General features: G+C 67.6%; 211 protein-coding genes, 2 tRNA genes, 2 riboswitches and 1 other annotated feature (2 of these 216 running past the window's edge). Of the genes, 85 read left to right on the forward strand and 128 right to left on the reverse strand.

Annotated elements, in window-relative coordinates; translation table 11 throughout:
* From JD292_RS10900 to JD292_RS10915, 4 genes are all read right to left on the reverse strand, one after another.
* A protein-coding gene (locus JD292_RS10900) for an MFS transporter (RefSeq protein WP_233614160.1) crosses the window boundary here: on the reverse strand, positions 1-1,097 show its 5' portion. The gene continues 517 nt to the left of window position 1, outside the view; 1,097 of the gene's 1,614 nt are visible here — the first part of the coding sequence; it begins with the start codon at positions 1,095-1,097; its stop codon lies off the left edge, out of view.
* Complete coding sequence (gene glsA, locus JD292_RS10905; RefSeq protein WP_200132779.1) at positions 1,094-2,146, reverse strand: glutaminase A; 1,053 nt, start codon at positions 2,144-2,146, stop codon at positions 1,094-1,096. The genes JD292_RS10900 and glsA overlap by 4 nt, the downstream gene beginning before the upstream one ends.
* Positions 2,147-2,324: 178 nt before the next feature.
* Positions 2,325-2,522 (reverse strand): hypothetical protein, encoded by a 198-nt coding sequence (locus tag JD292_RS10910; RefSeq protein WP_200132780.1) that lies wholly within the window; start codon positions 2,520-2,522, stop codon positions 2,325-2,327.
* A 200-nt stretch (positions 2,523-2,722) separates the two neighbouring features.
* Entirely contained in the window at positions 2,723-3,037 is a 315-nt protein-coding gene (locus JD292_RS10915) for a metal-sensitive transcriptional regulator (RefSeq protein WP_200132781.1), read from the reverse strand.
* 117 nt (positions 3,038-3,154) lie between these two features.
* Here JD292_RS10915 and JD292_RS12265 point away from each other — a divergent pair, with 117 nt between their 5' ends.
* The 3 genes from JD292_RS12265 to JD292_RS12560 all read left to right on the forward strand — a co-directional run bounded on the left by JD292_RS12265 (position 3,155) and on the right by JD292_RS12560 (position 3,967).
* Positions 3,155-3,340, forward strand: a complete 186-nt coding sequence (locus tag JD292_RS12265; protein WP_233614162.1) for a DUF8730 family Cys-rich protein — start codon at positions 3,155-3,157, stop codon at positions 3,338-3,340.
* Positions 3,341-3,419: 79 nt separating this feature from the next.
* Entirely contained in the window at positions 3,420-3,794 is a 375-nt protein-coding gene (trxA, locus tag JD292_RS10920; protein WP_200132782.1) for a thioredoxin, read from the forward strand.
* A 56-nt stretch (positions 3,795-3,850) separates the two neighbouring features.
* Positions 3,851-3,967, forward strand: coding sequence for a DUF8730 family Cys-rich protein (locus JD292_RS12560; RefSeq protein WP_500778655.1), 117 nt, complete (start codon positions 3,851-3,853; stop codon positions 3,965-3,967).
* Between the two features lie 153 nt (positions 3,968-4,120).
* Here JD292_RS12560 and JD292_RS10925 read toward each other — a convergent pair whose 3' ends face one another.
* From JD292_RS10925 to trmB, 5 genes are all read right to left on the reverse strand, one after another.
* Complete coding sequence (locus tag JD292_RS10925; RefSeq protein ID WP_200132783.1) at positions 4,121-5,554, reverse strand: MFS transporter; 1,434 nt, start codon at positions 5,552-5,554, stop codon at positions 4,121-4,123.
* 38 nt (positions 5,555-5,592) lie between these two features.
* Complete coding sequence (gcvH, locus tag JD292_RS10930; RefSeq protein ID WP_200132784.1) at positions 5,593-5,970, reverse strand: glycine cleavage system protein GcvH; 378 nt, start codon at positions 5,968-5,970, stop codon at positions 5,593-5,595.
* A gap of 77 nt (positions 5,971-6,047) precedes the next feature.
* Positions 6,048-7,184, reverse strand: coding sequence for a glycine cleavage system aminomethyltransferase GcvT (gcvT, locus tag JD292_RS10935; protein WP_200132785.1), 1,137 nt, complete (start codon positions 7,182-7,184; stop codon positions 6,048-6,050).
* Between the two features lie 8 nt (positions 7,185-7,192).
* Positions 7,193-10,072: an aminomethyl-transferring glycine dehydrogenase gene (gcvP, locus tag JD292_RS10940; RefSeq protein WP_200132786.1), complete on the reverse strand. Its 2,880-nt coding sequence runs from the start codon at positions 10,070-10,072 to the stop codon at positions 7,193-7,195.
* A 32-nt stretch (positions 10,073-10,104) separates the two neighbouring features.
* Positions 10,105-10,209, reverse strand: a riboswitch (glycine riboswitch).
* A riboswitch (glycine riboswitch) is annotated at positions 10,210-10,310 on the reverse strand.
* A gap of 110 nt (positions 10,311-10,420) precedes the next feature.
* Positions 10,421-11,167, reverse strand: a complete 747-nt coding sequence (gene trmB / locus JD292_RS10945) for a tRNA (guanosine(46)-N7)-methyltransferase TrmB (protein WP_200132787.1) — start codon at positions 11,165-11,167, stop codon at positions 10,421-10,423.
* 92 nt (positions 11,168-11,259) lie between these two features.
* Between trmB and aroQ the strand changes: the two genes are divergently transcribed.
* Positions 11,260-11,700 (forward strand): type II 3-dehydroquinate dehydratase, encoded by a 441-nt coding sequence (gene aroQ / locus JD292_RS10950; RefSeq protein WP_200132788.1) that lies wholly within the window; start codon positions 11,260-11,262, stop codon positions 11,698-11,700.
* Positions 11,701-11,754: 54 nt separating this feature from the next.
* On the opposite strand, the gene JD292_RS10955 is transcribed toward aroQ, so the two are convergent.
* Together JD292_RS10955 and JD292_RS10960 are read right to left on the reverse strand one after the other, a co-directional pair.
* Positions 11,755-12,675 carry a CPBP family intramembrane glutamic endopeptidase gene (locus JD292_RS10955; RefSeq protein WP_200132789.1) on the reverse strand — a complete coding sequence of 307 codons (921 nt, stop codon included), beginning with the start codon at positions 12,673-12,675 and terminating at the stop codon, positions 11,755-11,757.
* 67 nt (positions 12,676-12,742) lie between these two features.
* Positions 12,743-13,129 carry a hypothetical protein gene (locus JD292_RS10960; RefSeq protein WP_200132790.1) on the reverse strand — a complete coding sequence of 129 codons (387 nt, stop codon included), beginning with the start codon at positions 13,127-13,129 and terminating at the stop codon, positions 12,743-12,745.
* A 53-nt stretch (positions 13,130-13,182) separates the two neighbouring features.
* Between JD292_RS10960 and JD292_RS10965 the strand changes: the two genes are divergently transcribed.
* A complete protein-coding gene (locus JD292_RS10965; protein WP_200132791.1) occupies positions 13,183-15,534 on the forward strand; it encodes an ATP-binding cassette domain-containing protein in 2,352 nt (783 codons plus the stop codon).
* A 57-nt stretch (positions 15,535-15,591) separates the two neighbouring features.
* On the opposite strand, the gene JD292_RS10970 is transcribed toward JD292_RS10965, so the two are convergent.
* On the reverse strand, positions 15,592-16,629 hold the full coding sequence (locus JD292_RS10970; protein ID WP_200132792.1) for an LOG family protein: 1,038 nt from the start codon (positions 16,627-16,629) through the stop codon (positions 15,592-15,594).
* 317 nt (positions 16,630-16,946) lie between these two features.
* Here JD292_RS10970 and JD292_RS10975 point away from each other — a divergent pair, with 317 nt between their 5' ends.
* A complete protein-coding gene (locus JD292_RS10975) occupies positions 16,947-18,440 on the forward strand; it encodes an RNB domain-containing ribonuclease (protein WP_200132793.1) in 1,494 nt (497 codons plus the stop codon).
* A gap of 72 nt (positions 18,441-18,512) precedes the next feature.
* Here the strand turns inward: JD292_RS10975 and JD292_RS10980 are convergent, their stop codons facing one another.
* From JD292_RS10980 to rsmI, 7 genes are all read right to left on the reverse strand, one after another.
* Positions 18,513-19,358: an endonuclease domain-containing protein gene (locus JD292_RS10980; protein ID WP_200132794.1), complete on the reverse strand. Its 846-nt coding sequence runs from the start codon at positions 19,356-19,358 to the stop codon at positions 18,513-18,515.
* Between the two features lie 458 nt (positions 19,359-19,816).
* Complete coding sequence (ispG, locus tag JD292_RS10985) at positions 19,817-20,944, reverse strand: flavodoxin-dependent (E)-4-hydroxy-3-methylbut-2-enyl-diphosphate synthase (protein ID WP_200133002.1); 1,128 nt, start codon at positions 20,942-20,944, stop codon at positions 19,817-19,819.
* A gap of 154 nt (positions 20,945-21,098) precedes the next feature.
* Positions 21,099-22,607: a M50 family metallopeptidase gene (locus JD292_RS10990; protein WP_200132795.1), complete on the reverse strand. Its 1,509-nt coding sequence runs from the start codon at positions 22,605-22,607 to the stop codon at positions 21,099-21,101.
* A gap of 141 nt (positions 22,608-22,748) precedes the next feature.
* The gene (dxr, locus tag JD292_RS10995) at positions 22,749-23,837 is read right to left on the reverse strand and encodes a 1-deoxy-D-xylulose-5-phosphate reductoisomerase (RefSeq protein WP_200132796.1); all 1,089 of its coding nucleotides are present in this window, start codon (positions 23,835-23,837) and stop codon (positions 22,749-22,751) included.
* Positions 23,838-23,964: 127 nt separating this feature from the next.
* On the reverse strand, positions 23,965-24,990 hold the full coding sequence (locus tag JD292_RS12520; RefSeq protein WP_200132797.1) for an FKBP-type peptidyl-prolyl cis-trans isomerase: 1,026 nt from the start codon (positions 24,988-24,990) through the stop codon (positions 23,965-23,967).
* A 147-nt stretch (positions 24,991-25,137) separates the two neighbouring features.
* On the reverse strand, positions 25,138-25,659 hold the full coding sequence (locus tag JD292_RS11005; protein WP_200132798.1) for a hypothetical protein: 522 nt from the start codon (positions 25,657-25,659) through the stop codon (positions 25,138-25,140).
* Between the two features lie 114 nt (positions 25,660-25,773).
* Complete coding sequence (gene rsmI / locus JD292_RS11010; protein ID WP_200132799.1) at positions 25,774-26,601, reverse strand: 16S rRNA (cytidine(1402)-2'-O)-methyltransferase; 828 nt, start codon at positions 26,599-26,601, stop codon at positions 25,774-25,776.
* 103 nt (positions 26,602-26,704) lie between these two features.
* Between rsmI and JD292_RS11015 the strand changes: the two genes are divergently transcribed.
* Positions 26,705-27,943 (forward strand): MFS transporter, encoded by a 1,239-nt coding sequence (locus JD292_RS11015; RefSeq protein WP_200132800.1) that lies wholly within the window; start codon positions 26,705-26,707, stop codon positions 27,941-27,943.
* Here JD292_RS11015 and JD292_RS11020 read toward each other — a convergent pair.
* On the reverse strand, positions 27,900-28,550 hold the full coding sequence (locus JD292_RS11020; RefSeq protein WP_233614164.1) for a trimeric intracellular cation channel family protein: 651 nt from the start codon (positions 28,548-28,550) through the stop codon (positions 27,900-27,902). The genes JD292_RS11015 and JD292_RS11020 overlap by 44 nt on opposite strands.
* A gap of 144 nt (positions 28,551-28,694) precedes the next feature.
* Here JD292_RS11020 and JD292_RS11025 point away from each other — a divergent pair, with 144 nt between their 5' ends.
* Positions 28,695-29,999, forward strand: a complete 1,305-nt coding sequence (locus tag JD292_RS11025; protein WP_200132802.1) for an aminotransferase class V-fold PLP-dependent enzyme — start codon at positions 28,695-28,697, stop codon at positions 29,997-29,999.
* A complete protein-coding gene (gene sufU, locus JD292_RS11030) occupies positions 29,996-30,466 on the forward strand; it encodes a Fe-S cluster assembly sulfur transfer protein SufU (protein ID WP_200132803.1) in 471 nt (156 codons plus the stop codon). Before JD292_RS11025 ends, sufU begins: the two co-directional genes overlap by 4 nt.
* Positions 30,467-30,569: 103 nt before the next feature.
* On the opposite strand, the gene JD292_RS11035 is transcribed toward sufU, so the two are convergent.
* Positions 30,570-31,559, reverse strand: a complete 990-nt coding sequence (locus tag JD292_RS11035) for a LysR family transcriptional regulator (protein WP_200132804.1) — start codon at positions 31,557-31,559, stop codon at positions 30,570-30,572.
* A 77-nt stretch (positions 31,560-31,636) separates the two neighbouring features.
* Here JD292_RS11035 and JD292_RS11040 point away from each other — a divergent pair, with 77 nt between their 5' ends.
* Entirely contained in the window at positions 31,637-33,409 is a 1,773-nt protein-coding gene (locus tag JD292_RS11040; RefSeq protein ID WP_200132805.1) for an L-aspartate oxidase, read from the forward strand.
* Between the two features lie 165 nt (positions 33,410-33,574).
* Positions 33,575-34,891, forward strand: a complete 1,317-nt coding sequence (locus tag JD292_RS11045) for a DUF4192 family protein (protein ID WP_200132806.1) — start codon at positions 33,575-33,577, stop codon at positions 34,889-34,891.
* 23 nt (positions 34,892-34,914) lie between these two features.
* Here the strand turns inward: JD292_RS11045 and JD292_RS11050 are convergent, their stop codons facing one another.
* The 5 genes from JD292_RS11050 to JD292_RS11070 are packed head-to-tail and all read right to left on the reverse strand — an operon-like array spanning position 34,915 to position 40,952.
* Positions 34,915-36,150, reverse strand: coding sequence for a cysteine desulfurase family protein (locus JD292_RS11050; RefSeq protein WP_200132807.1), 1,236 nt, complete (start codon positions 36,148-36,150; stop codon positions 34,915-34,917).
* Complete coding sequence (gene nadC, locus JD292_RS11055) at positions 36,147-37,001, reverse strand: carboxylating nicotinate-nucleotide diphosphorylase (RefSeq protein ID WP_200132808.1); 855 nt, start codon at positions 36,999-37,001, stop codon at positions 36,147-36,149. The genes JD292_RS11050 and nadC overlap by 4 nt, the downstream gene beginning before the upstream one ends.
* Positions 36,995-38,668 carry an L-aspartate oxidase gene (locus JD292_RS11060; RefSeq protein WP_200132809.1) on the reverse strand — a complete coding sequence of 558 codons (1,674 nt, stop codon included), beginning with the start codon at positions 38,666-38,668 and terminating at the stop codon, positions 36,995-36,997. Before JD292_RS11060 ends, nadC begins: the two co-directional genes overlap by 7 nt.
* Positions 38,665-40,008 carry a quinolinate synthase NadA gene (gene nadA / locus JD292_RS11065; protein ID WP_200132810.1) on the reverse strand — a complete coding sequence of 448 codons (1,344 nt, stop codon included), beginning with the start codon at positions 40,006-40,008 and terminating at the stop codon, positions 38,665-38,667. Before nadA ends, JD292_RS11060 begins: the two co-directional genes overlap by 4 nt.
* Positions 40,005-40,952: an NUDIX hydrolase gene (locus tag JD292_RS11070; RefSeq protein WP_200132811.1), complete on the reverse strand. Its 948-nt coding sequence runs from the start codon at positions 40,950-40,952 to the stop codon at positions 40,005-40,007. Before JD292_RS11070 ends, nadA begins: the two co-directional genes overlap by 4 nt.
* A 370-nt stretch (positions 40,953-41,322) precedes the next feature.
* Between JD292_RS11070 and JD292_RS11075 the strand changes: the two genes are divergently transcribed.
* The 3 genes from JD292_RS11075 (at position 41,323) to JD292_RS11085 (ending at position 44,213) form a co-directional block, all read left to right on the forward strand.
* On the forward strand, positions 41,323-41,526 hold the full coding sequence (locus tag JD292_RS11075; protein WP_200132812.1) for a cold-shock protein: 204 nt from the start codon (positions 41,323-41,325) through the stop codon (positions 41,524-41,526).
* Between the two features lie 292 nt (positions 41,527-41,818).
* Positions 41,819-43,849, forward strand: a complete 2,031-nt coding sequence (locus JD292_RS11080; RefSeq protein ID WP_200132813.1) for an oxidoreductase — start codon at positions 41,819-41,821, stop codon at positions 43,847-43,849.
* A 157-nt stretch (positions 43,850-44,006) separates the two neighbouring features.
* Positions 44,007-44,213: a helix-turn-helix domain-containing protein gene (locus JD292_RS11085; RefSeq protein WP_200132814.1), complete on the forward strand. Its 207-nt coding sequence runs from the start codon at positions 44,007-44,009 to the stop codon at positions 44,211-44,213.
* 44 nt (positions 44,214-44,257) lie between these two features.
* Here JD292_RS11085 and JD292_RS11090 read toward each other — a convergent pair whose 3' ends face one another.
* Positions 44,258-44,821: a TetR/AcrR family transcriptional regulator gene (locus JD292_RS11090; protein WP_200132815.1), complete on the reverse strand. Its 564-nt coding sequence runs from the start codon at positions 44,819-44,821 to the stop codon at positions 44,258-44,260.
* 81 nt (positions 44,822-44,902) lie between these two features.
* On the opposite strand from JD292_RS11090, the gene JD292_RS11095 reads away from it, so the two are divergent.
* Genes JD292_RS11095 through JD292_RS11115 form a run of 5 tightly spaced genes read left to right on the forward strand, consistent with a single transcriptional unit; the run spans position 44,903 to position 50,573 of the window.
* The gene (locus JD292_RS11095) at positions 44,903-46,549 is read left to right on the forward strand and encodes an ABC transporter substrate-binding protein (RefSeq protein WP_200132816.1); all 1,647 of its coding nucleotides are present in this window, start codon (positions 44,903-44,905) and stop codon (positions 46,547-46,549) included.
* Complete coding sequence (locus tag JD292_RS11100; protein ID WP_200132817.1) at positions 46,546-47,520, forward strand: ABC transporter permease; 975 nt, start codon at positions 46,546-46,548, stop codon at positions 47,518-47,520. The genes JD292_RS11095 and JD292_RS11100 overlap by 4 nt, the downstream gene beginning before the upstream one ends.
* Positions 47,517-48,416 (forward strand): ABC transporter permease, encoded by a 900-nt coding sequence (locus tag JD292_RS11105; protein WP_200132818.1) that lies wholly within the window; start codon positions 47,517-47,519, stop codon positions 48,414-48,416. The genes JD292_RS11100 and JD292_RS11105 overlap by 4 nt, the downstream gene beginning before the upstream one ends.
* The gene (locus JD292_RS11110; RefSeq protein WP_200132819.1) at positions 48,413-50,068 is read left to right on the forward strand and encodes an ABC transporter ATP-binding protein; all 1,656 of its coding nucleotides are present in this window, start codon (positions 48,413-48,415) and stop codon (positions 50,066-50,068) included. The genes JD292_RS11105 and JD292_RS11110 overlap by 4 nt, the downstream gene beginning before the upstream one ends.
* 4 nt (positions 50,069-50,072) lie before the next feature.
* Entirely contained in the window at positions 50,073-50,573 is a 501-nt protein-coding gene (locus JD292_RS11115; protein WP_200132820.1) for a hypothetical protein, read from the forward strand.
* 9 nt (positions 50,574-50,582) lie between these two features.
* Here the strand turns inward: JD292_RS11115 and JD292_RS11120 are convergent, their stop codons facing one another.
* Together JD292_RS11120 and JD292_RS11125 are read right to left on the reverse strand one after the other, a co-directional pair.
* Positions 50,583-53,327, reverse strand: a complete 2,745-nt coding sequence (locus JD292_RS11120) for a DUF6357 family protein (protein ID WP_200132821.1) — start codon at positions 53,325-53,327, stop codon at positions 50,583-50,585.
* Positions 53,328-53,392: 65 nt separating this feature from the next.
* On the reverse strand, positions 53,393-53,629 hold the full coding sequence (locus JD292_RS11125; protein WP_200132822.1) for a hypothetical protein: 237 nt from the start codon (positions 53,627-53,629) through the stop codon (positions 53,393-53,395).
* A 159-nt stretch (positions 53,630-53,788) separates the two neighbouring features.
* Here JD292_RS11125 and JD292_RS11130 point away from each other — a divergent pair, with 159 nt between their 5' ends.
* Positions 53,789-54,685: a TIGR01777 family oxidoreductase gene (locus JD292_RS11130; protein WP_200132823.1), complete on the forward strand. Its 897-nt coding sequence runs from the start codon at positions 53,789-53,791 to the stop codon at positions 54,683-54,685.
* A gap of 22 nt (positions 54,686-54,707) precedes the next feature.
* On the opposite strand, the gene JD292_RS11135 is transcribed toward JD292_RS11130, so the two are convergent.
* Positions 54,708-56,033 carry a cryptochrome/photolyase family protein gene (locus JD292_RS11135; RefSeq protein WP_200132824.1) on the reverse strand — a complete coding sequence of 442 codons (1,326 nt, stop codon included), beginning with the start codon at positions 56,031-56,033 and terminating at the stop codon, positions 54,708-54,710.
* A 73-nt stretch (positions 56,034-56,106) separates the two neighbouring features.
* Between JD292_RS11135 and JD292_RS11140 the strand changes: the two genes are divergently transcribed.
* On the forward strand, positions 56,107-56,604 hold the full coding sequence (locus JD292_RS11140) for a hypothetical protein (protein ID WP_200132825.1): 498 nt from the start codon (positions 56,107-56,109) through the stop codon (positions 56,602-56,604).
* A 182-nt stretch (positions 56,605-56,786) separates the two neighbouring features.
* Here JD292_RS11140 and JD292_RS11145 read toward each other — a convergent pair whose 3' ends face one another.
* The 3 genes from JD292_RS11145 to typA all read right to left on the reverse strand — a co-directional run bounded on the left by JD292_RS11145 (position 56,787) and on the right by typA (position 62,212).
* Positions 56,787-59,543 carry an AAA family ATPase gene (locus JD292_RS11145; RefSeq protein ID WP_200132826.1) on the reverse strand — a complete coding sequence of 919 codons (2,757 nt, stop codon included), beginning with the start codon at positions 59,541-59,543 and terminating at the stop codon, positions 56,787-56,789.
* A 404-nt stretch (positions 59,544-59,947) separates the two neighbouring features.
* Positions 59,948-60,021 (reverse strand) — tRNA-Pro (locus JD292_RS11150).
* 286 nt (positions 60,022-60,307) lie between these two features.
* Positions 60,308-62,212 carry a translational GTPase TypA gene (gene typA, locus JD292_RS11155; RefSeq protein ID WP_200132827.1) on the reverse strand — a complete coding sequence of 635 codons (1,905 nt, stop codon included), beginning with the start codon at positions 62,210-62,212 and terminating at the stop codon, positions 60,308-60,310.
* Positions 62,213-62,371: 159 nt separating this feature from the next.
* Between typA and JD292_RS11160 the strand changes: the two genes are divergently transcribed.
* Positions 62,372-63,562, forward strand: coding sequence for a multidrug effflux MFS transporter (locus tag JD292_RS11160; RefSeq protein WP_200132828.1), 1,191 nt, complete (start codon positions 62,372-62,374; stop codon positions 63,560-63,562).
* A gap of 592 nt (positions 63,563-64,154) precedes the next feature.
* On the opposite strand, the gene JD292_RS11165 is transcribed toward JD292_RS11160, so the two are convergent.
* The 4 genes from JD292_RS11165 to JD292_RS11180 all read right to left on the reverse strand — a co-directional run bounded on the left by JD292_RS11165 (position 64,155) and on the right by JD292_RS11180 (position 69,530).
* Positions 64,155-65,849 (reverse strand): dipeptide ABC transporter ATP-binding protein, encoded by a 1,695-nt coding sequence (locus JD292_RS11165; protein ID WP_200132829.1) that lies wholly within the window; start codon positions 65,847-65,849, stop codon positions 64,155-64,157.
* Positions 65,846-66,799, reverse strand: coding sequence for an ABC transporter permease (locus JD292_RS11170; RefSeq protein ID WP_200132830.1), 954 nt, complete (start codon positions 66,797-66,799; stop codon positions 65,846-65,848). The genes JD292_RS11165 and JD292_RS11170 overlap by 4 nt, the downstream gene beginning before the upstream one ends.
* Complete coding sequence (locus JD292_RS11175) at positions 66,792-67,718, reverse strand: ABC transporter permease (protein ID WP_200132831.1); 927 nt, start codon at positions 67,716-67,718, stop codon at positions 66,792-66,794. Before JD292_RS11175 ends, JD292_RS11170 begins: the two co-directional genes overlap by 8 nt.
* 189 nt (positions 67,719-67,907) lie before the next feature.
* A complete protein-coding gene (locus JD292_RS11180) occupies positions 67,908-69,530 on the reverse strand; it encodes a peptide ABC transporter substrate-binding protein (protein WP_200132832.1) in 1,623 nt (540 codons plus the stop codon).
* 256 nt (positions 69,531-69,786) lie between these two features.
* Between JD292_RS11180 and JD292_RS11185 the strand changes: the two genes are divergently transcribed.
* Positions 69,787-70,584, forward strand: a complete 798-nt coding sequence (locus tag JD292_RS11185) for a CPBP family intramembrane glutamic endopeptidase (protein WP_200132833.1) — start codon at positions 69,787-69,789, stop codon at positions 70,582-70,584.
* Positions 70,585-70,632: 48 nt separating this feature from the next.
* On the opposite strand, the gene JD292_RS11190 is transcribed toward JD292_RS11185, so the two are convergent.
* The 6 genes from JD292_RS11190 to JD292_RS11215 all read right to left on the reverse strand — a co-directional run bounded on the left by JD292_RS11190 (position 70,633) and on the right by JD292_RS11215 (position 75,094).
* Positions 70,633-71,337 (reverse strand): hypothetical protein, encoded by a 705-nt coding sequence (locus tag JD292_RS11190; RefSeq protein ID WP_200132834.1) that lies wholly within the window; start codon positions 71,335-71,337, stop codon positions 70,633-70,635.
* Positions 71,338-71,372: 35 nt separating this feature from the next.
* On the reverse strand, positions 71,373-72,284 hold the full coding sequence (locus JD292_RS11195; protein WP_200133003.1) for a homocysteine S-methyltransferase family protein: 912 nt from the start codon (positions 72,282-72,284) through the stop codon (positions 71,373-71,375).
* 213 nt (positions 72,285-72,497) lie between these two features.
* Positions 72,498-73,259 (reverse strand): phosphotransferase, encoded by a 762-nt coding sequence (locus JD292_RS11200; RefSeq protein ID WP_200132835.1) that lies wholly within the window; start codon positions 73,257-73,259, stop codon positions 72,498-72,500.
* Positions 73,260-73,276: 17 nt separating this feature from the next.
* Entirely contained in the window at positions 73,277-73,999 is a 723-nt protein-coding gene (locus JD292_RS11205; RefSeq protein WP_200132836.1) for a GTP pyrophosphokinase, read from the reverse strand.
* Positions 74,000-74,073: 74 nt separating this feature from the next.
* Positions 74,074-74,730, reverse strand: coding sequence for a DUF1345 domain-containing protein (locus tag JD292_RS11210; RefSeq protein ID WP_200132837.1), 657 nt, complete (start codon positions 74,728-74,730; stop codon positions 74,074-74,076).
* 115 nt (positions 74,731-74,845) lie between these two features.
* Positions 74,846-75,094, reverse strand: coding sequence for a DUF4287 domain-containing protein (locus JD292_RS11215; protein ID WP_369411234.1), 249 nt, complete (start codon positions 75,092-75,094; stop codon positions 74,846-74,848).
* A 260-nt stretch (positions 75,095-75,354) separates the two neighbouring features.
* On the opposite strand from JD292_RS11215, the gene JD292_RS11220 reads away from it, so the two are divergent.
* Both JD292_RS11220 and JD292_RS11225 read left to right on the forward strand, forming a co-directional pair.
* On the forward strand, positions 75,355-76,071 hold the full coding sequence (locus tag JD292_RS11220) for a DUF3060 domain-containing protein (RefSeq protein WP_200132839.1): 717 nt from the start codon (positions 75,355-75,357) through the stop codon (positions 76,069-76,071).
* A 113-nt stretch (positions 76,072-76,184) separates the two neighbouring features.
* On the forward strand, positions 76,185-77,039 hold the full coding sequence (locus tag JD292_RS11225) for an EamA family transporter (RefSeq protein ID WP_200132840.1): 855 nt from the start codon (positions 76,185-76,187) through the stop codon (positions 77,037-77,039).
* Here JD292_RS11225 and JD292_RS11230 read toward each other — a convergent pair.
* The 6 genes from JD292_RS11230 to JD292_RS11255 all read right to left on the reverse strand — a co-directional run bounded on the left by JD292_RS11230 (position 77,036) and on the right by JD292_RS11255 (position 81,060).
* Complete coding sequence (locus tag JD292_RS11230) at positions 77,036-77,761, reverse strand: SDR family oxidoreductase (RefSeq protein WP_200132841.1); 726 nt, start codon at positions 77,759-77,761, stop codon at positions 77,036-77,038. The genes JD292_RS11225 and JD292_RS11230 overlap by 4 nt on opposite strands.
* Positions 77,762-77,897: 136 nt before the next feature.
* Positions 77,898-78,275, reverse strand: a complete 378-nt coding sequence (locus JD292_RS11235) for a zinc ribbon domain-containing protein YjdM (RefSeq protein ID WP_200132842.1) — start codon at positions 78,273-78,275, stop codon at positions 77,898-77,900.
* Positions 78,276-78,410: 135 nt separating this feature from the next.
* Complete coding sequence (locus tag JD292_RS11240; protein WP_200132843.1) at positions 78,411-78,815, reverse strand: VOC family protein; 405 nt, start codon at positions 78,813-78,815, stop codon at positions 78,411-78,413.
* 110 nt (positions 78,816-78,925) lie between these two features.
* Positions 78,926-79,393, reverse strand: coding sequence for a hypothetical protein (locus tag JD292_RS11245; protein WP_200132844.1), 468 nt, complete (start codon positions 79,391-79,393; stop codon positions 78,926-78,928).
* Positions 79,394-79,520: 127 nt separating this feature from the next.
* Positions 79,521-80,594 carry a redox-regulated ATPase YchF gene (gene ychF, locus JD292_RS11250; RefSeq protein ID WP_200132845.1) on the reverse strand — a complete coding sequence of 358 codons (1,074 nt, stop codon included), beginning with the start codon at positions 80,592-80,594 and terminating at the stop codon, positions 79,521-79,523.
* A 28-nt stretch (positions 80,595-80,622) separates the two neighbouring features.
* Positions 80,623-81,060, reverse strand: coding sequence for a DUF1761 domain-containing protein (locus tag JD292_RS11255; RefSeq protein WP_200132846.1), 438 nt, complete (start codon positions 81,058-81,060; stop codon positions 80,623-80,625).
* A 147-nt stretch (positions 81,061-81,207) separates the two neighbouring features.
* Between JD292_RS11255 and JD292_RS11260 the strand changes: the two genes are divergently transcribed.
* Positions 81,208-81,792, forward strand: a complete 585-nt coding sequence (locus tag JD292_RS11260; protein ID WP_200132847.1) for an exonuclease domain-containing protein — start codon at positions 81,208-81,210, stop codon at positions 81,790-81,792.
* A 104-nt stretch (positions 81,793-81,896) separates the two neighbouring features.
* Positions 81,897-83,558: a DNA recombination protein RmuC gene (locus tag JD292_RS11265; protein ID WP_200132848.1), complete on the forward strand. Its 1,662-nt coding sequence runs from the start codon at positions 81,897-81,899 to the stop codon at positions 83,556-83,558.
* Positions 83,559-83,728: 170 nt separating this feature from the next.
* Here JD292_RS11265 and glpX read toward each other — a convergent pair whose 3' ends face one another.
* Positions 83,729-84,712 (reverse strand): class II fructose-bisphosphatase, encoded by a 984-nt coding sequence (gene glpX, locus JD292_RS11270; RefSeq protein WP_200132849.1) that lies wholly within the window; start codon positions 84,710-84,712, stop codon positions 83,729-83,731.
* Positions 84,713-84,844: 132 nt separating this feature from the next.
* On the opposite strand from glpX, the gene fbaA reads away from it, so the two are divergent.
* From fbaA to JD292_RS11285, 3 genes are all read left to right on the forward strand, one after another.
* A complete protein-coding gene (fbaA, locus tag JD292_RS11275) occupies positions 84,845-85,873 on the forward strand; it encodes a class II fructose-bisphosphate aldolase (protein ID WP_200132850.1) in 1,029 nt (342 codons plus the stop codon).
* Positions 85,873-86,739 carry a DUF6264 family protein gene (locus tag JD292_RS11280; protein ID WP_200132851.1) on the forward strand — a complete coding sequence of 289 codons (867 nt, stop codon included), beginning with the start codon at positions 85,873-85,875 and terminating at the stop codon, positions 86,737-86,739. The genes fbaA and JD292_RS11280 overlap by 1 nt, the downstream gene beginning before the upstream one ends.
* A gap of 186 nt (positions 86,740-86,925) precedes the next feature.
* Positions 86,926-88,419, forward strand: a complete 1,494-nt coding sequence (locus tag JD292_RS11285; protein WP_200132852.1) for an MFS transporter — start codon at positions 86,926-86,928, stop codon at positions 88,417-88,419.
* Between the two features lie 54 nt (positions 88,420-88,473).
* On the opposite strand, the gene JD292_RS11290 is transcribed toward JD292_RS11285, so the two are convergent.
* The gene (locus JD292_RS11290) at positions 88,474-89,505 is read right to left on the reverse strand and encodes a 4-hydroxy-3-methylbut-2-enyl diphosphate reductase (RefSeq protein ID WP_200133004.1); all 1,032 of its coding nucleotides are present in this window, start codon (positions 89,503-89,505) and stop codon (positions 88,474-88,476) included.
* Positions 89,506-89,691: 186 nt separating this feature from the next.
* On the opposite strand from JD292_RS11290, the gene xseA reads away from it, so the two are divergent.
* From xseA to JD292_RS11315, 5 genes are all read left to right on the forward strand, one after another.
* Positions 89,692-90,912, forward strand: coding sequence for an exodeoxyribonuclease VII large subunit (gene xseA / locus JD292_RS11295; protein WP_200132853.1), 1,221 nt, complete (start codon positions 89,692-89,694; stop codon positions 90,910-90,912).
* Between the two features lie 59 nt (positions 90,913-90,971).
* Complete coding sequence (locus JD292_RS11300) at positions 90,972-91,217, forward strand: exodeoxyribonuclease VII small subunit (RefSeq protein WP_200132854.1); 246 nt, start codon at positions 90,972-90,974, stop codon at positions 91,215-91,217.
* Between the two features lie 3 nt (positions 91,218-91,220).
* Positions 91,221-91,898: a DUF4245 family protein gene (locus JD292_RS11305; RefSeq protein ID WP_200132855.1), complete on the forward strand. Its 678-nt coding sequence runs from the start codon at positions 91,221-91,223 to the stop codon at positions 91,896-91,898.
* 7 nt (positions 91,899-91,905) lie between these two features.
* Positions 91,906-92,577, forward strand: coding sequence for a carbonic anhydrase (locus tag JD292_RS11310; RefSeq protein ID WP_200132856.1), 672 nt, complete (start codon positions 91,906-91,908; stop codon positions 92,575-92,577).
* A 76-nt stretch (positions 92,578-92,653) separates the two neighbouring features.
* The gene (locus JD292_RS11315) at positions 92,654-94,060 is read left to right on the forward strand and encodes a class II fumarate hydratase (RefSeq protein WP_369411235.1); all 1,407 of its coding nucleotides are present in this window, start codon (positions 92,654-92,656) and stop codon (positions 94,058-94,060) included.
* Between the two features lie 72 nt (positions 94,061-94,132).
* Here the strand turns inward: JD292_RS11315 and JD292_RS11320 are convergent, their stop codons facing one another.
* The 4 genes from JD292_RS11320 to JD292_RS11335 form a co-directional block, all read right to left on the reverse strand.
* Complete coding sequence (locus JD292_RS11320) at positions 94,133-96,781, reverse strand: purple acid phosphatase family protein (protein WP_200132858.1); 2,649 nt, start codon at positions 96,779-96,781, stop codon at positions 94,133-94,135.
* 436 nt (positions 96,782-97,217) lie between these two features.
* Entirely contained in the window at positions 97,218-98,366 is a 1,149-nt protein-coding gene (locus JD292_RS11325; protein WP_200132859.1) for a metallophosphoesterase family protein, read from the reverse strand.
* Positions 98,367-98,369: 3 nt separating this feature from the next.
* Complete coding sequence (locus JD292_RS11330) at positions 98,370-99,563, reverse strand: fibronectin type III domain-containing protein (RefSeq protein ID WP_200132860.1); 1,194 nt, start codon at positions 99,561-99,563, stop codon at positions 98,370-98,372.
* A gap of 17 nt (positions 99,564-99,580) precedes the next feature.
* Complete coding sequence (locus JD292_RS11335) at positions 99,581-100,048, reverse strand: hypothetical protein (RefSeq protein ID WP_200132861.1); 468 nt, start codon at positions 100,046-100,048, stop codon at positions 99,581-99,583.
* 293 nt (positions 100,049-100,341) lie between these two features.
* Here JD292_RS11335 and JD292_RS11340 point away from each other — a divergent pair, with 293 nt between their 5' ends.
* Positions 100,342-101,109, forward strand: coding sequence for an SGNH/GDSL hydrolase family protein (locus JD292_RS11340; protein ID WP_200132862.1), 768 nt, complete (start codon positions 100,342-100,344; stop codon positions 101,107-101,109).
* Here JD292_RS11340 and phoH2 read toward each other — a convergent pair.
* Positions 101,106-102,494, reverse strand: coding sequence for an RNA 5'-3' helicase PhoH2 (gene phoH2, locus JD292_RS11345; RefSeq protein ID WP_200132863.1), 1,389 nt, complete (start codon positions 102,492-102,494; stop codon positions 101,106-101,108). The two genes, JD292_RS11340 and phoH2, sit on opposite strands and share 4 nt — an antisense overlap.
* Before the next feature lie 354 nt (positions 102,495-102,848).
* Here phoH2 and mtnA point away from each other — a divergent pair, with 354 nt between their 5' ends.
* From mtnA to JD292_RS11380, 7 genes are all read left to right on the forward strand, one after another.
* Positions 102,849-103,892 carry an S-methyl-5-thioribose-1-phosphate isomerase gene (gene mtnA / locus JD292_RS11350; RefSeq protein ID WP_200132864.1) on the forward strand — a complete coding sequence of 348 codons (1,044 nt, stop codon included), beginning with the start codon at positions 102,849-102,851 and terminating at the stop codon, positions 103,890-103,892.
* Positions 103,893-103,969: 77 nt separating this feature from the next.
* Positions 103,970-105,028: a BMP family ABC transporter substrate-binding protein gene (locus JD292_RS11355; RefSeq protein WP_200132865.1), complete on the forward strand. Its 1,059-nt coding sequence runs from the start codon at positions 103,970-103,972 to the stop codon at positions 105,026-105,028.
* A gap of 143 nt (positions 105,029-105,171) precedes the next feature.
* A complete protein-coding gene (locus tag JD292_RS11360; protein ID WP_200132866.1) occupies positions 105,172-106,731 on the forward strand; it encodes an ABC transporter ATP-binding protein in 1,560 nt (519 codons plus the stop codon).
* Positions 106,728-108,038 carry an ABC transporter permease gene (locus tag JD292_RS11365; RefSeq protein ID WP_200132867.1) on the forward strand — a complete coding sequence of 437 codons (1,311 nt, stop codon included), beginning with the start codon at positions 106,728-106,730 and terminating at the stop codon, positions 108,036-108,038. The genes JD292_RS11360 and JD292_RS11365 overlap by 4 nt, the downstream gene beginning before the upstream one ends.
* Positions 108,035-108,949 (forward strand): ABC transporter permease, encoded by a 915-nt coding sequence (locus tag JD292_RS11370; RefSeq protein WP_200132868.1) that lies wholly within the window; start codon positions 108,035-108,037, stop codon positions 108,947-108,949. Before JD292_RS11365 ends, JD292_RS11370 begins: the two co-directional genes overlap by 4 nt.
* Positions 108,946-109,428 carry a cupin domain-containing protein gene (locus tag JD292_RS11375; protein ID WP_200132869.1) on the forward strand — a complete coding sequence of 161 codons (483 nt, stop codon included), beginning with the start codon at positions 108,946-108,948 and terminating at the stop codon, positions 109,426-109,428. Before JD292_RS11370 ends, JD292_RS11375 begins: the two co-directional genes overlap by 4 nt.
* 64 nt (positions 109,429-109,492) lie before the next feature.
* On the forward strand, positions 109,493-110,161 hold the full coding sequence (locus JD292_RS11380) for a TetR/AcrR family transcriptional regulator (RefSeq protein WP_200132870.1): 669 nt from the start codon (positions 109,493-109,495) through the stop codon (positions 110,159-110,161).
* Here the strand turns inward: JD292_RS11380 and JD292_RS11385 are convergent.
* The 3 genes from JD292_RS11385 to JD292_RS11395 form a co-directional block, all read right to left on the reverse strand.
* Positions 110,158-111,333, reverse strand: coding sequence for a CPBP family intramembrane glutamic endopeptidase (locus tag JD292_RS11385; RefSeq protein ID WP_369411236.1), 1,176 nt, complete (start codon positions 111,331-111,333; stop codon positions 110,158-110,160). The two genes, JD292_RS11380 and JD292_RS11385, sit on opposite strands and share 4 nt — an antisense overlap.
* A gap of 165 nt (positions 111,334-111,498) precedes the next feature.
* Positions 111,499-112,662 carry an acyl-CoA dehydrogenase family protein gene (locus JD292_RS11390; RefSeq protein ID WP_200132871.1) on the reverse strand — a complete coding sequence of 388 codons (1,164 nt, stop codon included), beginning with the start codon at positions 112,660-112,662 and terminating at the stop codon, positions 111,499-111,501.
* An 83-nt stretch (positions 112,663-112,745) separates the two neighbouring features.
* Entirely contained in the window at positions 112,746-113,942 is a 1,197-nt protein-coding gene (locus JD292_RS11395; protein WP_200132872.1) for a CaiB/BaiF CoA transferase family protein, read from the reverse strand.
* A 147-nt stretch (positions 113,943-114,089) separates the two neighbouring features.
* Here JD292_RS11395 and JD292_RS11400 point away from each other — a divergent pair, with 147 nt between their 5' ends.
* On the forward strand, positions 114,090-115,574 hold the full coding sequence (locus tag JD292_RS11400) for a PucR family transcriptional regulator (RefSeq protein WP_200132873.1): 1,485 nt from the start codon (positions 114,090-114,092) through the stop codon (positions 115,572-115,574).
* A 27-nt stretch (positions 115,575-115,601) separates the two neighbouring features.
* On the opposite strand, the gene JD292_RS11405 is transcribed toward JD292_RS11400, so the two are convergent.
* Entirely contained in the window at positions 115,602-115,982 is a 381-nt protein-coding gene (locus JD292_RS11405; RefSeq protein WP_200132874.1) for an LPXTG cell wall anchor domain-containing protein, read from the reverse strand.
* A gap of 205 nt (positions 115,983-116,187) precedes the next feature.
* Between JD292_RS11405 and JD292_RS11410 the strand changes: the two genes are divergently transcribed.
* The 3 genes from JD292_RS11410 to JD292_RS11420 all read left to right on the forward strand — a co-directional run bounded on the left by JD292_RS11410 (position 116,188) and on the right by JD292_RS11420 (position 117,369).
* Complete coding sequence (locus JD292_RS11410) at positions 116,188-116,514, forward strand: hypothetical protein (RefSeq protein ID WP_200132875.1); 327 nt, start codon at positions 116,188-116,190, stop codon at positions 116,512-116,514.
* Between the two features lie 204 nt (positions 116,515-116,718).
* Entirely contained in the window at positions 116,719-116,916 is a 198-nt protein-coding gene (locus JD292_RS11415) for a hypothetical protein (protein ID WP_200132876.1), read from the forward strand.
* Between the two features lie 201 nt (positions 116,917-117,117).
* The gene (locus tag JD292_RS11420) at positions 117,118-117,369 is read left to right on the forward strand and encodes a hypothetical protein (protein WP_200132877.1); all 252 of its coding nucleotides are present in this window, start codon (positions 117,118-117,120) and stop codon (positions 117,367-117,369) included.
* Between the two features lie 54 nt (positions 117,370-117,423).
* Here the strand turns inward: JD292_RS11420 and JD292_RS11425 are convergent, their stop codons facing one another.
* From JD292_RS11425 to JD292_RS11440, 4 genes are all read right to left on the reverse strand, one after another.
* The gene (locus JD292_RS11425; RefSeq protein ID WP_200132878.1) at positions 117,424-118,182 is read right to left on the reverse strand and encodes an Ltp family lipoprotein; all 759 of its coding nucleotides are present in this window, start codon (positions 118,180-118,182) and stop codon (positions 117,424-117,426) included.
* A gap of 134 nt (positions 118,183-118,316) precedes the next feature.
* On the reverse strand, positions 118,317-118,946 hold the full coding sequence (locus JD292_RS11430; RefSeq protein WP_200132879.1) for a hypothetical protein: 630 nt from the start codon (positions 118,944-118,946) through the stop codon (positions 118,317-118,319).
* Positions 118,947-118,973: 27 nt separating this feature from the next.
* Entirely contained in the window at positions 118,974-119,492 is a 519-nt protein-coding gene (locus JD292_RS11435; protein WP_200132880.1) for an amino-acid N-acetyltransferase, read from the reverse strand.
* A 79-nt stretch (positions 119,493-119,571) separates the two neighbouring features.
* A complete protein-coding gene (locus JD292_RS11440) occupies positions 119,572-122,097 on the reverse strand; it encodes an ATP-dependent Clp protease ATP-binding subunit (RefSeq protein ID WP_200132881.1) in 2,526 nt (841 codons plus the stop codon).
* 178 nt (positions 122,098-122,275) lie between these two features.
* Here JD292_RS11440 and JD292_RS11445 point away from each other — a divergent pair, with 178 nt between their 5' ends.
* From JD292_RS11445 to JD292_RS11455, 3 genes are read left to right on the forward strand one after another with little or no spacing between them, the layout of a single operon-like run.
* Positions 122,276-122,899 (forward strand): hypothetical protein, encoded by a 624-nt coding sequence (locus JD292_RS11445; protein ID WP_200132882.1) that lies wholly within the window; start codon positions 122,276-122,278, stop codon positions 122,897-122,899.
* 52 nt (positions 122,900-122,951) lie between these two features.
* Entirely contained in the window at positions 122,952-123,569 is a 618-nt protein-coding gene (locus tag JD292_RS11450; protein ID WP_200132883.1) for a hypothetical protein, read from the forward strand.
* Positions 123,566-123,796, forward strand: a complete 231-nt coding sequence (locus JD292_RS11455) for a helix-turn-helix domain-containing protein (protein WP_200132884.1) — start codon at positions 123,566-123,568, stop codon at positions 123,794-123,796. Before JD292_RS11450 ends, JD292_RS11455 begins: the two co-directional genes overlap by 4 nt.
* A 33-nt stretch (positions 123,797-123,829) precedes the next feature.
* On the opposite strand, the gene JD292_RS11460 is transcribed toward JD292_RS11455, so the two are convergent.
* The 3 genes from JD292_RS11460 to JD292_RS11470 are packed head-to-tail and all read right to left on the reverse strand — an operon-like array spanning position 123,830 to position 126,929.
* The gene (locus JD292_RS11460; protein ID WP_200132885.1) at positions 123,830-124,192 is read right to left on the reverse strand and encodes a YbjQ family protein; all 363 of its coding nucleotides are present in this window, start codon (positions 124,190-124,192) and stop codon (positions 123,830-123,832) included.
* Positions 124,193-124,230: 38 nt separating this feature from the next.
* Positions 124,231-125,448 carry a serine hydrolase domain-containing protein gene (locus tag JD292_RS11465; RefSeq protein WP_200132886.1) on the reverse strand — a complete coding sequence of 406 codons (1,218 nt, stop codon included), beginning with the start codon at positions 125,446-125,448 and terminating at the stop codon, positions 124,231-124,233.
* Between the two features lie 23 nt (positions 125,449-125,471).
* Positions 125,472-126,929, reverse strand: a complete 1,458-nt coding sequence (locus JD292_RS11470) for a biotin carboxylase (protein WP_200132887.1) — start codon at positions 126,927-126,929, stop codon at positions 125,472-125,474.
* Between JD292_RS11470 and JD292_RS11475 the strand changes: the two genes are divergently transcribed.
* Complete coding sequence (locus tag JD292_RS11475) at positions 126,928-127,680, forward strand: hypothetical protein (RefSeq protein ID WP_200132888.1); 753 nt, start codon at positions 126,928-126,930, stop codon at positions 127,678-127,680. The two genes, JD292_RS11470 and JD292_RS11475, sit on opposite strands and share 2 nt — an antisense overlap.
* A gap of 255 nt (positions 127,681-127,935) precedes the next feature.
* Here JD292_RS11475 and cls read toward each other — a convergent pair whose 3' ends face one another.
* The 13 genes from cls to tilS form a co-directional block, all read right to left on the reverse strand.
* On the reverse strand, positions 127,936-129,417 hold the full coding sequence (gene cls / locus JD292_RS11480) for a cardiolipin synthase (protein ID WP_200132889.1): 1,482 nt from the start codon (positions 129,415-129,417) through the stop codon (positions 127,936-127,938).
* A 73-nt stretch (positions 129,418-129,490) separates the two neighbouring features.
* Positions 129,491-129,670, reverse strand: coding sequence for a hypothetical protein (locus tag JD292_RS11485; RefSeq protein ID WP_200132890.1), 180 nt, complete (start codon positions 129,668-129,670; stop codon positions 129,491-129,493).
* Between the two features lie 99 nt (positions 129,671-129,769).
* Positions 129,770-131,308, reverse strand: a complete 1,539-nt coding sequence (gene lysS, locus JD292_RS11490) for a lysine--tRNA ligase (RefSeq protein WP_200132891.1) — start codon at positions 131,306-131,308, stop codon at positions 129,770-129,772.
* 72 nt (positions 131,309-131,380) lie between these two features.
* Entirely contained in the window at positions 131,381-132,130 is a 750-nt protein-coding gene (locus tag JD292_RS11495; protein WP_200132892.1) for a Rossmann-like and DUF2520 domain-containing protein, read from the reverse strand.
* Positions 132,127-134,112 carry a PH domain-containing protein gene (locus JD292_RS11500; RefSeq protein ID WP_200132893.1) on the reverse strand — a complete coding sequence of 662 codons (1,986 nt, stop codon included), beginning with the start codon at positions 134,110-134,112 and terminating at the stop codon, positions 132,127-132,129. Before JD292_RS11500 ends, JD292_RS11495 begins: the two co-directional genes overlap by 4 nt.
* Positions 134,109-134,627, reverse strand: a complete 519-nt coding sequence (locus JD292_RS11505; protein WP_200132894.1) for a PH domain-containing protein — start codon at positions 134,625-134,627, stop codon at positions 134,109-134,111. The genes JD292_RS11500 and JD292_RS11505 overlap by 4 nt, the downstream gene beginning before the upstream one ends.
* Positions 134,628-134,674: 47 nt before the next feature.
* Positions 134,675-135,196, reverse strand: coding sequence for a DUF3180 family protein (locus tag JD292_RS11510; RefSeq protein ID WP_200132895.1), 522 nt, complete (start codon positions 135,194-135,196; stop codon positions 134,675-134,677).
* Positions 135,189-135,737: a 2-amino-4-hydroxy-6-hydroxymethyldihydropteridine diphosphokinase gene (folK, locus tag JD292_RS11515; RefSeq protein WP_200132896.1), complete on the reverse strand. Its 549-nt coding sequence runs from the start codon at positions 135,735-135,737 to the stop codon at positions 135,189-135,191. The genes JD292_RS11510 and folK overlap by 8 nt, the downstream gene beginning before the upstream one ends.
* Entirely contained in the window at positions 135,734-137,113 is a 1,380-nt protein-coding gene (gene folP / locus JD292_RS11520) for a dihydropteroate synthase (RefSeq protein ID WP_369411237.1), read from the reverse strand. The genes folK and folP overlap by 4 nt, the downstream gene beginning before the upstream one ends.
* Positions 137,110-137,694 carry a GTP cyclohydrolase I gene (folE, locus tag JD292_RS11525; protein ID WP_200132897.1) on the reverse strand — a complete coding sequence of 195 codons (585 nt, stop codon included), beginning with the start codon at positions 137,692-137,694 and terminating at the stop codon, positions 137,110-137,112. Before folE ends, folP begins: the two co-directional genes overlap by 4 nt.
* A 10-nt stretch (positions 137,695-137,704) precedes the next feature.
* Positions 137,705-139,867: an ATP-dependent zinc metalloprotease FtsH gene (gene ftsH / locus JD292_RS11530; protein ID WP_200132898.1), complete on the reverse strand. Its 2,163-nt coding sequence runs from the start codon at positions 139,865-139,867 to the stop codon at positions 137,705-137,707.
* Between the two features lie 155 nt (positions 139,868-140,022).
* Entirely contained in the window at positions 140,023-140,586 is a 564-nt protein-coding gene (gene hpt, locus JD292_RS11535; protein WP_200132899.1) for a hypoxanthine phosphoribosyltransferase, read from the reverse strand.
* Between the two features lie 87 nt (positions 140,587-140,673).
* Entirely contained in the window at positions 140,674-141,864 is a 1,191-nt protein-coding gene (gene tilS, locus JD292_RS11540; RefSeq protein ID WP_369411238.1) for a tRNA lysidine(34) synthetase TilS, read from the reverse strand.
* 206 nt (positions 141,865-142,070) lie between these two features.
* Here tilS and ppa point away from each other — a divergent pair, with 206 nt between their 5' ends.
* A complete protein-coding gene (ppa, locus tag JD292_RS11545) occupies positions 142,071-142,565 on the forward strand; it encodes an inorganic diphosphatase (RefSeq protein WP_200132900.1) in 495 nt (164 codons plus the stop codon).
* Positions 142,566-142,799: 234 nt separating this feature from the next.
* Here ppa and JD292_RS11550 read toward each other — a convergent pair whose 3' ends face one another.
* The 11 genes from JD292_RS11550 to phnD all read right to left on the reverse strand — a co-directional run bounded on the left by JD292_RS11550 (position 142,800) and on the right by phnD (position 153,975).
* Positions 142,800-143,972 (reverse strand): acyl-CoA dehydrogenase family protein, encoded by a 1,173-nt coding sequence (locus tag JD292_RS11550; protein ID WP_200132901.1) that lies wholly within the window; start codon positions 143,970-143,972, stop codon positions 142,800-142,802.
* Entirely contained in the window at positions 143,969-145,240 is a 1,272-nt protein-coding gene (locus JD292_RS11555; protein ID WP_369411239.1) for a beta-ketoacyl-[acyl-carrier-protein] synthase family protein, read from the reverse strand. Before JD292_RS11555 ends, JD292_RS11550 begins: the two co-directional genes overlap by 4 nt.
* Positions 145,237-146,736, reverse strand: a complete 1,500-nt coding sequence (locus tag JD292_RS11560) for a class I adenylate-forming enzyme family protein (RefSeq protein ID WP_233614167.1) — start codon at positions 146,734-146,736, stop codon at positions 145,237-145,239. The genes JD292_RS11555 and JD292_RS11560 overlap by 4 nt, the downstream gene beginning before the upstream one ends.
* Before the next feature lie 90 nt (positions 146,737-146,826).
* Complete coding sequence (locus JD292_RS11565) at positions 146,827-148,320, reverse strand: DHA2 family efflux MFS transporter permease subunit (protein WP_200132903.1); 1,494 nt, start codon at positions 148,318-148,320, stop codon at positions 146,827-146,829.
* Positions 148,317-148,949, reverse strand: coding sequence for a PadR family transcriptional regulator (locus tag JD292_RS11570; RefSeq protein ID WP_369411240.1), 633 nt, complete (start codon positions 148,947-148,949; stop codon positions 148,317-148,319). The genes JD292_RS11565 and JD292_RS11570 overlap by 4 nt, the downstream gene beginning before the upstream one ends.
* Before the next feature lie 77 nt (positions 148,950-149,026).
* Positions 149,027-149,704, reverse strand: coding sequence for a cyclase family protein (locus JD292_RS11575; protein WP_200132904.1), 678 nt, complete (start codon positions 149,702-149,704; stop codon positions 149,027-149,029).
* Positions 149,705-149,774: 70 nt separating this feature from the next.
* The gene (locus tag JD292_RS12275; RefSeq protein ID WP_200132905.1) at positions 149,775-150,452 is read right to left on the reverse strand and encodes a TetR/AcrR family transcriptional regulator; all 678 of its coding nucleotides are present in this window, start codon (positions 150,450-150,452) and stop codon (positions 149,775-149,777) included.
* On the reverse strand, positions 150,449-151,270 hold the full coding sequence (locus tag JD292_RS11585) for a tyrosine-protein phosphatase (RefSeq protein WP_369411241.1): 822 nt from the start codon (positions 151,268-151,270) through the stop codon (positions 150,449-150,451). The genes JD292_RS12275 and JD292_RS11585 overlap by 4 nt, the downstream gene beginning before the upstream one ends.
* Complete coding sequence (gene phnE / locus JD292_RS11590) at positions 151,267-152,205, reverse strand: phosphonate ABC transporter, permease protein PhnE (RefSeq protein ID WP_233614169.1); 939 nt, start codon at positions 152,203-152,205, stop codon at positions 151,267-151,269. The genes JD292_RS11585 and phnE overlap by 4 nt, the downstream gene beginning before the upstream one ends.
* Entirely contained in the window at positions 152,189-153,064 is an 876-nt protein-coding gene (locus JD292_RS11595) for a phosphonate ABC transporter ATP-binding protein (protein WP_369411242.1), read from the reverse strand. Before JD292_RS11595 ends, phnE begins: the two co-directional genes overlap by 17 nt.
* Positions 153,061-153,975 (reverse strand): phosphate/phosphite/phosphonate ABC transporter substrate-binding protein, encoded by a 915-nt coding sequence (gene phnD / locus JD292_RS11600; RefSeq protein WP_200132906.1) that lies wholly within the window; start codon positions 153,973-153,975, stop codon positions 153,061-153,063. The genes JD292_RS11595 and phnD overlap by 4 nt, the downstream gene beginning before the upstream one ends.
* A gap of 293 nt (positions 153,976-154,268) precedes the next feature.
* On the opposite strand from phnD, the gene JD292_RS11605 reads away from it, so the two are divergent.
* The 4 genes from JD292_RS11605 (at position 154,269) to JD292_RS11620 (ending at position 157,182) form a co-directional block, all read left to right on the forward strand.
* A complete protein-coding gene (locus JD292_RS11605; protein WP_200132907.1) occupies positions 154,269-154,742 on the forward strand; it encodes a carboxymuconolactone decarboxylase family protein in 474 nt (157 codons plus the stop codon).
* Between the two features lie 104 nt (positions 154,743-154,846).
* Positions 154,847-155,956 (forward strand): FAD-dependent oxidoreductase, encoded by a 1,110-nt coding sequence (locus JD292_RS11610; protein WP_233614172.1) that lies wholly within the window; start codon positions 154,847-154,849, stop codon positions 155,954-155,956.
* 24 nt (positions 155,957-155,980) lie between these two features.
* Complete coding sequence (locus JD292_RS11615; protein WP_200132908.1) at positions 155,981-156,412, forward strand: hypothetical protein; 432 nt, start codon at positions 155,981-155,983, stop codon at positions 156,410-156,412.
* Between the two features lie 44 nt (positions 156,413-156,456).
* Positions 156,457-157,182: a DUF6882 domain-containing protein gene (locus tag JD292_RS11620; RefSeq protein ID WP_200132909.1), complete on the forward strand. Its 726-nt coding sequence runs from the start codon at positions 156,457-156,459 to the stop codon at positions 157,180-157,182.
* On the opposite strand, the gene JD292_RS11625 is transcribed toward JD292_RS11620, so the two are convergent.
* Positions 157,179-157,616: a DUF3995 domain-containing protein gene (locus tag JD292_RS11625; RefSeq protein ID WP_200132910.1), complete on the reverse strand. Its 438-nt coding sequence runs from the start codon at positions 157,614-157,616 to the stop codon at positions 157,179-157,181. The two genes, JD292_RS11620 and JD292_RS11625, sit on opposite strands and share 4 nt — an antisense overlap.
* 54 nt (positions 157,617-157,670) lie before the next feature.
* Complete coding sequence (locus JD292_RS11630) at positions 157,671-157,832, reverse strand: hypothetical protein (RefSeq protein WP_200132911.1); 162 nt, start codon at positions 157,830-157,832, stop codon at positions 157,671-157,673.
* 122 nt (positions 157,833-157,954) lie between these two features.
* On the opposite strand from JD292_RS11630, the gene JD292_RS11635 reads away from it, so the two are divergent.
* The 4 genes from JD292_RS11635 (at position 157,955) to JD292_RS11650 (ending at position 159,686) form a co-directional block, all read left to right on the forward strand.
* Complete coding sequence (locus JD292_RS11635; RefSeq protein ID WP_200132912.1) at positions 157,955-158,656, forward strand: hypothetical protein; 702 nt, start codon at positions 157,955-157,957, stop codon at positions 158,654-158,656.
* An 85-nt stretch (positions 158,657-158,741) separates the two neighbouring features.
* Entirely contained in the window at positions 158,742-158,948 is a 207-nt protein-coding gene (locus JD292_RS11640; protein WP_200132913.1) for an SPOR domain-containing protein, read from the forward strand.
* Positions 158,949-158,994: 46 nt separating this feature from the next.
* Positions 158,995-159,162: a hypothetical protein gene (locus tag JD292_RS11645; protein ID WP_200132914.1), complete on the forward strand. Its 168-nt coding sequence runs from the start codon at positions 158,995-158,997 to the stop codon at positions 159,160-159,162.
* A gap of 197 nt (positions 159,163-159,359) precedes the next feature.
* Positions 159,360-159,686: an ArsR/SmtB family transcription factor gene (locus JD292_RS11650; protein ID WP_369411243.1), complete on the forward strand. Its 327-nt coding sequence runs from the start codon at positions 159,360-159,362 to the stop codon at positions 159,684-159,686.
* Here the strand turns inward: JD292_RS11650 and JD292_RS11655 are convergent.
* From JD292_RS11655 to JD292_RS11695, 9 genes are all read right to left on the reverse strand, one after another.
* Positions 159,683-160,396 carry an MgtC/SapB family protein gene (locus JD292_RS11655; protein WP_200132915.1) on the reverse strand — a complete coding sequence of 238 codons (714 nt, stop codon included), beginning with the start codon at positions 160,394-160,396 and terminating at the stop codon, positions 159,683-159,685. The genes JD292_RS11650 and JD292_RS11655 overlap by 4 nt on opposite strands.
* 76 nt (positions 160,397-160,472) lie before the next feature.
* On the reverse strand, positions 160,473-163,211 hold the full coding sequence (gene mgtA, locus JD292_RS11660; RefSeq protein WP_200132916.1) for a magnesium-translocating P-type ATPase: 2,739 nt from the start codon (positions 163,209-163,211) through the stop codon (positions 160,473-160,475).
* Between the two features lie 432 nt (positions 163,212-163,643).
* Positions 163,644-164,831, reverse strand: a complete 1,188-nt coding sequence (locus JD292_RS11665) for a fumarylacetoacetate hydrolase family protein (RefSeq protein WP_200132917.1) — start codon at positions 164,829-164,831, stop codon at positions 163,644-163,646.
* Positions 164,828-165,307: a VOC family protein gene (locus tag JD292_RS11670; protein ID WP_200132918.1), complete on the reverse strand. Its 480-nt coding sequence runs from the start codon at positions 165,305-165,307 to the stop codon at positions 164,828-164,830. Before JD292_RS11670 ends, JD292_RS11665 begins: the two co-directional genes overlap by 4 nt.
* On the reverse strand, positions 165,288-165,728 hold the full coding sequence (locus JD292_RS11675) for a cytidine deaminase family protein (protein WP_200132919.1): 441 nt from the start codon (positions 165,726-165,728) through the stop codon (positions 165,288-165,290). Before JD292_RS11675 ends, JD292_RS11670 begins: the two co-directional genes overlap by 20 nt.
* 1 nt (position 165,729) lies before the next feature.
* On the reverse strand, positions 165,730-166,653 hold the full coding sequence (locus tag JD292_RS11680; protein WP_200132920.1) for an ABC transporter permease: 924 nt from the start codon (positions 166,651-166,653) through the stop codon (positions 165,730-165,732).
* 3 nt (positions 166,654-166,656) lie between these two features.
* Complete coding sequence (locus tag JD292_RS11685) at positions 166,657-167,751, reverse strand: ABC transporter permease (RefSeq protein WP_200132921.1); 1,095 nt, start codon at positions 167,749-167,751, stop codon at positions 166,657-166,659.
* Positions 167,748-169,298, reverse strand: coding sequence for an ABC transporter ATP-binding protein (locus JD292_RS11690; RefSeq protein WP_200132922.1), 1,551 nt, complete (start codon positions 169,296-169,298; stop codon positions 167,748-167,750). The genes JD292_RS11685 and JD292_RS11690 overlap by 4 nt, the downstream gene beginning before the upstream one ends.
* Positions 169,291-170,319, reverse strand: coding sequence for a BMP family lipoprotein (locus JD292_RS11695; protein WP_200132923.1), 1,029 nt, complete (start codon positions 170,317-170,319; stop codon positions 169,291-169,293). Before JD292_RS11695 ends, JD292_RS11690 begins: the two co-directional genes overlap by 8 nt.
* A gap of 185 nt (positions 170,320-170,504) precedes the next feature.
* Between JD292_RS11695 and JD292_RS11700 the strand changes: the two genes are divergently transcribed.
* The 3 genes from JD292_RS11700 to JD292_RS11710 are packed head-to-tail and all read left to right on the forward strand — an operon-like array spanning position 170,505 to position 173,005.
* The gene (locus JD292_RS11700) at positions 170,505-171,461 is read left to right on the forward strand and encodes a C-terminal binding protein (RefSeq protein ID WP_200132924.1); all 957 of its coding nucleotides are present in this window, start codon (positions 170,505-170,507) and stop codon (positions 171,459-171,461) included.
* A 21-nt stretch (positions 171,462-171,482) separates the two neighbouring features.
* Complete coding sequence (locus JD292_RS11705; protein WP_200132925.1) at positions 171,483-172,232, forward strand: FadR/GntR family transcriptional regulator; 750 nt, start codon at positions 171,483-171,485, stop codon at positions 172,230-172,232.
* Complete coding sequence (locus tag JD292_RS11710) at positions 172,229-173,005, forward strand: SDR family oxidoreductase (protein WP_200132926.1); 777 nt, start codon at positions 172,229-172,231, stop codon at positions 173,003-173,005. Before JD292_RS11705 ends, JD292_RS11710 begins: the two co-directional genes overlap by 4 nt.
* Here JD292_RS11710 and JD292_RS11715 read toward each other — a convergent pair whose 3' ends face one another.
* Positions 173,006-173,677: a hypothetical protein gene (locus tag JD292_RS11715; protein ID WP_200132927.1), complete on the reverse strand. Its 672-nt coding sequence runs from the start codon at positions 173,675-173,677 to the stop codon at positions 173,006-173,008. It lies immediately after the preceding gene.
* 312 nt (positions 173,678-173,989) lie between these two features.
* Positions 173,990-179,185 carry a CLIPPER-2 domain-containing protein gene (locus tag JD292_RS11720; protein WP_200132928.1) on the reverse strand — a complete coding sequence of 1,732 codons (5,196 nt, stop codon included), beginning with the start codon at positions 179,183-179,185 and terminating at the stop codon, positions 173,990-173,992.
* Positions 179,186-179,587: 402 nt separating this feature from the next.
* Between JD292_RS11720 and JD292_RS11725 the strand changes: the two genes are divergently transcribed.
* Entirely contained in the window at positions 179,588-180,574 is a 987-nt protein-coding gene (locus JD292_RS11725; RefSeq protein ID WP_200132929.1) for a LysR family transcriptional regulator, read from the forward strand.
* Between the two features lie 9 nt (positions 180,575-180,583).
* Here JD292_RS11725 and JD292_RS11730 read toward each other — a convergent pair whose 3' ends face one another.
* The 10 genes from JD292_RS11730 to JD292_RS11775 all read right to left on the reverse strand — a co-directional run bounded on the left by JD292_RS11730 (position 180,584) and on the right by JD292_RS11775 (position 190,098).
* Entirely contained in the window at positions 180,584-181,507 is a 924-nt protein-coding gene (locus tag JD292_RS11730) for a serine hydrolase (protein WP_200132930.1), read from the reverse strand.
* A gap of 342 nt (positions 181,508-181,849) precedes the next feature.
* The gene (locus JD292_RS11735) at positions 181,850-183,463 is read right to left on the reverse strand and encodes an N-acyl-D-amino-acid deacylase family protein (RefSeq protein ID WP_200132931.1); all 1,614 of its coding nucleotides are present in this window, start codon (positions 183,461-183,463) and stop codon (positions 181,850-181,852) included.
* Positions 183,463-184,269, reverse strand: a complete 807-nt coding sequence (locus JD292_RS11740) for an amino acid ABC transporter ATP-binding protein (protein WP_439649276.1) — start codon at positions 184,267-184,269, stop codon at positions 183,463-183,465. Before JD292_RS11740 ends, JD292_RS11735 begins: the two co-directional genes overlap by 1 nt.
* Positions 184,266-185,225, reverse strand: a complete 960-nt coding sequence (locus JD292_RS11745; protein WP_200132932.1) for an amino acid ABC transporter permease — start codon at positions 185,223-185,225, stop codon at positions 184,266-184,268. Before JD292_RS11745 ends, JD292_RS11740 begins: the two co-directional genes overlap by 4 nt.
* Positions 185,212-186,105, reverse strand: a complete 894-nt coding sequence (locus JD292_RS11750; RefSeq protein WP_200132933.1) for an ABC transporter substrate-binding protein — start codon at positions 186,103-186,105, stop codon at positions 185,212-185,214. The genes JD292_RS11745 and JD292_RS11750 overlap by 14 nt, the downstream gene beginning before the upstream one ends.
* Positions 186,106-186,315: 210 nt before the next feature.
* Positions 186,316-187,308: an SRPBCC family protein gene (locus tag JD292_RS11755; protein WP_200132934.1), complete on the reverse strand. Its 993-nt coding sequence runs from the start codon at positions 187,306-187,308 to the stop codon at positions 186,316-186,318.
* Entirely contained in the window at positions 187,305-187,550 is a 246-nt protein-coding gene (locus JD292_RS11760) for a hypothetical protein (protein ID WP_200132935.1), read from the reverse strand. The genes JD292_RS11755 and JD292_RS11760 overlap by 4 nt, the downstream gene beginning before the upstream one ends.
* 18 nt (positions 187,551-187,568) lie before the next feature.
* Entirely contained in the window at positions 187,569-188,057 is a 489-nt protein-coding gene (locus JD292_RS11765; RefSeq protein ID WP_200132936.1) for a hypothetical protein, read from the reverse strand.
* Between the two features lie 84 nt (positions 188,058-188,141).
* Positions 188,142-189,608: a catalase gene (locus JD292_RS11770; protein WP_200132937.1), complete on the reverse strand. Its 1,467-nt coding sequence runs from the start codon at positions 189,606-189,608 to the stop codon at positions 188,142-188,144.
* Positions 189,609-189,678: 70 nt separating this feature from the next.
* Positions 189,679-190,098 (reverse strand): Fur family transcriptional regulator, encoded by a 420-nt coding sequence (locus JD292_RS11775; protein WP_200132938.1) that lies wholly within the window; start codon positions 190,096-190,098, stop codon positions 189,679-189,681.
* 262 nt (positions 190,099-190,360) lie between these two features.
* Between JD292_RS11775 and JD292_RS11780 the strand changes: the two genes are divergently transcribed.
* The 6 genes from JD292_RS11780 (at position 190,361) to JD292_RS11805 (ending at position 196,086) form a co-directional block, all read left to right on the forward strand.
* Entirely contained in the window at positions 190,361-191,701 is a 1,341-nt protein-coding gene (locus JD292_RS11780) for a PAS domain-containing protein (protein ID WP_200132939.1), read from the forward strand.
* A 140-nt stretch (positions 191,702-191,841) separates the two neighbouring features.
* A complete protein-coding gene (locus tag JD292_RS11785; RefSeq protein ID WP_200132940.1) occupies positions 191,842-193,065 on the forward strand; it encodes a sensor histidine kinase in 1,224 nt (407 codons plus the stop codon).
* Positions 193,062-193,721: a response regulator transcription factor gene (locus JD292_RS11790; RefSeq protein ID WP_200132941.1), complete on the forward strand. Its 660-nt coding sequence runs from the start codon at positions 193,062-193,064 to the stop codon at positions 193,719-193,721. The genes JD292_RS11785 and JD292_RS11790 overlap by 4 nt, the downstream gene beginning before the upstream one ends.
* An 85-nt stretch (positions 193,722-193,806) precedes the next feature.
* The gene (locus tag JD292_RS11795) at positions 193,807-194,565 is read left to right on the forward strand and encodes an ABC transporter ATP-binding protein (protein WP_200132942.1); all 759 of its coding nucleotides are present in this window, start codon (positions 193,807-193,809) and stop codon (positions 194,563-194,565) included.
* Positions 194,565-195,320 carry a hypothetical protein gene (locus JD292_RS11800; protein ID WP_200132943.1) on the forward strand — a complete coding sequence of 252 codons (756 nt, stop codon included), beginning with the start codon at positions 194,565-194,567 and terminating at the stop codon, positions 195,318-195,320. Before JD292_RS11795 ends, JD292_RS11800 begins: the two co-directional genes overlap by 1 nt.
* 13 nt (positions 195,321-195,333) lie before the next feature.
* The gene (locus JD292_RS11805; RefSeq protein ID WP_200132944.1) at positions 195,334-196,086 is read left to right on the forward strand and encodes an ABC transporter permease; all 753 of its coding nucleotides are present in this window, start codon (positions 195,334-195,336) and stop codon (positions 196,084-196,086) included.
* A 98-nt stretch (positions 196,087-196,184) separates the two neighbouring features.
* On the opposite strand, the gene JD292_RS11810 is transcribed toward JD292_RS11805, so the two are convergent.
* A complete protein-coding gene (locus JD292_RS11810; RefSeq protein WP_200132945.1) occupies positions 196,185-196,595 on the reverse strand; it encodes a hypothetical protein in 411 nt (136 codons plus the stop codon).
* Positions 196,596-196,605: 10 nt separating this feature from the next.
* Positions 196,606-197,868, reverse strand: coding sequence for a YhgE/Pip domain-containing protein (locus JD292_RS11815; protein ID WP_255529523.1), 1,263 nt, complete (start codon positions 197,866-197,868; stop codon positions 196,606-196,608).
* A 71-nt stretch (positions 197,869-197,939) separates the two neighbouring features.
* On the opposite strand from JD292_RS11815, the gene JD292_RS11820 reads away from it, so the two are divergent.
* Positions 197,940-198,557, forward strand: coding sequence for a MerR family transcriptional regulator (locus JD292_RS11820; protein ID WP_200132947.1), 618 nt, complete (start codon positions 197,940-197,942; stop codon positions 198,555-198,557).
* 782 nt (positions 198,558-199,339) lie between these two features.
* Here the strand turns inward: JD292_RS11820 and JD292_RS11825 are convergent.
* The 3 genes from JD292_RS11825 to JD292_RS11835 form a co-directional block, all read right to left on the reverse strand.
* The gene (locus JD292_RS11825) at positions 199,340-199,714 is read right to left on the reverse strand and encodes a rhodanese-like domain-containing protein (RefSeq protein ID WP_200132948.1); all 375 of its coding nucleotides are present in this window, start codon (positions 199,712-199,714) and stop codon (positions 199,340-199,342) included.
* A 108-nt stretch (positions 199,715-199,822) separates the two neighbouring features.
* A complete protein-coding gene (locus JD292_RS11830; protein ID WP_200132949.1) occupies positions 199,823-200,419 on the reverse strand; it encodes a DUF4395 domain-containing protein in 597 nt (198 codons plus the stop codon).
* 32 nt (positions 200,420-200,451) lie between these two features.
* Positions 200,452-201,906: an MBL fold metallo-hydrolase gene (locus JD292_RS11835; protein ID WP_200132950.1), complete on the reverse strand. Its 1,455-nt coding sequence runs from the start codon at positions 201,904-201,906 to the stop codon at positions 200,452-200,454.
* 752 nt (positions 201,907-202,658) lie between these two features.
* Here JD292_RS11835 and JD292_RS11840 point away from each other — a divergent pair.
* From JD292_RS11840 to JD292_RS11855, 5 genes are all read left to right on the forward strand, one after another.
* The gene (locus tag JD292_RS11840; protein WP_200132951.1) at positions 202,659-205,010 is read left to right on the forward strand and encodes an Ig-like domain-containing protein; all 2,352 of its coding nucleotides are present in this window, start codon (positions 202,659-202,661) and stop codon (positions 205,008-205,010) included.
* A 192-nt stretch (positions 205,011-205,202) separates the two neighbouring features.
* Entirely contained in the window at positions 205,203-205,814 is a 612-nt protein-coding gene (locus tag JD292_RS12525; protein WP_369411244.1) for an ArsR/SmtB family transcription factor, read from the forward strand.
* 416 nt (positions 205,815-206,230) lie between these two features.
* Positions 206,231-206,545: a hypothetical protein gene (locus tag JD292_RS11850; RefSeq protein ID WP_200132953.1), complete on the forward strand. Its 315-nt coding sequence runs from the start codon at positions 206,231-206,233 to the stop codon at positions 206,543-206,545.
* Positions 206,503-206,594 (forward strand) — a sequence feature (AL1L pseudoknot). It overlaps the preceding gene by 43 nt.
* Complete coding sequence (locus tag JD292_RS12530) at positions 206,542-206,901, forward strand: IS3 family transposase (RefSeq protein ID WP_369411245.1); 360 nt, start codon at positions 206,542-206,544, stop codon at positions 206,899-206,901. Its footprint overlaps the feature before it by 53 nt. Before JD292_RS11850 ends, JD292_RS12530 begins: the two co-directional genes overlap by 4 nt.
* Before the next feature lie 187 nt (positions 206,902-207,088).
* Positions 207,089-207,352, forward strand: coding sequence for a hypothetical protein (locus tag JD292_RS11855; RefSeq protein ID WP_200132954.1), 264 nt, complete (start codon positions 207,089-207,091; stop codon positions 207,350-207,352).
* A gap of 236 nt (positions 207,353-207,588) precedes the next feature.
* Here the strand turns inward: JD292_RS11855 and JD292_RS11860 are convergent, their stop codons facing one another.
* Complete coding sequence (locus JD292_RS11860) at positions 207,589-208,917, reverse strand: site-specific DNA-methyltransferase (RefSeq protein ID WP_200132955.1); 1,329 nt, start codon at positions 208,915-208,917, stop codon at positions 207,589-207,591.
* Positions 208,918-209,011: 94 nt separating this feature from the next.
* On the opposite strand from JD292_RS11860, the gene JD292_RS11865 reads away from it, so the two are divergent.
* The 4 genes from JD292_RS11865 to JD292_RS11880 all read left to right on the forward strand — a co-directional run bounded on the left by JD292_RS11865 (position 209,012) and on the right by JD292_RS11880 (position 214,152).
* Positions 209,012-209,902 carry a DNA adenine methylase gene (locus JD292_RS11865; protein WP_200132956.1) on the forward strand — a complete coding sequence of 297 codons (891 nt, stop codon included), beginning with the start codon at positions 209,012-209,014 and terminating at the stop codon, positions 209,900-209,902.
* Positions 209,903-210,417: 515 nt separating this feature from the next.
* A complete protein-coding gene (locus JD292_RS11870) occupies positions 210,418-211,644 on the forward strand; it encodes an AAA family ATPase (protein ID WP_200132957.1) in 1,227 nt (408 codons plus the stop codon).
* Positions 211,645-212,904 (forward strand): 5-methylcytosine restriction system specificity protein McrC, encoded by a 1,260-nt coding sequence (locus JD292_RS12535; RefSeq protein WP_200132958.1) that lies wholly within the window; start codon positions 211,645-211,647, stop codon positions 212,902-212,904.
* Between the two features lie 79 nt (positions 212,905-212,983).
* Positions 212,984-214,152 (forward strand): IS3 family transposase gene (locus JD292_RS11880; protein WP_200132959.1). Its coding sequence is split into 2 segments (ribosomal slippage): positions 212,984-213,268 and positions 213,271-214,152, totalling 1,167 coding nucleotides; the frame shifts between segments, so codons are not numbered across the junction.
* A 453-nt stretch (positions 214,153-214,605) separates the two neighbouring features.
* On the opposite strand, the gene JD292_RS11885 is transcribed toward JD292_RS11880, so the two are convergent.
* The 5 genes from JD292_RS11885 to lysA form a co-directional block, all read right to left on the reverse strand.
* Positions 214,606-214,682, reverse strand: a tRNA-Pro gene (locus JD292_RS11885).
* A 148-nt stretch (positions 214,683-214,830) separates the two neighbouring features.
* A complete protein-coding gene (locus tag JD292_RS11890) occupies positions 214,831-215,607 on the reverse strand; it encodes an amino acid ABC transporter ATP-binding protein (RefSeq protein WP_200132960.1) in 777 nt (258 codons plus the stop codon).
* Entirely contained in the window at positions 215,600-216,568 is a 969-nt protein-coding gene (locus tag JD292_RS11895) for an amino acid ABC transporter permease (RefSeq protein WP_200132961.1), read from the reverse strand. The genes JD292_RS11890 and JD292_RS11895 overlap by 8 nt, the downstream gene beginning before the upstream one ends.
* Before the next feature lie 2 nt (positions 216,569-216,570).
* Positions 216,571-217,509: an ABC transporter substrate-binding protein gene (locus tag JD292_RS11900; RefSeq protein ID WP_200132962.1), complete on the reverse strand. Its 939-nt coding sequence runs from the start codon at positions 217,507-217,509 to the stop codon at positions 216,571-216,573.
* 148 nt (positions 217,510-217,657) lie between these two features.
* Entirely contained in the window at positions 217,658-218,956 is a 1,299-nt protein-coding gene (gene lysA / locus JD292_RS11905; protein ID WP_200133015.1) for a diaminopimelate decarboxylase, read from the reverse strand.
* Positions 218,957-219,045: 89 nt separating this feature from the next.
* Between lysA and JD292_RS11910 the strand changes: the two genes are divergently transcribed.
* Positions 219,046-220,650, forward strand: coding sequence for a helix-turn-helix domain-containing protein (locus JD292_RS11910; protein WP_200132963.1), 1,605 nt, complete (start codon positions 219,046-219,048; stop codon positions 220,648-220,650).
* 110 nt (positions 220,651-220,760) lie between these two features.
* On the opposite strand, the gene JD292_RS11915 is transcribed toward JD292_RS11910, so the two are convergent.
* Together JD292_RS11915 and JD292_RS11920 are read right to left on the reverse strand one after the other, a co-directional pair.
* Positions 220,761-221,198, reverse strand: a complete 438-nt coding sequence (locus JD292_RS11915) for a pyridoxamine 5'-phosphate oxidase family protein (RefSeq protein ID WP_200132964.1) — start codon at positions 221,196-221,198, stop codon at positions 220,761-220,763.
* A 31-nt stretch (positions 221,199-221,229) separates the two neighbouring features.
* The gene (locus tag JD292_RS11920) at positions 221,230-221,829 is read right to left on the reverse strand and encodes a TetR/AcrR family transcriptional regulator (protein ID WP_200132965.1); all 600 of its coding nucleotides are present in this window, start codon (positions 221,827-221,829) and stop codon (positions 221,230-221,232) included.
* A gap of 75 nt (positions 221,830-221,904) precedes the next feature.
* Between JD292_RS11920 and JD292_RS11925 the strand changes: the two genes are divergently transcribed.
* Together JD292_RS11925 and JD292_RS11930 are read left to right on the forward strand one after the other, a co-directional pair.
* Positions 221,905-222,936: an alpha/beta fold hydrolase gene (locus JD292_RS11925; protein WP_200132966.1), complete on the forward strand. Its 1,032-nt coding sequence runs from the start codon at positions 221,905-221,907 to the stop codon at positions 222,934-222,936.
* Between the two features lie 123 nt (positions 222,937-223,059).
* The gene (locus tag JD292_RS11930) at positions 223,060-224,001 is read left to right on the forward strand and encodes an NUDIX domain-containing protein (protein ID WP_200132967.1); all 942 of its coding nucleotides are present in this window, start codon (positions 223,060-223,062) and stop codon (positions 223,999-224,001) included.
* 92 nt (positions 224,002-224,093) lie between these two features.
* Here the strand turns inward: JD292_RS11930 and rraA are convergent, their stop codons facing one another.
* Complete coding sequence (gene rraA / locus JD292_RS11935; RefSeq protein ID WP_200132968.1) at positions 224,094-224,564, reverse strand: ribonuclease E activity regulator RraA; 471 nt, start codon at positions 224,562-224,564, stop codon at positions 224,094-224,096.
* Positions 224,565-224,783: 219 nt separating this feature from the next.
* Between rraA and JD292_RS11940 the strand changes: the two genes are divergently transcribed.
* Together JD292_RS11940 and JD292_RS11945 are read left to right on the forward strand one after the other, a co-directional pair.
* The gene (locus JD292_RS11940) at positions 224,784-225,380 is read left to right on the forward strand and encodes a TetR/AcrR family transcriptional regulator (RefSeq protein ID WP_200132969.1); all 597 of its coding nucleotides are present in this window, start codon (positions 224,784-224,786) and stop codon (positions 225,378-225,380) included.
* A 295-nt stretch (positions 225,381-225,675) separates the two neighbouring features.
* A protein-coding gene (locus JD292_RS11945) for an MFS transporter (protein ID WP_200132970.1) crosses the window boundary here: on the forward strand, positions 225,676-227,060 show its 5' portion. 175 nt of this gene lie beyond the right edge of the window; 1,385 of the gene's 1,560 nt are visible here — the first part of the coding sequence; it begins with the start codon at positions 225,676-225,678; the stop codon falls past the right edge of the window.

Genomic DNA, 227,060 nt, shown 5'->3' on the forward strand with positions numbered 1-227,060 from the left:
AGCGCCCCGGTCGTGAGCCCGAACGCCGCGAGTGCGATCGCCCGCGGGCTGAATCGCCGGTAGAAGCGCACGATCAGGGTCGCGGTGACGAACACGGTGAGGTTGAACGGCATCATCGCGAGCGAGGTGTCGAACGGCGTCCGCCCCTGGACGACCTGGATGTAGGTGGGCACGGTGAAGTTCACCGCGGCCTCCATGGCGACGATGATGAACATCGCGTACACGGCGGCTCGCTCACTCGGGCGCCCGAGAACGCTGAGGTCGACAAGCGGGACCTTCTCGGCGCGCATCCGCCCCCTGGTCCAGAGGAAGAACAGCTGCCCGAGAATAATGCCAAGGACGACGAGTATCGGTGCCGGTGATACGCCGAGCACGGAGAACGGCGCGGTGTCCCGCGCGAGCAGAATGCCCCATCCGTTCAGGTTGTTGAACCCGAGCGAGAGCGCGACGATCGACGCGCCGATCAGGGCGGACGCCACGAGGTCGATCCGGATGCTGCGGTTCCCTCGATCGGGGCGCAGCGTGAAGCTCAGCGCGAACACGGCGACCGCGAGCGCGAGCGTCACGACGAAGATCGGCCGCCAGCCGACGAGCGTCCCCAGGGTCCCGCCCAGCAGGAACGCGGAGAGCCCGGAGAACGCCCGCGCGGATCCGAGCGAGCCGACCGCCGTCGCCTGCTGCTCGCCCTCGTAGTTCTCCGTGATCAGGGCGACGAGGGCGGGGACGATGATCGCCGCGCAACTGCCCGCGATGAACTGGCCCGCGATCGCCCAGCCCGCGTTCGGGGAGAAGATCATGATGAGCGAGGATCCCGCGAACGCGACGACCACGATCCGGAAGATCAGGACCCAGCCGACACGCTGGCCGAGCTTCGCGCCCGTCATCACGAACGCGGCGACGGCGAGACCGTAGACGACGATCGTGCTGCTCGCCACGGTGGGCGGCACGTCGAAGTCCTGCACCATCCCGCCGAGCGAGATCGGCAGGGCGGCGACGTTGAACGACATCAGCACCTGCGCGAGGAACAGGCCGATCATCGGCCCCCAGGATCGCCGTTCGGCGTCCGTGGCTGGGATCGTGGACGGGGATGCGGTCATGCGGGATTTCCGTTCTCGTGGGGCGCCTGCTCGTGCGGCGCGTGCTCGGATCTTGCGGGAGGGGCCGGAGAGGCAAAGAGATTCAGGCCGAGCGAGCGGGAGAGGTAGCCGCAGGCGCGCTGGCCGCGGACGCTGTTCCCCGCGGGGTCGAGGAGCGGCGAGTAGACGCCGATCGCCCCCTTGCCCGGCGAGACGGCGACGATGCCGCCGGAGACTCCCGACTTCGCCGGCAGCCCGATCTCGAACAGCCACTCCCCGGAGCGCTCGTACATGCCGGCGGCCGCGAGTGCGGCGAGGGTGTCGCGTGCGACCTCGGCGGAGACCACCCGTTCCCCGGTGATCGGATTGACGCCGCCGCCGGCGAGCGTCGCCCCCATCGTCGCGAGATCGTTCGCGGTGACCGAGAGTGCGCACTGTCTCGTGTACACGTCAACGGTTTCGAGCGGGTCGGTCGTGAGCCGCCCGTAGGACTCGAGGAGCCGCGCAATGGCCTTGTTCCGCTGGTTGGCGGCCATTTCGGAGCGGTAGACGTCGCCGTCGAGTTCGAGCGGTCGGCCGGCGAAGCGCGAGAGGCCGAGCCGGATCGCCTCCCACTGCTCGACGTCGGTCGCTCCCGGCATGAGCGCGGTTGTGGCGATCGCTCCGGCGTTGACCATCGGGTTCATGGGGTGGCCGTCGTTGAGTTCGACGGCCATCACCGAGTTGAAGGGCAGCCCGGTGTTGTTCACGCCGACCCGATCGTGCACGGCCGAGTGCCCGATCTCCTCGCACACGAGCGCGAACACGAACGCCTTCGAGATCGATTGGATCGAGAAGCTCGCCCCGGTGTCCCCCGCGCGATACTGCGTTCCGGCGATGTCGGTGAGCGCGAGGCCGAAGAGCGCCGGATCCGCCTGGGCAAGGATCGGAATGTAGTCGGCGAGCTGACCGTCGTTCAGGTCGAGGTAGCGGTGATACGCCTTGAGGATCAGCGCGTCCACCTCGGAGTCGAAGGGCAGGTTCCCGGTCGATGCGCGCTGCTCGACCCCGTCGCTATCCAACTCGAACATCCGACCCGCCGCATCTGTTCTCTTCACCTCAATTGAGCTGTACTCGAACAGTTTTCTGCGTTAAGCAACACATGTCAATTTCTTTTTCGCGCGTCGCCCGGTCGCAAAAATGGGGTCTGACCAGCACGAAATCCGGGCAGACTGCCACATGGCGAGGCGCGCCGGGCGCGCCCGGCGCTTACGCCCGCGCGGGTGGCAGCGCGTCGGGAACCGGCGCCGGCGGGGCCGACATCACGACGCAGAGGGTCGCGATCGGTCCCAGCAGGAGGCTCACGAAAAACCAGGCCAGGCGCGAACGCCGCTTCTGCTCGGCGAGCCCCGCAGTGATCACGGCGAGTGAGAACCAGAACATACCCGTCGAAACATAGTCACTCATGGGCGCAGAGTAATTCGCCGGACGGTAGGGCGCGAGGCATTTGGGGCGTTTGGCACAGATCGCCTCGCCGATCGCGCGCGGCGAAGACGCTCCACGCCGCCGCAGGCGGGTCCGTGGCGCGAGGGGCCGCGGTACGCGGTGCGCGCAGGCGCCCCCCCCCTGGCCGACGTCACAGCCACCAGCGTGACCACCCGCGAGGATCAGGCGAGGGTGAGGAACAGCTTCTCGAGCTCCTCCCGCTGCTCCTCCGCGCCGCCGTCCGGGTCGGTCAGGCACTCCCGGAGCGCGGTCGAGATGATGAGGAATCCCGCGCGGTCGATCGCCTTGGAGACCGCGGAAAGCTGCTGCACGACCTCTCGGCACCCCGCCTCGGACTCCACCGCGTCGATCACCGCGGCGAGCTGGCCCTGCGCACGCTTGAGACGATTCGCAACCTTGCGCTTCGCCTCGGCGTCGTGAAACGGCGTCCCGCCGGACATCGCCTTGCCCTCGGTCGCAACACTCGCGTCTGCCATGGTGCCCATCCTTCACACGTTCTCGATCCGCACTTGACGACCATGATACCCCAGGGGGTATAGTGTTGCCTGTCACCCGGAATACTCCCCGGGGTATCGATCATCCAGGAGGATCCCATGTGCCGTGCCACCACCTGCAAGACCTGCGCCAAAACCACGTGGGCCGGGTGCGGCCAACACGTCGCGATGGTGCGCGCCGGCGTCCCCGCCGGTCAGTGGTGCAACGGCAAGCACTCCCCCGCGGAAATCGCCGCGGCGCGCTCCCAGCGAACAGGCTTCTTCGCCCGACTCTTCGGGCGTTAGGCTGCGATCAGCCCTTTTCATCACTTATGGCGCCCAGCGCCAGCCCGAATTCCCGCCCAGCACAGAACCGGAGCAGAACATGGCAACCGTAGACCTCACCGCAGACACCCTCGCCCCCACGATCCAGGGGGACGGCATTGTCCTGCTCGATTTCTGGGCCGACTGGTGCGGACCCTGCAAGGCGTTCGCGCCCAACTACGAGGCGGTCTCCGAGGCGAACCCCGACATCGTCTTCGGCAAGATCGACACCGAGGCTGAGCAGGCCCTCGCCGCCGAGTTCCAGATCACCTCGATCCCGACGCTCATGATCTTCCGCGACGGTATCCTCGTGTTCGCGCAGCCTGGCGCGCTCCCGAAGCCGCAGCTCGAGCAGCTCGTGCAGGGCGCGCGCGACCTCGACATGGAGGACGTGAAGCGCCAGATCGCCGAGCAGGAAGCCGCCCCGCAGGCGTAGACCGGCGGAACGCGAACCCCACACGCCACCCCGAACACCCGAACGAAGGAAAAGCTATGTGCGCACGAATCACCTGCGAAACCTGCGGAAAGCCCACCTGGGCCGGCTGCGGAGAGCACATCGAGGAGGCCCTCGCCGGCGTCCCTGCGGCGGATCGCTGCCAGGGGCACTAAGCGCACGATCCTCACAGAGCAGCGGGGGGGGGGGGGGGGGGGGGGGCCCCCCCCCCCCCCCCCCCCCCCCCCCCCCCCCCGGGCGGCCCCCCCCCCCCCCCCCCCCCCCCCCCCCCCCCCGCTGCGTCCTCCCCCGCTGAATGTGCGGCGGACCTAACGATCGTCGAGCGCCTTTCCGCCGCGATCGACGAGCCCCCAGGTCGCGCCCGCTGCGGCCAGGAAGAACACCGCGAACACCGTGAACGTGAGCCCTGACCCGCCGGCGAGCAGCAGCACGGGCACGAGCAGCGGCGCCACGATTGACGCGATGCGGCCCACGCCCGCGGCCCATCCGGCCCCCGTGGCACGCAGCGAGGTCGGATAGATCTCGGGGGTCACGGCGTACAGCGCGCCCCAGGCGCCGAGGTTGAAGAACGAGAGCGCCATTCCGGAGGCGATGATCGCGCCCTCGGCGTGCACGGTGCCGAACAGGATCGCGGAAACCGCGGATCCGAGCAGGAACACGGACAGGGTGAGGCGCCTGCCCCAGACCTCGATGAGCCACGCGGCCACCGCGTAGCCGGGCAGCTGCGCGAGCGTGATGATGAGCGTGAACGCGAAGGATCGCACGAGGCTGAATCCCGCGTCGACGAGGATGCTCGGGATCCAGATGAAGGCGCCGTAGTAGGCGAAGTTGACGCAGAACCAGACCACCCAGATCGAGAGGGTGCGGCCGCGGAACTCGGCGGACCAGAGCGCGGCGAGGCGTCCGCCCCGCACGGGTTCGAGCCGTTCCGGGGCGGGGGTCTCGGGAGTCGCGGACGCTGCGGCGCCGGTCGCGGGCGCGACCGCTGGCGCCGATTGCGCGGGCGCGGGCGCTGGCGCTGGCGCGGGAGCCGAGCCCCGACGCCACAGCGCGGGCGAACGTTCGAAATCGGCGACGACCCGCTCGGCCTCGGCGACCCGGCCGCGCCCGGCGAGCCAGCGCGGCGATTCCGGCAACCCCCAGCGCACGATCAGCGCGTACACCGCGGGGATCGCGCCGAGCGCGAAGGCCCAGCGCCAACCGTTCTCGGATCCGGGCACCACGAAGTACCCGATGAGCGCGGCAGCGGTCCAGCCGACGGCCCAGAACGCCTCGAGGATCACGATGATCCGGCCGCGGATCCTTGCCGGCGCGAGCTCACTGACGTAGGTCGATGCGACCGGAAGTTCTGCCCCGAGCCCCAGTCCGACGAAGAAGCGGAGCACGAGCAGCAGCCCGATCCCGCCGACGAGGGCGCTCGCGCCCGTCGCAACGCCGTACACGAGCAGGGTCAGCGCAAACACCTGGCGGCGGCCGATCCGGTCTGCGAGCAGACCGCCGAGGCTCGCGCCGATCGCCATTCCGGCGAAGCCGATCGAGGCGATGAGACCGCCCTCGCCCTTCGTGAGTCCCCACTGCGCGGAGAGCGCGGCGATGATGAAGGAGATGAGGCCGACGTCCATCGCGTCGAGCGCCCAGCCGATACCCGAACCCGTGAGCACGCGGCCGTGGGATCGTGTAAACGGCAGGGCGTCGAGGCGCTGCGAAATGGTGCGTTGCGCGCCGGCGGGAGTTTCGTTCATGGACTCATCGTAGGGCCACGGGGCGGCCCGGTCAGCCCCTAGATCGAGACGTCGTTCTCGGCGGCGTACTCCTCGGGCGAGAGCAGCGGGCCCTCCTCCGAGACGCGCACCTTGAACAGCCAGGCGGCGCCGTACGGATCGTTGTTCAGCAGCGCCGGATCCTCGAGAACCGCGTCGTTCACCTCGGTGACCTCGCCCGCGACCGGGGAGAAGATCTCGGAGACGGACTTGGTCGACTCCACCTCACCCACGACGGCGCCAACGGCGATCGACGCGCCGACGGACGGCAGGTCAACGAAGACGATGTCGCCGAGCGCGTCCGCGGCGACCTGGGTGATGCCGATGGTTGCCGGGTCGTCGGCGTTGATCCACTCGTGCTCGGATGAATAGCGGAGTCCGGTCTGGACCTTGCTCATGATGCTCCTTCGAAGGGGGTGTTGGGGTGGCTGTGATGTCGGAAAAGAGGCGGGATCGGGAAGAACGCCGGGCGCCGCTACTGCGCGCGGCGGTAGAAGGGCGTCGCGACGACCTCGAACGGCTCGGACTTGCCGCGCAGGTCGACGGCGACGGACGTGCCGGGCTCCGCGAACTCCGGCGCGATCGACGCGAGCGCGATCGGGTACCCCAGCGTGGGGCTCGGCTGCCCGCTCGTGACGACCCCAATGGGCTGATCACCCGCGAGAACCGGGTATCCGGATCGGCCGGCGCGGCGGCCCGTGCCGACGAGCCCGACGAGCACGCGCTTCGGCCCGGCCTCTTTCAGCCGCTCGAGCGCCTCGCGGCCGACAAAGTCCTGCGGCTTCGCGAACGAGACGATCGGGCCGAGGCCCACCTCGAACGGGTTCGTCTCGCGGGACAGTTCGTTGCCGTAGAGCGGCATTCCCGCCTCGAGCCGCAGCGAGTCGCGCGCGGCAAGACCCGCCGGGATCAGGCCAAACGGTTCACCCGCGGCGAGCAGCGCCGCCCACAGCTCTGCGGCGTGCGCGTTCGGGACGTAGAGCTCGAAGCCGTCCTCGCCGGTATAGCCGGTGCGGGCGAGCAGCACCTGGAGCCCGGCGACCTGCGCCGGCGCCGCCGCGTAGTACTTCATGTCGGCGACGAGCCCGCGCTGCTCCTCGGGCACGAGGCCGGAGAGAATCTCCGCTGAACGCGGCCCCTGCACGGCGATCAGGCTCGTGGCGGCGGTTTCGTCGGTGATCTCCACGTCGAGGCCGCCGGCCCGCGCGGCAAACTCCTCGGCGACGACCCCGGCGTTCCCGGCGTTCGGCACGACGAGGTACTCGTCCTCCGCGAGCCGGTAACTGATCAGGTCGTCGATGATTCCGCCGTCTTCGGCGCAGATCAGCGAGTATTTCGCGCGGCCGACCGCGATCCGGCCGAGATCGCCGACGAGCGCCGTGTTCAGGAACTCGGCGGCCTGCGGGCCGCGCACGCGCAGCTCCCCCATGTGGGACAGGTCGAACAGCCCGGCCGCCTCGCGGACCGCGCGGTGCTCGGCCAGTTCGGAGCCGTACTTGAGCGGCATGTCCCAGCCGCCGAAGTCGGTGAAGCTCGCGCCGAGCCGCTCGTGCTCGTCGTGAAGCGCGGTGCGCCGCGGCTCGGTCGCGGATCCTGCGGTGGTGTCGGTCATCGCGTTCCTCAGTTCTCGAAGGCCTCGGGGGCGGGGCAGGAGCAGACCAGGTTGCGGTCGCCGAAGGCGCCGTCGATCCGGTCAACGGGCGGGAAGTACTTGTCGACGCGTAGTGAGGCCACCGGATAGACGGCCTGCTCGCGCGAGTAGGCGCGGTCCCACTCCCCGGCGATCACGGTCTCGGCGGCGTGGGGCGCGGCGCGCAGCGGGGAGTCGGCGATCGCGAAGCGGCCGTCGATAATCTCCTGGATCTCGCCTCGGATCACGATCATCGCCTCGATGAAGCGGTCGAGCTCGGCGAGGTCTTCGGACTCGGTCGGCTCGACCATGAGGGTGCCCGTGACGGGGAAGGCGAGCGTTGGCGCGTGGAAGCCGAAGTCGATGAGGCGTTTGGCCACGTCCTCGGCCGTTACCCCGGAGGCGGCCGTGAGCTCGCGCAGATCGAGGATGCACTCGTGCGCCACGAGGCCTGTCTCGCCCGTGAACAGCACGGGGAAGTGCTCGGTGAGTCGCGCGGCGATGTAGTTCGCGCCGAGGATCGCGCTCTTGGTCGCGAGCGTGAGCCCCTCGCCGCCCATGAGCGCGATGTAGGCGTAGGAGATCGGGAGCACGCCGGCCGAGCCGAACAGGGTCGCGACGACGGGGACGCCGTCGCTCACGGCGTAGGTGCCCGTCGGGTCGCCCGGCACGAACGGGAGCAGGTGCTCAGCGACGCCGATGGGGCCGACGCCGGGGCCGCCCCCGCCGTGCGGGATCGCGAAGGTCTTGTGCAGGTTGAGGTGCGACACGTCGCCGCCGAACCGGCCGGGCTGCGCGAGCCCGACCATCGCGTTCATGTTCGCGCCGTCGATGTAGACCTGGCCGCCGGCCTCGTGCACGAGGTCGCACACCTCGCGCACGTCCTCGTCGTAGACGCCGTACGTCGACGGATAGGTGATCATGATCGCCGCCAGCTCGTCGCGATTCGCGTCGATCTTCGCGCGGAGGTCTTCGAGATCGATCCGGCCCGTCTCGGTGTTCTTCACGACGACGACGCGCATGCCCGCGAGCACCGCGGACGCGGCGTTCGTGCCGTGCGCCGAGGCCGGGATGAGACAGACGGTCCGCTGCTCCTCGCCGCGGGACCGGTGGTAGCCGCGGATCGCGAGGAGGCCGGCGTACTCGCCCTGCGCGCCGGAGTTGGGCTGCAGGGAGACGCCGGCGTAGCCTGTGATCTCGACGAGACGACGCTCGAGCTCGGCGATGAGCTTCCGCCACCCGCGCGTCTGCGACTCGGGCGCGTACGGGTGGATCGAGGCGAACTCGGGCCACGAGATGGACTCCATCTCCGCGGTCGAGTTGAGCTTCATGGTGCAGGAGCCGAGCGGGATCATCGTGCGATCGAGCGCGAGATCGCGGTCCGCGAGCCGTCGCAGATAGCGGAGCATCTGCGTTTCGGACCTGATGGTGCGGAAGATCGGGTGGGTGAGGTAGTCGCTTGTGCGCACGAGATCGCCCGCGAAGCCGAGATCACCGGGGGCGGCCGCCTCGGCCGCCTCTGCGCCGAACGCCGCGACCACTGCCGCGACGTGCTCCGCCGTGGTGGTCTCGTCGGTCGAGACGCCGACCGTGTCGGCGTCGATCCCGCGCAGATTGATCCCGGCCGCAGCAGCCGCTGCGATGATCTCCTCTGCGCGCCCGGGGACGCGCGCGACGACCGTGTCGAAGAACGCGTCGGAGGCGAGCTCGATCCCCGCGCCCGCGAGTGAGTTCGCGATGGTGCGCGCGTGCGCGTGCGCCCGCTCGGCGATGGCCCGCAGGCCGGCCGGTCCGTGATACACCGCGTACATCGACGCCGTGATCGCGAGCAGGGCCTGCGCCGTGCAGATGTTGCTCGTGGCCTTCTCCCGGCGGATGTGCTGTTCGCGGGTCTGGAGGGCGAGCCGGTAGGCGGGGCGGCCCGACGAGTCCTTCGATACTCCGACCAGGCGGCCCGGCAGCGAGCGCTCGAGTCCGGATCGGATCGCGAGGTACGCCGCGTGCGGCCCGCCGAAGAACAGCGGAACGCCGAAGCGCTGGGTGTTCCCGACCGCGACGTCGGCCCCCTGCTCGCCGGGAGGGGTGATGAGCGTGAGCGACAGGAGATCGGCGATCACGGTCACCATCGCACCTCGCTCCTTCGCCTCCGCGATGATTCCCCGCTGGTCGCGGACCGATCCGTCGTTCCCCGGCTGCTGGAGCACGACGCCGAAGATCTCGCCGTCGGGGAGCCCCTCGGTGAGGTCGGCGATCTCGACCTCGAAGCCGAGCGCTTCCGCGCGGCCGCGGATCACGGAGATCGTCTGCGGGAACAGATTCGCGTCGAGCACCGCCCGCGCCGATTCCGGAGCCCGCCCCGCGCGTCGCATGAGCAGGACGGCCTCGGCCGCCGCGGACGACTCATCGAGCATCGACGCGTTCGCGAGCTGCAGGCCGGTGAGATCGGCCACCATCGTCTGGAAATTGAGCAGCGCCTCCAGGCGCCCCTGCGAGATCTCCGGCTGGTACGGCGTGTACGCGGTGTACCAGGCCGGACTTTCGAGCACGTTTCGCCTGATCACGGGCGGGGTGAAGGTGTCGGAGAAGCCCTGGCCGATCATCTGCGTCATGACCACGTTCTCGGCGGCGAGCGCGCGCAGCTCCGCGAGGATCTCCTCCTCGCTCACGTCCCCTGGCAGCGCGAGCGGGTCGCGGCTCCGGATCGAATCCGGCACTGCAGCGTCGACGAGCGCGTCGAGGTCGGCGTAGCCGAGCCGCTCGAGCATGCTGCCGAGCTGCTCCGGATCGGTGACGCCGATGTGCCGGCTGGGGAAGGCGCCTTCGCGGTCGGGACGGGCGCTGGGGGCGGCAACGGTCACGAGGATCTCCATTGGTCGTCGTGCAAGCACGAGTGAGTTGGGACCCTCCCCGCTCTGTACATGGACCTGAGAGATTCGAGCGCGCGCCTGCGCGTGCGCCCTTGCACCGACGGTGGACCGGCACACAGCCGATCGCTTTCCAGAGTTGCCGCGTCGCAGCGGTACGGGGGCCTGAGAGATTCCCGGGGAGGAAATTGCTCCTACGGCGCCGGCTTCCCCAGGGGGTTCCGGACTCTCCCGCCACGACTTAGTGGCCGATATTCACGAATACGCGCAACTCTACACGGGGTCGCGGCGGCTCGGAACTCCGGGCTCGTGCGCGCGCGGAAAATCACCCGTGCGGGATGAGGGGAGTGCCTGCTATCGGCGACGGTACGTCAGGTCCCTGATCGCGCGGCCCTTATCGGAACCCTTCTTCTCAAATGCGGTGAGCACGCGGCCGTCGTAGCGCTCGGCCCAGTCGCCCGCGAAGGCTCGCTCGAAGTCGGGCGCGGCGTCGAGCACCTCGCGCATCTGCTCGGCGTAGTCCTCCCAATCGGTTGCGAGCCGGATCAGGCCGCCGGGGCGCAGGGCGCGGGCGGCGATCCCCGCGAACTCCTCGTTCACGAGGCGGCGCTTCTGGTGGCGCGCCTTCGCCCACGGGTCGGGGAAGTACACCCAGAGCTCGTCGACCGATCCCTCGGGGAGAAAGCGCTCAAGCACCTCCGGGGCGTTCGCCTCGGCGAGGCGCAGGTTATCGACCGCGGCCGACTCCGCGCGGATCATGGTGCGCGCCAGGCCTGCGCGGAACACCTCGATGGCCAGGAAGTTCGTGTCGGGGCGCTCCTGCGCGGCGTGCAGAATCGCGTGCCCCTGCCCGGATCCGACCTCGACCACGAGCGGCGCCTCGCGGCCGAAAATCTCGGCAGGATCCCCCGTCGCGCCCTCGGCCACGCTCGTCGCGGCGCGGCCGTGCGGGACGTCCACGAGGTACAGGTGCCGCAGCCCCTCCCAGGCGCGTTCCTGGGACGGGGTCATGCGCCCGCCGCGTCGCACGAAGGACACCGGCTTGTCCCGGAAGGTGCTCGGGTCGTAGTTCTTTGCGGTGGGGGGCTGCTGCTCAGTCACCCCACAACGCTAATCGGCGGGCGCTCCGGGAGCAAAGCGATGGCGGCCCGCTACCATGGGTGCACCGGCACCGATCCGCTAGGGAGCGCACCATGACCGCACGCATTCTGCTCGTGAACGGCCCGAATCTCAATCTTCTCGGCACTCGCGAGCCGGAGATCTACGGCAGCGAGACGCTCGCAGACGTCGAGGCGCTCGCGGAGCGCACGGCCGCCGGTTTCGGTCTCGAGGTCCGCGCGGTGCAGAGCAACCACGAGGGCGCGCTCATCGACGCGATCCAGGCCGCCCGCGAGGACTGCGCTGGCATTGTCATCAACCCGGGTGCCTTCACGCACACCTCGATCGCGCTCCGCGACGCGATCGCCGGAGTGGAGCTCCCCACCGTTGAGGTGCACATCTCGAACGTGCACGCCCGCGAGGAGTTCCGGCACCGCTCATTCATCTCCGGCGTCGCAGCGGGAGTGATCGTTGGCTGCGGCGTGCAGGGCTACGAGTTCGCGGTGCGACGCCTCGCGGCCCTGATCGCAGGGTAGTTCTCGGGGGCAGCGCGCCGGCCAGCTGATCCGGGTTTCGCCCCCTCCGCTCCCCTACGGCGCCGTCGGAAAGACATCGAACAGCGCCGGATTATGCGCGTGCACCAGCACGGCGAACACCACGGCGTCGAAGATGAGATGCACCGTCACCACGTAGCCGAGCGAGCGCGTGCGCAGGAAGATCATGCCCTGCACGAGCGCGAAGGGAATCGTGAGCAGCGGACCCCACGCCCGATACCCGAGCTCCCAGAGAAACGACACGAACACGACCGCCTGGAGCGCATTCGCGAGCCAGGCGGGAAAATGCCTGAGCAGCAGGACAAAAACGGTGCAGACGAAGAACAGCTCGTCCCAGATGCCCACCGCGCCCACACCCACGAACAGCCGCGCGATCAGATCGGGGGAATCGACGACGGGCCAGTTCCGATAGACCCCCGAGCTGATGAAGTACCAGGGCAGGATCAGCCAGCCGAGCACGATCACGGAGGCGAGCCACACCCAGTGGAAGCGCCCCCACCGGTCGCCTCCGCGCCACGGGAACGCAATGGCCCGATCCCGGAACACGAAACGCGAGAGCACGTAGGGCACGGCGACCGCGCCGCCGAGCGCGAACGTGAACTTCACCATCGACAGGGTGTCGAGGTGCGCGGCGAGCGGGATCGTCCGCACGATCCCCAGGCCGAGCGCGATCAGGAAGAGATCCCGCAGGAGCGAGGGCGTGCGCGGCGCGCCGATCGTCGCAGCAGCCCGGCCGCCGCGCAGCGAGCGGTCATCGGCGTCCAGCGGGATCGAACAGGCCTCGTCGCAGCCGCCGCGGTCCGCGTACCACGCCGCCGCGAGCCCGAGCACGAGCAGAACGACCCCGGCCAGCAGGTCCTCGAACACGAAGAACGCCGGAGCAGAAAGCACCGTGAGCGACGCCGCGATCACGTGCCACGGCTTCACCGTCGGTCCTGATCGCAGCGGCTGTTTCACCCCTTCAGGGTATCGATAGGAGGCGCGGAACCGCCGTCGGGTCCGCGGCGCACCGCTCGCCGGGGGATCAGTCGAAGGGCCCGCGCACCGGACCGGGAGCCTCGTCCAGCGGGACGAGCCGGTCGTCGACGGGGAACGGCACGACGTACTGCGGCTTCGTCACGCCGACGGCCCCGAGATCGTCCTCCTTGACCGTGATCCCGTCCGTGGACAGCTCCGTGATCCGCACCTGCACCCACGAGCCGTCCTCGGCTCGGTAGGCGTGCAGCGCCGCGAGGAACCCGATCCCGATCTCCTCGAGCGCGTCCTCCGCGCTCACCCAGTCAATCGCCTCGGCAGAGCGGGCGCGACCGAACAGATCGAACGGGACGAACCCCTCGCCGGACGGCTCGATCCACCCGACGAGCTCACCGTCTTCTCGGTGGTGCGGGATCCAGGTGTCGGGGGCGCTCATGATTCGAGCCTAACTGACGGATCCGCCGTCCGATCTGCGAGTACGCTGTCCCCATGTCACCGACCCACCCCGCCGACTCGCACGACACGATCCGCGTCCAGGGCGCCCGAGAACACAATCTCAAGAACGTCAGCGTCGACCTGCCGAAGCGCCGCCTCACCGCGTTCACCGGGGTCTCCGGTTCGGGGAAGAGCTCGCTCGTGTTCAGCACGATCGCCGCCGAGTCGCAGCGGCTCATCAACGAGACGTACAGCGCCTTCGTGCAGGGATTCATGCCCTCGCAGTCGCGCCCAGACGTCGACGTGCTCGAGGGACTCACCACCGCGATCATCGTCGATCAGGAGCGCATGGGAGCCAACCCCCGGTCCACGGTTGGCACCGCGACCGACGTGAACGCGATGCTGCGGATCGTGTTCTCCCGGCTCGGCGAGCCCCGGATCGGATCGACCAATGCGTTCTCCTTCAACGTGGCCTCGATCAGCGGTGCGGGGGCGGTGACGCTCGAAAAGGGCGGCCGCACGGTGAAGGAGCGCCGCAGTTTCGAGGTCCTCGGCGGCATGTGCCCGCGCTGCGAGGGCCGCGGGACCGTCAGCGACTTCGAGCTCGCCGAGATCTACGACGCCTCGAAGTCGCTCTCGGAGGGCGCGCTGCGCGTGCCCGGATACAGCATGGACGGGTGGTGGGGAAGACTCTTCGCCGACCTGTTCGACATGGACAAGAAGATCGGGGACTACTCGAAGCGCGAACTCGACGATCTCCTCTACAAGGAGCCGACGAAGATCAAGGTCGAGGGCGTCAACCTCACCTACGAGGGCCTAATCCCCCGGATCCAGAAGTCGATGCTGTCGAAGGATCGCGAGGCGATGCAGCCCCACATCAGGGCGTTCGTCGACCGAGCGATCGTCTTCCACACCTGCCCCGAGTGCGACGGCACGCGGCTCAACGAGACGGCCCGCTCCTCCAAGATCGACGGCCGCTCCATCGCTGACGCCTGCGCTATGCAGATCAGCGACCTCGTCGACTGGGTGCGCGGCATCTCCGATCCCGGTCTCGCCCCGCTCATCGCGAAGCTCGTCGACACCCTCGAGTCGTTCGTCCAGATCGGCCTCGGCTACCTGAGCCTCGACCGTCCGACCGGAACCCTCTCCGGAGGCGAATCCCAGCGCACGAAGATGATCCGCCACCTCGGCTCCCCCATCACCGACGCCACCTACGTGTTCGACGAGCCGTCGATCGGCCTCCACCCGCACGACATCCAGCGCATGAACCAGCTCCTCCTGAAGCTGCGCGACAAGGGCAACACGGTGCTCGTCGTCGAGCACAAGCCCGAGATGATCGCGATCGCTGATCACGTCGTCGACCTCGGCCCCGGCGCGGGATCCGACGGCGGCGAAATCTGCTTCGAGGGAACCGTCGAGGAGCTCCGCCGCTCCGGCACCCGCACCGGGACGCACCTGGACGACCGGGCCAGGTTGAAGAAGACCGTGCGCGAGCCGAAGGGCGCGCTCGAGGTGCGGGGCGCGGATCGCCACAACCTGCGCGACATCGACGTCGACGTGCCCCTCGGGGTCCTGTGCGCGGTGACCGGCGTCGCGGGATCCGGGAAGAGCACCCTCATCAACACCTACGTCTCGCCCCGCGACGGGGTCGTCACCGTCGACCAGGGCGCGATCAAGGGCTCGCGCCGCTCCAACCCGGCAACCTACACGGGTCTCCTCGACCCGGTCCGCGCGGCGTTCGCCAAGGCGAACGGGGTGAAACCCGCGCTGTTCAGCGCAAACTCCGAGGGCGCCTGCCCCGAGTGCAAGGGCGCCGGGATCATCTACACCGACCTCGGCATGATGGCCACGATGGAGAGCGTGTGCCAGGTCTGCGACGGCAAGCGCTTCGACGCCGCCGTGCTCGACTACCACTACGGCGGGAAGAACATCGCCGAGGTGCTCGACCTCTCCATGTCCGACGCCCTCGAGTTCTTCTCCGCCGCCGAAACGAAGATCCCGAAGGCGGCCAAGATCCTGACCAGGCTCGTCGACGTCGGACTCGGCTACCTCACCCTCGGCCAGCCGCTGTCGACGCTGTCCGGCGGCGAGCGCCAGCGCCTCAAGCTCGCGATCCACATGCTCGAGGACGCCGACACCTACGTGCTCGACGAGCCGACGACCGGCCTCCACCTCGCCGACGTCGAGTTGCTGCTCGGTCTCCTCGACCGACTCGTCGATGCGGGCAAGAGCGTGATCGTGATCGAGCACCACCAGGCCGTCATGGCCCACGCGGACTGGATCATCGACATCGGGCCCGGAGCGGGATCGGAGGGCGGCACGATCGTGTTCGAGGGCTCCCCTCGCGACCTCATCGCCGAGGGAAAAACGCTCACGGCGAAACACCTCGCGGAGTACGTGAGCTGAGCCGGGGCGGCGCAGGACCGCTCTGGGACGCGTGGTGGCCGCGCAGCGCCCGCGCGGTCACACGATCTCGTTCAACCCTTTGATCAGGCGGTAGAGATCGCCGGCAGCGCGCTGTCGAGGGATCAGGGTGACGCGTTCGAGCTCGAGCTCGTCGCGATCCGCGCGCTCCTCCGGCAGCGGCTCCGTCCGCTCGATCGCCCCGGTCTGGCACAGCGACCCGAACCGCTCGTTCAGCCGCGCCAGCTGGGCATCGCTCGGGGCGTGGGCAACGCGCAGCACGAGCCGGTCCCGCACCCACCGCAGCGATCGATAGTTTCGCCAGAACCCCGTGATCTCAGCGACCGCCTCCTCGACGGAATCCGTGATGAGCACACGATCGAGATCGTCTGCCGAGATCATTCCGGACCCGGCGAGCTCCTCGATGACGAACCGCTCGAACCCCCGCCAGAACGTGCCCCCTGGCCGATCGAGCAGCACGATCGGCACCGGCTCCGCCTTGCCCGTCTGCTGCAGCGTGAGCAGCTCGAAGGTCTCGTCGAGCGTCCCGAAGCCGCCGGGCAGACAGATGAACCCGCTCGACTCCTTCACGAGCATCAACTTCCTGGTGAAGAAGTACTTCATGGTGACGCGCCTGGACTCGTCCTCGTGCATCGCGTTCGGCGCCTCTTCGAAGGGCAACCGGATGGAGATCCCGAGCGATCGATCCGGACCCGCTCCCGTCGCGGCCGCCTCCATGATTCCCGGGCCGGCCCCGGTGACCACCAGCCAGCCGCGCTCCGACAGCGCCGCGGCCGCCGCCCGGGCGCTCTCCCACAGCGGATCCGTTTCGCTCGTCCGCGCCGATCCGAACACCGTGATCTTCGGCAGATCCTCATACGGCGCGAACAGCCTGAACGCCATCCGCATCTCCTCGATCGCGGCCGCGGTGATCTTCAGATCGAGCCGGGTCGCGCGATCCTCGCCGAGCCCCAGTCCGGTCGCGATAATCCGGCGGATCAGCGACTTCTGGCCGGTGATTCCGGACTCGGCGATGAGTTCATCGATGGCGGAGTCGAGCTCGGCCTGAACGGCCTCGGGTTCATTCGCGATCGTCATGCCCACAGTCTATTGACGGAAGCTTCGGGCCTGGGGGCGGCCCACTCGCCGTCGGCGCCGCGCCGACTCACTGATCCGCCGCGGCTGCTCCCCTGATCCGCTGGGGCCGTTCCCCTGATCCGCCGGGACCGTTCCCCTGATCCGCCGGGACCGTTCCCCTGATCCGCCGGGACCGTTCCCCAGATCCGCCGGGACCGTTCCCCTGATCCGCCGGGCTTCCTCGCCTGGCCGCCCGCGAGTATTCCCGTGTTTCGCCACGCCTCCTCCCCTGATCAGGCGCCCACCTCGGCCGCGACACCTGCCGGTAGTCTGTCCTCATGCCAGCACGGCGCACACGTCTGACCCCGGAATCCGCACACGGACAGCTCGCCGCGGCGCTCGCCGCGCTCCGAGCCGAGGCCGAAGTGCCCAGCGGCTTCACCGAGGCCGCACTCGCAGAGGCGGCGCACGCCGCGGAGAACCCACCGCGCCCGTCGCTCGACTTGCGCGAGATCCCATTCGTCACGCTCGACCCACCCGGCGCGCAGGACCTCGACCAGGCGCTGCACCTCGAATCGGATCCCGAGAGCGCCGACGGCAGCGGGTGGATCGCCCGCTACGCGATCGCCGATTTGCCGGGCTTCGTCCGCCCCGGCGGGGCGATCGACGCGGAGGCCCGGGAACGCGGACAGACGCTGTATCTCCCGGACGGCAAGGTCCCCCTCCACCCGGAGATCCTAAGCGAGAACCACGCCTCCCTCCTTCCCGAGCAGGATCGCAGTGCTTTTGTCTGGACCATCCGGCTCAACGCGGCGGGCGCGACCACGGCAGCGCACGTCGAACGCGCCATGGTCCGTTCGCGAGCCAAGCTCGACTACCCGGCGGCGCAGGCCGCGATCGACCGCGGTGAGGAGCAGGGCCCGCTGGCGCTGCTCCCGGTCATCGGCGAGCTCCGGATCGCCCAAGAGCGGCTGCGCGGCGGCGCGAGCCTGAACCTCCCCGACGAGGAGATCGTGCGCGATGAATCCGGATACCGGATCGAGCGCCGCTTCCCGCTCCCGGTCGAGGAGTGGAACGCTCAGCTCTCGCTCCTCGTCGGCATCGCCGCGGGCGAGATGATGCTCGAGGCCGGTATCGGAATCCTGCGCACCATGCCCGCGCCGACACCCGAGGCGCTCGCCGAGTTCCGCGAGCGCGTGGCCGCGCTCGGACACCCGTGGCCAGAAGACCAGGCGTACGGAGAGTTCCTCCGCAGCTTCGACCGAGAAGACCCGATCACGGCGTCGATCCTGATCGCCGCCTCCGGCCTCTTCCGCGGTGCCGACTACGCTCCCTTCACGGACAGCCCGCCGGAGGAGCCGATCCAGGCGGCGATCGCCGCCCCCTACGCCCACGTCACCGCACCCCTCCGCCGCCTCGTCGACCGCTGGGGACTCGTCATCTGCGAGGCGATCTGCGCGGGCACGCCCGTCCCCGAGTGGGCCTCCTCCTCCCTCGCCGAACTCCCCGCGCTCATGCGCGCCTCCTCCCAACTCGCCTCCCGCGTCGGATCGGCGGCCCTCGACCGTGTTGAGGCCGCGCTGCTCCGCGATCGCGTCGGCGATGTGCTCGACGCGACCGTACTCGAGGTCCGCGGCGACCGCGCCAGGATCCAGATCTCGGATCCGCCCGTGACCACGAACTGCCCCGCCGGGCCGCTCGTGGCGGGCGGCGCGGCGCGGGTCCGCGTGGTGGCAGCCGATGTGCCCAGCGGGAAGGTCGAGGTCGTCGGGGCCGTCGGGGTCGTCGGGGTCGCTGAGGTCGCTGAGGCTGCGCCCGAGTCCGCCGGCTGAGCGGGCGCTCGCCTCTTTTCCTGACGTGCTCCCGCAGGTGCACGCTCCCTCCGCGCTCGGCTACCGTCTGCCTCACCCGCGCAGGTGCAAACCCTCTGCAATCGCTCGCATAATCACCTCCTGCACCTCGTGCCACTCGTGCATCACCTGCCGGTACCCGACTCGGATCACGAAATACCCGCGCAGCAGCATCTGCGCGTCATGTTCGTTATCTCTCGTCCGCTGTGGCCCCGTGTGCGTCGCGCCGTCAATCTGCACGACGAGCCGCTCACCCAGGAGAAAGTCCACGCGGTGCCCGAGGATCCACGACTGCGCATAGATCGGGATCCTGAGCCAGCTCAGCCGAGTCCGGAAGATCGTTTCCAAACCGGAATCCGAGAACGGCAGGGCCGCCGCTCGAACATCGCGGGCCGCGCCGCGCATCGGGAGCGCCTCGAGAACCGACCAATCAGCCTTTCGCTGACGCAGAGCCGATTCCCACACAGCGAGCGCTTCGTCGAACGGTCGACAGTGGGCCACCATGTGGAGCGCGTCCTCGATCGAGTCAACCAGCGCGGATGGAGGCACCCGCACCAGGGCCCGGTGCCAGTGCAGCCGTGCTCGGCCGGGATACTTTGCAGCACCCGCGGCGCGAACCCTGAAGTGCGGCGCCGCGTCAGCTCCACCCACGTTCCACAGGCCGAGTCTTCGTGCCTGCGTTACGCACGAGACCACGAGACCATTCGCGGCCGCCTGCAGGAGGAGCGGCTCGCACTCCGAGATCGCAATCCATCCTTTCCGTGGCCTGACCATGGTTTTTTGGCGAATCTCATTCAGGATTCGCCGGCGGGAAAACCCCGCGTGCTGCAGGTCACGGGACCGGGCGATGCCGCCAAGGCCCCTGAGAAATTGAACGGGCATACGGTGATCCTGATGCATGTGGCGCCGCGTCGCCCGGATTCCTCGCGCACTGAGGATAAGTGGCGGTGATTCTGGGTCCCTCCCGGCGGTGCACGAAGGCGGGGCCTCCGCGGTGCCCGGGGTGCCCCGGCACCCGGGGTGCCCTCGCGCCCGCGGACCCCTCAGCACCCGCGGATCCCTCGCGCCCGCGGTGCCCTCGGTTCACAAACAGAGCAATGTGCGTTAAATAAGTCCAGATTCGCGAATTTCGACTTATTTAACGCACATTGCTTATTGAACGCACGCGGCCGGCGCCGGGCGCCTCCGGATCACGGAGAACACGGGTTCGCTGCCTGGATCGCGCCTCCCGCCGTGCGGCAACCGGGTGGATGGCGCCAGCACAGCAACACGACGGCAGCCCGCAGGACGGCACCCCGGCAAACCCGCCCGCAAACACCCCGGCCGCCGCGCGCCCAAGCGCCCGCCGGCCAGACCGGCTACGCGGTGATGACCTCGGGCGTCCCGCTCTCCGAATCAGGCATTTCGGCGGCGAGGCGATTCGCCTCCTGGATCAGGGTCGCCACGATCTCGCTCTCGGGCACGGTCTTGATGACCTCGCCCTTGACGAAGATCTGGCCCTTGCCGTTGCCGGAGGCCACGCCGAGGTCGGCTTCGCGCGCCTCGCCGGGTCCGTTCACGACGCAGCCCATGACGGCGACACGCAACGGCACGCTCATGCCTTCGAGGCCCTTCGTGACCTCGTCGGCGAGGGTGTAGACGTCGACCTGCGCGCGCCCGCAGGAGGGGCACGACACGATCTCGAGCTTGCGCTCGCGCAGGTTGAGGGACTGCAGGATCTGCAGCCCGACCTTGACTTCTTCGACGGGCGGGGCCGACAGGGAGACGCGGATCGTGTCGCCGATTCCCTCGGAGAGGAGGATGCCGAACGCGGTCGCGCTCTTGATCGTGCCCTGGAACGCGGGGCCCGCCTCGGTGACGCCGAGGTGCAGGGGCCAGTCGCCGCGCTCGGCGAGCATGCGGTAGGCCTTCACCATCACGATCGGGTCGTTGTGCTTGACGGAGATCTTGAAGTCGTGGAAGTCGTGCTCCTCGAAGAGGGACGCCTCCCAGACGGCGCTCTCGACGAGCGCCTCGGGCGTCGCCTTGCCATACTTCTGCAGCAGACGGGGATCGAGGGATCCGGCGTTGACGCCGATGCGGAGCGACACGCCGGCTGCCTTGGCGCGCTTCGCGATCTCGCCGACCTGGTCGTCGAACTTGCGGATATTGCCCGGGTTGACGCGGACGGCGGCGCAGCCGGCGTCGATCGCGGCGTACACGTAGTTGGGCTGGAAGTGGATGTCGGCGATGACCGGGATCTGGCTCTTCATCGCGATGATCGGGAGCGCTTCGGCGTCGTCGCGGCTCGGGCAGGCGACGCGCACGATGTCGCAGCCGGCTGCGGTGAGCTCCGCGATCTGCTGGAGGGTCGCGTTGATGTCCGTGGTCGGTGTCGTAGTCATCGATTGCACCGATACGGGAGCGTTTCCGCCGACCATGACGGATCCGACCTTGATCTCGCGGGACTTGCGTCGCGGAGAGAGGACCTCGGGGATCTTGGGCATTCCCAAATTAACTGCTGCCACGGGTGAGAGTCTAGCGCCGCTCGCTGGGGACCGCCTCGGTTCGGGGCCTCTGACCTCGGGGAACGGCCCCGGCGCCCGCGCGCGGCGCGGCGCGCGCGACCCCACCTGGGCCGTTCCCGCGGCACCGCCTCCGCTACCCGAACAGCGAGACGGGCTTCACGATGTCGGCGTACATGAGCAGCAGGCTCATCGCGCCGAGCACGATCACGACGGCGAAGGTCACGGGCACCATGCGCGCGGTGTCGACCGGCCCAGGATCGGGTTTGCCGCGGAGCCGGGCGATCCCGCGCTTCAGCCCCTCGTAGAGCGCGCCGGCGACGTGCCCGCCGTCGAGCGGCATGAGCGGGATCAGGTTGAACACGAAGAGCGCCACGTTGAGGGAGCCGAGGAGCCCGACCATGGTCTGCGCTTTCGCGGCGACGGGCGCGTCGAGGCTCGCGACTTCGCCGGCGAGGCGGCCGACGCCGACGACGCTCATGGGGCCGTTCTGATCGCGTTCCTCGGCACCGAACGCGGCCTGCCAGACGTCGACCATGCGCTGCGGGAGCCGGACGATCACGCCCGCGACCTGGGAAACGTTGGTGCCGACGAACTCGGGCACCGCGGTGATGGGTTGGGGAACGGTTTCGGAGGCGGGAAGTGCCCCGATCATGCCGACCTTCTCGGTCTGCGTCCTGCCGTCCGGCCCGGTGACCGTGTTCCCCTTCGCGTCGATGACCGCGCGCTCGTTGGCGACCGGGGTGAGCTCGACGGTCTGCGCCGCGCCATCGCGCGAGATCTCGACGCTCAGCTTCTGTCCGGGAGAGTTCCCGATCAGGCCCCGGAATTCATCCCAGGTGCCGATCTTTTTGCCGTCGACGGCGAGGATCTTGTCGCCGGGCTTGAGGCCCGCTGCCGCGGCCGGCGCGGCCGGGTCGCCCGACTGGCAGGACGTCGCGGTGCTGCCAGCGGGCTGCAGGCACTGGCTGAGCTGACCGAGCGTGGTGCTGTTCTGGGGAAGCCCGAATCCGACGAGGTAGATGCCGAAGAACACGAAGGCGAGCACGAGGTTCATCGCGGGCCCGCCGAGCATGATGATGATCTTCTTCCACACGGGAAGGCGGTAGAAGGTGCGGTCGTCTTCGCCGTCGGCGATGGTTTCCGCGCTCGCGAGCCGCGCGTCGTCGACAAGGCCTCCGATTCCACGGCGCACCTGCGGTTCGTCGACTTCTTGGACCCGGGTGTCGTCGTCGCCGATGCGCTCGAGCTCGGCGACGATCTCGCCGCCGCGACCGCCCTCGGCGTGAGCCAGTTTCTCGCTCATTTCGGCCCTGTCGGGTTTCTGCCCGATCGGGCTCCCCTCCTGAACGACGGAGTTGAGGAATCCCGTCGTCGACGGACGGGCTGTCTCCCCCGGCTTCTGGGGCGGATACATTCCGGTCATCGCGATGTAGCCGCCGAACGGAAGGATCTTCACCCCGTACTCGGTCTCGCCTTTTTTGCGGGACCAGACCGTCTTGCCGAAGCCGATCATGTACTGGGTGACCTTCACGCGGAAGAGCTTCGCCGGGATCAGGTGGCCGATCTCGTGAAGCCCGATCGACACGGCAAGGCCGAGGAGTACGATCAGGATCCCCAGCACGTAGAGCAGCACTTCTGTCACCCGTCCAGAGTAGTCGCGCGCGCCTGTCGGCCCGCTGTGCGATCGTGGGCGCTCAGGCGCCATCGCGAGGGCGCGGAGGCGAGCCGGCGAGGGATCGAGGGGCGGCCAGGCGTTCTCCCGCGCCCCGCGCCTCGTCGCGCGCTACCGCTCCCGCGCGGCGATCACCTTCTGCGCCCGCGCCCGCGCGCTCCGCTCCGCCTCGCCGAGCGACTCGAGGGTGAGCTTCTCGGGCGGGTTGTGCGCGTCGAGCACGGCCTGGATCGTGTCGATGATGTCGAGGAACCCGATCCGGCCGTCGTGGAACGCGTCGACAGCCTCCTCGTTCGCTGCGTTGTAGACGGCGGGATAGGTTCCGCGCGCGCGGCCCACCTCCTTCGCGAGCTTCACCGCGGGGAAGGCCTGGTCATCGAGCGGTTCGAAGTTCCAAGTCTGGGCGGTGGTCCAGTCGAGGGGCGCCCCGACGTTGGCAACGCGCGCCGGCCAGTTGAGTCCGAGCGCGATCGGGAGACGCATGTCGGGCGGTGAAGCCTGCGCGATCGTCGACCCGTCGACGAACTCGACCATGGAGTGCACGATCGACTGCGGGTGGACAACGACGTCGATGTCGCCGTAGGAGATCCCGAACAGGAGGTGCGCCTCGATCACCTCGAGGCCCTTGTTCACGAGGGTTGCCGAGTTCGTAGTGACGACGCGGCCCATGTTCCAGGTGGGATGCGCGAGCGCTTGCGCCGGGGTGACGCCGGCGAGAGCGGCGCGACTGCGTCCGCGGAACGGTCCTCCCGAGGCCGTCAGGACGAGGCGGCGCACCTCGTCGTGGCTGCCGGAGCGGAGGGCCTGGGCGATGGCGGAGTGCTCCGAATCGACGGGCACGATCTGGTCAGGTGCCGCGAGATCCTTGACCAGGTCGCCGCCCACGATCAGCGATTCCTTGTTCGCGAGCGCGAGGGTGCGGCCCGCTTTGAGGGCGGCGATCGACGGCCCGAGGCCGATCGATCCGGTGATGCCGTTGAGTACGACGTCGGCTGGGAGGTCGCGGACGAGCTGTTCGGCGGCTGCAGCACCGAGGCCCGTGTGCTCGACCCCGAACTCGGCCGCCTGTTCCGCGACCCGTTCCGCGCTACTGCCCGCGATCAGGCCGACGACCTGGAACTTCTGCGGGTTTTTGCGGACGACGTCAAGCGCCTGCTCGCCGATCGAACCAGTGGAACCGAGGATCACGACGCGCTTCATGGCTTCCATTCTGCCCGACGATCGGCCGGCCCGCGCCGCCGAGTTCGAGGTCGGCTGCGCGCTCGCGGACACGCGAAGCGGCCCCGCTCCCACCGATGTGGGAAGCGGGGCCGCTCACGCCGAGACGCTACTTCGCGTGCACCGTGCCGACGACGTCGAGCACGAACACCATGACGTCGTCCTTCTTGTGACCCATCCTTTCGAGGCCGGCCGCACCGTAGCCGCCGTCTTCCGCGGGAACGACGGAGATGACCTGCGACCCGACCGTCTGCCCGACGAGGGCCTTCTCGAAGCCGGGAATCACGCCCGTGGTGATGAACGGGACCGGCTCCCCGCGCGACCAGCTGGAGTCGAATTCCTCGCCGGTGCGCCAGATCACGCCGCGGTAGTTGACGTAGACGCGGTCTCCGGACTTCACCTTCTCGCCGTCGCCCTTGATCAGGGTCGCGTATTCCAGCTTTGACGGCGGCTTCACATCCTTGGGGATCGTGATCGTGGGCTCGCCGCTCTTCGCGAGCGTCACGCTCGGGAATCCCTTGGGCGGCTGCTGGGCCTTGCCCTCGGCCTTCTTGAGGAGCTTGTCCGGCGCGAGGGTGCCGGGCTCTCCCGAGCTGCTGCCGTTCACGGTCTCATCGATCTTGCCGACGTTGAGCACGACGACGATCGAGTCCTTCTGGCTGAGGCCTTCAATGCCGAGCGCCGCCGGATCCGTCGACCCGAACACCTCCTTGTACGGGGCCACGACGGCGGTCTGCTCACCGGGCAGCGCGCAGCGCATGCCGTCGTAGGCCCAGATCGCGAGGCTGTCCTTCGTGAAGGGAACCGAGCTCTCGGGGACCTGCTGCATTGCCTTGCCGTCGGAGCCGTTGAAGATCGTCATCGACACGGCGATCGACTCGCCGGCCTTGGCGACCTTCCCCTTGCCCTCCTTGAGGACCGTGCGCTCTGCCTTCGTGGCCTTCACCGGGGTCTTCGAGGTGATCTTCAGATCCTTGCCCGTGGTGCCCGAGACCTTGATCCCCTGGCTCGCCGCTCCTCCAGGAAGGCAGTCGGCGCCCGTGGCGTCCTTCGCGGGCGCGTTGCCCGAGGTGCAGCCAGCGAGGAGGAGAGCGGCTGCGAGGCCGACGGGGAGAAGCGCGCGAGTGACTTTCACGTGTGATGTGTCCTTAACGATCAACAGGTACTTCCCGATTCGGGATCGACTATCGAGTATCGCCTACCCCGACTGCCTGCTGCCTGGGAACGACCGGTTTCTGCGGGCGTTCCCTCGCGGGCGGGGTCACCATTTTTTGCGGCGCGATCAGGCCCGCGGCTTCGGCGGGATGAGCGCTCGAGCCGCGGCGGTTGCCGCGACGACGAGGAGGATCATCGTGATCACGTCGCAGGCGATGTAGACGTAGTGCCACGGCGACTGCCCGGGATCGGCGCCCTGCAGGACCTGGTCGGTGCGCGCGTTCAGCGGCGGCCGCACGAACACGATCTTGGACGCGTACACGGCGACGAGGCCGAACCAGATGAGCACTCGCTTCCCCGCGACGCGGGCGATCGTCGGCCAGAACGACAGGATCGTGAACGCCAGCAGGATCGCGCCCTCCGCGATGTTGAGCGCTGCGAAGACGAGCCGGCCGATCCCGAGGCCGAGGGGAATCGTGATGCCGGGGGCCTGGAACTTGAGCGGAGCCTCGATGAACGAGATCGCCGCGATCATGCCGAACCAGAGCACGGGAAGGGCGACGCGGAAGAGCTCGATCTTGATCCGCGTGCGCTCCGCAGCGCGCTCCTCGAGCGACGGCTGCCGGATCGCTCCTGGTTTCTTGGCCATGGTGGTGTCCTTTCCTGCGGTCTTGCGCCTTCGTATGGTCTGGCGGACTCCTCGGTGAGGCCGGTGGATCGCGGTGTTGCGGAGCCGCGGGACGCGCGGCGCCCGGCGCGGCGGCTAGCTCGCCGTGCTCCGCGCCGCGAGCGCTGCAGCGTAGAGTTCCCGCGCGGAGAGCCCGGTCGCCGCGGCGACCTCGCGGGCCGCGTCCTTGAGCCGGTCCCCCTGCGCGACGCGCTGCTGCACCTCGGCGAGCGCGGACTCCGGTGAGGCCGCCAGTTCGGGAGCGCCCTCCACAACGACGACGATCTCGCCGCGCACGCCCTCGGACGCCCACGCCGCGAGTTCGGCGAGGGTGCCGCGCTTGACCTCCTCGTGCAGCTTGGTGAGTTCGCGGCACACCGCCGCGCGCCGCTCTGGACCGAACGCCTCGACGAACGCGGCGAGCGACTCAGCCAGCCTGCTCGGCGCCTCGAAGAAGACGAGCGTGCGCCGCTCGGTCGCGAGGGCGCCGAGCGCGCGCGACCGCTCCCCCTGCTTCCGGGGCGGAAACCCCTCGAACGCGAAGCGATCCGTCGGGAGCCCCGCGACGGCGAGCGCCGTCACCACCGCGCTCGGTCCGGGGATGGCGGTCACTTCGACGCCCCGCTCCGCCGCGAGCTGCACCACACGGAACCCCGGGTCGGACACCGTCGGCATGCCAGCGTCGCTCACGAGCACGACGTCCTCGGACGCCGCACGCTCGACGAGTGCCGCGGCGCGTTCGTGCTCGTTGTGATCGTGCAGTGCGATGAGCTCTGGCCGGTTCTCGATCTCGAGCATCCGCAGCAGCTGCGCGGTGCGGCGGGTGTCCTCCGCCGCGATCACGGTCGCCGCCTCGAACGTCTCACGCAGTCGCGGCGACGCGTCCCCCAGATTTCCGATGGGCGTCGCGGCGAGGATGATCATGCCTCTATCGTAGATCGCCCCGGATGTGCCGAACGGCCCAGCGCCCCGATCTCCTCGAACGCCTCGGCGTGTGGGGCCGCCGCGCTGGTAGACTTTCTCGGCTATGCACAAGCCCGCCGAACCCACGCTGATCCAGCGCACCGGGTTCCTCTACTTCCCCCTCGCGCTCGTCTCGCGACTGCCCTACGCGATGATGGTGATCGGCGTGCTCACCCTCGTCGTCTCAGCCAGGGGCTCGGTCGAACTCGGGGGGCTGAACTCCGCGGCCGTCGGCCTGGGCGTCGCTTGCTTCGGTCCGTTTATCGGCGCCGCCGCGGATCGCTACGGTCAGCGTCCCGTGCTGCTCATCGTCGGTGCTGCGAACAGTGTCATGCTCGGATTTCTCGCGTGGGTCGCGTTCAGCGATCTCCCGATCGCCTGGGTATTCCTGGCGTCCTTCCTGTCCGGAGCGACGGCCCCGCAGACCTCTCCGATGTCCCGTTCGCGACTCGTGACGATCGTCAAGACCGAGTTGCCACCGGTGAAGCGGCCGCGAACGCTGTCGAACATCCTCGCCTACGAATCGGCGGCCGACGAGGTGATTTTCGTCTTCGGGCCGGTGTTCGTCGGCCTGCTCGCGACGACGATGGGGGCGTGGGCCCCGATCGTCGGCGCCGCGGTCCTCACGCTCATCTTCGTCACGGCCTTCGCGCTGCACCGGACCGGATCGCCGGAGCGTACCGCGGGGGCGAGCATCGGCGAGGTCGCGCCGTCATCCGAGCTCTTTCGTCCCGGCCTGATCGTCACGGTGATCGGGATCTTCGCCGTCGGCGTCTTCTTCGGATCGGCGCTGACCTCGCTCACCTCGTTCATGCGGGATCGCGGCGATGCCGAGAGCGCCGGCCTGTTCTACGGGGTCATGGGCGTCGGGTCGGCGATCTGCGCGATCGGGGTCGCAGCGCTTCCCGAGCGTTTCTCGCTGCGCACCCGCTGGCCGATCTTCGCCGCGATCATCGTCGTCGGCGGCGTGCTTCTCCAGTTCGCGCACGATATTCCGAGCATGATGCTCGCGCTCGCAGTGCAGGGCATCGGAATCGGCCCGCTGCTCGTCACCCTCTATAGCTTCGGGGCGCTCCGGAGCCCGTCAGGCCGCTCTGCGACCGTCATGACGCTGCTCGGGACCTCGCTCATGGTGGGCCAGTCCGCCGCCGCGGCGATCACGGGAGTGCTCGCCGACGGTCGGGGAACGGCTGCCGCGCTCGTGATGCCGCTCGCGGCCGCGAGCCTCGCGCTCACCGTAGGAGTGGTGAATTTCCTGATCACCCCTCGCGATCGGCGCTTGGATCCTCCCCAGGACCGCTGAAACGCGGCTTCGGCAGATGCCAGCCCCTGGCAACCGAGGTGAGGCGCAGCACGATCGCGGCGGCGCCGCCGACGAGCGATCCGAGCCACGCGCTGCCGTCGAGCGCGGCGATGCCGACCGCGATCCCCGCGCCCAGCAGCGCGGACACCGCGTAGAGCTCACGGGTGAGGACGCCGGGCACGGTGTTCACGAGGACGTCGCGGATCACCCCGCCTCCGATTGCGGTGATCGTCCCGACCAGGATCGCGGTGAGGGGCGATTCCCCCGACAGAAACGCGACGACCGCCCCATTCGCGGAGAACAGGCCGAGCCCGAACGCGTCGAACACGACCTCGAAGTAGCGGATCCGGGTGATCCCCGGATGGATGAAGAAGACCGCGAACGCCCCGCCGACTGCGACCGCGAGATTCGGCCAGTGGGTGAAGGAGACCGGCGGATGCACCCCGAGCAGCATGTCTCGGATGATGCCGCCACCGACGCCCGTGAACGATCCGACCACGATCACGCCGAGCAGGTCCAGCCTCCGACGCACCCCGACGAGCGCGCCTGAGATCGCGAACGCAAGGATTCCCGCCAGTTGCAGGACCTCGTAGAGGGCATCGCTCATCACGGCCTGAATTGTAGCGGGGTCCTGGCCTCCTCCGCGCGGCGGGGGCGAAGCGGTCATCCGGATCCGGGCGGACCTCGGAATATCACTCCCCCCGCCGTCGTTGCACCGGGTGGCTGTCCCGCGTCGCGGGCTGATGGAAGAATGGAGATCATGTCCGCTCTCGCACTCACCCCCGCGGAGGTCGCCGATCTGCGCGCGGCTTTCCCGTATTTCACGCGCCAGGCCGAACTGCCGGCTCCCGCCGCCTACCTGGATAGCGCGGCGACGTCGCAGCGGCCGGCCGCGGTGCTCGACGCCGAGCGCGAGTTCCTGGAGACGGCGAACGCCGCCGTGCATCGCGGCACGAGCGGCGCAGTGGGAGCGGCGACCGAGGCGTTCGAGGGCGCGCGGGCGCGCGTTGCGGCGTTCGTGGGCGCGAAGCCCGAGGAGATCGTGTGGGCCGAGAACGCCACCGACGCGCTGAATCTCATCGCGCTCGGGATCGGCGAGGCCAACGCTGGGCTCGGCGTCGACGGCAGCGAACGCTTCGCCCTCGGCGCGGGTGACGAGATCCTGGTCACGGAGGCCGAGCACCACGCCAATCTGATCCCCTGGCAGCGCCTCGCGGCAAAGACGGGCGCGACGCTCACGTTCATTCCGGTGGGCGAGGACGGCACATGGTCGCTCGACGCCGCACGCGAGGCGATCACCCCGCGCACGCGCATATTCGCCTTCGCGCATATTTCGAACGTCACGGGCTTCATCGCCCCCGTCGCCGAGCTCGTCGAGCTCGCCAGAGGCGTCGGCGCGATCACCGTGCTCGATGCCTGCCAATCGGCGCCGCATATCCCCCTCGACCTCGGCGCGCTCGGCGTCGACTTCGCCGCGTTCTCCGGCCACAAGATGCTCGGCCCCAACGGCATCGGCGTGCTCTACGGCCGCTCGGAGATGCTCGCAGCTCTCCCGCCCGCCCGCACCGGCGGAAGCGCGATCACGCGCGTCACGATGGAGCGCGCAGAGTTCATGCCGCCGCCCATGCGCTTCGAACCGGGCACGCAGCCCGTCTCCCAGGTGGTCGGCCTCGGCGCCGCCGTCGATTTCCTCCAGGGAGTGGGGATGGACCGCGCAGCCGCGCGCGAGCACGAGCTCGTCGAACGCCTCGTCGCGGGCATCGAGGAGACGCCTGGGGTTCGCCTCATCGGGCCCCAAGATCTGTCGCAGCGCGCCGCGCTCGCAGCGGTCTCGATCGAGGGCCTGCACGCGCACGACGTCGGGCAGTTCCTCGACGAGCAGGGGGTCCTCGTGCGCGTCGGACACCACTGCGCGCAGCCCCTGCACCGAGCGCTCGGAATGGCATCGTCCACCCGCGCGAGCGTGCACCTGACCACCACCGAGGACGAGATCGATCGCTTCCTCGACGCGCTCCGCGGCGCACAGCGGTACTTCGGAGTGGAGGTGTCGGCGTGAGCGCGCTCGACGGACTGTATCAAGAGCTCATTCTCGACCACTCGAAGCGTCCGGTCGGGAAGGGCGAGCTCGCGGCGGCAGCGGACGCGGTGACCGCGTCCCATCACGAGTTCAACCCGAGCTGCGGCGACGAGATCGACCTGTCGATCGCCGTCGATCCCGAGTCCGGCATCGTCGAGGGCCTCGCCTGGGAGGGGCAGGGCTGTTCGATCTCGATGGCCTCCGCCTCGATCCTGTCGCAGCTGCTCCGCGAGGAGCGGCTCACGGTTGACGAGGCGCAGGTCCGGATCGACGCGTTCCGCGAGATGATCCAGTCGCGCGGCGCGATCGAGCCCGACGAGGATCTACTCGGCGACGCCGTCGCCCTGCAGGGCGTCTCCCAGTTCGTGATGCGCATCAAGTGCGCGATGCTCGGCTGGGTCGCGCTCGAGGCCGACCTCAAGCAGGTCGCCGCGCAGCGCGCCTGAGCCCGCTTGACGCGGCCGCGGGAAGCGGCCAACGGCCTGGACGCTCGCGGCCGCGGGAAGCGGCCAGCGGCCAGCGGCCGGGAGGCTCGCGGCGCCGCGATGATCACCCGCCGCTGGGCATCCTCGTCACATAGCGGCCGAGCGACCCGCTCTGCGCCGCGAGCCGATCGGCAATATCCCTGATGAGCGCCTGCATCGCGGCGCTTGCCGGGCTGGGCGCCATGTCGGCCCGCCTCGCCACGGAGATCGTGCGGGCGAGCGCCTCGCTCGCGAGCGGGGCCGCCCGGAGATCCGGGCGATCCGCGGCGACCATCGCTGGCACGACGGCGACGCCGACGCCGCGCTCCGCGAATCGCAGGGCGGCGTCCATCTCGGCGCCCTCCACCGCGATCAGCGGCTGCACACCCTCCGTCCGGAACGCGGAGTCGAGCGCGGAACGGAGATCGTAGCTTTCGGGGAACTGCACGATCGGCACGCCGGAGAGCTGCTCGAGCGTGACGGGGCCGCGGTGGCGGCTGCCGGGACCCCGGCCAGCCGATCCGGGTCCCGCGAACGGATCCGGGCGGTCAGCGGCCGACACCGCGACCAGCCGCTCCGAGAGCACCGACTCGAGTTCGAGCACCGCTCGAGCTGCGCCAGAGGACACGCTCGTCACGATCAGGGCGAGGTCGAGACTCCCCTCGACGAGGGCAGTGATCAGGCTCCGCGAACCGCGCTCGAGAATCTCGATCTCGATCTCGGGGTACCGCTCGCGGAACTCGGCGAGCACCTCGACCACGAGGCTCGTGCACAGTGTCGGGGTGGCTCCCAGCCTGATCCGGCCACGCTTCAGCCCGGCCAGGCTCGCCATCTCGTCGCGGGCGGCGTCGGCGTCGGCGAGCATCCTGCGCGCGTAGGGCAGCAGGCGCTCCCCCGCGGTGGTGAGGCGGACGCCGCCGCGGACGCGGTGAAAGAGTTCGAGCCCGAACTCCGATTCGAGGCTGGAGATCTGGCGACTGAGTGAGGGCTGCGCGAGGTGCAGGCGCTCCGCGGCTCGGGTGAAATGCCCGATCTCGGCGATCTCCGCGAAACCGCGCAGCTGTTCCAGATTCATATCGATAGCCTATCCGCATCATAATGATGAAATCTATTCATTGGAGTAATGGTGAGCGCGTGCCTAGCGTGGTCCGCATGAGCACACACACCGCTGAAAACGTCCCAGGGGCACCCGCCAACGAGCGCCTCGTCTCCACCTCCGTGCTGGTCATCGGCACGGGCGGCGCCGGCCTCAGGGCCTCCATCGAACTCGCCGAGCGCGGCATCCAGGTCCTCGCCGTGGGCAAGCGCCGGGCCCACGATGCCCACACGACCCTCGCGGCCGGCGGCATCAACGCAGCGCTCGGCACGATGGACCCCGAGGACTCCTGGCAGCAGCACGCGGCCGACACACTTCGCGAGTCGTATTTCCTCGCCGATCCCGCGATCGTCGAGGTCGTGGCACGCGGGGCCGCGCAGGGCATCGGCGACCTCGAGCGCTGGGGCATGCCCTTCGCCAGGGAGGCCGACGGCCGGATCAGCCAGCGCTTCTTCGGGGCTCACAAGTACCGCCGCACCGCCTACGCAGGCGACTACACGGGCCTCGAGATCCAGCGCACGCTGATGCGCCGCGCCGCCGAGCTCAAGGTCCCGATCATCGACACGATCTACATCACGAGGCTCCTCGAGAGCGACGGCAGGATCTTCGGCGCATACGGCTTCGACGTGGTCGACGGTTCCCCCGTCGTCATCCACGCCGACGCCGTGATCCTCGCGGCAGGCGGGCACAACCGGATCTGGCGTCAGACCTCCTCCCGTCGCGACGAGAACACGGGCGACTCGTTCCGGCTCGCAGCGCTCGCCGGCGGCAAGATCCGCGACGCCGAACTCGTGCAGTTCCACCCGTCGGGGCTCCTCGAGCCCAGCGACGCGGCCGGAACGCTCGTGTCCGAGGCGGCCCGCGGCGAGGGCGGCGTGCTGCGCAACGCCCTCGGCGAGCGTTTCATGGAGAAGTACGATCCCGAGCGGATGGAGCTGTCCACCCGCGACCGCGTCGCGCTCGCGAACTACACCGAGATCGCCGAGGGTCGCGGCACCGAGAAGGGCGGCGTGTACCTCGACGTGTCCCATCTCCCGCGCGAGACGATCATGTCGAAGCTGCCCCGCGTCTACCGAACCCTCATCGACCTGCAGATGCTCGACATCACCGAGCAGCCGATCGAGGTCGCCCCGACCGCGCACTACTCGATGGGCGGCGTGTGGGTGCGCCCCGAGGATCACGGCACCGGAGTCGAGGGTCTCTACGCGATCGGCGAGGCCTCGAGCGGCCTGCACGGCGCGAACCGCCTGGGCGGCAACTCGCTCATCGAGCTCCTGGTCTACGGCCGGATCACGGGATCCGACGCGGCCTCCTATGTGTCGGGCCTCACCACCGTGCATCGCGACCCCGCAGCCGTCGCCGAGGCGCGCGCGGAGATGCGCGGGCTCCTCGACGGCAACGGCACCGAGAGCCCGCGGCGCCTGCAGCGCGCGCTCCGCGACCTGATGACGGAGCACGCCGGCGTTGTGCGCAGCGAAGCCGGCCTCACCGAGGGCCTCGAGAAGCTCGATGCGCTCGAAGAGCGAGCCGCGGGGATGACCGCGCACCCGGACATCGCCGGGTTTGACGATCTGTCGCACGCGTTCGACCTGTTCGGTTCGCTGCTCGCGGCACGGGCCACGCTCGAGTGCGCGCGAGAGCGTCGCGAGACGCGCGGCTGCCACAACCGCTCCGACTACCCGGAGCAGAGCGACGAGCTGCGCGGAAACATGATCTGGACGCCGAAGGACGGCGTGTCCTTCGAGCGGGTCGCCGAGGCTCCGGATTCCTTCCGCTCGCTCGCCGAGGCGAGCATCAGCGACGACGTGGACGGCAAGCTCGTGGAGTAGCCGCTGCGACGCACCGCGCGGGCGCGGGCCGATCGCCTCAGGGCGGCGGTCCGCGCCCGCGGCCGTTGTCGTCCACAGGCGGCCAACTTGCGCGATTGCCGCGGCGGCAGCGCCAATGCTGTGGAGAACCGCGATGCCGGGCCCCGGCTGACCGAGCATGGGCGCATGACCCTTCCTGAGCACCCCTCCATCCAGCCGCCGCCAGCCATCGCTCTGCGCGGGGCCACGACCCCTCCCGAAGCGCGAACCGGCCCGCGCGTTCTCACGTGCCGCACCACAGCCGATCTCATCGCCGCGCTTCCGCGGCTCACCGGCTTCACCGCGAATGACAGCCTGTTCCTCTTGCTGTTCCAGGGGGTTCGCGCCCGCTGCGCGATGCGCGTCGATCTCCCCGGGAAGCACTCCCCGCGAGAGTGGGAACCGCTCATCGACCTCATCGGAGAGGTCGCGCTGCGCGCGCGTTTCGCGGCGCCGGGCGAGCGGGCAATCCCCGCCATCGTCATCACCACGAGCCGCACGTTCCGCGATTCCGGGCACGCGCCCTGGCGGGAACTCGCCACCGTGATCGTCCGTCGGCTGCGCAGGGATGGGGTGCCGGCCCGAGAGGCCTGCTGCCGCGCGGCCGACGGCTGGGCGAGCTACCTCGACGAGTCCGCCCCGGCCACCGGCCGTCCACTGAGCGAGATCCAGGCGAGCCCCGTCTCGAGCGTGGCCGAGGGGCTGGCGGAACCGCCGAGTCTCGCCGAGCTCAGCACCGTTCCCGAGGCCGCAGCGTCCGAGCGGGCGGCCGTTCGCCTCGCCCTCGCGGCCGCTCCCGCCTCGGAGCACGCGAAGAATCCGACTCGCGGCCGTCTCCCCGAGCGTCTCACGGATCGCGGGCTGCCTCCCCGCTCGCGCGTCCGAGACGACGAGCCCGTGCGCGCGCTGCGGTGGATCGTGGAGACGGCCGCTCTTGCTCGCGGCTTGTCCGCGAAAGACGGCGAGCCCGGGCCGTCCCCGCGCGCGGTGGCCAGGCTCGGACTCCGCGCGAACGACACGGACGGCTGGTTCGTGATCGCGCTCGCCCTCCTGACGCGGCCGCGTTTCCCCGCGGAACTCGCCGTGGAGCAGGGCCCGCGCGCGGTGCTCGGGCTCCCCCTCGAGCCGCGCGCGGGGACGAGCGACATTGGGCTGCCGTTCGCCTCACTCAGCGGCTTTCTCGAGATGACGGCAGGTGCGCTTCCTGACCACAGGGTGATCGCGGCCGCGCGGGCCCGCGTCCTGGAGGCGTGCGGAGCGCTGCCTGCCGAGCTTCGCCCCGGGCCGCTCGCGCTTGCCGCCTGGCTCTGGTGGCTCGGCGGGGTGCAGTCAGTCGCCGGCGCGCTCCTCGATCGCGCGCGGGACATCCGTCCGGACCACCCCGTCGTGGCCACCGTGGCACGGGTCGCCGCTGAACCGGTCATCCCGTTTGCGCTCCGCGACGTGGATCGGCGTTCAGCGTGATGGCCCGCCAGCTCTCGGCTCCCCTAGCGCGCGCCGAGGACTTCCCGCCGAAGGACCTCTGCGATCCGGTCGATCGCTGCTTCCGCGAGCGGACGGTCGAACGTGAAGCGGATCGCGGTGCGCGCGAGATCAGGGTCGTAGCCCAGCGCGAGCAGCACCGGGGAGGGTTCGTCCTGCCCGGCCGCGCAGGCGGAACCCGAGGAGACCGCGAATCCGGCCGCGTCAAGGGCCACGAGCAAGGATTCCCCGCTCACCCCCTCCACGACGAAGGAGGCGTGGCCGGGCAGCCGTTCCATCGGATCGCCCGTCAACCGAGCACCGGGAACCCGGTCGATCACCCGTGCGATCAGGGAGTCTCGCGCCGAGAGAAGGCCCAGCGCTCGCGTCCCGGCGTCGAGAGCGGCGGCCTGCACCGCAGCGGCGAAGCCCGCCAGGCCGAGCAGGTTCTCGGTGCCCGACCTCGCGCCGCCCTCCTGTCCTCCGCCGTGAATCAGCGGCTCGATCGGGATTCCTGTCCGGAGCAGCAGCGCACCGGCTCCCTGCGGTCCCCCGAACTTGTGCGACGCGACCGACATCGCGTCGACGGCGAAACCGGGCCACCCGTCCGAGGCGGGCCGATTCGCATCCTCACCGTGCCCTCGCGTTGCTGCCGGCCCGTTTTCCTGCGGGCTCACGCGCGCGGAGCCGAACGAAACCGGGAGTGCCGCCGCGGCCTGCACGGCGTCGGTGTGGAGCAGCGCACCGGCCTCCCGCACCACAGCGGAGATCTCGCCGATCGGCTGGACGGTCCCCACCTCGGCGTTCGCGAGCCCGACCGTCACGAGCGCGGTGTCGGGACGCAGCGCCTCCCGGACGGCTTCGGGGTTGAGGCGCCCAAGGGAATCCACGGGCAGCGCGGTGAGCTCGAATCCGAGCCTGCGCACCAGAAACTCGCACGCCTCGCGCACCGACGGATGCTCGATCTCGGTCGTAATCAGGTGCTTTCCGCGGGAAGATGCCAGGGCGAGCCCGATCACGGCAAGGTTGTTCGCCTCGGAGCCTCCCGACGTGAACACGACCTCGGAGGGACGCGCCCCGAGCGCACGAGCCACGGTGGCGCGCGCCTCATCGAGTGCGGTTCCCGCGCGATGCCCGGCCGAGTGCACGCTCGACGGGTTCGCCTGCCCCGCCCGCAGTGCCTCCAGGATCGCCGCCTCGGCCTCCGGCCGGAGCTCGGCCGTTGCCGCGGCGTCCAGATACCCCGGATGCTGCACGCTCACGCGGTCACCGCGTCGAGCCCGAGGTCGAGCGCGCGCGCTCCGTGGGTGAGCTGCCCCACCGAGATCACATCGACGCCGGATTCCGCGGTCGCGGAGACCGAATCGAGATTGACCCCGCCGCTGGCCTCGACGACGCACCGGCCCGCGATCATCCGCACTCCCTCGGCGAGCTCCGCCGGGGTGAAGTTGTCGAGCAGAATCCCCGTCGGACGCGCTGCGATCACGGCCTCGAGCTGCTCGAGCCGGTCGACCTCGACCACGATCGACGCTGTGTGCCCGGCGCGGTCGCGGAGACCGCGGAGCGCGGCCGTCGTGCTCGGCCCATCGACGGCGCCGAGCGCAGCAAGATGGTTGTCCTTCACCATGACCGCGTCCGAGAGGCTGAAACGATGATTGCTGCCTCCGCCCGCCCGAACCGCGTGCTTCTCCAGCGCGCGAAGCCCTGGAGTGGTCTTCCTGGTGTCGGCGATGCGCGCACGAGTGTGCGCCACAGCAGCCACGAAACGGCTGGTGAGCGTCGCGATTCCAGACATTCGCTGCAGCAGGTTCAGCGCCACGCGCTCCCCGGTGAGAATTCCTCGGGCCGGGCCGGCGATCCGGGCGAGCGCATCGCCCGCGACGAAGGGGGTTCCCTCTGCGAGCAGGCCCTCGATCTTGATCCGCTGGTCGGTCTGGCGAAACACCTCCAGGAGCAGCGGCCCGCCGGCGAAGACACCAGGCTCCCGGGCCGAGAGCACCGTCTCCAGAGTCGCCTCGACGGGTATGGTCAGCTCGACCGTGAGGTCACCCCACGGGGCGTCCTCCGCGAGCGCAGACTCGACAACGGTTTCGATGGTGTGACGGGTCAGCATTCCGGAACGCTCCTCGATGATCGGACTGTGGTGTGAGCCGGATACGCCTCCCGTGGCGGATCCACTGGGAAACGCGGGGCGAAGCCCCGGCGCTCGGCGTGCGCGGCGCGCTCCTCCGGGAAGTCCGCGCGCGCGTGCGAACCGCGCGACTCCGTGCGGTTCGCCGCGGCCTCGCACAGCATCGCGAGCAGCGCGGCCACGGGCCCCACGGCGCCAGCGGCGATCGCTGCCGCGCGCGCGATTCCCGCGGCGTCACGTTCGATCCCGAGTCCCGAATCGAAGGCGTCGAGCAGACCTGCTTCCTCGACGTCGCTTCCTGGTGCCCCAGCAGCACCACCGCTGATCACGCCCGTGGGAAGCAACCCGGTCGTTCCCGCGCGCGCCGCGACCGCGCGGAATCCCGCGCCCCGCGGCACCCACAGTCGGCAGCCCGCGGCGGTCGCCGCGAATTCAGCGGCGACACGACCGGCGATTTCTCCGAAGACCAGGCCCTCGAGCAGGGAGTTCGAGGCCAGTCGGTTGGCCCCGTGCACGCCGGTCGAGGCGACCTCACCCGCGACGAACAGGCCGGGAACGGTCGTCCTCCCGTCGAGATCCGAGAGCACACCGCCCATCGCGTAGTGCGCGGCCGGCGACACCGGAATCGGTTCTCTCGCCCAGTCGAATCCGGCAGCGGCGGCGGCCTCGGTGATCCGCGGGAAACGTCGCGCGAGCGTTCCCGTGCCGCCGTCGGCCTCGATCCCCGTCGCGTCGAGCCACACGGGGCGGCCGCTCTGCCGCCCGATGATGCGGTGCAGGGCGCGAGACACCACATCTCGCGAGGCGAGTTCCGCGCGCCGATCCACAGCGGGCATGAACCGGCGCCCCGACTCGTCGCGCAGCACGGCCCCCGCACCGCGAACCGCCTCGGACACGAGCAGGCCGGTTCCGTGCAGCACGGTCGGGTGAAACTGCACGAACTCGAGGTCCGCGACGACGGCGCCCGCCCGAGCGGCAAGGACGACCCCCTCGCCCCGCGCACCCGCGTGGTTCGAGCTGCCGCGGAAGAGTCCCGCGTATCCGCCCGTGGCGAGCACGACCGCGTCCGCCGCAAAGCGCCGACAGCGCCCATCTGCTCCTCGCAGCACCGCACCAGTGACGGCGCCGTACTCCGTGATCAGGGAGTCTGCACTGCACTCCGAAAGCACGCTGATCGCCCCGGAGCGCACGAGGGGCCGGAGCCGCGCCACGAGGTGCCGATGCAGCGCGGCCCCGGATCGGTCCTCCCCTGCGTGCACGATCCTCGGGCGTCGGTGCGCTCCCTCGAGGCCGAGCAGTGGCTCCCCGCTCACCCCGCGATCCGCGGGAAACCCGCCCAGCAGGAGACGCTTCACCGCGCTCCGGCCACGCTCCGTCAGCTGAGTCGCCGCCTCGGCATCGACGATCCCCGCACCCGCCGCGATCGTGTCTGCCGCGTGTTCGGTCGCGGAGTCGCCCGGACCGATGGCGGCCGCGATCCCGCCCTGCGCGAGTGCGGTATTCCCGCCGCCCACCGCGACGGCCTCGGCGTCGCAACCGTCCGAAATCTCGAGCCTGCCCGGTGTGACGAGTGTCACGGCCGTGCCATCCGCCGCCGCGGCGAGCGCCGCGGACAGCCCGGCGACGCCGGCCCCGATCACGAGGATCACGGCCGCGCCGCAAGCATCCGCTCGAGGGCCACCCTGGAATCCCCTGCGACATCGTCCGCAACGACGATTCGATTCGGAATCTCCCCCGCGAGCAGGGACTCGAGCGTCCAGGCGAGGTACGCGGGATGAATCCTGTACATGGTCGAGCACGGGCACACCACGGGGTCGAGACAGAAGACCGTCAGTTCGGGGTGCTGCTCCTGCAGCCGGTTCACCAGGTTGATCTCCGTGCCGACCGCGATCACGCTCCCGGGGGCTGCCGCCTCGATCTCCTTGCGAATGTATTCGGTCGATCCCGCACCGTCGGCGGCCTCGACGACCGCGGCGGGGCACTCCGGATGCACGATCACGCGGACCCCCGGGAACTCCGCTCTGGCCCGCTCGATCTGATCCACGGTGAAGCGCTTGTGCACCGAGCAGAAGCCGTTCCAGAGAATCACCTTCGACTCGCGAAGCGCCTGCGTCGTGTTGCCTCCCAGCGGCAGGTGCGGACGCCACAGCGGCATCTCATCCTCGGTGATGCCCATCGCCTTCGCCGTGTTCCGGCCGAGGTGCTGGTCCGGGAAGAAGACCACCCGCTGCCCGCGCGCGAATGCCCACTCGAGCACGGTGCGCGCGTTCGACGAGGTGCACACGATTCCCCCGTTCCTGCCGCAAAACGCCTTGATCGCGGCGGAGGAATTCATATAGGTGACCGGGATCACGGGCTGCCGGCCCTGGGCGTCCGGTTCGACGCCGAACTCGAATACCAGTTCGCGCCAGCAGTCCTCGACCTGTTCGATCGTTGCCATGTCCGCCATCGAGCATCCCGCCGCGAGGTTCGGCAGAATGACGGCCTGATCGGGGCCCGAGAGAATGTCGGCCGTTTCCGCCATGAAGTGCACGCCGCAGAACACGAATGCCTCGGCCTCGGGGTGACTCTTCGCCGCCTGCGCGAGCATGAAGGAGTCCCCGACGAAATCCGCGTGCTGCACGATCTCATCGCGCTGGTAGAAGTGCCCGAGGATCCTGACCCGGTCGCCGAGCGCCTCCTTGGCGGCGACGATGCGTGCGTGCAGTTCCTCCTCGCTCGCCTCCGTGTATTCGGCGGGGAGCGGCCCCTGCCGCGGGGCATCACCCGGGATCGGGTCCTCGACGGAGGCGCCGGGACCGTAGCCTTCTTCGCGGTCGATCGTCCACGGGTCCTCTGCGAGCCCGGTGCCGCAGCTCGTGAGGCCTGTGGCGCGCAGGGCGATCGGCCTTCGGTGAGCGGGCGCTCCCGGCTTCTGGGCTCCGCCCGGCGGCCTGGTCGAAGTCTCGCGCGCCGCTGCGGCGCGGATCAGTTCGTTGACGCTCGTCATGCTGTGCTCCTCGTGAGTGACGGATCCGGGGTATCGAGGCGGCCCTGCGCGGGCTCCTCGCGAAATCGATACAGCCTCGCCGGACGCCCGGCGCCGCCGGACTCGACGCCTCCGGTCTCCACGAGCACGCCTCTCGCCAGGGTCTGCCTGCGGAAATTCGCGGGATCGACAGCGTGCCCGCGCACCGCCTCGTGGACGGAGCGCAGCCGGGCGAGCGTGAATTCTGCGCCGAGAAAGTGGTGCGCGATCGCCGCGTACTCGGTCCGCGAGCGCAGGCGTTCGAGCGCGGTCGCGACGATCCGATCGTGGTCGAACGCGAGTTCGGGAAGCGCGTCGGCCGAGAACCAGCAGGCCTCCGAGAGCTCGGGTTCCGGATCCTGCGCTCGCAGCGGCTCGGGATCGTCCCAGCGGCTCGACCGCCGGGCGTCGTCCTGCGCCTCCCCGCGGTCTCGCGGTCCGTTCTCCTCGCCCCGCGCAGCGCGACGCCCGGCGCCGTCCGCAGCCCGCGCTCCCCCGGCACCGGGGACATCGCCAACTCCTTGCTGCCCGCCCACCGAGGCCAGGACGTCCTCGCTGAACAGGGCCCAGTACGCGATCGTGACGAGACGCTGCGCCTCCGCCGAGCGTTCCACTCCCCCAAAGGAGTAGAGCTGCTCGAGGTAGCTCGGTTCGCGCCGCACCGCCCAGCGGGACGCGCGCAGCGCGGTATCCGTGAGCGTTTCGTCCCATCTCGTGGGCCCGCCGGGGAGTGCCCAGCGCCCCCTGAACGGCTCGCGGGTTCGCCGCACGAGGGGCAGCCACAGCGTGGATTCCCCACCCTGGGCGCCGTCCCGCTCGTGCCCCACGGCCGCGCCGACCGGGGGACGCAGCGCGAACGCGACCACCGAGACCGCGACGGCCGGCGGCAGGAACTTGCGCTCGCTCGCACTCGCTTCGGCGTACATTGCCCATTCTCCCCGGTCGATGCGGCATCAGGGCCACTCGAACAATTAAAGTCAGATTGACTATAACTTGATGATACGTCACACCGGGGCCCGTTCCAAGTCGGGGAACGCCCTCCGAGCAGTCGCCGATCGCCGCACGTCGCACTCCCAAACACCCCATTTGCGGCGGAAAGTAACAATTCTCGGGATTCCCCTCGTCGGAGAAGATCCGTTCGGATAGGCTCAGTAGTGAACCAGTCATGTCGCGTGTCCGGGGGGAAACCCGACCCGCCTGGCTCGCCGCCTCACGGCGGCTCCCAAATACTCACGACGACCTCGTCGCCGTGGACCCAAGGCCGCTCTCGCGGCCAGCTACAACGAAGGAAAACATATGGCCACCGGCACCGTGAAATGGTTCAACTCCGAAAAGGGCTTCGGCTTCATTACCCCCGATGACGGGGCGTCCGACGTGTTCGCGCACTTCACCGCGATCCAGGGCAGCGGCCGTCGCGATCTCTTCGAGAACCAGCGCGTCGAGTTCGACGTCGAGCAGGGCCCGAAGGGACTGCAGGCAAGCAACATCCGCGCGATCTAATTTCACGCGGCGCTTTCGGAGGTCGGGCATTCGCCCGGCCTCCGTTTCTGTTTTCCGGGCCCAACGATCGTTCCCGAAGCGCGGTGCCGACAACGGCGCCGCTCGGCGTTCCCCTCACCCAGGCCCACAACCGCACCCGCACCCGCACCCGCACCCGCACCCGCGGCGTCACGCGATTCGAGGCGGGCACCCGCGCGTTTGTACGTTCCCTACACGCGGTTCGACACTCGCCACGCACCCCGCTACATTCGGGGGGCCGCGGCGCCGCGGCGACGCTGAACCAGGGGGCTGCATGACGAAGACCGACTTCCCGCATCTCTTCGCACCGCTCGAGCTCGGCGGGATCACCCTCCCGAACCGAGTCATCATGGGTTCGATGCATCTCGGATTCGAGGAGGACGCCGACGGCCCCGAGCGTCTCGCCGCCTTCTACCGCGAGCGCGCAGCGGCGGGCGCAGCGCTCATCGTTACCGGCGGCGTCTCACCGAACGCGGCCGGTCGCCTCACCCCCGGATCGGCGGTGCTCGACGATGCGGCCGACCTCTCCGGGCACCGCACGGTCACCTCCGCCGTGCACGCCGCTGGCGGGCGGATCGCGCTGCAGCTGCTCCACGCGGGACGCTATGCCGCCCACCCCGGGCTCGTCGCTCCGAGCCCGCTGCAGGCCCCGATCTCTCCGCTCCCGCCGCGCGAGCTCAGCTCCGAGGAGATCGAGCAGACCGTCGAGGACTACGCGCGCGCCGCCCGGCTCGCCCGCGAGGCTGGGTACGACGGCGTCGAGATCATGGGGTCGGAGGGATACCTGATCAACCAGTTCACTGCGCCCCGCACCAATCATCGGAGCGATCGCTGGGGCGGCGACTTCGCGGGTCGCACGCGCTTCCCGCTCGAGGTGCTGCGGAGTGTGCGGGCGGCCGTCGGACCGGAGTTCCTGATCATCTACCGCCTGTCGATGCTCGATCTCGTGCCGGACGGAGCTCCGTTCGCCGAGGTGGCGGAGCTCGCGCGGCTCGTCGAGGAGGCCGGCGCCTCCGCGATCAACACGGGCATCGGCTGGCACGAGGCCCGCGTGCCGACGATTGCCGGGTCCGTGCCGCGCGCCGCGTTCGCCTGGGTCACGAAGCGACTCTCGGGGCGCGCCGGGATTCCCCTGATCACAACGAACAGGATCAACACCCCCGAGACCGCTGAGCGGCTCATCGCCGAGGGGGTCGCCGACATGGTGTCGCTCGCGCGCCCGTTCCTCGCGGATCCCGAGTTCGTGTCGAAAGCCCAAGCAGGGCGTTCGGACCGCATCAACACGTGCATCGGCTGCAATCAGGCCTGCCTCGATCACACCTTCGCCGGGAAGCCCGCGAGCTGCCTCGTCAATCCGCGCGCGGGTCGCGAAACGGAGCTCCTGATCGCGCCCGCCATCGAACGGAAACGGATCGCGGTTGTCGGCTCGGGCCCCGCCGGACTCGCCTGCGCAACGACGGCCGCCTCTCGCGGTCACAGCGTCACCCTGTACGAGGCCGCGGAACGCATCGGCGGTCAGCTCAACCTCGCGCTGCAGGTCCCGGGCAAGAGCGAGTTCCGGGAGACACTGCGCTACTTCGCGGGCAGGATCGAGGAGACGGGCGTCGAGCTCCGTCTCGGCCAGCGCGCGACGGCGGGGTCTCTCGCTGAGGACGCGTTCGACGAGGTGGTGATCGCAACGGGCGTGCTGCCGCGCACGCCCGAGATCCCGGGGATCGACCGCCCCGAGGTGCTGGGATACATCGACGCGATCAACGGCGCCCATGTCGGCGACCGGGTCGCGATCCTCGGATCGGGGGCGATCGGATTCGACGTCGCCGAGGCGTTGACGCAGCTCGGCGAGGAAGACCCCGCCGATATCGCCGGGTTCCTCGCGCACTGGGGCGTCGACCCGGCTGAGTACGACACCGCAGGGCTCGCCACCGCGCCGCCAGCCCCGGAGCCGAGTGCCCGGTCGGTTGTCATGCTGCAGCGGCGCGCGGGGAAACCCGGCGCAGGCCTCGGGAAGACCACCGGGTGGATCCATCGCGCCGAGCTCTCCCGCCGCGGCGTGCAGATGCTCGCTGGCGTGAACTACCTCGGTATCGATGACGCGGGCCTGCGGATCGAGGTCGACGGCGAGGAACGCGTGCTCGAGGTGGACTCCGTCGTGGTGTGCGCCGGCCAGGAGCCCGACCGGGGTCTCGCGGACGCGCTCGCGGCGGACGGGATCACGGCGCACATCATCGGCGGCGCCGATGTCGCTGCCGAACTCGATGCGAAGCGGGCGATCGATCAGGGCACCCGCCTCGCCGCGATGCTCTAGCGGTCACGTGCCGCGATCGGGTCGCTCACCCCACCCGCCCCACCTCACCCGCCTCACCCTCACGCTGCTTCACCCGCGCGTTCCCCTGTTTGAGCACGTATGCTCGGAAGCGCACCCCATCGAGCCGACCGCATCACCCCTTCCCGATTGGAATGAGATGAGCATCGACCACGAACAGGAACTCACGCGCGCGGCGATCCGTCTTGAAACCGCACGCGCAAAGCGCGATCAGGCGATTCTTGACGCACACGCCGCGGGCACCAAGGTCACCGCGATCGCCGCGGCCGTGCATCTGTCACGGATGCACGTGCATCGCATCCTGAATGCGGCGAGCGCCGAGAAGTCCGCGGCGAAGACCGGCTAGGGCGCAGGGACCGTCGCTCAAGGCCGACGCTGGCCCGAATCGGGCTACCCGAGCAGTTCGCGCGCCTCGCCGATCGCGTCGCGGATCGCCGCTGCCAGATCGTGCCGCCCCGCACCGCGATCGGCCCATCCCCAGACGGCTGCGAGGAGCGCCGCGGCGTACCCGCCCCCGCGAGCTGCGGCACGAACGGGAGTTTCTCCGTCGCGCCGCAGTTGCGCCTCGAGCGCGGCCGCGATTCGGAGCTGTCGCTCCGCGCGCGACTGCGAGAGCTCTTCCTCGAGTCCCATGGTGCGCGCGTCGACGATCGCGAGGGCGAGCACCGCGGGCGACTCGCCGTTGGCGAACGCATCGAGTCCGCGTTCGAGCGAGCCGTCGGGGCCGGCCAGTCCGGCCTCGAGCGCCTCCACCCTGCAGTCGAAGACGTCCCACAGCAGGGCCGACTTCGATGCGAAGTAATTGAAGAAACTTGCCCTGCTCACACCGGCGCGTCGCGTGATATCGGCGATCGCCGTCGCGGCGTAGCCACGCTCGAGAAAGAGCTCGGTTGCGGCGTCCGCGAGCTCCTCACGAGACGATGCGCGCGGTCTGCCGCGCCCTGGAGATGACATGCGTCAACCCTACTGGGCATGCAAAATGAGCTATTGTTCATTTGTTGTTCTCGATCTAACAAATCAACGGAGACCATACTGATGCGCTGTTCCCCCCATTTCACGAAACTGCCCGTTCGCCTGGGAGCCGCGCTCGCGGCTCTCGGCGTGCTCTCGCTCGCCGCGTGCGCCCCCGCCGCGCCGAGCGCCCCGGAGACCCGGGATGGCGGCGTCCTCGTGTATGCCACCGGCGACGCCGAGCCCGCGTGCCTGGACCCCCACGTCGGCGGCAACTACCCGCAGGCCCTCGTGGCGACGCAGTTCCTCGAGCCCCTCTTCGGCCGCGACGACAAGGGCCAGATCGTCCCCTGGCTCGCCACCGAGTGGAAGGCCGCCGCTGACGGCCTGAGCTGGGACATCACCCTGCGCGATGACGTGAAGTTCACCGACGGAACCCCCTTCGACGCCGAGGCCGTCGCCGCGAATATCGCCCACATCCAGGATCCGAAGACCCAGTCGTCCACGGGCTTCGTCGCGCTCAAGAAGGTGACGAAGGTCACCGCCATCGATCCGACGCACGTGCGCTTCACCCTCTCCGCACCCGACTCCGCGCTGCCCGAGTCGCTGAGCCAGCACTGGATCGCCATGGAGTCTCCCGCTGGGCTCAAGCGGGGCATGGAGGAGAACTGCAAGGCCCCGATCGGCACGGGCCCCTTCAAGGTCGAATCGCGAGTTCAGCAGGAGAAGATCACGCTCGTCCGCAACGATGACTACGTGTCGACCTCCCCCGAGGCCGATCACTCCGGCCCCGCGCACCTCGACGGCATCGAGTGGCGATACATCCCCGACGCCGCCACCCGCCAGGCCGCGCTCGCCTCGGGCGAGGTGAACGTGATCGATAACCCGCTGCCCGCGGATATCGCCGCCGCCAAGGGCGCCGGATTCACCCACATCGACGCCCCCCGTCCCGGATCGGTGAACCGGATCGAGCTGAACTCCGGCCAGACGCCGTTCGACGACATCCGCGTGCGCGAGGCCTTCGTCCGCGCCGCCGATCCTGGCCCCGGAATCGAGACCCTGTTCCACGGCACCGCGAAGCGCAGCTTCTCGCCCCTCGCGAGCACGGAACCGTTCGGTATCTCTGACGAATCCCTGTTCAAGACCGATCCGAAGGCTGCCGAGCGGCTGCTCGACGAGGCGGGGTGGAAGACGAAGGGTGCGGACGGAGTACGCACCAAGGACGGCAAGCGCCTCACCGTGCGCATCCCGGTCAGCACGAACCAGTCGAACGCGGCGGAGCAGTCGCTGTTCGAGCAGATCCAGGCGAACACCGGCAAGGTGGGCTTCGAGTTGAAGCTGAACCCGGTCGACCTGCCGTCCTGGCACAAGGCCCTGAGCGCCAAGGAGTACGAGGCCGTCAGCGCGCCCTACACGAAGGTCGGGCCCGACGTGCTGCGCACCCTCTACCACTCCGCGAACATCACGCCGGCCCCGTCCGGCTACTTCGCAAACCACGCGCAGATCTCCGACCCCAAGATCGACGCCCTGCTCGTGGACGCAGCGACGAACGCTGACCCCGCGAAGCGGAAGGCGGCCGCCGCGAACGCGCAGAAGCTGGTGATGGAGAGCTTCGTGATCCTGCCGCTCTATGATCAGCAGAATCACTTCCTGGTGAACGGCGCGACGGGCGTCACCTCGCTCGGCACCATCGCGACGCCGACGATGATCAACGCCAAGCTCACGAAGTGACTCAGCGCACCACCACACCGCGTCGGCTCGGGCGAGCGATTCTCGCCCGGGTCGGCGCGGCCGCGCTCGTCGTGTGGGCGACGGCGACGATCGTGTTCTTCGCACTGCGCGCGTCGGGCGACCCGCTCGAGGCGGTCCTCGGCGGGCCCGGCTCCGAGGCCGGCCCCGAGACCGTGGCCCGCGCTCGCGCCGAATACGGGCTCGACCTGCCCGTTTTCGTGCAATACCTGATGATGCTGTGGCGCACCGCGACGCTGCAGTTCGGGGACTCCTACTCGCGCAAGCTCCCCGTCTCGGAGCTGCTCCTTGCGCAAATTCCCTCCACCTTCCTCATCGCCACGCTCGCGCTGCTGCTCGCGTGGGCATTCGTGGTCGCTGGAGCGCTGATCGGCGTCGCGAACCGCGGGCGGATCGGGCGCGCCGCCCGCGGCATTCTCGCGGGGATCGAGACCGTCGCCTCGGTGATCCCGCCGTTCTTCCTCGGCGCGCTCCTGATCCTGATCTTCGCGGCCGGACTCGGCTGGTTTCCCGCGACGAGCAGCGGTTTCGCCCCGAGCGCCCTGCTTCTCCCGATCGTGACGCTCGCCGTCCCCGTCGCGGGCTACCTGGCCCACGTGGTGCGCGGCTCGCTCGATACGCTCGACGACGCGCCCTTCGCGACGACGGCTCGCAGCCGCGGGGCATCGGAGCCGCGCGTGCTGCTCGTGCACACGCTCCGGCACGCTGCGCTTCCGGCCCTCGCGCTCTCGGGCTGGGCGTATGGCTCGCTCCTGAGCGGCGCGGTCGTGGTGGAGGCCCTGTTCGCGCGTCCGGGTCTCGGGCGCTTGCTGCTCGACGCGGCGACGGTGCGCGACATGCCCGTGGTCACCGGTGTGGTCGTGGTCGTCGCGCTCGCCTACGTTGTCGTGATGTTCGCCTCGGACGCGCTCGAGCGCGTGGTCGATCCGCGAGCCAGGCGGGTGACCCCGTGAGCGGGCAGCGCACGGCCGGCGCGAGCGCCGACGCCCGGCTCGCACCTTCCGGCGGCGGACCGGCGCGGCGCACGTCCGCGTGGGCGGCGCTCGGCCGCACCCTCGGGTGGCAGGGCTTCCTGTCGCTCGGATTCCTCGTGCTCGCGGCGGTCGCCATCGCGGCACCCCGGATCCTCGCCCCTGGCGATCCGCTCGGGATCAGTCCCGTCGACGCGTTCACCCCGCCGACGCTCTCCCACCCCTTCGGCACGGACGAGTCGGGCAGGGACGTGCTCACCCGCGTCATCCACGGGGCGAGCGCCTCGATCGGGATCGGGGCCGCCGCCACGGCGATCGGGATCGGGATCGGGGCCGTCCTGGGCGCCGCCGCCGCGCTCGGGCCGCGCGTGCTCGATGCCGCGCTCGGCCGGCTCTTCGAGGTGCTGTTCGCGCTGCCGACGCTCGTCGTCGCACTGCTCCTCATCGCCGTGATCGGCGGGGGAACGACCGCGGCGGTCATCGCGATCGGGCTCTCGACGATCCCGGGCTACGCCCGCATGCTGCGCGCCAGCATTCGCGGCGTCGCCTCGAGTGGATACGTCGAATACGCCCGCCTCGACGGCGTCGGGCGGGCCGCGATCCTCGTGCGGCACATTGCGCCGAACGCGCTGTGGCCGCTCGTGTCAGCGGCGACGCTCGGGATTGCACAGGCCGTCGTGTGGGTTTCCGCGCTCGGATTCCTCGGATTGGGAACCGCGCCGCCGTCACCCGAGTGGGGCGCCATGCTCAACTCCGGGCGCGTGTACCTCGCGTCCGCGTGGTGGATGACGCTCGGCCCCGGCCTCGCGCTCGTGGCCACCGCCGCCGCTCTGACGGTGCTCGGCCGTCGATTCGCGAACAGGAGGCAGGACCAATGAACACGACGCAGCAGCGGCTGAGTCCGGCCGGGCCCGTCGGAGGCACGACCGGATCACCGGCGGCCGGTGAGCGGCCCCAGCTCGTGGCCTACGGAGTGTCCGTCGAGGGGCGCCGGGGCGAACGGATCGTGAGCGACGTCGACGTGAGCGTCCGCGCGGGCGAGTGCCTCGCGATCGTCGGCCCCTCCGGCGCCGGAAAGTCCGTCCTCGCGCGCACGCTCCTCGGCCTCACACAGGCCGATCCCGCGTGGCGGGTCACCGGCGAGCGATTCGAAATCGCGGGCCAGGATCTCCGGCGGGCCCGCCAGTCCACGTGGCGTCGCCTGCGCGGCCGCACCGTGGCGCTCGTCCTCCAGGACGCGCTGCAGTCCCTCGACGGGCTCCGGACGATCGGCGCCGAGGTCGGCGAGGCACTCGCCGTTCGCGGAGTGAGACGAAAGGGACGGGACGCGGAGTCGATCCGCGCGCTGACCGCCGCGGGACTCGCCGGCGCTGCCGAACGCCTCGCCCAGCGGCCGGGCCAGCTCTCGGGGGGCATGCGCCAGCGAGCGCTCATCGCGTCCGCGATCGTCGGGGAACCGGCGGTGCTCATCGCGGACGAGCCGACAACCGCGCTCGACCCGGTGACCGCCGGCCGCGTGCTCGACCTGCTCGGCTCGCTACGGGATGCCGGCACCGGGATCGTGCTCGTCAGCCACGACCTCGCGGCCGTCTCCCGCATCGCGGATCGCGTCGCCGTGCTCGACGGCGGCCGCATCGTGGAGATCGGCAGCACCCGCCAGGTGCTCACCGCCCCGCGGAGCCGCACCGCCAGGGAGCTCGTCGCCGCGATCCCGGACGGTCACCCGGCCCCCGCGCCGCGACTCGGTCCCGAGCTCCTCGCGCTGCGCGAGGTGTCTCGAATTTTCGCCGCTCCGGACGGCGGCGAGACCGGCGTGCGCGGGATCTCGCTCGCGCTGCGCGCCGGGGAGTCACTCGGGATCGTCGGTTCCTCCGGTGCAGGCAAAACGACGCTCGCGCGGCTGCTCGTGGGCGCGGAACGACCGGACAGCGGCGAGATCGATCGATGCCCTGGCCCCGCGGGCCCGCCCACGATCAGGCTTATTCCGCAGGACCCGCTGTCGACCTTCGATCCGCGCTGGCGGGTCGAGCGCATCATCGGGGCCTCGCGCCGGTCCCCTGCTGCACCGTCACCCGCCGAGCTGCTCCGATCGGTCGGCCTGGACCCGTCGCTGCTCGGGCGGGCGCCGGCTTCGCTGTCGGGGGGTCAGCGTCAGCGGGTGGCGATTGCGCGCGCGCTCGCGGCCGAGCCGGACATTCTGGTGTGCGACGAGCCGGTCTCCGCGCTCGACGCGGCAACGCAGTCCGAGGTGATCGGCCTGCTCGGGCGACTGCGCGAGGAACGCGGGGTGGCCCTCGTGTTCGTCTCGCACGATCTCGCTGCCGTGCGCGCGCTGTGCTCGCGCACCGTGGTGCTCAGCGATGGCCGGATCGTCGAGGACGGCGCCACTGAGGAGCTCTTCTCCGCGCCCGTCCACGAGGTGACCGCAGCACTCGTCTCGGCTGCGACGGCGGGACCGCATGCAACGGCGCGTCGTGTTCCGGTTTCCGATCCTGATCGGACCCCCGAGGGTGTCGCCGTGAGAGACTGACGGCATGAGCGAGGAAACGATTCCGACGCACGTGAAGACAGTGGTCGGCGCGCGGGGAACCCACTCGCGCGCCGTCCCGAATCCGGACAATCCCGGCAATCCGTTCGCGGCCGGCACCGCGTTCAAGCACCTCGATGGCGATCGGGTGTTCGCGGAGTGGTGGTCTCGCCTTCCTGCTCCGTTCGACGGCGATTACCGGCTGACCGAGGTGATGCGGGACGGCGGTCCCGGTGAGTACCTCCAGGTCGGGGGCCGGCGCGGCCGGATGACGTTCGAGATGCGGCGGCTCGTGGACGGCCGGTTCCGGCAATACGTGATCGGGCGGAAGGCGGACTTCGACCGCGCCGTGTTCGAGTACGCGCCCGAGGAGGAAGTCCCGATCCAATCGAACGTTCAGGAGGTGTATCCGCACGAGGTGTGGACCTCGGCATCGGTGACGCCGGTGTTCCGCCTCTGGTTCGAGGAGGGCGAGATCCCCGGCGGGCTCACGATCCGGGAGCTGTAGTCTGCCGCTTCACGTGCGGGTCGGTGAGTCGCGCTCCGGCACGATGTAGGACATGGTCACGGTCGCGACGCTGCCGCCCGCGTAGTCGAAGCGGAGATAGCGGTCGTCTCCGATGCGATAGAGATCGAAGCCCCACGGCGCTTCGGGTTCGACGGCCTCACGGGGCGGGCCGAAGCGGTCGAGCACCTGCGCGCGGGTCGCGGGGAGCGGGAGTCCGTCGATGAGCTTGTCGGCGTCCTGGTAGACGCTCCGCTCCGGATCACGGATCCTGATCAAGGCCCCGATCAGGATCTCCTGCGCGAAATGCAGGAGCACGCCCGTGCGCTCGTAGTGCTCGTTTCGTCCGGGCTCTTCGCCCTCGAGCCCGGCTTCCGTGACCTCGAGCGCGGGGCCGGAGAGCACGATGAGGTGCTGGTGCTCCGGCGAGTGGAGTGGCGTGCCGAGCGCCTCGAGGAATTTCGCCAGTTGGCCCGTGATCGCATCGGCGGGCAGGAGACCGCGACTCGATACTGCTTCTCGGGGCGAAGTTTCGCGGGCGCCAGCATGCCCCGCGCTCTGCTCGCCATCCGCGCCCTGCTCGCCATCCGCGCCCTGCGCGGCCCGCGTCGGTCCGTCTTCGAGCCGTCGCATGACGACGATGAGTTCGAGCTGCCCGGACGGGAAGTCGAACTGCACGTAGCCATCCCCCGCGGCGTAGCTGAGAAAGTGGGCGGACTCCCGGACCGGCTCGCCGAGGGTGCGCCTAATGTCGTCCATCGTCGGCCACGGGCCGATCCCCCGCACGAGATCGGGGGTGCGCCGGTATTCGCGGTGCGCGCCCCGGGTGTCGGTGTGGAGGAACACCGTGTCGACCTCCTCGCCAATCAGCAGGAATTCGACGCCGCGATCGGACATGAGCAGGTATTTCTCTGCGGGCTGGACGTCGTTGAACTTCTCGACGCCGTGTTCGCCGCCCAGGAACGCGAGCGCCCGGTCGAGCGCTGGCTCGCCCTCCCGCGCCCCGAGGGCGTCGAGGAACACGCGCACGTCGCCACGGATTTCGCCGGCGCGGGAGGCCTGCGCGTCCCAGCGCCTCGCGACGGCGCCCAGCATCTCTACGATCTCCCTGGCCGAAACCTCGAGGTGACTGCGGCTCGAGATGATGGGGCGCGGGTAGGGGGCATCGCGGTGGGTGATGGCCTCCTTGCGGATTCCTATGAGCTCGGCGGCGAGCGCCGGCAGCGATTCCGGTGGCCGGTACTCGACCCCGTCGGTGAGGACGGAAAAGGCCATGTTCTCGGAGTTCATTCCGCGGCCGAGTTCAACCTCGAGCCTGGCGGTCACTCTGCCGAAGGCGACCTCGACGGTGAACGAGCGCTTGCGCGGGTCAGCGAAGTGCGTCGAGCCGCGTTGCACCGCCGCGCCAGCCCGCGCGTACGCTCCCATGAACTCTTCGACCGGGAGTGCCGCGAAGCCGCTCAGCGCGCTTCCGAGGGAGTCCTCTGCGATGTCGGTGCCGGTGCCGGTGTCGAGGGCCCAGTCGCGGTCCCGGTCGCACCAGCGATACCACCCCTCCGCGAGGCCCGCGCGAGAGAGCTCTTTGAGCAGGGCGCTCGCCCAGCTCAATTCGACGCGGAGGCGCGGTTCGATGGGGATCCAAACCTCCTGCGGCCCCGAGTGCGCGGGCGCGGCGATCGCGGGGAACCCGAGGTCGGCGCTGATGGCGAGGAGCTGATCCCGCACGGGGTTTTCGGTTCCACCGCCGCCTCCGAAGACGACATAATTCGTTTCCTGCGGATCGTAGTCGCCGAAGGCGCGCGCGATGCGTCCGAACTGCTCGAACTCTGCCGCATCGCGACGCACCACTCCTGCCGACCAGGCCGAACGCTGCCCGGCCTCGAGGAATCCGGCCGCCACCTGCTCCGGACTCCACCAGTCGGCGATCGCGGCGACGTTCTCAACCGAGAACTCGTCGAGCCGAAGTAAGGGTCCGAGGAGCCGATCGATGCCGAGCTCTTCGACCGGGGTCCGTTCCTCGCGAAGCCGGGCGAAGGTCCCGCTCGTGAGCGCTGGTGGCGCCGAGAACAGGACGACCCCCGTGACCGGCTCTGCGGCGACCTCCGCGGAGAGCGCGAGGAGGTCCGGCGGGACGCCGTCGAACATTTCGTGGCAGCGCGCGAGGGCCTCGGGTGCGGCGTAAGGGCTGGTGCGGTCGAAGATCGCGAGAAGCCCCCGACCGTCGGGCGCGAACACGGCGCGGACCCGATCGCCTGCCGGGGTGTCGAACCCCGTGCGCTCGGCCTCGCCGGAGTTCTCTTCCGCGCCGCCGGGGGTGAATCCGCTGATGAGCGACAGTATCCGCAGGCGGCGTCTGAGTTCGAACACCGTGGTAACGCGCAGCGTCGACTCGTCGAACTCGGAGCGGTGGAGTTCGGTGAGGAGTTCGTCTGGGTCGGAGAACCAGTAGCCGAGCGGGGTCAGCGCGTCGAAGCCGTTGATGATGAACTCGGAGGCCACGTCGAGTACGTCGCCGGCGTACGGGGCATGGAACTCCTGTACCTCATCGCCCTCGGTGCGCGCTCGTAGGACGAAGCCGCGATCGAAGAACAGCGCGAGAAGTTCCGAGGCCTCCTCGTCCTCAATGTAGAAGACCGAATTCTCCGCACTGATGTGGGCTTCCACGAAGCCGATCAGTTTCTCGAAGGCGACCTCGTCCGTCTCGTCGCAAACCGCGATCTCGTTTTCAGCCTCATCGCTGAATTTCAGGGCTCGCATTCGCTCTCCTCGATTGCTCCGGAACGTTTCTACCCTAACCATGGCGTGCACACAGCGCCTGCCTATTACCCCTGGTCTGCAGCCTCCTCCGGTTCCTCATCCTCGTATCGCCGTCGCCGGCGCGGGCTCGTGGTCTGACGCAGATACAGGCGAACCAGGCTCTGCTTGCGCTCGAAGTACGCCGGCGCTGCGATGCGTCCCGCCGCGTACTCGGCCTCGAGCTCCGAGATCGATTGCGCCGCGGATTCCGCCTCGAACCGGGAGTGCGAGGTGTCGAATGCGGCGGTCGCTCGAATCTTCATGGATCGAGTATGGATGGCACCACTGACACGGACGGCGCTCACCGAACACACGCGAGAGAGAAAATTGGAAACTGGCCCGTCGCCGGGCGAGAATGGCACCCACACGCGCTGCTGGACCGAACTACGGCAACGGGAAGCGCTGACCAGGGAGTAGCACTCATGAGCGTCATCATTTCGGGGGCCTCCGGCCTCATCGGCACCGCGCTCGCGAGTGCACTGCGGGATCGGGGAACGCGGGTGACGCGTCTCGTGCGGCGCGAGGCGCGATCCGCCGATGAGATCAGCTGGGATCCGGCCGCGGGTCGGCTGGACGCGGACGCGATTCGCGGCGCCGCGGCGATCGTCTCACTTGGCGGGGCGAGCGTGGGGCGGCTGCCCTGGACCAGGACGTACCGCGAGACCCTCGTCCGCTCGAGGGTCGAGGGAACGCGGACGATCGTCAACGCGCTGCACGCTCTGGCGAAGAACGGCGAGCCCGTCCCTGCACTGCTCTCGGCGTCCGCGTCCGGGTTCTACGGTTCCGCGCCGGGCGTGGAACTCACGGAGAAGTCGCCGGTGGGCGACACCTTTCTCGCGCGGCTGTGCGAAACGTGGGAGGCCGAGGCGCTCCGGGCGGAAGACGTGGCGAGCGTCGCGCTCCTGCGCACCTCCCCGATCTTGCACCCGCGTGGCGTGCTGCGGCCGATGATCCAGCTCACCCGCTTCGGGCTCGGCGGCCCGCTCGGCAGCGGACGCCAGGTCTGGCCGTGGATCTCCCTCGAGGACGAGGTACGGGCCATTCTGCACGTGATCGACAGCCGGATCGCGGGTCCCGTGAACCTCGCTGGCCCCGTCGCCGCGACCAACGCCGAGATCGGGCGGGCACTCGCCCGGAAGATGCGGCGCCCATTCTTCCTTCCGGCCCCGACCCCGGTCCTGAAGCTCGCGCTCGGAACCGATGCGACGGAGTCACTGCTCACCGCGGACGCGCGCGTCACACCGAGCGTTCTCGCGCAGACCGGATTCGCCTTCACACACGACACCGCCGAAGCGGCGATCCGGGACCTGGATCTCTAGCGCCCCAGCGGAAGCACCGGCCTCAGCTGGGCAGGGCGCGGTAGGCCTGGAGCGCGTCGCCGCGCGTGGATTTCAGGTCGATGATCTGGGGCAGGGCCACGCTGTACGGCGCCCAGCGCTCCACATAGGCGCCCTCGGGATCGAACTTCTTCTGCTGCAGTTCGGGGTTGAAGATCCGGAAGTAGGGGGCAGCGTCGACGCCCGATCCGGCCACCCACTGCCAGTTGAACGGGTTGCTGGCCTCGTCCGCGTCGACGAGGGTGTCCCAGAACCAGGACTCGCCGATCCGCCAGTGGAGGCCCAGATTCTTCGTGAGGAGCGACGCCGCGATCATGCGCACGCGATTGTGCATGAAGCCCGTCCGCCAGAGCTCCTGCATTCCGGCGTCGACGATCCCGAAGCCTGTCTTCCCGGCCTTCCAGGCGTCGAACCCCTCGTCGGCCTCGGTGAGCCACGGGAAGGCATCGAAGCGCGGGTTGAGATTGCTCGATTCAAGCGGGCCGAAGTGAAAGGCGGTGTGCTTGGCGAATTCTCGCCAGCCGAGTTCGGAGAGGAACATTCCGGTGTCCCCGCCCGCGCGGAGCGTGCGATGCCACACCTGGCGGGGGCTGATTTCGCCCCACCGCAGGTGCGGGGACAGCTCGGATCCTGTCTCCTCCGCAGGGAAATCCCTGCGGGCGTAGCGCTGCACCCTCGTTTCGAGGAACGCCTCGAGCGCGCGCACGGCCGAGGCCTCCCCCGGCTCCCACCGCGCCGCGATCCCGCCGGCCCAATCGGGATCCGTTGGGAGGAGACCCCAGGAGGACAGCTCCTCGCTCTCGACGGTTCGTTTCGAGGGAAGAAGCCCCTCGGGGATCGGCAGCGGCTCAGCCGGCGGCGGGCCTGCCGTGCACGCCCGCCAGAAGGCCGAGTACACCCGGTAGGGCCCGCCCGACTGGGTGGCGACGGTCCAGGGCTCGAACAGCAGGTCGCCCGGGGAGGACCGCACCGTGATCCCCGACTCGCGGAGCGCCGCCTTGAGCGCGGCATCGTGGGAGCGCGCCTGGCCGTAGCGACGATTCCACAGCACCCGATCGGCGCCGCTTTCCCTGACAACTCGCGGCACCTGTTCTTCCGCCGCACCCCGCCGGAGCACGAGCGGGATCCCGCGCCGACCGAGCGCCTCCCGCAGCGAGAGCAGCGAATGATGCAGCCACCACTTCGCGGCACCCCCGAGCGGGCGCACGTACTCCGACTCCTCGTCGAGCACGTAGAGCACGATCACGCCGTCAGCATCGTCGGCAGCCGCGGTGAGCGCCGGGTTGTCTCCCAGCCGCAGATCGTCGCGAAGCCACACGAGAGTCGTCATTTCAATATCGTAATGGTGGGAACGTATTCGGGCTCGACGCCCGCCCGCCGACCGGACGCGGAGGTCAGAAACGATGCTTGAACTGCGGATTCGCTCCGTCATCACGATCGATTGCGAGCCGGATCTTGCCTGGCGTTCGCTCCACGATCCCGCCGTGGCCGCGCGGCTGTACGCCCCCGCCCTGCAGATGCGGCCGGCGGCCGGAACCCGGCTCCCCGAGCGGTTCGAATCCGGTTCGCGCACCGATGTTGCGCTGCTCGCGTTCGGGATCCTGCCGCTCGGGACCCAGCGCATCGCGATCGAGGACCTCTCCCCCGCCGAGGCCGCGCCAGGAGCCCGGACAATGCGCGACGCCGGGAGGCCGCTCACCGGGCCGCTCGCCCTGCTGCGATCCTGGAACCACGAGATCTCGGTCTACGCGACGAGAACCGGAACCGCGATCTGGCACGAGGAACTCACGATCGGCGGCCTCTTCGCGCCGATCGGCTACCTCGTCCTCGCCCCGATGTGGCGCGTCCGCGCGATGAAACTTCGGGGGCTAGCCAAGGGGTGGCGGGGAACTCCAAGGTGATCGGGGCGCTCGATTTCTGAGGGAAGCTCCGCCGCCTACTCATTTCCCGTTCCGGAGTGACTATGTTGATCGCAATATGCGTGTCACACAATCGCTCAGAAGACGTCTCACCCAAATCGTTTTGGAAGAGCCTCCCCTCATCTTGGGAATAGCCGCCCGCGCCTTGCTCGTGAGTCAACTAGTCAACGGGTGAGTACCCCATCCGCACCGTCATTCTTCAATGCCCAGTCAAGGAACTCCTCCGCGGCGAGCACGGGTTTGCCCCACTCCGCTGCCTTCTTCGCTTTTCCTGACTGGCTTCCGCGCGCGGCAACGACCAACACGTCCGTCTTCGTTTTGGTCATATTTGCTGAGATCACGAGGCCTCGATTCTCTGCGAGGCGATTCATCTCATCGCGACTGAATACACCGTGTATTTCAGATACCACTTCTCCGGTAAAGCAAACCCGCGCGCCGGCTACGAGCACCGTCTCCGCCGTAGCGTCGGCAGCCAGTTCGAACCCCTCAGGCAAGATCTGCACGCCGAAGTGTCCCTCGACGCTACGTATTTGGCTGAGGGATTGGGTATTGGGATCGACAACACGATCCCACGCGTTTCTCAGGAGTTGGGCAAGTACCAGCGCAGCATCATCTTCCATAGTGAGGTAGCCGCCGACCGTGAAAAGCTCTGGGCTATTGTGGTCGGAAGATGAGGAAGCGCGTTGAAGCAAATAGCCGTGATGAGAAGCGTTCATAGCGAACGGAAATCCGTGCATTTGTTTCAGCGCCCGTGATCGCTTCTTTTCGAGCCTGGCTGCGATATCACGCAAGGCGCGTGCCCGTGCAATTGCTTGCGGAGCCTGTAGTGCTTGTCGCTCAGACACGGTAAACAGCTCTTGAGGCAGTTCGGCTCCCAGTGGCATTTCGGTCACTACTCCGTTGCGCTTCAGCTCATAATCAATGATTCCGAGGTCGTGATCAACGTTGACCCCCGTAGGCACTCTGCCGGTGAGAACCGGGGCCAGTGCTGCCCAAGCCTCCGTGAGAACTGGCGCAAGCGCGACATCTTGAGTGGTGATTCCAAAGTCTTTTTGCGCCGAGAATAGATCACTCGTCGGGTTCACGATTGTGTGCGCTTCATCACCGTCGTCAGTAACGACCGCGATCTCAACCGGACGCGGGCGATAGCGATCCCCCTCATTCCCGACGCTGAGGACTGAGATAAACGCTCTACCCCGTGTGCTTGGTGTCGTTGTACCATCCTCAAGAAAGCGTCGTACAAGGATGTCGGTCTTGAGGTCGCGAGGCAGCACGTCACGTTTAAGAACCAACCCATCCAAGCTGGTACAACGACTCAATGCAACATAGAGTTGCCCATTCGCAAAGGTCCCTCCCGTGAGGTCAACCACAACGCGGTCGAGTGTTTGCCCTTGGCTCTTGTGGATTGTAATTGCCCATGCGAGCTTCATTGGGAACTGTCTAAACGAGCCAATTACTTCATGGCGCAGAGACCCACCATCGACATAGGGGCGTGTGATTTCCCACTGATGCCGACTGACATCGACCTTTTGCCCATTCCGGAGCAGCACCGAAACAACGGTCTCGCTCCCGTTCTCACTGATGTCCTCGATCTTGCCGATCGTACCGTTTACCCAACGCCCGGCCTCATCGTTATTGAGAAGCATCACTTGCGCACCAACTGCGAGTTGTAGTTTCTCGTCAGCGGGGTATTCAAATCCATCGGTCTCACCAGACACACTGGCCGTAAACACACTCGGACGGTCAGTAAGCCGTTCAAGCATCTGCTTATTCCTGGCGCCCACGATTCGGTTCGTGGTAGCGAGAGTGAGCCAGAATTCATCAAGCGCAGGGTCAAAGTCAGGCTGAGTTTGCCGATTGAGTTCTGCTCTGGCCGCTTCAAGCAGCGCACCAGAGCGCACGGCATTCAGCAAATCCACCATTCGGCGATCGTTGATCTGGCGGAAGACCGTCGTGAGTTCAACGGTCGGGAACTGCTCACGACTAAATGACTTCGCAGAGAAGAAGTATGGTGTGCCGAATTTCTCCGCGATGTACTTTGACTCACGTTCAGTAACTACAGGCGGCAACTGATAGAGATCACCGACGAGTACCAGTTGCACACCACCGAAAGGGGCCCCAGGTTTAGGCCCGAATCGCTCAAGAGCTGCCGCGAGAGTGTCAAAGAGGTCAGCCCGCACCATCGAAACCTCATCAATGATGAGAGTGTCCAGCCTGCTCAGCGCATCTGCGAAGCGACCTGGATAGTAATTTCCGCTTCGAACGTCCTCTTCGTTTATTCCCGCGTGGAATGAAAATAGCCGATGGATCGTGTATCCATCGACATTCAGCGCAGCAATACCGGTCGGTGCAACCGTGACGGCGTTACGTGTCGTTTGAGAAAGGAAGCGGCGAATCAATGTGGACTTGCCAGTGCCAGCCTTTCCGGTGAGGAAGATACTGCTCCCGCGATTCAACAACTCCAAAGCGCGTGCAAACTCGGGAGTAATCTCGATGCCTGGGGCGGCTTCTAACGGACTGGATTGTTGCTCCAATCTGCTGCGTTTCAGGTCCCCTTGATCCGCGCCAGAGTTGCCTTCCTCCAAAAACTGCGGCGACAACTGGGTCTGATTTGAGCCACCTTGAGCTGCTGAATTCGGAGAAACCTGCGAGCGAAGGCTCTCATGCAGCTGTTGAAAGTGGTAACGATACGACTTCTCGAAGTACTCCCGCGAAGAGCTGAGAGCATCGTTCAACGTTCTCGAGTCAACGACGACCCCGTGCAACGGCAACTGCGAAAGGAACAAGTGGACGATCTGTTCACTTCGGCTCACCGTGTGGTCCAGACTTGGTGGGTCGTACTTCAGTGCTTCCTCTGCCAGCCGAAAGGCCTCGGCATTGAGCTGACCGTTCAGCACTTCATACAGTTCCTGGAAATTCATAAGCGATTAGTCCTCTTGGGATGAAGCACTCGAGTTACATGATGTTGAATCGCCGAGCCGCACTGAAACGAGTTGGTGGCCGTTCGCCGAACTCAAACACGGCTAGTCGTGACCTCAGTGCGGGTGCGAACGCAATCAGGTCGAGCTTGATTGTCGTTCCCGCGACAAGGCCTGTGATGATTGTAGTGACGAAGCAGGTCACCGGAGTAGGGGGGCTTGAGCCAACTCCGGAAAGCCTCTCGGCCCGGTCTTCTTGCTCGCGAGTTGTGATTGAAGAGCTCACTGCCAGACTCGCCGCCCCGCTTTCGCGGGGCACGTCCAACGGCTACGCCTGCAAAGCAGCACCCGCCAGTCAGAAAACGAAAACAGCCCCGGTCAAAATTGCTTCTGACCGGGGCTTCTCGTCGGGATGACAGGATTTGAACCTGCGACCCCGTCGTCCCGAACGACGTGCGCTACCAAGCTGCGCCACATCCCGATTGCGCTCACGCGCAGGGACTACTCTATCGCGTTTCGAGCCCGCGCAAAAATCGAGACGGCCCGGGCGCGGCCTTGCGTGCCAAAGCACCCGCACGCACGACGCTCGGCACCGCGAACCACCAGATCACGGCCGGAAAGGATGCCGCATCCCCGTGCTGATCCGGCCGCTGCCCCGCACTCCGGCCGGGGCTCCGCATCGAGCCACCCCAGAAACGCCAAGGGCCCCGGTCGTAACACCGGGGCCCTTGCGCTCGTCACTCACGGCCGCTTCCGCGGCGCAGCGACTACTTCTGGTTCTTCAGGCGCGACGCGGCGCGGGCGCGCGAGTTCGCGTCGAGCTCGACCTTGCGGATGCGCACGGCGTCGGGGGTGACCTCGACGCACTCGTCCTCGCGGGCGAACTCGAGGCACTCCTCGAGCGTGAGCTGGCGCGACGGGGTCATCGACTCGAACGAATCGGCCGTAGAGGAGCGCATGTTGGTGAGCTTCTTCTCCTTGGTGATGTTCACGTCCATGTCCTCGGAGCGGGAGTTCTCGCCGATGACCATGCCCTCGTAGACCTCTTCGGTGGGCTGCACGAAGAAGCTCATGCGCTCCTGGAGGTTGATGATCGCGAACGGCGTCACGACACCGGCGCGATCGGCAACGATGGAGCCGTTGTTCCGGGTCGTGATGACGCCGGCCCACTCGTCGTAGCCGTGCGAGATCGCGTTCGCGATGCCGGTACCGCGGGTGATCGTCATGAACTCCGAGCGGAAGCCGATGAGCCCGCGCGACGGCACGATGAACTCCATGCGCACCCAGCCGGTGCCGTGGTTCACCATGTTCTCCATGCGGCCCTTGCGCGCGGCAAGAAGCTGGGTGATGGCGCCGAGGTGCTCCTCGGGGGTGTCGATCGTGAGGTGCTCGAACGGCTCGTGCGTCTTGCCGTTGACCTCGCGCGTGACCACCTGCGGCTTCCCGACGGTCAGCTCGAAGCCCTCGCGGCGCATGTTCTCGACGAGGATCGCGAGCGCGAGCTCGCCGCGGCCCTGCACCTCCCAGGCGTCGGGACGCCCGGTGTCGACGACGCGGAGCGACACGTTGCCGATCAGCTCGCGGTCGAGGCGGTCCTTGATCATGCGGGCGGTGAGCTTGTGGCCCTTCACCTTGCCGACGAGCGGCGAGGTGTTCGCGCCGATCGTCATCGAGATCGCGGGCTCGTCGACCGTGATGGTCGGGAGGGGGCGCACGTCCTCCGAGTCGGCGATGGTCTCGCCGATCGTGATGTCCTCGATGCCCGCGATCGCGACGATATCGCCGGGACCGGCCTCTTCGGCCGGGAAGCGGGTGAGCGCCTTGGTGAGCATGAGCTCGGTGATGCGGACGTTCTGGGTCGTGCCATCGTGCTTCACCCAGGCCACGGTCTGGCCCTTCTTGATCCAGCCGTGGTGCAGGCGGAGCAGGGCGATTCGGCCGAGGAACGGCGACGAGTCGAGGTTGGTGACGTGCGCCTGCAGCGGGTGCTCGTCGTCGTAGGTCGGCGCCGGGACGCGATCCAGGATCGTCTCGAACAGCGGCTCGAGATCGAGGTTGTCGGGCAGCTCGCCGTCGGCGGGACGGTTGTGGCTCGCTGCGCCTGCGCGGCCCGAGAGGTAGACGGTGGGGACGTCGAGAACGGCGTCGACATCGATCTCGGGGTGATCCTCGGACAGGTCCGAGGCGAGGCCGAGGAGCAGATCCTGGGCTTCGCCCTCGACCTCCTCGATGCGGGCGTCCGGACGGTCGGTCTTGTTGACCGCGAGGATCACGGGGAGCTTCGCCTCGAGCGCCTTGCGGAGCACGAAGCGGGTCTGCGGGAGCGGGCCCTCGGAGGAGTCGACGAGCAGGACGACGCCGTCGACCATCGAGAGGGCGCGCTCGACCTCGCCGCCGAAGTCGGCGTGGCCGGGCGTATCGACGACGTTGATGACGATGGGGCCGTTCTTGGCGTGGGCGCCCTCGTAGGTGATCGCGGTGTTCTTCGCGAGGATCGTGATGCCCTTCTCGCGCTCGAGGTCGTTCGAGTCCATGACCCGATCGTCGACGTCGGCGTGAGCATCGAAGGAGTTGGTCTGACGCAGCATGGCGTCGACAAGGGTGGTCTTGCCGTGATCGACGTGTGCGACGATAGCGACGTTGCGGAGGTCTTCGCGGGTGGCGAGCGCCATAAAAGTGGAGTCCTAACGAGACGAGTGATGCGCCGGCAAGGATCGTGTGCCCGACGCGATGCGGGAACACTGCACCCGCGGATACGCCGAAAAGGCCGACGTATTATTCTAGCTGATCCTCCCCGGAGGATTGCGGCATGGATCATATATCATCTGGGAATGACTCGTCGGCCACGGCTCACCGCTCCCCTGCTCGGCGTCCTCTCGTTTCTCGCCGCGGTCGGGCCCTTCGCGACCGACATGTACCTCGCATCGTTCACGTCGATCGCGCGGGATCTCGGGGCGCAGCCCTCCTCCGTGCAACTGACGCTCACCGCGTTCCTGCTCGGCATGGGGCTCGGCCAGCTCCTCCTCGGCCCCCTCTCCGACCAGCTCGGGCGCCGCACAGTGCTCGTCCCCGCGATCGGCGTATTCGCCCTCGCGAGCATCGCGATGGTGTTCGCCCCCAACATCGAACTGTTCATCGCGCTGCGCCTGATCCAGGGCCTCTCCGGATCCGCCGGCGTCGTCATCTCCCGGGCCGTCGCCGTCGATCTCTCCGAGGGTCCCGCGGCGATCCGTGCGATCAGCCTCATCGCGATGTTCGTCGGACTCGGCCCGCTCCTCGCCCCTCCGATCGGCGGCGCGATCCTCATCCTCGGCGACTGGCACGCCGTGCTCGGGGTGCTCGCGGGCATCGCCGTACTGATGTTCGCGCTCGCGCTGCTCGCCGTCCCGGAAGCGCTGCCGCCCGAGGCCCGCCGCGATGCCGGCCTCCGCACGGCACTCGCCGCGTTCCGCTCCCTCCTCGCGGATCGCGAGTTTCTCCTGCTCATGATCGTGTTCGGGCTCGCGTTCGGCGCGATGATGTCGTACATTTCCTCGTCTCCTTTCGTGGGTCAGACGATCCTGGGGATGCCGCCGTTCGTTTACTCGCTCGCCTTCGGCCTCGGGGCGGCCGCGATGATCCTCGCGAACCTCGTGAATGCGAGGCTCGCCGGAAAGGTTCCCGCGACGCGGATGCTGCTCCTCGGGGCGTGCCTCACGGTGACCGCCGGGATCGCGCTCACCGCACAGTGGCTCACCGGCACGCTCACGGCGCCGGGCTTCATCGCTTGCGCCTTCGTGCTCACGGGCGGAACCGGCCTGATCATGTCGAACGCGAGCGCCCTCGCACTCGAGCGGGCCGCCGCGGCGCGCGGATCCGGATCGGCGCTGCTCGGCGCAACCCAGTTCGCGTTCGGCAGCATCGGCTCGCCGATTTCGGGCGCGTGGGGCGAACACACGGCGCTCCCCATGTCGCTGTTCGTGCTGTGCTGCGCCGCGCTCGCGCTCTCCGGCGCGGCGATCGCCGCGCGGCGCGCGGGCTAGACGCCTCGCGTTCGCGCCCGCTCGCCCGCGCCGACGTGATCGGGGGCTGCCCTTGATCCGGGACTGATTCGAGCGGTCCCCGATCCGGCCCGGCCCGGCGCCGAGGCGGGTCTGCCCACCCTCCGTCCGCCCGGCCCGGTGCCGATAGACCCGGGCCGGCGTGCACAAAATAAGCAATGTGCGTTTAATAAGTCCAAATTCGCGATCTTCGACTTATTAAACGCACATTGCTTAGTTATTGAACGGGCAGGGCCGGACCGGGGGTGGGATGCGGGGCGGGGCCAGACGGGCGGGGCCGAGGGCCATGGGCCGGCGGTGGCCGTTCGGACGGGCCGTGGGCCGTGGGCCCGGGGGGGCGGTTCGGACGGGCCGGGGGCCAGGCGCGCAGAGGAGCGGAGGGGCGGACGCTCGGGACCGGCACGGCCGGAAGCCGGGGCGGACGCTCGGGACCGGCCCCGGCCGAAACCCGGCCCCGGCCCATCAAGAACCCGGCGCAGACCGCACGCGCAGAACTGCTCCCCGGGAGCCGGAACCGAGCATTTCGGTCCGACTCCCGGGGAGCAGTTCGATGCGGGCTTCGCCCCGCTCGCGCTTATTCGACGCCGAGCTCGATGTTGCGTCCGGGGATCGCGGCGAGCAGGTTCTGCGTGTAGGCCTCGCGGGGGTTCTCGAAGATCTCCTCCGTGGTGGCCTGCTCCACGATCCGGCCCTGCTGCATCACGCACACGCGGTCGGCGATGAGCCGGACGACCGCGAGATCGTGGGTGATGAACAGGTAGGTGAGCCCCAGGTCACGCTGCAATTCGGCGAGCAGGTCCAGGATCTGCGCCTGCACGAGCACATCGAGCGCCGAGACGGCCTCGTCGAGGACGAGGATCTCGGGCTTCAGCGCCAGGCCGCGCGCAACGGCGACGCGCTGCCGCTGGCCGCCGGACAGCTCGTTCGGGTAGCGCGTCGCGAGCTCGCGCGGCAGCGCCACCTGATCGAGCAGCTCCAGCATGCGGGCCTTGCGGCTCGCAGCGTCGCCAACCTTGTGGATGTTGAGCGGCTCCATGATCGTGTTGCCGATGTTGTGCAGCGGGTCGAGCGAGCCGTAGGGGTCCTGGAAGACCGGCTGCAGCTTGCCGCGCAGATCGAAGAGCGCGCGACCGCGCATGTCGGCCGTCTCGACGCCGTCGATCTTGATCGAGCCGGTGGTCGGCTCCTCGAGCTTCAGCACCATCTTCGCGATCGTCGACTTGCCCGATCCCGACTCGCCCACGAGCGCCATGGTCTCGCCGCGCTTCACCGTGAAGGTCGCGTCCGAGACGGCGTGCAGGTCGGTCGTGCCGAAGTTGCCGGTGCGGATCTTGTACGTCTTCCCGAGGCCGGAAACCTCGATCATCGGGCGATTCGGATCGATCTGCTTGTCGGATTCCGCGACCGCCGTGAGGTCGAAGGAGCTCGTCGGCGCCGCGGGAACGGTCGCGTCCGCGCCGATCCGGCGCGAGGCGAGGCTCGGTGCGGCCGAGACGAGACGCTTCGTGTACGGGTGCTGCGGCCGCTCGAGGATCTCGCGGCTCGGGCCCGACTCGACGATGTTGCCCTGGTACATCACGATCAGCTTCTCCGCGCGCTCGGCCGCGAGACCGAGATCGTGGGTGATGAAGACGACCGCGGTGCCGAGCTCGCTCGTCAGGGTCTGCAGGTGGTCGAGGACCACGCGCTGCACCGTCACGTCGAGCGCCGAGGTGGGCTCGTCCGCGATGAGGAGCTCCGGGTTCGCGGAGAGTCCGATGCCGATGAGGGCGCGCTGCTTCATTCCGCCGGAGAACTGGTGCGGGTACTGCCGCATCCGGAGCTCAGCGTCCTGCAGGCCGGCCTGCTCGAGCACCTCGATCGCGCGGGCGTGCGCTTCCTTCTTCGAGGACGCGAGCCCGTTCGCGCGGATCGCCTCCTCGACCTGAAAGCCCACCGACCACACCGGGTTGAGGTTCGACATCGGGTCCTGCGGCACGAGACCGATCTCGCGGCCGCGGATGTGCTCCATGTCCCGTCGGCCGATGCCGACGAGCTCGCGTCCCCGCCAGTCCACGGAGCCGCCGGTGATCTTGCCGGTGCCGGGCAGCAGGTTGATCACGGCGTGCATCGTGGTGGACTTGCCGGAACCCGACTCGCCGACGATCGCGACGGTCTCGCCGCGGTGCACGTCGAAGCTGACGCCGTGAAGCACCTCGCGGCGCTCCTTCTTCTTACCGAACTCGACCTTGAGGTCGCGGACGCTGAGGATCGGCTGCTGATCGTTCATCGCTGGGCCCTCGCCTTCGGATCGAGCGCGTCTCGCACGACCTCGCCGAGCATGACGAAGCCCAGCACGGTGATCGCGAGCGCGAGGGACGGGTAGAGGAGAATCTGCGGGTCGTTGCGCAGCTCGCGCTGCGCGGAGCTGATGTCATTGCCCCAGCTCACGAACTCGGCAGGCGGAAGCCCGACGCCAAGGAACGAGAGCACGGCCTCCGCGACGATCGCGGCCGACAGCGACAGCGTCGTGACGACGATGAGCGGCGCGATCGAGTTCGGGATGACGTGCTTGAGCAGGGTCTTGAACCTCGACAGCCCGAGCGCCGTCGACGCCATGACGTAGTCGGAGTTCTTCACCCTCAGGATCTCCGAACGCAGGATTCGCGCCGAGACGGGCCACGAGAACCCGCCGATCGCGAACGCGATCGTGAGCGGGTTGCGGTACTCCTGGAACACCGACATCACGATCACCGCCGCGAGGATGTAGGGGATCGAGAAGAAGATGTCGCCGAGACGGGACAGGATCGTGTCCACCCATCCGCCGAAGTAGCCCGCGAGCGAACCGGCGATGCCGCCGAGCACGAAGGTGATCAGGATCACGAGCAGGCCGACACTCACCGAGGTGGAGGTGCCGTAGATGAGGCGGGCGTAGATGTCCTGCCCCTGCACGTTGAAGCCGAGCGGGTGCCCGGCGCTCGGGCCGGACTTCGAGTGGTCGAGATCGCCCACCTGCGGGTTGACGCTCGTGAACAGGCTCGGGAACAGCGAGATCAGGATCACGAGGAGGATGATCACCGCGGAGATCCAGAACATGGGACGGCCGCGCATGTCGCGCCAGGCGTCGAGCCAGAGGTTCGACTTCTTTTCCTTGACGACGACGGCGTCGACCGCGGCGACCGGGGTCTCCTCGAACGGAGCGACGAAGTGCTCGATTTTCGGTGTCTGCGGCTCAGGCATAGCGGATCCTCGGGTCGAGTACGGCGTAGAGCAGGTCGACGACCAGGTTCACGCCGAGGTAGATGAGCACCATGAACGTCACGAACGAGACGACGAGCGAGTTGTCGCCCTTCAGGATCGCGTTGAACAGCGCGTTACCGACGCCGGGGACGTTGAAGATGCCCTCCGTGACGGTCGCGCCGACCATGAGGACACCGAAGTCGGTGGCCGTGTTCGTGATGGTCGGGATGAGCGAGTTGCGGAGCACGTGCACCGGGATCACACGCCCTCGGCTCAGGCCCTTCGCGTACGCGGTGCGCACGAAGTCCTGGTTCAGGGTGTCGATGACCGAGGCGCGCGTGAGGCGCATGCTCGTCGCGTAGAGGCTGACGCCCAGCACGAGCGCCGGCAGGATCAGGTCCTGGACCGGCGCACCGGCGCCGACCGTCGGACGGAACCAGCCGAGCTTGAGCCCGAGGCCCCACTGGGCGATGAACGCGATCACGAAGATCGGGACGCTCATGAAGAGCAGGCCGATGATCAGGTTGATGTTGTCGAAGAACTTGCCCTTGCGGAGACCGGAGACGAGGCCGATCAGGATCGCGAAGATGAGCTCGAACACGATGGCCATCGCGGCGAGCTTGATCGTGACCGGGAAGGTGCGGGCGAGGATCTCGGACACCGGCTGGCCGGAGAAGCTCATGCCGAAGTCGCCGACCAGCACGCCCTTGAGGTAGAGCAGGTACTGGATGAAGAAGGGCTGGTCCAGGTGGTACTGCTCGCGGAGGCGCTCGACCACTGCGGGATCGGGCGTCTTGTCGCCGAACATCGCGAGGATCGGGTCGCCCGGCATGAAGAAGACCAGGAAGTAGATCAGGAAGGTGGTGCCCAGCAGCACGGGGATCACCTGGAGGAGGCGGAAAAGGATGTATCTCAGCATGCGCTGGTCCTCTCCGACTCGTGGGTGTGGGGATGAGACATGACGGTATTCTCTCGCAGTCGTGGTGCGAATGCCGTATTCGGACGACGATGTGCCGAATCCGACAGATTTGTTAGGGCGTTCGATCCGTTGTGCGGGCCGAACGCGGGGAGGCCCCGGGCACTGCCCGAGGCCTCCTCGTGAGGGGTGTTACTGCTTGGTGATCTGGTAGTACAGCGGCACCGAGTTCCAGCCGAACTCGACGTTGCTGACCTGCTCACCGTAGCCGCCGTTGACGTTCTGGTACCAGAGCGGAATGGCGGGGAGGTCCTGCAGCAGGATCTCCTGCGCCTCCTGGTACTTCTTGTTCGCCGCGGCGGGATCGGTCAGGACCGTGCCCTCGGCAATGAGCTTGTCGAAGTCCTTGTTCGAGTAGTCGCCGTCGTTGGACGAGGCGTTCGTTGCGAACAACGGGCCGAGGAAGTTGTACAGACCCGGGTAGTCGGCCTGCCAGCCGGTGCGGAAGGCGGTCTTGATCGTGCGATCCGTGACCTCCTTGCGGACGACGTCGAACTTCGGGTAGGCCTTGCCGGACGCCTTGATACCGAGCGTCTTGGACATCTGGTTGGTCACCGCGTCGACCCACGCCTGGTGGCCGCCGTCGGAGTTGTAGGCGATCTCGAAGGTGCCGCTCCAGGGGCTGATCTTGTCGGCCTCGGCCCACAGCTGCTTAGCCTTCTCGGGGTTGTACTCGAGGACGTCAGCGCCCTTGAGCTTGTCCGACCAGCCGTCGATGACGGGCGAGGTGAAGTCGCTCGCCGGGGTGCGGGTGCCGTCGAAGATCTTCTCGGTGATCTGCTTGCGATCGAAGGACATCGACAGCGCCTGGCGGCGGAGCTTGCCCTCCTCGCCCTTGAAGTGCTCGAGGCGCTCCGGGACCGTGAACGTCTGGTTGAGCGCGGCCGGCTGGTTGATGGCGCGGTCGCCGAGGTCATCCTTGAAGTTCGAGAGCTGCGTCTCGGGGATCTGGTCGATCACGTCGACGTTGCCGCCCATGAGGTCGGTGTAGGAGGCGTCCTGCTGCGCGTAGAACTTGATGGTCAGGCCACCGTTCTTCGGCTTGCGGGGGCCGTTGTAGTCGGGGTTCGTGACGAGCTCGATCTGCTCGTCGTGCGCCCACGCGTCCTTGCCCTTGAGCATGTAGGGGCCGTTGCCGATCGGCGTCTCGCCCTGGACCTTCATGTCCTTGAGCCCGGCGTCGGGCAGCGGGTAGAAGGCCGAGTAGCCGAGGCGCAGCGGGAAGTCCGATGCCGCCTTGTTCAGCTTGACCGTGAAGGTGGTGTCGTCGACGACCTTGAGGCCGGGAAGCTCCTTGACGCTCTTGTCGTAGCTGAAGCCGTCGATGTCCTCGAAGAAGTAGCTGCCGAGCTGGTTGTTCGCCGAGTCGGCGCCGTAGTTCCACGCCTTGACGAAGTTCTCGGCCTTGACCGGGGTGCCATCGGTGAACTTCGCGTCGTCGCGGATCTTGATGGTGTAGTTGATCGCGTCCTTGGTCTCGATCGACTTGGCGAGGTCGTTGTGCGGCGCACCCTTTGCGTCGTAGTAGACCAGGCCGGCGAAGATCTCGTCGAGGATCTTGCCGCCGCCAACCTCGTTGGTGTTGGTGGCGATCAGCGGGTTCTGGGGCTCAGAACCATTGGTGCTGATGATTGCGCTGGAGTCGCCCTTGGGCTCTTCCTTCTTGTCTCCTCCGGGCGACGAGCAGCCTGCAAGGGCCAGCGCGCCTGCGGCGGCGAGGGCAATGAACCCAACACCGATCCGTGATCGCTTCACGTTAACTCTCCTCCTGATAGTTCCCGCACGCGGCAACCCCGTCGCTGGAGCTGGCTTGAAAACGAATTCCGCGCGCGTGTGCAGAATGTGTACGCTCCCATCCTATCGACGTGCTGAAACCCGATTGAACGTTCAGCGACGACGTGACTTCTTCGTAATGGATTCCTGTAGCGATCCACCAGTATTGTGGCCGACACGCAGGACCGGCTGTATGGATTCACTAGTTCCTGATGGGGTCCAGCGTTAGCCTTGAGCGGTGCAGGCCACCCCCTCAGACGTCAGAACCCGTCTCCGCTGGGAGATCGGGATCGTGCTCGCGCTGTCCTTCGGCGCGGCGGGCGTGCGCGGGATCGTGATCATCATCGACCGGCTCACGCTGCCTGAGGCGCTCGCCGAACAGACCGCGACGCTCAATACCTCGCTCGCGGATCGTTCCGGTTTCGATCTGACCTACCAGCTGCTCGGGATCCTCTTCGGGCTCGCGCCCGTGGCACTCGTGGCGTTCCTGCTGTGGCGGGCGCGCGCACCGCACCTCGGTGCCCTCGGGCTCGGACGCCCGCTGCACGGCGGCCGGCTCCGTGTGGGTCGCGAGGTGCTTGCCGGGGTGGGGCTCGCCGCGCTCATCGGCATCCCCGGGATCGCGTTCTACCTGATCACCAAGGCCATCGGTATCAATGTGACCGTCGTGCCCACCGATCTCGGCGCGTTCTGGTGGACGGTGCCGATCCTGATCCTTCGCGCGCTGCAGGCCGCGCTCGGTGAGGAGCTCGTGGTCGTCGCCTATCTCTTCGACCGGCTGCGCCGCCTCGGCGTCGGCCCCGTCGCGACGATCGTTTCGAGCGCGCTGCTGCGCGGCAGCTACCACCTCTACCAGGGCTTCGGCGGCTTCCTGGGCAATGTGGTGATGGGGCTCGTCTTCGGCTGGGCCTACCAGCGCTGGGGCCGCTCGACCCCGCTGATCGTGGCCCACTGGATCCTCGACATCGTGAGCTTCGTCGGTTATGGCCTCGCCGTGGCGCTCTGGCCCGCGCTGTTTGCCGCGCCGAACCCGTAGGGCAGTTCACCCGAGCACGTGAGTGCTCCGCCGCGGCGGAGCCTCCGGCTAGTCCGCCTTGATCGTTCCGACCCAGGCGTCCAGCAGGCCCCACACCTCGTCGTAGAGCTCGGGCGCCGCCGCGCAGCGCTTCGCCGGCCGCAGCAGCTCGAACTTGCCGCTCTCGAGCTTCTTCACGCCCCACTCCTGACGCATCGCGGCGCAGGAATCGGGGAAGGAGTTCAGGAGGTTCGACGACAGGATCAGATTCTGATTGTCCGGGATCGTGAAGCTCGTTGGGCCGAGCTTCTGCGAGAACTGCGAGGTCGCATTCCACGGCCCGATCCGCATCTCCGCCGTCGGCCCGACCTCCACCTTCGGCGGTGCGTTCGGATCAGGGGTCTCCGTCGTCGGCTGTTCCGAGGGCGTCGGCTCCTGCGTGGCGGTGGGGGTCGGCTGCGTGGTCGCTGTGGGCTGCGGCGTCTCGGCTTCCGACTGGTTCGCGCGCGCCAGACTCACCGTAATGATCGAGGCGACGATCGCGAGCACCGCGACCGCGCTGACCACGATCCACGGAATCGTGCGCGATTTCCGGTCGCCGCGGGCGGCCTGCGCATCCCGCTGTCCGACGCCGTCCCCGTCGCGCGGAGTGCGCGGCAGCTGGGCCGTTCGCACGCGCTCGGCCTGCTCGTGGGCGAGCCTTTCGCGCGCTGGAACGGGGCTCGGAGTGTCGTCCTGCGGGCCGAAAAGTTCCTCGAATGGATCACGGGTCACGGGGTCAGCCTAGCGAAATGCCCTGGAATCGCCCGTCAAGCCGCCGGTTCGGCGGGGATCGCACGGTCCGCGACCGCCGCGATGTGGGCGATATCGGTGCCGCAGCAGCCGCCGAACGCGATCGCGGAGGGAGCCGTCGAGCGGAGCGCGAGGAGCCCCGCCGCGAACTCGGCCGGCGGATCCCCCGCACCCTCGTCGTCGGCCAGGGCGGCGTTCAGGCGGAACCCGACGATCCGGGCCAGTTCGGGCATTCCGGCGTGCTCGGCGAGCGCCTGGGCGGCCTCGCTCGGGTGCGCGCAGTTGAGGAGATAGCCCGACGCGTAGCCGTCCGTCTCGGCTTCCACGGCCCGGATGCCGTCCACGATCGTCGTGCCGTCGGCGAGCAGGCCATCCGGCCCGACGGTAAAGGAGACGAACGCCTCGATTCCGGCCGCCCGCGCCGCGCGCACCACACCGATTCCCTCGGCCGCGTCGAGCGTCGTCACCGAGGTGACGCGATCCGCACCGGCCTCCGCGAGCGCGGCGACCTGCGGGCCGTGGTAGTCGGCCGCCTCGGCCGCCGTCATGCGCTGCGAACGCTCGTACTCGTCGAACCGCGGGCCGACGCACCCGTTGACCGTCACCTCGCCGTCCTCCCACAGCGACTCCGCCGCGACGCGGACGAGCGCGACCGCGTCGGTGTTCACCTCCGCGAGGGCATCGGCGTCGTAGCCGAGCGCATCGCCCCACGCCGGGTTCGCGCGCCAGGTCGGCGTATCGAGCACAATGGGGATCTCCCGATCACGGGCAAGTTCGACAAAGGGGCGGTAGTACTCGCGCAGCGCCTCACGGCCCGCCGCGGTGCCGAGGAGCTCGAAGGCGGCGAACTCTCGCAGCTCCTGCCCGAGCCGATCCTCGAGCGCGGTCTCGATCCCGCCGTCCGTCAGCACCGTTCCCGTCACCTGCATCGTCACGTCCGCACTCCCTCGTTCAGGGCGTCTCCGCCGTCCACAGTCTTGCACACGGCCCGGCGGGGGCGCGTCGATAATCGGTCGAAGCCGGCCGTGAGCGGGCGCCCGAGCGGGCGGCCCGGCTCAGCGATCCAGCCCGGCTCAGCGATCCAGCGCGCTCAGCGATCCAGTCCGCTCAGCGATCCGGCCGGGCTCAGCGATCCAACGCGCTCAGCGATCCAGCGCCGCCCGGATCCCGGCGCGGCGCGCCTCGAAGTCGCGCACCCGCTCGTGATGCCGCTCCATCACCCCCGAGTCGCGGAGCGCGAGGGTGCCGGGATCGCCGCGGCGGATCCCCTCCGACCAGCGGTGCGAGATGAGCGCCATGCGCTCGGAGACCGCGTCGAGCAGCTCCGCGGGGGAAACGTGCCCGTAGGCCTCTGCGGCGAGCGCGAGCCGCGGCGCCACCTCGTTCGCGGGGAAGTCGCGGTTGAGCGGCACACCCGTCCAGCACAGGAACGCAAGATCCTCGATGGGAAACCCCGGCCCGGCCCGATCCCAGTCGATCATTCCGGCGAACTCGCCGTCCGCCACGACCCAGTTGTAGAGACCGGGATCGTTGTGGCAGATGATCTGATCGGGGCCGAGGGGCTGCACTCCCTGACGCCACTCCAGCGTTCCCGGCCGGAAGCCGCGGACGGCATCGTGATACCGGCGCAGCCACGCGGCCGCACCGGAAAGCGCCTCGTCCGAGGCGGTTTCGGCGTCGGGGTCGAGCGTCTCGCCAGGGAGGAAGTCGAGCACCTCATCGCCCTCGGCATCGAAACCGTGCAGGCGCGGGATCCCGTCGAGCTCCGCCTCCGCGAGAAACTCGAGCAGTTCGTGTACCGCCGGCGTCCAGGGGCCGGTCGGCCGATGCACCCGGGTCTCCCCCGCAGCGCTCTGCCGCCGCCAGACGCCGCCCGATCCGCCGGGCAGATATTCGCTTTCCACGGTTCGACCCTACGGGGTTAGATGCGCAGCGTGCGTCGGCGAACCTCGTTGAGCTGGATCGGCGCGGTCGTTGCCGGCGGTTCTCCGTGCAGCTGAACGTGCAGGCGCTCCATCCGCTGGTCGAGCTCCGCGGCCGTCTCGGCGGCGCTCTTCAGCTCGCCGAGGAGGGTGCTCGGCACCTGGCGCGCATACTTGTAGTAGATCTTGTGCTCGAGGCTCGCCCAGAAATCCATGGCGATCGTGCGGAACTGCACCTCGACCGGCACCTCGACGGGCCCGGTGGACAGGTACACCGGGATCGAGATGATGACGTGCAGGCTCTTGTAGCCGTTGGGCTTCGGCTCCTTGATGTAGTCCTCGACCTCGAGGACCGTGATGTCGTCCTGCTGCGTGAGCAGGTCGAAGAGGCGGTAGACGTCTCGAATGAAGGAGCAGGTGACGCGGACGCCCGCGATGTCCTGCACGTTCGCTCTGATGACATCGAAATCGTTATCGATGCCGCGGCGCTCGAGTTTGTCCACGAGGCTGTCGACCGACTTCACCCGGCTCGAGAAGTGCTCGATCGGGTTGTACTCGTGCATGTGCAGGAACTCCTCGCGCAGGATCGCGAGCTTCGTCTCGACCTCCTGCATCGCGAAGCGGTATTCCAGCAGGAAACGCTGCATCTGGTCACCGAGGGTGCGCAATGCGCTCGCTGAGATCGTGATCTCGTCATTCGGTTGGAGCGGTTCGGCGGTCATGGGGCAAGGCTAACCGCGGGTCATCAGAACCCGCTGTGATCACGTGGCGCGGCGTAATCCGGGCGTCGGCCGGTCTAGCCGAGACCCGCGACGAGGTTGATCACGGTCGCGATGATTCCGGCCCCGAACAGGTAGGCGAGCAGCGTTTGCGCGATCACGATCCGGCGGATTCCGACGTCGGAGATGTTCGTGTCCGACACCTGGTACGTGAGTCCGAGGCCCACCGCGAAGTAGGCGAAGTCGGAGTAGCAGGGGTCGGTCTGCTCGTTGAAGTCGATGCCGCGGCGGGTGCCTCCGGAGCCGTCGTCCTCGAAGTAGACGCGGGCGTAGTGCAGCATGTAGTTCGTCTGGATCGCGAACCAGGAGGAGGCGACGCTCACGATCGCGATGCCCGCGAGGACGACCGCTTGCAGCCCGTCCGCGTGGCGGGCCTCGATGATCACGATGAGTACCGCGGCGAGGCTCGCGACGCTGCCGACGACCGCGACGAAGCGGGCGATGCGGCGGCCCGGATCCTCGATCGTGGCGTGGGATCGCGTCGCGGCGCCGTCCATGCGCCAAACGGCCAGGAGGGTCAGCCCGGTGCTCACCGTGAGGAGAACGGCCCAGCCGATGAGGAGGCCAGCCGGCACGCCCAGCAGCGGAATGCCGATCGCGGCCCCGATGATCCCGGCGAGGGCAGCGGCGACCCTCCGCCAGCGCGCCCGCGTCCGTACCGTTGCCTTATCCATGGGCGAATGCTATCCGATGCGGTGCGGCTCCCAGCACCGGGCGGCCCGGGAACGCCGGGTGACGCCGGGATCAGGGGTTTGGCCAGGCGTCGACGGGCAGTGGTTCGGTCTCCCCTCACGCACCGCCGTGCTCGGCGCGGAACACGTGCACGAGCGCCTGCGCGTGCCCGTGCCCCATGCCCTGCTCCTTGAGCCAGGCGACCTGCTCCATGTGCTTCCGCCCCGCCTGCGGCTGAAGGGCGGCGATCCACTCCTCGATCGTTCGGCCGTACTTCGCTTCGATGAACGGGAAGTAGGACTTCGGCCCTCGCAGCGGGTCTCTGGGATTCGCGTCGGACGCCGACGCCACCTTCTGATCGGTCACGGTTCGCTCCCTCGCTTCGCCCGCCAGCCATTCCGACCCCGTCATTCTGATCCCCCGTGCCGCTTCCGGCAAGCGCAGATGCAGAATCGGGTATGGCCGGCCGTCGCCATTCCTGGCAGGCCTGTGGGTGGGGCTCGGGCCGGGTGTCCAGCAGGCAAGCCCCAGCGCGTGTCCGCGCATCAGCGACGTTGCGCGCGATTCCGAGTCCAAATTCCGAGGAGCGCCTGGAGGCTCCGTCGCCTCGCACGTAGGCTGAGGGCATGACCGGACACCTCTCGCATCGGCCCACCCCCTCGATTTCGACCCCGCTGACCCGAGCGGTGCGCGGCATCAGCGCCCTCGCCGTCGCGTCGGCGGCACTGCTTCTGATCTCCGGCTGCGCGGTCGGCGGGGGCCAGGCGGACGGCCAGGGAGCCGGGTCGGGCGCGGGATCGGGCTCCGGATCCGGGGCGGGTTCTGGAGCGGGCGCGAACACGCTCGGAACCGAGGGCGGATCCTGCACGTCCGGCGAGAACGTGACGATCGCCGGCGAGGGCGCAGCGGTCGCCCTGGTCGGGGAGTGCGGAACGGTCGAGATCTCGGGAAACAAGGTCAACGCGAATATCGAGTCGGCAAAATCCGTCGTGATCACCGGCAACGAGGTGACGGCGCTCGGGGACGAGTGGGGTTCGGCCGAGGTGAACGGATCGCAGAACACCGTGAATCTCTCGGATCTTGCCCTCCTGAAGATCTCCGGCAGCGGCGCGAAGGCGATCATCTCGGACGATCTCGGGCAGGCCGAGATCGACGGCGAGGGCGCGATCCTCAACGGCGAAGATGCGAAGAGTGTGCGCATCAGCGGCAACGGGGCGAACGTGACCCTCACCGGATCGCTCGCCGCACTCGAGGTCACGGGCTCGAACAACGCGGTCGCGTGGGCGACCGGGGTCGCGGCCCCGCAGCCGGCCCCGGGCTCCGGAAACACCTTCCGCCACTGATCAGGCCGCTGAGACGGGTGGAGCACCGCGCCCTGACGCCGTGAGCTGGTCGCGGCGACGGCTCCCGCCGAGCCGAGTGGACACCGATCCCCTCGAACTGCTGTACTGGCCTGATGCCCTCACCCGCCGCATCAGCCTCAGCTCCACGGGTCGGAGCGCTGTTCGCGATCGGTTCGATGAGCTGCGTGCAGCTCGGGCTCGCCGTCTCCGTGGGGCTGTCTGAGCAGCTCGGTCCAACCGGGGTCGCCTGGCTCCGGCTCGTCTGGGCGGGGCTGATCCTCCTCGTCGTGGCGCGGCCCTGGCGGGCAACGTTCACGCGGAAGGCGTTCTGGACGTGCGTGGCCCTCGGGGCCGCGACCGCCGGGATGACGGTGTTCTTCATGTGCGCCGTGATGCTCATCCCGCTCGGTACCGCGAGCGCCCTCGAGTTCCTCGGGCCGCTCGGCGTCGCGGTCGCACGCGGAACCGGCAGGAGTCGCCTGTGGGCGATCGTCGCGGCGGCCGGCGTCATCGCCTTGACCGAGCCATGGCACGGGCGGGCCGATCCGATCGGGATTCTCTTCGCCCTCGGCGCCGCGGCCTGCTGGGGCGTCTACATTCTGCTCACCCAGCGCGCCGGCGACAGCGTCGAGGGACTCAACGCGCTCGCCGTGTCGATCCCCACGGCCGCCGTCGTGGCGAGCTTCACGATCACGCCAGCGCTATTCGCGAAGCTCGATCTCACGGTGCTCCTCGCCGGGCTCGGACTCGCGCTGCTCCTCCCCCTCGTGCCGTTCATCCTCGAGCTGCTCTCGCTCAGACGACTGAACACCGCGACGTTCGGCACGCTCATGAGCCTCGAGCCCGCGTTCGCGCTCGTGATCGGGGCGGCGATCCTGCATCAGATTCCGACGCCCCTCGCGGTCGTGGGGATCGCGCTCGTCATCACCGCGGGGATCGGCGCGACGCGCACCGGGGCGCGCAGCTAGGCCCGCGCCCACTCCGCGCAGCTCGGGCCCGCGATCAGGGCTTTCGAACTAGGGATCAGCGTCCCGTCCCGGAGCGCCCTGCCGAACGCGCCGGGAAGCGCCAGCTCGACCACCCTCCGCGACTCGCCCTTCGCCGCGAGCCGCGTTCTGAGTACGTCGGCCATGCTCATCCGGTCCGGGCCCGCGGTCTCGAGCGCCTGCCGCTGCGAAAACTCGCTCGCGAGCTCCACGAGCCGCTCCGCAACCGTTTCCGCAGCCACGGGCTGACAACGCATCTCGGGGAGCGCGCGCCACGGCCCCGTCTTCACGGCGTACTGCTCTGCGAACTCGAAGAACTGGGTGGCACGCAGCACCGTCCACGGCACGGATCCGGCCGCGACCAGCTCTTCCTGTCGAGCCTTTCCGGCGTAGTAGCCGTGCGGCGCCTTCGTCGCGCCCACGATCGACAGCGGAACGTAGTGCTTCACCTCGGCCTCGCGCGCCGCGCGCAGCAGGTTCTGCGTGGCCCTCGTGAAGAAGGCGACCGATTTGCGGGCTGAGGTGGCCGTCACGCCCGAGACGTCGATCACGGCGTCGACGCCGTCGAGTCGCAGGCCCTCACCCGAGAGCAGGTCGATGCCGAGCGAGCGGGCGATCGGGAGTGTCTCGTGACCGGCGAGCTCGGCCTGTCGAATGACACGCACCCCCACCGCACCCGTTGCTCCGGCCACCGCGATCAGCATCATTCCTCCGCCCGGGACTCGCTCCGATCAAGCCTCCGGCCAGTATATGGGCGTGAATCGTCCGTGAACGGGAGGAAAACCGGGTGCGTCGCGGGGGTCCCGCGGACGCGAAACGGCGGTTCCCGATCCAGCGCGGTTAGAGCACCTTCTTCACGACGCTGGACTTCAGGTTCATCCGCCCGAATCCGGGCACCGTCGCGTCGATATCGTGGCCGTCAGGGCCGGACGGGTTGAGGCGGATTCCCTTCACCTTCGTGCCGACCTTGACGGTTCCCCCACCGCCGCCCTTGATCTTGAGATCCTTCACGACCGTGACCGTATCGCCGTCCGCGAGCACATTGCCGACCGCGTCGGTGATCGTCGCCGCATCCGCTGTGGCACTGTCGGCATCAGCGGCCGGCTCGGCCTGATCGGCGGACCACTCGTGTCCGCACATCGGGCACACGAGCAGGGCCCCGAGCTCGTAGGTGTACGACTCGGCGCACTCCGGGCAGGCGGGAAGCGTGTCAGACATTGATCCTCCTGTCGCCGCAGGCCTTATCCGGCTACAGCTGTTTGTCATGCATCACTGCCTGACACCCTGCCACAACGCGCACCGCCACGGGCGATGCCTGCCCGCCGGGCGTGGCACCCGGGCTTCACGCCCCGGTCAAGCCGCCGTTTCACCCGTCGGCTTCATCCAGAAGGGCGAATAGTGGTAGCCGTCGAGGTCGTCGAACTGGCGCTGATACATGAAGGGGTACTCGTCCGTGTCACCGATCCGTGCGCCCGCGGCAGCGGCTCGCTCGACGAGCTCATCGACCGCTTCACGGCTCTCCAGATCGAACGAGAGCGTCACCTTCGAGGGCGTGTCCGGCCCACCGATCAGCTCCTCCACGCCGCCAACACTCGCGTACATCTCGCGGCTCGACAGCATGAGGAACTGGTCCGGCGCGATCGCAATGCACGACACGCCATCGTTCGACATCTCGGCGTTGAGCGGCCAGCCGAGTGCGGCATAAAACGCGGTCGCCCGCTCAACGTTTTCCACTGGGCAAGAAATGTAGAGGCTCATGGGGGCAATGCTCCTCGCACGCGTGGGCGCTGTCAATGGACCTTCAGGATGCTATGCGGGGAATCGTGCAGTGTTACTGAGGGGCCCCTGAGCGCTGGGCTCCGTCAGGATCAGGACCGCTCAACTGGCGGATCGACCTGCCGCGTGAGTCCGGTCCCCTCTTCGAGCGTCCATCGCAGGCCCTGCGCATCACGGAAGTTGACCCTCACGATCATTTTCGTGCCTTTTCCCTTCACCAGAAGGTGTACCCGTTCCGGCGAGAGCGAAAGATCCGTGAGTGTGCCCCAGTGATAGGTGGGATCACTGGGAACAACGAATTGCCCCGGAGGCAAAGCCCCCAGATTGAGGGAATGATTCTGGACGCCACCGCTCAGTCGTTGGCTCTCCACGCAAACGTCAAAAACGGGCTTCGAAGAACCGTTGAACAGGAAAAGCGCCCATTCCTCGTCCCGGCTTCGATCCGGAAGCTTGGCACCGAGAACAAATACGAGCCCGGCCTGCTCACGGGCCTGCGCATCGGCTGCGGTCCGCCTCAGGGCCTCGGCGTCTCGATCTCGCTGCTCTTCTACGGTCAGCATTCGCCGGTTCACGCGCCACGCAACGACCGCGGCCCATGCAGCGAGGAACCCACCGAGGCCACCGACCCACTCGGCCAGAGATCCCCATTGAAAACTCACGTCACTCAGCCCTATCCGCGCATTGGGGTCAGACGTTGAACCGCCACTCGCAGACGTCGCCGTCCTGCATGACGTATTCCTTGCCCTCCATGCGCGCCTTGCCCTTGGCGCGGGCCTCGGCCACGGAGCCTGTCTCGACGAGGTCCTCGAACGAGATGATCTCGCCCTTGATGAAGCCCTTTTCGAAGTCCGTGTGGATCGCGCCAGCGGCCTGCGGGGCGGTCGCGCCCTTCTTGATCGTCCAGGCGCGCGCCTCCTTGGGGCCCGCCGTCAGGTACGTCTGCAGGCCGAGGGTATCGAAGCCGACGCGAGCGAGCTGGTCGAGACCGCTCTCCTCCTGGCCGATCGACTGGAGCAGTTCGGCGGCGTCGTCCTCGTCGAGCTCGATGAGCTCGCTCTCAAGCTTGGCGTCGAGGAAGATCGCCTTCGCGGGGGCGACGAGCTCGGCGAGTTCAGCAAGACGGCCTGCGTCCTGCAGCACGCCCTCATCGACGTTGAACACGTAGAGGAAGGGCTTCGCCGTGAGCAGCCCCAGTTCGCGGATCGGCTCCAGATCGAGTCCGGAAAGGGAGAGCAGGGTTCCCTCGTTGAGCACCTTGATCGCGTCCTGCGCTGTCGACACGACCGAGGGGTCGATCTTCTTGGACTTCAGCTCCTTCTCGTAGCGCGGAAGGGCTTTTTCGATCGTCTGCAGGTCGGCAAGGATGAGCTCGGTATTGATCGTCTCCATGTCGCTTGCGGGATTGATGTCGCCGTCGACGTGGATCACGTCGGGGTCGGAAAATCCGCGCACCACCTGGGCGATCGCGTCCGCCTCGCGAATGTTCGCGAGGAACTGGTTGCCGAGGCCCTCGCCCTCGCTCGCGCCGCGGACAATACCGGCGATGTCGACGAAGCTGACGGGCGCCGGGAGGATCCGCTCCGAGCCGAAGATCTCCGCGAGCTTGTCGAGCCGCGGATCCGGCAGGTTCACCACGCCAACGTTCGGTTCGATCGTTGCGAACGGGTAGTTCGCCGCGAGCGCGTCATTGTGCGTGAGCGCGTTGAAGAGCGTCGACTTGCCGACGTTCGGAAGACCTACGATGCCGATAGTAAGAGCCACGGGGGTTCAGTCTACCCGCTGCCCGGGCTCAGCTCCCCACCGAGCCGAGGGCCGGGGGCCAGACGCCGATGATCGCTGCCACGACCATGATCGTGACGAACTCGTGGGCGCAATTCATGAGGGTGAGTGCCGGCGGGCGACCCTCGAAGGCGTCGTGGGTGATGAACCGGGCCGCCGTGAGCCCGGCCCAGAGCACCGCGCCGGTGAGCAGCGCCGATACGAGGAACGATCCGCCGTAGAACTCGAAGGCGATCCAGATGGCGCCCGCGAGCACCCACGAGGTGATGAAGCTGACGACGAGGGTGATCAGGATCGGGGCCACCGCCGACTTGCCGCCACCCGGGGTGACTTTTGCCAGGCGCATCCAGGCGTTTCCGAACACCTTCGGGGTGTACCAGACGGAGCCGACCACCATGGTCGACAGGGTGGCGGCGACGACGGCCAGATAGTTGATCGCGGGGACCATGGGTGACTCCTGGGGTGAGGTGTGGGGTTGGGTGGGGTGAGGTGAATCAGCGCCCGCGCGATCGCCCGGGATGGATCAATAGTGCCATCCATCTGGTCTTCCAGCGGGCCGTTCATGAGTGTCAGCGGGGTGTGACAGGCTAGTCGCGTGCCCGTCGACTTCACCGCGATCGATTTCGAGACCGCGAATAGCCATCCCTCCTCCGCCTGTTCCGTTGGACTGGTGCGAGTTCGGGACGGCGCGGTCGTGGAGCGGATCAACTGGCTCATCAAGCCGCCGCCAGGGCACGCCGAGTTCCTGCGCTTCAATGTCAAGATTCACGGGATCACCGCCGAAATGGTGGAGGACGCCCGCGAATGGGCCGATCAGCTCCCCGATCTGACGGGGTTCATCGGCGCGGATGTCGTCGTGGCGCACAACGCGAGCTTCGACATGGGCGTGATCCGGGCAGCCTGCGCTGAGACGATCACGCCGACGCCGCGGCTCAAGTACCTGTGCAGCGTGCAGATGTCGCGCCGCACCTACGACATTCCGTCGCACCGGCTTCCGCTCGCCGCCGCTGCCGCCGGATTCGGCGACTTCGCGCACCACGACGCGCTCGCGGACGCCGAGGCCTGCGCCGCGATCATCATCGACGCCGCGCGCCGCCACGAGGTCGCCGACGTCGCGCAGCTGACGAAGAAGACCGGGCTTCGGCTTCAGCAGTTGAAGGCCATCCCCCTGAAGCTCTAGCGCTCCCGGACGCGCGACGGGAACGGGGATTCGAACGATGGATCCGTCCGTGTCAGTGGTCAGTCATAGCCTGACCCCAACACCCCATCGGAAGGACCGCCCGTATGAACACGCTCGCGATCGTGCTGCTCTCCGCGAACCTCGTCCTGCTCATCGCGCTGATCGCCATCGTCCTGCTTCGCACCCGGGGCGCCGTTCCGGGAGGCAGCGGCCAGCCCGGAGAGCTCCGCGCGGTCGGCGGTGAACTTCGCCAGGAGTTCGCGGCTCAGCGCGCTGAGCTCGCGCAGTCGCTGGCAATGGGTCAGCAGCAGCTCGACACCTTGATCAGGGCAACGTCCGGTGCTCAGGCGCAGGAGCTCGCCCGAGAGCGCGAGTCGCGCGATGCCGCCCAGCGGGCCCAGGGTGAGCTCCTGGAGCGCTCGCTCGTCGGCCTCTCCGATCGCATCCACGCCGGTGCGAAGACGAGCGCGGAGTCACACGCTGAGCTCAAATCATCCGTGGAGAGCCGCTTCGACGAGCTCCGCGCGGCGAACGATGCGAAGCTCGAACAGGTCAGGGTCACCGTGGGCGAGAAGCTGCAGTCCTCGCTCAAGACCTCGCTGGATGAGAATGCGCAGCGCATGCAGACACTCACCGAAACGCACGTGCAGAAGCAGGAGGAACTGCAGCGCACGCTCCGCGAGGAGCTCGAGAAGCTGCGCCAGGGCAACGAAGCGAAGCTCGAGAAAATGCGCGAGACCGTCGACGAGAAACTGCAGGGCACGCTCGAGCGCCGTCTCGGTGAATCGTTCAAACTCGTGAGCGATCGCCTCGAGCAGGTGCAGAAGGGCCTTGGCGAGATGCAGTCGCTCGCCTCGGACGTTGGCGGCCTCAAGCGCGTGCTCACGAACGTGAAGACGCGCGGCAGCTGGGGCGAGGTGCAGCTCTCGCGGCAACTCGAGGATCTCCTCACCCCGGAGCAGTACGAGGAGAACGTGGTCATCCGCCCGGGCTCGCGCGACAGCGTGGAGTTCGCCGTCAAGCTTCCCGGCCGCGGCGAGGACGAGAAACCGGTGTACCTCCCCATCGACTCGAAGTTCCCGCAGGAGGACTATGAGCGCCTCCTCGAGGCCCAAGAGGCCGGCGAGCGCGAGGCCGTAGAGGCCGCGACCAAGACGCTCGAGCGGGTCATCCTTGCGCAGGCGAAACTCATCTCGGAAAAGTACATTTCACCACCGCAGAGCACCGACTTCGCGATCATGTATCTCCCCACCGAGGGCCTCTTCGCAGAGGCTATTCGCCGGCCCGGCCTCGCGAGCCGTCTGCAGAGCGAACAGCGCGTGCTCATCACCGGCCCCACCACGCTTGCCTCGCTCCTGAACAGCCTCCAAATGGGGTTCCGCACGCTCGCCATCGAGCGACGCAGCTCCGAAGTCTGGCAGGTGCTCAGCGCCGCGAAGCTCGAGTTTCAAAAGTACGGCCGGGTCTGGGAAAAGCTCGAAAAACAGCTGCAGACCGCGCAGAACACCGTGCAGCAGGCGGGCGTGCGAACGCGCGCCGTCGAACGCCGGCTTCGCGCCGTCGAGACCCTTGACACCGGCGGCCAGCAGGGCGTCCTCGACGACGTCCTCGCGGACATGGCCGAGCTCGACGCCGAGGCCGAGGCCGAGACAAACAGGGCATCCTCTCCGAGCGCGGAGAGCAGCGCCGTCAGCGGCGCCGCCGAGGCAGCGCCGAACGGCGAGCTCGACGAACTGTGGGGCGACACCGAACGGCACGCGGAATAGCCCGCCCGAAGGAATGACCTTGGATCGGAGGCTCCCATGCGCGCCGCGACACCGGGGCGAAGCTCAGCGGCCCCGCACACGCGAAACGGGGCCCGGGCACTGCCCGGACCCCGTTCGATCCCTATCCCGATCGGGCCTCGCTCACCAGAGCGCGCCGATCCTCGCGGAGACTAGTCCCAGCGGTTCGGATCCATGTCGCTAATGACGTGGCGGATCGTGCCCGAGTGCGAACGCATCACGATGCTCTCGGCGCGCACGAACGGGCCGCGACGCTGCACGCCCTCAACGAAATCGGCCGAGGTGATACCCGTCGCCACGAAGTAGCAGTTGTCGCTCGCGACCAGGTCATTGGCCTCGAGCACGCGGTCCAGATCGTGACCCGCGTCGATCGCGCGCTGACGCTCGTCGTCATCCTTCGGCCACAGACGCCCCTGGATGACGCCGCCCAGCGCCTTCACCGCGCACGCGGTGATGATGCCCTCGGGGGTACCGCCGATACCCACGCACATGTCGATCCGGGAATCCCAGCGGGCCGCGTTCACGCCGCCAGCAACATCTCCGTCCATGAGCAGGCGCGTCCCGGCGCCGGCCTCGCGGATCTCACGGATCAGCCCCTCGTGACGCGGACGATCGAGCACCGCAACACGGATATCCGACACGTCGACGTTCTTCGCGCGAGCGAGCGCGCGAATGTTCTCCCCGATCGGGCGACGAATATCCACGACGCCGACACCGTCGGGCCCGCACACGAGCTTGTCCATGTAGAACACCGCGGAGGGATCGTACATGCTGCCGCGATCCGCGACCGCGATCACGGAGAGCGCGCCCGGGCGCCCCTCCGCGGTGAGGCGCGTGCCGTCGATCGGATCGACGGCAACGTCGCAGTCAGCGCCCTCGCCGTTGCCCACGACCTCGCCGTTATACAGCCACGGGGCGTCGTCCTTCTCACCCTCACCGATAACAACCGTTCCGGTCATATTCACCGTCGAGAGGAAGCGGCGCATCGCGTCAACCGCGGCGCCATCCGCAGCGTTCTTGTCACCGCGGCCGATCCACGGCGTCGCACGCATCGCGGCCGCCTCGGTCGCGCGGACAAGCTCCATCGCGAGGTTACGGTCGGGCTGCCAATCGCCAAGCGAGTCAGGTTCAGTCATGACTCCAAGCCTACCGCGTAGACTGGGAGGCCGAAGCGGCCAGAACACGACCGTGTCACCAGAGGCCCACGCACACACGCGCGGGGCCGGCACGGACGCCAGGCCGATCCGCCAAGACGCCAAGGAGCCCACATGCCCGTCGCCAGCCCCGAACAGTACGCCGCAATGCTCGACGCCGCGAAGAGTGGCGGCTTCGCCTTCCCCGCGGTGAACGTATCGAGCTCGCAGACGCTGAACGCCGCCCTGCAGGGCTTCGCCGAGTCGGGATCCGACGGCATCATCCAGGTCAGCTTCGGCGGCGCTGACTACTTCGCCGGCCACACCGTCAAGAACCGCGCGGGCGGGGCCATCGCCTTCGCCAAGTACGCGGAAGAGGTCGCGAAGGCCTACGACGTCACCGTCGCGCTCCACACCGACCACTGCCCCAAGCAGCACCTCGAGAGCTTCGTCCTGCCCCTCGTCGCCGCCAGCGAAGAGCGCGTCAAGGAGGGCGGCCTGCCCTACTTCCAGTCCCACATGTGGGACGGCTCCGCCGTGCCCCTCACCGAAAACCTCGACATCGCGAAGGAACTCCTCCCCCGCATGGCGGCCCTCGGGATCATCCTCGAGGTCGAGATCGGCGTCGTCGGCGGCGAAGAAGACGGGATCGCGCACGAGATCAACGACCAGCTCTACACGACCCTCGAGGACGCCGTCGCCACCGTCGAGGCCCTCGGCCTGGGCGAGCAGGGCCGCTACCTCACCGCCCTCACCTTCGGCAACGTCCACGGCGTCTACAAGCCGGGCGGCGTGAAGCTCCGCCCCGAACTCCTCGCAGAGATCCAGGCCGGGCTGCAGGCCAAGTACGGCACGGGCGAAAAGCCGCTCGACCTGGTCTTCCACGGCGGATCCGGTTCCTCGGCCGAGGAAATCGCCGAGGCCGTCTCGAACGGCGTCATCAAGATGAACATCGACACCGACACCCAGTACGCGTTCACGCGCCCCATCGTCGACTTCCTGTTCAAGAACTACGACGGCGTCCTCAAGGTGGACGGCGAAGTGGGCAACAAGAAGGCCTACGACCCGCGCGCATACGGCAAGCTCGGTGAGACCGGCATGGCCGCACGCATCGCCCTCGCAGCCGAACAGCTCGGCTCGGCGGGCAAGTCGGTGAGCGCCTGATGCCAGCCCCTGAAACGGAGCACCCCGAAGAGCAGCCGCAGGCGCAGCCCGCCGCCCAGCAGCAGCCGGAGCGCCCCCGTCCCGAGTATGGGGAGTACGCCCCGGACGGCTGGTCCTGGACACCCCCGGGAGCCGAGGAAACCACCCCCGGCGCCCCCGCGGGAGCCGCCGCCACCGCCACGGACGCGAGCGGGCGCACCGGCGTCCCGGCCGGCGTCCCGCACAACCTCGGCGCTCGGCCCACCGACGGCCAGGCCCCGCAGCGTTCCCGGGTCCCATCGGCTGGCGCGCAGCGCGCCCCCGGCGCGAACCCCACGAGCGGCGACCCCGCGCCCTACCGCGCCACGAGCCCCGGAGGCCCAGCGCATCAGGCCCCGCAGTCTCAGCCGCAGCAGGCGCAGCAGCCGCAGCAGCCGCAGCAGCCCCGCTACGCCCCCGCCCAGGGGAAGCCGCGCACGGCCGACCGCGTGATCACGATCATCCTGCTCGCCATTGGCGCGTTCGGCGCGCTCAACCTGGCCGCCTCAGGATTCGCGATCGTCCAGCAGATGCACCTGATGGGCGAGATGATCGGCCTCGAAAAGGTCACGGTGCCCGAGTGGGTCGGCCCCGTGGGCACGGTCGCCGGACTCGTCGTGCTGCTCGTCTACGCACTCAACGTGATCTACTCGATCCAGCGGATCCGCGCGAACAAGCTCGCCTTCTGGGTGCCGCTCGTCGCCGCGGGCATCGCGTTCGTCGTGATCATGGCCGTGTCGATGATCGCGATGGCCAGCATCCCCGACCTCATGCAGACCATGAATTCGGACCCATACGGGTCTCTGGATCGCATGATGAAGTATGTCGAGGAGACACCGACGCCGTAGCTCGGTGCACACCCGCGCGGGAGTCTTCCGCGCTCGCGGCGTTCGGTCCCAACATGCGGGCCGGACGCCGCGGCCTCTGAACGCGCAGCGCCCGGATCGAGCGGCCGTCTTTCGTCACTGTGAGTACGCCCGCCTCGCGAGACATTTTCCTCACCGCCGAGGCGTGAGCATCGCTACAGTAATCGCATGAATTCGGCGTCGAATCAGGCCACCGGCGGCCTCGCTCCCCGCACGGAACTCCCGCGCTCAACGGTCGCCCGCTTTGCCACGGGTTCGCTCGTGACCGGCGGTTTCTCGACCTTGCCCGGCCTCGTTCTGATCTACTACCTCACCGATTCCCTCGGGGTGACCGCGCTCGTCGCCGGCGGCATCGTCACCCTTGCAAAGATCTGGACGGTTCTGATCGATCCGTTGATCGGCGGCCTCAGCGATCGCGCGCTCGCGCGGACGGGGAGCCGGCGCGGGCTCATGCTGCTCGGTTCGCTCGGCCTGCCAATCGCCTTCGTGCTCACCTTCTCCGTTCCCGCTGGCACTCCGCCGGCCCTCGCCGCAGTGTGGGTGCTTCTCGCGTTCGTGGTCGCGGCCACCAGCTTCAGCCTCTTCCAGGTGCCCTACATTTCGCTCCCGGCCGAGCTCTCCAACCAGGCGCAGGAACGCACGCGCCTCCTCACCTGGAGCGTTGTCGTGATGGCCGCGGCGATTCTCTGTTTCGGCGCGGGCGGTCCGGAGATCCGCAGTCTGTTCCCGCAGAACCCGCCGCTCGGCTATTTCGCTATGGCGGTCGGCGCTGCGCTCATCCTCACGGTCGGGCTCGCGGTCGCTTCCACGGTTGCACCGCGCAAGCCCGTCCCCCGCGGCGTGGCCGATTCCTCCACCGCCGGAACTCCCGCGGCCGCCACGCTGGCGCACTACCGCGACGGGTTCGCCGTGCTGCGCACCAAAGGCCCGTTCCAGGCCCTGATGACCACGTATCTCCTCCAGTGCATCGCGACCGGACTCATGCTCGCGGGGGCGCAGTTCGTTGCCACCTGGGTGCTGCACGACGAGGACGCCGTAACCATCCTGTTCGTTTCCCTGATCGCGCCTGCTTTCCTGGTCGCCCCGGTGTGGCGGGTCATCTCGAACAGGGTGGGCAAGGACCGTGCTCTCCGCGCCGCGAGCGTGTGTTTTCTCGCCGCCACGATCCTGCTCATCGGGATGGTGTGGTTTCCCGGGTGGTGGATCGTCGTGCCGGTGGGGCTGGCCGGCGCGGCATACGCCGGGATGCAGTCCCTCCCGATGGCGATGCTGTCCGACGTGATCGTTCACGATGCGCGCGGTCTTCGCCGGGCCGCAGCGGCCGAGGGGTGGTCGCCGGACGGGGTGGCAGCGGGAGCAGCGCTCATCGCAGGCGAGACGCCCGACAGTCGGGCGGGTATTTTCGGCGGCGTCTGGACCGCCGGCGAGACGGCCGGCTTGGCACTCGGCTCGACACTGCTCGCGGTTGCCCTCGCGGCTACCGGCTACGTCGAGTCGGTCGCCGGGCACAGCGCGCAGCAGCCCTCGGCGGCGCTCACCGCGATCTCGCTGAGCTTCAGCCTTGTCCCGGCAGTTCTGATGGCGGTGAGCCTGGTGACGCTGCGGAGCTACCGCCTGCGCGAGCGTGACCTGGACGCGGAGAACCACCCCGCGCTCGTGTGAGGTCGGGCAACGACCCAGTGGGGCCCGCGAAAGCTGCTGCGATGCCCGCGGAAGCTAACGGACGCGGCCGCCGAGCGCGCGCGCATCGCGCTTGCCATTGGCGTCCTGGCGCAGCTCCTTCGGGAGCGAGAACACCAGGTCCTCCTCCGCCGTGACCGTCGCCTGCACGTCGGCGTAGCCGGCGTCGGCGAGGTCGTCGAGGAGTTCCTGCACGAGCACCTCGGGGACCGAGGCGCCGCTCGTGACGCCGACCGTGCGGACGCCGTCAAGCCACTCCTGCTTGACCTCGCTCGCGAAGTCGACCCGGTACGCGGCCTTCGCCCCGTACTCGAGCGCGACCTCCTTGAGGCGTACGGAGTTCGAGGAGTTGGACGAGCCCACGACGATCACGAGGTCCGCGTTCGGGGCGATCTTCTTGATCGCGACCTGGCGGTTCTGGGTGGCGTAGCAGATGTCGTCGCTCGGCGGATCCTGCAACTTCGGGAACTTCTCGCGCAGGCGGCGCACCGTCTCCATCGTCTCGTCCACCGACAGCGTGGTCTGGGACAGCCAGACGAGCCGCTCCGGATCCTTGACCTCGAGCGAGTCCACGTCATCGGGCGAGTTCACGATCGTGATGTGATCCGGCGCCTCGCCGCTCGTGCCCTCGACCTCCTCGTGGCCGGTGTGCCCGATCAGGAGGATCTCCATGTCCTGCTTCGCGAAACGAACGGCCTCGCGGTGTACCTTCGTGACGAGCGGGCAGGTCGCGTCGATGGCGTGCAGCCCACGATCGTCCGCCGCCTGCACCACCGCGGGTGAGACGCCGTGAGCGGAGAAGACGACGTTCGCGCCCTCGGGCACCTCATCGACCTCGTCGACGAAGATCGCGCCCATCTTCTCGAGCGTGCGCACCACGTGCACGTTGTGCACGATCTGCTTGCGCACGTACACGGGCGCGCCGAAGCGGTCCAGCGCCTTCTCGACCGCGACAACCGCGCGGTCCACGCCGGCGCAATACCCGCGCGGCGCCGCGAGCAGGACTTTCTTCTCGCCATCAACCGGGACGTCTTTCAAACGGCCGGCCTGCCGCCGCATGCGCGGCATCGCCAGACTCACCACGGGAGCGCCGATGGTGCGCTGATCCTGAAGCTGCTCGGTCATGCCACAGAGTCTACCGTCGGCCACCGACACGGGCCTGGGCGAACGGCACCCGCCTGCGCCAGGGCCACTGCACCCGTCGGCCAGCGGGGCGAAGCGCGCGTGTCGGCGGCCCCCGGTAGTCTGACTGGCATGGCAGCCGCAGACACGACTCCGGCCACGCGCGAGGCCCCCTGGCCCGTCGGGCTCATGAGCGAGAAGATCGCGGCCTGGATCGATCGCCTCGGCCAGGTCTGGATCGAGGGCGAGGTCACGCAGTGGCAGGTTCGCGGCGGCCACGTCTACGGCAAACTCCGCGACCTCGATCAGGACGCCACCGTGAGCTTCACCGTGTGGCGCTCGGTCGCGCAGCGCCTCACGGGCGAATTCTCCCAGGGCGATCGGGTCGTCGCCCTGGTCAAGCCGAATTTCTGGGTCAAGGGCGGCACGCTCACCGTGCAGGTCTTCGACATCTCGCACGTCGGCATCGGAGAGCTGCTCGAACGACTCGAACGGCTCCGCCGCCAACTGCAATCCGAGGGCCTCTTTGATGCCTCTCGGAAACGCCCGCTCCCCTTCCTGCCCTCCCTCATCGGCCTCGTCACTGGTCGCGACTCGGACGCGGAAAAGGACGTAATCCGGAACGCGACGCTCCGCTGGCCGGGGGTGAAGTTCAAGGTCCACTACGCCGCGGTGCAGGGCGATCGCGCCGCGGGCGAGGTCACGGCCGGAATCGAGGCGCTGGATCAGGATCCCGAGGTCGACGTGATCATCGTGGCCCGCGGCGGCGGCGACTTCCAGAACCTCCTCCCGTTCAGCGACGAAAAAGTCGTGCGCGCCGCGGCGAACGCCACGACCCCGATCGTGAGCGCGATCGGCCACGAGGCGGACCGCCCGCTCCTCGACGAGGTCGCCGATCTCCGCGCCTCTACCCCCACCGACGCCGCAAAGCGCGTCGTGCCCGACGTGGGCGAGGAGCTTGCGGGCCTCGATCAGGCCAGGGCTCGGCTCAGCGGCCGGCTCGGCCAGCTGCTCGCGCACGAGGCGGATCGGATCACGCAGCTCCGTGGTCGCCCCGTGCTCGCAACCCCGGAGCGCATCATCGACGATCGCGCCGAGGAACTCGTGCGCTGGATCGCGCGCGGCACTGAGCTCGCCGAGCGGGGCGTCGAGGACCGCGAGCGCGGAATCCGCGAGATGCGTTCCCGGCTCACCGCGCTCTCCCCGCGGGCCACGCTCGAGCGCGGCTACGCGATCGCGCAGCTGCCCGACGGGGCCGTGCTGCGCACCCCCGGGGATGCCCCCGCTGGCACCGAGCTGCGGCTCTCACTCGCCGAGGGATCGCTCGCGGCGCGCTCCGAGGGCGGGGCGTAGGCGGGGCACGGCAAAGGCGTATCCGGCCGATGTCAGCCGCTCCGGGTAAGCTGGTGTCCATGTCCGACACTGCCGCTCCGGATCCCTCGTCGCTCAGTTACGAGGAGGCCCGAGACGAACTCATCGCCGTCGTCGGCCGCCTGGAACAGGGCGGCGCGACGCTCGAGGAGTCGTTGCAGCTCTGGGAGCGCGGCGAAGCCCTCGCGGCCCGCTGCGAGGAGTGGCTGCTCGGCGCCCGCCGACGGCTCGAAGCAGCGCGGACGGGCGCGAGCGAGCGCGACAGCGCTGACGGGGGCACCGAGTAGTCGATGGCGAAGAAACAGAAGGCGCCGGTCGTCGTTGCCGAGCTCGGACGCCCCGAGACGCCCGCGGAAACCGCGGCTCGCAAGGCCGTCGACAGCCACAACTATCGCGCTCGGAAGACCGTCAACAATCTGGTCCTCTCCCTGCTCGTCAGCCTCGCCCTCGTCGTCGTGATCGTGCTCATGGTGCCCCGCGGAACCGGCGGGTACTCGGAGCATCGCGTCGACGTGCCGAAGCTCGCGCAGGAAGCCTCGCCGAGCGCCGGGCGCCAGCTCGCGGCCCCCGCGGTCCCGCAGGCGTGGAAGGCCAAGTCGGCGGGGCTGAAGCAGTCCGATGGCGTCACCCTGTGGCAGATCAACTACACGACGGTCGATGAGACCACCAAGACCGAGTCGTATGCCGCAGTCGTGCAGGCGTTCACCGCTGACGGCAAGCCCGTCACCGACGACTGGATCATGGGCCAGCTCGAGAACCAGAAGCCCACCGGCGCCGAAACGATCGGCGGAATCGACTGGGCCGTCTACGACCACACGGATCGCAACCCCGATGAGAGCAACATGCTCTTCGGCCTCCAGGGCACCTGGAAGGGCGACACGATCCTCGTCTACGGCACCGACACCCCTGAGACGCTGCGCGTGCTCGCCTCGGACGTCGCCGCCTCACTGAACGGCTCGAAGGAGTAGCACGAGCATGTCCGAACCCCGCGTCACCCCGCAGCAGGCCTGGGACGCCCTCGTCGCAGGCAACGATCGCTTCATCTCGGGCGGACCGCAGCATCCCCGCCAGGACGTGGAGCGTCGCAACGAGCTCGCGGGCGCCCAGAACCCCGACGCCGCCCTGTTCGGCTGCGCCGACTCGCGCCTCGCCGCCGAGATCATCTTCGACGCCGGGCTCGGCGACCTCTTCGTCGCCCGCAACATGGGCCACGTCGTCGCCGAATCGATCACGGCCTCCATGGAGTACGCGGTCTCGAACCTCGGCGTCGCCATCATCATCGTCCTCGCCCACGACTCCTGCGGCGCCGTCGCCGCGGCCGTCGGACAGATGGCGGAGGATCCGAAACCGGTGCCCACGGCCGTTGCGAACACCCTCGACCCGATCCTGCCCGCGGTTCAGCAGGTCTGGCTCCGCGAGCATCACGACACCCCGTACGTCGACGCCAGTCAGATCGACGCCGACGCCGTGGGCCGCGCCCACCTCGCCGGCACCGTCAACGCGCTGCTGCGCAGCTCGCGCATCATCAGCGACGCCGTAGCCCACGGGCGCCTCGGCGTCGTCGGCTGCCAGTACCGCCTCGCCGAGGGCCGCGCGGTGCCGATCAGCGCGATCGGCGCGCTCGACATCGCGAACCATCGCGCCTGACCCACCTACTCATTACTCCCGATACCCACCAGCTGCCCGTGCACGCACGGGCACACCCACGAGACGAAGGATGACCGTGAGCGAAGACACCGAGTACCGTATCGAGCACGACACGATGGGCGAGGTCCGCGTGCCGAAGGACGCACTGTACGCCGCGCAGACCCAGCGCGCCGTCGAGAACTTCCCGATCTCGGGCCAGGGTCTCGAGCCCGCCCAGATCGTCGCCCTCGCGCGCATCAAGCGCGCGGCCGCGATCGCCAACAAGGATCTCGGCATCCTCGACGCCCCGATCGCCGACGCGATCGTCGCCGCGGCCGACGAGATCATCGCGGGCGACCACCACGATCAGTTCCCGATCGACACCTACCAGACCGGCTCCGGCACCTCGTCGAACATGAACATGAACGAGGTCCTCGCGACCCTCGCGACGAAGCACCTCGGCGCCCCCGTGCACCCGAACGACCACGTCAATGCGTCCCAGTCGTCGAACGACGTGTTCCCCACCTCGGTGCACATCGCCGTCACCGGCGCGCTCATCGAGCAGCTCAAGCCCGCGCTCGCGCACCTCGCAGAGGCGCTCGAGGCGAAGGCGGAGCTGTGGAAGGAGGCCGTCAAGTCCGGCCGCACCCACCTCATGGACGCGACCCCGGTCACCCTCGGCCAGGAGTTCGGCGGCTTCGCCGCGCAGATCCGCTACGGGATCGAGCGCATCGATGCCGCACTCCCCCGCGTTGCTGAGGTTCCCCAGGGCGGCACCGCCGTCGGCACTGGCATCAACACTCCGCTCGGCTTCCCCGAGAAGGTCATCGCCGAGATCGCCCAGTCGAGCGGCCTCCCCATCACCGAGGCCCGCAACCACTTCGAGGCGCAGGCCAACCGCGACGGCCTCGTCGAGGCGTCCGGCGCGCTCCGCACGATCGCGGTCTCCATGACCAAGATCAACAACGATCTCCGCTGGATGGGCTCCGGCCCGAACACGGGTCTCGGGGAGCTCCACATCCCCGATCTGCAGCCCGGCTCCTCGATCATGCCCGGAAAGGTCAACCCCGTCGTCCCCGAGGCCGTGCTCATGGTGTGCGCGCGCGTCATCGGCAACGACGCGACCATCGCCTGGGCAGGCGCTTCCGGCTCGTTCGAGCTCAACGTGCAGATCCCGGTCATGGGCACCGCGCTGCTCGAGTCGGTCCGCCTGCTGTCGAACGCATCGATCGTGCTCGCTGACAAGACGATCGCGGGCCTCGAGGCGAATCTCGAGCGCGCCGCGGCGCTCGCCGGCATGAGCCCGTCGACGGTCACGCCGCTCAACCGCCTCATCGGCTACGAGGCGGCAGCGAAGATCGCGAAGCACTCCGTCGCCAAGGGCATCACCGTGCGCGAGGCCGTCATCGATCTCGGCTACGTCGAGCGCGGCGAGGTCACCGAGGCCGACCTCGACAAGGCCCTCGATCTGCTCTCGATGACGCACCCCGGCGTCGCCAAGTAACCCGCGGCAACGAGACAGCGGCCCGGTCCCCGAAAAGGGACCGGGCCGCTGCCGTATGGGGATCGCTGTGGACTAGGAGCGACGCGACCGCAGGCGATAGCGCAGGCCGAGCCCGGCGACGCCCGCGAGGACGAGGCCGATGCCCGTGAGCGCGATCGGGAGCATATCGGCGCCGGTCTGCGAGAGGCGCGAAGCGGCGGAGCCGCCCTTGGCGCCGGCACCGTGAGCGCCGCTGCCGTCGCCGGAGCCGCCGGTATTCCCGCCGCCGTTATTGCCGCCGCCGTTGTTCCCGCCGCCGCCGTTATTGCCGCCGCCACCGTTATCGGCGATGACGGTCAGGTCCGCAGAGACGAGCCCACCGTTCGGGGCGATCGCCACGATCTTGTGCGCACCGGAGGCGGTGCCCTTCGGAATCGTCACCTCGACGGAGAATGCCCGATCAGCACCGGGGGTGACCGTCGTCAACTCGACCGGATCCGAACGCAGTTCGAGCTTCTCCTTGACGTTCGTCGTGAAGTTCGCGCCGGTCACGGTCAGCTTCTCGCCGGCCTTCACCCTGTCCTTCGACAGCTTCAGCGTGGGCGCTGCGGGCACCTCGACGCCGGGCTCGGTGACCCACTTGGGCCCTCCGGGGTACTTGGTGATCGTCACCTCGTCGAACAGGTCGCCGACCTTCTTCGAGGTCGAATGATCCGACTCCTTGGCCGCGACGTAGGAGCGATAGGTTAGCTTGTCGCCGGAGATGTCCACAACCTGGAACGTTGAAACGCCCTCGCTCCAGCCGACCGGAGTCGCACCATTCTGCGTCCAGACGTTGTCATTCTTCGGCGCGATGTCGTAGTACTTCCCGCCCGAATTGGACACCGCGTACACCGGGCCCGTCGTCAGGCCGGGCGTCGCCGTCGCGGTCGTGTTCTTGAAGCCACGTGCGTAGGTGTGATCGTGACCCGAGAACACGAGGTCGACGTTGTTGGCCTCGAGCACCGGACCGACGTGGGCGCGCCAGGCCTTCTCGTCCCGCCCGAGCGAGGTCGAGTACACCGGGTGGTGGAAGGTCACGACGTTCCACTTCGCCGGCTTCGCCTTCAGCGTGTGATCGAGCCAGGCCGCCGAGTAGCGGGCCCACGCCTCCCCGAGGTTGTTCGCGGGGCAGTCAGCGCCCTCGCACGCCGGGAGGTTCGCCGGGGTGAGGAATGCCGAGCTTCGATTCGAGTTCAGGGTGACGAAGCGAACCCCCTGATAATCGGTGGAATAGACGCTGTCCGCGGCGGCAGCGGTCCAGTGCGCGAAGAGGGCGGCCCACTGCTTCGCGGCCGGAGTGCTGCCCTCGCCCAGCTTGGCGAGATCCCCGATCGTCGCGGTCGTCGGGCCGTTCTTCGGGAACTGGAAGTTGGACTTCCAGGTCGACAGGGTCGGATCGCCGCTCGTCTCGTGGTTCCCGGGGGTGGCGATCAGGTTCTGGGTCGCGGCCAGGTGCTTCGCGCCCAGGAACCATGAGGTCCATTCCGGCTCAAACCTTGACGCGTTGATGAGGTCGCCGGCGTGCACCGAGAGCGCGGAGCGCGGCGCGTTCTGCTCGCCGAGCTTCACGACATCGGGCCAGACGGTGTCAAGGCCAATCTGAGCGTCGCCGAACTGCAGGAACTGGAGATCGGTCGATCCCGGATCCGCCGTGCGGAAACGCGCCCAGTCGCTGTAGACGCCGGGCTGGCCGACGCGGTAGTAGTAGACGGTCGCGGGCTTCAGACCGTCGACGGTCGCGCTGAAGTGCGATTCATCGTCGCCGTTGACCTTCCCGAGGTTCCGGGCGGCGACGGTTCGCGTCGGTCCGCCGACCGTTTCACCGATCTGCACCTCACCGGTGGTCTGGGCTTCCGCACCGCCGAACCAGGTGAAGGTCTGGGAGGTGGCCGGGTTCTCAGTCGGGTTCAGCACCACGCGCTCGGGCTGCTCATCCTCGGGAGGCAGGGGCGCACGCTTGGGTCGGTTCACAGGCGGAGCCGCGGGGTTGAGCTTCAGCGAGGGGAGGTCGAAGAACACATCCGGAGAGTCCGCCTTGTCCTGGTGGATCTCGACGGCAATCGTGTTCTCGCCGTCGCGGAGCAGCTTCCCCGGCGCCGAGAATTCCGCGGTGACCGGGTCCTCGACGGTCTTGCCAGCGAACTCGAGATTCGGCTTGTCCGTGAGGGCCGCGTCGCCGAAGCCGGCGACCCGCGTGCCGTTGATCCACACGACCGCGGCGTCGTCATAGACGATCTTTCCGACGAGCGAAGCTGCCTGCGCGGCCTGCCCCGGTTCGAGCGCGAAGTTCGTGCGGAAGAAGAACGCGGGCGTATCGGGGAAGCCACGATCGTCAGCGAACTGACGGAGCTTGGTCTTCGGGGTGTTTCCGCCGATCGGGCCGAGCTCGTTGTTGAGGGCGCCGAAGCCGCTCTCGCCCGACTTCCAGTTGCTGTCGTCGTATCCGGGGGCGGTCCATGACTTGGCTTCGGAGGAGCCACGGGCGGGATCGGTGTTGTCGTCGAGGAACTTCCAGACGGTCCCGGACTTCACGACCGGGTCGGCGGGGAGCGCACGCTCGGCCGGGGGAACCGGGGCGGGCGTCGAATCGTTTGCGAGCGCCGGGGTGATGGGTGCGGCGCACAGACCTGCGATGACGGCGACGGAGGCGAGCAGTCGTGTGCCCGTTCTGGCGCGCGTCGTGGGGGGCGACGTGGTCATTGTCTTCCTTTGGTTCGGTTGCATTTGCCTCGCCGTTGCGGCGATGACCCCATGACTCAAACACCCACGAATGAAGCTTGAGCGTCTTTGAGACGAACGTTGCATTGCCGCGGCGCGGCATCAGGATGAGACCCTGATCAGAGGGTGTCGACCTACAGAAACTTCCCAGCTCGGAATCCCCCTGACGGGCGAACCCAGGATCGCCGCGCCCGCGAAGATCGCTAGCAACGAGGGGGAAACGGCCGAAGAAGCGGCACCGGAGGAACTTTCCTTCCGGAACGTTGCGCAAGGCATATCACACGCGTCGCTCAGTGCGGCGCAATGCGTCGCCGAAAGGGCCCGAAGGGGCCTCGCACCAGCCGCTTCCGCCGATTCACGAGCGAATCGGCCGGGCGCGGTCGGGGCGAGGCCCACACGGTTCAGGGAGTCCCTGCGGTTACGCCCGCCGGAAGCGTCGCCGCACCGCCAGGGCGCCCGCCCCGGCCGCGAGGAGAACGACCCCCACGGCGACGAGCGGGATCGCCTCGGACCCCGCGCCCGTGCGCGCGAGCGACGCGGCTCCTTCCCGCGGACCCTGCCGTCGACCGTCCTCTACGACCGGGGCCGCCGCGACCGCCTCGCCCTTGGTTTGCGTCGGTGCCTGCATCGCGCCTGGGACGTGTCCGGAACCGGCGGGCCCGCTGGGCGCCGGCTTCGGCTCGGCAGCGGGCGCGGGCGCGGGAGCCGGCTTCGGCTCGGGCCCCGTGCCGGGCGCGGGAGCCGGCTTCGGCTCGGGCGCGGGAGCGGGCTTCGGCTCCGGCTCCGGCTTCGGCTCAGGCGTCGGCGCGGGCGCAGGCCCCGTCTCGACGGCCCGCACGGTCACCCCCACCCGGAACTCCCCGCCGTTCGGTGCGACGGCGACGATCTCGTGCTTCCCAGCCGGGGTGTTCTTCGGGATGACGGCCTCGTACGTGAACGTGCCGTCCGCGCGCACGGTCGCACCGCCGAGCGGAACCGGTTCGGACCGCAGCTCCAGCGCGAGCACGCTCCCCGGCCGGAAGCCGGATCCCGTCACGGTGACGGCGGAGCCCGCCTCCGTCGCCGGGGCAGAGACCGCCACTGCGGGGGCCGCAGGCGCGGCGACGCCCGGCTCTGTCACCCACTTCTGCCCGTCGGCGTACTTCGTGATCACGACCTCGTCGAACAGCTCGCCCGGCTGCTTGCTCGTGTCGCTCGCCGCGGTCTTGGCGGCAAGATACGAGCGGTAGACGAGCTGGTCACCCGACACGTCGACGACCTGGAACGTGGTGACCCCTTCCCCGCGGGTCACCTGGGTCGCTCCATTCTGCGTCCAGACGTTGTCGCCAGCCGGGGCCGCCGTGTAGTACTTTCCGCCCGAGTTCGAGACGGAGTAGACCGGGCCGGTGCGCAGGCCCTTCGTGGGGGTGTCGCCAGTGTTCGTGAATCCGCGAGCGTAGGTGTGATCGTGCCCAGCGAACACGAGGTCGACGTTGTTCCGCTCGAGGACCGGGCGGATGTGCTCGCGCAGGAGCGCCTCGTTCCTGCCGACCGAGGTGGAGTAGATCGGGTGGTGGAAGGTGACCACGCTCTACTTGCCCGGGTTCTGCTGCAGCACGGTGTCGAGCCAGGCCGCCTCGAATCTCAGCCACGAGGCGCTCACGTCGACGGACGGGCAGTCAAGGCCGAAGCATCCGGGCAGGTTGTCCGGGGTCAGGGAGGCGGTGTTCCTGTTGGAGTTGAGCGTCACGAAACGGACGCCCTGGTAGTCGGTCGCGTACACGGTGTCCGCGGCCATTTTCGACCAGTGCTCGAAGTAGGCAGCCCACTGCTTCGCGGCATCGCTCTCGCCCTCGGCGAGTCGCCCGAGCTCGCCGATGGTGGTGCCCGTGGGCTGGTTCGCGGGGTGGGCGAAGTTCGCCTTCCACGTGCCGAGTCGCGTGTCCCCCGAGTGCTCGTGGTTCCCGGGCGTCGTCAGAATGTTCCTGCTCGCGGCCACATTCTTCAGTCCCGCGAACCAGGAGTTCCACTCCTTCTCGTTCGTCGCGGTGTTGATGAGATCGCCGACGTGCAGCGACAGTTTCGCCTGCGGCGCCCGCTCCTCGGCCCGTCGGATGACGTCCGGCCAGACGGTGTCGAGTCCGATTTGCGCATCCCCGAACGCGAGGAACTGGAAGTCGCTCGCTCCTGCGGTCGCGGTCGTGAACCTCGCCCACTCGCTCGTGCTCCCGGGGGCTCCGACCCGGTAGCGGTACTCGGTGCCCGCGCGGAGCCCGTCGACCGTTACCGAGAAGTGCTGCTTCGGGTTTGCGTTCACGCGCCCTGCCGGCTGCGCGGGAACGGTCCTGGTCGCTCCGCCGGCAGCCTCGCCGATCTCGATCTCTCCGGTTTCCTGGGCGGCATCGCCTGCGATCCAGGAGAAGGTCTGCGAGGTAGCGGGGGTGGCCGTCGGGTTGAGGATCACTCGCTCGGGGAGGGCGGCTGAAGTGGCCGGGGTCTGGCCGGCTGGTGCGCTGCCCGGGGTGTTGCCGGCGGCGACCGCAGGCGGGGGCGCGGTGCTCGTGGTGAGGGAGCTCAGGTCGAAGTAGGCGTCTGAGGAGGCCTCCCGATCCTGGTGCAGCGCCACGGCGATGGTGTTGGTCCCGTCCTTGAGCACGCTGCCCGGTGCCGTGAAGGCGCTCGTCTGCGGCGCGGCGTGCGCCTCACCCGCGTACTCGAGGTTGCGCGTTCCGGTGACTCTGCCGTCATCGAAGCCCGCGACCCGGTGCCCGTTGATCCAGATCACCACGGCATCGTCGTGGATCACCGTGCCCGCGAGGGATCCGATGCGCTCCGCCTGTCCTGGCCCGAGTGTGACGCTCGTTCGGAAGAAGAAGGTGGGGTGTCCGTGAGCACAGAGCCCTCGACGTATTGCTGGAGCTTGGTGACGGGAGTGAATCCGCCAACCGGCGAGAGCTCACCGAGCAGGGCGCCGAAGCCGCTCGCTCCGGACTTCCAGTTGCTGTCGTCGTACCCGGGTTGGGTCCAGGCGCGCAGATCGGCCGCGCCGCGCGCGGGATCGGTGTTGTCATCCAGGTACTTCCAGACGGTTCCCGTCTTCACGAGCGGCTCGCTCGCGGCTTCCTGCTCGGAGGAGGGGGTCGTGGCTGTTCCGGTGTCGACGGCGAGCGCGGGAGCACTCGGCCCGCCGAGCAGTCCGGCGATGACAGCGGTGGAGGCGAGCAGTGCGATGCCCGCGCCCGTGCGCGTCGTGGGGGGCGACGGTGTCATGTTCTTCCTTTGCATCGGTTCCGTTTGCCCCGCCGTGCGGCATGGGCCCCACGACTCAAACAGCGCTCGGTGAACAGCGGGTGACCGGCGCGACGCCACGATCGGGCCGCGGCGGAGTGCGTCGCAGAACCCCCAGATCGGAGGCCGGCAATGCGCAAAAATCAGAGCCGGATCGGAATGCGGAACTTTGCACCGCGGGCGTGGCGGAACGAATCTCGATGACCGCGCGGCATCCGAAGCGGCATCCCGCGCGTGCGGAAAACGACTGGGGCATACGCCGCTATTCTGGTCCGATGATGCCAGCACACTCTCCCGTCCAAGGGATTCGAGCGCTCGCGATGTCCGCTGCGGCCGGCTTCTCACGGAGGTTCGGCTGGGAACGCGCGTACGAGCGCGCGAACCGCCCCCTCATGGAGCTCGCCGAGATGCAGCCGGTCACCGCGGCCTGGTGGCGCGAGCGCCGTAAAACGGACGGCGACTTCTTCTACCTCGCGATCGGCGACTCCACGGCGCAGGGAATCGGCGCGAGCACGCCGGGGCGCAGCTATGTCGGTCAGCTCGCCGATCGGATCGAGGCCGAGCTGGGCGCGCCGATCCGCGTCACGAACCTGGGCGTCTCCGGCGCGACGACCTCGCTCTGCCTCCGCGACCAGATGCCGAAGGCGCTGCCGCTCATCGCGCAGCATCCGGACCTGATCACGCTCGACATCGGAGCGAACGACATCGCGATGTGGGATCCGGTGCTCTTCCACAGGAACATCAGCGAGATCCTCGATCCGCTCCCCCGCAGCACCGTCGTCGGCGAGCTCCCCTGCTTCCATCTGCGCCACAACGACCGCAAGGTCGCACAGGCGAACGAGATCCTGCACACGATCGCGGAGGATCGCGGCTTCACCGTGGTGCCGCTGCACGATGCGACGGAGGAACGCGGCCTGCGCGGGATCCTGACCGAATTCGCGCAGGACGCGTTCCATCCGAACGATCGCGGCTACCAGGTGTGGGCCGACACGTTCTGGCCCGCGGTGCGGGAGCGGATCGCGCCGGCCGTCGCCCGTCCCTAGTCGTCGAGCAGGTTGGTCACGAGCGCCGCGATCTCGGACCGCTCGGAGCGGGCGAGTGTCACGTGCCCGAACAGGCGGTTCCCCTTGAGCCGCTCGATCACCGCGGCGATCCCGTCGTAGCGGCCCACGCGCAGGTTGTCGCGCTGCGCCACGTCGTGGGTGAGCACGACGCGCGAGTTCTGGCCGATCCGGCTCAGCATGGTGAGGAGGACGCCCCGCTCGAGGGACTGCGCCTCGTCGACGATCACGAATGCGTCGTGCAGTGAGCGTCCGCGGATGTGCGTGAGCGGGAGCACCTCGATGAGGCCGCGCGCGCTCACCTCATCGAGCACGTTCTGCGACACGATCGAGCCGAGCGTGTCGTACACGGCCTGCGCCCACGGGTTCATCTTCTCCTGGTGGTCGCCCGGCAGGTAGCCGAGCTCCTGGCCGCCGACGGCGTACAGGGGCCGGAACACCATCACCTTGCGGTGCTGCCGCCGCTCGAGCACTGCCTCGAGCCCCGCGGCGAGCGCCAGCGCCGACTTGCCCGTTCCCGCGCTTCCCCCGAGCGACACGATCCCGACCTGCTGATCGAGGAGCAGGTCGATCGCGAGCCGCTGCTCCGCGCTCCGCCCGGTGACGCCGAAGACCTCCCGGTCGCCGCGGACGAGGCGGATCCCGCCTGCCCCGTCAGCGCGGCCGAGCGCCGATCCGCGCGGCGAGGTGAGGACCAGGCCGAGGCCGTTGGGGAGCTCGTCCGCTCCCTCGACGCCGTCGATCCGCTCGTCCTCCCACAGCACCCGCATCTCCTCCTCGTCGAGATCGAACGGGGCGACGCCCGTGTAGGCGTCGTCGCGAGCGAGCTCCGCGCGGTACTCCTCAGAGCCGAGGCCGAGTGCCGCCGCTTTCAGCCGCATGGGCAGGTCCTTCGAGACCACGGTCACGTCGAGGCCCTCGGAGGCGAGGTTCTGCGCGACGGCGAGGATCCGGGTGTCGTTGTCGCCGAGCCTCATTCCCGACGGCAGGTTGTCGACCCTGCTGTGGTTGAGTTCGACGCGCACGGTGCCGCCGTTCTCGCCGACGGGGATCGGGAGGTCGAGCCGCATGTTCTTGGCACGCAGGGCGTCGAGGTGGCGGAGGGCGCGGCGCGCGAAGTAGCCGAGCTCGGGATCCTGGCGCTTGCTTTCGAGCTCCATGAGCACGACGACGGGGAGCACCACCGAGTGCTCCGCGAAGCGGAAGAGCGCCGCCGGGTCGCTCAGCAGGACGGAGGTGTCGAGCACGTAGGTGCGCAGCGCCTCGTCGGCGGGTCCGGTGCCGGCCGCGCTGTTCGCGGGGGCGGCGGACTGATCGGTTGCGGGGGAACGGGTTTCGGCCACGATGGCTCCTCTGCCCCGGGGCATAGACCCCGGCTCAGCGAGGTGCAGATGCCCCGATGCCTTCCGGCCCCGGGAATCGGATCGTTCGTGGTGGTGCCCCGGACGATCCGCTCCGTTTGCGCCTCGATCAGACACCCTGTCTGACATTTCTCACGCTACGCCCGGCCGATCCACGCGCTCCCGATGACACGCGAGGTGCCACGTGAACGAATTGCATCGTGCGAAAGAACACATGGATCAGGCCCTCGAGCCTCGTCGGCTATTCAAGACCTCTCAGGTGCCGATCAGACCGCACGGATTCGGGTATTCTGATGCTGCGTTATCGCAGGCGGAGACCCGATCCGGATCCTCCGCCGAGCATTCGAATAGGGGAGTCTTGTGCGGACGATCGACTGGGTCGACGGAGCCATTGAACTGATTGACCAGACCCTTCTGCCCCACCGGGTCGAGGTGCGTCGGGTAACCGAGCTCCCGGAGCTCATCGACGATATCCAGCGCCTCGCGGTGCGCGGCGCCCCGGCGCTCGGCGTGGCGGGTGCTCTGGGCGTCGCCCTGATCGCGGCATCGGTCCGAGCCGAGGGCGGCGACGAAGAGCTCGACACCGCCGAGGTGTCACGCCAGGCCGCGCAGCTCCGCGAGGCCCGTCCGACGGCGGTGAACCTGTCCTGGGGCGTTGACCGCGCGCTCAGCAAGCTCGACGAGGGGGCCGACGAGATCCTCGCCGAGGCCCTCCGCATCCGCGACGAGGACATCGCAGCGTGCATCTCAATGGGCCTGATCGGCGCGGATCTCACCCGCGAACTCACCGGCAAGGATCGCGTGCGCGTCATGACGATCTGCAACACCGGCAGTCTCGCCACCGTCGAGCGCGGCACCGCGCTCGGTGTGATCCAGACCCTCCTCGAGCAGGACTCCCTCGTCGAGGCGTTCCCGCTTGAGACCCGACCGCTGCTCCAGGGCGCCCGCCTCACGGCCTGGGAGCTGCAGCGCATGGACGCCCCGTTCCGCCTGATCATCGACTCGGCCGGGCCGTTCCTCCTGTCGCGCGGCATCGCCGACGCGGTCTTCATCGGCGCGGACCGGATCGCCGCGAACGGCGACTCGGCCAACAAGATCGGTTCCTTCTCTCTCGCGCTCGCCGCGAAGCACGCCGGCGTCCCGTTCATCGTCGTCGCCCCCGAGTCCACCGTCGATCTGTCGACCGCGAGCGGGGCCGACATCGAGATCGAGGATCGCGGCGTCGACGAGGTCGCCGGCTTCGGCGGCGTGCGCACCGCGCCCGAGGGCATCGGCGCCGTCAACCCGGCGTTCGACGTCACGCCGCACGAGCTCATCACCGCGATCGTCACCGATCGCCGCGTGATCCTGCCAAGCGAGGGGCAGTCGCCCGCGACAGTTCCCCTCGGGGCGCTTCGCTCGTAGAGTCGTAACCAATCACTCGGAGCCGCTCCGTGCGGCACCAGATCCTCATTTCCCCAGTTCACTCTGAAAGGAACAGAATGTTCTTCACCAAGCGCCGCGTCCGTGCGGCACTCATCGCAGGCGTCGCGGCCTCCGCGCTCCTGCTCACCTCCTGCGCCGGCTCCGGCGACAAGGGAGACGCGAACGGCGGCGCAGAAGGCCCCAAGTTCATCTACATCACGAGCGATCCGATCGGCCAGAACGAGTTTCTGAAGTCCGGCAAGACCGGTATCGAGACCGTTGCGAAGGACTTCAAGGGCACCTCGAAGACCTACGAGTCGAAGGACGACGCCACGCGCCGCACCAACGTCGAGCAGGCCGTCGCTGAATCGCCGAAGGTCGTCGTGATGCTCGGCTTCCAGTTCAGCGATCTCGCCGTCGAGCTCGCGCAGGCGAACCCGCAGCAGAAGTTCCTCCTCATCGACGCACCCGACGTGAAGTCGGACCTCGAGAACCTGTACGTCGCCGACTTCCGCGAGTACGAGCCCTCCTACCTCCTCGGCATCGAGGCCGGCATGCTGACGAAGGACAACAAGATCGGTTCGATCCTGTCCCTCGACATCCCGCTGCTGCAGAAGTACTCGGGCGGCTTCGCGGAGGGCGCGAAGAGCGTCAACCCGAAGGTGAAGATCGAGGGCCCGCAGATCATCGGCGGCGAGAACCCCTTCGCTGATCCGGGCCGCGCCAAGGAGCAGGCCATCGCGTTCTCCGGCACCGGCGTCGACCAGGTCTTCGCCGTCGGCGCAGCCTCCAACGGCGGCATCCTGGACGCCGCGAAGGCGAAGGGCTTCTCCGCCTACGGCGTCGACTCGAACCAGTGCCCCACCGCTGAGGGCGCCGTCGTCGACGGCACGGTCAAGGCCGTCGACAAGGTCGTCGAGACCGTGGTCGGCGAGATCATGGAAGACAAGACCCCCAAGGACGCCACGCGCTCCTTCGGCCTCAAGGAGGAGGGCATGACGATCGTCAGCCTCACCGAGGGCGCCGCCGACTCGAAGTGCACGGTCATGGACAGCCCCGACGTCCTGAAGAAGGTCACCGAGACCCGCGACAAGATCGTTTCCGGCGAGCTCGAGGTCAAGAACCCGATCGGCTAACGATCGTCTCGGATTCGGCGCTGCCGCCGGCTGCACGCCGCGGGGCAGCGCCGAATCCGATCCCGAACGGGCCAGACGGCCCACGGCGGGCGCCCGAATCGGAACGCCCGTTCACGCAGACTTTCCCGATCGAAGGAGCAGCGATGGCCGCCGAGATCTCCATGCGCGGAATCACGAAGCGCTTCCCCGGCGTGCTCGCCAACGACCGCGTCGACCTGGAGGTCGAGTCCGGCGAGATCCACGCGCTCATGGGTGAGAACGGCGCTGGCAAGTCCATCCTCACCTCGATTCTCGCGGGGATCTACCAGCCGGACGAGGGTGAGATCTTCATCCGGGGCGAGCGCGTCAACTTCGCCTCGCCGCTCGCCGCCATCGATGCCGGCATCGGCATGGTGTTCCAGTCCTTCAAGCTCTTCCCCTCACTCACCATCGCCGAGAACGTCGTCTTCCGGCGGGAGCCGACGAAGCGCGGCCTCATCGACCGCGCCGAGGCGAACCGGCGAGTCGCCGAGATCGCCGAGAAGTACGGCCTCGCCCTCGATCCCGCCGCGCGCGTCGATTCCGTTCCCGTCGGCGTGCTCCAGCGCGTCGAGATCGTGAAGGCGCTCTACCGCGAGGCCCAGGTTCTCATCCTCGACGAGCCGACCGCGGTGCTCACCCCGCAGGAAACCGATCGCCTGTTCGACGTGCTCCGGGCGCTGAAGGCCGACGGGCGGACGATCATCCTGATCACCCACAAACTCGGAGAGGTGATGGCGATCTCGGATCGCGTCACGGTGCTCCGCGACGGCCGCAACGTTGCGAGTCTCGTCACCGCCAACAGCTCGGCCGAGGAGATCACCAGGCACATGACGGGTCGCGATGTCGACCTCACCACTCCCCCGCCCGCGAACCCGCCGGGCGAGGTCGCCCTCGAAGTGCGCGACCTCACGGTTCCGGGATCGGGCAGCAGGAACGCCGTCGACGCGGCGAGCTTCATCGTTCGCTCCGGCGAGGTGGTCGGCATCGCGGGCGTGGCAGGGAACGGGCAGGTCGAACTCGCGGAGGCGATCATCGGGATGCGGCGCGCCAGCTCCGGCACCGTGATCGTCCAGAGCGAGGATGTGTCGTCGGCGTCGATCGCCGCGCGCCGCGATGGCGGAATCGCCTACGTCCCCGAGGATCGGCACGCCGTCGGATCCGCGGGAACTGCCGATGCGATCGACAATCTCAGCTTCGGGCATCATCGGAAGGCGCCGATCCTGCAGCGCGGCCTCTTGTCGCGCCCCGCGATGCTGGAGCACGCGAAGCGACTCATCGCCCGCTTCGGCGTCAAGATCGCGAGCCCGTCGACCCCGGTCGGTACCCTGTCGGGCGGCAACCTGCAGAAGGTCGTCGTCGCCCGCGAGATGGATTACCACTCGCCCCTGCTCATCGCCGAGCAACCCACGCGCGGTGTCGACATCGGCGCGATCGAGTCGATCCACCGCGAGCTGTGCGCCTACCGCGACACCGGCGGCGCGCTCCTGCTCATTTCGGCCGAGCTCAGCGAGATCCTGTCGCTGTCGAGTCGGATCCTCGTCATGTTCGAAGGCAGGATCGTCGCCGAGGTGCCGAAGAGCGAGGCGACGGAAGCCCAGCTCGGGCTCTACATGGCGGGCCACGAGCCCGAGGAGAAGCACCGACCGGGTGCCTTCGCCGCGGAGAAGGGAGGCGCGCTGTGAGCGCACTGTCCAAGTTCGGCCGCTGGCTGACGGGCCCCATTCCGATCTCGGTGGTGCTCGCGCTCCTGATCGGCGCCTGCTTCATGGTCATCGCGGGAACCGACCCGATCAGCGGCTACTCCGCGATGCTGAACGGCTCGTTCGGGACCGGAGTCGGCATCGCGAACACGATCGCCCGCGCGATCCCGATCATCGGGATCGGCATCGCGATCGCCGTCGCGTTCCGGGCCGGAATCATCAACCTCGGCACCGAGGGGCAGGCGGGCCTCGGCGCGCTGTTCGGCGGGATGGTCGCGATCTACACGCCCGGGCCCGCGATCCTCGTCGTGCCGCTCGCCTTCGCCGTCGCGATCCTGACCGGTGCAGCGTGGGGACTCCTCGCGGCGCTGCTCCAGAACGCGCTCGGCGTGCCGACGCTCCTCTCGACGCTGCTGCTCAACTACCCGGCGCGCTACTTCTCCTCGTGGCTCATCCGTTTCAAGCTGGATGAGCCGAGCTCGAGCCTGGTCGCGAGCCAGCAGATCGACCCCGCGAACCAGCTCTCGATGCTCGTGCCGCGCGACTCCGCCGCGGCCGAGTCCCTGCGGAACTCGCTCGGCGCGCTCAACCCGATCACGGCGGTGCTCACCGGCGTCAACTGGGGGCTCGTGATCGTCGTCATCGTGGTGCTCGGCGCGATCTTCGTGAACCGTCGCACCCGCTACGGCTTCGAGGCGGGCCTGAGCGGCCAGAACCCCGAGTTCGTCCGCTACGGCGGCGTGCAGCCCGGCCCGCTCGTGGTCCGGACGATGGCGCTCTCCGGCGGCCTCGCCGGCTTGTTCGGCCTGATCGTCACGATCGGCGCCCCGAACACGCGCCTCATCGAGGGCGCGTTCATCCAGACGAACTTCCCGTGGACGGCGCTGCTCGTGACCCTGCTCGCGCTCTATCGCCCGACGGGGATCGCGATCGCGGGTCTCTTCTTCGCCGCCATCATGGTCGGCAGCGACTCGATGGGCCGCGAACTCGGGATGTCTCCCCAGATCGCATCGGTGATCCAGGCGCTCGTCATCATCCTGCTCGCGTTCCGGGTCGCACTCCCCCGGCTCAAGCGGAAGCGCTCGGACGGCGGCTCGTCCGGCGGCGGCGCTCCGGGCGGATCCCCGCCGGACGGCGAGGCGGACGCCGCCGAGGCGATCGCCGAGGCCGAGGCCCGCGCGGCCGCTCCGACGCTCGCCCCGGCCGCTCCGGGAGCGAGCGGTTCCGGAATCGTCACTGACGCACCCGACCGCGTGCTCGCGGCAGAGCAGACGGGGGCTACCCGATGAACTTCCTCGACGTCTTCAACGAGGACCTCGTCTCCTCCGTGCTCCGGGCGCTCATCCCGATCCTGCTCGCCGCGCTCGGCGGCATGCTCGCGCAGCGCGTCGGCATCTTCAACATCGGTCTCGAGGGAATGCTCCTGATCGGCGCGTTCTCCGGCGTCGCCGCCTCCTTCTTCGCGCACAGCTGGATCGTCGGCGTGCTCGTCGCGATGCTCGCGGGCGCGCTGTTCTCCCTCATCCTCGGCTACGGCGCCGTGTATCGGAAGGGCGATCCGATCGTCCTCGCGATCGCGATGAACATCCTCGCGGTCGGAATGACGAGCTTCCTGCTCGTCGCGATCTTCGACGTGCAGGGCGTGTTCCAGAACCCGGGAATCATCGGCATCCCGGTCTGGCGGATCCCGGTGCTCGCCGATATCCCCTGGATCGGCGCGCTGTTCTCGCTCACGCCGCTCGGCTATCTCGCGCTCCTGCTCGTTCCCGTGCTCTGGATCGTGCTCTTCCGCACCCCGCTCGGGCTGCGCCTGCGCGGCGTCGGCGAGCGGCCGCTCGCCGCGGCGACGATGGGCGTCGACCCGCAGAAGTACCAGCTCGGCGCAGTGATCGCCTCCGGCGCGCTCGCTGGCCTCGGCGGCGCGCAGCTCGCGCTCGGCAATGTCGTTCAGTTCACGGAGAACATGTCGGCGGGCCGCGGCTGGATCGCGGTCGTCGCCGTGATGCTCGCGAGAGCGCATCCCGTCGGCGTGCTCGCGGCGGCGCTGCTGTTCGGTTTCGCTGACGCGATCGGCTTCCGCCTGCAGTCCTTCGGCCTGCCGCAGCAGCTCACCGATGCCGGGCCGTACGTGGTCACGCTCATTGTGCTGATCCTGATGAGCAAGCGCTTCCGCAGGACGAAGGAGGCTGCGGTCGCATGATCGACCCGTCCGGGCTGCCCGAGGAGGCGGCAGCGTGGGTGGAGCGTCTCGGGCTCGAGCCGCTCGAGCACGAGGGCGGACTGTTCCGGCAGATGCACCTCGACGCGCACTCGAGCGCGATCACCTACTTGCTCGCGGATCCCGATTTCTCCGCGTTGCACGCCCTCGCCTCGGTCGAGGTGTATCACTGGTACGCCGGCGCCCCGCTGTCGATTCTCCTGCTGCATCCGGACGGCCGGTCTGAGGAGCTCCTTCTCGGGCCGGATCATCGCGCGGGTCAGCTCCCGCAGGCCGTCGTGCCTGCCGGGGTGATGCAGGGGTCCTCGTCGCTGGGCGCCTGGTCCCTCGTCGGAACCACCATGTCGCCGCCCTTCGACTGGGACGGCTTCGAGCTTGGAGACCGAGAATCGCTGATCGCACGGTACCCTGAGGCGTCTGACCGGATCAGCGCCCTCACCCGCCCACTCCATACGCCCTAGACGCTTCTGGCGATTACCTCGAATTTCGCGCCTATCAGGCTCGCTTCCGGTGTAGTGTCGTGTCATGACTGACGCCAGGATCGTACGCACCCGCGCCGCACTGCACGGGGCGGTTCTCGAGCTCGCCGCTCAGAAACCGATCACCGAAATCTCCGTTTCCGAGCTCGCGCAGCTCGCCGGAATCAACCGTGTCACCTTCTACAAGCACTTCGCCGCTCCCGCCGACGTGCTCAGCTCGGCGCTGAGCCGCGAACTGGATCCGGCACTCGACAACTTCATCGCCCGCACGGAGCGCCACGAGGACGATCCGGTGCTGCTCTTCCTCTCGGGCGTCGACATGATCCTGGATCACGTCGAGCGCCGCCGCGCCGTCTACGAGATTTCCATCTCTTCGCAGCACGACGGCACGATCTCGAACCTGCTCGCGGACCACTTCACCGTCACGCTGACCCGCTTCCTCGAGAACCGCATGAAGAGCGCTCCCCCGACCCCGGAGATCGAGCTCCCGATGGCGGCCCGCTACTTCGCGCACGGCCTCTGCGGCGCGGTTCGCGCGTGGGTGACGAGCAACTGCGAGAGCCGCGAGTCGTTCCTCCGCTCGCTGCTCGCGCTCGTACCCGACTGGTGGTTCCCGGAGCACGAGAATCGCGATCTCTCGACCGCCGATCTCCTGGACCTCGAGCTGCCCCTGCTCGACGGGCCGCTCGCGGAGATCCCGCGAGCGGGGCGCTAGGGCCGCCCCGCTCCCTCGTCGACGCCGGGGGTCGGTGCTCCGTCGCCGACCTGCGTCGCCGCCTTCACCCCTGCCGCAGCCTGCCGTGCGAGCTGCATGCTCCGCGGCGTCGCGAGGTCCGGCTGCCGTTTCGGTGAGAACTGCCCGAACGCGACGAGCACGGCGACGACGATCGCGATCGCGATCCATCCCGCCGCCCCCAGCGGGGTCGCGAGGGCAGCTTGAGGCGCTGGCTCGGCGGCCGCGAAGAGCAGCACGAGGCTCGCGCACGCATTGAGCGACCCGTGGGCGATCACGGCGGGCCACACCGACCCCGATCGGAGTCGCAGCCAGCCGAGCAGGACGCCCCAGAACACGCAGGCGATCGTCATGAGCGCCACGCCGCGCCAGTCGGTGAGACCGAAGTTGTACCCGAGCAGGATCAGGGGCGAGTGCCACAGACCCCAGATCGCTCCCGAGATCACGAGCGCCGGCCAGGTGCCGAGCGGGCGCAGCACCGGAACGAGCCACCCTCGCCAGCCGAACTCTTCGCCGAATGCTGTCCCGCTGTTGACCACCGCGCCGAGCGGGAGCATCAGCAATTGCACCGCGATCAGGAGGCCGAACGGCGGCATACTCGCCATCGCCGACTCCGGCAGGGTCGCGGCGAGCATGGCGCGCAGGCCCGAGAACTCAACGAGGTCAAGTTTCACCCACCCGAACAGCACCGCGATCGCGATCGCGAGCACCGCAATCGCGATGGGGGCGAAGAGCCCGATCACGATGAGCCAGACCGTCCGCTTCGCGGGCCGGAGCGGCCAGATTCCAAGGAACCGGAGCCGATCCCCCTTGGGCGGGGTTCTGAACAGGAACACCACGACGAGCATCGCGATCGTCGGCGTGAACATCATCACCGATCCGAAGACCGGGAGCGCGATCGGGAAGCTCGGGCTCGTGGGACCCATGATCCAGAGCGGGCTCGCGGCGAGCCACGCAAGCCCGAACGACACCGCGACGAAGACGATCACGGCGAGCCAGGGGACGCGATCGAGCTTCGGGCTGGGAACGTGGACGGGCGTGAACTCGGACAGGTGCTGGGCCGGTGCCGGGTGCTGGGCTGCTGCCTCTGCCTGGGGCTCAGCCCTTTCCTCTTCGTTCTGGCTCGTATCCCGCATCGGCACTGCCTCGTCCACGATTCCTCCGTGTTTCCTCGGTTCCCCCGGCGTTCCCATTCTGCCGGTTCGCGGCAGAAAAGAAAGCACAGGGCCCCCGAGCGGCCGATCGCCGGGGCGAACGACCCGCTCAGGGGCCCATTATGGATGCGATCCGGGCAGAAGGCCTCGAACGCAGCGGGGAGGCTAGAACGCGGCGATGCCGGTCAGCTCGCGACCGATCACGAGCTGGTGCACCTCGTCGGTGCCCTCGTAGGTGCGCACCGACTCGAGGTTCGCCATGTGGCGCATGACCGGGAAGTCGGAGGTGATGCCGTCGCCGCCGAGGATCGCGCGGGCGGTGCCAGCGATCTTGATGGCCTCGCGCACGTTGTTGAGCTTGCCCACCGAGATCTGGCCGTAGGACAGGTTGCCAGCGTCCTTCAGGCGGCCGAGGTGCAGCGCGAGGAGAAGGCCCTTCTCGTACTCGAGGAACATGTCGGCGAGCTTCGCCTGGATGATCTGCTTCCCGCCGATCGGCGCACCGAAGACCTCGCGCGAGGTGGAGCGCTCGACCGCGACCTCGAGGCAGGAGCGCGCAGCGCCCATGACGCCCCAGGCGATGCCGTAGCGGGCCTCGTTGAGGCACTTGAACGGGGCGGACAGGCCGCGCGCATCGGGGAGGATCGCGTCGGCGGGGAGACGGAGGTCGGTGAGCTCGATCTCGGTCTGGAGCGAGGCGCGCATCGACAGCTTATTCTCGATCGCGGTGGCCTTGAAGCCCGGGGTGTCGGTCGGCACGACGAAGCCGCGCACCACGCCCTCCTCGTCCTTCGCCCAGATCACGCCAACCGCGGCGATCGTGCCGAGGCCGATCCAGCGCTTCTTGCCGTTGAGCACCCACTCGTCGCCCTCGCGGCGAGCCGTCGTGAGCATCGTGTTGGGGTCGGAGCCGCCCTGCGGCTCGGTGAGGCCGAAGAATCCGACGGCCTCGCCGCGGCCCATCGGGGGCAGCCAGCGCTGCTTCTGCTCCTCGGAACCGAACTTGTAGATCGCTCCCATCGCGAGCGAGCCCTGCACGGAGAGGGCGGTGCGGAAGCCGGAGTCAACGGCCTCGAATTCCATCGCGACCAGGCCATACGCGACCGAGGAGGCGCCCTTCAGCCCGTAACCGTTCATGTACATGCCGAAGGCGCCGAACTCGCCGACCTCGGGGAGGAGTTCAACGGGGAGGCGACGATCCTCGAAGGCCTGATCGATGATCGGGCGGATCTTGGTCTGCGCGAACTCGCGCGCCTTGAGCTGCCACTCGCGCTCTTCCTCGGTAACGAAGTCGGCGACGTCGAACAGCTTGTCGATGCTGGTAGTCATGATGCTCCTTGTTCGGATCGGGTGATTCTGCTGCTGCGGTTGCGGGATCACGGTGCCGATCCCGCTGGATGGTGCACCCGCGCTCAGCGCGGAAGCCAGGCGGCGTCCTGGTGCTCGCCCACGCCGGGCGGCGGGGCGGAGTAGGTGGCCGGGGTCTCGGAAAGCTCAATGGGCGTTGCGACGGAACGGAGCGTGTGCTCCGCGCCGTCTTCGCCCGTGGCGCGGGTCTCCGCGACGATCCCGAGGCCGAGGGACTCTGCGAGCTCGAAGGCCTGGCCGATCGTGTTGACGCGACCGGCGGGGATGTTCGCCGCGGTGAACGCCTCGATCCAGTCCGCGGCGTTGCGCGCCGTGAGCGCGGCATCGAGGGCGACCCGGAGCTCGGCGCGGTGAGCGACGCGCTGCGGGTTCGTGGCGAAGCGCTCGTCGGCCGCGAGCTCGGGGATGCCGAGCACCTCGCAGAGGCGGGCGAACTGGCCGTCGGTGCCGACGGCGAGCGCGAGTGGCTGATCAGCGGCGTGGAACGTCTCGTAGGGGGCGATCGACGGGTGGGCATTCCCCATACGGCCGGGGGAATTCCCGGTTTCCAGCGTGGAGGAGGCCTGGTTGGCGAGCGCGGAGAGGAGCGAGCCGAGCAGCGTCACCTTCACGTGCTGGCCGCGGCCGGCGGTCGGCGATTCGGCCGTGTCGCGGGCCCGCAGGGCCGCCTGGATCCCGATCACGGAGTTGAGACCCGTGAGGATGTCGACGAGCGCGACGCCCACCTTCGTGGGCTGGCCGCCCTCGGCATCGGACTGGCCGGTGATGCTCATGAGGCCACCGACGGCCTGCACGAGGAGGTCGTAACCGGGGAGGTCGCGTCCGCCGGTGTCTCCGAAGCCGGAGATCGAGCAGTACACGACGCCGGGGTTGGCCTCCGCGACGGCAGCGTAGCCGAGGCCGAACTTGTCCATGGTGCCCGGCTTGAAGTTCTCGATGACGACGTCGGCGGTTGCGGCGAGTTCGCGCGCCCTCGCGAGGCCCTCAGGGTCGCGCAGGTCGCACACGACGGAGCGCTTACCGCGATTGACTCCCGCGAAGTAGGTGCTCTGTCCCACGGCGTTGACGGGCGGGCTCCACTGCCGGGTGCCGTCTCCCTCGGGGCTCTCGATCTTGATCACGTCGGCGCCGAGGTCGGCGAGGATCATCGTGGCGTGCGGGCCGGCGAGCACGCGGGAGAAGTCGGCGACCCGAATACCCGAGAGCGCCCCTGCCGCTTGCGTTCCAGTCTCTTCGCTCACCGTGCTCCTCGTCTTCGATGCCTGATCAGAGCTGATCCGGCCTCGCGGATCGCGCCCTGTAGTACGGCCAGTCTAGGCGCTGCTCCATCGAGGCTCGAAGAAACATGTGCCCACCATTGACGTGCCGCACTGTGCAAGAATGACCCCATGGCACGCCTTTCCCAGTTGCTCGCACTCCCCGATCTCGGGCTCCGTCTCGTCCAGGCGGGCGCTGGCGATCCCGAGATCTCGTGGGTGTCCACGACCGAGCTCATCGATCTCAGCGAGCACCTCGAGGGCGGCGAGCTCATCATGACGACCGGCCTCGCGCTCGGTGCGGAGGATCCGCGCTGGCGCGACTTCGTGGCGAGCCTCAGCAGGGCCCGCGTGGCTGCGATCGGGTTCGGGATCGGGGTCAATCACGACCGCATCCCCCAGCCCCTGATCCACGCCGCGAGCACCTACCGGGTCGCCCTGTTCGAGATCCCCCTCCCCACCCCGTTCGTGGCCGTGAGCAAGGCCGTCGCCGAGCTGCTCCGCACCGACGAGTTGCGGGCCGCCCGCGGAGCGCTCCAGGCCCAGCAGCGCCTCCTCTCCGGGGCGTATGACGCGCAATCGCCCGCCGAGGTGCTCGCGAGCGTCTCCCAGGCGACGGGGCGCCACCTCGCCCTGCTCGGATCGGACGGCGCGTTGCTCGCCTCGACCGGCGGCTTCGCGGCCGCGCGCGCCACCGAGGACATCGAGTACATCGCGCTCGACCAGGAGGGCGCCATGCGCCTCGCCGTCGCGGGAACCGCGCCCCTCTCCCCCGAGGGCCGCTCCGTCATTGCGGCCGGATCAATCGTGCTCGGACTCGGCCTCAGGGGCGCCCGCGCCGACGAGACGCGCGAGCGGGAACGCTGGGAGCGCTTCACAGGCGGGGTGCTCGCCGGCACGATCGCGCCCGACGCGGTGATCGTCCTCTCGCCCAGGATCCGCCTCCCCGAGCGGATCAGGGCCATCGCCGTGCAGGGCACGGCCGAGGACGTCGCGGCGTGGCGGCGCCGCCCCCGCACCGGACTCGAGCGCTTCGTGTCCTCGGCGCAGGAGCAACCGGCGACTCCCGGCCTCGCCCTCGCCTGGCAGCTCGCCGACGACACCACGGCCGCGGTCCAGCGCGCCCTCGATGTCGCGGCGGAGCACAACCTCGACGCCGTCGTCGGGCGTCCGGCGGACGCCGATCGCGCGCTCACGAGCCGCCGCTCAGCGTCCGCTCGGCTGTCCGCGCTCTCCACGACCGCGCCCCTCTACGAGGCTCCCCGGGTGCCGCAGGTCGTCCGCGCCGATCGCGACACCCCGATCCTCGAGGCCCTCCTCGACCTCGGCGACGGCGCAGCAACGAACGCTGGCGAGGTCCTCGGGCCGCTCTCGCTCGGCTCCGCGCTCGATCCCGAGGACCGGGATCAGCTGCGCGCCACGCTCCGTGCGGTGTTCCTGGCGGACGGCCAGCGCGGGCCGGCGGCCGCGACGCTCGGCATCCATCGCAACACGCTGCGCGATCGGATCGCGCGGATCGAGCGGCTCACCGGCCGCTCTTTCGCGAACGCCGACGATCGTGCCGAGCTGTGGCTCGCATACCGGCTCGAGGAATCGAGCGGCGCTGGCCGGCGCTGAACGCCGCGAGAACCGCTGCGCCCTGCATCAGGATCCGCTATCGCCGCCGCCACTCTCGCCGCCGAAACCCGAACCGGATTCTGATCCCGGTTGCGGCCGGTCCTGGCTCTCCCCTGCGGCTCCCACGCCACCGGCAGCAGCGGCGTCCCCGCCACGAGACTCCGCTCCGTTTCCACGGCGCTGCACGGAGCGCAGGATGAACACGATGGCCGCGAGGAGGAGCAGCGCCCCGGCGATGACGATGAACATCGTCATTCCCGGTCCACCGGTCTGGGGCAGCAGATCAGTTCCTGCGCCGGCACCGGCGCGGCGCTCCGCGGCCTGAACGGGCGCGGCACCGAGAGCGAGAGCGGCGGTCACCGCGAGCGCGGAACCCGCGCCCAGCGCGAGTGGACGGGTCTTCTGCATATTCGGCACCCTTCTCTGGCGTGTGCGGGCCAGTCTATGTCCGTCGCGCCGCCGGGCACAGCACGGTGTTCGCCCGTGTCTTCGCCGCGCAGGCGACCGGGGCGAGCATCGACACCGGCGTTCTCGTCCGTGTCGGCGGCAAACCCTACGGTCGTATCCGAGGACGCACCCGTTGGAACGGTGCGCGGAACTTCTCGGAGGGAACATGTCGCACGTCAGCACGCGCATCACGGTGGATCAGGACACCTGGTTGATCATGCGGGAGTTCCCGCAGCATCCGAAGGCAGTGATCCAGCGCGTCGTCGACACCGCGGGAGAGGAGCGCTTTCTCGTGCTCACCTGGTATCCGGACCCGGCGAAGCGGCGCATGGTCGGGATCTACCCGTCACTGTCGGAGGCAGATCGGGCCGTGCCGTGGCCGTCGCCTGCGACCCCGGACCTCCACTACGCGCCGAGCAACGAGGCGCGCGATCGCCGCAGCGCTGAGAACGCGGCGGCGGCTCGCCGGGCCGCCGACCTCAGCGGGGGCTAATCGCGAAGCCGGTCCCCGCAGCCTCCGGCGCCGTCCCGCTGCCCCGTTTCCGGCGACACCCGAGTGAATTTTCTCGGAGGACTTGACATCCCGTGTTCAGAGACAAAAATAGGGGGAACCGAAAGGTCAGAACGGCTTTTCGGACCGCGGTCCAACCGCCGCGGAGGCCGAAGTCGGCATCGGTGCCGGCAGTCTGGAGAGCCAATGGGATTCCTTGAAGACGCCAAAGAAACCGTCGAAGCGGCGGCGAAGAAGGTCGGGAGAGCCGTTGAAGACGGTGTCGACCATCTCAAAGACAAGGCCGACGAGGTCCGCGCCGAGGCCGAGGTGAAGAAAGCGGAGGCCGAACGAGATTCGGTCCAGGCAAGAAACGACGCGAAGGAACACCTTCGCGATCACTAACTTCTGAAGGAACGGCCCCGGTGCGGAGATGACTCGAACCGGGGCCGTTTCCTCGTCCGGCGGCGCGTTTCGCGCCGTTCCACCCGCCGTGAGGCCGCGCCACCGCCCAACCGCAGCGGAAACTGAGAACTACCTGATCCGCAGCCCAAACTTCCGCCCCTTTCGAGGAGCGATTCCGCTCGAGCGGAGGTACCGTGAAGCATGGATACCAAGCAGACGAAGATCACCGGACTCCGGTTGGAAATTCCGCAGGGTACGAACGAGGGCGTCGCCATCGACGAGCTCATCGACGACCTGCTGCACGGGGATGTGCGTGGCGCGCTCCGTGCCCTTCACGAGCTCGTCGAATCGGATGAGGAAAAGGCCGCAGCTGCAGCAGCTGCCGTGGCAGGCAAGGGCCGAACCGTTGTGGTGACGCGGACGGTCACCACGACGGCCCGGATCGAGGAATGAACCTCAGGGGAAGTCCGACGAAGAAACAACTCCAGATTTCCGCCGGTCGCTGCTCTAATAGCCGACGGCGTTAGCCCCGAAGGCAGCTTCTTCTGGAGTGAATCCTTCGAATTCGAGCTGAGTGATCAGACCGTCTCGGGAGAAAGCGGTGTACTCGAGATAGTCGGCTGCTTTCTTCGCGGATTGGGCATTCCAGTCAGCCTGAACGTTGTCGACCGCAAACGTAGCGTCGTCTGTGGCGAAGCCCTCAAACTCGAGCTGTTTAATGAGTCCAGAGCGGGAGAACGCAGAATAGTCGAGATAGCTCTTCGCCTTACTGATCGCGTTCTTCTGTCCCATCGTGAATTGAGGCTTCGGCTCAGGCTTCGACTCAGGCTTTGACGTGGGCGCCGGTTCCGGAGTGGGCGCCGGGGCAGGTTCCTCCGCGACCTTCGCGGGCTCTTCTTCGACAACCTCGGCGGACTCGGCCTTCTTGACTTCTTTCGACACGGAGTCGACGGCGGCGCCGAGTCCTGCGGTCGCGACAGTCGAGGCAATGAGCGCCACGGCTGCAAGCGCGAGCCCCGTGATCGCGAGCCCCTTGGGCTGCTTCTTTATCAGCGCGAAGACCCCAAGTCCTATGCCAGCGAGTCCCAGAACAATTCCGATGACCGGGACGAGACCGACAAGAAAAGCGACAATGCCAACGATCAGCGCGCTCAGCGCAATCCCTGACGGTCGCTTTTGGGGCGGCGGAGATGAGTACTGGGGCGACGGAGGTGCAAACGCGACGGGAGGCTGCGATTGCTGGGAGTTCTCTGAGTCCATGGTCATGGTCTAGATTTTGACATCAGCCACCGAGATTCAAATGACACGGGACAAAACGTAATAAATTGGTTACCGACCAGAACTGACCTGAGTGCTCCGTGTTCGGTCCCTGAGTGCAACCCGGGCTACGACACCACCTCTTAGTACAGCAGGAACTGCGCAGAGCGCTCGCTCTTCACCCCGCCGGCATTGACCGTGAGATGGTACGAGGCGCCGCCCGCGGCGACCGGGTCGCGCGTGATGTCGCAGGTCTCCTTGCTGCTGCGGGTGCGATCCCACTGGATCGGCTCGCTCGTGAGCGACTTGCCGGGTTCGAGCACCACGGCGAGGTGCTTCGGGTTCTCCTGGCAGTCGGTGGACCGCCAGACCTGATCGTCGCCGCTCGCGATCGTGAACTCCATCTCGGCCGTTCCGAGGTCAGCGGAACAGGCCTCCTTGCCGGTGTTCTCCACCTTGAGCGAAAGCTTCGGCAGCGCCTCGGCAGGGTAGTCCGTCTTGTCGGTGACGGCCGTCACCACGATCTGGCCCTCTGTGCAGGCCGCCGGATGCTTCGAATCGCTCGGCTTCGCCGACTTTTCGGCGTCCTGCGCCGTGACGTCGGCCGGAACCTCGACGTTCTGGACGTCCTTCGGGTTGCCGGTCGCACCCGGCTTCAGGAAGAGCAGCACCACTACCGCGACAACGGCGACAAGGCCGAGCAGCACGAAGATCCGTCGCCGAATATATACCTTCCGGTCCTTCGGCCCGACCGGGTCACGCAGCGTCGACATATCGTCAGGCTATCCCGGAAACGCTTCTCAGAGCCGCTTCAGCATACGCGTGTTGCCGAGGGTGTTCGGCTTCACACGCGCGAGATCGAGGAACTCGGCCACGCCCTCGTCGTTCGAGCGCAGGAGCTCCGCGTACACCTCGGCCGCGACGAGCTCGTCGTCCTCGCCCACCTGCTCGAAGCCGTGCCGCTCGAAGAAGTCGGTCTCGAAGGTGAGGCAGAACAGCTGTTTCAGCCCGAGGTCGTGGGCGCGCACCTCAAGCGCGGAGAGTAGGCGATGCCCGATTCCCCGCCCGAGCCACTCCTCGGAGACCCCGAGAGTGCGCACCTCGCCGAGCTGCTCCCACATCACGTGGACGGCCCCGTAGCCGATCACGCTGCCGCCGGTCTCCTCGGCGACGAGGAACTCGGGCACGGCCGCGTAGAGGTCCACGAGGTCTTTCCCGAGCAGGATTCGTCGCGCGACGAGCGGCTCCATGAGCTCGACCATTCGGGGCACATCTCCCGTCCGCGCGCTGCGGATCAGGATCTCGTCTGGAGCACTCATGAATCGAGTCTAGTGCCGGGAACGCCGCAGGGGGCCCGCCGCCGAAGCGACGAACCCCCTGATGGGCCAATAACAGCGACTACTCGGTAGCGCCGGGCGTTGTGGCCGTCGAGGCAACTGCCGCGGCCGCAGCGGCCGAGGTGTCACCGTGAGCCTTCTTCGTGCGGGACTCGGTCTCGAAGGTGAACGCGCCGTCCACGAAGTCGACCTTGACGAGGTCGCCCGCGAGGAGTTCCGCGCTGAGGATCTTCTCGGAGAGGCGATCCTCGATCTCGCGCTGGATCGCGCGGCGCAGCGGCCGGGCTCCGAGTGCGGGATCGTATCCGAGCTCGGAGAGGCGCTCGCGCGCGGGAACCGAGACCTCGATGTGCATGTCGCGGTCGAGGAGGCGATCCTTCAGCTGCTTCACGAACAGGTCGACGATCTTGAGGATCTCCTCCCTGCTGAGCTGCGGGAACACGATCGTGTCGTCCACGCGGTTCAGGAACTCGGGCTTGAACTGCTTCTTCAGCTCCTCGTTGACCTTGCCCTTCATCGTCTCGTACCCGATCGAGGCATCACCCTCGATCTGGAAGCCGACCGGCCCGCCCGCGATCGCGGACGATCCCAGGTTGGTGGTCATGATGATGACGGTGTTCTTGAAGTCGATGACGCGACCCTGGCCGTCGGTGAGGCGGCCTTCCTCGAGGATCTGCAGCAGCGAGTTGAAGATGTCCGGGTGGGCCTTCTCGATCTCGTCGAACAGCACGACGGAGAACGGCTTGCGGCGCACCTTCTCGGTGAGCTGGCCGCCCTCTTCGAAGCCGACGAACCCCGGAGGGGCGCCGAACAGGCGGGAAACGGTGTGCTTCTCGCCGTACTCGGACATGTCGAGCGAGATCAGGGCGTCCTCGTCGTCGAACAAGAACTCCGCGAGGGCCTTCGCGAGCTCGGTCTTGCCGACGCCCGTGGGGCCGGCGAAGATGAACGAGCCCGAGGGGCGCTTCGGGTCTTTGAGGCCGGCGCGCTGGCGGCGGATCGTCTTCGCGAGGGCCGAGATGGCCTCGTTCTGGCCGATGACGCGCTGGTGCAGGGCCTCCTCCATGAAGCGGAGGCGGCTCGTCTCCTCCTCGGTGAGCTTGAACACGGGGATGCCGGTGGCCTGCGCGAGCACCTCGGCGATGAGTCCCTCATCGACCTCGGCGTTCGTCGCGACGTCGCCGGAGCGCCACTGCTTCTCGAGGCGCAGGCGCTCCGCGATCAGCTTCTTCTCCTCGTCGCGCTTGTTGGCGGCCTTCTCGAAGTCCTGATCCTCGATCGCCTTTTCCTTGTCGGCGCGAACGACCGCGATCTTCTCGTCGAACTCGCGGAGCTCGGGCGGGCTCGACAGGATCGAGAGGCGCAGGCGTGCGCCCGCCTCGTCGATCAGGTCGATCGCCTTGTCCGGCAGGAAGCGGTCCTGCACGTAGCGGTCTGCGAGGTTCACCGCGGCGACGATCGCGCCGTCGGTGATGGACACCTTGTGGTGCGCCTCGTAGCGGTCGCGGAGACCCTTGAGGATGTTGATCGAGTGCGGCAGCGACGGCTCGGCGACCTGGATCGGCTGGAAGCGGCGCTCGAGAGCGGCGTCCTTCTCGAAGTGCTTGCGGTACTCGTCGAGCGTGGTGGCACCGATGGTCTGCAGCTCGCCGCGGGCGAGCATCGGCTTCAGGATGTTCGCCGCGTCGATCGCGCCCTCGGCTGCACCCGCGCCGACGAGGGTGTGGATCTCGTCGATGAAGATGATGATGTCGCCGCGGTTGCGGATCTCCTTGGTGACCTTCTTGAGGCGTTCCTCGAAGTCGCCGCGGTAGCGGCTGCCCGCGATCATGGAGCCGAGGTCGAGGACGTAGACCTGCTTGTCCTTCAGCGTCTCCGGCACCTCGCCCTTGACGATCGCCTGGGCGAGGCCCTCGACGACGGCGGTCTTGCCGACGCCGGGCTCGCCGATCAGGACGGGGTTGTTCTTGGAGCGGCGCGACAGGATCTGCATGACCCGCTCGACCTCTTTCTCGCGCCCGATCACGGGGTCGAGCTTGCCCTCGCGCGCGGCCTGCGTGAGGTTGCGGCCGAACTGGTCGAGCACCTGCGAGCCCTTGGCCTCGCCGCCCGTCTCGGGCGCGCCGACCGTGGCGCTCTCCTTGCCGGCCTGGTAGCCGGAGAGGAGCTGGATCACGGTCTGGCGGACGCGATTGAGGTCGGCGCCGAGCTTCACGAGCACCTGCGCGGCGACGCCCTCACCCTCGCGGATGAGCCCGAGCAGGATGTGCTCGGTGCCGATGTAGTTGTGGCCGAGCTGCAGCGCCTCGCGGAGGCTGAGTTCGAGCACCTTCTTGGCGCGCGGGGTGAACGGAATATGACCGGCCGGCGGCTGCTGCCCCGTGCCGATGATGTCGGTCACCTGCGCGCGGACGGCATCGAGCGAAATATCCAGCTGCTCGAGTGCCTTTGCTGCGACGCCTTCGCCCTCGTGGATCAGCCCGAGCAGGATGTGCTCGGTGCCGATGTAGTTGTGGTTGAGCATCTTCGCCTCTTCCTGGGCGAGGACGACAACGCGACGGGCGCGGTCGGTGAATCTTTCGAACATCTCTAACCTCCCTGACGGATCGCGGAACTGTCGGGATCCGCCGATGGGTCCAGGCTACGGGGTGAATCCGCATCGTGGGGGGCTGTTCGCCAGGGGCGTTACGGCGGGTTGACACGAGCGTGCCGGTGCGTCACTATTATCGACAAACGATATTAACGATGATCGATAAGGAGTGATCATGAGCACCACGAATCCGAACGTCTCCGGCGTCACGATGGGCGATCGCGCCTGGATCCGGTTCTTCATCATCGCGGCGACGATTCTTGTCCTGGTCAATGCCGCGTTCTCGGGATTCCGAGTGGCAAAGCTCCTCGGGCCGGGCCCTTACCCCGTGGACATCAACCTTCCCCGTCCGGCCGTCAATGTGCCAGCGGGAGACTCTGGAAAAACGCTCCTCACTGACGTCACCGCGGGAACGATTCACGTCAGGGAGCTTCCTTTCCTCTCGCACTTCGCCGGGATCGCTGCCCCGATCCTCACCACGCTCACGATCGCGACAACCACGATCCTCCTGACGCTCCTCGCCATCTCAATCTTCCGAGGTCGGATCTTCAGCAAGCGCAACACCCGTCTCGTCGGAGCCGCGGGAGTCACCGCACTCCTGGGCTTTCAGGCCGTGAACCTGGCCGAAGTCATGCTCGCAAACGGAGCGGTCGCCTTGGCAACGGACAGTGAACTCAAGAATCCGGTGTCCACGATCGAACCCTTCGTCTTCATCCTTGCGGGATTCGGGATCGCCGTCATCGTGGCCGCCTTCACGATCGGCGAGCGCCTCCAGCGCGAATCCGAAGGTCTGGTCTAATGGCCGATTCACCGCACCTCACCTGTCCCGACGCGAACCTAGGAGAGCAACCATGAGCACCACGAATCCGAACCGGGTTTCTTCCTGGGATCAGATCGGGATCTGGATTTTTATCGCCGTGGCTGCGCTCCTCGTGGGAGGCAGCGCCTGGCTCTCCGGGATGCGGGTGGCAGATCTCCTCGGCCCCGACCCCTACGACATTCAGGTCGGCCTCATCGGATCCACCGCGAACGTTTCCTCCGGCAGCGACGGGGCCAGCATTCCCGTCTCCCTCGAAACCGCCCGAATCCAGGTCCCCACGCTCCCGACCGCCTCGCTCGTCGCCGGCATCCTCGAACCGATCGTCACGACGCTCACCGTTGCCGGGATCGCGGTGCTCCTCACCCTGCTCGCCTCCTCCATTCTTCGCGGGAGGATCTTCAGCAAGCGCAACACCCTGCTGGTCGTCACGGCCGGCACCATTGCGATGGTCGGCTTCCCCCTGGCTGGCCTCTTCCAGACGATGCTCGCGAACGGCGCCCTCGCCGTCGCAACTCACGGCGCGCTCGACAACTCCCCCATCACCTTCAGCCCAACGCCGATCATCCTGATCGCGTTCGCCGTCGGGGTCTTCGGGACCGCCTTCACGATCGGCGAGCGCCTGCAGCGCGAAACCGAGGGCCTCGTATGACTCCCGCGGAACCCGAGGAGGGCCACGCGATCCACTGCCGCCTCGACGAGCTCCTCGCGGATCGCGGCATGACCCTGACACAGTTGAGCGCCGCGGTCGGGGTGAGCATCGTGAACCTGTCGGTCCTGAAGAACGATCGCGCGAAGGCGATCCGCTTCTCGACGCTCACCGCGATCTGCGCGGCGCTCGACTGCGAGGTGGGGGAACTCCTGGTCGTCGCGCGCTGACCGGCGCGCGGCCCGGATCCGCCGGGTGATTGGCTACTGCGCGGGGCCGGTCGGCTGCGACGGCGCGGCCGCGCCGCCCTCGACGGGCTCGACCACGACGGCCGTACCGTAGGCGCAGAACTCGGTGAAGTTGCCGATCGATCCGGAATCGAAACGCATCGCCACGACCGCGTTCGCGCCCCTCCCCTGCGCCTCGGCCCACATCCGGTTCATGACCTCCCAGCGCGACTCGTAGATGACCTTCGTGTACTCCGGCATCTCGCCGCCGCCGAGGGAGCGGAATCCCGCCGTGAAGTTCTGGCCGAAGTTCGCCGAGCGGACCGTGAGGCCCATCACCTCGCCGAGCACCTGCGTGATGCGGTACCCCGGGATTTCATTGGTCGTCACAACGAACATCTGCGTTCTCCCTCTGTTTGGATCAGGTATTTCGAAGCCTAGACCTCGCCGCGGTAGAGCGCGCCCGAAATCGTCTCGAATGCACGAACCGTCCAGAAAAGTTTCTCGGCGTTCTGCGGGGTCGGCCAGCTCGACAGCTTCACGCCGACGACGCCCGTCACCCGGTTCATGTAGATCATCTGCCCGTGGATCCCCAGCGCGAGCATCACATCGCCGCTCTCCCCCGGGAACCAGAATCCGTTGCGGTACATCCCGCCGGGCATGAGCGTCGGCTCGACGGCGTTCGCGAACGCGGCGCGCGAGTCCGGTCCGCCCGCGAACGTGTCCTCGACCAGCCACTCCGGGATCACCTGCGTGCCGTCGAGCGCCTTGCCGCCCGAGACGAACAGCGATCCGAAGCGGGCGAGATCGCGGAGCGCTGCTGAGCAGCCGCCGTCGAACATGCCAGCCCCGACCGAGTCGATGCCGACGTTCGCGTCGAACTCCGCGCCCATCGGCTGCCACAGCCGCTCCGACATGATGTCGGCCGCGTGCCGGCCCGTCGCCCCACCGATCACGAATCCGAGCGCGTCCGTTTCGCAGGACTTGTAGTCGAAGGCGCCGCCGTGCGGGCCGTCGGCGTGGAGCGTCGCGAGGAAGCCGAGCAGTGTGTCGGGCACCTCGGGGTGCCGCTTCGGCGCCCACCCGATCGCCTCCTCGAGCAGGCGCACCTCCGCCGACTCGTTGAGATACTCCTCCGAGAAGTGCACGCCCGTGCGCATGTCCACCAGGTTCCGCACGGTGGCGCCGTCGTAGCCCGACCCCACGAGGCCGGGAACATAGTCCGTGACCAGGCGATCCAGCTCGAGTTCGCCGCTCGCCGCCAGGAGTCCGGCCGTCGTTGCCGTGAGCGACTTCGACACCGACATCAGCAGGTGCGCGGTCTGCGGCAGCATCGCGCCGAAGTACCGCTCGCCGAGGATCTCGCCGCCGCGGACGATCATCCAACCGTCCGTGTTCGTCTGCGCAACAACCTCGGCGAGGGTCGCCGAGCGATCCTCCCAGGGATGCGGGATCTGCATCGCATCGAGGTCGAGGGGGCGCACCCCGAACTCGGTCGTGCGCGGTCCGTGCGGGATCACGTGGACGGGGAGGAAAGCCGAGATGTTCTGCATCGACCACTGCAGATAGGGGTCGAACTGCCACTGGTCGAGCGGCGGAGCCTGCTGCGCGTATCCCTGATCAGCGGGCATTCCGTAGTCGCTCTCAAGTGTCATCTGGCCATCCTCCCACGCCACGTTCAGTTCCCCTTCGACGGCACGGCCTTCGAGGGGAACCCGTCGACCGCTTCCTCTCCGTCCGAAACTTTCACGGGGGTGACGCGGTACATACCGCGGATCGCGTCGATCAGGTACTTCGCGTGCAGGGACAGTCCGCCGTGACCGGCCTCGAGGTGCGCCTTCGTGACGAGGATCCCGAGATCCGCGCCCTTCCAGCGGTAGTCGCCCTCCTGGTAGATCCGCAGGAAGAAGGCCTCGTTATCGTTCGTGAGCAGGTGCCAGTCGAGATCGCCGTGACTGTAGACGAGGTTGCCGAAGTGGTCGATAACGTACCGGCCGGTCTTCGGGGCCACGTCGATGCGCTCCACGGTGTCCGCGGTGTGCTTGATCACCATGTTGCTCCACTCGTCCTCGGAGGCGAGTTCCTCCCAGCGGCGGTTGATCTCGTCGACGTCGATCTCGAAGTCGATGCCCGAGTACTCGAGGAGGTGGAAGGCGAACAGCGGCACGTCGGCGTAGGCGCCCGCCGTCACGTTCGTGACCGCCGAAGCCCCGCTCACGCGCGGGTTCAGCTCGCCGAGGTAGACGTCGCCCGTGTCCGTGTCGAGGAGCACGTCGACCTCGAAGAAGCCGCGGTACCCCTCCTTCGAGAGCCGATCCCCGAGCCGGCGCACCAGCTTGATCGCCTCGTGCCTGCTGTCGTCGTCCAGCACCATCGGGAACATTTCGTTGCCGGCCCAGCCGCCGCGGTACGGGGTGAGCTCGGTGTGGCCGGTGATCTCCGTCATGCACGGGCCGACCACGGTGCCGTGCCGGGTGAGCACCGCCTCGATCGCGATCGGGCGGTTGTTGATCCGCTTCATGATCTTGATCTCGACGCCCGTGATCTCATCCTTGATCACCGCGAACTCCGCCTCGCTCGTCACGAAGTAGGTCGTCTTCCCCGAGTCGCCGTAGGCGGTCTGGATGACGAGGTCCTGGCCGAGACCGGCCTTGTCGGTCTGCTTCTCCAGGTCGTCCCAGTCCTCGACCGTGGTCAGGATGTTCGGGACGCTCGGCACACCAACGGAGTCGGCGATCTGCGTGGTCACGATCTTCGAGTCGAGCCGCTCGCGGAGCGCGTGGCTGGGCAGGATCAGCTCGTAGTCGAGCTCGTCGCAGATCCGCTCGGTCTCCTCGTTGAAGAACACCATCACGATCTTCGGCCGGGTTCCCGGCGGGGTGCGGCGTTCGATATGTGCCCGGACCTCGTGGTTTCGGAGCAGCCAGTTGTTCACGGACTCGCCGCTGTCGAACTCGACGTACGGCTTCTCCGACGGCGTGAACACGCGCGGGTGGGTGCCGTCCCAGCTGTCGTAGTACGTGATGTACGAGAAACCACGCACCCAGCGGTCGAGCCCGAGCAGATTGAACGCGGTCGCGCCCACGAAGAACACGGGCGTCTCGTCGGTGCGCATGTAGTGCCGGATCTCGGACATGTTCTTCAGCTTCGTGAAGCCGCTGCGCCCGATCGAGGCCGGCCCCGTGTTCGGGGCTTTCCGTGCGCGGCGCGCGGCGCGGCGCGGCTTTTTCGAGGAGCCGCCATCGGCGACGGGCATCGCGCCCGACTTCGCCGGAGCGGAACCCGACTTCGCCGGAGCGGATCCGGACTTCGCCGGGGCCGATCCCGACTTCACCGGGGCCGATCCGAACTCCGCCGGAGCGGAGCCGGCCGGCACACTCGATGCCGCCTGCTTCGTTGCGTCGGGGACCGCCGAGGGGACGGGTGCCGTGCTCGTAACCTCGGCGGGTGCCGGTGCAGGCGCTGGCTGGGCTGCGGTGGTCGGTGAGGCTGCGGTGGTGGCCGCGGACGGGGCTGTGGGCTTCTCCGCCGTCTTGGTGGTCGCGGGCTTCGCGGCGGACTTCGTGGTCGCGGGCTTCGCGGCGGACTGTGCGGCCGCGGTCTTCGCCGACGGCGCCTGCACGGCTGGCTTCCTCGCGGCTGGCTTCCTCGCGGCCGTCGTCTTCGTCGCTGCGGTCGGTGCAGCCGCAGTCTTCGCGGCCGGCTTCTTCGCAGTCGCCGTCTTTGCGGCCGTCTTCGTCGCGGTCGTCTTCGTCGCGGCCGCCCGCGTGGTCGTTGCCTTCGCTGCGGGTTTCTTCGCTGCGGGTTTCTTCGCGGCCGGCTGCTTCGCGGCCGTTTTGGCCGTCGCGGTCGTGGTGTTCTCGGATGCGGACTGGGGAGAGGTCTGACGCGCCATTGCGTTTCCTTCCGTCGGATACGGTGGGGAAACTCTTCCACGTCGCACAGCCAATTCCAAACTGAGCACGCGTGTCTCCGGGTGCCGAGCGCGGCCCCCGAAGCGGTTTCGTGACGAGGAAGCACCGAATCGACGCCCCGCGTCAATGACGACGACGGATTCCGCAGACGAGAGGACCATTTCGCCGCCGAATTCGACAATTTCCGGTTCGGCCAGAAAAACACCCGACCGGGCGCTCTGAGGGGCCCTACTGCAGCGCCGAGGTGAGGCGCGCGAGCCCGTCGAGCAGCTGCGAACGCATCGGCTGCTTGAGCCACTCCTCGAGCGTCAGCTCCCGCGAATTCGCACGGTAGTAATCGGTCACGCCGTCGAGGTCGCGGATGAAGCTCGCGCCGTGCACCACCATCGAGATCTCCATGTTGAGCCCGAAGGAGCGCTGATCCATGTTCGAGGATCCGACCACGGCAACCGTGTCATCGACGGTGAAGTGCTTGGAGTGCAGAATGTACGGCGGGCGATACATCCAGATCTTCACCCCAGCGCGCAGCAGCTCCTCGTAGTAGCTGCGCTGCGCGTGATACACGACGGCCTGATCGCCCGTCTCGGACACGAACAACTCCACGTCGACGCCGCGGCCGGTCGCCGCGCGCAGCGCGTTCATGAGCGAGCCGTCGGGCACGAAATAGGGGCTCGTGATGCTGATCCTGCGCGTGGCCGTGTACATGAGTGCGACGTACACCTGCAGGTTGTTCTCGGTCTCGTAGCCCGGACCGGACGGCACGATCTGGCAGTCGAGATCTCCCGGCTGGTCCGTGCGCGCGAGCCCGTCGAGGAGCCGCGTGAGGTACTCCCCCGTCTCGAGATACCAGTCACCCTGGAACACGGCCTCCAGCCCGAGCACGATCGGGCCCTCCACCCGCACCATCAGGTCCTTCCAGTGGAGACCGCGGCGGATGTTCGAGCGCTTGTTATAGCTGGAGTCGACGAGGTTCTGCGAGCCCATGAAGCCGACCTTGCCGTCGACGACCATGATTTTGCGGTGATTCCGCAGATCCGACCGCTGATACTCGCCACGCCACGGCCGCACCGGCAGCATGTAGGCCCAGTGCGCGCCGATTGCGTCGAGGCTGCGGCGCGTGCGGGCCGCGCCGGGATTGCGCACGGCGGAAATGTGATCCAGGAGTACACGCACGGTGACCCCTCGCCGGACGGCGTCCTCCATGGCGCGGAACACCTCGTCGGTCGTGTCGTCGTGCACGAGAATGTAGAACTCGATGTGCACATAGTGCTCCGCGCGGCGAATCGCCTCGGCCATCTCGGCGAAGGAGGTCTCGTAGTCGATGCAGAGCGACGCCGCGTTGCCCTTCAGCATCGGCTGCGCCCCGAGGGACCGGCCGAGTTTCACGGCGCTGTCAACGCCGATCGGGAGGTCGGAGCCCTTGACGACGAGAGAGCTCTCCTCCCGCTCAGCAATCTGCGCGACGAACTGGTTGATCGCCTCCTGCTTCTGCTCGCGGGAGCGCGGCAGACGCTTGCTCCCGATGATCAGGAACAGCAGCAGACCGGGAATGGGCAGCGCGAAGATCGCCATCAACCAGGCCATCCCCGAGGTCGGGCGGCGGTTGCGCGGCACGACGAACAGGGCAACGATCCGGATCACGTTGTCGACGACGAGGACCGCGATGGCCCACAGCGAGGCCCAGCTGACTCCAGCCAGGTCGAGGTTCATCCGGTGAATTCCTTCCAGCGTCGGCACCTGCTCGCGGGTGCCGGATAGGAATTACTGTACCGGGATGATCGGCTCAGGTGTCCTCGCGCGCGGGAAGCCCGGCTTTCGCCCGCTCCTCCGCCTCGATCTCGCGAAAAATGCGGCGCTCGGTGCGATCCGCTCGGAGGATCAGTCGAATGACCATCCAGAAGAAGAGGCCGATCAGCACCGTCGGGGTCAGCGACCACAGCGCGTTCATCCACCAGTTATCCATGATGCCCCATCCTATCTGCCGACCCTGAGCGCTCCCGGGCCTCGCCCCTGATCGCTCGCGGACCGGCGATCCCCCACGGGATTACCGCCCGAAAAAGAGTTACTTGACGAGCGGAAAGAGGATCGTCTCCCGGATCCCGAGACCCGTGAGCGCCATCAGCAGGCGGTCCATCCCCATGCCCATCCCGCCAGCGGGAGGCATGCCGTGCTCAAGGGCGCGCAGGAACTCCTCGTCCACGCTCATCGCCTCGTCGTCGCCGCGCGCCGCCTCGGCGGCCTGCTGCACGAAGCGCTCCCGCTGCACGACCGGATCGATGAGCTCGGAATAGCCCGTGGCGAGCTCGAAGCCGCGCACATACAGGTCCCACTTCTCGACGACACCGGGGATCGAGCGGTGGTGCCGCGTGAGCGGGCTCGTCTCGACGGGGAAGTCCATCACGAAGGTGGGTCGCGTGAGACCGTCCTTGACGAAGTGCTCCCACAGCTCCTCGACAAGCTTGCCGTGGTTCGGCAGCTTCACCTCGACGCCCTCGGCGTCGGCGATGGCCTGCAGTTCCTCGACGCTCGTCTCGGGCGTGATCTCGCGGCCAGCCGCTTCCGAGAGGGTGCCGTACATCGAGATCCGCGCCCAATCGCCGCCCAGGTCGAAGAGCGTGCCGTCGGCCCACTCCACCACGTGCGTGCCCTCGCGGTCCGTGCCGACGTTCGCGGCGAGCGCCGCGTTCTGCACGAGCGCCTGGGTGAGGTCCGCGATTCCGTTGTAGTCGGTGTAGGACTGGTAGGCCTCGAGCATGGCGAACTCGGGGCTGTGCGTCGAGTCCGCGCCCTCGTTGCGGAAGTTGCGGTTGATCTCGAACACGCGATCCAGACCGCCGACCACGGCGCGCTTCAGGTAGAGCTCCGGCGCGATGCGGAGATAGAGCTCGGTGTCGAACGCGTTCGAGTGCGTGACGAACGGTCGGGCGGATGCGCCGCCGTGCATGGTCTGCAGCATCGGGGTCTCGACCTCGATGAAGTCCTGATCAGCGAACGTCTTGCGGAGGCTCGCCATGGTGCGCGCGCGGGTCACGACGTTGCGGCGCGCCTGCTCGCGCTGGATCAGGTCGAGGTAGCGCTGGCGCACGCGCGTTTCCTCGTTCAGCTCCGCGTACATGTTGGGGAGCGGTGCGAGCGCCTTCGCGGCGACCTGCCACTCCTGCACCATGATCGAGAGCTCGCCGCGGCGGCTCGCAATGACCTCGCCGCTGACGAACAGGTGGTCGCCGAGATCGACGAGCTCCTTGTAGCGCGCGAGCGACTCCTCGCCTACCTCCGCGAGGCTCACCATCGCCTGGATGCGCGTGCCATCGCCGGCCTGCAGCGAGGCGAAGCACAGCTTGCCCGTGTTGCGCTGGAACACGACGCGGCCGGCGACGCCCACGATCGCGCCCGACTCGGCGCCAGGGGTCTCCTCGAGCGAGCCCCACCGGGCGCGAACGCCCTGGATCGTGTCGGTGACCGGGACGACCACCGGGTAGGCGCCCCCACCGAGCGAGGCATCCTCGTTCAGGCGTTCCCGCTTCTCCAGGCGTACCCGCTTCTGCTCGAAGATCTCCTCTTCGCTCGTCGCGGTCGCGTTGTCTGCGGTCTGCTCGCTCATTGTGGCGGGTCCTCCGTGGTTTGGGCGTACCGATCCATCCTACGCCAGGAGCGCCGTCGACCGGGCGTCCGATCAGAGCGGAAGCGCGCCGCTTGGGGGCTCGAAGCCGTCGGTCTCGCCGCCGCCGCGCGAGGCGAGCAGCTCCTCGTCGATGGCCGCGCGAACGATGCCGCCGATCAGCCGGTCCGGACGGTCGACGCCGATCGCGCCGAGAGCTTCGACGCCCTGGCGGACGACGGCGCGCGAGAACTCCGTCGCAGCGGCGACGGCCTCGGCATAGGCGGGACGATCCGCCTCGGAGACGATCTCCGGCTCGGCGCCCATCTCGACGGCGAGGGCCTGCCCGATCGGGAGCACGGGTGCGGGCGCGGTGACCGCGATCGTCGCGCCGGACAGCCTCGCCAGGTCGAGGCTCGTCCCCGTGAACACGATCGCCGGGTGCAGGGCGAGCGGGATCACGCCTGCGGCGAGGGCCGGCGCGAACACGCCGATGCCGTGCTCCGGCGCCGTGTGGATCGCGAGCTGGCCCGGCTGCCAGGCCCCGAGCTTCGCGAGGCCGGAAACGAGCCCGGGCAGCTGGTCACCCGGCACGGCCATGAGCACGAGCTCGGCCCGCCGCACCACCTCCTCCGGCTCGAGAATCGGGACGCCAGGGAGCATCGCCTCGGCGCGCTCGCGCGATTCCTCCCCGATCGCCGAGATCGCGACGACCGCGTGCCCCGCACCAGCGAGCGCGCGGGCGAGCACGGGCCCGACCCTGCCGGCGCCGATCACCCCGACGCCGAGGCGCGAGGCCGCGGCACCGGAGTCCGCGGGGGTCACTGCTCCCGCTCCGGTCGCGGAGCGGAGTCCGTGTTCAGATCAAGGGTCGCGGCCGGATCAGGCGCAGAGACACGATCCGCGCCCCGCGGGCGGCGCAGTGGCGCGCCAGGGGCAGCGTCGACAGCGGGCGTCTCGTCGACGGTAGGCGCCACATCGACCGTAGGCGCCACATGGACCGTAGGCGCAGCGTCGGCGGGAAGCGCCTCACCGACGGGAAGGGCCTCACCGGCGGCAGGCGCCTCGTCGGTGACGCGCGCGGCGACCACCGCGGCGCGCCCCTCGGCCTCGGCGCCCTGCACCGCGAGAACCGTGCGGCTCAGGGCGTCGAACTCGCGCTGGGCATCAGCGAGCGCGATCCCGCGCATCTCCATCCGCACCGGGCCGAGCAGCGTGTGGGCCGCGAGAGAGGCGAGCCCGAGGGCGCGGTGCACGAGCGGACGCCGGAGCTGGATCGACTGGGCCCGGAGGATGGGCATGACCGAGAGCGAGCGCGTCAGGAAGCCGCGGCGCACGAGGAGGGTCGCGCTCTGCAGCTCGGGATCGGCGATCCGGAGCCCCGCGCGACGGCGGCCCCACCAGAGCACCCAGCCGGCACCGGGTCCTGCTCCCAGATACCCCGCGGGATGCGAGCCGGAAAGTCCATCCCTGAGGGCCGATCGGCCCGTCGACTCGTTTCCCGCCCCGGGAAGCAGCGCGTCGATCACCCGCACCACGTCGTCCTCGCGTCCGACCGGGAGCACCACGTTCTGCACGTTGTTCTGCCCGCCCTGCGCGACCGAGTGTCCGGCCGTTGTGATCCGCAGCTTCCACCACCCGAATGGGCGCCAGAACAGGGGTTGCCGCGCCTCAACAGCGTGAATTCGTCCGTACGGAATCGACTCGGTCGTCGTCGAGGTGAGCCCGGCTCCGATGCGCACCGCATCGCGGCCGCGGGAGATCGCGAAGTTGAATCCCTTGTTGAACTGGCCGATCAGGATACCCGCGAACACGAGCACGAGCGGCACGAGCGACACCATCATGCCGAGCGCCATCGATGACGCGAACCGGACGAGGCCCTCCCCGTTCTCCGAGAGCGCGCGAAGCAGCCCGGCGAGGCCGCCGACGAGCACCAGCGCCAGCAGGCCGATCGCGATCAGGGATTCCCAACTCAGCAGGATGCTCCCGATGAGGCGCCCGACGGGCACGCGCACGAGCGAGCCCTCGGCCGCCGAGGCCGGATCGATGTCGGCATCGACGAAGTCCCGCGCGCACTCGGTCAGTCGGTCCGCAGGAACGCCGTAGGAGACGCCGGTGAAATCAGTGGGCCCCTCGGCCGCGAATCCTGCTGCGGCGCCGGCCGGAGCGACCGGGAGCCCGGTTGCCGGATCGGTCGTCGCGGACAGCTGCGGCTCCGCCGCGCCTCCCTCGAAGGACTCCGCGTCTCCGCCGCGCTTCCGCGCCGCCGCGCCGAGGATCTGCTCGCGCACGAGCTTCGCGTCCCGGTGGCCGAGGTAGGCCAGCTCCACCTTGCCGCCCTGGCCGGCCGTCACGATGTCGATCTTCGTCAGGCCGAGCGCTCGTGCCAGCAGCGAGCGCTGGAGATTGACGCTCTGAATCCGCTCGAGGGGCGCGCGGCGATGCTGCCTGAACAGCACGCCCGTGCGCGCCTCTACCGCCTCCCCGGTAATCCGGTAGGTGTGGAAACGCCAGGCCACCCACGAGAACAGCACGATGAGCAGGATCACGCCGAGCGCGATCCCGATCGCCGGGAGCGCCCAGCCGCGATTCATGATCTCGCTGATCGGATCGCCCTCTTCGACGGAACTCGTCATCCCCCCGTCGATCCGGTCGGTGACGAAGATCCGGACGAGCCAGTCGCGGGCGTTCGCGACGATCACACCGGCGATCACGATCAGGGCGAGGCCGCCGCGCAGGAGCGGCGACAGCGGGTGAAGGCGGCGCCAGCCGCCGGCGTCGGCCGTGCCAGGCAGGCGATCCGTCACAGCCCGGACCGCCGGGTCTCCGCGAGCTTCACGAGCCGGTCCCGCAACGCCTCGGCCTCTTCGGCCCGGAGGCCGGGGAGCTGGACGCCAGTCGCCGCGGACGCGGTCACGAACTTCAGCGTCGCGAGACCGAGCGCGCGCAGGATCGGGCCGCGCGTCACGTCGACGAGCTGCAGGCGCCCGTAGGGCACCGCGATCACGCGCTCGAACATGATCCCGCGGCGGAACAGGAGATCGTCTTCGCGCAGGATGTAGCCGATGGCGCGCACCCGACGGAACGCGAGCAGCGCGTTGATCAGCAGGATCACCGCCACCGCCGGGACGATGATCTTGACCGCGATCGGGGCGTCCTCTACCACCGCGAGGAGGAAGTAGGAGGCGACGCCGGCCGCGGCGACGACGATGAGGTTCGGGACGAGATCGGCCCAGGCGTAGGCGTTCGAGACGCGCTGCCACTCGGTGGCGCCGTTGGGCCAGTGCTCGCCGGCTGTGGTGTCGGGGGTCTGCTCGGTCATCACGGCAACCAGCCTACGCGAGCGCTGTGGGGTTCCCGGTGATGCGCTCAGCGCGTGCGAAATGCTGGCTGGTCCAGAGGCCCTGGTCCTGGAGGCTGATCGGCGTCGCCGTCGCCGCTGCCGTCGTCCCCCGGGGGGACGCGGCAGAGCGACTCGGCGATCGCCGCGCACGCGATCAGGATCGCGGAGCCGAGGGCCACCGCGAGCATCGGCGCCCAGGTCGAGGCGGGCGCCGCGATCGTACGCCCGGACAGGGAGGCGAGCATGCCGAGGCCGAAGCCGAGGCTCAGCGCGCCGACCAGGAGCCCCGCTCGCGCGGTCGCGAGGAGGCGGACCGCGTGGAACGGGTTGACGTCGCCGGGCCGGTGCCGGACCGCCCTGCGCAGCCGGATGCCGAGGACGAGGAGCAGCCCGCCCACGAGTACGAGCGTGATCGGGTAGGAGATCGGCGGAACGAAGGGCGGATTGCCGCGATTCGAGAGGCCGATTTCGATGAGGAGGCCGATGACGAAGCCGATGCCGCTCGCGGCGACGGCAACCCAGGGATTCCTCCGCTCAGGCTCACCCATCGCTCGTGCCCCCTCCCGTTTCCGTCGCCGGCCCGCTCGGCTCGTCGAGCGGGGAGGTCGTGTCGCCGATGCGCGCGAGGAGCTCGGACACCCTGCCGTGCCCCATGAGCACCGCCGAGGGATCGAGATCGAGCCAGGGCGACAGCACGAAGTCCCGTTCGTGGCCGCGCGGATGCGGAACGGTGAGGCGTTCATCCTTGATCACGCGGCCGCCGAAGAGGATCAGATCGATATCGAGCGTCCGATCGCCCCAGTGCGCGCCGCGCACGCGGCCGTGCGCGTGCTCGACGGACTGCAGGAGGTCGAGCAGCGCGTGCGGAGCGAGGGTCGTCTCGGCCGTCGCGACGCCGTTCAGATAGCGCGGCGCATCCGGATCGGGCCCCTGCGGCGTGAGCGCGATGGTCTCGCGGAGCGGTGACGCCGCAAAACCGGCGATGCCGGGGGCCCCGGCGAGTTCGCGCTGGGCCGCGCGGATCGTCTCGCCCCGGTCGCCGAGGTTGGCACCGAAGGCGAGCAGAATCGGAACCACCTGCGCGATCATCGGGCAGCTCCGTCCGTGCGCGCCGGGCCGGCCGAGCCCGCCCCTTGCGTCGACGACGTGCCTGGCGCCGCTTCGGCCGCTCGCTCGACGGTCACGGAAACGTCCGTGAAAACGGCGTCGATCGGGGCGTCCGGCTTGTGGACCGTGATCCGGGCCGAGCGCACTCCGGCGAAGCCGAGCGCCACGGCAGCGACCCGCTCGGCGACGGTCTCGATGAGATCGACCGGGTCGCGACGCACGGCGGCAACGATCGCTTCGGCGAGTTCGCCGTAGTGGACGGTGCGCGCGAGCTCGTCGGTTCCGCTCGCGGCACGCAGGTCGACGGCCACCTCGGCGTCGACGATGAAGCGCTGGCCGCGCTCGCGCTCGAAGTCGAAGACGCCGTGGTGCGCGAACACCTCGAGCCCCGTGAGAGAGATCCGGTCGCGACGGCCCGCGCTCGGCTCCGACGCGTCAATGGCCCGATCGGACGGCCGATCCGAGGCCCCTGCTGGCTCGAGTCCGGCGGATCGTTCGGATGGCCGCGCGGCGCCAGCGCGCGACCAGGCGCGCTCGATCGCGAGCGCCTGAACACTGCCGCCGACGTCGTGCACGCGCACCCCCCACGCGCCGGCGCGCGCCGCGAGGGCGCTGACGACCGCGGTCGCGAGGTCACGCTCGTGCGCGGGCGCGGCGGCCGGCGTCACGGCGCCGGGGACCGCCGCCAGCGCGTCGGCGATCATTCGCTTGCGGGAGGCCCCCACGAGCACAGGGAAGCCGAGCGCCGTGATCGCGTCGAGTCCCGCGAGGAGTTCCCAGCCCTGTTCGCCGGTCTTGTCGAAGCCGAGGCCGGGATCGAGGATCAGGTGCTCGGGCGCGACCCCGGCGGCGACAGCGGCGCGCACGAGGCCGGCGAGTGCGTCTCGTACCTCCTCGACGACGCTCCGGTACTCGGAGCGTCCATGCTCAGGATCAGGGATTCCTCGCCAGTGGCCGATGACGAACCGAGCGCCGTGCTCCCGGCTCGCCTCCGCTGCGACGCCGAGCATCTCGGGGTCGTGCGTGCCGCCCGACACGTCGTTGATGATGCGGGCGCCAGCGGCAACTGCTGCGCGGGCCGTCCCAGCGTGAATCGTGTCGATCGACACCTCGATCCCGTCGGCGGTGAGTGCGGCGATCACCCCGAGCACGCGCTCACGCTCGACCTCGGGGTCGACGGGCACCGCGCCGGGCCGGGTGGATTCGCCGCCGACGTCGATGATCTGCGCACCCTGCGCAACGAGCGCTCGCGCGTGGGCGATCGCGTCGCCCGGCGTCTCCCAGCGGCCGCCGTCGCTGAAGGAATCGGGCGTGACGTTGAGCACGCCCATCACGACGACGGCGGCAGGCGCGCTCACTGCTGCGGCTCCGGTGCATTGATCAGGGAAAAGATCGCCGCTTGCTCCGCGGCGTCCGCGAAGTCGCCGCGCGCGGCAACGGTGACGATGGAGGATTCCGATTGACGCACGCCCCGGTCGGCGACGCAGCCGTGGCTCGCCTCGAGGACAACGAGAACACCGCGCGGTGCAAGCCCCTCCTCGAGGGCCTGCGCGATCTGCTCCCCGAGGCGCTCCTGCACCTGCGGGCGGGCGGCCAGCGTGTCGACGACGCGCGGGATCGCGCTCAGCCCGACCACGCGGTCACCCGGCCGGTAGGCGATGTGCGCCCTCCCGCGGAACGGCAGGAGGTGGTGCTCGCAGACGGAGCGCAGCACGATGTCGCGCATCAGCACGAGCTCGCCCGTGTCCTCGCCGACAGGCACGGCGTCGGAGAGCAGGACGAGCGGGTCCTGACCAACCCCCGAGAAGAACTCGGCGTAGGCGTCAGCGACGCGGAACGGCGTGCTCGCGAGCTCGGGGCTGTCGGGATCCGACCCGATAGCGCCGAGCAGCTCGCGCACCGCGGCAGCGATGCGCTCGCGATCGACGGTCTCGCCCATCGCCACTCTCCTACTTCGCGTCGCTGCCGGGTTCGTCGCCGCGCACTCCCAGGTTGCGGGGAGGCTGGCTCGACTCGCCCGGGGCTGGTGCCGCGGGCGGCGCCGGCGGGAGCTGCGTGGTCGGGGCGTTTCCGTCCGCAGCGTCCCGGGTGTCCTGACCGCCGGGGGTCTCCGGGCCGGCGTCCGCGGCCGCGGGCGCGCCGTCCGCCGCCGCGGCGGCATCGTGGCGGTCGTCGGTGCGCACTACGGCGGGGACCTCGATCGGCGGGCGGTGAGAGACCGGGCGATCCGTGTTCGAGAGCCAGGTGGGGCGCTCGGGCAGCTTGCGAACGTCCTTGAAGATCTCGGCGATCTGGATGTGGTCGAGCGTCTCCTTTTCGAGCAGCTCTCGGGCGAGGCGGTCGAGAATGTCGCGGTTGCGGGTGAGCACCTCGTAGGCCTCGTTGTGCGCCTGCTCGAGCAGCGCGCGCACCTCGGAGTCGATCGAGGTGGCGACCCCCTCGGAGTAGTCGCGGCTCTGACCGAACTCCCCGAGGAACGCTCCGGGCTGTGCCTGGCCGAGCTTCACCGGGCCGACCGAGGCCGACATGCCGTAGTCGGTGACCATCTTGCGAGCGGTCCCCGTGGCCTTCTCGATGTCGTTTCCTGCGCCCGTGGTGGGGTCGTGGAACACGAGCTCCTCGGCGACACGACCGCCGAGCGCGTAGGCGAGCTGGTCCTGCAGCTCGTTGCGGGTGATCGAGTACTTGTCCTCCAGCGGGATCACCATCGTGTAGCCGAGGGCGCGGCCGCGCGGCAGGATCGTGATCTTCGTGACGGGATCCGTGTAGTTGAGCCCGGCGGCGACGAGCGCGTGACCGCCCTCGTGATACGCCGTGATCAGCTTTTCCTTGTCCTTCATGACGCGCGTGCGGCGCTGCGGACCGGCGATGACGCGATCGATCGCCTCGTCGAGCGCGCGGTTATCGATGAGCTGCGCATTCGAGCGGGCCGTGAGGAGGGCGGCCTCGTTGAGCACGTTCGCGAGATCCGCTCCGGAGAAGCCGGGGGTCTTGCGCGCGACAACCTCGAGGTCGACGTTCTGGGAGAGCGGCTTGCCCTTCGCGTGCACCTGCAGGATCTTCAGACGGCCCGGCATGTCGGGCGCGTCGACGCCGATCTGGCGGTCGAAGCGGCCGGGGCGCAGGAGCGCGGGATCGAGCATGTCGGGGCGGTTCGTCGCCGCGATCATGATCACGTTGGTCTTCGGGTCGAAGCCGTCCATCTCGACGAGCAGCTGGTTGAGCGTCTGCTCACGCTCGTCGTGGCCGCCGCCCATGCCCTGCCCGCGGCGCTGGCCGACGGCGTCGATCTCGTCGACGAAGATGATGGCCGGGGCGTTCGCTTTGGCTTCCTTGAAGAGGTCGCGGACGCGGCTCGCACCGACACCGACGAACATCTCGACGAAGTCCGAGCCCGAGATCGAGTAGAACGGGACGCCGGCCTCACCAGCGACCGCCCGCGCGAGCAGGGTCTTACCCGTTCCGGGCGGGCCGTAGAGCAGCACGCCCTTCGGGATCCGGGCGCCGACTGCCTGGAACCGCGTGGCGTCCTGCAGGAAGTCCTTGATCTCGTGAAGTTCCTCGACCGCCTCGTCGGCTCCCGCGACGTCCGCGAACGTGACCTGCGGCGTCTCCTTGGAGACGAGCTTCGCGCGCGACTTGCCGAACTGCATGACGCCGCGGCCGCCGCCCTGCATCGAGGACAGCATCCACCACAGCAGCGCGCCGATGAGCAGCAGCGGCAGCAGGAAGCCGAGCAGCGACCAGATCGGATTGGGCTGCGGCACGCGATCCGTGAAGCCATCCTTCGGTTCGGCCTTCGTCACCGCGTCGACGACGGCCTCGCCGCGCTGCGACACGTAGTAGAAGAAGACCTCGTCCGTGGAGAGCTTCTTATCGGCCTTCGTGAGCGTCAGATTGACTCGCTGATCGCCATCGATGATCTCGGCCTTCTTGACGTCGCCGTCCTTCAGCATCTGCAGGCCCTGCTCGGTGGGCACCTCGCGGACGTTGCCGCCCGAGAGTAGCGACCACCCGAGCAGCACGATGAGCGGCGCGAGGATCAGATAGAGCAGCGGGCCGCGGAACAGCTTTCTGCTCTTCGTCGTGCTCTTCGTCGGTTGCTCTGCCAAGTCGGGACCTTTCGCGGGGTGCGTGCCGGGAGATCCCAGCTGGAGAAAGCGTAGCCAATACCACTGACGCCCGGCTGGACTTCGCGGGCTTGTCCGCTCAGGGCGCACCCTGGCGGGGTTTGGTCGCGAACGCCACGCGTCGCGACCGGGAAGAACTACTTCCCGTCGCCGCCGTACACGTGCGGGGCGAGCACGCCGACATCGCGCAGGTTGCGGTAGTCCTCGGCGTAGTCGAGGCCGTATCCGACCACGAACTCGACCGGGATGTCGAATCCGACATACGCCACGTCGACCTCGACCTTGAGCGCCTCGGGCTTGCGCAGCATCGTGCAGATCCGGACGGAGCGGGCGCCGCGGCTCTCGAGGTTGTCCTTCAGCCAGGACAGGGTGAGGCCGGAGTCGATGATGTCCTCGACGATGAGCACGTCGCGATCCGTGATGTCCGCGTCGAGATCCTTCAGGATCTTCACGACACCGCTCGACTTCGTTCCCGCACCGTACGAGGAAACGGCCATCCAGTCCATCTGCGCGTGGAAGCGCAGCTCGCGGGCGAGATCGGCCATCACCATCACTGCACCCTTGAGCACGCCGACGAGCAACGGCGGGGTCTCCGGGTAGTCCGCCTCGATTTCGCGGGCCATTTCCGCGAGGCGGGCGTGGAGCTCCGCCTCGGTGTGCAGCACGGTGGTGAGTTCGTCGCCGAGGTGTTTCGAATCCATGTCTCTACTGTAATCGTCGATGGGTCCAGCAGACCCTGAAGGACGCCCAGATCGCGCGGCCGATCCGGGCGGAACGTCGCGTCGCGGCTAGTTACTCGGCTTCCGCGGCGAGCCGTGCTGCCGCGTGAACACGATGCGATCGCCGTTCCGCTCGACCCAAATGCCAGGAACGTAAACGGGGCCCTGCCCCCGCCAGGAGGTCACGAGCGCCGCGATCCCGAGCGTGTGTTCCTGACTCAGGTGGGCCCTGAAGCGGTCGGCGGCGAGCAACCGGAAGGCGCGGTTCCGGATCGCGGGCGGCTGGCCAACGAGCGCGGAGGCCGCGAGCTCGACGCGCTCGACCTCTCCCGTTTCCGGGTTCGGGGTCTCCTCGATGAACGCGCCGGCGAGGGCGTCGACCGCGAGCTGATCGAGGGCGTCGGCGTCCTCGCGAGCGAGGTCCGCCGTCCGTGCGAGCGCCGCCGCGATGCCGGGGCCGAGCTCGTGTTCGAAGAAGGGAAGGAGCCGGTTGCGCACGCGGACCCTGGCGAACGCCGGATCCGTGTTGTGGGGGTCGTGCCAGGGGGTGAGGCCGTCGGCGGCGCAGGCCGCGAGCGTGATCTCGCGGGAGATCACCGGGTCCGAGGCGAGGAACGGCCGCACCAGCTGCCCGCCGCCGGGAAGGTCGCGGCGCGCGCGGATCCCGGCGAGGCTGCGGATCCCAGATCCTCGGGCGAGCCCGAGGAGCACCTGCTCTGCCTGATCATCGCGGGTGTGCGCGGTGAGGATCGCAATGGCCCCCGTCTCTCGCACGACCGCGGCGAACACCGCGAAGCGGGCGTCGCGCGCCGCGGCCTCTGGGCCGCCTGCCCCGGCGGCCGCCGCGACGTCGGCGCGACGGACCAGCACGGGATCGAGGCCGAGCGCCTCCGCCTGGGCCGCGGCGTGCGCCGCGACATCGGCGGAGCCGTCCTGCAGGCCGTGGTCAATGACGATCGCGCCAGCGACGAGGCCCAGCGCGGACGCCTCGCGCGCGACCGCGGCCGCGAGGGCGAGCGAATCGGCGCCGCCGGACAGGGCAACGAGGACCGTCGGCGGGGTCGCCTGCGCGGCGGGGAGCAGCCCGTGCTCCGGCTGCCCGGTCGCGCTTCCCTGTTCGCCGACCGAGGCGAACTGCAGGGCCGCGAGTTCGCCGAGCGCGGCCCGGACCGATCGCCTCGTGTCGACCCTCGCGTCCGTCGAGGACTCGCGCCGAACCGTGCTTCTTGCGCCCTGATCTGGGCCTGCTTGCTGCTCCACGGCTCCACGGTAGCGCGAACCCGGTGAAAAATGGCCCCCGCTCACGCAACTCCACCGCAGCAGCCCGCCCGAGACTTCGCCGGGCTCGGCCCGCAACCTCGCCAACTCCTCACGCGCGCGCTCGCCGGTCCGCTACCCTGGTGACCGCAACGAACATCAGAGTCGGGCTGCGCCCGGCCGCACACAGAAAGCACGGAGGAGCGCGCATGGCCGCTGCATTCGACGCCGTCATCGAGATCCCGAAGGGGAGCCGCAACAAGTACGAGGTGGATCACGAGACCGGTCGCGTGTACCTCGACCGCGTGCTCTACACGGGCTTCGTCTACCCGACCGATTACGGCTTCTTCGAGGAGACGCTCGGCGAGGACGGCGATCCGCTCGACGTGCTCGTGCTGCTCGACTACCCGGTGTTCCCCGGCGTCGGCATCAAGGTCCGCCCGGTCGGCGTCCTCAAGATGAGCGACGAGGCAGGCGGAGACGACAAGGTCATCGCGGTGCAGCACAAGGATCCGCGCTGGTCGCACATCCAGGACGTCGCAGACATCCCGGAGTACACCCGCAAGGAGATCGAGCACTTCTTCGAGCACTACAAGGATCTCGAGCCCGGCAAGTGGGTCAAGGTCGACGCCTGGGGCTCGGCCGCCGACGCAGAGAAGCTCATCGTTGAGGCGCAGGAGCGCCTCGCCTCGCAGGGCCACTAGGCCTCCAGCGAGCGGAGGGCCGGGGATCGTTCGCGATCCCCGGCCCTTCCTGTGTGCTCTTCCTGTGTGGCTTCCCGCGGGCCCCTTTGCTTCGTCCCCTGAGCCGAAGGCCTCTCCCCCATCAGGGGTTCAGGGCGGCAGGCCCGGGCAACCTTCACATCCCGACAGGAACGGGCTATGGTTGCCGTGATCGCTGACAAAGGCGTCTGCGATCACCCAAACTTTCGGCCAGATCTAGTCGTCGAGGAGCGCCGCAGCGTACATGGGCCGCGCAGCATCCGCCGCCGGCGGGTGAAACAGCGAGGCGGCAGCGTCGCGGTACAGGCGGCTCGCCTCGTGCGCACTGGCGAAGCCGCTGCCTCCCGTGCACATGAGCGCGACCTCGGCGCAGCGCCGAGCGGCAGCGCCCGCCCCGAGGCGCGCGCCGACGAGGCGGAGCGGCCAGCCTGCGCCGTGGTCTGCGAACTCGTCGAAGTCTCGCGAATAGGCGTCGATCTGGGCCACCACCGGGAGGAATTCGAGGTGGGCGTCCGCGAGGCGAGCGCGGAATTCCGGGGTCTGGGCGAGCGTCTCGCCGCGCTTCTCGGAGCGGCGGCGCTTGAGGCCCGCCGCGCCCACCTCGAGCGCCCTGCGGGCGACGCCAGCGTAGACGGCCGCGATGAGGAGCTGGAAGTTTGCGGTGATGGCGAAGGTGAGCAGGTCCGGGACGGGGCCGGGCTCGATACGCCGGTTGACCCGGTCGGCTGGCATGTGCGCCTCATCGAGGATCGTCGCGCGGCTCTGGGAGGCGCGCATGCCGAGCACGTCCCAGTCGTCCGAGACCGTGATGCCCGGGGTTTCGCGGGTGAGGAAGCCGTACACGAGCCGCGGCTCCTCGGGGTTGCTCTCGTCGAGGCCGTGCGTGATGAGCCGGGTCCAGGCGGGTGAGAGCGAGGTGAAGATCTTCACCCCGGTGAGGCGGTAGCCGCCTTCGCCATCGGGTACGGCGCGGGTCTTGGAGCCCTGCAGCACCCAGTCGTTCGCGGGTTCGCTGATGCCGAATGCGAAGATCTCCCCCGCGATCGCCTCCTCGAAGACCTGGTCCAACGAGTGGTCGCCGCGTTCGTGGAGCGCGCGGGCGACCCCCGTGCACATGAGATGCATGTTGATGGCGAGCGCGGTGCCCGGCGCGGCCCCCGCGAGTCGCTGCTGCAAGCGGGCGACCTGCTCGAGGGTGAGGCCCGGTCCCCCGAACTCGCTCGGCACGAAGACCGTGAGATAGCCCGTCTCGGCGAGGTCGGCGAGGTCCTCGTCGAAGAAGCGGTTCTCGCGATCGATCTCCCCCGCTCGCTCCCGCATCCGTTCGAGCGTCGCCTCGGGGAGGAATCGCTCCGCGAGCTCCCGATGCCTGGTTTCCCGGTCCGTCATGCTGCTCCCATCCTGTCGGGGCGCGTGATGAGCACCGCGCCGTTGTGCCCGCCGAACCCGAACGAGGTGGAGAGCACGCTGCCAATGCTCGCGCTTCTCGGCTCGTTCGCGACGAAGTTCCAGCCCTCGAACTCGGGGTCTTCGAGGTTGATCGTGGGCGGCAGAATGCCGTCGGCGAGGGCGCCGAGCGAGATGATCGCCTCGACGATCCCCGCCGCGCCCAGCAGGTGGCCCGTGCTCGACTTCGTGGCGCTGATCGGGATCTCCCGCGCGCGTTCTCCGAGCGCCGCCGCGAATGCCAGCAGTTCCGCGCGGTCTCCTGCGGGGGTGCCGGTGCCGTGCGCGTTGATGTGGTCGACGGCGTCCGGCTCCAGCCCCGCGTCGGCGAGGCACTCGGCGACCGCTGCCGCGGCGCCCCGACCCTCGGGGTGCGGCGCGGTCGCGTGGTGCGCGTCGCTCGAGGCCCCGAACCCCGCGAGCACGCCGAGGATCGGGGCGCCGCGTCGCACCGCGGATTCCTCGGGCTCGAGCAGGATCGCGCCGGCGCCCTGCGACATTACGAACCCGGCCCTGGCGCGGTCGAACGGACGGCTCGCAGCGCCGGGACGGTCCTCGTAGCCCGCGGCGAGCGCGCGAAGATTGGCGTTCGAGGCGAGGTTGACGGCGTTGAGGCAGTCCTCCATGCCCACAACGAGGACGGCGTCGGCGTACCCGTGGCGGATGCGCCGCTGCGCTTCACCGAGCCCGATCGCACCGCTCGCGCAGGTGGCGCTCACGCCCTGGCCGGGGCCGCGGAGGTCGTATCGTTGCGAGAGCAGCGCGGCCGCCGCGTCTGGCGCCCCGTGCATCGCGAGGCTGAGCGGCACGGCGCGCGGTCCGCGCGCGTCGAGCGCCCGAGTGGCGGCCTGCATGGCGTCGACCGGGCCGGAGCCGGTCGCGGCGATCACGGCGACGCGGTGACGTTCCCACGGGAGCGGGGTCTCGGCGCCGTCCGGCCGCGGCGCCCCCGCCTGCGCGAGCGCCTCGTCGGCGGCGGCGATGGCCCAGTGCTGAACGGGATCGAGCCGCCTCGCGAGACCGGCCGGCAGCCGATCGGAGACATCGAAGTCGCTGATCCGACCGCCGATCTGCACCGGAAGCCCCGCGTACTCCTGGCCGTCGAGTCGCGAGATGAGACTGCGGCCGGCGGCAGCGGCACCCTGCAGCGCCGTGGCGCCGACCCCGGCAGGGGTCACCGCTCCGACGCCGGTGATGACCGCCCGCCTCACAGTCGCACCGCCTCGCCGTTCGCGACGAGCTCGGCCGCGGCGCCGCGCCGCAGCTTGCCCCCGACGGTTCGCGGAAGCTCGTCCACCCGGTACCAGCGTTTCGGCACGAACTGCGGGGGCAGCTTCGCGCGCGCCCATGCGGCAAGCGCGTCCCGGCGGGGCTGTGCCTCGCCCTCCGGCTCCGCGACGAGCGCGATCAGGCTGCCGAGCACCGGATCCGGGAGGGCGACCGCGACCACGGCGCCGGCTCCCGGCATTCCCTCGAACGCCCGCTCGACCTCGGGGAGGGACACCTTGTGCCCGCCGGTGGCGACGACGTCTCCCGAGCGGCCAACGAGCTCGAGGCGGCCGTTCCGCATGCGGCCCAGGTCGTGCACCGTGGCCCAGCCGCGCTCGTCGAGCAGCGTCTCATCGCTCGTGCCGGCGAGGTAGCCGTCCGAGCGCGCTGCGGCGTGGATCCACAGTTCGCCGAGCTCGCCCTCGGGGACGGGGACGCCGCGTTCATCGCGGATCTCGGCGCCGATACCCGGGTAGATGGTGATCCCCGTGCCGTCGCCGTCGCGGCTGTCACCGATGAAGCCGATTTCCGCGGCGCCGTAGTAGCTGATCAGCCGCGTTTCGGGCAGAGCCTTCGCGAGCGAGGAGCGGATGGCAGCGGGAAGGTTCGCCCCGCCCGTGACCACGAGCTCGAGCCCGCGGAAGGACTCCGGATCCCGGCGCGCGGCGATCGCGATCGCCTCGACGACGGCCGGAACCGCGACCACGCGGGTGATGCCCTCCTTGGCGACGCGGGGCCCGAGGGAGAACGGGTCGAACGCGTCGCCGAGGTGGACTTCGCCCCCGGTGGCGAGGCACTCGATCACCGCGTAGAGCGTGAGGCTGTAGGACACCGGACCGGGCGCGAGGGTGGCGACGCCGGGCAGGGGTTCGAGATGCGCCGAGGAAACGGCGACGTTCCGCCGATACTGCTCTCGCGTCTTGAGGAAGGCCTTCGGCGCGCTCGTTGTGCCGGACGAGAAGAGCATGAGGAAGGCTTCGTCGCCGGGACGCACCTCGGGGGCGGCAGCGGGCGCCGCCGAGGCGACCCGCTGCTCGAACTCCTCGAGCCCCACGAGGAGTCCGCCCCATCCGGCCTCGGCCAGTGCGCGTGACAGCTCGCGATCCTCCGAGATGAGGACCCCGATCCCGGTCGCGAGCACCGCGCGCACCCGGTGCGCGAGCGGCCATCTCGGGTCGATCACCGCGGAGACCGCGCGATACCCGGCGAGGCCGGCCACCAGGCGCGCGGCGGCGAACGCCGACTCTGCGCTGATGGCCGTGATCGGAATGCCACCGGTTTCGGGTGCGGGAACGGGCGGGGCCGTCTGCCCCGCGTGCAGCGAGGCAACCGCCGCAGAGACCCGCCGCGAGTCCTCAACGAGCTCGCGATAGCTCAGCCGGCGACCACCGCCGACGATCGCGGCGCGCTCGGGGAAGCGCTGCGCGGTCTCCAGCATGCTCGAAGTGATCGGCACTTCAGGTCCTCTCGGTCGCCCGTTCCCCCACGGTCGCGTCCATTCTAGAAGCGACCGCCGACACCCGCGCGGTCAGTCCGCGCTGCTCCTCGCGAGCACGACCGGGCGCTCCATGAAGCAGACCGCGATCACTCCGATCGCGAGCACCGCCGCCGGCAGCAGCATCGACTGCCCCATCGCCGTCGAGAAGGCGTCGATGACGGGCTCGGGCAGCTTCCCGCCGCCGAATCCCATGCTGGCCGCGGCACCGCCCTGACCAGCCGCAGCCTCCGGCATGTTCGCCTCGAGTCGAGCCTGCATCAGGGCGGCGATCGCCGCGGAGCCGACGACGGAACCGACGGTGCGCGTGGTGTTGTGGATGCCGGAACCGGCGCCGGCGAGCCGCGGCGGAAGGTTCCGATTCGCCGTCGTCGCGAGCGGCCCCCACATCCCGGCCTGCCCGATGCCCATCACGCCGGAGATCACGAGATAGACCCAGATCGGGGTGTCAGGGTGCAGCGAAAGCGCGTACGCGAACAGCGAGATCGTCACGATCGAGAGCCCGGGAACCAGGATCAGCCTCGGATCGACGCGGTCGAGCAGGCGGCCGGCGAACGGCGCAAGTGCTCCCGAGATCACGGCCATCGGCACCATCAGCAGTGCCGCCTGGGTGGGCGTCATTCCGCGCGCGAGCTGGATGAAGAACATGAGCGGCAGCGCCATGCTCGTGATCGCGAAGCCCACCGTGGTGATGCCGAAGTTCGAGAGCGAGAAGTTGCGATCCCGAAAGAGTTCGAGCGGCACGAGCGGTTCGCGGGTCGTGCGGGACTGCATGAACACGAACACCGCCATGACCGCGACCCCGCCCAGGATCATCGCCCAGATCCACCCGTTCCAGGAGTACTTCTCGCCCTCCTGCAGGCCGAAGACGATGAGGAAGAGCCCGACGCCGGAGACGATCACGCCGGGGATGTCGAAGGAGTGGGAGTGCGTCTCGAGCTTCGGCACGAGGATCCACGCGAGCACGAACGCGAGTACGCCGATCGGCACGTTGATGAAGAAGATCCACTCCCACCCGAGGCCGTCGACGAGCAGTCCGCCCGCGAGCGGACCGGTGAGCGTGGCCACTCCCGCCGTGGCGCCCCACAGCCCCATCGCGGCGCCGCGCTTGAGCGGCGGGAAGGTGCGGGTGATGACGGCCATGGTCTGCGGGGTCATGAGCGACGCACCGAGCCCCTGCACCGCTCGGGCGGCGATCAGGCCGCCGAGCGTTCCCGACATGCCGCACCACAGCGAGGCGCCCGTGAAGATCACCAACCCGATCAGGTAGATGTTCTTGGGCCCGAAGCGGTCACCGAGCCGGCCGGTGACGAGCAGCGGAACCGCGTAGGTGAGGAGATAGGCGCTCGTTACCCACACGACGTTGTCGAGGCTGTTCGTCCCGGGATCGAGAGCGGCCTTGATCGCGGGATTCGCGACCGACACGATCGTCGTGTCCACGAGGATCATGAAGAAGCCGATGACGAGCGCCCAGAGGGCTGGCCAGGGACTGCGCTCCGGTGTTGCGTTCGCGGGTGAGGCGGTCATTCGCCGTCCTTTCGAGAAGGGTTCGGTCGGTCCGAATGGGACGGGATGCCCCACTCGAGAATCGGGGTTCCGGGCGAGTCGCTCCCGGCGGGGGCCAGCTCGGCGACGAGGGACTCGGTCCAGGTAATGTCGACCTCCATGAGCGCCATCTCCCGCTCGACCTCGACGAGGAACTGGCGCTGGACGCCCCGCTCCATCGCGTCGGCGAGCCGCTCGCGGCGCTCGCCGAGCACCGTGCGGAGCTGCTCGGTGCGCCCCGCGAGCAGCTCGGCGACGGTGCCGCGATCCAGGTTGTGGGATTCCGCGAGGGCGACGCGGAAGTGAGCCGGCCGCTCGGTGCAGGGCAGCTCGCGCCGCACCCACTCGATGAGCGACGCGTCTCCCTCCCGCGTGATCGTGTAGGTGGTGCGCTCGGGCCGGTTGCCCTGGCGGTCCACGGCGACCTCGGCGATGAGGCCGTCTCGTTCGAGCGCGGTGATCTGATGGTAGAAGGTGCCCTGCTGAATGCGGATGAGGCGTTCGTCGTGACGGTCGCGGGTCAAACGGAGCATCTCGTACGGGTGCATGTCGCGCTCGCGCAGCAGAGCGAGGATCATCACCCCGACGGGGCGCAGGCGGGAAGACGTCACGTTCACTCCAATCCGACTAGTCGGAATGGACTATACACCTCACGTCGCCGGGTCCACCAGCCGGAAAACCGACCGGCTCAGCCGCGCCTGCGCCCGCCGGCGGACTGACGCCAGGCGACCGCCCGCACCGGCGCGCCATCGCCCCCGCGGACCGGCAGGGGGAAGAAACCGAGCTGCGCGCGCTCCCCCAGCGCTTCGAGGCCGCGCAGGTTCTCGACGATGAGGCCGTCGGCGCCGAGCACGATCTCGTGCACGGGAAACGCGCCCTCCTCACCGGGATTGGGCGTGGGGTCCGGGCTGAACATGTCGACGCCCAGCACGTGCATCCCCAGTTCACACAGGCGTTCCGCGGCCTCGGGGGCAAGGTGCGGGTGCCGGAAATAGCGGCGTCCGCCGAAGCGCCGATCCCACCCCGTACGGACGATCACGATCGCGGGCACCCGCGACAGCCGCTCGATCCCGAGCCGCTCGATCCCGATCGATTCGCCGGAGGAGAGCGGCTCCGCCCCTCCCCGAGTCGGGTCCAGAACGAGCGCCTCGCCGATCAGCTCATCGAGGCCGACGCGGTCGATCGTGCGTCCCCCGGGCACGATGTGCGCCGGAGCGTCGACGTGGGTTCCCGTGTGCGTTCCGAGCTCGAGCGCGGCCACCGCCGAGCCGTCCCTGGCGATGCTGAGCGCTGCCCGCACCCGCACCGCCGGATCGCCGGGATACACCGTCATTCCGGTGGCGATGGGATGGCTGAGGTCAATCATGCCCGCAGTGTATCCCGGGCCTCCGACAGCGACCACGGAGGTGTGATCGGCGGCCTCCCAGGGGGCGCTGTTAGGCGCCGAATTCCGGCGATGAGCCATCCGCCCCGCCCGGTTTCGCGAGCAGTCCTCGCCACACGATATCCACCGCCGCCTCGATCCGCGCGAGCGCCTCGGGATCGTTCGGACGCTCTCCGCGGACGATGATCTGGTAGTAGAGCACCCCGATCAGCAGGTCCATCGCCGGCCAGATCTCGAGTTCGGATCGCAGCTCGCCGCGGGCGATCGCGCGCTCGAAGGCCCGGTAGAGCGGAGCGCGTCTCGGCACGACGCGCTCCCTCCAGTACCGGCGCTGCATCTCGGGGTCCGCGATGAGGATCCTGATCCTGGCGCGGAAGCGACGATCGGGATAGGCCTCGGTCGACTCCGTGTAGCCCCTGAGGAAATGGTCCATGAACTCCCGCCGGAAGTCCCCCTCGTCCGGCACCTCAGGGGGGATCGTCCGGCCGTGATCGAGCGCGGCGAGCACCAGGTCGGTCAGCGATGGCCAGCGCCGGTAGATCGCGGCCCGGCTCACCCCGCTCGCGGCGACGAGCGTCGACACCGTGAGCGGCTCGTCGGCATCGACGATGCCGAGCGCGGCCTCAAGGATGCGATCGTCGAGATCCTCATCCCGGGGACGACCCGGCCCGCGGGCGGAGTCGATCACTCCGACCGCGGGCGCCGTTCGGTCCGTGACGAGCTGGCTCACGCGATGGCCCGTTCCCGGAGCCGCGCGATCGTCGCGTCGCTGAGCCCCGCGGACTGGAGCGGCGCGAGCGCGCTGCCGTAGCGGCCGCGCAGCCGGTCGATCAGGATCCGCATCGAGACATCCATGGGGCCGTCGTCGAGTCGCGTCCGGCGCATCAGCTCCTCGTAGTCGAAGCCCATCCCGAGCAGCAGGGGGCCGACGACGGCGCTCGTGCGCTGCTGGATCGCCGGCATGTTCGGTCCGGTCTTCGCGTAGTCGGCGATGATCTCCTCGTCGGACACCCCGAGCGCGAGGAGCAGCATCGCGGCGAGCACGCCCGTGCGGTCGCGGCCGGCCGCGCAGTGGAAGGCCGTCGCCCCCGGCGTGTAGGCGATGATGTTGAGCGCCGTCACGAGCATGGGAGCCGCCCGCTCGACCATTCCGACGTACATCTCCCCCATCACCTCGTGGGTGAGGACCGGAGCCTCGGAGTCGACCGAGGCGCCGATGTCACCCATGAGCGGCAGGTGGTGGTAGGCGACCGCGTGGGCCGCGAGCGGGCCGCGCCCCGTGAGCCCGACCTCGCCGGGGGAACGCAGATCGATGACGGCGGCGAGCCCGCCGGTCACGAGCAGATCCGCGATCTCGTCGGTGATGTAGGAGAGGTCGTCGGCCCGGATCGCGACGCCGCGCTGCACGGCGACCGCTCCGGATCTGATCCCTCCGAGGTCGCGCAGGTTGACGGGCTCGGAGCGCGGGATCACCGCGCCGTTCCCGTGCGGTGCGGGGAGCGTCGCCGCGGGGGCCTGGGCGACGGGGGCTGGACTTGCGGGGTTCACGTGATTCTCCTTCGGATGAGCGCGCTGCCCTGGTCGATGGCAGTGACGAGCACGATGATGCAGATGATGATTGCGCTGAGGTGGCCGTAGTCGTACATCCGCATGGCGGTGGTCAGTTCGAGGCCGATTCCGCCCGCGCCGACGAGGCCGAGGATCGTGGCACCGCGCACGTTCCCCTCGAACAGGAGCAGCGTGTACGAGGTCAGCAGCGGCGCGGCCTGCGGCAGGATGCCGTACTGGATGATCTGGCGTTTCGACGCGCCGACGGCCTCCATGGCGACGATCGGGCCGCGATCGACGGCCTCCATCGCCTCCGCGAAGATCTTGCCGATCGATCCGATCGATCCGAGCGTCATTGCGAGGATGCCCGCGAACGGGCCGAGCCCCACCGCGGACACGAACATGAGCGCGAACACGAGGTCGGGGACGGAGCGGATGATATTCATGACCCACCGCGACGGGTAATACAGCCACTTGGGAGCGATGTTCGACGAGGCGCCGAACGCCACAACGAGCGAGAGCACGGCGCCGAGCGCGGTGCCGACGACCGCCATCTGGAAGGTCTCGATGAGGAGCCTGACGATCGTTCCGAACTTCGAGAAGTCCGGCGGCCACAGCCGGGCGAGAAAATCGCCCATGTTCACCGCGCCCTCGCCGAGCTTTAGGAAGTTGAACTGCGCACCGGCGAATGACCAGTACAGGATCAGGGCGGCGATCGGAAGCCCGATCAGGAAGCGGGTCCGGGGCATTCGGAACGCCCGCTCGAGGCGGAGGCGATCCGCCTCGGAGAGGCTGCGTGCGCCGGATTTCCCTCCGGACCGGGAGGAGGACTTCACGGGAGGCTTCGCGCCCGGCGCCGCGTCGCTCGTGGCCGCCCCGGACCGGGACGCGGCCTCGCGCGTGTCACGCGCGCCGGACTCACTCGTCATCGTCATCGTGCTCCACCTCCTCGTACAGCGGAGCAAGTTCCTCGGCGCTCAGGGCGCTCGTCTCGCCCGAGACGAGGATCTCCCCCGCGCGCAGGCCCACGATGCGGTCGCTGTGGGCGAGGGCGAGCGGGAGCACGTGGAGGCTGACGAGCACGGGGATGCCGTCCTCGGTCGCGATCCCGCGCAGAAGCTCGAGCACGGAGTCCGCGAGTTTCGGATCGAGCGAGGCAACGGGCTCGTCCGCGAGGATCACCCGCGGGTTCTGCATGAGCGCCCTCGCGATCGCCACGCGCTGCTGCTGCCCGCCGGACAGCGAGCGGGCGGGCTCCTTCGCCTTGTGGGCGATCCCCACGCGGTCGAGGAGCTCCATCGCGCGCCTGCGGTGGGTGCTCGAGAAGCCCCCGATCAGGTTGAGCGGGCCGGCGCTGCCGAGCGCGCCCGTGAGCACGCTCAGGCGCGGGATCAGGTTGAACTGCTGGAACACCTGGCCAACGTCGGAGCGGAGCTCGCGGAGTTCTCCGCGGCGGAGGTTCGTCACGTCGTGGCCCGCCACGCGCACCGATCCGGCCGAGACGGGCGCGAACCCGGTGAGGCTCTTCATGAGCGTCGACTTCCCGGAGCCGGAGGCCCCGAGCAGCGCCACCATCTCGCCGGGGAAGAGATCCAGGTCGACACGGTCCAGCACGGCCGGGCCGTCGTAGGCGACGTTGAGATCGCGGACCGTGACGAGCGGCAGCCCGGCACGGAGTTCGGCGGTGGACGGGGAGCCTCCGCTCCCCGCGGCGGTTCCGGCCGGGGCACCGGCCGCGGCCGCTCCGCTCGCTCGCGCTGCCCCGCGCTTCGGATGGGCGATCACCGCGCTCACTTCATGTCCTTGAGCTTGACGCCAGCGACGTCGGCGATCTCGGCGAACTGGTCGAAGATCTTCGGGTCGGGATTGGAGGTGGCCTGCGCCGAGGCCATCGGGCCGAAAGCCCCGAGACGCTTCGCGTTCTCCTTGACCAGGACCTTCCGGAAGCCCTCGTCGACCTGCTTGCGGGTGTCCTCGTCGAGCGACTGGCGGCCGAGGACCGCGGTGGAGACGTCCATCGCGGGGCTCTCGCCGACCGCCCGCCACTCGCCGTCCTTGAACGGGAACATCGGCTCGCCGAGCTGCGTCAGCATCACCGCGGTGCAGGCGGCATCGACCTGGCCCTGCTTGAGCGCGGCGAAGCTACCCTCGTGGCCGCCCGCGAAGATCGACTTGTAGTCCTTGTTGTTCTCGAGCCCGACCTCGTGGAGCATGTAGACCGGCATGAAGAAGCCGGAGCTCGACGCCTGATCCGCGAACGCGACCGTCTTGCCGCGGAGGTCCTCGAGCTTCTGCACCGGCGAGTCCTTCAGCACCACGCAGGTGGAGACGGGCTTGCCGTCACCGCCGAAGGACATGAGCGCGTCGACCTTGCCGGTGCCGACGGCGAGCGCGGAGGGGAATCCGCTCATGATGCCGATGTCGACGTGATCGGCGCGGATCGCCTCGACCACGCTCAGGTAGTCGGGAACCTCGGTGATCTCGAGCTTGCGGCCGGTCTCCTTCTGGAAGAGCTCGGCGATGACGTCGTAGGGGCTCTCTGCCGTGGGATCCTCGCCGATCGGCACGGCCGCCATCGTGATCGGGGCATTGGGGTCTTTCGGCTGCTTCGCGGCGGCGGTGTCTCCCTCGGCGGAGGAGCATCCGACGAGGGCGATCGCGGCGATGCCGAGGGCGGCGACTACGGGGAGGATGTGGCGGCGCATGGTGACCTTTCGGGTGTGGTGACGCGTGACGTTTCGTGCTGCGGGGGTCGCTCCCGATTTGCGAGAACACCGTTATTCAAACCAGCGAAGGTGACGCGCAATTACGAGAACGGTGGACTGCGAACCCAACGGATCGTGAACAGTCGGTGTCGCAGACGCCGCTCCCGAACGGGGCGACCGGCTCATGAACGGGGAGGTCCCACTGCCCGGCTCCCGCGAGGGAATGGACGGCGGCTGGACGTGGTTGGATCGAGTGAGCGCGCTCAAGGCCCCGCGCGCACGAGAGGACCGGTATGCGCCCCTATCTGGACAAACAACTCCCTGAGGTGTGGAAGGACGCCGCGGCCTTCTCGGAGTCGGTGCGGCGAGCGGTCACCGACCACGGGCTCTCCGTCCCCGAGGCCGAACTCATCAAGGTCCGCGCATCGCAGCTCAACGGCTGCGCCTTCTGCCTCGACCTGCACGCGCGGGAGAGCCGGGCGGCCGGCATCCCGCAGCAGCTGCTCGACCTCCTCCCGGCCTGGCGCGAGACCACCCGCTTCGACGAGCGGCAGCGCGCGGTGCTCGCGATCGCGGAGGCGGCGACGCTCCTCCCGCTCACCGAGGACTCCCGCGCGGACCTGGAGGGCGCGCGCGAGGTGCTCGGCGATGACGCGTTCGCCGCGGCCGAGTGGGTCGCCGTCGCGATCAACACGTTCAACCGGGTGTCGATCCTGAGCGAGCACCCGGTGCGCCCGCGCGGCGCAGACGGCGGGCTGCTGCGCTGAGCACGGTCGAGTCCTCGCGCGCGGGCGCAGACGCGGGTTCGGCCGCCCCGCTGCCGGCGGTCGTGATCGGCGCGGGACAGGCAGGGCTGTCCGCCTCATACCATTTGACCCGGCTCGGCATCCGGCACGCCGTGCTGGATCAGGACGCCGCTCCGGGAGGCGCGTGGCGCCACCGCTGGGACGCACTCACCATGCGCGACGTCCACGGCGTCGCCGAGCTCCCCGGCTCGGATCCCCCTCCGCGAACGGAGGCGCGCGCGAACCAGGCCATACCCGCCTATTTCGCCGAGTACGAACGCGCGCACGGGCTCCCAGTCGTGCGACCGGCGCGCGTGCGGCTCGTGCGGGAGGCGATACCGGGCGACCCCCACTCCCCCCTCGTGCTCGAGGTCGCCATGCCCTCGGGCGCGGACCCCGGGCCGATCGGCGCGTTCCGTGCGCCAAACGGGGAACCCCTCAGCGCCGACGCCCGCTTCGAAGTCCCCGCGCGCACGATCGTGAACGCCACGGGCACCTGGACGCGGCCCTTCATCCCGCACTATCCGGGCGCTGAGACGTTCCGCGGCGAGCAATTCCACACGGTGGACTACCCGGGCCCCGAGCACTTCCGGGGGAAACGGACGCTCGTCGTGGGCGGCGGGGCCTCCGCCGTGCAATTCCTCGGTGCACTCGCCCCGATCACCGACACGATCTGGGTCACCCGCCGCGCACCGGTGTGGCGCACGGACGACTTCACCTCGACCGCCGGGATCGAGGCCGTCGCCATGGTGGAGCGCCGCGTGGCCGCGGGCCTCCCGCCCGAGAGCGTCGTGAGCGTCACCGGCCTCGTGCTGCGCGAGCAGGAGCGCGAGGCCGAGCGACTCGGGGCGTACTCCGCGAGACGCCCCATGTTCGCGCGCATCCTCCCGGACGGCGCGGAGTGGCCCGACGGGAGCCGCGAACGCTTCGACGCGATCCTCTGGGCAACCGGCTTCCGCCCCGCCATCTCGCACCTCGCGCCGCTCCGGCTGCGCAGCGAGGCCGGGGGCATTCAGCTCGACCGCGCCGGGCGGGGCACCGGCGCTGCTGTGGATCCGCGCGTGCAGCTCGTGGGATACGGGCCCTCGGCGTCGACGATCGGCGCGAATCGCGCGGGGCGGTCGGCGGCCAGCGGAGTGCGCCGATACGTGGAGGAACACGCTCCCAAGGTCTCCGCCTACACTGGGGGCAACTGAGGCCGAAAGCACGAGGAGGTCGCCGTGTCTGAAACCGTCCATTCGAATCTTCGATCCTGGGCTACGGGATCCCACGCGACCGAGGCCGCGGTTGAACTCCTGATCCGGGCCGATCTTGCAAGCGGTGGTTCGCAGTGGGTCCGCGACGCTTCGCTCGAGAGCTCGGAACCGCCCAGGCTGTACGTCGACCACGCGATCTTGGTATCGGCCTCCGACTCGCTTTCGGGCCAGTCGCGCGCCATCGCACGGCTCGCCGCCTCGATGCTCGGCGGCGACACGGTCGACCTCTCCACCGCGCTTCCCGCGCTCGATCGCGATCACGTGATGCTCGTGCTCGCTGCCGTCGCGCACGCGGCCGGTTCCCACGAGGATTCGGCTCCGCGGATGGCGGGCGGCAAGGTTGTTGGGACGCTCGCCCTCGGCCCGGCTTTTGCCTGGCCCCAGCTCACACGCTAGTCAAAACCTAGCGCTTTCCCATAGGAAACGTATAGGTTTGGCGCATGAGCTTTGATCAGATCTCTGCCCTTGCCAATCGCGCCGCCCTCTATTCGATGCTGCGACAGGACCAGCTCGTCGAGGCCACCGAGGCCCTCGGTGACCACCGCTGGGATGTCGACCTCGCCGCGAACGAGTTCACTTTCCAGTCGAACACCGATCCCGAGCAGAAGATCACCGCGGTCCCGTACCTGCTCGCCTCCATCGCCCCCGGCCCTCGCTCCCTCGTCTGGGCGCGAGCGCTCCCGCAGGGCGACCCCTCGGGGATCACCGAGGTCCTCGCGCAGTACGGGCGGGACTACGGCATCGAGGGATTCGCGGCCGATGAAATCCAGTTCCCCGAGGACACGGGCGACGACATCCAGGAGTGGATGGCGATCTTCGCGCACCAGCTCGGACGCGCGGCAACCCTCGTCACCGGCAAGTCCCCCTACTTCACCGCGGGAGTCGGAGGTTCGAGGATTCTGCTCCTGCTCGACGCCCCGCTCCCGGCGCTCACGGTCAGCGAGGCCACCACGCGCATCCCGCGTCTTATGTCGCAGGCCGAAATTCCCGATCCGCGCACCGGCCTCTGGGAAGCGGCCCGCCTCGCTGGTTGGAAGCTCGAGTGGACGGACGACGCATTCAGCGGCGCCACGATCTCCGACGAGACCGGCAACGCGACCTTCACCTTCGATGAGAACGCAAACATCACCGGCATCACTGGCGAACTGCGCGGGGCGAGCTCCTAGGACCCCGACGCGCGTCTGGGCGCGGCACCCACGAGGGTCGCCGCGCCCAGCGTCAGGCACAGCGGACGGTAGCGTTCGCGGTCCAGCCGCGTGAAACGTTTCCCCACCGGCGGCAGACCGAGCATCGCGGCCGACGCCCCGCCTCCGAGGGCCGCCCGCGCGAGCAGCGCGGCTCCAATGAAGCGGCGAGCGGCGGTAACGCCCCGCCCCTCGCCGAGCGAACCGCCGGCGACCGCGCCTGCCCCGAGCAAGAGCGCGCCGACCGTCGCGGTCGCCGCGGTCGACGGGAATACCCCGCGGGAACCCACGACAGCCTCACCGAGACGCCGGCGATTCCGTTCGGGCCAGCTGGACCCCGACGCCCAGACCAGGTGGAGCACCCCCACGCCGGTCAGCCCGGCCCAGGCGACGGCGCGCCCGGCCCGGGTGCACAATCGCGCCCCGCGACCGGGAGCGCCGTCGCTCCGGCGCCGCTCTGCACTCGACACTCAGCCCCGCTCGTCGCCCTCTTCGCGGCGGCGATCCTGCGAGCCGAGCGACTCGGTCGTTCCGCCGGTCTCGTCGAACACCTCGTCGCGCTCGCGCTGACGCTTCTCCTCCTGCTCGAAACGGTCCTCGCGCAGTTCGTCGTTGTGGTTTTTGTGGCTCATGGTATCTCCCTCTGATCAGCGATTCGAGTGTCGCGATCCTACTCCTACACCGCGCGAGAACGGAAGCCCAAACGCCGCAACCGGAGGCCATCTGCGCGCGGCCCGGACACTAGAGTGAAGCCGTGTTTGCCGTAGACCTGCTCCGCTTTCTGAGCGGCATCGTTGCGCTCCTGGGTATCGGCTTTGCGACCGGGTTCAGCCCGACGCTCGTCGCGGAAACCCTGCGGGTGCTCACGGGCACGAAACGCCCCGATCGCGCTATCGGCGCCCTGCTCATCGGACTCGTGGCAGGATCGGGGCTCCTGCTTTTCCTCCTGCAGTTCGTCGACCCGCGCGCACTCGCGAGCCGGCTGAGCGCCGAGACCGCGCGGATCCTCGTGAGCCGCGGGATCGACCTCGCCGCGGGGACGATCTTCCTCGTCGCCGGCGTCGTCCTCGCGGTGCGCGCCCGGCGTCCCCGCAAGCCGCGCGCACCGAAGCCGCCGCCCAGCAAGCCGTGGCCGTTGATCCTGCTCGGAGCCTCCAGCGTTGTGCTCAGCGCGAGCAGCTTCGCGACCGTGTACCTCGCGGCCCGACTCGTGCACGGGATCTCAGACGCGCCCCCGCTTCGCGCGCTCGGCGCGCTCGCGTTCGTGCTCGGCCTCGTCTCCCTCTACGTTGCACTCGCCGCGGTCTGGGGCCGGATCCCCGCGCTCGCGGCCCGGATCACCCGGCTGTTCGCCCGCGTCGCGCGAGCCGACCTGCGCCCCTGGGAGGCCGGGATCGTGCTGCTCGCCGCCGCGATCCTGCTCGCCCTCGGAATCTTCGGAGAGCCGGGGATCTGATCCGGATCGGTTTCATCCCGCCGCTTCGCGGAACAAACGCGAATTTCGCCTCGGCGATCGGGGAAAATCTCAGTAGACTCCCCGTATGGACATCCAAGAGTTCGAGGCCGGCCAGGACGAGCCCCAGAAGTACTTCTACAACCTGAAGACCGGCGAGGTCGCCCAGGGCTACGCGTGGCCCGCGGTGGATCGCGTCGGCCCCTTCGACACCGAGGAAGAGGCGAATCACGCCCTCGAGAAGATCCGCGAGAACTCCGAGAAGTGGGCCGCGGAAGACGCACTCGACGACTAATCTGCGCCGTCGCACCGCGACGGACACCGACGAATCGGAGGACCTGATGCTGGGACACAAGCACCGCGAGGAGCGCGAGGAAGAGCACGCCATGGAGCTCGCCCGCGAACAGGCCGCTGAGGCCGTCGACGCGAGCGAGACCGACGACGCCGAGTTCGATTCGAACGAGCGCGTCGAGGAGCAGGTCGAACGAGACGACGTTCGCGACGCCTGATCCGCGCGGATATTCACCGAGGGCGCCTCACCGGCAGTGGTGGGGCGCCCTCGTCGTTTGCGCCGGGGTTTCCGGAAGGACCCCGCACCTCGCGAGGCGCACGGAACCGGCCGCACGCCGCAAATTCACGCCCCCGGCTGGGTTTTCGGCCCGCCTCGTTTCCACGGTTTCCCAGTGGAATCCGGGATGATGGAGTCGTGGACGAGAACATTTCCGGTCGGGCCGTAACCGTGGCGCAGTTGCTCGCCGCCGCGGAGGTCTTCGATCTGCTGTCCGCCCCCACTCGACTCCATCTCGTGTGGTCGCTCGCCGCTGGCGAGCAGGACGTCACGACGCTCGCGGAGCGCACGGGAGTCAGCATCCCGGCGGCCAGCCAGCACCTCGCCAAGCTCAAGGCGGCCGGCATCGTTACCCCGCGCCGCGAGGGGCGCCGGCAGCTCTACCGGGTGACGGATCAGCGCACGCTCGCGGTCGTGGACGGCATGCTCTCCAGCATTTCCCCGCACGGTTTCCCAGCCCCCTAGTCCTCCGGGCTGAGCGGTTGCGCGGTCCAGCGCACGCCGAGCACCTCCGGGGTCCTGATCACGTCGGCGATCGCGAGCTCGATCTCGTGGTCGTCGCGCTCGCGGCTCGTGACGGTCGCCGTGATGACGACGACCTCGTCGGGGAGATCCGTCGCCGCGATCGAGGCGACCGTCAGATCCGGACGATCCACCGCGGCGAACACCACGGCGCGAACCGGAACCTCGTGATCGCGGTTGCAGCGCACCTCGAAGGTGTACTCGACCTCGGTGTTCTCCTCCCGTCCGACCGCGCTCGGCCGCCGGTCCAGCGCCCGCGCAACCGGCCGGAGCAGCACGTTCAGAGAGATCACGGCCGCGGTGCCGAGCGCGCCGACCCACACGAGCCCGCCCCCGGCGAGCGCGCCGACCGCCGCGGACGCCCACAGCGTCGCCGCGGTGTTCAGCCCCGAGATCGACGCGCCCTGCTTCATGATCACCCCGGCGCCGAGAAAACCGATTCCCGAGACCACCTGCGCCGCAACGCGCGTGGGGTCGGCGTCGGGTCCGTCGAAGCTGTACGCGCCCATGACCACGAACAGGGTCGAGCCCAGCGCGACCAGGGCGTTCGTCCGAAGCCCTGCGGTGCGGGCCCGCCACTGTCGTTCGAACCCGATCAGCACGCCGAAGCCCGCACCGCAGGCGACGCGGATCGCGATATCCACCCATTCCATCGCCGCTTCCTTTCTTCGAGACGAGACGAGTGCGCGGGGCCGGACGCGCGTCCGGCCCCGCGATCCTGGTCCGGGATCAGATCCAGGAACCAACCTTGCGGATGTAGATCCGCTTGATGGCCTGCGTCAGGAAGACGTAGGCGAGCAGCGTCGCAACGAGCCACGGGAAGTACGTCCAGGGCAGCGGAACGAGCCCGAGGATCGCGCCCCATCCGGTGAACGGCAGCACCAGGCCGAACAGGCACACCGCACCGGTCGCGAGCAGCACCGGGACGCTGGCGCGGGACTGGATGAAGGGGATCCGCTTGGTGCGGAGCATGTGCACGATCAGGGTCTGCGAGATGATCGACTCGATGAACCAGCCCGACTGGAAGAGCGCAGCGTGCTCGACCGAGTTCGCCGCGAAGACGAACCACATGAGGGCGTAGGTCGAGAGGTCGAAGATCGAGGAGATCGGGCCGATGAAGGTCATGAACTTCCCGAGGCTCTTCGACTCCCACTTCCTGGGCCTCCGGATGTCCTCCTCGTCGACGCGGTCCCACGGCAGCGTCAGCATGGAGAGGTCGTAGCTCAGGTTCTGCACGAGCACGACGAGCGGAATCATCGGGAGGAACGGGAGCAGCGCGCTCGCGACCAGCACCGAGAACATATTGCCGAAGTTGGACGAGGCCGTCATCTTGATGTACTTCATCGTGTTGACGAAGGTGCGACGGCCCTCGATCACGCCGCCCTCGAGGACGGTGAGGTCCTTCTCGAGCAGGATGATGTCGGCGGACTCCTTCGCGATGTCCACCGCGGTGTCCACCGAGATGCCGACGTCCGCGGTGCGCAGCGCCTGCGCGTCGTTGATGCCGTCGCCCATGAACCCGACGGTGAAACCCTGCTCGCGCATCGCCTCCACGATCCGCGCCTTCTGCGAGGGGCTGACCTTCGCGAACACGGTCGTCTCCCGCGCGAGGCGGCCGAGGTCAGTGAGGCTCATCTCGTCGGTCTCGGGACCGAGCACAATGCGGCCGGGATCGATCCCGATCTGCTTGCAGACCGTCGCGGCCACGAGCGGGTTGTCGCCCGTGATCACCTTCGTAGCGACGCCGTGCTCCTTGAGGCTCGCGATCGCGGAGCCAGCGGTCGCCTTCGGCGGATCAAGGAAGGACAGGAACCCGATCAGGGTCATTTCCCGCTCGTCGGCGACGCCGAACTCGTCGCCCTCCGGGGCCGACGCCTCGTCGACCGTCCGGACCGCGACAGCGAGAACGCGCATGCCGAGCTCGTTCTGCTCCGCGACGAGGCGGCCCAGCGCCTCGCGGCGATCCTCGCCGAGCGGCAGCTCGTCGCCGTCGCGCAATTCGGTGGTGCAGAGCGCGAGGACCTCCTCGACCGCCCCCTTCGTGATGATGACCCGCGAGGCGCCCTCCTTCACCACCACCGACATCCGGCGCCGCACGAAATCGAACGGCATCTCGTCGACGAATGCGAAGCGGCGCTGCACATCGGCAAGCCCCCGCGGCCCGGCAGCAGACAGCACGGCGGCGTCGAGGAGATTGCGGAGCCCCGTCTGGAAGTGCGCGTTCGCGGCGGCGTACTCGAGCGTCGTCTCGCAGGCGACGCCGTCGACGTCGATGTGGCACTCGAGCACGATCCGGTCCTCGGTGAGGGTGCCGGTCTTGTCGGTCGCGAGCACGTCCATCGCCCCGAGGTTCTGGATGCTGTTCAGCCGCTTCACGATCACCTTGCGGCGCGACATGATGTTCGCGCCCTTGGCGAGGCCAGCGGTGACGACGAGCGGCAGCATCTCGGGCGTGAGGCCCACCGCGACGGTGATGCCGAACATGAAAGCGCTCGTCCAGTCCTTGGTGAGCCCGTTCACGATGAACACGACCGTCACCATCACGACCATGAACTTGATCAGCGTGAACGTGACCTTCTTGATCCCCCGGTCGAAGGCCGTTTCCGGCCGCTTCCCCGTGATCGCCGACGCCATGCTGCCGAAGTAGCTCTGCTTGCCGGTGCCGAGCACGACCGCTGTGCCCGATCCGGAGACGACCGACGTCCCCATGAACCCGAGGTTCGGGGCGTCGATCAGGGTCTGGGTGGTCACGTCGTCGGCGATCACGGTCGTCTTCTCGGCCGGCATCGACTCGCCCGTGAGCATGGCCTGGTTGATCTGCAGGTCCTTCGTGCGCAGGAAGCGCACGTCGGCGGGGATCATGTCGCCAGCGGCGAGCTGCACGATGTCACCGGGAACGACGTCCTCGATGGGGAGCTCCCCCGTGACCGGGCGGCCCTTGATCTGACGGGTGATCGCGACCGTCGTGCGCACCATCGCCTTCAGCTCCTCGGCGGCCCGCGAGGAGCGGTACTCCTGCCAGAAGCGAACGATCGCGCTCGCGAGCACCATGATGCTGACGGTGATGACGCCGGTGAAGTCCGGGCCCTCCTGCGGATCCGCGAACACCACGTCGGTGAAGAACATCACTCCGGCGAGGAAGATCAGGATCAGGATGAACGGGTTGACGAAGGTCTTGAGGAACTGCACGATCGCCGGGGCGGGCTTATCGTGATCGACCTCGTTCCTGCCGAAGCGCTCGCGGGCGCGCAGGACCTGGTATTCGGTGAGCCCGTCGAGCGCCGAGCTCCGGGTGCGGAGCGAGTGCTCCGCGGGCGTCATCGCGGCCTCGACGAGCAACTGCTGCTGCCCCGCGGCGAGGTTTGAGGATGCGGTTTCACTCCGCTTGATCCGCTTGGCGGTCGCGGCGCTGGGGGTCTTCTCGAGGAACTGATCTGCTGATTCGATTGAGGTGCGGTCCACGCTCATGTCGGGTCTCCTGATGTCTGGGCGCGACGAGGTCTCCCCCATCGACGCTCAGTGGCGAGGGAGAACTAGTGACTGCGCAGGGATGTTTGGCTCCCCCGACCGGCCGCGAACGGCACCTCTGTGAGACGCTCCGTCGGCGGGCCGGGGACGATCGGTCGACTATGGTCGTCGCTCACGACGGATCACCTCCTCGGTTCGAACAGACCGCACTTGGGTCCGGGTAGAGCATAGATGACAGTTAAAGAGTTGCGCAAGCGAACGAATGGTCACGAAATTTCGCTTTCTCTCAGTTTCGTTGCCGGCAACGATCTGGATGCAAGGAAAAGATGGCGGCCCGCACGCAGTACACGCGCGCGGGCCGCCATTCGGGTGTCTCGAAGTCGACTCTCTTGCTCCCAGTACCCGGCTAAACTCCCCTGACGGATTTCAAGGTTAGAGAAGCCCTCGATCACTGAGGTTCGTAACAAATGCCCAGATTCCGGTCTCCCAGCGTGGAGCACGCTGGGAATGCATCACCACATTGATCAGCGAACCCAAGTAGGGATTCGAGATCGCGACGCGGTCACCGAGTTCGTGGGTGAAGCCGGCGCCCGGCGCGTGCCGATCCTGCGTTGGCGAGAACAATGTGCCCGTGAAAAGGACGAATCCATCCGGATATTGATGATGCTCTCCCCATGCATGACGAACGAGAGACATCGGATCCCGGCTGATGTTCTTCATTGAACTGAAGCCCTCGAGTCCGAAACCGTCACCCCCGTTCACTTGCAGCTGGATATCGAGCGCACGCACACTGTCCATGTCAAAAGTCTCATCAAACACTCGCACGAACGGGCCGATTGCGCAGGACGCGTTGTTGTCCTTCGCCTCAGCCAAGAGCAATGCGCTACGCCCCTCAAAGTCACGTAGATTCACGTCGTTTCCGAGGGATGCTCCGATAGGCGTGCCGTCGCCCCGCACGACAAGAACCACCTCTGGTTCGGGATTGTTCCAACGGGAATCCGCATGTACCCCGATCGCTTGGCCCGATCCCACAGCCGAAAGCACCGGCGCCTTGGTGAAGATCTCGGGGTCCGGTCCGATCCCGACTTCGAGGTATTGAGACCAGAGGCCTTCCCGTTGCAGAACTTCCTTGACTTTGGCGGCCTCCTGCGTTCCCGGCTTAATGCTAGAGATCGTGCCCCCGATGGTCTCGGTCAACTGATCGCGAAGCGACTCTGCCAAGGAAGGATCCCCGCCCGCGCCCTCCTCAATTACTCGTTCAAGCATCGACTCCACAAAGGTCACTCCCGCTGCTTTGATGACCTGCAGATCGATCGGCGCGATCAGACGCACCGCTGCCTCATCTGGGCGCTCAGGATCGAAATCGAGAGCTTCCGCAACCCTCCAGCGATGACGGGAGGGCTCAGCGAGCGCGGATTGGAGGACTTGAACCAGATCATCACGTGAATAGAGAACCGTCGTGGTCGGCCCGAGGTCAGTAATGTCCACCAGATCCTCCCCGTCAACGACCACGAGGCTCGCCCCATTAGTTTCACGAGTGAAAACTCGTCCTACGAGTAAGCCACCTTCCTCGCTCGGCAAGATCTCCGACGCAGAGAGCTTCGTTGATACGCCGCTCATCGCTGCGCTTCCGCCGACACTTTGTCCGCGACGAGCCCTGGCTCCCCACCTTCATACCAGGCAAAGAACTCCCAAAACTCACCATTCGGTCCATCGAAATAGATACACCGGGCGTTCCAAGGATAGTCCTTTGGCGGCGAAACAAACTCGACGCCACGAGCCAGGTAGTCCCCATAGGTGCGGTCAATTGCTTCCGGAGACTCCAACTCACAGGCAAGCATAACTGTGCGACCGGGGGAATCAGCCCGGTGCCCTACAATCCCGGTCGTCTCCTCGAGCTTTCCGCGTTCCCAAAGTGCGAGAATCACGCCCGGACCGACGAAGTCAGCAAACCCAGGCATTCGGCTTCTCAACACGAAACCGAGAACGTCCGTGTAGAAATCTATGCTGCCATTAAGGTCTGGCGTAATGAGGCAAATATCCGTGACTTGGGGCCGGACGAACTGTTCTACTTCGCTAGCGTTTTGCTGGGTCATTTGGGGTCCAATCATTCTCGTGAGGAAACATCCATCGATTCGGCATCAGCTCGTCTGCAGTTGCGACCGCTACGCGCCCGCGCACATCGACCATCACATCGGCGTTCAGTGCGTAGGTCCCCATGAGTTCACGGCACACTCCGCACGGATTCGTGACAATCACACCGCCAGTGTCGTTCTTGCACACGGCGGCCATCGCAACAATCTCTCCGGCACCGGCCATTTCTGCATTCGCGATCGCGGAGGACTCGGCGCATACATTGACCCGACGAGATCCAATGTGGAGTCCCAGGTAAATAACACCATTTGTCGCTCGAACGGCAGCAGCGACCTGGTGAATCTCGGGATCGAATCTTGCCTCGAGAAGCTGCTTCGCCGCTTCAAAGAGCTCGACATCTTGCGGTTCCGGCTCCCTATACATCTCAGGCCTCCTCAAGTTTCGGTGTAGCTATCCGGAGCCCTCCGGATCGAGATGTTCGCGCAAGTACGATGAGTCCGATAAACGCGACGACGTAGGGAAGCATCTGCGCGAACTGCGGTGGGACGACCGAGTCGTCAACCAGAATCGACGTCGCGGTGGCGAGCCCGAAGAGCACGCACATCAGCGTGAGCAGGCCCACTCGTCCGCGGCAGAAAATCACTGCGGCAAGCGCCACGAAACCGAGCCCGCTCGTCATCCCCTCCGTGAAGAGCGAGAGCTGTCCAATGCTGAGCTGAACCCCCGCAAGTGCGCAGAGCATGAAGCACCAGACTTGCGCCAGCACGCGCATGCGGGTCACGTTTCCACCAGCAACTGCGAGCGCTTCAGGGTGCTCACCCGCTGCCTTGAGTCGGCGTACAATCACCGTGTATCGAGCAGCAATTGCCAGCAGAGCGACAACGAGCCAGCTCACGTACGTCAAGATCGTGTGTCCCGAAAGGATGGCTCCAAACACGGGAACCTGATCAAGACCAGGAATGACGATCTTTCCAAGCGATGGAATCTCAGTGCTGCTGAGCGTCCCTTTTACTCCGAACAGGCTGCGCAGCATATAGACGGTCGCCCCCGCCGCGAAAATATTCAGAACAATGCCTGCAACGAACACGTTCACGTTGAAGACTGAAACGAGAATTCCGAACAGTGCTCCGGCGATGGCTCCGAGCACCAAGGTGAGAATCACCGCGAGAACCGCGTTCCCCGTCGCGAGGCCAATGGCCACTCCGAAAAACGCTCCAAAGAGCATAGCCCCCTCAAGACCGACGTTGAGGTCCTTCGTCCATTCCGTCGGTAGGCAGCCAAGAGCCGCAAGAAGTATCGGGGTGATGAATCGAATTCCTGATGAGAGGAATGCATCAAGAGTATCCACGGGTCAACGCCCCTTTCGCGAAGTCATGCGGCGCATGTACTCGGTAATTCGTGAGAACAATCCTGCGCGAGCCGCCACCGCAATAATGATGATGGCGATGAGCACGCTCGAGAGTTCTGACGGGACTGTCGAGACCTGTTCAATCCCACGAGCCGTAGACCGCATGATGCTGTAGATCCCAACCCAGAGGATTGTTGGCACTGGTCGCGCCTTAGCGACGAGCGCGATGAGGACGGCGTCCCATCCGATTCCGGAACCGATCTCGGTCCAATAGCGCCCCTGAGAGGCGGTGACGAGAAGCGAGCCGGCGACCGCCGCGAAGGCGCCGCTCATCATCATTGATCGAATCTGAGATCGGGCCGTGTTTACGCCGGATGCCGCTGCGAATCCCGGCGCGCTTCCGGTCATTCGCCAACGATATCCGGTTGCTGAACGTTCGCTCAGCCACCATACAAACACTGAGATGATGACGACAATCAGTACGCTCCAGGTAAGACCGGTCCGCGGGATGATTTCGGCGAACATTGCCGTTTCGAAAACTCGTTGGGTCGTTCCGCTCTGGCGCGAGGGGTCACGCAGCGGACCGGTGACCAAAAAGGTACAGAACAGGATCACAATGTAGTTCGACAGCAAGGATGAGACAACCTCGTCGACGTTCCATCGCGCGCGCAACCATCCCAGCCCTCCGGCGATCAGCGCCCCGGTGAACGCCGCCGCAAGGGTCGAAATGAGCAGGTGAATCGGCGAGAACATTGGGCCAATGTAGGCACCGGTCAGGGCAGCAGCCATTGAGCCGGCATATACCTGCCCTTCGGCACCCAGGTTGAACATCCCAGATCTGAACGCGAGCGATACGCCCAGCGCAGCGACGACGAGCGGCAGCCCCCACGCGACCGTTCGTGCAATTGCCGTCGGGGAGCCGAGTGAATACTCGAATCCTGCCGCGATCGTCGGGAGCGCCGCGTACCCCTGCACTTGAATCAAGAGGATTGCCGCGAGGATCGCTACTACCAAAACGAATATTCCGTTGCGGAGTGTCCGGAGTACTTGCGCCGTCGCTCGTTTGGATTGCGCCACGAGCACCGTCGTTGTGGTCATGATTCCTCCTTCGCGCCCAGGCCCATCATGTGTACGCCGAGCTGCTCACGCGATGTCTCAGTCGCATGCGCCTCGGCGACCACTTTCCCGTCGAACATTACGAGAATCCGATCGCTGAGCCGCAGCAGCTCATCAAGATCCGCAGAGATGAGGAGCACCGCGCAGCCTGTCGCGGCAGCTTCAACGATGCGTGAATAGATGAAGTCGATTGCTCCCAAATCCACGCCGCGAGTCGGCTGCGCGAGGACCAATAGTTTTGGCTGTTCTTCGAGCTCTCGCGCCACGACGATCTTCTGCTGATTACCACCGGAGAGGTGGGCGCACTTTGTATCGATCGACGCGGTTCGAATCCGGTGCTTCTCGATCATTCTGTCCGCCCATTCCCGAGTGGCATGCGGGAGCGCACGTTTCACCCACGGTGAGCCGACAATTCGACGGACTCTGGCTGCTGCGAGCCCTTCTAGCACGGACCCATTCATCGGGATTCCTTCCCGTTGGCGATCTTCCGGGACGAACGAGAGTCCGCGCTCGCGACGCTCCGCTATTGACAGCCCGGTGAGTTCGCTGTTCTCGAGTTCGATCGTCCCAGCGGAAGATTGCATAGCGCCGACGAGCGTCTCGGCGAGCGCGGTCTGCCCGTTACCTTCAACGCCAGCGATTCCGAGGATTTCACCGGCTCGAATACCGAAGCTCACAGATTCCAGGGCAGCGTCGTGTGATGCTTGCTCCGTAGTGAGCCCCTCCACCGTAAGCACCCAATCGTTTCCGATTAGGTGTTGCCGTTCAACACGACCAAGATTGACGTCGCTACGTCCAGTCATTGCTGCCACGACCTCAGCTGTGTCTGTGTCCGAAGCAACGAAGGAACCAACCGTTCGCCCCTGCCTTAGCACGGTAATCCGGTCAGCGATCTCGAACACCTCCCGAAGCTTGTGGGAGATAAACACGATCGCGGCATTCTCGTCTTTGGCGAGCCGGCGGAGAAGCACGAAGAGCTCGCTCGTCTCCGCGGGGGTCAGAACCGCTGTTGGCTCATCAAGAACAATGATCCGAGCGCCGCGATACAGCACTTTCATGATTTCAAGCTTCTGCTGTGTGGCGACGCTCAGATCCCCTACGATCGCATTCGGGTCTACTGTCACGCCCAGCCGAGCAGCCACCGGCGCTATTGCTTCGGCTGCTCCGGGAGCACTGTAGAAGAATGCTCCGGGTTCCGCGCCCATCACCACATTCTCCGCGACGCTAAACGACGGAACGAGCATGAAGTGCTGATGCACCATGCCAATTCCCGCACGGATCGCATCCATCGACCTGCTGAATTCCGCGCGTTCCCCGTCAAGCAGTATCTCGCCTTCGTCGGCTCGATACATTCCGAAGAGGATGCGCATCAGAGTGGTCTTGCCTGCTCCGTTCTCACCTACAAGCGCGTGGACTTCTCCTGGATACAGCTCCAGATCTACCTGGTCGTTCGCACGGACGCTGCCGAACTGCTTGGTAATGGCCCGCAACACGAGCAAAGGCCCCTGCGGATCGCTCTGACTAGTCATTGACTTTGACGCTTCCGTCAACGATCTGCTTTTGCAGGGCTTCGAGTTTGGCAATATTGGCTTCGTCAACCAGGTCCTTGTCGTAGACCATTGCCCAGCCTCCGTCGGCGAAGCCGTACTGCTTCAGCTCGCCTGCTTTCAGCTTTCCGTCCTTGTAGCTCTTGGCCATGTCTTCAATCACATGATCAACGCCCATAACAAGGCTGCCTGGCACCTTTCCGGGCGCCAGCGAAGACTTATCAGCCACAACACCGATTGGGGCGATCTTCGCGCCTGACTTGGCCGCGTCGAAAACACCGGACCCGGAGAGGCCCGCGTAAGCGAACACACTGTATGCACCTCGGGTCGACGCCAGTGAGGACGCAATCTCGGACCCCTTCGCTGGGTCCACGAAGCTGCCAACATACTGCGAGGAGACGTTCTGGGCGGGATCAATCTTTGCAACGCCCTGCGTGAACCCAGATTCACAATTCTTAACGACGGGGGCATTCACACCGCCGACAAAGCCTGCAGTCTTTGCGCTGTTCTGCTGATTCACTGTTGCGGCGAGCGCCCCGGCCATGTAACAGCCCTCCTGAGTATGGAAGACCGCGGAGGTCACGTCTTTGCTCCCCGCATCGCCATCAATAAACACAAAACGCGTATTCGGATTCGACTTCGCGGTCTCATTCATTGCATCGATTGCCTCGAACCCGAGCACAAAGACGATGTCATTAGCATCCGCCGCGTCTTGGAGCATCGGGCCAAAGTTCTGAGCTTGGAGCTGCCCCTCATAGGTCTTCACCTGGGCATCAAGTTCGCTCACCAAACTCTCCTTCGCGAGAAGCGACTGATCGAAGAAGTCGCCGTCGCCAAACGCGTTGTCGACAAAAATACCCACCTTCAGCGAGTCCTTTGCAGAGCCTGCCCCGGCGGAGTCCGGGGCTTGTCCCCCGCACCCGACGAGCCCGAGTGCCGCCGCACTGATCAGAGCAAAAGGAGCCAGCGCGCGGTATGCGCTTCGACGGTGATTCTGTGCCATGAGTGTTCCCTCCATTGGGTGTTCTCGGTTGCCGTTCCGGCAGTGCCTGCGAAGTGCCCCTCAGGCGAGGCTCCTCATCGAGTCTATTCATACTATGATACGATCTAACGAAATTCCACCTCCCAACTGAATTCTCGGGACTCAACGTTGACACCCTCTTTCGCCCCTACCCCAGAAAGGACGACATGAACGATCGCATCGTCGTCACCGACCACGCTTTCTCGGACACTCATCATGAACAGGCAGCCGCACAAAGAATTGGTGCGGAGTTCGCCGAGTTCTCCGCACGCACCGAGGCCGAGACCATCGATGCAGTCGCACGAGCAAGCATTGCGTTCGTAAATTTTGCCCCGATGACAAGAGCAGTGCTCTCCAAAATGAAGCCCGGAGCGACAATCATTCGCTACGGCGTTGGGGTCGACAACGTCGATTTGGACGCTGCACGAGAACTGGGAATCAAAGTTTCGAATGTGCCCGACTATGGGGTCGAAACGGTAGCCGATCACGCAGCGGCCTCGCTCCTCGCGCTTGCTCGGCAGATCCCCAACTTCGATCGCACCATTCACACGGAAGGTTGGACCTCTCCGACCAGTCTGGGCCCTTTGCGCAGTCTGCGACAGCACATGATTGGATACCTCGGCTTCGGTCGCATCGCCCAGGCTGTGCACCGGCGACTTCGAGCCTTTGGGGCTCAGGGCATTGCCTACGACCCATTTTGCGCCGACGAGGTGCTGTACGACGCTGCTGTCGAACGGGTTGAACTCGATGATCTCGCTCGACGGTCCACTGCGCTCACATTGCACGCGCCGCTCACTTCGGAGACGAAGAACGTCATCGACGGGGAATTCCTGAGCCGCATGCCCGATAGGGCAATTATCGTAAACACGTCTCGCGGAGGACTCATCGACGAGGCCGCCCTCGAGATCGCTCTCAACGAGGGACGTATCTCTGGCGCGATACTCGATGTCACGAGCGTCGAACCCCTCCCCCTAGACTCTTCGCTGCGTCAGGCCCGAGGGCTCGTGCTCACACCGCACGCTGCGTTCTACGATGAAGAGTCCCTCGATAATTTGCAGCGCCTCGCCAGCGAAGAAGCGGTCCGCGCGGCCTTCGGGGAGCCTCTCCGTTGCCAGGTGGCATAGATTTTCGACTAGAAAGGCTCCATGACCTTGGCATTCACCTCGGGCTCAGCACCAACGGATCGACGACCGCTATCTGAACAGGTTGCCGATTCAATAATGGCCCGCATTCTCGAGGAAAACCTTAACCCTGGCGACCGCCTTCCGACAGAGCCGGAACTCATCGATATTTTCGGGGTGAGTCGCACCGTGGTGCGGGAGGCAGGGCGAACCCTCGTTGCGCGAGGAGTCGTCAGCATCCGCCCACGTATCGGAATGCAGGTGGCCGAGTTTGACCAAAATAATCTGTCCCGTCAGGTCGCTCTCATGTTGCGACTCGGCGGGGGAGACTTCACCCAACTCATGGAGATGCGACGCGCACTTGAACCTGACATGGCCGCGTACGCTGCCGTTCGCCGCAGCGAGGAAGATGTCGCAAAACTCGAAGCGCTGGTGGATCGTATCCGCCCCGATTCGGAGCTCGGCCCTGATCAGCTCAGTGGCTTAGTTGCGGCAGATCTAGACTTCCATGCGGTGATCGCCCGCGCCACCGGGAACCCATTTTTCTCCCACCTCACCCTCCCATTCAACGAGATCCTGACCGCGACGTATCTGCAGAGCCCGGGCTATGCGCCGGAGCGAGCGAAGACACATGAGGAACATGCGCAAATTACCTGCGCGATCGCAGCGGGCGACGAACTGCGGGCGCGGAATCTTGCTCTCACTCACATCAACCGAGTCACGGCCGCAGCCGAACTCCTCACTAAGCACATCACCTTTCCGGGGGCATCATGACCGACTCGTCTTCTCCAAACCCCTTCTCGCTCGCGGGCACACATACGCTGATCACAGGCGGTAGCCGAGGCCTTGGGAACGCCGCTGCGCGCGCCGTAGCGCGAGCTGGCGGGGCGGTAACTATCGTTGCTCGCTCCGTTGATCAGGCTCGCGCTGCTGCTGCTGATCTTGCGGCATTCGGAGCAACCGCGCGTGCCTACCCTGCGGACGTTGCGCGTCTCGATCAACTCCAGGAAATCGTCGATGCGGTGAGTGAGATTTCGCCCATACATGGGGTCGTTCACGCGGCCGGCATCCAACTCCGCAAGCCGGCCGTAGAGGTCACCGCTGAAGAGTTCACGCAGGTCCAGAATGTGAACGTGAATGCACCATACCTGCTGAGTACAGCCGTTGCCAGAACACAAATCGCCCGCGGCATTGCGGGGTCTCACGTTTTCATTGGATCGCTGAATTCGAGCATTGCTCTTCCGAATATCTCCCCATATGCGGTTTCCAAAACTGGACTCGTCGGTGTCGCACGGGCACTTTCCGTCGAGTGGGCCGTGCATAGCATTCGCTCCAATATCATTGGCCCCGGCTATTTCGAGACCGAAATGACAAAGAAGCTACTCGCGAATCCTGCTGATTATGATCGGATCCTGGCGAGAATCCCGATGCGCCGACTCGGAGATCCTTCGGATGTTGGTAACGCCTGCGTGTACCTACTCTCGCAGGCATCGCGGTATGTCACGGGAACACTGCACAATGTTGACGGTGGCTGGCTCGGCGCATAGTCAAATGTAAAAAATGCCCTCGCTCCTAGCAACCTCAGTCTCCTCCAGAGCACCGGCCGCCGCTTCGCGCTGCGCCGCGAGCTTCCCCGCGACCGGATGCCCGGCGCTCAGCCTGCGCGCGGGACGCCGCCGCGACGCCATCGCGACGAGATCGTCCGCGGCGTCGAGCTGCTCCTGCTGCTGCAGGACGACCGCCGCCTTCACGTAGAGCGATCTCGCCGCGTCGGCCTGGAGCTCCGCGGGTTCGCAGCGGTGCGCTGCGTCGATCAGCTCGTAGACGAGATCGAGCGCCTCGTCGAGGTGCCCGTCCAGCGAGAGCTGATCCACGTGGCCGCCCCACTCGCGATAGTGGACGCCGCGCACGGCGCCGAGCCGAAGGACGTTCTCGGGCTCCCGCAGATAGTTCAGTCCCCACTGGTGGATCCTGCGCTGCCGGTGAAACTCGACGCGCACCTCGGGCCTCACCCCGGGTTCGAACAGGCCCGAACCCGGGAAACCGTTTCGGAAAGCCCGCTCGATCAGGAGCTGTTCGGCATACGAGACGCGCCCCCTCGTGCGCCGGTCGAGCCAGTCCAGATCGAAACGCCGGTTCGTCGAACGCTCCCGCGGCCAATCGACCTGCGAGAGCACCCGCTCCTGGAGTGGCCTTCGAGCGAGGTAGGACGCCACCATCGTTGTGAACCCTTTCTTCGGAGCGCGCGGGAACCCCCGCCGTGCCAGCCGGAGGGGGCGTGAAGCGTGCACCTCCTCCGCCACGGAAACGCGCGACGCTCGGACAGCTCGGCGCTTCGGGCAGGAAGGGTTCGGGGTGCAGGAACGATCATGCCCGATGCCGCGGCCGCGACGCCAGTGCCGTTTGCGGCCAGTCGGGCTTCCGGCGCGCCACCACTCCGGGACACGCGAAGGTCCCGGGCCCCAGCGGTGCGCTGGTGGTCCGGGACCTTCGCGTGTCATTCCACTCGGTGACCGATGCCCATCACGGGATCACGAGTCGTGCGTTCGCCTCCGGCGGCGCGCCACGAGGAGCACTCCCCCGGCGCCGAGAAGCAGTGCGGCCAGGACCGCGGCGCCCCCGATCGTTCCGCCGGTGATGGGGAGGCCCGGGCTGCCGGGCGCGCCAGGGATACCGGGGACTCCGGGGATGCCTGGGACACCGGGGATGCCGGGAACGATCGGGATCACCGGAACCGCCGGATCCTGCTCGGTGCCGTAGCCGGCCCTCGCCTCCTGCGCGCAGTTCTCCTGGCAGTAGGGGCTGTCGAGTTCGGCAGCGACCACGTTCTCGAGCTTGTCGGAGCCGACCTCGCTCGTGAACTCCCAGTTCACGGAGTCGCCGGCCTCGAGACGGTCGATCGTCTTGCTGCCGTCCGCGATCTTCTCATCGGTGACGACGAGGTTCTCGATCTCCACGTTGCCGGTGTTCTTGACCGTCACACGCCAGTGCGCGGTTGCCCCCTTCGCGAGGGTCGGGCGGTCGTCTCCGCTGTGCCACTCGCCCTTGGCATCCTGCACCTCCTTGCGGATCGTGTAGGACGCGAGCGCGCCGAACGCGTTCGCCGGATCCTCCGCCTTCACGCTGGCGATCGGCTCGTCGTTCTCGTCCAGGACGGGGTTGCCCTTGGCGTCCACCGGGGTGCCGGTCGCGGTGCCGACGTTCGTGTACTGGCCCTCGGGGATCTTGCCCGTCCCCGTCCCCTCGACCGATTCGCCCGGTTCAAGCGTGCCGTCGAAGCCGGCGGGGAACTTCACCTGCACTCCCCGGTCATCGTCGACACTCACGTCGACGAGCTTCGTGTCTCCCGTGTTGGTGACGACGTAGCGGAACTCGGCGTCGCTTCCCGCGGGGACGCGAACGCCAGGGGCCTCATTCGCGTCCTCGTCGTTCACGTACTTGACGATCCCGATCCCGGGCACCCCGATCGGGTACACGTCGACGCTATCCTCGACGCGCACCGGATCGACGGGCGCCATCGGATTTCCCGTCACGATCGCGGTGTTGGAGATCGGTCCGGCCGTCGCGATGTCAGCCTTCGTGACCGTGTACTTCGCGGTCCACACGAGCGTCTGGCCGGGCTTCAGCTCGGACAGCGTCCCGGTCGAGGCCGCGGTGTCGAGCACCGGCGGCGCGTCGAGCGTGAGCCGATCCCCCGCCGCGTTGGTGAAGTCCTGCTCAGCGAGTCGATTCTCGTACAGGGTCACCGCGCCGTTGTTCGTCGCGGTGAAGGTGTACGTGACGGTGTCGCCCACGCGGATCCCGCGAACCGGGTCGGCCGTCTTCTCGAACTCCAGCGACGGGAACAGGCGCACGATGCTCACGGTCGCGCTGTCCTCGTCCGATACCGTGGGCTTCTCGGGGCTCTCGGTCTTGCCGGTCGCGGTCACCGTTGCCGTATTGTCGATGCGACCTCCGACCACCGCGTCTTTCTCGGTCACCGTGTACTCGGCGGTCCAGACGATCTTCTGTCCCGGGTTGAGGAGCGCGGTCGTGCCCGTTGAGGCCGCCGCGTCGACCACGGGTGCCGCGTCGAGTTCGATCGGGACACCCGAGGCGTCAACGAAGGACTTCTCGCCCAGCTTCACGTTCTCGAGCGGCATGGACCCGGTGTTGGTCGCGGTGAAGGTGTAGGTGACCGTGTCGCCCATGTGCACCCCGTATCCGGGGAACACGGACTTATCGAGCTCGATTCCGGGTGCGACGAGGCCCGCGTCGATATCGCTGCGAGTCTCACCGGCGCCGAGCTTGATCGGCGCCGCCTTCCCGTCGGCCTGGGACGCGTCGGAGTCGACGGCGCGATCAGACCCGGCCGCACGGGTCGTGAAGAACGCCCCGTTCGGCGCCACGAACTGGACTGTGTAGCCCGCGTCGTTCGAGGAGTGCAGGTTCGCGAAGGAGTACTTGCCACTCGCGTCCGTCTTCGTCTCGAGCGCGATCGCGTTGCCGAGCTTGTCGGTTCCCGTGAGCTTGACGGTCACGCCCGCGGCGGGCTTCTCACCCGCGTCCTGGATCCCGTTGCCGTTCGCGTCGTACCAGACGTAGTCGCCGATCGACCCGCCGACCACGTCGACCGCCGAGGCGATCGGACCAAGCGCACGGAACTCGACGAAGCCGCCCGTGTTCGTCAGCACCGTCGCCATGGCGTACAGCGTGTTGAGGTACTGATCGCCCGCGACGTTGCCGTGCGGGGTGAACACCATGCGGTAGGTGAAGTTGTCCGCGCTGTTGAACGAGCCGTCGTGCTTCACGCGTACGCCCGTCACGGTGGTCATATCGGCGGGCGGGGTCTTCGACCACACGGCCGGGTTCGGGATCCGCGGATCCGTGCCTGACGTGGCGCCGTTCGTCGAGTTGGACGGGTCCTTCGGATCCGTGCTCAGCTTCGACTGGTCGACCGTCGTGTACCAGACCTCGGACTTCGTGCCCGCGATTTTCGTCACCGAGGCGAGTTCGAGCGTGCCGGAGAACTTCGAAGCGCCCTTCGAGAACTCGGTGCCCGCGAGGGGGTCGTGGCCGTTCTTCGGGAGCACGTCGATCATGTCGATGTTCACCACGCCGGGGTACTGCCCCAGGTTCGCCGAGGTGATATCCCACTGGACCTGGTTGTTGTTCGCCTGCTGCCGGTCACGGTTGACCTCGGTCTGCGGGGAGGCCGGCGACTTCTCGATCTTCACGCCAGCGGGATTAATGATTCGCACCTGCTGGTCGTCGGTGCGGAGGGCCGCCGCCGAGCTGTCCCCGACCGCGGTGACCCGGGTGACGTTCGTGTAGGTTCCCGCGTCGATGACGTTCGAGATGCGGACGTCATAGGTGATCGGGTCGAGCACGTCGGTTGTCTTGTGCGCGCCCAGGTTCCAGTACAGGTAGGTGCCGTTCGCGCAGTCGAGCGTCGAGTCGGGTTGACGCGCCGTCAGGAACGGATGCGAGGACTTCTCGATGATCTGCCCCGCCGGCAGGCAGTCCTCCACGATCACCTTCGAGGTGGAGCCCTGCACCTGGCCGGAGCTCAGCGTCGGCGTCAGCCGGTAGGTGTAGGACTTGCCGGAGGTGACGTCGATAATGTTCGGCGTCCACGCGCCCGCGCCGTCCTTGATCGCCTTCTGGATACGGGAGATCAGGTCCGAGACGATCACGCGGTCGCCGTTCCCGCCCGAGTTCGTGTCCTTGTTGTAGGCGCTGAGCGTCCACTTCGCCGCGTTGAGTTCGGCCTCGGTCACGCCGGGACGGGTGAAGAGCACATTCGACCGGTAGTTCGGAATGATCGTGCCGGGTTTCAGGTTGTCGGCGACGCGCATGCCGATGTTGATGAGCACGTTCGAGTTCGCGTTGTTCGTGGGGAGCTCGGTGACGATGCGGACCACGTTGACGCCCGTGTATACGCCCTTCGCGGCCTGCGCGGGATCGTTGCCGGGAACGTCCTTCGGGTCGGAATACCAGCTGGCGACCTTCGTGCAGTCGAAGCCCGGCCCGGCCGTGCCCTCGTTCGAGTACACGACCTTCAGCTCGGGGAGCTTCGACCGGTCCGTGACGACCTCCGAGGTCCCTCCGGGGGTCAGCGGCATGAGTCCACCACCGGCCCATACCGCGGCGCCGTCGCTGCCGAAGGTGTTCGCGCGGCCTGCGCCACTCGGATATTTCTTCGCCTGCAGGTTCATCAGGGAGTTATCCCAGTTATCGCAGGCGCCGATCGTGAGCGGCTCCTTCGTCAGTTCGGGCGAGGTGCCGTTGCGGAAGTTCAGCGCGGAGTACACGTCGCCGCCGGGGAACACCTGTCCGTCACCCGAGAAGGCGCGGGCGACTCCGGCCGGACCCTGCCAATAGTTGTTCGTCTCGTAGATGCCGACGGCCACGTTGCCCGGTGTGCCGGGAACGGCGGCGTAGAGCTTCGTCACCTGGCCCTCGACGTTCACCACGATCGTCGTGTTCCGGTAGTTGTTGTTCGCGATGTCCGCGGTCGCGTCGATCGGCTGCCCGGCGATGTCGGTGCCGGCGAAGTTCTTGATCGTGTTGTTCAGCGGAAGCGAGAAGGAGGTCCCGGCAGCGTTCGACTTGCCCCACTTCATGACGGACTCGATCGGAACCTGCACCCGCATCGACTGCGAGAAGACCGCGGCGCGGTTGGTGTTCAGATCGCGACCCGCCTGATCCTTTGTGGGATAGGTCCACGCGGTGGTGTCGGCATTCGTGACCTTGATCGTCACCGGGGTGCCCGGTCCTCCCGGCTGGGTGCACTGCACGGTGCCGCTATCGCGGACGGCCTGGTCGGTGTTGCCTGCCTTGCTCCCGGGAACTCCGACGTAGTTGGTGGCGTTTCCGCAGCTCATGAGAGACATGCCGTAGCGCGCCTTGTCGGCGGCGCTCATGTCGATCCCGAACAGCGAGAGCGGCGTGAGGTCATCGGTGAAGCTGAACTCCGTCAGCGGCGTGTTGCCCTTGCCGCCGATCGGCACTGAAGCGGTGAACGTGTAGTAAGTCCAGAGGCACTGGCGACCGGGAGGGCCGAAGTCGCACGTCGTGCGGCTCGCCGTCGGCAGTGACACCGAGTTCGGGTTTTCGAAGAGGGCGTTCTTCGAGAAGTCGTAGCGGGCCTTCGCGACGACGCTGGAGTCGATCGTGGCCGCTGGCGTCGTCGCGAGCCCGGAACCGCTCGCGGTCGCCGAGGCGGTGAGCACGGTGCCGTTGGGGACCTCGGGCCGGACGCGCACCTCGAAGGGGAAGTTCGCCTCGGTGTTATCGCCGAGCTTCTCGTCGGGGATGACGCAGTGGATCGTCTGCTGGGGAAGCGTCGTCCAGGAGGTAGCGGTGACCGGCACGGGAGGAGCTGGCAGCGTTGCCGGGGTCACACTGCTGCCGTCGGCGCAGTACGGAGGCAGCGAGGTGACCTGCGTGCCCTTCGGGGCGACGAGGTCGATGGCCACGCCCTTGCCCTTGACGTCACCGCGCGTGGAGAGCGGGACGTCGTAGGTGATCACGTCGTTCGTGCGGACGAGAGCGTCGCCCGCGGTGGTGTCGAGGTCGTCCCAGGGCGCGGTGCCCGTGGACTGCACGAGCTTCACGCCGAGCGTTCCGTCGGCCGCGAAGGCCGCGGTCGGCACGATGGTGAATCCGAGCATGAGCGCGAGCGCTGCGGCGCCGATCGATCGCCAGCGTCTCGTGGACGCGGTGCGGACAGCACGAATTGCCATATTGAATTTCCCCCAGCCGGCGTGCGGTCAGCAGAGGGAGATGATTCAAAGCGCGACCCTTGCGCCCAGCCCCCCGGCCGCTGCCTATCATCGACAGGTTACATTAGGGATCGTTATCTTCCAAGACCGTGATGCTGCCGCGCAAATAAGCCACATTCGTCGGTGACTGATCAGGGATTCTTACTCTCCCATGCGTGCCGCACCCCAATTCGAGCCTCGAACGCCCGCACTGAGTTATGGCACTTCACTCCGTCGCGCGGTCCTGCCGAGCCGGGGCTCCGGGCCAGCTCAGCAGGAGACGGGGGCGACCGGACGACACTCCCTCGCGAGGCGCCGACGGATCACTCCCGTGTACCCTGATCCCAGGATGAAACTTCGCAGACGAGGACGGTGCACTGGCGCATGATCTCGACGGTTCGCCTGCGGGTGCTGCGCGAGGTCGCCGATTGCGGGTCATTCACCTCCGCGGCGAAGAATCTCCACCTTGTCCCGTCCGCGGTCTCACACCACATCTCCAAGCTCGAGAGCGAGCTCGACACTCAGCTCCTCGTCCGTGGATCCCGCGGCCTTCGGCTCACGAGCGCGGGCAAGAAGCTCGTTGAGTACGCAGAGCGCATCCTCGCGCTGCTCGATGAAGCGGAGGCCGAGGTTCGAGAGATCAGCCGCGGCTCCACTCAGCGACTCAGCCTGGGATTCTTCATCTCGGCGGGTCTCTCCCTAGTCCCCACGGCACTCTCCGAATTCATGGCGGCTCATCCGTCTGCGCAGCTGAGCATCGTGCCCGGACAGCCTGACGAGCTCCTGCCACAGGTGGTGAACGCGGAGCTCGACGCGGCGATCATTTTCGGCGGGGCCGCGTCACCCGATTCCTCGCTCTCGGCCGCGTATCCGCTGCTCGAGTTCCGGGAGTTACAGCGCGACGCTCACTTCCTCGCGATCCCTCCCAGCTACCATCACGCCGGATCCGGTCCGGTTCACCTGGAAGACCTCGCTGACGCCTCATGGATCGCAACCCGCGGAACCGAGACCGACTCGGGGATCGTTGACCGTCTCTGCGCGGCAGCAGGGTTCACGCCACGCGTTGTCTGCCGCACCGACTACTTCGATGTTGCGCTCGGAATGGTGGCTGCCGATCTCGGCTTCGCGATCGTACCCGGGATGAGCCTCGCGCTGTCTTCGGTCGGGCCGCGCAACCGCGTTCGGCTCGCCCCGCTGGTCACGCCATGGCCGAGCAGCCGGTCCATCCTGCTCGCCTCGCTCCGCGGCAGCGAGAATCCCCTCGTGCCCGTCATCGGCGATCATCTCTCCCGGACCGCCGAGCGGTTGAAGGCGGAGACGGACCGTCTGGAGGCCCGCTTGACCAGCCAACTCGGCGGCCGCGCGGAATAGCGTGAGGGCTCAACCCGCGATGAACTCCACGGCCCGCGCAATCGCGCGAATCGTTTCAACCGCCGCTCGCGGCTCGAAACCCTCCGTGCCGACGGCGAGGATGTTTGCTCCAGGGGGTCTGCCCGCCCGTTCGAACCAGGCCACATCATTGCGAATCCCGTCGTCCCAGCCGCTCTTTGACCCGGAGTCAGCGGGTGCCTTGAGCCCCTGAGTAATCGCGGGAAAGCGCTGCGCGCGGAGCATGTCGAGCAGCGTCCGCGTGGTGCTGGGCCGGAGGACGCTCCCGTCGACGATCCTTGCGAGCAGCAGTGCCAGATCGGCGGCAGTGGTTTCGTGCGTGAAACCGATCTCTTTGGCCGCGGCGTCACCGATCAGCCGGGTCAGCTGAGTGTCCTTGAGTCCGAGGCTCGCGAGTTTTTCCGCGATGCTGGCGAATCCGATTTGCCCCACGAGGACGTTACTCGCCTCATTCGAGGAGAACTCGATCATGCGAGACAGGCACTCCCGCACGGTCACCTGTTCTCCCGCCGCCGGGAAATCGGCATCGACCTCCGCACCGGCCAGCGAGAACTCTCCTCCGTCCCTCCCCCTGCTCGGGAAACGGTCCCGACTGGTGAGCGGATCGTTGAGGCGGATCGTCCCTCGATCGACCGCGGTGAGTACCGCGAGCGCGATGGAGAGCTTGATCGTACTCGCAGCGTAGAAACGCTCCCTGGCCCTGTGGGCTGCGAGCGCACGGCCATCGGGGGCGAGCGCGTAAATGGCGGCTCGGGGAAGCGAGGACGCGTCGCATCTGACGGCTGAGCCGGGAGAGTCGTCGCCGGCCTCGCCCCCGTCGACAGGCCCAGTTGACCCGACAAGGAGTGTTGCGGCGAGCGCCGCGAACGCCTCGGCGAACTCCGAATCGGAGAAACCGTCGGCGTGGGCGACCAACTGGACTCGCCGATCTGATCCCGCTGAGGTGCGCCCGGACAATACCCGCGCGTGGGTGCTGCCCGCGCCCCGGTCTCCCCGTCCCTCACCCGCGGAATTCTCTGCGCGCTCGTGTGCCCCTGCGAGCCGAGCGACGTCGCGCACCGACACTTCACTGCCAAGAAGTCCCAGGTCAGCATCGAGCGGTAGCGCTTCCGACAGCGATTCCACCGGAACGCTCAGGTCGTTTCCGTATCCGGCGAGGCTCCGCCCGTTGTGGTCCAGCAACAGCCAGGCGAGACGCGGTGCATCCCTCGGCTTCCCGTCCCGGGGTTCACCCGGAAATGCGTCGTACACGCTGGCCTACACTTCCTCGTCGGAGCCACGCGCGACCACTTCCCCTGGCCGCGCGGCGCTCACGTGTCCCCCGCAGAATACCTGCTGACCCGACACAAACACCCGCTCAACGCCCACTGGCGGCAGCAGCGGGTCCGCGAAGGTGGCGCGGTCTGCGATCCGTTCGGGATCGAAGACGACCAGATCGGCAATCCCGCCGATGTCGAGTGATCCCCGCCCCGCAAGACCGAAACGCCGCGCCGGGAGCGCGGTCATCCGGCGAACGGCTTCCTCAAGCTCCAGAACACCCTCCTCGCGGACGTAGTTTCCGAGCACTCTCGCGAAGGTCCCGGCCCATCGGGGGTGCGGCTTCCCGTCGCGCGGGACTCCGTCGGAGCCGATCATCGTCCCGGGGTGGGCGAGGATCCTCCGCATGTCGACTTCTTCCACCGTGCGGGAGATGATCGTCACCAGCCCGTCCTCCGCCAGCAGCAGGTCAAGCGCGAAATCGAGCGGATCCTGCCGGGTCGCTGCCGCGAGCTCCGCGATCGATTTGCCGAGGGTTTCAGGCCGGTGCGGCGCAGACGCAACATCGATCAGGTGCCATCCGCCGTTCCCGACCGTGTTCTCCCAGCCGGGGGTACCGGCTTCGATGTCGTGCCGAATCTGCTCCCGGATCAGCGGATCAGTGATCCGCTCGAGCAGAGCCCCAAGCCCGCCTTCCGCGGTCCAGGGCGGAAGCATCGCGTGGAGGTTGGTGCTGCCGGCGGTGTAGGGGTAGACGTCGCAGGTGACGTCGAGGCCTCGGGCTCGGGCCTCGTCCATCATCTCGAGCGTCGCGCGGCTCTTGCCGGCCGCGTATTTCCCCGCCGTCTTGTGGTGAGACACGTGGAGGGGACTCCCGCTGGCACCGGCGATCTCGAGGGCCTCACCGAGGGCATCGACGACGCCGCGCATCTCGTCGCGCATGTGGGTGACATAGGGAACGCCGTGCCGAGTGGAGACGCGTGCCATGGCAATGAGTTCGTCTCGCGGGGCGTAGCTTCCTGGCGGATAGATGAGGCCGCTCGACCAGCCGACCGCGCCCCCGGCGAGCGCCGCATCGAGCAGTGCGAGCATCCGATCGAGTTCGTCGTCGCGCAGCGTCCGCTGGGCGAAGCCGCTGACCGCCGTGCGGAGCGTGGAGTGGCCGACGAGCGTGGCGAGGTGGTTGACCCGGCCGACCACGCGCTGGCTCGCCGCGTATTCGGTGAGGGTGTCGTGTCCCCGGCATGGCTCGCCGAAAATCGCGCTGCCGAGTTCGTCGAGCTGGGGCCGGAGTTCCTCCCGCGTCGGACCGGGGAACATCGAGTAGCCGCAGTTTCCGGCGATCTCGAGCGTCACTCCCTGCCTGGCGGCCGCGAGCGACAGCTCACCCGTTTGCCCGCCTTCCTGGAGGGTGATCGCGTCGGAGTGCGTGTGCACGTCGATGAAGCCAGGCGAAACCGCGAGGCCCCCGACATCGATCACCTCAGCGTCGCCCTCGTCGATGCGGTCGGGAGCCACGATCTGCCGGCCGTTGAACGCCAGGTCTCGACGGGCTCCGGGGCGGCCTGATCCGTCGATGAGCAGGCCGCCCCGGAGGAGCACGGGACGCGCCATCACGCGACCCTGGAGAGGAAGTCTCTCGTGCGCTGATGCTGGGGATCGTCGAGCACCTCGGCGGCCGTTCCGGTCTCGACCACAACGCCGTCGGCCATGAACACGACCCGGTCGGCGACGCTGCGTGCGAACTGCATCTCGTGCGTGACCACGACCATCGTCATCCCCGAGGCTGCGAGCTCTTGCATGACCTGCAGCACCTCCCCGACGAGTTCGGGATCAAGGGCCGAGGTGGGCTCGTCGAACAGCATGACCGACGGGTGCATGGCGAGCGCGCGGGCGATCGCGACGCGCTGCTGCTGACCTCCGGAGAGCTGCGCGGGATAGTGGTCGGCGTGCTCGCCGAGCCCGACTCGAGCGAGGAGGCTCCGTGCGAGCTCCTCCGATTCGCCTTTCGGTTTGCGCAGTACCTTCCACGGCCCTTCGAGTACGTTCTCGAGCGCGGTGAGGTGCGGGAACAGGTTGAATCGCTGGAACACCATTCCGATCCGCTGCCGCTGCTTCCGCAGGTCGTCATACTTCCGTTCCAGGAGGGCGCCATCGGCCTGCTCCTCATAGCCGAGGAGTTCACCATTCATCCAGATCCGACCGGAGTCGATGCGCTCGAGCTGGTTCATGCAGCGGAGGAAGGTCGTCTTGCCGGAGCCGGAGGGCCCGATCACGCACACGACTTCTCCCTCGCGGACGTCGAGGCTGACACCCTTCAGGATCTCGCGCTCGCCGAAGCTTTTCCGGACGGCGACGGCCTCGACAAGGAGTCCGTCTGTTCGGGTCGCCAGAGGACCCGTCGGGGTTTCGCGGCTCACTGCTCGTCCTTTCGTTTACCGCCGGTCGGCGCGAGATTCCGCGCAACCTTGCGTGCGAGCGGGATGTCGCGGTTGAAGCCGCGCGAGTACTTCTTCTCGAGGAAGTGCTGCCCGATCGTCGCGACCGTCGTGAGGAGCAAATACCAGATCGAGGCGACGACAAGCATAGATATGACCTCGAAGTTTCCGAGATAGATGCGCTGGACCACAGTGAGCAGGTCCGCTCCGGCGATAACCGACACGAGCGACGAGGTCTTCAGCATCGAGATGAACTGGTTGCCCGTCGGCGGCACGAGGATGCGCATCGCCTGCGGGAGCACGATCCGCCCCATGATCCCGCCCTTCGACATCCCCATGGCCTCGGCTGCCTCACGCTGTCCGGGGTCAACGGAGAGAATTCCGGATCGGATGATCTGCGACATGTAGGCGCCCTCGTTGATCGAGAGGCCGAGCAGGCCGGCGATGAACGGGGTGATGATCGAGGCGTCAACTCCGAAGAGCTTTGGCCCCCCGAACGGAATTCCGAACTCGAGCCGCGGGAACAGCAGACCGAGGTTGAACCAGAACAGGAGTTGCACGATCAACGGTGTTCCGCGGAAGAACCACGAGTAGGCGCCTGCCACGGCCCGCGTCACGGGGTTCTTCGAGAGCTCCATGATCGCAACGAGCAGGCCGATCAGGATGCCGGCGATCATCGAGATCACGCTCAGGGCGAGGGTGACCCCGAGCCCCTGGAGGACCGGCAGCGCGAGGAAGAAGTCGACGACGACATCCCAGTGAATGTTCGGTGTCGTGATCAGGACCCACAGCACCCACGCGCCGAAGACGAGCGCAACGGCTGCGCCGAGCCAGCGCCCCCACGCGGCCCGCGGACGGGCGTTCAGCGGAAGCTCGGGCTCCGGAACCTGCAGGACGGAGGTGTCGATCCGCGGCGGGATCTGGCTATTCTCCGGCATTGGTCTCTGCCGACTTCACCGCCGCTGAGGTCACATCGTACTTCTCGAGGAGCTTCTGGTACTCCCCGTTGTCGATGAGTTCCTGCAGCGCCTTCTTCACGGCCTGGGTGAGTTCAGAGTTCTTCTTGTCGATCGCGATCCCCCACGGCCCGGCCTCGTACTGCTTCTCGAGCACTTCGTACTTACCGGCCTTTGAGGCCATGAGCTTCGCGACCGGGTAGTCGACCATCGTGCCGACGGCGCGGCCCGTATCGAGTTGCAGGAGGCCGGTGGGTGCGTCCTCGGATTCCGAAACCTTCATCGGGGTATCGCACTTCTCATCGGAGTACTTCTGCAGGATCGCGAGATTCGAGGACCCCTTGCCCGCGACGACGGCCTTGCCACACAGGTCCGCGATGTCCTTGATCCCCTCCGGGTTGCCCTTCTTCACCATGATCGAGCCGCCCGCGGTGAAGTAGTCGACGAAGTCGACGGCCTTACGCCGTTCGGCGGTGTCGCTCATCGAAGAGATAGCCATATTCCACTGCTTCGACTGGAGGCCGGGGATGAGGCCGGGGAACGAGGCGTTCGTGATCTGCAGCTTCAGGTCGAGCTGCTTCGCGATCAGGTCTGCGAGTTCGGGATCGACGCCGATGAGGTCCTGCGTTCCCTCCTTGTACATCTCCATGGGCGGGTATCCCTCGGCGGTCGCCGCTTTGAGCACGCCGGTGTCGCGGATGTCCTTGGGGACGAGCGATGCGGCGGTGCCATCACCCGACTCGGTCTTCGTTCCCGTGTCCGGTGGCGGCGTTTTCGAGTTGCCGCAGGCGGTGAGGCCCACGACCATGATCGCGGCGGCGCCGAGCAGCGCGAGTGAACGGTTGACGGTGGTGGCACGCATTCGCATGATTCGCTCCGATGACAGTCAGTTTCCGACCGCACCTTTGCCGCCGGGATCAACCGGACGGTGAGGAACCCTCCGCCCGTGGTCGAGTTACCGGCCATGATGGCAGCACCGCGGTTTCCGATTCAATTCCGTGCCGAATTTCGAACGCGGCATTCGAAAAAGTCGATGCGAACCCGTTCTGTGCGTTGTAGCGCCCGCCTCCCCCTACCGAAACACCCGCCCGATCGACCCGCCCAGCTGCATGAGCTGCAGCCACATTGCGTATCGCATCAGCGGTCGCGCCAGGCCGCGGAGGACCCGCAATTTCGGTGCCTTCGCGTGGGGGCTGCGCTCCCACTGCACGGTGAGTTCGAGCTGGGTGCCGCCCGCGGCCGGCTCGAGTCCGATGCGGAGTCGCATCGTGTTGGAGTTCGGGGATTCCGGCCAGGTGAAGCGCCACTCGATCAGGGACTCCGGCGCGAGGTCGACGAGCTCGACGCGCGACCAGCGCCGGTCCTCCCGGACCTTGAGGGGCTTTCCATCGGGCCGGGAGAGACGGGCGTGGGCGATCCACTCCGCCCCGGGCCTGGCCTTCTCCGGGAGGTCTTCGACGAGTCCGGTGTTCGGCTCCCACTCGGGCATGCGCTCGGGGTGCGAGAGCAGCCCCCACACCTCCGCGGGGCTCGCGGGCACGAACGCGGTCGAGGTGCGGGTGAGGCGGTGCGCCGCGGCGGGCAGCTGTGTCGCCGAAGCCTCGCGCAGCTGATCGAGGCGGCCGAGCACCGCGTCCGCGCTCACGCCGAGGCGGGCGAGCAGGAACTCGATGAAGCCGCTCGGCTCGACGATCAGCTCACGGAGCACCTGATCGGAGGTCCCCCATTTCGAGCCGCTCGATGCCGACTTGAAGACGTCCTGCGCAGGTTCGGTCCACTCGTAGCCGTCGGTCTCGTGGAACACGATTCGATTCGGACCGGGGGTTTCCGCGCGGATTCCGAGCTCGGCGAGCTGTGAGTCGTGCTGCGCCGCAACGGCTTCGCGCGCCGCGTCGAGGGTGATGCCGAGGCTGCGCAGCGCGGTGCCCGCGTCGCCGCTGTCGAGCACGAGGGCGAGGAAGAGGTGCTCGATTCCCGCGCGGCGCTCGCCCTCGCGCGACGCCTCCTCCATTGCGGTGACGGACAGGGTGTGCGAGGCCGCTGCCGCGCTCGTGAAGTTACTCATCGGGTTCTCCTCGCGATGGGGATGGTCGGGTCGATCCGCTTGGAATATTTCTTGTGCACGGCCTGCCGGGTGACGCCGAGTGCGGCTGCGATGTCGGGCCAGGTCATGCCCGCGCGCAGGCCGGCTTCGACCTGGGCGAGTTCGAGCCGCTCGGTCAGTGCCCGCAGCGAGGCGATGGCCCGCAAACCGGCCCTCGGGTCTCGGGTGTCGGCGGCGACGCCGGCGATCTGTGTGGATTCCATGCTGTCAACCTACGTTGCTTAGCCCGATGTTGTCAACCCTGGTTGCTCATTTCCGCGCGGATCCGGATCCGGATCGGCGCCGACCGATCGTCCCCTTCCCCGATCGCGGCCCAGATCGGCCTCCTCGAGAAGCGCGCGCACGAGCACCTGATTCCGCTTGAGCCGCCGCTCGAAGATCAGCTCCATCACGAACGCGATACAGGCCGCGCCGAAGAGCTCGATCGCGACGGAGAACGCGACGTTCGTGAGCAGGTCGTTCACCACGTGGTTGTCCGTCGCGACCCCCGTGTACTCGATGATCTTCGACGCAGTGGCGAGCCCGATCGCCGCGAGGAAGATGATGAGGATGTACCGTTTCTTCACCTCGAGGGGATCGGCGAGCTTGGCGACCACGTCGGGGTTTCGCCGCGCGAATTCGAGGTCGGACTCCGTGAATTCCGCGTTCGCCCCCGTCAGATCGCGCACCACGAGGGAGTCGACGAATTCGTCGCTGTTCTTGGGTTTCATGTGCCGAGTGTAGTTCGGGCCCGCGGCGCCAACCCGAGGTGAGGCCGCAGGCCCGAATCGATCCGCCCGGAACGGGCGAGGCTCCTAGACGCGCTCGCGCAGCGCAGCGCCGAGGTCGGCGTCCACGTTCGTCCAGTACTCAAAGAAGCGGTCGCGGATCCCGTCGATCGTGATCGCACGCCCCTGCCCGGTCAGCGTTTCGAGGAAACGTGCGCGCTGATCATCGTCGAACACCTCGCGGTAGAGGGTTCCTGCCTGCCCGAAGTCGTCGTCCTCCGGGTGAAGCGTGGCTGCGGCACGGACGAGTTCGCCATCGGCCTCCCAATTGGCCTCGATTCCGATCGCCGGATCGGCCTCGGGTCCCCCCGCAGCGCCGTACGAATTGGGGTGGTACGTGCGGTGATCGGGCCCGTTGAACGAGAACCGCATCGGTCCCTCGTGCTGATAGTTGCGCGCCTCGCTCGCGTGCGGCTGGTTCACCGGAAGCTGGTTGAAGTTCGGCCCGATCCGGTAGCGCTGCGCGTCAGCGTAGGCGAATACGCGTCCCATCAGCATCTTGTCCGGCGAGATTCCGGTGCCGGGGACCTGGTTCCCCGGGCTGAAACCCGCCTGCTCGATCTGCGCGAAGAAATTCTCCGGGTTGCGGTTGAGGGTGAGCGTTCCCACTTTGATCCGCGGATAGTCCTTGAGCGAGATCGTCTTCGTGAGATCGAAGGGGTTGAAGCGGTAGGTCTTCGCGTCCTCGTAGGGCATGATCTGCACGTACAGATCCCAGGCGGGGTGCTCGCCGCGTGCGATGGCCTCGAACAGGTCGCGCCGGTAGTGGTCGGCGTCGCTGCCGGCGATCCGCTCGGCGTCCTCCGCCGACATCGCCACGACGCCCTGGTGGGAGACGAAGTGGTAGCGCACCCAGAACAGCTCGCCCGCCGCGTTCACCCAGGAGTAGGTGTGCGATCCGTAGCCGTTCATGTGCCGCCAGCTCTTCGACAGCCCGCGATCGCCCATGAGATAGGTGACCTGGTGTGCCGACTCGGGCGAGAGCGTCCAGAAGTCCCACTGCATGTCGGCGTCGCGCAGCGCGGAGTCGCCGAGGCGCTTCTGCGAGTGAATGAAGTCGGGGAACTTCATGGCGTCGCGGATGAAGAACGTCGGGGTGTTGTTGCCGACGATGTCGAGGTTGCCCTCATCGGTGTAGAACCGGATCGAGAAGCCGCGAACGTCGCGCCAGGTATCGGGCGATCCCTGCTCGCCGGCCACCGAGGAGAACCGGGCCAGCGTCTCCGAGGTGGCGCCGGGCTGGAACACGGCCGCTCGCGTGTAGGCGGAGACGTCCTCGGTCACGACGAACGTGCCGAATGCCCCACCGCCCTTGGCGTGCGGGTTGCGCTCGGGAACGCGCTCGCGGTTGAAGGAGGCGAGCTTCTCGAGCAGGTGATGATCGTGCAGCGCGGTCGGGCCGTCCGGGCCGACGGTGAGCGAGTGCTCGTCGCTCGCGATCGGCGCGCCGGACTGGCTCGTGCTGACGGGACGGAGGGGGTGGTCGGATGTCATGGTGTTCTGTTCTCCTTCTGCGCGGTCGCCGAAGGAACCCACCCTCACGCGGGTGGGCGCCGGCTCGGTCCTACGCGGTTTTCTGGCAAGCGGGGCATACGCCCCAGAACGTGACTTCGGCCGTCTGCACTGCGAATCCCCCCGTGTTCGACGGGGAGAGACAGGGCGCTTCGCCGACAACGCAGTCCACGTCCGCGATCGCCCCGCAGGAGGAGCAGACCACGTGGTGGTGGTTGTCGCCGATGCGCCGCTCGTACAGCGCTGCGGATCCCGCCGGTTCGATCCGGCGGATCAGGCCCGCCGCCGACAGATCCGCGAGGATGTTGTGCACCGACTGGATCGACGTGGTCGGCAACACCTCGGACACGGCGCGAAATACCTGCTCAGCGCTCGTGTGTGGCATGGAACCCAGCGCCCCGAGAACGGCGACACGGCCCGCGGTCGCGCGTAGCCCGGCGCCTCGCAGCGCCGAGTCGAGGGTGGCTTCCATGCAGCCCACCCTACAGGTGTTTTGAATTATTCAAAAGAAATGGACTGAGTTTCGACGGGACTCGAGAGCCCGTGATCCCGCGGTGTCCCGCAAGATTCCGAGTCCCGCGAGCATCTATTCAACACCTGTTGATATCGTAATGGGTGATTGTGCTCCAGCCCAGGCGGGCACCCCCGAGCCTCCGCTCGGATCCGGTGCTGCGGTTCCCGAGCCTCGGCAGTAGTCAGTGAGCTGTCCGAGTCGTATGGGTTTGGAGAGATGCATGACCGAAGTACACCCCACGGGGAAGATCACCAGGATCGGGATCGACGACCTCTTCTTCTCGTCGACGGGCCCGCGAGGCGTGATCCGCCAGGCCAACAGCGTCTTCGTGCGCCTCTCCGGCTATCCGCGCGAACGCCTGATCGGGGCGCCCCACAGCATCGTCCGACACCCGGCCATGCCGGCCGGCGTCTACTGGACCATGTGGGACGCGCTCGAGGACGGGCGCCCCTTCGCCGGATACGTGCACAATCTCGCGGCGGATGGCAGCGCCTACACCGTGTTCGCCACGGTCACCCCGATCCCGCAGGGCTACCTGTCCGTGCGCATCACCCCGAGCCGCCCGGAGCATCTCGACCAGGCGAACGCGATCTACGAGAAACTCGACGACCTCGAGCGCGTCGAGAAGCGCGCCGGACTCACCCGCCGCAAGGCCGCCCGGGCGAGCGCGGTGCTCCTCACCGAGCTGATGCGCGAAGCGGGATTCGATTCCTACGAGGAGTTTCAGTGGCGGGCCCTCGCCGACGAGGTGGCGCGCCGCGAGGAACTCTCGCCGGGGATCCCGGTGCGCCCGGACGCCACGAGAGACCTCGGAACGATGCTGCACGCGATCGGCGAGGTGCACGCCGAGCTGCGGCACTGGAGCAGCAGCCAGGAGTCCCTCGCCGAGCTGACCACCACCCTGCAGCGCACGGGCGGGCGGCTGCGCACGCAGCTCGATCACACGGCGGCGATCGAGCAGCTCATCACCGACCGACCCGACACGCCCGCGGCCCGGAACGAGGGCCTGCTCTTGTGGAAGCAGATGCAGGAGATCGTCCACGGCTACGTCGTCGACCTCGTCGAAATCCTCGGCCGGCTCGAACGGCACGGCGCAGAAACCCGGTTCCGGATCGCGCTAGCGCAGCTCCACACGGCCATGATCGGCAAGTTCACCGCCGAGCTGATCGACGGCGACACCCTCAGCCTCGAGTCAGCGCCGGCCATCGCCACGCTCGCGGAGGCGCTGCAGCAGGAGCTCACCGCGATGGTCGACCACTACGCGGCGCACCAGGCGCTGGCCGCCGAGTCGGCGTCGGCGATCGAGCGATCCGGCTCGATCATCTCGATCCCGCGGAGACTGCTCATGCACTGGCGCAACGAGGCCGCGGCGGGCGGATCGGGCGCGGAGGCCGAGCTCTCCGAGCAGATCGCCTCGTCCGTCGAGGGCGTGGGAACCGCGCTCGAGGATCTCTCCCGAATCGTGGGGCAGGTCCGCGCCCTGTCGACCCCCCTCGATCCCTCCCGCGCCCGCCAACTGCTCGCCACGATCGTGCAGTCGTCGCTCCTGATCAGGGCGTAGGGGCGGCTGGGGGCGCCGACGGCCCGGCGGTTGTTTACGTTCCTGGCACCGGGCCCGGTGCCCATCTCTCGAGACGCTCGCCAATTGCGGCCAGGTGTCTCCTGGCGACCCCATCGGCCTCTCCTCATAGGATCGATCGCGTGAAACCCTCAGCAGGAACCGAGCCGTCGGGCGCGCAACACGCCGCCGCCTCTGGCGCTGCGGCACCGCGCCCCACGACGGGGCGCTTCTCCCTGCTCACGCGGGCAATTCTCGCGACCGTCGTCTTCTGCGGTCTCTGGCTTTCCGTCGTCCCGCCCGGGGGCGACCGCGCGATGCAACTCGCAATCGGCGGCGCGGCCGTGGTCGCGGCCGTTGCGAGCACGCGGTTTCCGCTGATCGGCACCCTCGTCGCCGGCGTCGCCACCGCTGCGGCTTGGGCGCTCGGGATCACCGCCGACCCGTTTCTCCTCGCAAGCATCGGCATCGCGACAATCGCGGAGCGCCGGGGGGAACGGCGCTTCCCGATGGGGGTGGTGATCGGCGGCGCTGTGCTTGCCCTGCTCACGCTGACGGTGCAGGTGGGTCCGGCGATTCGCGGCCAGGAGACGCTGTGGCGGGGCCTCCTGCTGGGAGTGATCGTCGTTTCGGGAGCGTGGGCGATCGGTGTGCGTACCCGGCAGGTCAAGGATCAGGCGGCCGAGCAGGCCCGTGCGGTCGAGCGGCTGAGTGTCGCCCGGGACGTGCACGACGTGCTCTCCCATTCACTCAGCACGATCGGGGTCCAAGCGGGCGTTGCGGCGCACGTGGAAGCGCTCCCGGAATCGCAACTCAGAAGCACACTGCAGCAGATTGAGACCCAGTCCCGCGCCTCGCTCCAGGAGCTTCGCGCGCTCCTGCACGATCAGCGCTCCGGCCCGGGCGCGCCCGGTGACTCGAGCCCGTCGCTCGCGACGCAACTCCAGCACACGGCCGAAGCAGCCGAGCGTTCGGGGCTTCGCGTGACGCTCCGCACCAGCGGCGAACTCGCTCGACTCTCCCGCGAGGCGCAGGCCGCAATCCACCGGATCGCGCAGGAGGCAACAACCAACGCGATCCGTCACGCCGACGCGTCGGAACTGACGATCAACGTCACGGCGGCGGATCGGTCCGTCGAGATCCGCGTCGCCGACAACGGGATCGGGACCGGGACCTTGGCCGAGGCAGGAACCGGTCCACACCCCCGCGACGGGCACGGCCTCACCGGTATGCGGGAACGCGCCGCGCTCCTCGGCGGCGCGCTGCACATTGACAGCTCCGACGGCTTCGTCGTGCACGCCACGATCCCGGTCGATGTTCTCGATAGTCCCGCTGATCCCTCCGATTCCGAACGGAGCGCCCCATGATCCCGATCCGGGTGCTGATCGCCGAGGACGAGGCTCCCACGCGCGCGGCCCTTCGCCTCCTGCTCGACCACGAACCCGGCATCAAGGTGGTCGCGGAGGCCGAGGATGGAGCCGTGGCAGTGCGCCTCGCTCACGACCACCGACCCGATGTCGTGCTCATGGACGTGCAGATGCCCGGGCTCGACGGGTTGCAGGCGGCCGAGCGCCTCCGAGAGGTCCCTGGCGATCCCCGCGTGATCATGCTCACGACCTTCGACCTGGACGAGTACGTGTTCGCGGCGCTGCGAAACGGGGCGGCGGGGTTCCTGCTGAAGAACAGTCCGCCGGCCGAGATCGTCCGCGCGATCCGGATCGCCCACCGGGGCGATGCGCTGCTCGCACCGGAGGTAACCGGGCGGCTGATCGGGCGTTTTGCGACAGCGGGCGCTGGATCGAGCTGGCCCGTCGACCGGCTCACGGGGCGGGAGCGGGAGACGTTGCGCCTCGTCGGCCAGGGGCTGTCGAACGCGGAGATTTCCGAGGCGCTGTTCGTGACGCAGACGACCGTGCGCACCTACGTCTCCCGCGTGCTCGCGAAGCTTTCCGCGCGGGATCGGGCGCAACTGGTCGTCGCGGCATACGAATCGGGGCTTGCCGGGCCGGGCGCGGCGTCGTAGTTTCACGACGCAATCTCGAGTCGGCGCGTGAATTGTCCACTCTCGCAGACTGTGGTTTCGGGCTCGCCCCGCTTGGCTGGGTGTCATGATCGAAGTCACGAATCTCGTCAAGCGTCACGGCAGCCGCGCGGTGGTCGACGACGTCACCTTCGCCGCGAGGCCTGGCCGGGTGACGGGGCTCCTCGGGCCGAACGGCGCGGGAAAGTCCAGCACGCTCCGGATCCTGCTCGGCCTCGACCGGGCGACGAGCGGGACGGCGCTCATCGGCGGCAGCCCCTACCGCTCGCTCCGTTTCCCGCTCCGTACGGTCGGAGCGATGCTCGACGGCCCGGGCGCGAGCCGGGGACGCTCGGCACGTTCGCATCTCTCCTGGGTTGCGCAGTCGAACACGATCCCCCGCTCCCGTGTCGGTGAGGTGCTCGAGCTCACAGGGCTGGAGCGATTCGCGCGCAAGAGGATCGGCACGTTCTCGCTCGGCATGGGACAGCGGCTGGGCATCGCGACCGCCCTGCTGGGCGACCCCGACGTCCTGGTCCTCGACGAGCCGACGAACGGCCTCGACCCCGAGGGCATCCGGTGGATGCGGGGCTTTCTCCGGGCGAATGCCGACGCGGGGAAGGTCGTGCTCGTGTCGAGTCATCTCATGGGCGAAATGGAGAGCGTCGCCGATGACCTGGTCATCATCGCCCAGGGCAGGATCGTCGCAAACGGAACCACCGCGCAGGTCCGGGGCGAGCACGCAAGCGTCGAGGACGCGTTCTTCGCGCTCACGGGCACGACCGCGGAGGGGATCCCCTGCAGCGGCGGCACGCACGACGCGCGCTATCCTGGCGGTGACGTCTGATGGGCGCGCTCATTCTCGCCGAGGCGACGAAGTTTCTGACGACCATGCCCGTTTGGATCCTCGCCGTCGCCACGGTGGCGCTTCAGCTCCCGCTGGCCTGGGTGAACGCGGCGTCCGGCGTTGGGGTGCCCGCCGACAGTCCGTTGCTGTATTCCTCGGTCCCCGTTCCTCTCGCCTATCAGGGCTTCGAGATGGCCGATCTTGGATACGTGATCGTGGTGTCGCTCGCCGCGCTCTGGGCGGGAAGCGAGTACACCCGCGGCAAGCAAATCCGCACCACCCTGCTCGCGACGCCGCAGCGCGCGCGGGTCTTCATCGTGCAGGCCGGCCTGCTGACGGCGTTCACGGCGGTCCTCGCGTTCGTCACCATGACCGGAACGATCATGATCAACCACGCGGCTGGCCTCACCGGCGTTGATCCACTCCTCCTCACGCCCCTGATCTGGGCCAACATCGGAGGCGTCACGCTGTCGTGGACGCTGACGTCGCTGATCGCATTCGCACTGGGCGTGATTGCTCGCTCGGCGATCCTCCCGCTGATGTTGCTCGTTCCACTGATCGTCGGCCTCGGCAGCTTTCTCGCCGGTGTGTGGGGTGGTGCGAGATTCCTGCCGACCGCGGCCGGCGCGGCGATGTACGGGGATCCCGGGCTCGGCGTCTACCTTCCCCCGGTGCTCGGCGGCGTTGTGCAGGCCGGCTGGGCCGCCGCGCTGATCCTGATCGCGGGAGCCTGCTTCGTTCGTCGAGATGCGTAGGGACGGAGGAATCATGCTGGCAACTCTCCCGCGGGACCTGCGCGTCGAGGCGATCAAGGCGTTGACGCTCCGCAGCGTCCAAGTCTCGTTCCTGACCGCGATCCTCGCCCCCGCCGTGCTCGCCGTCGCGAGCGGCGCGAGCCTCGATCCGTTGCACGCCGAGGGGTTTCCTGCCGCGTCGCACGGCTTCGAAACGGCCGGGTTCGCTCAGCCGCTCGTAATTCTCATTGCCGCGCTGATCGTGGGCAGCGAATACTCCGACGGACAGCTCCGGACGAGCCTGCTGGCGAATCCGCGCCGGATCAGGTTCATCGCAGCGAAGTTCGCCGTGATCGCGGGGTTCGCGGCACTCGTCGGCGCGGTGTCGATCGGGATCGCCGTGCTCGGCAAGCGCGCGGTGCTCGCGGAGCGCGGGATCCTCCCCTTCGATTTCACTGCAGAAATGCTGTCGAATCTGCTCGGCGTTGCCCTCAACTTCGGCCTGATCGCGCTCATCGCCGCGGCCCTGACGCTTCTCGCGCGCACGGTCATCGTCGCCCTGATCGTCCTCGTGCCGCTCGTGCTCGGGCTCTCGATTTCACTGGTGCCTTTCCTGCCCGCGCTGAAATTTCTCCCCGATCTTGCCGGGATTCAGCTCCTCATGCCCTATCCCAGGGAGATGGGGCTCCTCGAGCCCGGCGTGGGAGCGGTCGTGATGGCGTGCTGGGCGATCGTGCTGGGTGGCGGGTCCTGGATCGTGTTTCGCGGGCGGGACGTTTCGGGGTGAATGCCCCGCGCAGCGTGGCGCTATTTACGTGTCTCTTTGCCGATGGGACCGAACTCCCGATTCGTACCAGTCGCCGGCTCCGGCATTCTCTTCCCGGCTCACCTGCCGCCGCCGATGATCAGTCCCACTCCCGCCGAGACCAGACCCAGAGTGAGGATGATCGCCCCTGCCCAAACAAGGCCCATGAGTCGGTTTGGGCGTTCCGGTTCCTTTCCAACGACGGAAAGGAAGAATCCGGCCGGAATCAGTATCGCCGCTCCCAGGACGCCGAACGACCCAAACGCGAGGGGTCCAGTGACGCCGCTCGAGTTGACGACGACCATGGTGAGCAGTCCGAGTGTCACGAGTACTCCTGCGTGCGCGTGCCCCGCCCGGAAGAAGGTTTTTTGGAGGTCGTTAGCGGGTACTTTGCCCCGTGCGACGGCGGTCAGGAAGTAGCCTCCGTAGGCGATCCCGATCACGGTTAGTAGGACTGATCCTGCGATGATTTGATGGATGGGGTCGAGCATGGTTCTCTCCTTAATTGTGCACAGCGACCCGCTCGATCGCTGGCTCGGGATGGCGGCTGAACCGTGGAATCTTGTCGTAGATGGCAGCAAAAAGGAATCCAAGGGTGAGCCCGACCACGCCTCCTATGACGATTCGGATCCACGCATTGTCAAGGCCAGCGGGCGAATTCTCTCCAAAGTAAAACAGTGCGCGCAATCCCTCCATGATCGGGTGGAACGGCTCGAAGGTGGAGAGCCATCTGAACAGTGGGGGCGTCGCCGCGATGGGCACGGTGCCACCCGAGGAGGTCATCGCGAGAGCGATGAAGAACAGCATGTTGGCGAGGGATCCGAGGCCGCTTCCGAAGATCGCGAACACGGCGAGCGCGCTGACGCCGATAGCCGCGATCGTCGCGCTCGCAAAAGCCCAGAGCGCCAGGGGCTGCGGTGTGGCGACCCCGACTGTCGCTGCCACCGCCTGCACGATGATCGCGGCGAGCGGAGCGAGAAGGAGCATAAGGACGAACTTGGAGGCGAGGGTCCGCACGCGGCTGAGCCGGATATAACTGCGTCGCTGCACGATCGGCCCCACCTCGGTCGGGATGAATCCCAACACCGAGTCGAGCAGCGGGTGGACGACGGATGCGCCTATGAACCCGACGAGGAGAAGGACGAGACCGAAATAGAAGGCGCTCGTCCCTAGGCCGGACCTATCGGGAAGCGCTTCGTACGGCCCGACTTCGACGTGCACCGGATGCGCGAGCAGAAGTTTGTTCGCGGGAGGCAGAGAGGCAGCTGTTGCGGCGATCTTCGTGCCGATCTGTTCGCCGGCCGCTGTGATCAGTGGGGCGAGAGATCCACTCACAAGGCCTCCGCTGAGCCCGCCGTCGGCGGCGTTGGTGAGGATGCGCACTGTCGGCGTGGAGGGCGCGGAGTTGGCGGGATCCGACAACGAGGTCATTGACTCATCGAAGTTCGCGGGAATAATCGCAGCGCCCGCGATCCGGTCCTCGGCGAACTCCTGTGCGAGCTCATCCGGTGCGATTTCCGCGATCGAGAACCCTTCGCCGAGATGATCCCGAATCGCATCAGAGACGACCTCGGCCGCAGCAATCGTCCCCTCCACTGATTGTGGTTCCACGACGACGGCGATCGGGAGGTCGCGCATTTCGCCCTTGGGATCAACGGTGGCGGAGAGGTAGATCAGGGGAAGCACAAAGGCCAGGCCCAGGACGAGGAAAACGGGAATGAACCAGGCTCGCGGGTGGGCGAATGTGCGAACGGCAGAAGACATGTAAACCCTTCATCTTGAAGATAGTTGACTATCTAACTGTAGGATAGTTTCAGTATCCTCCGGAGGCAAGCATGAAGATTTCTGACCTGGTCGCGCGGAGCGGCGTGCCACTCGCGACCGTGAAGTTCTACATTCGTGAGGGCATGCTCGCGCCGGGGCACCCTGTCGGCGCGCGCCGCTCCGAGTACGACGACACCCACCTGGGCCGCCTGCAGCTCATACGCGCACTCACCGCGGTTGCGGGGGTGCCACTCTCCCGCGCAAAGGAGGTGCTGTCAATCATCGACGATGGCAACGGCGACATTTACGAAATCCTCTCCCGCACAATTCAGGCCCTGTCCCCTACCGACGCCGAACACCCCCACGAACACCACCCTCACGCCACCTGGGCAATCACCCAACTTGGCAAGGACTACGCCGCCTCCGACGAGAGCATGGCAGCCTACTCGCAGCTCGACGAGTCACTCCGCGCAGCCGAAGAAGCCGGCCTTCCCATCGGCGCCGAGCGGCTACGTCTCTACGGCGACCAGATCATGACTATCGCCCGAGCCGAGGTCGGAGGGATGCCCGCCGACCCCCGAGAAGCTGCCAGCTACGCGGCGCTCGGAACGGTCATCGCCGAACCAGTACTCGCGTCGTTGCGACGGCTCGCGCACCAGAATCTCGCTGCCGGGCTGGACCAAGGCTGATCCAGCCATGCCGATGGCCATTGGGGCGAGCGAGCCAGTCGGCTCTACATCCGGCGGCTGCGGCACGATACCGCTTCCGGTACACAAACCAAGACCGTCGCCATCTGGGATGAGTTACTGCCTTCGGGGTCGTTTCGCCCCGCCAAGCAACGAGATTGCAGAGTACATCTCGAACGAATCAAGCACGGTTGATTGCAATCGGGCGTTCAAACGAGTGAGTCAGCCTCACCTTTCCCCCTCGCCCCCCTCGCCGAACCGGTCCAGGAACACAGGCCGACATGGTTTCGGACGCACCGAGTTACATTCCCCAGCAGCTCGCCCTAAAGAAGCGATATTACGATGCCGAGGACAACGATCCCGCCCGCGAGAATGCCCAAGCTGACCCAACTCGTGGGGAACCAGTCATGGCCGTTTGGGCTCCACAACCATGGTGTGTGGCGGAGAAGCCAGGCGCGCAGACCGCTGCCTGTGGTTTCTCGCCTATCCGAACCAGGCACCAGCGAAGAATCTCGGTCCTCGTGTTCACCGCGGTCATCGTCTGGTCTGTCCATAGCGCCTCCTCACGCCTTACAACGTGGTCCGAAGAAAAGAGTCGCAGTTCAACGGAACCGATGTCCGATTGGTTAGCACCGAAATCACGAACTTCCGCGGCCTTCGCGGCCGCAACTCTGGCTGCAGTCGCGGAATCAAAGCTGTGCACTCAGAAGAATCAGGCCCAGCCCTCAGGAACCATGGTAGCCAGTCGTATCAATGCGGAGAGCCCCTGATCACTCCAGACGGCCCTACCCCACCACGCTCAGACCGGTTCGCTCCGCGGCCTGCTCCAAGGATCCGAGGTTCGTGAGGTCCGCGAACCCCGCGCGCTCCATTAGGGCGATCGCCTGGCCGGATCGGTTTCCCGAACGGCAGTAGACGAAGTATTCAGCCTCGGGATCGAGGGACGGGAGTGCCGCCTCGACCGCTCCGCCGGTGAAGTCGAGGAGCTGCGCGCCCTCGAGATGACCCGCGGCGTACTCCTCGGGGGTGCGCACGTCGAGGATGATCGTGTCCGGCGCGACATCGAGTTTCGTCGCCGAACTCGGGGCGCTCGTGCAGGCCACGAGACCGAACGCGCAGACAGTCAGCGGGAGGAGGATCGAGGTGAGGGTTCGGCGCATGAGCGGCCCTTTCAATGGGTGAGCGGGTGGGGAATCGTTGTGGGACGGATGAGCGCTCGGGCGGATTACCCTCCGGACGGAATAACGGCCGGGAATCGACCGGGCGAATCACCGGCCGAGGGGACCCTCGCCCAGGGACGCGGCGAGCCGCTCATCGGCGGGCGCGGTTCCGGAGACCTCGCAGGTGCCGCCCGCGCAGTATTGCGGGGCGGTCCGCGAGAACCGCGCCTGGAGCGCGCATCCGACACAGATCCCGAACGCGGTCTCGAGAAAGAGCAGCGTGAGGCACAGACCGCACAGCGCGAGCGTCACCCACAGCGGGGCCTGCAGCAGGCCCGTCGCGAGGCAGGCGGTGAGGCCCATCCCGTAGCCGAGCCACCAGGCGAAGAGCTTCTGCGGCGCCCCCACCCACTCGGGCTGCTGCCGGGCGACGATCAGGCGCGCGACCGCGAGGGACGGCGCGTAGCGATCCCCCGCGATCACGCGGATGAGCATGTCGATCACGAAGACCGCACCGAACGGCTTGAGCGGTTCGGCCGTCCCCGCGTGGATTGCCGTGACGTAGAGCACGATCCCCGGCAGGAAGAGCAGACCGGCGGCCGCTCTCGCCTCGCGCTCGTTGATCACCGGCACCGAATATCCGGGGATGATCCGCCCCACGCGCGGGCGGGCGGCGGCGGGCGCGCACGCGGGGCTCGCGCTCATGTCGGCATCTCCACGGGGATCGCGCGGCCGGCTCAGGAGCCGGATCCGGAGCGGGAATCGACGAGCTCAGGCTCGGCGGTCACGGGGGTGTTGCCGGCCGCGATCCAACGCTCGTAGCTGCCCTCGAGCTCGGCGACGTCGTAGCCCTCGCGGCGCAGCGCGCTGGCGGTGACGCTGTTGCGCACCCCGCTCTGGCAGTAGGTGACGATCATGCCGGCGTCCTTCGCTGGCAGGAGGTCCAGGTTCCAGAGCGCTCGCCCGCCGGAGAGCTGACGCGCCCCTGGCAGGTGCCCCGCCGCAAACTCGGTCTTGTTGCGAACGTCGAGGAGCATCGCCCGATCGACGCCGTCGAGCTCCTCCGGCTGCACCAGCTTCGGCGCGACGAGGTCGAGCCCCTCGAGCGAGGTGATGTAGCCGCGCACGGTGTCGATCCCGACGCGGATCAGGTGATCCCGCAGCTCCTCCGCCGCTTCGCGCCCGTCGGCGAGGAGGACGAGCGGACGCTGCTCCCGCAGCGGATCGACCACCCAGGCGCCGTAGCTCGCGGCCTTCTCAACGCCGGGGATATTGAGCGAGCGCGCCACCGTGCCCTCATGGACCTCGCGGTTGTGGCGAGTGTCGACGAAGATCGCCTCGTCGGCGTCGAGTTCGGTGGCGAGCCGATCCGCCGTGTATTCGACGAGTTCCGGAGCCTCCCCGATCACGGCCGGGCCGACCTTGTTCTCGAGCTTCATCCGGCCGAAATAGGCGTGGGCGTCGGGCTGCCCGCTGAGGAGCTCGTCGACGAATCCCTGCTCATCACCGTCCCGCAGGTACGGGGCCCACCAGGAGAAATTCCGCTCGTAGCCGACGGTCGACGACGGGATCGCGCCGAGCGCCTTGCCGCACGCCGATCCCGAGCCGTGCGCGGGAAGCACCTGCACGTAGTCGGGCAGCGAGAGGAAGCGGTCGCGCAGGCTCGCGAACAGGTCTTTCGCGCCCTGGAATCGGGTGTCAACGAACCCGGCGGCCTCGTCGAGCAGATCGGGCCTGCCGAGATCGCCGACGAAGACGAAATCCCCGGTGAGCATGAATCCGGGCTCCTCGGACTGCGCGCCGTCCGTGACGAGGAAGGAGAGATGCTCGGGCGTGTGCCCCGGCGTGTGCACCGCCTCGACGGCGATGTTCCCGAGCAGGATCCGGTGGCCGTGCTGCATCCGGACCGCGCCGTCGAAGTCGGGGCCGTACGTCCAGTCGGGGCCGCCCTCGTCGGAGACGTACATCCGCGCGCCGGTTCTCGCCGCGAGCTCGCGGGTCCCCGAGAGGTAGTCCGCGTGGATGTGGGTCTCGGTGACGGCCACGATCTCCATGGCGTGCTTCTCGGCGAGACCGAGGTAGACGTCCAGATCGCGGCGCGGATCGACGACGATCGCCTCGCCCCGAGCCTGGCAGCCGATGAAGTAGCTCGCCTGCGCGAGGTCCTCGTCGTAGATGCGTTCGAGCAGCATGATCAGATCCTTCGTTTCGTGGGCGGGGTGGGGTTAAGGGTGTGGTTGATGTGGGCGGAGCGGCGTGCCGTCTGCGCAGGAGTCGGGATCGACCGCGGGAACGCCGGCCGGGGCAACTTCGACGTGCATGCGGCGGCCCGTCCGAACCGCCTTTCCACATCTGCGATATTTCGCGGCTTGGAACACGGCGGCTCACCTCCCCTGCGCTTCTGCAATACCCCTAGGGGTATTTCTTGATCACGGTAACTATACCCCCTGGGGTATTTGGAATGTCAAGCCGAACCCCCGAAAGACGCACCTAGAACTCCCGCTGGGGCTCAGAAAAAAGAGATGCGAGAGTCCGGCAACTCGCGCCACTCAGCTGAGGCCTCGACGCTACGACCCGCTACCGAGAGCCGAAGGGATCATGTGGCAACTCCGCATCCCCGCACCCTCACGCTGCGGCGCGTCAGCGGCGCACATCGATCCGATGGGAAATCGCCCTCGTCCATTGGAAGTTCACGCCGATCCACAAGGGAAGCGCGCCGATCAAGTCCGCCTATGGATCACGCCGATCCGACGAGGAATCGCCGATTTTTCCCGCCCCATCAGCTAAAACGAATCGGGCGTACCGGTCGTTTTACGAGATTCCGTTCCGGAAAGGTTACTTTTTTCGACACCGTCTCATAATCTATGGATTATCCAGCAAATCCAGTGCTGATATTCAGGTAAGTCAGCGCTGACCTGCAGCGTTCAGATCCACGAAAGCAACAATGAAACTCCGACACCTCCTGGCCGTTTTCTCGGCAGCTGTTCTCCTCGCCGTTGGCGTCGCCGCCCCCGCTCAGGCGGCCGGGGAACCGGCGACCTCCACGATCACTTCGTCGTCATACGCTGCGGGCGAGAGGGTCACGGTCACGTTCAAGGGCGAACCTGTCCCGGGCTCGCCGTTCACCGTGCGAGCGAACGGCATCCTGAATACGCAGGTGCCGCTGACGCACGGCGAGTTCGTCGAGCTGACGGGGAAAGACCGCAATGGCCTCACGCTGAGACTCAACGTCCGCGTGAACGACTTTTACTCGCCTGCGGGGACGGCAGCGTGCACGCCGAATGGTGCACACATCGCCGTCGATCAGGAGCGTTGGATCACGGCGACGGCGACGTCGACAGGTCAGACACTCGCGACCGGGGAGTCAGGTCCGAAGCCAAAGATGCTCACCGGTGGGGTCCCTCTCGACCCGGCCGATCAGCCCGGGCCGCGCTCCGTGGACCTCAGCTGGCCCGCTCTGCCCGCCGGTCAGGAAGTTACGATCACGGCAACCGACCTGTTCTACTCGCAGGCTGACGTCAGCTCGGGATTGAGCCCAATCACCACCATCCCGACCCCGCCAACGACGCTGGTCTGCCCCGGTATCACCGCGACCATCGATCCGAAGAGCGGCGCGATGATCTCCGGCAGGACCGTCCCAAGCGCGACCGTGACGGTGCTCCACCCGGTCACGGGCGAGCCGCTCTCCACGGTTTCGGATTTGAACGGAAACTGGCTTCTCGCGTTCTCTCCGGCACTTGTCAACGGCGAGAACGTGGCTGTGTCGGCTCGAGACGCGTCAGGAAACTCGAATCAGACCACCGCGAAGGCACCCGCCCTGACCCCGCCGTTCGTCATCGCGAGTATCGACCCGACCCGCGGCGCCACGATCGATGGAAAAACCGAGCCGAACATCACGGTCAGCTTTGAGCACCCCACCACGGGCAAAAAGATCTCGGTGACCTCCGACGCCGACGGCACCTGGAACTCCCCGCTCGAACCCGCACTCACCGACGGCGAGATCGTCATCGTCACCGCGACCGACGCAGCAGGGAGCTCCGCGACGGCCACCTCGATCGCGCCCGACCTCACCGCCCCGGACGTCACCGCCACGATCGACCAGACCGACGGCGCGACTATCAGCGGAACGACCGAGCCGAAAGCCACCATCACTTTCAACGTGCCGGGCACATTGAACACGATCCGCATCACCGCCGACGCCGACGGCAATTGGAGCTCGCCGCTCGCTCCCGCGCTCATCAGAGGCGAAATCGTCTTTGTCAGGGCGTCCGACGGTGCAGGCAACACCACCATGGCCGCGGCCACGGCACCTGACCTGACCCCGCCGACGATCACCGCGAGGATCGAGGACGACAACGGCACAGCCATCAACGGCAAGACTAAACCGAACATTTCTGTCAGCTTCACACACCCGATCACTGGCGAGAAGATTTCGGTGACCTCCGGTGTCGACGGCACCTGGAGCTCGCCGCTGTCCCCCGCGCTCACCAACGGCGAGACCGTCACCGTCACCGCGACCGACGCAGCCGGAAACACCGGAACGACCACGGCGAACGCGGCCGACACCACCGAACCACCAGTGACCGCAGAGATCGATCAGACTGACGGCGCGACGATCAGCGGGAAGACTGAACCGAGTCTCACCGTCGCTTTCGAGCATCCGACCACCGGCGAAACGGTTCTCGTCACTTCCGGCGCAGACGGCACCTGGAGTTCGCCGCTCACGCCTGGGCTCACCAACGGAGAATCCGTCACGGTCACCGCGACCGACCGCGCCGGCAACTCCGCGACGGCCACCGCGACCGCCCCCGATCTCACCGCCCCGGACGTGACCGCCGCGATCGACCAGACCGACGGTGCCACGATCAGCGGAAAGACCGAAGCGAACATCACCGTCACCTTCGAACACCCCACCACGGGCGAGAAGGCGACCGTCACCTCCGGCGCAGACGGCACCTGGAGTTCCCCGCTCGCACCCGCCCTCACCAACGGCGAGACCGTGACGGTCACCGCGACCGACGCCGCAGGGAACTCCGCGACGGCAACCGCGAAGGCGCCCGTCATCACGACAAAGCCGAAGGCGACGGATCCCCCGACGAAGCCGAAGCCGACCGCCCCCGGGACCACCCCTCCGGTTGACCCAGCGACGCCCGCGGGCCCGAAGCCGAAGCCGAGCTCGAACCTCGCGGTCACCGGCTCGGAGGCCCCGACGCTCGGCCTCGCCCTCGTCGCGCTCGCCCTCGTCGGCGGCGCAGCGGCGATCTGGACCGCGCGCCGTCGCTCGAACCGCGCGTAGCGCACCCCGCGCCCGGCCCGAGCGGCGAGCGCCCCGGAACTACGGTCCGGGGCGCTCGCCGCATTCCGTTTTGACACCGGGGATTGCGCGTCGGATCCGACGCTATCCGGATCCGGGCATATGTATCGATCCCCGCGAGGAAACCGGACCAGACCTCTGGTACGTTTCATTGGAGTTACGTACTATGTATGCGTGACGCGGGATTACGAAGGACTCAGACGTAAACTCGACGCGCTCTCGGACCGGGTAGCGCAACTCGAGGCCGCACACGGGGGTGCGAGGCCGCCGGGCGCGAAGGAGTCAGCGCCATACGAAGCGCAGCCCCCGAAACCCGACGACGGGCACCGCCCGCCGCCAGACGAAGCGCAGCCCCCGACCCTCGACGCGGAGACGTTCTGGGCCCTCCACGGCGTGCAACAGCGGCTCGCCGGCGACCCGAGCACCAGGGGCGGCGCCGTCATGATCGTGGGCAGTCTCACGCTCCCCAACGGGGGCCCGGTCGCCTGGCACCAAATCGCGGGAAGCGACGGCCTCCTGACTTCCGATTGGTCGGATCAGGCACTCAGCTTCAGCGCGCTGGGACATCCCGTGCGCCTCGAGTTGCTGCGCCACATCCTCGCGGGCGTGCACGCGACCGCCGACCTCGCCGAAGTGACCGCACTCGGCACAACCGGGCAGCTGCACCACCACCTGCGCCAGCTCCTCGCGGCAGGCTGGGTCAGGCAGAGTGGCCGCGGCAGCTACGAGGTACCGGCCGCCCGAGTCGTGCCCCTGCTCGCTTGTCTCACGGGATCGTGGCGATGAGGGGGCTGCTCAGCGAGCTGTATCGGGTGCGCGGGCCGATCCTCTATGGTGCCGTGATCCCGCTGCTAGCTCTCGCGCTGTTCGGTCGCCTCATCACCGGCGAGGAAGCCGCCGGGCCGAAAATGGCTATCGGACTCGCCGCTCACGCCGTCGCCGCTCTGAGCTTGGGCCTCACACTTGCGCGGCCGCTCGTCTGGGTCTGGGGGTCTGATGTAGGAACTGGTGACATTCCTCGTTAGGCCGCGAGGGCCAGGTCGCTGTTCATGATGGCCTCGAACCCGACCGGTGTCAAACTACCCCGGCACGCCTGCCTACGTCTGTGGTGGCACGTCCGCCCGATCCAGGTCACGATCGCGATGCGTAGCCGTGAATTGGCCTGGTTTGAGTACCGATCTTTATAAAAGGATGGAACTACGATGCCCAGCAAATACGGCCCTGAACTTCGCCAGCGTGCGCTCCGGATGCTTGCCGAGGCCCGCCCTGAACGCGAGTCGCTGACTGCGGCGTGCCGTCATTTCGGTGGGCTCCTCGGAGTGAGCCCGGAGACTCTGCACGTGTGGCAACACCGCTACGACATCGATACCGGTGTGAAGCCCGGCACGTCCATCGATATGGGTGAGGAGAACCGGCGGTTACGTCGCGAGGTGACCGAGCTTCGTAAAGCGCACGAGGTCCTCAAAGCCGCGAGCGTGTATTTCGCGAAGGAACTCGACCGGCCACGAACGAAATGATCAGATTCATCGAAGAGCATCGTGATCGTTACGGGGTCGAGTTCCTCTGTCGTGCTCTGCGTGCGGCAGTTCGTGGGTTTCTCACCTCCCGCGGGTATCGGGCCGTGAAGGCCCGGTCGGCCTCAGCGGCGCAGCTGCGCGATGAACTCCTCATGCCGGAGATCCAGCAGCTTCACGCGAAGCATTATGGCGTGTACGGACGACTGAAGATGCACGCCCTGCTCAAGCGTGAGGGGTGGGGAGATCGGCCGCGACCAGACCGAGCATCTGATGCGGCTCGCCGGCGTGCGTGGGATACGGAAATCAAAGCGCGTGTTCACCACACGCCCCGACAAAGCGGCGATACTGCCTGCTGATCTCGTCAACCGCAGATTCGTTGCTGACGGGCCGCGCAAGCTCTGAGTGTGCGATGCGACCTACGTCGCGACGTGGTCTGGATTCGCCCATGTCGCGTTCGTCACCGACGTATAATCGCGTCGGATCGTGGGCTGGAATGTCGCATCAACGCTCAGATCTGAGATCTTGCCAATGCAGGCACCCGATATGGCTGCCTGGCAGTCAGGCGGCCGACTCGAAGGGCTCATCCATCACGCCGACCACGGATCGAACGACACCACCATGGTCTACACGGACCGCATCGCGGAACTCGGGGCGCTGCCCTCGACCGGAACCGTCGGCGACAGTTTCGATAACGCGATGGCCGAGGCAGTCAACACCCTCTACAAGACCGAACCCATCCGGCCGCAAGGCCTGTGGAGGACGGTCGAGCAGGTCGAGCTCGCAACGCTCGAATGGGTGTGGTGGTAGAACCACGAACGCCTCCACGGCGAACTCGACATGCGCACCCCGACCGAGGTCGAACAGACCTACTACACTGAAACCGAGACGCTTCTGCCACCGACCGGGTGACAGGGAAACCGGGCGGAACTCAAACCAGGCTAATTCATTCACGAATCAAGAGGCCGCACGTCAAGGTCGCCAAAGACCGAGTCCCAGGTTGGCGAGTTGCTCTCATTTCCAGTCAACATTCCGCCTTGCAACAGCTAAGCAGCCCCGCGTTTGTGCATTGCCTGGTTCAGCGATGCAATCTTCTTCTTGACTGCGGCAGCACGATGCGGATCTGTTAGCGTACCTAGCCGTGGAGTGACATGCGCAATCTCATAGCTTCCACCACCACCCCAAGAAACGGCCGCTGTGATTCCTCCAGGGTCAGTGCCTTCAATGACGCTGTTCAAGCGTGGAACGATGAATTCAAGAACCGTTTGCGTGTTTCGCTCGGCCAGAATCCAGCGCCGTCTCATCTTGTGCGCTGTGGCAGCAGTCGTGCCACTTCCACCAAAAATGTCTACGACAAGTTCTCCGGGGTTTGTGGCGATATGAATAATGCGTTCAAGCAAGTTCTCTGGCTTCGGGGTATCAAAAACTTCCGCATCTGGGAAGAGAGCCATTAGATGACGCTTTGCCTCATCGTTCGTGCCGGTATCGCCAGAGCCCCAAACAGTAAATGGAACCAAGCCACGAAGCTGATGAGCGAATAACTTGATGCGGGGTGAGCCGCTGCCATTCTTCGGAAACCAGATCCGGTCTTCCGCCACGAGTTCTTTGTAGGTCGACTCTGTTGCGTACCATGAGCGACCTCGCGGTGGGCGCAAGGAGTCACCATTAGGAGTCACAATGTCATACTGCTGGGCTTTGCGATACCCCGGGGCTGTGAAAGGAGCGTCAGCCCAAGGGCCACGTGGGTCATCATCACGGTTGCGAAGAAGTGCTTCATCCTTACTTAAGAGATTGCGAGAAGTCTTCCATCGTTTCGGCCCACTTGGAGCATAAACAAGAATGGTGTCGTGGTTTGAGGAAAATGCTGCGCGCGAGTCCCGTGTCGTCTTCTTCTGCCAAATGACAGACGCTACAAATGCTTGTTCACCAAAAACCTCGTCCATGATTGCGCGAGCCCTGTGTACCTCGGCATCATCCAGGTGAACCCAAATGCTGGCATCCTCGGTCAGAAGTGGCTTAATGGCGGCCAGGCGGTCACGCATCATGCTCAGCCACATCGGACGTTGCATTGTGTCGTTGTACTGGCGGAAGTTCACCTGAGTGTTAAAAGGCGGATCAATATAGACAAGTCGAATGCCCGAACCCAAAACTGAGGTGTTTTCCTTCAGCGCTTCAAGTACATCAAGGCCATCCCCGATGGCAAGCAGATTCGACTGGCTAGTCAAAGTTCCATTGCTGAGCTTTGTAAATCTGAGCGGCTTGGCGAGTCGACGATCAGTTGGCTGAACCCACTCGTAGCCGGTAAGTCCGGCGGCGCAGAGCGAGAGTTCCTTATTAGGCCAGACCAGTTGAACGTCAGCCATTTCCACACCCACTTTCCGAGTTTGGGCACGCCTCAATGTCCTTTGCGGCCACTATAAATACAATGGCATGAACGCACGACATTACTCGGGAGACACAACCACAATCATGACAATTGGCACCTCAGGAGTAGTAACACCTTCCACACCGGAAATCCTTGCGCGGCGCCCGTTTGTCAGATGGGTAGGCGGTAAGACGCGCCTTTTGCCCAAAATTTTGCCCTATATCCCCGAAGAGTTCAAGAACTATTTTGAGCCATTCCTCGGTGGCGGAGCGATGTTCTTTGGAGTTCAAGATCGTATTGCTGGAACGGCATATCTTGCCGACCTAAACCAGCACCTTGTCGCGGCTTGGGTAGCAATGCGGGATCATCAGGAAGAACTTCGCCCCCGCTTGGAGTGGTACAAGGAGCACGACTCCAAGGACTTCTACTATCAGGTGCGGTCCGAGGCTCCTACAGGGCTGATTGAAACCGCCGCTAGGTTTCTGTACCTCAATGGAGTTTCCTGGAATCACCTATGGAGAGAAAACTCCAAGACTGGCGCGATGAATGTCCCCTGGGGTGATCGTCAGTTCAAGAGCTTCAGTGAGGAAACCTTCGTGGCAATAGCAAATACCTTGCGAATCGCTGATGTTAGGGCAGAAGATTTCAGGACGGTCCTCGCAAAGGCCATGCCAGGGGACTTCGTGTATCTTGATCCGCCCTACTTGCCCGTTTTCACGAAGTCGGACGTTGAAAAGGAACCGACCTCGAAGTTCAACAAATACACTGCAAAGGTCTTCGGGGAGGAAGATTTACTTCAACTTGCTGACATCTGTAACGACTTGTCAAAACGCGGAATCAGATGGGTGATGTCCAATCGAGACACGCCAGGAGTTCGCGAGCTATTCCCGAACGCAGATATTATCGGTTTCACCACGCATCGTTCATTGGCAGCTCAGAGCAAGCGTGAAGTTGAAGCCCGTAAATCGCCGGAGGCGATAATCGTCGGAAGGTAGTTGACAGCGTGGTCGCGACTCCAGTTGAAGCAGTTTGGGTTTGGTACTACGGCGGTTCAACCCAGAAGTGGACGTACGGTCGGTTTGGGACAGAAGATGGATTCACAAAAGACCATCTCCAGATCGCGGGTCCTGCAGGTGAGGTGGTAGAGAACCTCTACGGGCTCCGACAAGCTTCTGGACAGTCGCACAGCTTGACAATTAAGTGGCCTGGTGGGCAGGTAGCCGGCTCCTTTTATTGGTCTTCTGGACGCTTCGTCCTCCGTTGGAACCGCGTAAAAGGGGCCAATTTGCCGTGGAGCGCCCCCGAACCTTGGCGGATGAGGTCAAATTCGAATGCTGCAGCACCGAGCCCGTTGATTGGAAACGGGGCGGCCACAACGGCAGCGGATGCGAAGGCCGCAATCGACCAATTCAATGCAAGCAATCCGGACGCATACTTGGTTGCCGTTAAGTTGCGGGGGGAAGACGATGTCCTTCACGTCCGTTCCTACCTACGGACACCCCCTGCGGGAATGGACTACGCAAGCACCGACCTTCTCCCTGAATTTGTTGAACGACTCGTCAACAAGATGGGACGAAAGGCCACTTGCCTGGGGACGGAAATCCCAGACGCGTCCGTAGACGACGACGTGCAGGGTGCTCTTGATCGCCTCGAGGAGAACCCGAATCTTCTGCTTATCGGCCCACCCGGTACAGGCAAGTCGGTGTTACTCGACAAGCTTGCTCGTCACATCGAGAAGCCGGGCATTGGTGTCCTGTTTGATCCAGACGAGACCTACGCAGCATGGTCGGATTCGGCAGAATCCGCGGAGCCCGGAAAAGCATCCACTGTCGTCTTTCATCCGAGCTACACGTATGACAACCTCGTTGTTGGTCTCCTTCCCAAGGTGAAAGGTAACGCCGTCTCAGTGGGCGTAACCACAGGTCCGCTTGTAAATCTTGCTCAGTACGCCTCGAACGGGCGCCGTGCTCTTCTCGTCTTGGATGAATTCAATAGAGGGAATGCAGCGGCAATTCTCGGAGATACGCTAGCTTTGCTCGACAAAGACAAGCGGGACGTAGCACAGGTGGAACTCCCCTCCTTCGGGCTTCCGCTTGAGGTGCCGAGCGAGTTCGGTGCCGACGGTGAAACAATGATTGATACACGGCTCACGCTGCCGAAGACACTTTGGATTGTCGCGGCGATGAACTCGAGTGACCGAAGTGTTGCGCCCCTTGATGCTGCGCTCCGACGGCGTTTCTCAATCGTTGAAATCATGCCCAGCTACAAAGTCTTGTCTGAACAGCTGATGGCAAATCCAGATGCCGACCTTGACGCGGATTGGCAGCATTGGACAACGAGCTCCGTTGCTCAACTCGCCGTGACTCTTCTCAAGAGACTGAATGAGCGAATTGAAGCCTCGCTAGGACGTGATTTCACGCTTGGCCACTCGAACTTCTGGAGTGTCGGCGGTGCGTCAAGTACAGAAGCACTCGCCTCCCTTGCAAATGCGTGGGATATGCGGATTGTTCAGACCCTTAGGCTTGCACTTCAGGACGATGAAGACACGCTTTCGTTCATCTTGAGGGCGGGGCAGCAGTCCGAGACAGTCAGCGCCGCTCAGACTCGCGCCGCATATTGGGGGCAAACAAACCCTGCATTCGAACAGTATGCTCGACCTCGACTTGAGTTCAATATGTTGAGCGAACTCGGCACGTTTGAACAGCTCACTGAGCTGAAACGTCTCGCTGGAGCGTAGATGAACTCCCGATTGACCCTTACTGAGCATGTCGAGGCATCGCTTCCAGATGCGATCGCCAGAGAAGTCTATGATGCAGTACAGGGGCTATCCGGAGTACTCAAGCCGCGCAGGCCCCAGATCGCTCGCCAAGGCTCAACTGTAGAGGTGAAAAACCTAATCGGATCCGTGCGGTTAGCAAACGGAAGTATATTGCAGGTTGACCCCAAGATCTCAGGTCTGGACTCTTGGCCTGAGGCAGCAGTCCAGCTGTTAACAAGCACTTCGCGAATCTCGGTTACTGGATCTCAGCGGTCATCCCAAGGGGAAAGCCACACGGATTTGACCGCCATGATTGCGTTTGAATTTGAGCGCAGGCTTTCTACGGCGTTGAAGAAGGACGGGCCAGTTGAGATCTTTGAACGTCGCAGGCACGTCTCCCGGCGGATAGATGGACATCTGAATGTCGGCGCGTACACGCGTCGTCTATGGCGTGACCCAGTTTCGTTTCCGATAGATCGCGACGAGCTAACAATTGAGAATGACTTTGCGCGGGGATTGTCAATTGTTTCTAGGGTCTTACGTCGGTCAGTTCCCAGTTCGTCTCTCGCGTCAAAGCTTCGGAGGTTAGAGTCAGAGGTTGTACCGGGCATTGCACTTCCGTCATTCTTGAATCCGGCAGTCGCAAACCTGCGGTTACCCTCCCAGTGGTCTAACTACCGACCTGCTTGGGACATTGCGGCGGCCATTCTACGGAACAAATCAGTTGTGAATGACCCCGGCCACTCTGTTGGACTCGAGGTGGCGGTTGAGCCGTGGCCACTCTTAGAAACGCTGCTGGAGCGAGTATTGAGCGCCGTTGAGCGTACGCCCGCCGCGGCTCTCCAAATGAGAAAGAAGAAGAACTATCCCCTTCTGCAGCACGGAAGTTCTGTAGCAGGCTGGGTGGTGCCAGACGGAGTGCTTCAGCGCACAGATGGTTCAGTGGCCGCTTCATTCGAAGCAAAATACACCTCTCCGAAAGAGCATCCTCAGGAGTCGCATCGCTACCAAGCACTTAGTACGGCTGCCGTACTCCGCGCTCCAGTGGCAGTAATCGTCTATCCGGGCAGACAAGCCCCGAAGCTATACTCCGTTGAAGGATTTAACCGACAGCCAGCAGTCCTGGCCACGGTCGGGCTTGACCTATACGGTTACTCGAGGTTCTCTGACGAAAAAGTTCGTGCAGAAGGATTGCTGCAACTTCTTACCCAAGCTGAACTGCTCCTACCGAATGCGTGAATGCGCGACGTAGGGGTCTGATGCACGTTTGGGTGACATTCAACATGGCTAGTTTCGGCTGGCCTGGAAGGATGAACCTATGCCTCCTCGTTACCCGAAAGAGTTCCGTGATGACGTCATCCGGATCGCGGTAAATCGCGGCCCGGAAGTGACACTCGTGCAGATCGCGAAGGACTTCGGCATCCACGTCGGAACCCTCGATAAATGGCTTCGAGAGGAACGCGTCGAACAGGGCCAGAAACCCGGCGTGACCCGGTCTGAGAACGCTGAGCTGCGTGAGCTTCGTAAACGGAACAAGCTCCTTGAGCAAGAAGTGGAAGTGCTTCGTCGTGCGGCCGCGTATCTCTCGCAGGCGCATCTGCCGGGAAAAGTCTCTACCCGCTCGTGAAAGGGCTCGCCAATGACGGGGTCCCTGTCGTGGTGTCGTGCCGGGTATTGAAGCTTTCCCGCCAGCCTTACTACCGCTGGCTCCGCAACCCAGTGACTGAGCGTGACCTTACGCAGGCGTATCGCGCGAACGCGCTCCACGACGCCCACCTTGAAGACCCCGAGTTCGGGTACCGGTTCCTCGCAGACGAAGCGAAGAGCCTCGGCGAGCAGATGGCTGACAGAACTGCGTGGCGGCTTTGTCGTGATCAGCAGTGGTGGTCAGCGTTTGGGAAGAAGAAAGCCCGCGGGAAAGGCAGAAAGCCTGGCCCGCCCGTTCATGACGACCTGGTGCAGCGCGAGTTCGTGGCCGCTGCGCCGAACGAGTTATGGCTTTCGGACATCACCGAGCATTGGACTGGTGAAGGCAAGCTCTATCTCTGCGCGGTGAAAGACGTCTTCTCCAACCGGATTGTCGGCTACTCCATCGACGCGCAAATGACCTCCTCGCTTGCGGTGACCGCGTTGAACAACGCCGTGCTTCGCCGCGGTGATGTCGCAGGGTGTGTGCTGCACACGGATCGTGGGTCTCAGTTTCGAAGCCGGAAACTACAGCGCGCTCTCCCCGGTCACAGGATGGCCGGCTCGATGGGGCGTGTGGGTGCTGCGGGCGACAACGCGGCTATGGAATCGTTCTTCAGCCTGCTCCAGAAGAACGTCCTGAATCGCAAGACCTGGGGCACCCGAGACGAACTCCGGTCAGCAATCGTGGCATGGATCGAGCGCACCTATCATCGACGCCGCAGACAGGCCCGGTTGGGACGTTTGACGCCGATCGAATACGAGAGCATCATGAACAAACAGGTCGCACTCGCTGCTTAACCAAACTGTCACCGAAACGTGCATCAGACCCAGCCGCCTCAGCGGCTCTGTGTAAGGGCAGACTTGTCGCTGTTGTATGCGCAGCTTGAGAACTGAACCGACCGGTGCGTCGCTGCGCAGTGGTTTCCCTTCAGGAGCATGTCCTAGCGCGTCAACTAATGTTCTCTGCGACCGTGCTAGCTGGATTAACGGCCCATCAGCTTTCAGCCCCGAGACGCCGCCCTCGAATAGTTCGTTAGCTTCGGAGAAATCTACTGCTGCTTTGCGAGTATGAGCGGCGAGGCACTATGTACCTGGCGCGACCAGCATCACTGCGACCGAACCGCATCACGAAAGAAAGCCATAGCTACCGCTGTGTCGAAAGAAAAAGTTCCTCCCGCGTTTCCGCGGGAGGAACAGATCCATCTTCTAATGCCATTCTTATTCAGTCCAAAGGTTTGAATAAGCCTGTATTGGTCGGGCTGACAGGATTTGAACCTGCGACCCCTTGACCCCCAGTCAAGTGCGCTACCAAGCTGCGCCACAGCCCGTTGTGTTCCGCGGTTCCCCGGAGGGCGCCGCCGAAGCAACCCCTCTATCCTACCCATATTTCTGGCCGCCGGTGACCACGGGGCCGGTCGGGCGCGCCGCGCCTCGCCGGCCCCGCGGAAACCGCGGCGGATCGGGAGAGAAGAGAAGCTAGAGCACGCTTTGCAGGAACCCGCGGGTGCGGGCGTGCTGCGGGTTGTCGACGAGCGAGGCAGGATCGCCGGCCTCGACGACGACGCCGCCGTCCATGAATACGATCTGGTCGGCGACCTCGCGGGCGAAACCGATCTCGTGGGTGACGACGATCATCGTCATGCCCTCCATCGCGAGTTCCTTCATCACGTCGAGCACTTCGCCGACGAGCTCGGGGTCGAGCGCGGAGGTGGGCTCATCGAACAGCATGAGCTTCGGTTTCATGGCGAGGGCGCGGGCGATCGCGACGCGCTGCTGCTGTCCGCCCGAGAGCTGCGACGGGTAGTGGTCGGCCCAGGCGGCGAGGCCGACGCGTTCGAGCAGCCTGCGCGCTTCGGCGACGGCGTCGGCGCGGTTCTTCTTCGACACGATGAGCGGCGCCTCGACGATGTTTTCGAGGGCGGTCTTGTGCGGGAAGAGATTGAACCGCTGGAACACCATGCCGATCGAGCGGCGCTGCCGCGCGATCTCCTTCGGGTGCATCTCCCGCAGGTGCTGCCCCTCAGGGCGGTAGCCGATCACGTCGCCGTCAACCATGATCCGTCCACCGTCGATGGTCTCCAGGTGGTTGACGCATCGGAGGAGGGTGGATTTGCCCGATCCGGACGGCCCGAGGAGCACGGTCACCTGCCCCTCGTGCACGTCCATCGTGATGCCCTTCAGCACCTCGAGGTCGCCGAAGTGCTTGCGCACCCCGCGGATCTGCACGAGCGCGGTTTCGCTGAGTTCAGCCACGACGCTCCCCCTTCTTCTTACCGCCGCCGAGCTGCACGGCGATCGCCCCGGTCATGTCCTTCGCCTTCTGCAGCGTCGACACTGGCGCGTTGCGCTCCACGCCGCGCCCGAAGTAGCGCTCGAGGTAGTGCTGCGGGATCGACAGCAGCGACACGATGATCAGGTACCAGATACTCACCACGATCAGGAGTTCCACCTGTTTGAGGTTCTGCGCGGAGATCTGCGTCGCCCGCGTGTACACCTCCATGACGGCGATCAGGGAGAGCAGCGAGGTGTTCTTGATCATCGAGATGAGCTCGTTGCCGAGCGGCGGGATGATCACGCGCATCGCCTGCGGGAGCAGGATCCGGACGAAGGTTTCGAGCGGGCTCATGCCGAGCGAGGCCGCGGCTTCTTTCTGCCCGGAATCGACGGACAGCATTCCGGATCGAACGATCTCCGCCGAGTACGCCGCCTCGTTGAGCGTGAGCGCGATGATGCCCGCGACGAACGCGCTGAGCAGGGAGTTCGTGTCGACCTGCCAGAACACGACGTCGGTGAACGGGATCCCGAGCGTGATCTTCTCGAAGATGAGGCCGAAGTAGCCCCAGATCACGATCTGCACGAGCAACGGCGTGCCGCGGAACAACCACACGTAGAACGAGGAGAACGCGACCGCGATGGGGTTGCTGGAGAGGCGCATCGCGGCGAGGATCACGGCAAGGACGGTCGAGATGATCATCGAGATCGCCGTCACCACGAGGGTCACGCCGACGCCGGCGATGATCTCCGAATTGAACATGAACTTCCCGACGATCGAGTAGTCAATGTTCTTGTTCGTCCACAGCGCCTGGATCACCCAGGCGGCGAAGAGGAGGAGCACGGCCGCCCAGATCCAACGGCCGGGGCGCCGGAGCGGGAGCGCCTCGATGTCGAAGCGCCGGTCCTCTCCGGTCCCCACGGTTGAGGTGGTGGTCGTCATGGTTAGCCCTGGGCCGCCGTCGACGCGCCGTTCACGATCGCCTTGTCGGTCGCGAAGGAGTCGAGGTTGTGCTTCTTGAGGATGTCGGCGTAGACGCCCTCGTCGATGAGCGACTGCATGGCGAGGCGCAGCGCCTCGGTCAGCGCCTCGTTCTCCTTGAGCGTGCCGATGCCCGTGTACACGGGGTTGATACCGGCGGGGTTCTTCGGATCGTTGATCATCTCGAAGTCCTTGCCGTCGCCCGCGGTCGCGACCGTGTAGGCGGCGACGGGCGAGTCGACGGGGTACGCGACGACGCGGCCGGCCTTGAGCGCGGTCTGCGGGTCCTGCGCGGTGGGGAGCTGCTGCACCTTGACCTCGCCCTTGCCGTCGGCCTTGCAGGTCTTCGACAGGTCGGTGAGGAGTTCGAGCTGCGCGCTCGATTTCTGCACGGCCACGTTCTTTCCGCACAGGTCGTCGATGGACTTGATCCCCTCGGGGTTGCCCTTCTTCACGACGATCGAGAAGCCCGCGTAGATTTCCTCGACGAAGTTGAGGGTCTTCTCGCGCTCGACGGTGTCGTTCATGCCCGACATGATGATGTCGAACTTCTTCGCCTGCAGCGACGGGATCACGGTCTCAAATGCCTGATGGGAGATGACGATCTTGACGCCGAGCTTCTCGCCGAGTGCCTGCGCGAGGTCGGGATCGAGGCCGACCTGCTTCTCGCCTTCCAGGAGGATGAACGGCGCGTAGGGGATGCCAGCGGCGGCCTTGATCTGGCCGGCGTCGCGGATCGACTTCGGCAGCGCGGCCTCAGCGGCCTTGTCGACGCCGGAGGTGAGCTTCGGTGCGTCGTCGGCGGGCGCGGAGGATCCGCCGCCGTCGGAGCCGGAGCAGGCGGTGAGTCCGAGCATTGCGGCGAGCGCGGCTGCGGCGGTGATGCGGGCGATCTTCTTCATGGGTTCCTCTTCCTCGGGGAATGGGTGCGGCCGGGGCCGCTGATGGCAAGTGGTGGATTGGGTGTGGACGGAAAGTGTGTGGGCGGGAAGTTGTGGGGGCCGGATCGCGAGGCGGCAAGATCGCGAGGCGGGCCGATCCGGATGCGGATCAGGGCCGCGAGGCCCAGTTCTCCTCCCCCGGTCCGACGTGGTGGCCGAGGAACTCGGCATACGTCTGGCGGCGCACCGCGAGGCGGCTCTCGCCGTCGCGGCAGAACACGACGGCGGGCTTGAGCGCCCCGTTGTAGTTGTTGGAGAGCGTGTAGCCGTACGCGCCGGTCGCGGCGAGCACGATCGTGTCTCCCGTCGCCGGCGCGGCGAGGCGCGCCTGATTGACGAGCAGATCCCCCGATTCGCACTGGCGTCCGACGAGCTGGGCGGTCGTGTCGGGCTGGGCGTCGGCGCGGTTGGCAACGATGGGCGTGAACTCCATGTTCATGAGCGCCACGTTCATCTGGTCGGCGAGGCCGCCGTTGACGGCGACGAAGGTCTCCCCCGTGCGCTTCACGTTGTTCACCTGATAGGCGGTCATTCCCGAGCGGGCGACGAGCGAGCGGCCCGGCTCGATGATGAGCTCGCTCCCCTCGGGGAGGATCCGGCGTGCCGCCGCGGTGATCGCGTCGAGGTAGGTGTCGAGCGCGGGCGCGTGGTGGTTCACGTTGTAGTCGACGCCGAGGCCGCCGCCGATGTTGTAGGTGGGGAATTCGCCGAGCTCGCGCACGGCCTCGACGGCGCGCTCGAACGGCTCGACCTCGAGCACCTGCGATCCGATGTGCAGGTGGAGCCCGATCACGTTGATGAACGGGTGATCCGCGAGGCGCTCGATGAGCTCCTTCGCCTGCGGGATCGGGAGGCCGAACTTCGACTTCGGGCCGCCGGTCGAGATCGCCTTCGGCACGCGCGGATCGACGCCGGGGATGATCCGCACCAGCACGTCCTGGGGCCGGTCGAGCAGGCGGGTGAGGCGCTCGACGTCGGCCTCACCGTCGATCACGATCGCGCCGATGCCGGCGTCAACGGCGAGCGCGAGCTCCTCCTCGCTCTTGGCGTTGCCGTGGAGGTGGATGCGCTCGGCGGGGGCGCCCGATTCGAGCGCGAGCAGCAGTTCGCCGGCACCCGCGACATCGATGGAAAGTCCCTCGTCGGCCGCAATTGCGTATGCGGCGAGCACCGGAAACGACTTGGACGCAAACGCGACCTGGCTGTTCGGCCAGCGCGCGGCGAGGCCCTCACGGTAGGCGCGCATGCGCTCGCGCAGCCCCTGCTCGTCGACGACGTAGAGCGGCGTGCCGTAGGTCTCGGCGAGCTCGGGGACCGAGCAGCCGCCCACCTCGAGCGTCCCGTCGGCGCGGACTGCCGCGTGCGTCGGGAAGATCCGTCGGAACTCCGGATCGTAGAACTCGCTCATTGCCACTTGACCACTCCTTTGTCGGTGTACTCATCGACTGTAGAAAGCGGTGTGCCCAGACTTGTTATCGAATCCGATAATCTTTCGCCATGTCCTTATCGGATCCGCAAGCACCCCCGCCGCGTCTCCCGTCGGCGGCACTCCCGCTCGACCTGCTCGTCAGGCAGCTCGGCGAGGGGGTCGTCACGGTGCTGCACGCCCCGGAATCCCCGGCAGCGATGTCCGGCGTCTCCTACTTCGACAGCGAGGCCGAACCGCAAACCCTGGTGGGCCAGCTGATCCTCGTCACCGCCCACGGTGAGTTCGCCCAGGACCGCTTCGCCGCGATCTGCGCGCAGCTCGCGGACGCGGGCGCCTGCGGAATCGTGATCCGGGCCGCGCAGGGCGCTGCCGACCCGGCGCTGCTCGCGGCGTGCGACGAATACGACCTGGAACTCCTCGCACTGGCCCCGGAAATCGGCTGGCGCGAGTTCGACGCGCTCGCCAGCCGCCTCCTCGGCGAGCACGGCGCGGGCCTGCAACTCGGCACGAACTCGGGAGACCGCCTGTTCGCGCTCGCGAACTCGATCGCGCAGGTGTTCGGAGGCTCGGTCGCGATCGAGGATCACCGCCGGAACATCCTCGCCTACTCGGCGATCGCGGGCCAAGCCATCGACAGCCTGCGCGCGAACGGCATTCTGACCCGGCGCACTCCGGACGGGCCCCTCAATGAAATCCGCTACCGCCAGGTGTTCTCCACCGACGGGGTGTCGCGCTTCCCCACCGAGGAGCCGTTCTCGCCGCGTGCGGCGGTGCCGCTGCGGGCGGGAAACATCACGCTCGGCTCGATCTGGGCGATCGACCCCGAGGGGCACGACACCTCGATCCCTCTCTCCCCCGAGAAGCGCGATGTGCTGCTCGACGCGGCCCAGATCGCGGCCGGATACATCGTCGACGCGTGGCGCTTCGACCACGGCGACGAGCGTTCGAAGGAGACCGCGCTCCGCCGCTTCCTCGCGGGTTCCCCGCACGAGAACGACACGACGGTCCTCGGGATCCGCCCCGAGAAGCACTACCTGGTCGTGGCGATCGAAAGCTCACGCGCCGCGGGCGCAGACATCAGCGAGCTCCGCACGGCCGCCTCGCGCCACCTCTCCGTCTACTTCCCCGGTAGCTCCTGCACGATCATCGACGGCCGCGTCATCGCGCTCGTTCCGGCGAGCTCGACGGAGCCGGTGTCCCGCTCGCTCGAGCGCCTCGTACCGGAGCTCACCCGGCTGTCCGGCGGCTCCTGCCACTGCGGCATCGGCGAGCCGCGGCGACCGGGATCGTCGTTCGCGGTCGATGCGGAGCGCGCGATCCGGATCGCAGAGTGCGCCGCCGAGCAGGGATTCTCGCTGGCGACCTCGGAGAAGGTGCAGCCGCAGCTCGTGCTGCGGGCCTGCGCGGACGCCCTGCAATCCGACGCGCTCCAGCTGCCGGAGACGCTCGCGCTGCTCGCGGCGCAAGAGGCGGAAACGCATACGACGCTGCTGGCGTGGCTGGAGGAGCGCGGTAACGCGCCGCGCGTCGCCGAGCGGCTGCGCGTGCACGAGCAGACCGTGCGCTACCGGATCCGCAAGGCAGAATCGCGGCTCGGGATCGACCTGTTCGATCCGGATCGGACGCTCGTCCTGTGGCTGCAGCTGCGCCTCGCCACGCTCCGGCCGGGCTAACCCTTCAGCTGCGCCGCGCGACGCTGCGGCCGGACTAGCCCACCAGCTGCGCCGCACGACGCCGCGAGCGGGCTAACCTTCCAGCTGCGCCTCACGACACTATGAGCGGGCTAGCCCTCCTGCTCATCCTCGCGTCGCGGTTCCTCGCCGAAGCGGAATGCGCGCCCCGAGATGGCCGTCGGGGTGATGCGCACGAAGGTGGGTTTCAGTGTCGGGACGAACGGCTTGAGCGGCAGCGCCTCCGCCTGGGCGACCTCGGCCTCGAGCTCGAGCGCACGGGCCTCGCCGCGCACGACCACGCTCCAGCCCCCTTCGTCGTCGAAGCGGTCCACCTCGAACAGCACGTCGCTGTTGATCGTGAGCCCGGCGAGCTTGCTGCCGCCCGCGGTGCGGAAGACGAGTGTGCGACCATCGAGAACGAAGTTGATCGGGACCACATCCACGACATCGACGACGTGGGTGACGAGACGTCCGACCTGCTCGGTTCCGAGGCGCTCCCAGCACTGCTCGTCGGTGAGCTTGGTGACGGGATCGGAGATGAATTCCATGTGTCTATTATCTCGCACCTGAGGCGGAACGCTATGGGGAATTTCCCTGGTCCGTCGATCCTCTGACCCTGCGCAGTTCGGCCAGGAGGAGCCCTCTCGCTTCGGCACCGCTAAGATCCCCGATGAGCACCCGGACGGTCAGGCCGTCCGCGATCGCGAGCAGCGTGCGGGCGGCACGCAGGGACCCGTCCGCTAGGAGTTTGTCCCCCCGACCGCCAGCATCCTCGAGCAGGCGCGCGATCTCCTCCTCGGTGCCACGCTTCGCCTCGGCGAGGAGCCCGGCGATCTCCTCGTCAGCGGCCGATTTTGAGAGATAGGCGTGCCAGACGCTCGCGCCGAATCTCGCCCGATCCGAGTCCGGGATCGCGTGCAACAGAATGTGCCGGAGGCGCTCCTCGGGGGCCTCGGGCAGATCCTGATAGCGATCGTGAGCCAGGTCGATCATGGTCTCGCAGGCCGCCAGCACCAGAGCGTCGCGGGTGCCGAAGTGATGCTGCACCCGGCCGACGGACACGCCGGCCTGATCGGCGACCCGGCGAAAAGTGACGCGCTCGATCCCCCCGCCCGCGATGAGCACCCACACGGCCTGAATGATCTCCTGGCGGCGGGCGTCGGAGGGCGAGGAAACCATGCACCCACCCTAGCAATACGTTCGTATCGAATCGATGCTACGATACGGACGTATTGATTTCCGGGAGGGCGCAACGTGACGAAGCAGACGGATCCGCCGAGGCCGCCTCGGCGCTGGCCCCGGCGCGCGGCACTCGTTGTGGTGAGCGCGCTCGCCGCGGTCCAGGTCATCTCCTGGACCACCGCAACCCCGCAGGTCGGCCACTTCCGGAGCTCCGCCGATCACGACGCATACGCCGAGGCGTATGCCAGCGCCCTTTCCGAGATGCCCCCGCCCACGCGCACCTTCGACCTGGAAACCTCGTTCGGCACCGTCCGGGGTTACGAGTGGGTGGGGCCGAACGCCTCGGCCACGCCGGTGCTGCTCCTCCCCGGACGCGGCAGCGGCGTGCCCATGTGGTCGGAGAATCTCCCGGAGATGCGCAAGCATCGAACCGTCTACGCGTTCGATGCGATCGGAGACGCGGGCCCCTCGACGCAGTCCGCGCCGATCACCGACGACCGAGACCAGGCAGAGTGGATCGAGGACGCCCTGGTCCGGCTCAAGATCGAGCGAGTCCACGTGGTCGGCCACTCGTTCGGGGCAACCCTCGCCGCGGCCCTGGCGTTGCACTTCCCCGAGCGGGTGGCAACGCTGACACTGCTCGAACCGGCGTTCGTCCTCGGCTGGCCGCCGATCGGCACGCTGCTCTGGTCGATCCCGGCATCGCTCCCCTTCCTGCCGCAGGAGTGGAGAGACACCGCGGTCGCGCGCGTCGCGGGCGAGGACCCCGAGGAAATGGACCTCGATGATCCCGTCACCCGGATGATCACCCTCGGTGGCACGGGCTACTCCGCGGAGCTTCCGACTCCGCGACCGCTGTCCGACGAGCAACTGGGGCAACTCGCAATGCCGGTCTATGTCGCTCTCGCCGACGCGAGCACGATCACGCGGGGGACGGCATCCCTCCCGAAAACCGAGGCGATCCCCGATGTCACGTCAAAAGTCTGGCCGCGCACGAGCCACTCGCTCCCCATGCAGGTCGTCGTGCCGCTGACCGAGGAACTCGAAGCCCACTGGGCCTCCGGGGATCGGCCACAGCGCGCGAGCGCCGGCTCCCGAAACTGAACGCGCCAAATCCTGGCCCGTTCGAGCCATCGGCCCCGCTCCAACGCCGTGCGCCCTAAAGTTCACCCGTCATCGGGCGGAATCTCCCGGGCGTTGCCCCGCCCGGCCCGATACGCTGAAACCATGAGCGACCTGCGAGACTCCGGCGATGCCTGGGTGACCGCGTCGGACGGGGGCCGCTACTGGGGGCGCTTCGGCGCGGCCGGGCTGCTCATCCACGACCGGGATCTCGACGCGATCCTGCTCCAGCATCGCGTCACCTGGAGCGATCACGGCGACACGTGGGGCATCCCCGGCGGGGCCCGCCACGAGGGCGAGTCGGCGATCGACGGCGCGATCCGCGAGTCGCAGGAGGAAGCCGGGATCCCCGATGGGGCCGTGATTCCGCGCTACACCCACGTGCTCGATCGCGGCGGCTGGACCTACACGACGCTCATCGCCGACGTGCGCACGCCCTTCGAACCAGAAATCACCGACCCCGAGAGCCACGCGCTCGCCTGGGTGCCGGTCGACGAGGTCACAGCGCTGCCGCTGCACCCCGCGTTCGCGAAGAGCTGGGAGCTGCTGCGTCCGCTGCTCGCGAGCACCCCGACCGTGATCGTGGACGCGGCGAACGTGATCGGCTCCGTGCCCGACGGCTGGTGGCGCGACCGTCGCGGCGCCGCGGTGCGGCTGCGCGATCGCCTCACGCTGCTCGCGGCGAACCCCGCGGGCGTGCGGGCCGGATTCCTCGACCTCCCGGAAACGGAGACGCCCGGCCTGGAGCGCGCCTATCCGGACTGGATCATGATCACCGAGGGCTCAGCCCGCGGGATCGGTGGCACGGAGGTGGTGCGCGTGGTCGACGCCGCCGAGGTCGGCGACGACGCGATCGTCGCCGTCACCGAGGAGCTCGCTGCCGCGGGCGCCGTGACCACGATCGTCACGAGCGACGCCGAGCTGAAGGTGCGGGTGCGCGCCGCGGGCGGCACGACCACCCGGGGCGTCAAGAAGCTCCTGAAGATTCTGCCGAAGCTCGCCGATTCCCCGGATCGCCCCGAGGAGGTCGAGGCGCTGCCCGACTAGGGGCGACGCCCCGGATCAATCCGCTCGGGGCCGCGAATGTTCCGGCCAAGGGATCGCCGCGCGCGCCCGGGCACGCCGGACCCGCGCAGAGACTACTTCTCGACGAGGATCCCGTCGTCGTCTGCCCAGACCGTGGCGCCGGGCACGAAGCGCACGCCGCCGATCTCGACCTCGACGTCGAGTTCCCCCTCGCCCGTCTTCGTGGACTTGGCCGGGTTGGAGCCCAGGGCCTTCACCCCGAACGGGAGCGTGCCGATCGCCACGCGGTCGCGGATCGCGCCGTTGACAATGAGACCCGACCAGCCATTATCGACCGCGAGGCCAGCGATCACGTCTCCGACGAGCGCCGTCTCGAGCGATCCCCCGCCGTCGATCACGAGGACGGCGCCGTCACCCGGGCCGGAGAGCACCTGCTTGAGCAGCGCGTTGTCCTGGAAGCACTTGACCGTGCGAATGGTGCCGGAAAAACCGCTCATGCCGCCGATGTTCTGGAACTGCAGCGATACCGACTGCAGTTCGTGGCCGCGCTCGTCATACAGGTCTGCGGTGCAGATCTGAGCCATTTGGGGTCTCCCTCCGATCGGCGCCGTTCGGTCGCCGGATCTTCTTCAACGCTACCCGGTGCCGCTGACATTCGGAGCGATTCCTGCGGCAGATGACGACTTGCGCGGTTGAAATCCGGTGATGTACAAATGTACATGTACAGATGTACATCACGGGCCCGGCCGCCGCACCCGGCGATCGGAGCCCGCGAACACGATCGCACCGCACAGGAGACTCCGATGCTCGCCGAGCCGGCCGCACCGCGCAAGCGGGACCCCGAGGGGCGTCGCCGCGCCATCCTCGAGGCCGCAACGGAGCTCATCGTCGAGAGCGGCGCCGCCGCCCTCACGCACCGGGCCGTCGCCGCGCGCGCCGGCGTACCGCTCGGCTCCACGACGCAGTACTTCGCATCGATCGACGAGCTCAGGGACTCGGCGCTGCAGGTGCTCGCCGACGAGATCGAACTCTCCCTGGCTCGCATGGAACCGGCAATTGCCCTGATCCACGAGCGGCCGGAGGTCGCGCTCGCCGAGGCGATCGACTTTCTCTCGGACCGCCGCGCGGTCCTTTCGGACATCGCTCTCCTCACCACGGCGGTCACCGATCCGCGGCTCAACGAGCTGGCCCTTCGCTGGACCAATCGGCTCATCGAGATGCTCGCCGCCCACATCGGACGCGCGCGCGCCACGGCGATCGCGCTGTACCTCGACGGCGCCGCGATCAACGCGGGGCTGAGCGGCGGGCCGATCCCCGTCGCCGACATCACACGAACACTTAGAGCCCTGGTCGAGATGCCGATTCCGCTCGAGGACCCCGGAGCCCGATCTGGATCCTGATCCGGATCGCTGCGAGACCCGGATCCCGGCGGCACCGCACGGACGCGCCACCGCCACCACACCGCATCCACCCACCGAACACTCGACTCCCCCGGCCACCCCAGGCCAACTCCGTGCCCGCCGGCGGCGGACCCGTCGGCCCCACCGCACGATCGGATCACATTGCTCCGATCCGATCCGAATCGGAGCCGCCCGCTCCCCACCGCGATCAGCGGCTCACCCTCACTCACCCGCTCTGCGCCCCCGGTTTCACCCATCACCCTCACCCATCACCCCAGCATCAGAAAGGCACCCCATGTCCTCCACCCATCCCATCGCGCTGCCGCAGCCGGGCCCCATGAGCAAGGCCCGACGCTGGGCGGCGCTCGCCGTGCTCTCGGCGAGCCTGCTGGTGATCACGATGGACATGACGATCCTCAACATCGCCCTCCCCGCGCTGGCCGCGGAGCTCAACCCCACCTCGGATCAGCAGTTGTGGATCGTCGACGTGTACTCCCTGGTGCTCGCTGGACTCCTCGTCACCTTCGCAGCGGTCGCGGATCGCTGGGGTCGCAAGCGCATGCTCATGCTGGGCTACCTCATCTTCGGCGGGGCGTCGCTACTCGTGTTCTTCGCGAACAGCGCGGAGATGGTGATCGCGATCCGCGCGATGCTCGGCGTCGGCGGCGCGATGATCATGCCGGTTACCCTTTCCCTGATCAGGATCATCTTCACGAACCCGAAGGAGCGGGCGACGGCGCTCAGCATCTGGGCGGCCGTGTCCAGCCTCGGCGCGGCGGTCGGCCCGCTCGTGGGCGGCCTCCTGCTCGAGTTCTTCTCCTGGCACGCGGCGTTCCTCGTGAACGTTCCGCTCATGTTCGGCGCCGTGATCGCGGCCCTCTTCATCATCTCGGAGTCCCGCGTCGCGAAGCCGGGCCCGCTCGACGTGCTCGCAGCCGCGCTCTCGCTCGCGGGAATGACGCTGGTCGTGTGGGCGATCAAGATCTTCGGCAAGCACGCGAGCCTGTTCGTACCCGAGGCGCTCGTCGCGTTCTTCATCGGCGCCGCGCTACTCGCCTGGTTCGTGGTCCGCTGCGTCCGCAGCGATCATCCGCTGCTCGATCTCAAGCTGTTCGAGAGCCGCGTCTTCTCCGCGGGCATCATCGCTGCCCTCGGCTCGACCTTCGCGATGATCGCGGCAATGCTCCTGATCGCGCAGTGGATGCAGCTCGTCGACGGCGCGACGCCGTTCGAGGCAGGCATCCGCATGTTCCCCGTCGCGATCATGGGCGCCATCTCCTCGCTCGCGGCCCCGCCGCTCGCGAGGCTCATCGGGGCGCGCGCCGTGCAGGCGGGCGGGCTCGTGCTCGGCGGCATCGGCATGCTCGTGATCGGCGTCCAGCCGGGCACCCTGCACACCGCGACCGTGATCACCGCGCTGCTGCTCGTGGGCGCCGGCACCGGATCGCTCGCGATCGGATCCGCGATGATCATGTCCGGATCGCCGGAAGAGCGCGCGGGTAACGCCGGCGCGCTCGAGGAGACGTCGTACGAGATCGGTGCGCTGCTCGGCGTCGCCGTGCTCGGCAGCATCGCGGCCGTCCAGTTCCGGCAGGAATTCGCGGCGACCGCGGCCTTCGAGAAGCTCTCCGCGAGCTCCCCCGAGCTCGCACAGCGCTCGCAGGAGTCGCTCGGCGCGGC

Source organism: Leucobacter edaphi (assembly GCF_016522535.1).
Classification (GTDB): Bacteria; Actinomycetota; Actinomycetes; order Actinomycetales; family Microbacteriaceae; genus Leucobacter; species Leucobacter edaphi.

Bases quoted from the DNA above. Each gene is read 5' to 3' on its own strand.
- JD292_RS11755 (WP_200132934.1), bottom strand. From the start codon at position 187,308: ATGAGTAACTTCACGAGCGCGGCAGCGGCCTCGCACACCCTGTCCGTC.
- JD292_RS11320 (WP_200132858.1), bottom strand. From the start codon at position 96,781: ATGACCACGTCGCCCCCCACGACGCGCGCCAGAACGGGCACACGACTG.
- JD292_RS11240 (WP_200132843.1), bottom strand. From the start codon at position 78,815: ATGAGCCTCTACATTTCTTGCCCAGTGGAAAACGTTGAGCGGGCGACC.
- JD292_RS11865 (WP_200132956.1), top strand. From the start codon at position 209,012: ATGACAATTGGCACCTCAGGAGTAGTAACACCTTCCACACCGGAAATC.
- rsmI (WP_200132799.1), bottom strand. From the start codon at position 26,601: ATGATCATCCTCGCCGCGACGCCCATCGGAAATCTGGGGGACGCGTCG.
- JD292_RS11440 (WP_200132881.1), bottom strand. From the start codon at position 122,097: ATGTTCGAAAGATTCACCGACCGCGCCCGTCGCGTTGTCGTCCTCGCC.
- phoH2 (WP_200132863.1), bottom strand. From the start codon at position 102,494: ATGCCCCGGGGCAGAGGAGCCATCGTGGCCGAAACCCGTTCCCCCGCA.
- JD292_RS11300 (WP_200132854.1), top strand. From the start codon at position 90,972: ATGTCCGACACTGCCGCTCCGGATCCCTCGTCGCTCAGTTACGAGGAG.
- phnE (WP_233614169.1), bottom strand. From the start codon at position 152,205: ATGACGATGACGAGTGAGTCCGGCGCGCGTGACACGCGCGAGGCCGCG.
- JD292_RS10980 (WP_200132794.1), bottom strand. From the start codon at position 19,358: ATGCATCAGGATCACCGTATGCCCGTTCAATTTCTCAGGGGCCTTGGC.
- JD292_RS11910 (WP_200132963.1), top strand. From the start codon at position 219,046: ATGTCCTTATCGGATCCGCAAGCACCCCCGCCGCGTCTCCCGTCGGCG.
- lysA (WP_200133015.1), bottom strand. From the start codon at position 218,956: ATGAGCGAGTTCTACGATCCGGAGTTCCGACGGATCTTCCCGACGCAC.
- JD292_RS11685 (WP_200132921.1), bottom strand. From the start codon at position 167,751: ATGACCACAACGACGGTGCTCGTGGCGCAATCCAAACGAGCGACGGCG.
- JD292_RS11165 (WP_200132829.1), bottom strand. From the start codon at position 65,849: ATGAACGATCAGCAGCCGATCCTCAGCGTCCGCGACCTCAAGGTCGAG.
- JD292_RS11235 (WP_200132842.1), bottom strand. From the start codon at position 78,275: ATGTCTGACACGCTTCCCGCCTGCCCGGAGTGCGCCGAGTCGTACACC.
- JD292_RS11915 (WP_200132964.1), bottom strand. From the start codon at position 221,198: ATGGAATTCATCTCCGATCCCGTCACCAAGCTCACCGACGAGCAGTGC.
- JD292_RS12530 (WP_369411245.1), top strand. From the start codon at position 206,542: ATGATCAGATTCATCGAAGAGCATCGTGATCGTTACGGGGTCGAGTTC.
- JD292_RS10910 (WP_200132780.1), bottom strand. From the start codon at position 2,522: ATGAGTGACTATGTTTCGACGGGTATGTTCTGGTTCTCACTCGCCGTG.
- JD292_RS11840 (WP_200132951.1), top strand. From the start codon at position 202,659: ATGAAACTCCGACACCTCCTGGCCGTTTTCTCGGCAGCTGTTCTCCTC.
- JD292_RS11220 (WP_200132839.1), top strand. From the start codon at position 75,355: ATGACCGGACACCTCTCGCATCGGCCCACCCCCTCGATTTCGACCCCG.
- JD292_RS11745 (WP_200132932.1), bottom strand. From the start codon at position 185,225: ATGCCGGAGAATAGCCAGATCCCGCCGCGGATCGACACCTCCGTCCTG.
- JD292_RS11720 (WP_200132928.1), bottom strand. From the start codon at position 179,185: ATGGCAATTCGTGCTGTCCGCACCGCGTCCACGAGACGCTGGCGATCG.
- glsA (WP_200132779.1), bottom strand. From the start codon at position 2,146: ATGTTCGAGTTGGATAGCGACGGGGTCGAGCAGCGCGCATCGACCGGG.
- glpX (WP_200132849.1), bottom strand. From the start codon at position 84,712: ATGACTGAACCTGACTCGCTTGGCGATTGGCAGCCCGACCGTAACCTC.
- JD292_RS11115 (WP_200132820.1), top strand. From the start codon at position 50,073: ATGAGCGAGGAAACGATTCCGACGCACGTGAAGACAGTGGTCGGCGCG.
- gcvP (WP_200132786.1), bottom strand. From the start codon at position 10,072: ATGGAGATCCTCGTGACCGTTGCCGCCCCCAGCGCCCGTCCCGACCGC.
- JD292_RS11420 (WP_200132877.1), top strand. From the start codon at position 117,118: ATGGATACCAAGCAGACGAAGATCACCGGACTCCGGTTGGAAATTCCG.
- typA (WP_200132827.1), bottom strand. From the start codon at position 62,212: ATGGCGCTCGCCACCCGCGAAGACCTCCGCAACGTCGCTATCGTCGCA.
- JD292_RS11035 (WP_200132804.1), bottom strand. From the start codon at position 31,559: ATGAATCTGGAACAGCTGCGCGGTTTCGCGGAGATCGCCGAGATCGGG.
- JD292_RS11120 (WP_200132821.1), bottom strand. From the start codon at position 53,327: ATGCGAGCCCTGAAATTCAGCGATGAGGCTGAAAACGAGATCGCGGTT.
- JD292_RS11505 (WP_200132894.1), bottom strand. From the start codon at position 134,627: ATGACCGAGCAGACCCCCGACACCACAGCCGGCGAGCACTGGCCCAAC.
- JD292_RS11700 (WP_200132924.1), top strand. From the start codon at position 170,505: ATGAACGATCGCATCGTCGTCACCGACCACGCTTTCTCGGACACTCAT.
- JD292_RS11140 (WP_200132825.1), top strand. From the start codon at position 56,107: ATGCTTGAACTGCGGATTCGCTCCGTCATCACGATCGATTGCGAGCCG.
- nadC (WP_200132808.1), bottom strand. From the start codon at position 37,001: ATGCTGACCCGTCACACCATCGAAACCGTTGTCGAGTCTGCGCTCGCG.
- JD292_RS11085 (WP_200132814.1), top strand. From the start codon at position 44,007: ATGAGCATCGACCACGAACAGGAACTCACGCGCGCGGCGATCCGTCTT.
- JD292_RS11510 (WP_200132895.1), bottom strand. From the start codon at position 135,196: ATGGGTGAGCCTGAGCGGAGGAATCCCTGGGTTGCCGTCGCCGCGAGC.
- JD292_RS11780 (WP_200132939.1), top strand. From the start codon at position 190,361: ATGACCGAAGTACACCCCACGGGGAAGATCACCAGGATCGGGATCGAC.
- JD292_RS11145 (WP_200132826.1), bottom strand. From the start codon at position 59,543: ATGAATTTCCAGGAACTGTATGAAGTGCTGAACGGTCAGCTCAATGCC.
- JD292_RS11265 (WP_200132848.1), top strand. From the start codon at position 81,897: ATGAACACGCTCGCGATCGTGCTGCTCTCCGCGAACCTCGTCCTGCTC.
- JD292_RS11675 (WP_200132919.1), bottom strand. From the start codon at position 165,728: ATGTATAGGGAGCCGGAACCGCAAGATGTCGAGCTCTTTGAAGCGGCG.
- JD292_RS11025 (WP_200132802.1), top strand. From the start codon at position 28,695: ATGGAGATCATGTCCGCTCTCGCACTCACCCCCGCGGAGGTCGCCGAT.
- JD292_RS10975 (WP_200132793.1), top strand. From the start codon at position 16,947: ATGCCAGCACGGCGCACACGTCTGACCCCGGAATCCGCACACGGACAG.
- JD292_RS11245 (WP_200132844.1), bottom strand. From the start codon at position 79,393: ATGCTGACCGTAGAAGAGCAGCGAGATCGAGACGCCGAGGCCCTGAGG.
- JD292_RS11340 (WP_200132862.1), top strand. From the start codon at position 100,342: ATGATGCCAGCACACTCTCCCGTCCAAGGGATTCGAGCGCTCGCGATG.
- JD292_RS11470 (WP_200132887.1), bottom strand. From the start codon at position 126,929: ATGTCCGAGATCCGGCACTACATGCGCACCGACGAGACGCCCGTGTTC.
- JD292_RS11765 (WP_200132936.1), bottom strand. From the start codon at position 188,057: ATGAAACCCAAGAACAGCGACGAATTCGTCGACTCCCTCGTGGTGCGC.
- JD292_RS11870 (WP_200132957.1), top strand. From the start codon at position 210,418: ATGGACTACGCAAGCACCGACCTTCTCCCTGAATTTGTTGAACGACTC.
- JD292_RS11135 (WP_200132824.1), bottom strand. From the start codon at position 56,033: ATGACGACTCTCGTGTGGCTTCGCGACGATCTGCGGCTGGGAGACAAC.
- JD292_RS11020 (WP_233614164.1), bottom strand. From the start codon at position 28,550: ATGAGCGATGCCCTCTACGAGGTCCTGCAACTGGCGGGAATCCTTGCG.
- JD292_RS11175 (WP_200132831.1), bottom strand. From the start codon at position 67,718: ATGCTGAGATACATCCTTTTCCGCCTCCTCCAGGTGATCCCCGTGCTG.
- JD292_RS11285 (WP_200132852.1), top strand. From the start codon at position 86,926: ATGAATTCGGCGTCGAATCAGGCCACCGGCGGCCTCGCTCCCCGCACG.
- JD292_RS11770 (WP_200132937.1), bottom strand. From the start codon at position 189,608: ATGACATCCGACCACCCCCTCCGTCCCGTCAGCACGAGCCAGTCCGGC.
- JD292_RS11800 (WP_200132943.1), top strand. From the start codon at position 194,565: ATGGGCGCGCTCATTCTCGCCGAGGCGACGAAGTTTCTGACGACCATG.
- JD292_RS11485 (WP_200132890.1), bottom strand. From the start codon at position 129,670: ATGGATAACTGGTGGATGAACGCGCTGTGGTCGCTGACCCCGACGGTG.
- JD292_RS11040 (WP_200132805.1), top strand. From the start codon at position 31,637: ATGAGCACACACACCGCTGAAAACGTCCCAGGGGCACCCGCCAACGAG.
- JD292_RS11575 (WP_200132904.1), bottom strand. From the start codon at position 149,704: ATGATTGACCTCAGCCATCCCATCGCCACCGGAATGACGGTGTATCCC.
- JD292_RS11255 (WP_200132846.1), bottom strand. From the start codon at position 81,060: ATGGTCCCCGCGATCAACTATCTGGCCGTCGTCGCCGCCACCCTGTCG.
- JD292_RS11170 (WP_200132830.1), bottom strand. From the start codon at position 66,799: ATGCCTGAGCCGCAGACACCGAAAATCGAGCACTTCGTCGCTCCGTTC.
- JD292_RS11425 (WP_200132878.1), bottom strand. From the start codon at position 118,182: ATGACCATGGACTCAGAGAACTCCCAGCAATCGCAGCCTCCCGTCGCG.
- JD292_RS11080 (WP_200132813.1), top strand. From the start codon at position 41,819: ATGACGAAGACCGACTTCCCGCATCTCTTCGCACCGCTCGAGCTCGGC.
- JD292_RS11920 (WP_200132965.1), bottom strand. From the start codon at position 221,829: ATGGTTTCCTCGCCCTCCGACGCCCGCCGCCAGGAGATCATTCAGGCC.
- JD292_RS11760 (WP_200132935.1), bottom strand. From the start codon at position 187,550: ATGGAATCCACACAGATCGCCGGCGTCGCCGCCGACACCCGAGACCCG.
- JD292_RS11695 (WP_200132923.1), bottom strand. From the start codon at position 170,319: ATGGCACAGAATCACCGTCGAAGCGCATACCGCGCGCTGGCTCCTTTT.
- JD292_RS11075 (WP_200132812.1), top strand. From the start codon at position 41,323: ATGGCCACCGGCACCGTGAAATGGTTCAACTCCGAAAAGGGCTTCGGC.
- JD292_RS11825 (WP_200132948.1), bottom strand. From the start codon at position 199,714: ATGCGCCGAACCCTCACCTCGATCCTCCTCCCGCTGACTGTCTGCGCG.
- rraA (WP_200132968.1), bottom strand. From the start codon at position 224,564: ATGGCTCAGATCTGCACCGCAGACCTGTATGACGAGCGCGGCCACGAA.
- cls (WP_200132889.1), bottom strand. From the start codon at position 129,417: ATGAACCTCGACCTGGCTGGAGTCAGCTGGGCCTCGCTGTGGGCCATC.
- JD292_RS11405 (WP_200132874.1), bottom strand. From the start codon at position 115,982: ATGCAGAAGACCCGTCCACTCGCGCTGGGCGCGGGTTCCGCGCTCGCG.
- JD292_RS11430 (WP_200132879.1), bottom strand. From the start codon at position 118,946: ATGTCGACGCTGCGTGACCCGGTCGGGCCGAAGGACCGGAAGGTATAT.
- JD292_RS11815 (WP_255529523.1), bottom strand. From the start codon at position 197,868: ATGTCTTCTGCCGTTCGCACATTCGCCCACCCGCGAGCCTGGTTCATT.
- JD292_RS11090 (WP_200132815.1), bottom strand. From the start codon at position 44,821: ATGTCATCTCCAGGGCGCGGCAGACCGCGCGCATCGTCTCGTGAGGAG.
- hpt (WP_200132899.1), bottom strand. From the start codon at position 140,586: ATGGATTCGAAACACCTCGGCGACGAACTCACCACCGTGCTGCACACC.
- JD292_RS11205 (WP_200132836.1), bottom strand. From the start codon at position 73,999: ATGACCGCCGAACCGCTCCAACCGAATGACGAGATCACGATCTCAGCG.
- JD292_RS11900 (WP_200132962.1), bottom strand. From the start codon at position 217,509: ATGAAGAAGATCGCCCGCATCACCGCCGCAGCCGCGCTCGCCGCAATG.
- JD292_RS11070 (WP_200132811.1), bottom strand. From the start codon at position 40,952: ATGTACGCCGAAGCGAGTGCGAGCGAGCGCAAGTTCCTGCCGCCGGCC.
- JD292_RS11930 (WP_200132967.1), top strand. From the start codon at position 223,060: ATGAGCGACCTGCGAGACTCCGGCGATGCCTGGGTGACCGCGTCGGAC.
- JD292_RS11045 (WP_200132806.1), top strand. From the start codon at position 33,575: ATGACCCTTCCTGAGCACCCCTCCATCCAGCCGCCGCCAGCCATCGCT.
- JD292_RS10960 (WP_200132790.1), bottom strand. From the start codon at position 13,129: ATGAGCGCCCCCGACACCTGGATCCCGCACCACCGAGAAGACGGTGAG.
- JD292_RS11640 (WP_200132913.1), top strand. From the start codon at position 158,742: ATGGACATCCAAGAGTTCGAGGCCGGCCAGGACGAGCCCCAGAAGTAC.
- JD292_RS11305 (WP_200132855.1), top strand. From the start codon at position 91,221: ATGGCGAAGAAACAGAAGGCGCCGGTCGTCGTTGCCGAGCTCGGACGC.
- JD292_RS11290 (WP_200133004.1), bottom strand. From the start codon at position 89,505: ATGCCGCGCATGCGGCGGCAGGCCGGCCGTTTGAAAGACGTCCCGGTT.
- JD292_RS11415 (WP_200132876.1), top strand. From the start codon at position 116,719: ATGGGATTCCTTGAAGACGCCAAAGAAACCGTCGAAGCGGCGGCGAAG.
- JD292_RS11725 (WP_200132929.1), top strand. From the start codon at position 179,588: ATGATCTCGACGGTTCGCCTGCGGGTGCTGCGCGAGGTCGCCGATTGC.
- JD292_RS11830 (WP_200132949.1), bottom strand. From the start codon at position 200,419: ATGAGCGCGAGCCCCGCGTGCGCGCCCGCCGCCGCCCGCCCGCGCGTG.
- JD292_RS11475 (WP_200132888.1), top strand. From the start codon at position 126,928: ATGTTCTTCAGCTTCGTGAAGCCGCTGCGCCCGATCGAGGCCGGCCCC.
- JD292_RS11380 (WP_200132870.1), top strand. From the start codon at position 109,493: ATGACTGACGCCAGGATCGTACGCACCCGCGCCGCACTGCACGGGGCG.
- JD292_RS11735 (WP_200132931.1), bottom strand. From the start codon at position 183,463: ATGGCGCGTCCCGTGCTCCTCCGGGGCGGCCTGCTCATCGACGGATCA.
- JD292_RS11210 (WP_200132837.1), bottom strand. From the start codon at position 74,730: ATGGATAAGGCAACGGTACGGACGCGGGCGCGCTGGCGGAGGGTCGCC.
- JD292_RS12560 (WP_500778655.1), top strand. From the start codon at position 3,851: ATGTGCGCACGAATCACCTGCGAAACCTGCGGAAAGCCCACCTGGGCC.
- JD292_RS11850 (WP_200132953.1), top strand. From the start codon at position 206,231: ATGCCCAGCAAATACGGCCCTGAACTTCGCCAGCGTGCGCTCCGGATG.
- JD292_RS11455 (WP_200132884.1), top strand. From the start codon at position 123,566: ATGACTCCCGCGGAACCCGAGGAGGGCCACGCGATCCACTGCCGCCTC.
- JD292_RS11805 (WP_200132944.1), top strand. From the start codon at position 195,334: ATGCTGGCAACTCTCCCGCGGGACCTGCGCGTCGAGGCGATCAAGGCG.
- JD292_RS11335 (WP_200132861.1), bottom strand. From the start codon at position 100,048: ATGACACCGTCGCCCCCCACGACGCGCACGGGCGCGGGCATCGCACTG.
- phnD (WP_200132906.1), bottom strand. From the start codon at position 153,975: ATGCGCCGCCACATCCTCCCCGTAGTCGCCGCCCTCGGCATCGCCGCG.
- JD292_RS10970 (WP_200132792.1), bottom strand. From the start codon at position 16,629: ATGACGATCGCGAATGAACCCGAGGCCGTTCAGGCCGAGCTCGACTCC.
- JD292_RS11390 (WP_200132871.1), bottom strand. From the start codon at position 112,662: ATGACTACCAGCATCGACAAGCTGTTCGACGTCGCCGACTTCGTTACC.
- JD292_RS11620 (WP_200132909.1), top strand. From the start codon at position 156,457: ATGAGCTTTGATCAGATCTCTGCCCTTGCCAATCGCGCCGCCCTCTAT.
- gcvH (WP_200132784.1), bottom strand. From the start codon at position 5,970: ATGAGCAAGGTCCAGACCGGACTCCGCTATTCATCCGAGCACGAGTGG.
- JD292_RS10965 (WP_200132791.1), top strand. From the start codon at position 13,183: ATGTCACCGACCCACCCCGCCGACTCGCACGACACGATCCGCGTCCAG.
- JD292_RS12265 (WP_233614162.1), top strand. From the start codon at position 3,155: ATGTGCCGTGCCACCACCTGCAAGACCTGCGCCAAAACCACGTGGGCC.
- JD292_RS11630 (WP_200132911.1), bottom strand. From the start codon at position 157,832: ATGAGCCACAAAAACCACAACGACGAACTGCGCGAGGACCGTTTCGAG.
- JD292_RS11895 (WP_200132961.1), bottom strand. From the start codon at position 216,568: ATGACGACCACCACCTCAACCGTGGGGACCGGAGAGGACCGGCGCTTC.
- JD292_RS11125 (WP_200132822.1), bottom strand. From the start codon at position 53,629: ATGAAGATTCGAGCGACCGCCGCATTCGACACCTCGCACTCCCGGTTC.
- JD292_RS11820 (WP_200132947.1), top strand. From the start codon at position 197,940: ATGAAGATTTCTGACCTGGTCGCGCGGAGCGGCGTGCCACTCGCGACC.
- aroQ (WP_200132788.1), top strand. From the start codon at position 11,260: ATGACCGCACGCATTCTGCTCGTGAACGGCCCGAATCTCAATCTTCTC.
- trxA (WP_200132782.1), top strand. From the start codon at position 3,420: ATGGCAACCGTAGACCTCACCGCAGACACCCTCGCCCCCACGATCCAG.
- JD292_RS11450 (WP_200132883.1), top strand. From the start codon at position 122,952: ATGAGCACCACGAATCCGAACCGGGTTTCTTCCTGGGATCAGATCGGG.
- JD292_RS11370 (WP_200132868.1), top strand. From the start codon at position 108,035: ATGAACTTCCTCGACGTCTTCAACGAGGACCTCGTCTCCTCCGTGCTC.
- JD292_RS11670 (WP_200132918.1), bottom strand. From the start codon at position 165,307: ATGACCCAGCAAAACGCTAGCGAAGTAGAACAGTTCGTCCGGCCCCAA.
- JD292_RS11690 (WP_200132922.1), bottom strand. From the start codon at position 169,298: ATGACTAGTCAGAGCGATCCGCAGGGGCCTTTGCTCGTGTTGCGGGCC.
- JD292_RS11715 (WP_200132927.1), bottom strand. From the start codon at position 173,677: ATGGTGGCGTCCTACCTCGCTCGAAGGCCACTCCAGGAGCGGGTGCTC.
- JD292_RS11015 (WP_200132800.1), top strand. From the start codon at position 26,705: ATGCACAAGCCCGCCGAACCCACGCTGATCCAGCGCACCGGGTTCCTC.
- folE (WP_200132897.1), bottom strand. From the start codon at position 137,694: ATGGGCGAGACCGTCGATCGCGAGCGCATCGCTGCCGCGGTGCGCGAG.
- JD292_RS11225 (WP_200132840.1), top strand. From the start codon at position 76,185: ATGCCCTCACCCGCCGCATCAGCCTCAGCTCCACGGGTCGGAGCGCTG.
- fbaA (WP_200132850.1), top strand. From the start codon at position 84,845: ATGCCCGTCGCCAGCCCCGAACAGTACGCCGCAATGCTCGACGCCGCG.
- JD292_RS11790 (WP_200132941.1), top strand. From the start codon at position 193,062: ATGATCCCGATCCGGGTGCTGATCGCCGAGGACGAGGCTCCCACGCGC.
- JD292_RS11310 (WP_200132856.1), top strand. From the start codon at position 91,906: ATGTCCGAACCCCGCGTCACCCCGCAGCAGGCCTGGGACGCCCTCGTC.
- folK (WP_200132896.1), bottom strand. From the start codon at position 135,737: ATGATCGCGCAGGTGGTTCCGATTCTGCTCGCCTTCGGTGCCAACCTC.
- JD292_RS11095 (WP_200132816.1), top strand. From the start codon at position 44,903: ATGCGCTGTTCCCCCCATTTCACGAAACTGCCCGTTCGCCTGGGAGCC.
- JD292_RS11940 (WP_200132969.1), top strand. From the start codon at position 224,784: ATGCTCGCCGAGCCGGCCGCACCGCGCAAGCGGGACCCCGAGGGGCGT.
- JD292_RS11775 (WP_200132938.1), bottom strand. From the start codon at position 190,098: ATGGAAGCCACCCTCGACTCGGCGCTGCGAGGCGCCGGGCTACGCGCG.
- JD292_RS11280 (WP_200132851.1), top strand. From the start codon at position 85,873: ATGCCAGCCCCTGAAACGGAGCACCCCGAAGAGCAGCCGCAGGCGCAG.
- JD292_RS10925 (WP_200132783.1), bottom strand. From the start codon at position 5,554: ATGAACGAAACTCCCGCCGGCGCGCAACGCACCATTTCGCAGCGCCTC.
- JD292_RS11565 (WP_200132903.1), bottom strand. From the start codon at position 148,320: ATGACCGCCTCACCCGCGAACGCAACACCGGAGCGCAGTCCCTGGCCA.
- JD292_RS11665 (WP_200132917.1), bottom strand. From the start codon at position 164,831: ATGAGCGGCGTATCAACGAAGCTCTCTGCGTCGGAGATCTTGCCGAGC.
- JD292_RS11230 (WP_200132841.1), bottom strand. From the start codon at position 77,761: ATGCTGATCGCGGTGGCCGGAGCAACGGGTGCGGTGGGGGTGCGTGTC.
- lysS (WP_200132891.1), bottom strand. From the start codon at position 131,308: ATGAGCGAGCAGACCGCAGACAACGCGACCGCGACGAGCGAAGAGGAG.
- JD292_RS11130 (WP_200132823.1), top strand. From the start codon at position 53,789: ATGAGCGTCATCATTTCGGGGGCCTCCGGCCTCATCGGCACCGCGCTC.
- JD292_RS11445 (WP_200132882.1), top strand. From the start codon at position 122,276: ATGAGCACCACGAATCCGAACGTCTCCGGCGTCACGATGGGCGATCGC.
- JD292_RS11460 (WP_200132885.1), bottom strand. From the start codon at position 124,192: ATGTTCGTTGTGACGACCAATGAAATCCCGGGGTACCGCATCACGCAG.
- nadA (WP_200132810.1), bottom strand. From the start codon at position 40,008: ATGACGAGCGTCAACGAACTGATCCGCGCCGCAGCGGCGCGCGAGACT.
- JD292_RS11160 (WP_200132828.1), top strand. From the start codon at position 62,372: ATGACTCGTCGGCCACGGCTCACCGCTCCCCTGCTCGGCGTCCTCTCG.
- JD292_RS11645 (WP_200132914.1), top strand. From the start codon at position 158,995: ATGCTGGGACACAAGCACCGCGAGGAGCGCGAGGAAGAGCACGCCATG.
- JD292_RS11655 (WP_200132915.1), bottom strand. From the start codon at position 160,396: ATGGAATGGGTGGATATCGCGATCCGCGTCGCCTGCGGTGCGGGCTTC.
- JD292_RS11360 (WP_200132866.1), top strand. From the start codon at position 105,172: ATGGCCGCCGAGATCTCCATGCGCGGAATCACGAAGCGCTTCCCCGGC.
- mgtA (WP_200132916.1), bottom strand. From the start codon at position 163,211: ATGAGCGTGGACCGCACCTCAATCGAATCAGCAGATCAGTTCCTCGAG.
- JD292_RS10915 (WP_200132781.1), bottom strand. From the start codon at position 3,037: ATGGCAGACGCGAGTGTTGCGACCGAGGGCAAGGCGATGTCCGGCGGG.
- gcvT (WP_200132785.1), bottom strand. From the start codon at position 7,184: ATGACCGACACCACCGCAGGATCCGCGACCGAGCCGCGGCGCACCGCG.
- JD292_RS11400 (WP_200132873.1), top strand. From the start codon at position 114,090: ATGGCACGCCTTTCCCAGTTGCTCGCACTCCCCGATCTCGGGCTCCGT.
- JD292_RS11110 (WP_200132819.1), top strand. From the start codon at position 48,413: ATGAACACGACGCAGCAGCGGCTGAGTCCGGCCGGGCCCGTCGGAGGC.
- ppa (WP_200132900.1), top strand. From the start codon at position 142,071: ATGGCCGCTGCATTCGACGCCGTCATCGAGATCCCGAAGGGGAGCCGC.
- JD292_RS11550 (WP_200132901.1), bottom strand. From the start codon at position 143,972: ATGACGGACCGGGAAACCAGGCATCGGGAGCTCGCGGAGCGATTCCTC.
- JD292_RS11605 (WP_200132907.1), top strand. From the start codon at position 154,269: ATGCGCCCCTATCTGGACAAACAACTCCCTGAGGTGTGGAAGGACGCC.
- JD292_RS11435 (WP_200132880.1), bottom strand. From the start codon at position 119,492: ATGAGTGCTCCAGACGAGATCCTGATCCGCAGCGCGCGGACGGGAGAT.
- xseA (WP_200132853.1), top strand. From the start codon at position 89,692: ATGGCAGCCGCAGACACGACTCCGGCCACGCGCGAGGCCCCCTGGCCC.
- JD292_RS11750 (WP_200132933.1), bottom strand. From the start codon at position 186,105: ATGCGTGCCACCACCGTCAACCGTTCACTCGCGCTGCTCGGCGCCGCC.
- JD292_RS11195 (WP_200133003.1), bottom strand. From the start codon at position 72,284: ATGCAGGTGACGGGAACGGTGCTGACGGACGGCGGGATCGAGACCGCG.
- JD292_RS11855 (WP_200132954.1), top strand. From the start codon at position 207,089: ATGGCTGCCTGGCAGTCAGGCGGCCGACTCGAAGGGCTCATCCATCAC.
- JD292_RS11560 (WP_233614167.1), bottom strand. From the start codon at position 146,736: ATGCTGGAGACCGCGCAGCGCTTCCCCGAGCGCGCCGCGATCGTCGGC.
- JD292_RS11355 (WP_200132865.1), top strand. From the start codon at position 103,970: ATGTTCTTCACCAAGCGCCGCGTCCGTGCGGCACTCATCGCAGGCGTC.
- JD292_RS11005 (WP_200132798.1), bottom strand. From the start codon at position 25,659: ATGGCCAAGAAACCAGGAGCGATCCGGCAGCCGTCGCTCGAGGAGCGC.
- JD292_RS11810 (WP_200132945.1), bottom strand. From the start codon at position 196,595: ATGCTCGACCCCATCCATCAAATCATCGCAGGATCAGTCCTACTAACC.
- JD292_RS11705 (WP_200132925.1), top strand. From the start codon at position 171,483: ATGACCTTGGCATTCACCTCGGGCTCAGCACCAACGGATCGACGACCG.
- dxr (WP_200132796.1), bottom strand. From the start codon at position 23,837: ATGAAGCGCGTCGTGATCCTCGGTTCCACTGGTTCGATCGGCGAGCAG.
- JD292_RS11795 (WP_200132942.1), top strand. From the start codon at position 193,807: ATGATCGAAGTCACGAATCTCGTCAAGCGTCACGGCAGCCGCGCGGTG.
- JD292_RS11465 (WP_200132886.1), bottom strand. From the start codon at position 125,448: ATGACACTTGAGAGCGACTACGGAATGCCCGCTGATCAGGGATACGCG.
- JD292_RS11835 (WP_200132950.1), bottom strand. From the start codon at position 201,906: ATGCTGCTCGAACGCATCTACGACGAGGACCTCGCGCAGGCGAGCTAC.
- ispG (WP_200133002.1), bottom strand. From the start codon at position 20,944: ATGCCCAAGATCCCCGAGGTCCTCTCTCCGCGACGCAAGTCCCGCGAG.
- JD292_RS11375 (WP_200132869.1), top strand. From the start codon at position 108,946: ATGATCGACCCGTCCGGGCTGCCCGAGGAGGCGGCAGCGTGGGTGGAG.
- JD292_RS11710 (WP_200132926.1), top strand. From the start codon at position 172,229: ATGACCGACTCGTCTTCTCCAAACCCCTTCTCGCTCGCGGGCACACAT.
- JD292_RS11410 (WP_200132875.1), top strand. From the start codon at position 116,188: ATGTCGCACGTCAGCACGCGCATCACGGTGGATCAGGACACCTGGTTG.
- JD292_RS12535 (WP_200132958.1), top strand. From the start codon at position 211,645: ATGAACTCCCGATTGACCCTTACTGAGCATGTCGAGGCATCGCTTCCA.